The following is a 226,188-nucleotide window of genomic DNA, read 5'->3' on the forward strand; positions in this document are numbered from 1 at the left end:
TTTATCCCGGTTATGCAGCCAGGTCGCCGCGCGTACCGCGCCGCTGGCGAAAGTCATGCGGCTGGAGGCCTTATGGGTGATTTCCACCCGTTCACCGATGTCGGCGAACATCGCGGTGTGCTCGCCGACGATGTCGCCGGCGCGAATGGTGGCAAAGCCGATGCTTTTCGGATCGCGTTCGCCGGTATGGCCTTCGCGCGCATAGACCGCACAGTTTTTCAGATCGCGCCCCAGCGCGCCGGCGATCGCTTCGCCCATGGCCAACGCCGTGCCCGACGGCGCATCCACTTTGTGGCGGTGGTGCGCCTCAACGATTTCGATGTCGGTGTAGTCGCCCATCACCTGCGCGGCCTTCTCCAGCAGTTTCAGCACCAGGTTGACGCCGACGCTGAAGTTGGCGGCGAACACGATGCCGATGTGCTGCGCCGCAGCGCGGATCGCCTGCTTGCCGGCGTCATCGAAGCCGGTGGTGCCAATCACCATCGCCTTGTGGTGCGCCACGCAAAAATCCAGGTAGCTCCGGGTGCTTTCCGGGCGGGTGAAGTCGATCAAAATGTCGAACTCGCTCGCCACTTTCTCCAGGCTGTCGCTTACCTTAACGCCCAGCGCGCCAATGCCCGCCAGCTCGCCGGCATCGATGCCGATCAGGCTTGAACCCGGGCGCGACAGCGCCGCGCCCAACACCACGCCTTCCGCCTGCTGCACCGCCTGGATCAACTGACGGCCCATCCGGCCGCCGGCGCCCGCAATCGCAATGCGGATTTGTGAATCACTCATGCTTGCTCTCTTCTTGATTTGACGCCTATCCCATTAGGCTATCGATTCAGGGTAACTGCCCCGCTTCAGCGTCGCCAGAGGATTCATTTCATAATTAGAAAATTATGATATTCCCCCGCTTTTATCAGCGGCGCTGTCGTGAGATTAACATTCAACCGATTTGGCGGCCTGCGACGATTGTACATAATCATGCAGTTTCCATGGCAAAAAAATGCAGAAAAAAGGCGCCGAAAACGGCGCCTGGGGAAAGGATCACAGCGTGGTCAGGCGGTAATGGCGGCCACTTCGTTGGCGATCGCCGTCAGCGCATCGTGGCGGGCATAGTCCTCACGCACCAGCGCTGCGCGTTGTCGATAGATCGGCTGCTGCAGAATGCGCGTCGCCGCCGCCAGGATCTGTTCAGGGCTCGGCGTGCTGGTGTGCAGGCTGATGCCGCAGCCGGCGGCGACCACGCGCGCGGCCGCCTCCAGCTTGTCTTCGCCCGTGCCAGCGACGATCAGCGGCACGCCGCTGTTCAGCGCATAGTTGATCGAACCGTAACCGCCATTGGTGATCAGCAGCGCCGTCTCCGGCAGCCAGCGTTCGAAGGAGATGAACTCGCGCACTCTGGCATTGCCCGGCAGCGCGTCCATCAGGCCTTCCGTCGCCCGCCCGCCGGTGGTGGCCAACACCCGCACCGGCAGATGCGCCAGCGCTTGCAGCGTCGGCACGATCAGCTGATGCAGATCGACATTGGCCAGCGTGCCCTGAGACACGATCACCAGCGGCCGATCATCGTCTGCCTCCCACAGCGTTTCTTCCGCCGCCGGCTGGCCGCCGCTGCGCAGCGGGCCGACGAAGCGCACGCCGCTCGGCAGATCGTCACGCTCATATTCCAGCGCCGTGGTGGCCAACTGCAGGAAACGCTCGCAGCCGCCGATCAGCGCGTCGGTGAACGGGCGATTCAGCGGCCGCCCGCCGGCCTGCACCAGCGCGGCATCAAAGCTTTGCTGCACCTCATCAAGCAACACCCGCGTTTCTTCATCCACCAACTGCTCACGGGTCAGCGCCCGCGGCAGCAGCGCCGGCGGGATGCGCGGGCCATAGAAAATGGCGTCGCGCGAAGAATACGACAGCGGCGTGACGCCGATCCCGAAGACCGGCGGCCGTTCGGCGGACTGCAACAGCGGCAGCACGCCGTAGAAGCAGTTCTCCACCATCAGCAGATCGGTCTTTTCGGCGGCGATGGCCGCACGCAGCTGACGATCCAACAGTGGGATCGGCGCGGCGAAGAAATCTTTCAGCGCCAGCGCCATCTGCGCGTTGCCCGGCGGCAGCGCGGCGCGCTCGGGGAAATGCTCCTCCAGGTGGCGATAGTCGAAATCCACCTGCGCGTCGAACGGCACGAAGCTCGCGGCCACCGCCTCGGCGCGTTCGCGGAACAGCGCGCCGGTCATCACCCGCACCTGATGCCCTTGGGCAATCAGGTGGCGAGCGATGGCCAACATCGGGTAAACGTGCCCCGGAGTGGCGACTGCCGCCATCAATATCCTTGCCATAATGCTCCTTTACGCTTCTGCGTTAGCCGGCTTCAGCGCCAGATTGGCGCACACCGGGTTGCTCTGAATATGCACGCGCTGCAAATGACGCGCGGAACGGGCGGTGAAGCCCTCACGCCCATGCAGCAGCGAGAAGTTGTCCGCCACCACCACGTCGCCCTGTTGCCATTGGTGGGCATAATAGTGACGCGGATCGTACAGATGCTGCTGCAGAGTGTGGTGGAACTGTTCCTGCTGCTGCGCCGGCACGCCGTGATATTCCAGCGCATGTTGATTGAGGAATTTTTTCCCTTCCGTCGGCGGTTCATTGTAGCGCATGATCAATCCTCTGCCGTTCGGGTGCTGCACCACCAGCGGCGAACAGACTTCACCGCCGTAATGCACCACCTGCTTGATGCGGTAGGTGATCGAGACCGACAGCCACTGATCCAGCAACGCTTCGTCCGCATTGGCCAGCAAGCGCGTGGTGTCGACGAAGGTCGTGCACCCGCCTTCGTCCGGCGACGGCGCCGCCACGCAGTGGAACAGCTGGAACTCGGGAATAGTCGGCTTATACATGCCATCCCAATGCAGCGGGACGTAGCTGCTGTCGAAAATATGATCCTTGGCGTCCGGATGTTCCTTCACGTCCAGCACCGCGCCAAACGGCCACATCATGATCTCGCCCCACTGCTCGGCGTAGCGAGTCAGGACTTCCGGCTCGCTGAAACCGGAGTCGAATCCGCGCAGCACCAGCAAGTGATGCTCCTGCGCCAGCGCCCGCAGCGCTGCCACCGGCAGTTCGCCGATCTTTTGCCCCGGATGCTGCGGCGTCAGGATCGCGCCAAACGGGGTATTCGGTTGAATATGGCAATTAAGCGGTTGGTTATTCATCGGTGATTCTCCTTGCATCGAATGTGCTGCTCACACGGCAACGTGCCGTCAAAAACGCGTCCGCCAGGATTTCGGGCGCAAAAGCCTGCAGCGGCCTCAGGCCATCTGCGGTTGTTCGATCAGGTAATGGCTCGGCGTGCCGCGGATCTCCACCAATTCGCCGTCCAGGCTCTGCGCATCTTTACGCTTCATCAGCACGAACTGGCCGTTCACGTTGGCTGCCACGCCATGCCACGGCGTCAGCCAGTCGTCTTTGGTCGGCATCATGTGGATGCCCATTTTCAGGCTGTCGACCGGCTGCGGGTGAATCGACAGGCGGATCGCCGCCGGGAAATGCTGCGCCAGCAGATTGCCCCAGGCCCAGCTGCGCTGGATCACTCCGCAGGCGCGCTGTTTGGCGTCTTTCTGCAGCGCGGCGTTGGAACCGCTGTAGCCCGGCAGTTGGCTGTCTTCATACAGGAAGCGCGTGATGGCGCGGTACAGCAAGAGGCCCTGTTCGTCCTGCATCAACTGCTGTTTGATCGCCTCTTCCGATTCGGCATAGCCCTCCACCAACAGTTGGCGCAGCAGATCGTAATCATCGGTATGTTCGGCCAGGCCTTTGACGTCGCCGAGGTTGAATACGCTGAGATGCGTCGCGCCCACTTCATGCAGCAGGTTTTCAATTTCGCGCTGATAGTGGTTGATCGCTTCGTCACTGACGCGGATCAGATCGCCGAACACGTGGCCATCGGAGCAGATAACGATATGCGCACCCGGCGGGTAGTAGAGTTGAATGCGCTGGCATAGCGAGTTGAGGAAGATCAGCGACAGCCGCTCCGCCATGTCCGGCACCGCGCCGATCACCTTGTTGGTGTTGGGCGACTTGGTCGGGAAGGCCGGCAGCACGAATTCGATACGTTGCTCGTTTTCGATGAATGCCCGAATGCGCGGCAATTGCACCTGAGTGACCCGCCGTTCTTCTTCAGCGATCGAGGTGTCGTCGCCGGGGAAACGGCGGCGGTATTGCAATAATTCACGTAGGATCTTTAACGATATTTCTTCTTTCTGAGCGCTGTCCACAATGAGCTCCTGTTACGATGTGGTGCGGGAGTATTATTGATAAGCGCAATAAGATTTATCAAAAAGAGAAAAAATCTCTGCAAAATAATAATCAGCCCGTCGTTTATATGCTTCAGGCAATATAGAAGAGATGATGCTATATTATTAGCCCGTATAATTCACAATCTTGGTTAAGTTGTGCTTAACAAACTATGAGCAATATTTTAAAACGCATGGCCATTTTCTCAAAAGTGGTCGATTGCGGCGCATTCAGCATGGCGGCAAAAGAATTGGGCATGACGACCTCCGCCGTCAGCCAACATATTCGCCAGCTGGAGGAGCATCTGGGCATTCAATTACTGTTGCGATCGACGCGTTCATTGAGTCTGACCGAAGCAGGATTGTGTTTTTATGAAGATTGCCTGCTGATGATCCACGCTGCCGAACGTGGCCAACAACGGATCGCCGCGCTGCGCGGAGAGCTGGTCGGCGAACTGCGCGTCGCCACCTCCACTGAATTCGCCACTCACTATCTGGTGCCGGCGCTGCAAAGCTTTCTCGACGAGCATCCTCGGCTCACGCTGCGGCTTGAGATCCACGATGAGAAGATAGACCTGATCGCGCAACGCATCGATCTGGCGATACGCGGCGGCGTGCTGGCCGATTCCAGCTACGTTTCCACGCGGTTGGCCCGCTGCCGCGAAGTGTTGTGCGCCTCACCGGCCTACCTGGCACACCACGGCGTGCCGGATTCGCCGCAGGCGCTGACCCATCACCATTGGGTCACCTTTACGCCGCTCGGCAACCCACAGTTTGTCCGTCTTATCCATCGCAACGGCGATGAACACCGCATGCGCATGACCGGGCGTTTGTTCACCAACAGCGGTATGGCGATGAAGGAGTTGGCGTTGACCGGCAAGGGCATCATTCGCAATTTCTTCGCCAATGTTGAACGTGAATTGCGCAGCGGTGAGCTGATTGAAATATTGCCCGATTGGCGCTTACCGGAAATTAATTGCTACGCCATTATGCCACGTAGGGAGATCCAGCCATTAAAAGTCAGACGGTTGCTGGAACATATGAAACTCTATTTGCAGGAGAAGGGATTAACCGACGTAGAACATATTCGGCAGGAATAAAATAAGAAACATCTGCAACATCCATTATTGTAATTATTGTAATCACTTTACCAACACCGGGCCTATTTAGATTGCAGCCTAATGATATTCTTATTAATGACTTTTCGCCAGCCTATATAATTAACCACACCGACGTTATTTCAAATACTCAGAATAAATTTGACTTTAGTTAGCAGAAAATTTGAATATGCATGGAGTGTTATTTTTTACGCGGCTCGCTTTCCAAAAAAAAACGGGAAGCCTAAGCCCCCCGTTGTCATTCACTCACGCACATCAGTCAATCTGACGGACGTCCACGCGCAATTCTTTCGGCACTTCGAACACGATGTTCTCTTCGCGCCCGCTGATTTCATGCACGTCCAGGCCGCCCAGCGCTTTCAGGCGGGAGATCACCTCCTGCACCAGCACGTCCGGTGCCGAGGCGCCGGCGGTAACGCCGATATTGCGCGCTTCGCTCAGCCAGCTTTCCTGAATATCCGCCGCCGAATCGATCAGATAAGCCGGTTTGCCGACGCGCTGCGCCAGTTCCGCCAGACGGTTGGAATTGGAGGAGTTCTTCGACCCCACCACCAGCACCACGTCCGCATCGCCGGCCAGATTGCGCACCGCTTCCTGACGGTTGGTGGTGGCGTAGCAGATATCATCCTTACGTGGCCCGATAATATTCGGGAAACGCTGACGCAACGCGTCGATCACGTCCGAGGTATCATCCACCGACAGCGTAGTCTGCGTCATGAAGCACAGGTTGTCTTCGTCTTTCACCCGCAGCTTCCACACGTCTTCCGGCGACTCGACCAGGTACATGCCGCCCTGTGGGTTGCTGTACTGGCCCATGGTGCCTTCCACCTCCGGATGCCCGGCATGGCCGATCAGGATCGCTTCGGTGCCGCGGCGGCTGGCGCGCGCCACTTCCATATGCACCTTGGTCACCAGCGGACAGGTGGCGTCGAACAGCATGGTCAGATCGCGCGCCTTGGCTTCGGCGCGCACCGCCTGAGAAACGCCGTGCGCCGAGAAGATCAGGATAGAGCCGTCCGGCACTTCGGCGATCTCTTCGATAAACACCGCGCCGCGCTCACGCAGGCTGTCGACCACGTAGCGGTTGTGCACCACTTCATGTCGCACGTAGATCGGCGCACCGTACAGCTCCAGCGCACGTTCCACGATGCTGATCGCACGATCAACCCCGGCGCAGAAGCCGCGCGGGTTAGCCAGCAATATTTGCATGCGTCTCCTCCTGCTGCGGATCGATCTCCAGCACTTCGATGTCGAAGGTCACCGGATGGCCCGCCAGCGGATGGTTGAAATCGACGGTGATTGAATCCTCCGCCACCGCGCGCACCACGCCCGGCATTTCGCTGCCGTCGATGGCGGTAAACAGCATGATGGTGCCCACGTCCGGCACGCCGGTTTCCGCGAAGTCGCGGCGCGAGAAGAACTGGACCAGATCCGGGTTCTCCGCGCCGAACGCCGCTTCCGGCTGCAGGGTAAAGGCGCGCTTGTCGCCCGCGCGCAGGCCGAGCAGTTGCTCTTCCAGCGGCGCCGACAGGCTGCCGTCACCCAGGCGGAACAGCGCCGGTTTGCCGCTGCTGCGGGTGGATTCGGCGGTCGAACCGTCTTCCAGTTTCAGCGTGAAGTGAACCAGCACCGCGCTGTCACTGATAACCTGAGCCGTCATATTACTCACCTTTACTCTTTGCGTCTTTGTTCGCCGGCGACAAGAAACCTTCCAGCACGATCATCGCCGCGCCCACGCAGATAAAGCTGTCCGCCAGATTGAAGGTCGGGTAGTGCCAATCACCGACGTAGAAGTCGATGAAATCGACCACAAAACCGTGCCACAGGCGATCGAACAGGTTGCCCAGCGCCCCGCCGATAATAAAGGCGTAGGCGATGTTGTTCAGCTTCTGCTGTGCCGCGCTGCGGTACATCATCACCAGCAGCACCGCGACGATGGCGATGGCGATGCCGGCGAAGAACCAGCGCTGCCAACCGCCGTGATCGGCCAGGAAGCTGAACGCGGCGCCGTAGTTGCGCGCGTAAAACAGGTTGAACGACGGGATCAACGGCTGGGACTGGCCCAGCGTAAAGTTAGCGAGGATCCACTGCTTGCTGCCGAAATCCAGCGCCAGCACCGCCACTACAACCCACAGCCAACGCAGGCCGGTCGAACAAATTGGTTTACTCATCAGGCGCGAGTTCTCAGGCAAAGTTACGCTTCTCGCCGTCACCGGCGACGTTGCTCACACAGCGGCCGCAGATGTCTGCATGCTCCGCCACCAGACCGATATCGGTGGTGTAATGCCAGCAGCGCGGGCACTTCTCACCTGGCGCCGTGCTGAAGGCGATCTTCAGCCCTTTCAGCAGCTCGGAAGCCTGCGCGTCGGCCGGCGCATCCGCCAAAGGCGCAACGCTTGCCGCAGAGGTCAGCAGCACAAAGCGCAGCTCATCCTGCAGGCTGTTCAGACGCGCCGCCAACTCGCTGTCGGCATACAGCGTCACCGCCGCTTCCAGCGAACCGCCGAGGCGTTTGTCGGCACGCGCCTGCTCCAGCACCTTGTTCACTTCGCCGCGCACTTTCAGCAGCTCAGCCCAGAAAGCGTCGTTCATCGACTCGCCTTCCGCCAGCCCGAACAGGCCGTCGTACCACTCTTCAGTGAACACGTACTGCGCGCGTTTGCCCGGCATGAAGCCCCAGATCTCGTCTGCGGTGAACGACATGATCGGCGCCATCCAGCGCACCAGCGCTTCGACGATGTGATACAGCGCGGTCTGGCAGCTGCGGCGGGCGACGCTGTCGCTCTTCGCGGTGTACTGACGATCCTTGATGATATCCAGGTAGAAGGAGCCCATCTCGACCGAACAGAACTGCATCAGGCGCTGCACCACTTCGTGGAAATCGTAGTTGGCGTAAGCCTGCTCGATATCCCGCTGCGCCGCCAGCGCGCGGCCGACCGCCCAGCGATCCAGCACCACCATGTCTTCCGGCGCCACGCAATCGGTGCTCGGCTCGAACCCGTTCAGGTTGGCCAGCAGGAAGCGCGCGGTGTTGCGGATGCGGCGATAAGAGTCGGCGGAGCGCTTGAGGATCTCATCGGACACCGCGATCTCGCCGGTGTAATCGGTCGACGCCACCCACAGACGCAGAATGTCGCCGCCCAGCTTGTTCATCACGTCCTGCGGGCTGACGGTGTTGCCGATCGATTTGGACATCTTGCGGCCCTGACCGTCGACGGTGAAGCCGTGGGTCAGCACTTCCTTGTACGGCGCCTTGCCCTTCATCGCGGTGGAAATCATCAGCGATGACATGAACCAGCCGCGGTGTTGGTCGGAGCCTTCCAGATACATGTCGGCGCCGTGGCCGTTGAATTCAGGACGCACGTCGACAACCGAGGCGTGGGTGGAACCGGAATCGAACCACACGTCCAGCGTATCCGGCACTTTCACGTAGTCGGCGGCTTCCGCGCCGAGGATGTCGGCCGCGTCCAGATCCCACCAGGCCTGAATGCCGTCTTGCTCGACGCGTTTGGCCACTTCTTCCATCAGCTCAACGCTGCGCGGGTGCAGCTGCTCGGTCTCTTTATGCACGAACAGCGACATCGGCACGCCCCAGGTGCGCTGACGCGAGATGCACCAGTCCGGGCGGTTGGCGACCATCATTTCGATGCGCGCCTGGCCCCAATCCGGGATCCACTGCACGCCCTTGATCTCTTCCAGCGACTGCTGACGCAGGCCTTTCTGATCCATGCTGATGAACCATTGCGGCGTAGCGCGGAAGATGATCGGCGTCTTGTGGCGCCAGCAGCACGGATAGCTGTGCAGGAACTTCTCGACGTGCAGCAGCGCGCCTTTGTCACGCAGCAGATCGACGATCAGATCGTTGGCCTTGAAGACGAACTTGCCGTCCAGCAGCGGGTAGGTGCCGGTCAGGTAGCAGCCGTTCGGCCCTACCGGGTTGGCCACTTCCAGGCCGTATTTCTGGCCGATCACGAAGTCGTCCGGGCCGTGGCCTGGCGCGGTATGCACCGCACCGGTACCGGCGTCCAGCGTCACGTGCTCGCCGAGGATCGCCGGCACGTCGAAGTCCATGAACGGGTGTTTGAAGCGCAGCAGCTCCAGATCGGCGCCTTTGCAGCTGCCCAGCACGGTCCACTCGGTGATGCCGGCGCGCTTCATCACGCTTTCCACCAGTTCAGCCGCCAGGATCAGGCACTGGCCGTCAACCTGCACCAACTGATAGGTGAAGTCCGGGTGCAGCGAGATCGCGCGGTTGGCCGGCAGGGTCCACGGGGTGGTGGTCCAGATAACCAGGGAGATGGCGCCGCTGAAGTGGCTCACGCCGAACTTGGCCGCCACGGCAGCCGCGTCGGCCGCATGGAAGCTCACGTCGATCGACGGCGAAGTCTTGTCGTAGTACTCCACTTCCGCTTCCGCCAGCGACGAGCCGCAGTCGGTGCACCAGTGAACCGGCTTGGCGCCTTTCAGCAGGTGGCCGTTGCTGATGATCTTGCCCAGCGCGCGGATGATGTTGGCTTCGGTTTTGAAATCCATCGTCAGGTACGGACGATCCCAGTCGCCCAACACGCCCAGGCGAATGAAGTCCTTCTTCTGGCCTTCAACCTGCTCGGCCGCGTACTCGCGGCACTTCTGGCGGAACTCGGCCGCCGTCAGCTTCTCGCCCGGCTTGCCGTACAGTTGCTCAACCTTCAGTTCGATCGGCAGGCCGTGGCAATCCCAACCCGGCACATAAGGCGAGTCGAAGCCGGCCATCCCTTTCGACTTGATGATAATGTCTTTGAGAATCTTGTTAACCGAGTGACCAATGTGAATGCTGCCGTTCGCATACGGAGGGCCGTCATGCAAAATGAAGGTTTTTTTGCCCTTTTTGGCAGTACGAATAATCCCGTACAGATCCTGTTCATACCAACGTTGCAGCATGCCAGGTTCGCGCTTGGCGAGATCGCCGCGCATCGGGAACCCTGTTTCCGGCAAGTTCAGGGTATTCTTGTAGTCACTCATGAGATTCTCGTTTCCGTTTTCGGCTATTTACCCGTCACACTTCAAGCTGCATCTTTGTCGGCCGCCCTTTCTCACCCGAATCACTTGCCTGTGCAAGCTCATCGGGGTTCGCGCGGTTGCCGCCGCGATGCGGCTCGAATTGTTTAGGGTAAACGATTAAACCAGTGTTTTTAACCCGAAGAACTTCCGGGCCGTCACCACATCATTGGCGATTTGCTGCTTCAGGGCATCCAGCGAAGCAAACCGCTGTTCATTGCGCAATTTTGCGCGGAGCACCACCTCAATATGGCGCCCGTAAAGATCCATTGTGACATCCAGCAGATGCACTTCCAGCTGCTGGCGCACGCCGGCGACGGTCGGGCGCGTGCCGATATTGGCCACGCCCGGCAGCGGCTTCGGCCCCAGGCCATACACTTCCACCGCATACACTCCTTTCACCGGCGCCACCAGACGCTTGAGCGGCAGATTGGCGGTCGGGAAGCCGATGGTGCGCCCCAGCTCGTCGCCGTGCACCACGCGCCCGGAAATGCTGTACGGGTGACCCAGCAGGGTCTCCGCCAACGGCAGATCGTCCTCGCTCAGCGCGGTGCGGATCGCGGTGCTGCTGATGCGCCGCTCGCCTTCGCGGAAGGTCGGGGTGCTGACCACGTCGAAGCCGTACTCTTTTCCGGCCTGCTGCAATAGCGGAAAATCGCCCTGACGCCCGGCGCCAAAGCGAAAATCATCCCCCACCATCAGGAATTTGACGCCCAGTTTTTCCACCAGCAGCTCGGCGACGAACGCCTGCGCAGTGTTGGCGGCGAAACGCGGATCGAACTTGACGCACAGCAGGTAATCGACGCCCGCCTGCGCCAGATAGTTGGCCTTGTCGCGCAGGCGCGTCAAGCGGGCCGGCGCCTTGTCTGCGGCGAACATCTCCAGCGGCTGCGGCTCAAAGATCATGACCATCACCGGCAGCCCGAGGCGTTGCCCTTGTTGCTTCAACTGCTCCAGCAGCGCCTGATGACCGCGGTGTACGCCGTCAAAGTTGCCGATGGTGAGCACGCAACCATGGTGGCGCGCCCGGATATTGTGAATGCCGCGAATTAGCTCCATAGCTGGCTCAAAACAGTGGAAATCGGCGGATTATACCTTGTACAGCCGGTAAGGTTAACCCGCGATTGGTGCCTTTATGTAATAGACATACCATACCGGAGATAATCTGCGCGTGAAACGGCTTCGCCGCAGTTTATCCGGCGCTGCCGGGGCGATTCTCGACCGCGGCCAACGGCTTGCGCCCGCCGCGGCAAAACATTGGCGAATTTTCTCGCGAAACACTGTATTCCCAAGAGCGAAGCTGGTAAAATCCTGCGCCATCACAACGTAGCGAGTGCCGCCTGTACAAACGGCGCTTATTTGCACAAATCCATTGACAAACGAAGGCTAAAAGGGCATATTCCTCGGCCTTTGAATTGTCCTCAATAGAATATATTTGGGAGTTGGACCTTGGCTAATATCAAATCAGCTAAGAAACGCGCCGTACAGTCTGAGAAACGCCGCAAGCATAACGCAAGCCGTCGCTCAATGGTGCGTACCTTCATCAAGAAGGTAGACGCAGCTATCGCAGCTGGCGACAAAGAAGCAGCACAAAATGCATTCCTGGTAATGCAACCACTGGTGGACCGTCAGGCAGCTAAAGGCCTGATCCACAAAAACAAAGCAGCGCGTCATAAGTCAAACCTGACTGCACGCATCAACGCAATGCAATAAGCATTTCGTTATCTGCTTGATAAAAAAACCGGCTCAGGCCGGTTTTTTTACGTCCTGCGTTCAGTGAACCGCTAGCAGGAAAACAGCGCCGAGAAGTCTTTGTTGCAGACGCGCTGCACCGCCGGATGCTGGATCATGCGCTCGGCGAAGATGATGTAATACTCCTCCTGCACGCTGTCGATACGCCCAATCTCCACCACGTTGTCATCGTTGTAGGTATCCTGCGCATACAGCGTCGGCGCCACGAAGATCGCATTGTGGTACATGCCGAAGGCCTTCATCAGCGCCGCATCGTCGAACTCGCCCAGAATTTCCACCTGAATGCCCTGCGTATTGAACCAGTTGAGCAGCTTGCGCCCCAGCATCGAACGGCGGCCGGGGATCAGCAGCTTGCGCTGCTCCAGACAAGCCGGGAACGGCAGGTCCGGCGCCGGTTGGCGACAGAAAAAGCTGATGCCGCACTCGCCCAGCTTCAGCGAGAACAGCCCTTCCTGCTGGCTGGAGTCCACCGGGCAATCCGAGAGGATCATATCCAGCTTGTGCTGGCTAAGCTGCTCCAGCAGCATCTCGTGCGTCGATTCAAAGCAACGCAGGTGGATCTGCTCGTTGTCCACCACCACCGCCGTTTCCAATACCTGGCTGACCAGCCGCTTCGACAGCGCATCCGCTACGCCGACGTCGAACAGCAGGTTGGACTCTTTGCGGTAGTTGACGATATCCAGCATTTCCTGGCTGAGCATAAACATCTTGTCGGCATAGCGGAACACCAACTGCCCCAGCTCCGAAGGCACCAACCCGCGCCCCTGGCGTTTGAACAGCTTGCCGTCCAACCGCTCTTCCAGCGCTTTGATCTGGCCGGTGATGGTCTGCGGCGTCAGAAACAACGCTTCGGCGGCACCGACCACGGAACCGGCCTTGCAGACCTGCCAGAAATAGTAAAGGTGATTAAAGTTGATATGCGACATCCTCACGAGCGGCTCTCCTTAACAACGTTTCGCAGCGGCAAACGGTGTGCCGTGACGAGCGACAAACTTCCTTTCCCTGCTTCAGACAACGTATAACCCCATTAGTCCCAACGAAGAACGGCCGAAGCTGCACATATTTTATACCGTACAGCTCCGACCAGCCATTTTATTATGTGCCCTTACCGCGCACATTCAGGATTAACGCACGCGCGGCAACGCCAGACGCAGCAATCCATACCCTACCACCGCCGCAGTGGTGGAGCCCAACAGGATCCCCAGGCGGGAATAGGTGCTGAGCGCCGCATCTGCATCGCCAAACGCCAGCGAGGCGATAAAAATCGACATGGTGAAACCAATGCCGCAGAGCACCGAAACGGCAAACACCTGTTTGAAGCCGATGCCTTCAGGCAAACGGGCGATGCCCATTTTCACCGCCAGCAGGCTGAAGAGGAAAATCCCCAGCGGCTTGCCGATAAACAGCCCAGCCGCAATCCCGACCGGCAGCAGCGACGTTAACCCTTCCAGCGATACGCCCTGCAAAGAGACCCCGGCGTTGGCGAAAGCGAACAGCGGCAGGATCATAAACGCGACCCAAGGGTGCAACTCATGCTCCAGCGTTTCCGACGGCGATGGCCCCTTTTTGACGTTCAACGGGATCATAAAGCCGACGATCACCCCGGCCAGCGTCGCATGCACCCCAGACTTGAGGATCGCCACCCACAACACCAGGCCAACCATCATGTATAACGAGGTCTTGCCCACGCCGCGCCAGTTCATCACCGCCAGCAGCGCCGTCGCCGCCGCCGCCACGCCCAGCGCCACCATCGACACTTCGTGGGTGTAGAACAGTGCGATGATGATAATCACGCCCAGGTCGTCGATGATCGCCAACGCCAGCAGGAACACTTTCAGGCTGGTCGGCACGCGGTTGCCCAGCAGCGCCATTACGCCAAGCGCGAAGGCGATATCGGTCGCGGCCGGGATCGCCCAACCCTGGCGGGTGACGTCATCCGCGCCGTTGAACAGCAGGTAAATCAGCGCCGGCGCCAGCATGCCGCCCAGCGCGGCGATCGCCGGAAACACCGCCTTGTCGCGCCCGGACAGCGAGCCTTGCATCAGCTCGCGCTTGACCTCCAGCCCCACCACCAGGAAGAAGATGGCCATCAGGCCGTCGTTGATCCACAGCAGCAGCGGCTTGGCGATCTCCAGCGAAGCAATCTTCACCATCACCGGCAGGTTAAGGAATGCCTGATAGATCCCCTGCGCCGGGGTGTTGGCCATGATCAGGGCGACGATCGCCGCCGCAATCAGAATGATACCGCCCGCGGCTTCCTGACGTAAAAATTGACGAATGATGTTGGTCACAGTACGTCTCTCCAAATCTGTGCAGGACGTAGCGCCCTGCGAACCACAGTCATGAAGTGAGTATAGAGGGCGTTTTAGTTCGAAAAAATAAGTTTATAAATGCTAAATAGCTCGGAAAAACCGATAAAAAGCACGAATAAGTCACACTTATATTATGGAATTTGCGGTTTGGCGCGCAAATAAAAACCCCGGAACAGAAGCCCGGGGTTCGTACATAAACCAAAAGAAACAGTAGGTTAGCGAGTCAGATCGTCAAAGAACTTTTTCACCCCGTCGAAGAAGCTCTTCGAACGCGGGCTGTTCTTGTCGCCGGACGGGCCACCCAGGCTCTCTTCCAGCTCACGCAGCAGCTGCTTCTGCTTGTCGTTCAGATTGACCGGGGTTTCCACCACCACGCGGCACAGCAGGTCGCCCTGGCTGCCGCCGCGCACCGATTTCACGCCCTTGCCGCGCATGCGGAACAGCTTGCCGGTTTGGGTCTCCGAAGGCACCTTCAGTTTCACCCGGCCGTCCAGCGTCGGCACTTCAATCTCGCCGCCCAGCGCCGCCATGGCGAAGTTGATCGGCACTTCACAGTACAGGTTGTTGCCTTCACGCTCGAAGATCGGGTGCGCCTTCACCTGCACCTGAACGTACAGATCGCCCGCCGGTGCGCCGTGTTCGCCGGCTTCACCTTCACCCGCCAGGCGGATGCGGTCGCCGGTATCGACGCCGGCCGGAATTTTCACCGACAGCGTCTTGGATTTTTCTACCCGGCCGTGGCCGTGGCACTTGTTGCACGGATCTTTGATAATCTGACCGCGGCCATGGCAGTGCGGACACGCCTGTTGCACGGTGAAGAAGCCCTGACGCATCTGCACCTGGCCCTGACCGTGACAGGTTGGGCAGGTCACCGGCGAGCTGCCCGGTTTGGCGCCGCTGCCGTGGCAGACGTCGCACTCTTCCAGCGTCGGGATGCGGATCTCTTTGGTGACGCCACGTACCGCTTCCTCGAGGGTCAGCTCCATGTTATAGCGCAGATCGGAACCGCGGCTGGCGCGCTGACGGCGGCCTCCGCCGAAGATGTCGCCAAACACGTCGCCAAAGATATCGCTGAAGTCGGCGCCGCCGCCAAAGCCGCCGCCGCCCATGCCGCCCTGTTCAAAGGCCGCGTGCCCATACTGGTCGTAGGCCGCGCGTTTCTGGTCGTCGGTCAGAACTTCGTAAGCTTCTTTAACTTCTTTAAACTTGGTTTCGGCGTCTTGTTCCTGGTTGCGGTCAGGATGGTATTTCATCGCCAGGCGTTTATACGCCTTTTTGATCTCACGTTCATCCGCCGTCTTGCTGACGCCGAGAATCTCGTAATAGTCTTTCTTCGCCATTCTTTCGCTTACCCTTAACATGCGTGCACGGGCGCAGAGTTGCCTCGACGCCCGTGCTGGTTTCCGGGAACGACACCTCGGCCGCCCCGTGCCCGCTTAAGGGCGATTATTTTTTGTCTTTAACTTCTTCGAACTCGGCGTCAACCACGTCGTCGTCTTTCTGCGCCGCGTTGTCCGCGCCGGCGTCAGCACCCTGCTGAGCCTGCTGCGCCTGAGCCATTTCCAGCAGTTTGCCGGAAACCTGCACCAGCGCCTGAGTCTTCGCTTCGATCTCGGCTTTATCTTCGCCTTTCACCGCCGCTTCCAGATCCTTCAGCGCCGCTTCGATCGCCGTTTTGTCTTCCGCCGGCAGTTTGTCGCCCGCTTCTTCCAGCTGCTTGCGAGTGCCGTGGATCAGGTGATCCGCCTGGTTACGCGTCTGTACCAGCTCTTCGAACTTGCGGTCAGCTTCAGCGTTCAGCTCGGCGTCGCGCACCATTTTCTGGATTTCGTCTTCGTTCAGGCCAGAAGATGCCTTGATGGTGATCTTCTGCTCACGACCGGTGTTCTTGTCTTTGGCAGACACGTGCAGGATGCCGTCGGCATCGATATCGAAGGTCACTTCGATCTGCGCCATGCCGCGCGGCGCCGCCTGGATGCCGTCCAGGTTGAACTGGCCCAGAGATTTGTTATCGCTGGCGCGCTTACGCTCACCCTGCAGCACGTGGATGGTTACCGCAGACTGGTTGTCTTCAGCGGTAGAGAACACCTGGCTGTGCTTGGTCGGGATCGTGGTGTTTTTGGTGATCAGCGGCGTCATCACGCTGCCCATGGTTTCGATACCCAGCGACAGCGGGGTCACGTCCAGCAGCAGAACGTCCTTCACATCACCGGCCAACACGCCGCCCTGTACCGCAGCGCCCACGGCAACCGCTTCGTCCGGGTTCACGTCTTTACGCGGTTCTTTGCCGAAGAAGTCTGCGACTTTCTTCTGCACCATTGGCATACGGGTCTGGCCGCCCACCAGGATCACGTCCTGGATGTCGGAAACCGACAGGCCTGCGTCTTTCAGCGCCACTTTCAGCGGTTCGATAGAGCGCGCAACCAGATCTTCAACCAGCGACTCGAGTTTGGCACGAGTCACTTTGATGTTCATGTGTTTTGGACCGGTCGCGTCTGCGGTGATGTACGGCAGGTTAACGTCGGTCTGCTGAGCGGAAGACAGTTCAATCTTCGCTTTCTCAGCGGCTTCTTTCAGACGCTGCATCGCCAGCGGATCGTTGCGCAGATCGATACCCTGATCTTTCTTGAACTCTTCCACCAGGTAGTTGATCAGACGGCTGTCGAAGTCTTCGCCACCCAGGTGGGTGTCACCGTTGGTCGCCAGCACTTCAAAGGTTTTTTCGCCGTCAACGTCGTCGATTTCGATGATGGAGATATCGAAAGTACCGCCGCCCAGGTCATAAACCGCGATGGTGCGGTTGCCGACTTCTTTGTCCAGGCCGTAGGCCAGAGCCGCCGCAGTCGGTTCGTTGATGATGCGTTTGACTTCCAGACCCGCGATGCGGCCGGCGTCTTTGGTCGCCTGACGCTGGGCGTCGTTGAAGTAAGCCGGTACGGTGATAACCGCTTCAGTTACCGGTTCGCCCAGGTAATCTTCCGCCGTTTTCTTCATTTTTTTCAGCACTTCCGCAGAGATCTGCGGCGGAGCCATTTTCTGGCCTTTCACTTCCAGCCAGGCGTCGCCGTTGTCGGCTTCGACGATTTTGTACGGCATGATCGCTTTGTCGCGCTGCGCTTCTTCATCCTGGAAGCGGCGACCGATCAGGCGCTTGATGGCGAACAGGGTGTTTTCAGGGTTGGTCACTGCCTGACGCTTAGCCGGCTGGCCAACCAGAGTTTCACCGTCCTGGGTATATGCGATAATAGAAGGAGTGGTGCGGTCGCCCTCGGCGTTTTCCAGCACGCGTGCCTTGGCACCATCCATAATTGCTACGCAAGAGTTGGTAGTACCCAGGTCGATACCAATAATTTTGCCCATCTAAACGTCTCCACTAAAAAATTCATAATCAGTCAGGTTGCTAACCTATATGCGGGCGATTTTTTGCTTTTCAACTGCCCGATATCTCAGTGCGACCCGCGGTTAGCAGCTGCGGTTGCAAATAAGATGGGGCCATCCAGTCCGGCATCAAGGGGCAAGGCGAAAAAAATTTCTTTTTTTATCGTCATTCAGATCATTGTTTCCGGCTGCGGGGATCATTATGATGCGCGCGCTCTGGTGGAAAACTTCGATTTTTTGGCCATTCAGACCATTTATGATTTTACTTCGCTGTTTCCGTTAATTTTCTGTTATCGCAGAGGACTTATGCACACCAACAAGTTGGCGAATCCCGGCCCTCTCGGCCTGATGGGCTTCGGGATGACCACCGTCTTGCTGAACCTGCACAACGCGGGCTTTTTCCCACTGAACTCCGCCATCATCAGCATGGGGATTTTCTTCGGTGGCCTGGCCCAGATCCTGGCCGGTCTGCTGGAGTACAAGAAGGGCAACACCTTCGGCATGACCGCCTTCACCGCCTACGGCAGCTTCTGGCTGAGCCTGGTCGGCCTGCTGCTGCTGCCACGTCTGGGTCTGGCTGAAGCCACCGAGGCGCACGTGCTGGGCATCTACCTGGCGCTGTGGGGCGTCTTCACCCTGTTCATGTTCTTCGGCACCCTGGGCGCCAACCGCGTGCTGCAGTTCGTGTTCGCCAGCCTGACGCTGCTGTTCGCCCTGCTGGCCGTCGGCAACATCACCGGCAACCACGCGCTGCTGACCTTTGCCGGTTATGAGGGCATCATCTGCGGCGCCAGCGCCATCTACCTGGCGATGGCCGAAGTGCTCAACGAGCAATACGGCCGCACCGTGCTGCCGATTGGCGAACCGGCCCCGGCCCGCGTCGCGGCCTCACCGGTCGCGGCGTAATCGCCCTCCCCTGACGAAAAAGCCCTGCACTGCAGGGCTTTTTTTTTAGCTGTAGGAGTCGGCTCGCCGCTCGCCGGCTTCGCTGTTCAGGTCGCGATGCAGGTAGACGCCGAGCAGCAGCCCGAGGAGCGACAGCGCCAACACATAGTAAGCGGGCGCTAACGGGGTTAATTTCATGATCAGCGTCACAAAAATAGGGGTTAAACCGCCAAAAATAGCGTACGAGACGTTATATGAGAACGAGATGCCGGTAAACCGCACTTCCGCCGGGAAGGCCCGCACCATCACATACGGCACGGCCCCCACCACGCCTACGCTGAAGCCCACTAGCGCATAGCAGGCGAACAACATTTCCGGGCGCACGCCCACCGTTTGATAGAACAGCCAGCTGCAGCCGGCCAGCAGCACACTGCCGACCACCAGCGTTTTGCTGGCGCCGAAGCGATCGGCCGACAAACCGGCAACGATGCAGCCGGCGATCAACATGATGGTGGCGATGCTGTTGGCCTGCAGCGTCAAGGCCGGTGCGATGGCGAACTGCTTTTGCAGATAGGTCGGGGTCATCAGGATCACCACCACGATGCCGGCGGAGAGCAGCCAGGTCAGCAGCATCGACACCGCCACTTCCCGTTTGTGGTTGATCACCACCGATTTCAGCGGCAGCTCCTCGGCCAGCGCTTTACGCGCCTGCATCTCGATAAAGATCGGCGTCTCCTGCAGCCAACGGCGCAAGTACATCGCCACCAGGCCGAACATGCCGCCCAACAGGAAAGGAATGCGCCAGCCGCCGCCGGCGATGCTCTGCGGGCTGAGCGTGGTGTTGATCACCGTCGCCACCACCGAGCCCAACAAGATGCCCACCGTCAGCCCGGCGGTCAGCGTGCCGCAGGCGAAGCCGATGCGCCGGCGCGGCACGTGTTCGGCGACGAAGACCCAGGCGCCCGGCACCTCACCGCCGATCGCCGCGCCCTGCAACACGCGCATCAGCAGCAGCAGCAGCGGCGCGGCGATGCCGATGCTGGCGTAGGTCGGCAGCAGACCCATCGCCAGCGTCGGCAACGCCATCAGCAGAATGCTCAGGGTAAACATCTTTTTACGGCCAACCAGATCGCCGAAGTGCGCCATCACGATGCCGCCCAGCGGGCGGGCAAGATAGCCGGCGGCGAAGATGCCGAAGGTTTGCACCAGCCGCAGCCACTCCGGCATGTCCGCCGGGAAGAACAGATCGCCGACCACGGCGGCGAAGAACACGAAGATGATGAAGTCGTAAAACTCCAGCGCGCCGCCCAACGCGGCCAACGTCAGCGTTTTGTAGTCTTGCCGGTTCAGCCGGCGATTATTGTCGTGAGGCATAGGGCACCGTCGGTAAAGGCTGTAAAAATAAAAGCCGCAGGCTTTCTGTAAAAGAATCCTTACTATAACGGCAAATTATTTTCACACCAGACGGGCTGAAGCCGATCTCGCAGAACGCTGAAATTTAGAGGTTTATCTCGCGACGCGCGCTCTTTGGCCGAAATGCTGCTACCACCGCGGCGTGCGTTTCGACGTAAGGCCCGTCGAGCAGTTGAATGCAATAAGGCACGCTGGCGAAGATGCCATGCACCACCGCATTGCCCTGCTCATCCTTTACCCCTTCCAGCGTTTCCTTGATCGACTTCGGTTGGCCGGGCAAGTTGATGATCAGCGCCTGTTTGCGGATCGCCCCCACCTGGCGAGAAAGAATTGCCGTTGGCACATAGTGTAGGCTGATCTGACGCATTTGCTCGCCGAAGCCGGGCATCACGCGATCGGCGATCGCCAGCGTGGCGTCGGGGGTGACGTCGCGACGCGCCGGCCCGGTGCCGCCGGTGGTCAGCACCAGATGGCAGCCCATTTCGTCCACCAGCTCGCACAGCGTCTGTTCAATTTGCGTCTGCTCATCGGGGATCAGCCGGGTTTCCAGCTTGAAGGGCGTCGCCAGCGCGCCGGCCAGCCACTCCTCCAGCGCCGGAATGCCTTTATCCTGATAAACGCCGCCGGACGCGCGGTCGGAAACGGAAACCAAACCAATACGTAAAATATCCATGCGTAACCTCTACAGCCTGATGGGGTCTGAACGGGTTCGTCTCCCGTTCTGTTGTCATTGCCGAGAGTATAAGGGCTTCCCCCGCCGGCGGGAGCGTCGGGCATAAAAAAAGGTGGCCTGAGCCACCTTTTTACTGCGCGATCTGCCGGAATTACAGCAGGTCGGCGATCATTTTTTCCAGTTTACCCTGGTCTACGGCGAATTTGCGGATGCCGTCGGTCAGTTTCTCAACCGCCATCGGATCCTGGTTGTGCTGCCAGTAGAACTCAGGTTCGGTCAGTGCGGCAGGACGCGCCTTCACTTCACCGGTATAAGACAGTTTGCGCTCCAGCGCGCCTTCGCTCTCCGCCAGCTCTTTCAGCAGCGCAGGCGCGATGGTCAGGCGGTCGCAGCCGGCCAGTTCGATGATTTCGCCGACGTTGCGGAAGCTGGCGCCCATCACCACGGTGTTGTAGCCGTGCTGTTTGTAATACTGGTAAATTTCGGTCACGGAGATCACGCCCGGATCTTCGTGCGGAGCGAACTCTTTCTTGTCGCCGTTAGCTTTGTACCAGTCGAGGATACGGCCGACGAACGGCGAGATCAGGTAAACGCCGGCTTCGGCACAGGCGCGAGCCTGAGCGAAGGAGAACAGCAGCGTCAGGTTACAGTTGATGCCTTCTTTCTCCAGCTGCTCCGCCGCGCGGATGCCCTGCCAGGTCGAGGCCAGTTTAATCAGAATGCGATCGTTGCTGATGCCGGCTTCGTTGTACAGCTTGATCAGGCGCTTGGCCTTGGCCACGCTGGCAACGGTGTCGTAAGACAGACGCGCGTCAACCTCGGTGGAGATGCGGCCCGGAACCAGTTTGAGGATCTCCAGACCGATGTTGACTGCCAGCTTGTCGGCGGCGTCGGCGATCTGCTGCTCGCGATCGTTGCTCTGGCCGCGCGCCCAGGCAATGGCTTCGTCAATCAGTTTGCGGTATTCAGGAATTTGGGCTGCATTGAGGATCAGCGAAGGGTTGGTTGTGGCGTCCTGCGGTTGATACAGCTTCATTGCCGCGATATCACCCGTATCTGCAACCACTGTAGTCAGCTGGCGCAGGGAAGTTAATTTGTCGGTCATGTTGGCATTATCTCATCGTTTGTGCATGAACTTTTGGCATTGTTCAACCATGCCCTGCCCTGATAATAACATGCGCCAAGCCCGGCGCAAGGCTGGAAAACCGCGGCGCGCAAGCATCTGTTTTATCCTTGGGCGAGCAACCGTTTACGCCGATATCTTTCGCCATTACCGAGCGGATGGAAAGGCAATAACGTGCTATCGCCCGAATAAATTATGTTAAATTCGAAAAAATTGATGCAATTCGTCCGCTAATCTGCGAAAAATCTTAATCGACTGACGCCGGACAGATTCCAGCTAAGCTCTTGTAAAAAATAGGCCAATGTTTTTCACCTGCGGTGGATGCTGCAAGGTGCGCATGACATTTCGATAAGAGGAGGGATCCCTTGACGGACCTGATGAATTTTATAAACAACATTTTGTGGGGGTCAGTGCTGATTTATCTGCTGCTCGGCACCGGCATCTACTTCACGTTGCGTACCCGCTTTATCCAGCTTCGCCACTTCAGCCACATGTTCTCGGTGTTGAAAAACAGCAATAAAAGCGACAGCGCTGGCATCTCCTCTTTCCAGGCGCTGTGCACCACGCTGGCGGCGCGCGTCGGCACCGGCAACCTGACCGGCGTCGCCATCGCCCTGACCGCCGGCGGCCCCGGTGCCATCTTCTGGATGTGGGTGGTGGCGTTTATCGGCATGGCCACCTCATTTGTGGAAAGCTCGCTGGCTCAGCTCTATAAAACCAAAGACGACAACGGCAACTACCGCGGTGGCCCGGCCTATTACATGGAAAAAGGCCTCGGCATGCGCTGGATGGGCGTGCTGTTCTCGATCTTCCTGATCATCGCGTTCGGTCTGGTATTCAACGCCGTGCAGGCCAACTCCATCGCGCAAGCCTCCGCCGTCGCCTTCCATTTGCAACCACTGCACGTCGGCATCGGTCTGGTGCTGCTGAGCGGCGTGGTGATCTTCGGCGGCATCCGTTCCATCGCCAAAGTGGCCGAGCTGGTGGTGCCGCTGATGGCCGGCGCCTACCTGTTGCTGGCCCTCTGGGTGATTGGCCATAACATCGAACACATGCCGGCGATCCTGGCGCTGATCTTCAAAAGCGCCTTCGGCCTGCAGGAAGCCGCGGCCGGCGCCGTCGGTTACGGCATCTCCCAGGCGATGACCCAGGGCGTGCAGCGCGGCCTGTTCTCCAACGAAGCCGGCATGGGATCGGCGCCCAACGCGGCGGCGTCCGCCTCGCCTTATCCGCCGCATCCCGCTTCGCAGGGCTACGTGCAAATGCTCGGGGTATTTATCGACACCATCGTCATCTGCAGCGCCACCGCGGCGATCATCCTCTCCTCCGGCATTCTCGATCAGCCGACCGACAGCATCAGCGGCATCGATCTGACCCAGCGCGCGCTGTCGACCGCCGTCGGCAGTTGGGGAACGCCGTTCGTCGCCATCGCCATCTTCTTCTTCGCCTTTACCTCGATCATCGCCAACTACGCCTATGCCGAAAGCAACCTGGTGTTCCTCGAACACAATCATCCGGGCGGCCTGCTGATTTTCCGCTGTGTGGCGCTGGGCATGGTGATGTTCGGGGCGCTGGCGGAGCTGCCGCTGGTGTGGAAAATGGCGGATACCTCCATGGCGCTAATGGCGATCACCAACCTGACGGCGATCCTGCTGCTGTCGCGGGTGGCGCTGAAACTGGCCGACGACTACCATCGCCAGCGCCGCTTGGGCAAGCTACCAACCTTCGACGCCACCCGATTCCCGGAGCTGAAATCGCAGCTGGAGCCGGGCGTGTGGGACGATCAAAAGCCGCCGCGCTGAGTTTTCCGGGGCGCGTGCGATGCGCGCCCCGCCTATTGGACCGATTGCCGCTTTTTCCTGCGCTTTTTGCTACAGTACCCGCACTTGGATAAACAGGATCTGGCCATGCTCGTTATTATTTCCCCTGCAAAAACGCTCGATTACGACAGCCCGCTGGCGACAAAACGCTTCACGCAACCCGAACTGCTGGACAAGTCTCAGCGGCTTATCAACATTTGCCGCAAGCTGACGCCGGCGCAAATCGCCAGCCTGATGAGCATCAGCGACAAGCTGGCCGGCCTGAACGCCGCGCGCTTTAGCGAGTGGCAGCCGGCATTTACCCCGGACAACGCCCGTCAGGCGTTGCTGGCGTTCAAGGGCGACGTTTACACCGGCCTGCAGGCGCAGGATTTCAGCGAAGCCGATTTCGACTTCGCCCAACAGCATCTGCGCATGCTGTCCGGCCTGTATGGGGTGCTGCGCCCGCTCGATCTGATGATGCCGTATCGGCTGGAGATGGGCATCAAGCTGGAAAACCCGAAGGGCAAAGATCTGTACAGCTTCTGGGGCGATCAGATCACCAAAAAGCTCAACGAAGCGCTGGAGCAACAGGGCGACGACGTGGTGGTCAACCTGGCGTCCGACGAGTATTTCAAAGCGGTGAAGCCGGCCAAGCTGCACGGCTCGCTGATCAAACCGGTGTTCCTCGACGAGAAGAACGGCAAGTTCAAGGTCATCAGCTTCTACGCCAAGAAAGCGCGCGGGTTGATGAGCCGCTTTATCATCAAGAACCGCCTGACGCGCAGCGAGCAGTTGGTGGACTTCAACCTGGAAGGCTACGCCTTCGACGAAGCCGCCTCGCAGGGCAATGAACTGGTGTTCAAGCGCCCGGAGCAGGCATAAAAAAAGCCGTCGCAAGACGGCTTTTCGCATTCTAACCTGCCGAATTTCAGGCCGGAAGTGCCATCAGGAACGTGCGCAGCTCGCCGAAACTGGCCGGCAGCGTGTGCGACAACAGCGGCAGATCGGCCCGCAACGCCAGCGCTTTCGGCAACGGCAGTTCCTGGCCGAGGATCGCTTCCACGCTCTCTTTAAACTTGGCCGGATGCGCGGTGCCAAGGAACAGACCAAACTCCCCTTCCTGCAGCTGATCGCGCAGCGCGCGGTAGGCGATGGCCGCGTGCGGTTCGGAGACATAGCCCAGTTCGGCCAGCTCACGCATCGTTTCCCTGGTGGTCTCATCGCTGACCGCCGCGTGGCCCAGCTCTTTCAGCTGCCAGACCTTACGACGGAACAGCTCTTCCACACGCGGCCAGTTGTTTGGCTGGCTGACGTCCATGGCGTTGGACAGCGTCGCGACCGTGGCGTGCGGCTGCCACTGGCCGCTGGTCAGGAAGCGCGGCACGGTGTCGTTGGCGTTGGTGGCGGCGATGAAGCGCTTCACCGGCAGACCCAGCGACTTGGCCAGCAGCCCGGCGGTCAGATCGCCGAAGTTGCCGCTCGGCACCGAAATCACCAGCTGATTGCGCGCTTCCTGCGGCAGCTGCGCCACCGCTTCGAAGTAGTAACAGATCTGCGCCAGCAAACGGCTGATGTTGATCGAGTTGGCCGAGTTCAGGTGCAGCGCATCTTTCAATTCCTGATCGTCAAACGCCTGCTTCACCAGCGCCTGACAGGCGTCGAAGTCGCCGTCGATCGCCACGGTGTGAATGTTGCCGCCCAAGGTGCAGAACAGCTTTTCCTGCAACGGGCTGATTTTGCCCTGCGGGTAGAGGATCACCACCCGGACGTTTTTCAGGCCGTAGAAGGCGTGCGCCACGGCGGCGCCGGTGTCGCCGGAGGTGGCGGTCAAAATGGTCACCGGCTGATCGCCGGCCACTTCCGCCAGCATCTGCGCCATAAAGCGGCCGCCAAAGTCTTTGAACGCCAGCGTCGGGCCGTGGAACAGCTCCAGGCAGGAGACGTCTTCCGTCACTTTCGCCACCGGCGCCGGGAACTCAAAGGCGGCCTGCACGCGTTTCTTCAGCGCCGCCTCCGGCACCTCTTCGCCGATAAAGGCCGACAGAATACGGCTGCTGCGGGTGACAAAGTCCTGCTCCAGCAGGTGGTCGATCTCGGTCAGTTCGAACGCCGGCAGCTCCAGCGGGAAGAACAGCCCCTGCTGCTTGCCCAGGCCTTGTTTGATCGCCTGCGCGAAGCTGACCTGCTCGTTGTGATCCTTAAGGTTGTACAGTTTCATGCGTTATCCCAGTAGTCGAGCGCCTGCGGTATCCAGACGGCAAATATGAACAAAACCTTCGTCGTTTTGCAGATAGTGTTGTTGCAGCCAGGCGGCCATGCGCTGCGCGGTGGCGCCGTCATTGCAGACGGCGAACAGCGTCGGGCCGGAGCCGGAGATCCCGCAGGCCAACGCGCCGATGTCCTGCGCCGCCTTGCGCGCTTCGGCGAAGCCCGGCAGCAGACGAGTGCGGTACGGTTCGGCGATCACGTCCTGCATCAATTTGGCGGCCAACTGCGGCTGCCGGGTATGGCAGGCATGAATAAAGCCGGCCAGATAGCGGCCGTGGCTGATGCAATCCTGACGACGGTATTGCGCGGGTAAAATGGCGCGCGCTTCGGCGGTGGAGACCTTGATGCCCGGATAGGCCATGACCCACAGCCAATCGTCGAAGCACGGCACCTCCTGGCTGATAATGCCTTCCTCTTCCAGCATCAGCTGCAGGCCGCCCAGATAGCAGGGCGCCACGTTGTCGTAATGCACGCTGCCGGAAATGCGGCCTTCCAGCTCGCCCATCAGGCCGAGCAGTGTCGTCTTATCCAGCGGGCGATCGCAAAATTCGTTCATCGCCATCAGCCCGGCCACCACCGAACAAGCGCTGGAGCCCAGCCCCGAGCCGATCGGCATGTTCTTTTCCAGCCGCATCGCTACCGGCACTTCGCGGCCGATCTCCTGGCAGAAACGCTCCCAGCATTGATAAACGATGTTCTCTTTCGGCTCGGCCGGCAGCTTGCTGACAAAGCGCCCGGCATTCTGCAAACTGAACGTCTCGGCGGCTTCCACGCTGACGCAGTCGCCCAGCAGCGTGCCGTCGATCGGCGAAACCGCCGCGCCCAGCACATCGAAACCGACGCTAACGTTACCGATCGAGGCCGGTGCATACACCTTAACCATATTAAACTCCCAACTTCCATGACAGTGTGCGCAGCAGATCGGCGAACACGCCCGCTGCGGTCACATCGTTACCGGCGCCGTAGCCACGCAGCACCAGCGGCAGCGGCTGATAATAACGGCTGTAGAAGGCCAGCGCGTTCTCGCCGTTCTTCACTTTATACAACGGATCGTTGCCGTCCACCGCCTCGATGCGCACCTTACAGCGCCCTTCGTCGATCAGACCGACATAGCGCAGCACCTTGCCTTGCTCGGCGGCATTGGCCACGTTGCGCGCGAACTCTTTATCCAGTTCCGGCAGCCGCGCCAGGAAATGGTCCACGTCGCCCGACGCGTCGAAGGACGGCGGCAGCACCGGCTCGACCTCGATATCGCTCAGCTCCAGCTTGTAACCGGCCTCGCGCGCCAGGATCAGCAGCTTGCGCGCCACGTCCATACCGGACAGATCGTCGCGCGGATCCGGCTCGGTGTAGCCATTGGCTCTGGCCTGCAGGGTCGCCGCCGACAGCGACAGCCCTTCGTCCAGCTTGCCGAAGATAAAGGACAGCGAGCCGGACAGGATGCCGGAGAAGCGCACCAGCTCATCGCCGGCGTTCAGCAGGTTTTGCAGGTTCTCAATCACCGGCAAACCGGCGCCGACGTTGGTGTCGTACAGGAACTTGCGGTGCGAACCGGCCGCGGCCGCGCGCAGTTGCTGATAATAGTTCATCGACGAGGTGTTGGCCTTTTTGTTCGGCGTTACCACATGGAAGCCGTCCGCCAGGAAGTCCACATATTGATCGGCCACCGCCTGGCTGGAGGTACAGTCGACGATCACCGGGTTCAGCAGGTGATACTCCTTCACCAGCCGGATCAGGCGGCCGAGATTGAACGGCTCCTGCGCGCCGGCCAGCTCGTCGCGCCAGCTGTCCAACGCGATGCCATGCACGTTGGTCAGCATCACGCGCGAGTTGGCGATGCCGCACACCCGCAGATCGATATGTTTTTGTTTCAGCCACGGCTGCTGGCGGTAGATCTGCTCGATCAGCGCCCCGCCGACGCCGCCGACGCCGATGACGAACACTTCGATCACCTGATCGGTGTTGAACAACATCTGGTGGCTGACGCGCACGCCGGTGGTAGCGGAGTCATTGCTGACCACCACCGAGATTGAACGTTCGGAAGAGCCCTGGGCGATGGCGACGATATTGATGTTGGCGCGCGCCAGCGCGGAGAAGAAGCGCGCGGAAATGCCACGCAGGGTGCGCATGCCGTCGCCGACCACCGAGATGATCGCCAGGCGCTCCATGACGTCCAGCGGATCCAGAACGCCGTCTTTCAATTCCAGATAGAACTCCTCCTCCAGCGCGCGGCGGGCGCGCTGCAGTTCGCCCTGCGGCACGCAGAAGCTGATGCTGTATTCGGAAGAGGATTGGGTGATCAGCACCACCGAAATGCCGGCGCGCGACATCACGGCGAACACCCGCGCGGCCATGCCGACCATGCCTTTCATGCCCGGGCCGGAGACGTTGATCATCGCCATATTGTTCAGGTTGGTGATGCCTTTCACCGGCATTGCGTCATCGGTGCTGTCTTTGCCGATCAGCGTGCCGGGGGCTTGCGGGTTAGAGGTGTTTTTAATCAGGCAAGGGATTTGGAACTGGGCAATCGGCGTGATGGTGCGAGGGTGCAGCACTTTGGCGCCGAAATAGGAAAGCTCCATCGCCTCCTGGTACGACATCGATTTCAGCAGCCTGGCGTCCGGCACGGTGCGCGGATCGCAGGTATATACGCCGTCGACGTCGGTCCAGATTTCGCAACAGTCGGCGCGCAGGCAGGCGGCCAGCACCGCGGCGGAATAGTCGGAGCCGTTGCGGCCCAGCACCACCAGCTCACCCTTATCGTTACCGGCGGTGAAACCGGCCATCAGCACGATGTGGTCGGCCGGGATCGCCGCTGCGGCGATGCGCAGCGTGGACTCGGCGATATCCACGGTAGACTCCAGGTAGTGGCCCTGCGCCAGCAGTTTCTCCACCGGGTTGATCACCGTGACCGGGTAGCCCTTGGCGCGGAACACCCCTTCCATGATGGCGATGGAGAGTTTTTCGCCGCGGCAGATGATCGCCGCGTTCACGCTGTCCGGGCACTGCCCCAGCAGCGAGACGCCGTGCAGCACCTGTTTGAGCTGCGCGAATTCCTGATCGACCACGCCTTTCAGGCGATCGTATTCAAAGCCCGGCAGCGCCTGCGCCAGCCCGCTCAGCAGGTCGGCAAAGATCCGCTCGGCGTCGCTGATATTCGGCAGAATGTCCTGGCCCGCCACCGTTTTGTCGATCATCGCCACCAGATGGTTGGTGATCTTTGCGGGGGCGGACAAGACCGTGGCTACCTGCCCTTGACGCGCATTACTCTCCATGATGTCGGCGACGCGCAGAAAACGTTCTGCATTCGCCACCGAGGTTCCGCCAAATTTCAGCACTCGCATGTGTGATCTCTCCGAATTTAAGCCGAAAAAAAAGCCCGCACTGATTAGGTGCGGGCTTTTTTCTGTGTTTCCTGTGCGCGTCAGCCCGCCCCGTTACCTGTGGTATCGGTGGTGGTAATAATTGTGGTTTTCAGGCTGATGTTGCGCATGTTGTCTGTCTGTCTCATGAAATACTCTGTCCCCTCTATTGGTTAAAGCAATCGCTATCCCAAGTCAAACTATTTCTTTTTTTTGCTTATTTTCCGTTCAGCGGCGGTAATGCGCGATGCAACAGGTGAAAAGCAAAATGACAGAACAAAAAAACAACTTAAAGCCGATTTACTAGTGGATCACGCTGGGTAACCGTCTGATGGAGCCGCTATCACTTGGCGAGTTTTTTTTCGATGTCGTGCAGCAGCGTATGCAGCATCGCCGTATCTCGCTGTTGCAGCGCGCCGAGGCGCTGGTGCAGCCAGTCGCGCAATTTTTGGTCATCGCCGACATCCAATGCGCTCAACAAGGCATCGGCGCGGCGGCGCAGCGCCTTAAGCTGCCCTTCCGACGCCGCCGTTTCCTGTGGCGTATTGACACCCATCAGGCTAGCCAGCTGGTAGCAGTACACCATCACCGCCTGGCCCAGGTTAAGCGACGGATAGTCCGCCTGCATCGGCACGCCGGTCAGCAAGTCCGCCAACGCCAGCTCTTCGTTGGTCAAGCCGGAATCTTCGCGGCCGAACACCAGCGCGGCCTGGCCGACCCACTGCTTACGCTCGCTCAGCTGTTCCAGCAGTTCGGGCGGCGTACAGTAGTAGTGAAAGCGCGCGCGGCTGCGGGCGGTAGTGGCGACGGTAAAATCCACGCCCGCCAGCGCCTGCTCTAGCGTGGCGAACGTTTGCACGCCGTCGAGGATCTCGCCGGCACCGTGCGCCACCCAGCGCGCCGCCGGCTGCAGGTGCGCCTCGCTGTCAACGATGCGCAACGACGTGAAGCCCATGGTTTTCATCGCGCGCGCCGCCGCGCCAACATTTTCCGGCCGCGCCGGAGCCACTAAAACAATATGAAGCTGCATCACTCTTCCACCGAAGGCGGGCCTGCGTTTTTGACGATGGCGCAGCGCCCGCTTATATTTACAATTACGTAACAATAAACGCGTTAATAGCAACAAACAAGATTAAACGGCTCGTTGCGCTAATAAACCCATCGTAATAGTCATTATTCGCGCTTATGTTTTACTGCGTTTATTTATCAATAAGTTAAAACAACGCGATGATCAATAAGCGAATAATTGTATCCTATCGGGCCGGATAATGCTGAATCGTTCACAGAATTTGAGGTTCTGTGACTTAAACTGGCATTTCTGTAAGTGTTTTTCACAAATCTGTTAACGTGCTACAATTGAATTTGATATATGTCAACAAAGCGTAGTTTTGTTGGGTGATGAATTCGGCACGCGCTGTTATATTGCTGTTAATGGGGTTAGGATATGCGCCGTTTCGGCACCCCAGGGGTTGTAGGGAACAGCATCCCCACCAGGCTAGCGATCTTGTTGACATGAGATGGAAAGTGCATCAAGAACGAGTTTACGTACTTTAGTCATTTGCTGAGAGGGAACGTGGCGCTATCTCTGCCCTCCTCTAAGAAAACAAAGACTTCTGTACTTCCGATTTTCTATTTTGTTGGCAATTTTAGGTAGCAAATATGCAGACCCCGCACATTCTGATTGTCGAAGACGAGTTAGTCACTCGTAACACCCTGAAGAGCATTTTCGAGGCGGAAGGCTACATTGTTCATGAAGCCAATGATGGTGCAGAGATGCACAATATCCTGTCTGAAAATGATATCAATCTGGTCATCATGGACATCAACCTGCCAGGCAAAAACGGCCTGCTGTTGGCGCGCGAACTGCGTGAACAGGCCAGCGTCGCCTTGATGTTCCTGACCGGTCGCGATAACGAAGTGGACAAAATCCTCGGCCTGGAAATCGGCGCCGACGATTACATCACCAAGCCGTTCAACCCGCGAGAGCTGACCATCCGCGCGCGCAACCTGCTGTCGCGCACCATGAACCTGGGCAGCCTGGGCGAAGAGCGCCGCCTGGTCGAGAGCTACAAGTTCAATGGGTGGGAGCTGGACATCAACAGCCGTTCTTTGATCAGCCCAGCCGGCGAACAATACAAGCTGCCGCGCAGCGAATTCCGCGCCATGCTGCACTTCTGCGAAAACCCGGGCAAGATCCAGTCGCGCGGCGAACTGCTGAAGAAAATGACCGGCCGCGAGCTGAAGCCGCATGACCGCACCGTGGACGTCACCATCCGTCGCATTCGCAAACACTTCGAATCGACGCCGGACACGCCGGAAATCATCGCCACCATTCACGGCGAAGGCTACCGCTTCTGCGGCGATCTGGAAGAGTAATTCCGGCCTGCCGTCATGAAAACGGGGTTCAGCATGCTGAACCCCGTTTTTTTATTTCGTCTCAGCCCACGGCATGATCGGCACCGCGCTCAACGCGTTCTTCGGCGAACCGTCGATCACCTTGTCGGAGTAGCTCAGGTAAATCAACGAATTGCGCTTGGCGTCATAGAAGCGCACCACCTGCAACTTCTTGAACACCAGCGAGGTGCGTTTCTGGAACACCACATCGCCTTCCGCCTTGCCGTTTTTGATCTTGTCGCTCAGCTCGATAGGCCCCACCTGTTGGCAGGAAATGGCCGCGTCGGCGGTGTCCTCCGCCAGCCCCAGGCCGCCTTTGATGCCGCCGGTTTTGGCGCGGCTGATATAACAAGTTACATTTTTAACGTCCGGATCATCGAACGCTTCCACCACGATTTTGTGGTCCGGCCCCAACAATTTAAACACCGTATCAACGGAGCCCACCTGCTCCGCCTGCGCGCTGCCAACGGTTGCGCAAACCAAACCGAATAAAAATATCCAGCTTTTTTTCATTTACTTAACTCCGGTATAACCTTGCTGCAAAAATAGGTTCGGCGGTCGCCATTATTTATGTCTAAGCTCACGGAATCGGTTTTTTACGGGTCCGCACCGTCCGTTTTAGCACAGAGCGTGACAAAAATCTTTGAGAGTCGCGGAGTAAAAAAATTGCTATGATGCGGCGTCGTTATTTCTTTGCGCCCACTACGGTGTACCCCAATCCAACTCTGGCGCGGCATGCGCAGCAGAGGCAAAGAGTGCAACGCATAATGGCTCATGGATCGGTCTGATAGCGCAGCACCAGCGTGACGAATCAACAGTTCGGGTTCCTACCCCCAAGCTTTACGAGGAAGATCTATGGATCAAGCCGGTATCATTCGTGATCTGCTTAGCTGGCTGGAAAGCCATTTGGACCAACCCTTGTCGCTGGATAACGTGGCGGCCAAGGCAGGCTACTCCAAATGGCATCTGCAACGGATGTTCAAAGATATTACCGGTAACGCCATCGGTGCTTACATCCGGGCAAGGAGGCTGTCCAAAGCCGCCGTCGCGCTGCGTTTGACCAGCCGGCCGATTTTGGATATCGCCCTGCAATATCGCTTCGACTCGCAGCAGACCTTCACCCGCGCCTTCAAAAAACAGTTTGCGCAGACGCCGGCGCTGTACCGCCGCGCCGAAGACTGGAACGCATTCGGCATCTGTCCGCCGATCCGTCTGGGAGCCTTCACCCTGCCGCAGCCGGAATTCGTCTCGCTGCCGGACAAGCGCCTGGTCGGCCTGACCCAGAGCTACTCCTGTACGCTGGAACAGATCACCACCGTGCGCACCGAACTGCGCTCACAGTTCTGGCGTCAGTTCCTCGGTGACGTCGAAACCCTGCCGCCGGTGCTGTACGGGCTGCACCACTCGCGACCGAGCCAAGAGAAGGACGACGAACAGGAAGTGCTGTACACCACGGCGCTGGAGCCGGATCAGGTGCCTGACAAGGTACAGGAAGGCCAGCCGCTGGTGTTGCCGGGCGGTGAGTTTGCGATGTTCAGCTACGAAGGGCCCACCGAGGGACTGCAAGACTTTATTCTGACGGTCTACGGCACCTGCCTGCCGGCGCTCCAGCTGACGCGCCGCAAAGGGCACGACATCGAGCGCTTCTATCCGAAAGGCGAGCGCCGTCCGCATCAGGCGCCTATCGAGATCAAGTGCGATTACCTGATCCCGATTCGGCGTTAACGCTGCAGTTCGTCCAACGCGGGCATGTCCAAATGCGTGACATCGCCCGCCGTTTCCACGATCCAGCCGGAAGCCAGCCAAGGGCTCTGCTGGTGATCGACGCGCGACAGTGAGCAGTTGCGCAAGCGCAGACGGCGTTCCGCATAGGCCGGCAGCCCCAGCACCGTACTGATCAAACACCCCAACGCGATGCCATGACTGACGAGCAGCGGCTTGCTGCCTTCAGGCAGCATCAGGCAACTATCCAGCGCGGCGCGCATGCGCTCGCCCAGCTCCTCCATGGATTCGCCTTGAGGGATACGGCCGTCAGGAGTACCATCGACCATCTGTTTGCGCCACTGCTCTTCCTGCGACGTCAAACTGTCGATCAGGCGTTCTTCCAGAACCCCCATGTGCAGCTCACGCAAACGCGGATCGCTAATCACTTCGCAGCCACAGGCGTCGGCGATGATCTGCGCGGTGCGCCGCGTGCGCCCCAGATCGCTGGTAATGATGTGCGTAATGCCTTCTTTGCTGACGCGCCTGGCGACCAGACGGGCCTGGTGTTCCCCCATGGCGGTTAACGGGCTGTCGGACTGACCCTGGATACGGCGAGCCGCGTTCCATTCCGTTTCGCCATGGCGAACGAGGTATACCTGTAACATTTTTGTTTTCCGTTATACTGCGTGAAATTTGCATTTATCCCCGGCCCGGTGGCGCTTTTGCCGCTGCCCGGCGTATCGGCCAGAAGGATATCAAACCCGTTATGTACCATGTTGTCGCTGCAACTACCAACCCGGCAAAGATCAAGGCTATTCAACTCGCCTTCGATGACGTCTTTGGCGCGGGCCAATACCGCATTGAATCCGTTGACGTCGCCAGCGGCGTCTCGCTGCAGCCGATAGGCAACCACGAAACCCGCACCGGTTCGCGTCAACGCGTCATGGAAGCGCGCCAGGTCAGGCCCGAGGCCGATTTTTGGGTCGGCGTGGAAGCCGGGATTGAAGAGAATATGACCTTCGCCTGGATGACCATCGAGAACCCGCACATCCGTGGCGAATCCCGCTCGGCGAGCCTGATGCTGCCGGAGGTCATCTTACAAGGTATTCGCGCCGGTCGCGAATTGGGCAGCGAAATGGCGGCGATCACCGGCAACGCCGAGGTGAAACGTCAGGGCGGCGCCATCGGCGTCTTCACCGACGGCCGGCTGAGCCGCACCAGCGTTTACCACCAGGCGCTGCTGCTGGCGCTGGTGCCGTTCCACAACGCCATCTATCAGCAATAACGCTGAGTCTGCTAGGGCGCGTCGTGCAACAGCTGCTGCTCAAGCCACTGTTTCAGCGCGGGTGAAGCCGCTTTCAGGCTGTTCGATCCGCGGGTGATGGTGGCGATCCCCGCGCCCAGTTCATTTTTTAACTCGCGCTGGCTCATCTCGCCGCGCATCAGTTCCTGAATGATCCGCACCCGGGTGCCCAGCGCGGTGCGCTCGTCCGGCGTCAACATCAGCTGCAGCAGCGGTTGATGCAGTTCTTGCGCAAAGGAATTCTGCAGCAGCGCGACGAAGCGCAGCCAATCCTCATTGCCTTGTTCTGAAAGAGCGGGGTCGTTTAACGATAATTGCGTCATGGCAGCCACCATACTATTTAACTAGTACAGCAGCATACCATAGGGCCGTCAAAATCAATAACGTCTCTGCCACTCGGCGTCGGTCAGCACCTTGGCCGGCCGGTGCGTCAGATAACGGTAAAATGCATCATAAGCCAGCACGTTCTTGACGTAGCCGCGGGTTTCAGAGAACGGAATGCTTTCGATGAATGCCACCGGATCGATCCGCCCCGCGCTGTTGCCCAGCCAGGTATTCACCCGCGACGGGCCGGCATTATAGGCGGCGCTCGACAGAATGCGGTTGCGGCCAAACTGCTGATAGACCGACTCCAGATAGCTGGTGCCGATGGTGATATTGGTCTGCGGATCGAACAGTTGGCTCGGGCCGACATAGCCGGGAATATTGTACATCTGCACCGTATGCTGCGCGGTGCGCGGCATCACCTGCATCAGGCCGGTAGCGCCAACCGGCGACTGCGCTTTCGGATTCCAGGCGCTCTCCTGACGCGCGATCGCCATCGCGTAGCTGGTGGTGATCCCCTTGTCATCGGTCGCGCGGCGGAACTCCTGCGGCCAGGCGACCGGGAAACGCTCCTCCAGATGATCCCACAGCTTGCCGACGATGGTCGCCTGCACGCTCAGATCGGCCCATTTTTGCTCAAAGGCGTAGCGCGCCAGCGCTTCTTGTTCCGGCCGGCTGCGGCTGGCGACATACGAGCCCCACTCGCTGCGGGCCAGGTTGTCCATATTCCAGTACATCAGCTCACGCACCCGGGCGACCTCCGGCCCGTCGACCAGCGACGTGCGCGGCTTGGCCGCCACCGCCACCATCACCGGATAAGTGGCGTTCAGCTTCTGCGCCGCGACCATCGGATAGAAGCCGCGTTCGGTCATCAGGTTACGCAACATCTCCTCGCCTTCGGCGCGTTTGCCTTCGTCCATCAGTTGACTGGCGCGCCAGTAGCGCCACTCATCCTTGTTGCGCGACTCTTCCGGCAGGCGGGCCAGCCAGGTCGCGACGCCCTGCCGATCGCCGTTGCCCAACGCCATGCGTACTCGGCGCTCCAACAGCGAAGGCGAACGGCTGCGCAGAATCACCTGATCGCGCCACTGCGCCTGCTCGTAGGTAGCGTCGCTGCCCATCAGGCGCCAGGCCACCGCCTCTTCCAACCCCAGCCGTTCGTCGTCGCTCATTTTCTGCAACCGCGCGAGCGTCGGGATCATCGCCCGCGCGTTTTCCACATCCTGCCGCGCCAGGCGTTCAAAGGCGATGCCGGTGGCGGCACGGGTAAAGTCAGTCGGCCCCACGCTGCGGGCGAAGGCTTCCACGGTGGTCGGATCGTTTTGCAAGCGCACCAGGGCGTTGCCCATGGTTTGATAGTCGGCCGGCAACTGGCCGTAAAGGTTGCTGACCAGCGAACTGTTACCCTCTTTCAACGCCAGCTTCATGCGCGCCAGAATATCCAGCGGCGTTTGCTTGCCTGCGCCGCGCCAGACGCTGAACAGACGATCGCAGGCGCTCGGCAACGTTTTGCCGTTCAGCCACAGTTCATCGGCGCCGCTCCAGGCCGCCTGCTGGTCACCGGTAGCCCATTTGGCGTAGTAATAGTTGCAGCGCGCAGCCACCGGTTTGGGCGGCTGCGCGCTGAAGGCCAACAGGGTGCGCCAGTCTTCGCGCCGCGCCAGTTCATTGACGAAGCGCGGCACCAGTGATTTCGCCGGCGGCAGCGTCGGGTGGCGTTTGATAAAGTCGTTCACCTCGGAGAACCCCGCCTGGCTCAGATCCTGTGTCAGCTCGCGGTATTCCAGGTAAGGATAAAGCGGGTAATCGCGCAGCGTCGGCATCAGCTGCGCCACCACGTCCATTTGATTGCCGTCCCACGCCTGTTTGATCTGCTGGTAACGCTGACGTTGCGCATCCAGAGAATCCGCCAGCGCCGCGCCTGAAAACGCCGTCAGACACAGGCCCATTGCCAACAGCCGTCGCTTGTCCACCTTGACCATCCTCGCTCTTTCCTCACTGGTTGTACCGCAGGAGCCGCCCAGCTCCCCGGTGACCGCCGCACCACGGCGCCGCGGGACAAAATAAAGCCGGGCGCACGGCCCGGACGCGGATATCTACCATAGACAGCGCAATCGCTTATCCATTCAATACTGTAGAAGAAGAAGTGTATCGCCATGACGGGGGCCAGGTAAAAAACGTTTACTTTGGCTGACAAATCAGGCCGGCGGGATATTTCCAGCCACCGGATTTTTATTAGCTGCCCCGGCACTTATTGGAGAAGTAAAATACTTTTTAATTATTAGCCATCACATTATTGCATTTTCGACATGACGCCGCCGTTGCGCAAATCGCCTGACAGCAGGCTAAACGCGCCAACTTTGCAGAAAAGCGGTGGCAAACCCGGGTGGGCATTTTTATACTATCAAAAATAAGTAAGATAATTCCGAGAAAACAGCACATAAAGCGCCCAACGAAGACATCTTATAATACAATCCGCGCCAATTATGGGTTAGATAGTGTTCATTAGGCAGTGCGACTGACAGCTTTCAGCAAAACGATTGTCCCTTCAAGCGGGCCGGATTTTTCCTTGTCAGGCCACGGCCTGCGGGCGGTGGATCAGGCCGGAATGGCGGGTGAAGATGGTGAATAAGACCGCGATAGCGATGCGTTGCGCAAAAAGCCCCGAACCGGGCTTCCTTGACGCACGCCTGAATATCGGCCGCCTGCTGCTGATCGTTTTGTTGGTGCTGCTGACGTTGTCCGAGCCTGCGCACGCCGCCGCTGATCCCTATCAAAAGCGCACGCACGCCGTGACGACCGTGGTGGTAGGCATCATCAGCTACGCACGCTGGTCGCGTGAACCCAATCCGATCCGCTTGTGCGTGACCGCACCCACCCAGTATGCCGAAGGGCTGTTCGATCCGATCCTGCTGAGCGCGCCGCGTCCGATTAAAGCCCAGCGCGTGCCGTTCGACAGCCCAACGCTGAGTACCGGCTGTGATGTCATCTACTTAGGGAACATCACCGCCGCGCAGAGACAAAATTTCATGCAGCGCATTTCCGGCAACTCCATTCTCAGCATCAGCGAGAACGATAGCGAATGCTCCGCCGGCAGCGCATTTTGCCTGCAGATTGATGGGGACCAGGCCAGCTTCAAGGTCAACCTGGATGCTCTGGCGCGCAGCGGCGTGCGCGTTCACCCCAACGTGCTGCAGCTGGCACGCAAACAGGCGCCGCCGCTATGAGGCTGTTGCGTAGAAACCGCTCCGGCAATGCGCGCCCGACGCTGGGCCGAGTGCTGCAGCGTGTGCATCTTGGGCTGGCGCTGATCGCCGTCGGCACCGCCGGCATCTTTTTGACGCTGGTGGCGCTGTTTGCGCTGCGCGCCTATGCCAATCACAACCTGCACCTGATCGCGCGCTCCATCAGCTATACCGTCGAGGCCGCCGTGGTGTTTGAAGACCGCACCGCCGCGCGCGAAGCGCTGATGCTGATATCCTCCAATGAAGAGGTGTCGGACGCGCGGATCCTCGACAACAACGGCAAGATGCTGGCCAACTGGCGCCATCCTACCGATGGGCCGCTGCACGGCCTGGAGCAAATCGTTGCGCACTGGGCGCTGCCCGAACCGGTCATTCTGCCTATCACCCACGAGGGCAAACAGGTCGGCCAGGTCTGGCTGAGCGGCAACGGCGGCAGCCTGCTGCGTTTCCTGTTGCGCGGCATGGTCGGCATGATCGCCTGCCTGGTGCTCAGCACCCTGTGCGCCCTGGTGTTGTCGCGCCGCATGCTGGTCGGCATCGTCAGTTCGCTGGACGACATCGCCAACGTGGCGCATGCAGTGCGCCGCGATCGCACTTTCGGCCTGCGGGTGCCGTCGGCGCCTATCGCCGAGCTGCATGAGCTCAGCAACGATTTCAACGGCTTGCTCGACGAGCTGGAGGCCTGGCAGGCCCATCTGAAGCAGGAAAACGACTCGCTGGCTCACCGGGCGACGCACGACAGCCTGACCGGCTTGCCGAACCGCGCCTTCTTCGAAGGGAGGCTGAGCCGGGCGCTGGGCGATATCGAACCGCCGGCGAAATTGGCGGTGCTGTTTATCGACGGCGATCGCTTCAAGGAGGTGAACGACAGTTACGGCCACGCCGCAGGCGATGCGGTGCTGACCACCATTGCCGGGCGCATTCGCGCGCAGTTGCGCGAGACCGATCTGGTCGCCCGCCTGGGAGGGGATGAATTCGCCGTGCTGTTGGCGCCGGTACACGGCACGGAAGATGTCTTGCAGATCGCTGACAACATCATCGACTGCATGACGCAACCGGTCATTTTGCCGAACGACGAGGCGGTCATCACCTCTCTGAGTATCGGTATTGCGCTGTACCCTGATCACGCGTCGACGCCTCAGGGTCTTTTGCACGAAGCTGACGATGCGATGTATCAGGCAAAGCATCGTTATAACGGAGGCTGGCGGCTGGCTATACATAAATAAGAGCCCCGGCTATAACACTTGAACTAGGGATTTTGACTATGATACAGCAACTGTTTAAAGGTCGTTTTTCACTGCTGGCGATGGCGTTCGTCGCCCTGCTGGCGCTCGCCGGCTGCCAGAGCAAACCGCAGGGCCTGACGCCCGAGCAGGTTGCGCTGCTGCAATCGCAGGGCTTCAAACTGACCGACAACGGCTGGGAGTTCGGCCTGTCGGATAAGGTGCTGTTCGGCAACAACATCGGCAAGCTGAACCCGGAAAGCACCGAGACGGTGCAGAAGATGGGCCGTGCGCTGCTGAGCGTCGGCATCACCAAGTTCCGCCTGGACGGCCATACCGACAACTACGGTGAAGACAGCTATAACGATCAGCTTTCCCTGCGCCGCGCCGATGCGGTGGCCGATCTGCTGGCCAGCGTCGGCATTCCGCGCGCCAATATCGAAACCCGCGGCATGGGCAAGCGCGATCCCGTTGCCGATAACCGCACCTCCAGCGGCCGCGCGGAAAACCGCCGCGTCGCGATCGTCGTCACGCCATAAGCCACCAATATGCGCCTTTATCGGCGCATAAACGGTTATACTTGGCGATCGCTGAGCGATGTCTGGGATCCGAGATCGAAACGGGCTACACTCATGCCGCCAGACATCCTATAAATACTGATATAGAGAGGCTTAGAGCAACGTGGCTCAATACGTCTATACCATGCACCGCGTCGGCAAGGTGGTACCGCCGAAGCGTCATATTTTGAAAAACATCTCCCTGAGCTTCTTCCCTGGGGCCAAAATCGGCGTGCTGGGCCTGAACGGCGCCGGTAAGTCCACCCTGCTGCGCATCATGGCCGGCATCGATACCGATATCGAAGGGGAAGCGCGCCCGCAGCCGGGCATCAAGATCGGTTACCTGCCGCAGGAGCCGCAGCTTAACCTCGAACACACCGTGCGTGAATCGGTGGAAGAAGCGCTGGCGGAAGTGGTCGGCGCGCTGAAGCGCCTGGACGAAGTGTACGCGCTGTACGCGGAAGAAGGCGCAGACTTCGACAAGCTGGCCGCCGAACAGGGCCGCCTGGAAGAGATCATTCAGGCGCACGACGGTCACAACCTCAACGCCCAGCTGGAACGCGCCGCCGATGCGCTGCGCCTGCCGGACTGGGACGCCAAAATCGCCCACCTGTCCGGGGGTGAACGCCGCCGCGTCGCGCTGTGCCGCCTGCTGCTGGAAAAGCCGGACATGCTGCTGCTGGACGAACCGACCAACCACCTGGACGCCGAGTCCGTGGCCTGGCTGGAACGCTTCCTGCACGACTTTGAAGGCACCGTGGTGGCGATCACCCACGACCGTTACTTCCTGGATAACGTGGCCGGCTGGATCCTCGAACTCGACCGCGGCGAAGGCATTCCGTGGGAAGGCAACTACTCGTCCTGGCTGGAGCAGAAAGACGCGCGTCTGGCGCAGGAAGCGTCCGCCGAAGCCGCTCGTCGCAAGTCGATCGAGAAAGAGCTGGAGTGGGTGCGTCAGGGCGCCAAAGGCCGTCAGTCCAAAGGCAAGGCCCGCCTGGCCCGCTTTGAAGAGCTGAACAACACCGAATACCAGAAACGTAACGAAACCAACGAACTGTTCATTCCACCTGGCGCGCGCCTGGGCGATAAAGTGGTCGAAGTCAGCAACCTGCGCAAGTCTTATGGCGACCGCCTGCTGATCGACGACCTGTCGTTCTCGGTGCCGAAAGGGGCAATCGTCGGCATCATCGGCCCGAACGGCGCGGGTAAATCCACGCTGTTCCGCATGATGTCCGGTCAGGAGCAGCCTGATTCCGGCAGCATCGTGCTGGGCGACACCGTCAAACTCGCTTCCGTCGATCAGTTCCGCGACAGCATGGACGGTTCGAAAACCGTCTGGGAAGAAGTCTCCGGCGGGCAGGACATCATGCGCATCGGCAACACCGAGATGCCGAGCCGCGCCTATGTCGGGCGCTTCAACTTCAAGGGCGTCGATCAGGGCAAACGCGTGGGCGAGCTGTCCGGCGGTGAGCGTGGCCGTCTGCACCTGGCCAAGCTGCTGCAGGTTGGCGGCAACGTGCTGCTGCTCGATGAACCGACCAACGACCTGGATATCGAAACCCTGCGCGCGCTGGAAAACGCCCTGCTGGAATTCCCTGGCTGCGCCATGGTGATCTCGCACGACCGTTGGTTCCTCGATCGTATCGCCACCCACATCCTGGACTACCAGGACGAGGGCAAGGTGGAATTCTTCGAAGGCAACTTCACCGAGTACGAAGAGTACAAGAAGCGCACGCTGGGCGCCGATGCGCTCGAGCCGCACCGCATCAAGTACAAAAAGATCGCCAAGTAATGCCCAAGGCGCCGCATGCGGCGCCTTTTTTTACCCCCGCGCCAACTCGCGCGCGTAATCGTCGAACGCCGGGTGCTGCAGCACCACATCGATGAAACAAGCCAGCGCCGGGGAGTTCAGCTTGCGGCTCGGGTAGACCAGATACAGCTCGTTCCCTTCCGCACGCCACGCCGGCAACACCTCCACCAACAGCTTCTGCGCCACCACCTCGCGGCTGAGAAACGCCGGCAGCAACGTGATGCCGGCACCGGCAATGGCGCATTCGCGCGCATACAGCAGGTTGTCGGTGGTGTGCGCCAGCGGCAGCTGCCAACGATAGTAGTCATCGCCGCAGCGCAGGTTCCAGGCCGTCCAGGCGCGGTGGGCGATGCAACGATGCTGCTGCAGTTGCTGCGGATGTTCGATCGGCGGGTGCTGCGCCAGGTAGGACGGCGCCGCCAGCAGATAGCGCGGCGCGTACCCGAGGCGTCGGCCGATCAGCGAAGAATCCTGCGGCTTGCCGGTGCGCAGCGCGGCGTCGTAACCTTCCTGCACCAGATCCACCATGGCGTCGGACACCGACACCTCCAGCGAAACGTCCGGATACTGGCGCTGAAAATCCGCCGCCAGCCGCGCCACCAGGGTCGCCCCCAGCCCGGCCGGCGTCGAGATGCGCAGGCGCCCGCTCGGGTTATCGCGCAGCCGCTGCAACGCCAGATCGGCGCGTTCGGCAGCGGACATCATCGCCTGACAATGCTCCAGATAACGCTCGCCGGCGAAGGTCAGGTTCAGCTGGCGCGTGGTGCGATTGAGCAAGCGCAGCCCCAGCGTCTGCTCAAGCTGGCTGATGCGCTGGCTGACGCTGGATTTCGGCAACCCGACGCGCTGCGCGGCGGCGGTGAAGCTGCCGCACTCCGCCACCAGCGCGAACAGCGCCATATCCTGCAGCTGTTTGAATTCCATTGTTCACCTTAAACGAACACTCCGTTAGATATTGTCCATCTTATCACCCCACTGCCGCGGGTCTACACTGGGGGCATCATTTGAAAGGAGTACAATCATGTCGATAAAAGCCATTGCCGTAGACCCGCAGAACCCCGCCAGTTTCATCGAAATCTCACCGGAGATGCCGGTTCCCGGCCAGTACGATCTGCTGGTGGAAGTGAAAGCGGCGTCGGTCAACCCGGTGGACACCAAAGTGCACGCCGGCCTGCAGAAAAGCGGCCTGCAGCAGCCGCGCGTCCTCGGCTGGGACGCCAGCGGCATCGTGGTGGGCGTGGGCAGCAGCGTCAGCGGCTTCAAGCCCGGCGATGAAGTGTGGTACGCCGGCGACATCACCCGCCCCGGCAGCAACAGCAGTCACCAACTGATCGACTCACGCATCGCCGCGCACAAACCGCGCAGCCTGAACTGGGCCGAGTCCGCCGCCATGCCGCTCACCGCCCTCACCGCCTGGGAGGCGCTGTTCGAACACCTGAACATTCAGGACGCGCAGGAGCACAAGACGCTGCTGATCATCGGCGGCGCCGGCGGGGTCGGCTCGCTGGCCATTCCGCTGGCCGCATTGCGCAGCAAGGTGAAAGTGATCGCCACCGCATCAAGACCTGAATCCGCCGCCTGGTGCCGTGAGCGCGGCGCCGATCTGGTGGTGGACTACCGCGATCTGAAGGGCAACCTGGCGCAGCACGGCATCGAGCAGGTGGATTACATCCTGTGTCTGAACGATACCGACGGCCACTGGCCGGCGATGGCCGAACTGATCGCGCCGCTCGGCCATATCTGCACCATCGTTGAGAACGCGCAGCCGTTGGATCAAAACGCGCTGAAGCTGAAAAGCGCCGCGCTGCACTGGGAGTTCATGTTCACCCGCAGCATGTTCACCACCCCGGATATCGCGCAGCAGGGCAAGATCCTGCAGCAGGTGGCGCAGCTGCTGGACGAGGGCAAGCTGAGCACCACGCTGAGCGAAACCCTGCACGGGCTGTCGGTAGACACGCTGACCGCCGCGCATCAACAGCTGCTCGGCGGCCATATGCAAGGCAAGCTGGTCATCGCTTACTGAGCCTGAATCGCGGCGGCGCAGCGCGCCGCCGTTACTGCGGACGAACGAAGCCGACGCACAGCATCTGCTCGTCGCTCTGCGGATCGGCGCGGAAGGTCAGCGTCTGCTGCCAATCGAGGCGCATCTTCGGCCAGTGGGCCAACTCACCGCCAAAGTCGCTGTGCGCGCAGTCTTCACCCAACCGCCCGAACAGGGCGACGCCGTGCTGCGCAATCTGCGGATAGCTGATGTTGACGTTGTAGATATTCGGCCGCGCATGATTGGACCAACGCGTAATGGTCCGCGGCCGGGAACCGGCGTACACCGTCATCCACTGCGACAGGTATTCGCCGCCGACGTAGCGCAGTTCAACGCCATACCGCTCTTGCCACTGCCGCTCCACCCCGGCGCTGAACGCCTTGATACCCACCATTTTCTGACCGGCGTTGCGCACGTTGCCCAGCATCACCGCGGCATACCCCAGATAGACCGCCAGCGCCGCACACATCAGCCCAATGGTTGCCGCGCGCAGCGAACGCACCGGCGGCTGGCGCACGCAACCGACCAGCAGCGCGGGCGCCAGCATGAAGAAAGGCTGCAGCCATTCGGTCAGCCGGCCGCCGACGTTGAAAGAGAACCAGAAGGTAATGATGCCGAGCGGCAACAGATAGACCCACAGCAACACCCGCATCGGCAACGCCGGTGGCCAGGCCAGCACCGCCCCGCTACGCCGCAGGATCCCCCACAGCACCAGCGACGGATAGAACACCAGCAGCAGCGACTGCAGCATATCGAGGTTGAGCTGCATCTTGATCTGCGAATCCACCCACTTGAAGGCGGCAAAGTCGTGGTTCCACAACCAGAACACGTTCGGCAGCACCAGCGCCAACCAGATCGCCACCGCCAGATAGAACTGCGGCTGGCGATAGCAGCGGCGGATCTGCGGCACGAATAGCGTCGACAGCGCAGCGAAATAGACAAAGGCGAAGGTCGAGTACTTCGCCATCATCGCCAGCCCGGCGGCCAACGCGAAGGCCGGCCACCAGTTGGCCGAACGCGAAATAGCCAGGTGGAAAAACAGCGCCATCCACGGCCACAGCATCACCAACAGGTAATTGTCGTTGTAGGGAATGATGTCGAAATTGATGATGCCGGACAGGTTGAGCGTCAACAGCGCCATCCAGGCCAGCGAGGTGCTGCCGCTCAGCCGGCGCGCCAACAGCCAGACACCCAGCATGCCGATGGCGATGGCGATGAAGTGCCCGCCATACCAGTACAGGTTCAGCGGCAGCCACGAGAACCCGATCGCCGGCTGCATCGCCGCCCCGACCAGCCACGGGTTTTTCGGTGAGCCCCACTCGCCGTTGAGGCCCCAGTTGAGCGCCTCGACGGCGTCGTAAGGCAGGGTAGGATCGAGATGAACAGTCAGCAGCGTCCAGGCTGCGGCATAGCAGACCAACCAAAGAGCGAGCAAGCGATAAGACATGTCTTCTTCTGAGCGTTATTGTAAAGAAAATCTTACCGTAGTCGCTGTCGAATGAACCATGTTTAAACAAGCCGTTAAATATGCGCCCGGGCGGCCGTTTCTGCCGCCGCGACCGCACATTCCGCTAATTTTCTCAGCCTGCGGCGTGATGCTGGGCGGGCGCGTTCGCCAACCGGCCGGCGTCCGCCGCCAGCAACTGTTGCACCAGCTCGACGCAGCGCAGAAAACGCTCTTCGTAATCGCTGGACTCAACGTGCACATACTCGATGTCGTTGGCGCGCAGCATTTCCTCCAGCAGGCGCTGGAACGCCAGACGATCGGCGGTGCTGCCGAGGCTGCGCAGGCCATCCGCCACCCACGGCGTGTTGTTTTCCAGCAGGATCACCAGATCGAAACGGTATTCGTCGATCAGCGCCTGCACAAAGGGGTGTTCACGCCCCTCGTACTTTTTGCAAAACGCCTGGGTGGTGACGAAATCGGTATCGATAAACGCCACCTTGTTGGCGTACTTGACCGCGAAATCCACGTATTGCGCCTGCCCGAGGGCAATTTTGTCGTAGTCGGAGTATTGCAGCGCCATCTCGTCGCCGCCCAGGTGCGAGAACACGTAATCGCGGCCATATTCCCAGGCGCTGGTGGTGTTGAAGATGTTGGCCAGCTTGTTGACCAGCGTCGATTTGCCGCTCGACTCGCCGCCGAGGATCGCCACGGTGCGCACGAAGAACGGCTTCACCTCGGTCGGGATGTAGTCCCAATAGCGGAATGGATCCTGGCGGATCTGATTGCCGCTGATGTTCATGAACGAACGCTCTGGATCGACCAAAATGGTTTCGATGCCCAGATGCTCGCGGTAGCGCGGCGCATCCTGCGCTTCGCTGGAATAAATGAAGCTCGGTACGATGCCCTTCTGTTCCATAAAGGCCTTCATGCCGTCGCTCCACACGTTCCAGCCGTGCGGATAGGGTTCGATGCCCTGCTCGTCGAACGAGTGGATATGGATGTTTTTCTGGTACTTGAAGGTCTGCAGCAGCCAGCGCAGGCGATCGCTGACCGTCGGCTGTTGCGACATTGAACTGTTCTCGAACAGCTCGCGGTCGCGAGGTTCGTCGTGGCACAAAATAACGTGCAACTCGTCCACCTGGCTGCAGGCGCGCTGGATCAGATAGATGTGGCCGGTATGCAGCGGGTAAAATTTACCAAACACCACGCCGACTTTAACCTCTTTACGCGGGAACTCCAGCCCGAGAAAACGGTGCAGCGCCTCAAGTTTTTGCGCGCTCGGGCTTTTGATTTTGTCGTTCAAAAGCTGGCTCAGATAGCCCTTGGTCATGCCGCTGGCATCCGCCACCTGCTGCAGCGTGCAGCCCTTTTGCTTGATGGACGTCTTCAGGTAATCAAATTGCGGCATGGCCACCTCCGTTTAATATGCTAAACAAAATAGCATATCTTGCTCGCCGTCGGCGACATTAATAAAACCCTTCCAGCACGTCCAGCGCGTCCGCCAGCTTCTTGACCCCGAACACCTGCATGTTGGCCGGCGGCTTTTTCGGCATATTGCCGTGCGGCACGATGGCGCGCTTGAAGCCGTGCTTGGCCGCTTCGGAGATGCGCTCCTGGCCGCTCGGCACCGGGCGGATCTCCCCCGCCAGCCCCACTTCGCCGAACACCACCAGATCGTTCGGCAGCGGCCGATCGCGCAGGCTTGAGACCAGCGACATCAGCAGCGCCAGGTCGGCGCTGGTCTCGCTGACCTTCACCCCGCCGACCACGTTGACGAACACGTCCTGATCCGACATCTGCAGCCCGCCGTGCCGGTGCAGCACCGCCAGCAGGATCGCCAACCGGTTCTGCTCCAGGCCCACCGCCACGCGGCGCGGGTTGGACATCATCGAATGATCCACCAGCGCCTGGATCTCCACCAGCAGCGGCCGGGTGCCTTCCCACACCACCATCACCGAGCTGCCGGAGGTGACTTCATCGCCGCGGCTGAGGAAGATAGCCGAAGGGTTGCTCACTTCGCGCAGCCCCTGTTCGGTCATGGCGAACACCCCCAGCTCGTTGACCGCGCCGAAGCGGTTCTTGTGGCTGCGCAGGGTGCGGAAGCGGGAATCGGCGTCACCGTCCAGCAGCACCGAACAGTCGATACAGTGTTCCAGCACTTTTGGCCCGGCCAGCGAGCCGTCTTTGGTGACGTGGCCGACCATCACGATCGCCACGCCGCGCGTCTTGGCGAAGCGCGTCAGGTAGGCGGCGGTTTCCCGCACCTGCGCCACGCTGCCCGGCGAAGACTGAATGTCCGCCATGTGCATCACCTGAATCGAGTCGATCACCATCAGCTTCGGCTGTTCCTGCTCAGCGATCAGGCAGATCTGCTCGATGCTGGTTTCCGACAGCATGTTCAGGCCGCCGGTCGGCAGCCCCAGACGGTGAGCGCGCATCGCCACCTGCTGCAGCGACTCCTCACCGGTGACGTACAGGGTTTTCATCTGTTCGGACAACTTGCACAACACCTGCAGCAACAGGGTGCTCTTGCCGGCGCCGGGGTTGCCGCCGATCAGAATGGCGCTGCCGGGCACCACGCCGCCGCCCAGCACGCGGTCGAACTCGAGAAAGCCGGTGGTGAAGCGCGGCAGCGCCTCCAGGCTGATTTCCGACAGCTTCTGCACCTTGCTGACGCCGGCGTCGCCGGCATAGCCGCTGAGGCGATCGTTGCGCGCCGCTGCGGGCGACGCGGCCAAACGCACTTCCGTGATGGTGTTCCAGGCCTGACAGGCGCTGCACTGCCCCTGCCAACGCGGATAGTCCGCCCCGCACTCATTGCACACAAATGCCCGTTTTGCCGCTTTTGCCACGTCTTACCTCAATCTTTCGTTATCGCACTTCGTGTTTCAGGCTGCCGGTGAGAATACACAGCACGCCCATCAGATCCGCATGCCGGATCGATACCTGCGCTTTTTCATACACTTTCGGCTTGGCGTGGTAGGCGATGCCCAGCCCCGCCGCCTGCATCATTTTCAAATCGTTGGCGCCGTCGCCGATGGCCACGGTTTGCGCCAGCGGGATCTCCAGCTTCTCCGCCAGCCGCAGCAGCGTGTCGGCTTTGAACTGCGCGTCCACCACCGGCCCCAGCACTTCGCCGGTCAGCTTGCCGTCGCGGATCTCCAGCTCATTGGCCGCCGCCGCCACCAGCCGCAGCCGGTTGCGCAGGTATTCGGCGTAGTAGGTGAAGCCGCCGGAGGCGATCGCCACATGCCAGCCCATCGCCTGCAGCTTGCCCACCAGGCTGGTCAGCCCCGGCATCAACGGCAGCTCGTCGCGCACCTGCTTGAGGATGTTGGCATCGGCCCCTTTCAGCGTGCCGACGCGCTGGCGCAGGCTGGCGGTAAAGTCCAGCTCGCCGCGCATCGCGCGTTCGGTGACTTCCGCCACCTGCTCGCCGACGCCCGCCAATTTGGCGATCTCGTCGATGCATTCGATCTCGATCGCCGTCGAATCCATGTCCATCACCAGCAGCCCCGGCGTGCGCAGGTGCGGGATCTTGCCGAGCGGCGCCACGTCCAGCCCGCTCTCCGCCGCCAACAGCTTGGCGCGCGGCGTCAAGGTGCCCGCCAGGCGCACCACCTGATAGTCGTCCACGCCCCAGGCGGTGACGATCACCATCGCCGCGCCCAGCTTGCGTTGGAATTGGGTAATGCGCGCCTTGTCCAGCTTCCTGCCGTATAACAGCCACCCGGTATTGCCCGCCCGGTAGTCCAGCGGCATCACTTCGTCGCCGCTGAGCGAAAGGGGAAGACCCGGCCATTGAGAGATCTCCGCCGGAAGATCGCAATAGGTCAGACTGTTTGACATCATTGACTCCTGAATGGACAAAAACGCTGCATGATAAAACGACGCATCAAGCTATCCTATCGCCAGCGGTTCTGGCAACATAAAGTGTCCCCGATGCCCAAGGAACCTGCATGGCTCGCGCTAAACTGAAATTTCGCCTGCACCGCACCGCTATTATCCTGATTTGCCTGGCTTTGCTGGTGCTGCTGATGCAGGGCGCCTCTTATTTTAGCCTGAGTCACCAAATGGCGCGATCCGAGCAGGTGGAAGAGCTGGCGCAGACGCTGACCAAACAGGTCGCCTACAGCCTGGCGCCGCTGCTGGACGACGACGGCAACAACCCGCGCATCGACGCCATCCTCAAGCAGCTCACCGATCACAGCCGCATTCTCGACGTCAGCGTGTATCAGTTGGACGGCACGCTGGTCTCCCACGCCGGGGAGCAGATAAGTATACGCGATCGCCTGTCGCTCGACGGCAAACGCGCCGGCAGCTACTTCAACCACCAGTTGGTCGAATCCATTCAGGGCAAAGACGGCCCGATCGGCTTTATCCGCATCACCCTCGACACCCACGTGCTGGCGACCGAATCCAAACAGGTGGACAACACCACCAACCTGCTGCGCCTGATGATCCTGCTGGCGCTGGCGATCGGCATCATTCTGGCGCGTACCCTGCTGCAACACCGCCGCAGCCGCTGGCAGCAGTCGCCGTACCTGTTGACCGCCAACACGCCACTGGAAGAAGGCAATACGGTGGAAGACGACGAAGAGGATGCGCCGGAGATAAAGCAGGAAGCGCCGAAGAAGGAGTAACTCAGGCCAGGCGCTGAATGCGTTCTCGCCGTTTTATTGTCCTTTCAGTGAATAGATTGCCCGTAACGGCTACACCCATAATCAATTGAAAGGTAAAGCGTTAGCCAAAAACGGCCGTGCGGAATGAATAGATTGACGGGCGGGCGCCATGACGACGCCCGCCGCGGTATTACGCTTTGTCGCCCAGCAGCACGGATTCCAGCGCGATAACGATCATTTCGTTAAAGGTGGTCTGGCGTTCCGCCGCCGTGGTCGCTTCGTGACGCAGGATGTGGTCGGACACGGTGCAGATGGTCAGCGCCTTACAGCCGAACTCTTCGTACAGCTCCGCCGCCACGCCGTAGATGCCGGCCGCTTCCATTTCCACGCCCAGGATGCCGTACTTCTTCATCACCTGGAACATGTCCGGATCCGGGGTGTAGAACAGATCGGCGGAGAAGATGTTGCCCACGCGCGCCGGGATGCCCTGCGCCGCCGCCGCGTCGACCGCGTTGCGCACCATGTCGAAGTCGGCGATCGCCGCGTAGTCGTTATCCTTGAAGCGCAGACGGTTCACCTTGGAGTCGGTGCACGCGCCCATGCCGATCACCACGTCACGCAGTTTGATATCGTCACGCACCGCGCCGCAGGAACCCACGCGAATGATCTTCTTCACGCCGAATTCGGCAATCAGCTCGCGCGCATAGATGGAGCAGGACGGGATGCCCATGCCGTGGCCCATTACGGAGATGCGGCGGCCTTTGTAGGTGCCGGTGAAGCCCAACATGCCGCGCACGTTGTTCACTTCCACCGCGCCTTCCAGGAAGGTTTCGGCGATGTATTTTGCGCGCAGCGGGTCGCCCGGCATCAGTACTACGTCAGCGAAATCACCCATCTCAGCATTAATGTGCGGCGTAGCCATAATTTTCTTCCTTTAGAAATCTTATTTAATAAAAACGTCAAACATCCAAGCCTTGAATTTCGAGTTGCAGCCAGGCAGCTAGCGGGTGAATCCCCAGGAACTTACTTGAGTAAGCGACTGGGGTTCACGCGTGAAGCTAACAACGCTGCGGCTTGAAAGACAGGGCTTAGAACATGGTCTTACCGTAATCCATCGGCGACAGGCCAAAATAATTGGCGACGGTCTGGCCGATGTCGGCGAAGGTCTCGCGGTGGCCCAGCGAACCCGGTTTCACTTTCGGACCGTAAACCAGCACCGGGATGTGCTCGCGGGTGTGGTCGGTGCCCGGCCAGGTCGGGTCGCAGCCGTGGTCGGCGGTGAAGATGATGATATCTTCGTCTTTCACCAGCTTCAGCAGCTCCGGCAGGCGGCGGTCGAACAGCTCCAGCGCGGCGGCGTAGCCCGCCACGTCGCGGCGGTGGCCGTAAGAGGAGTCGAAGTCCACGAAGTTGGTGAACACGATGGTGTTGTCGCCGGCCTTTTCCATTTCAATCAGGGTCGCGTCAAACAGAGCATCGATGCCGGTCGCCTTCACCTTCTTGGTGATACCGACGTTGGCGTAGATGTCGGCGATTTTACCGATCGACACCACTTCGCCGCCCTTCTCGTCCACCAGCTTTTTCAGCACGGTCGGCGCCGGCGGCTCTACCGCCAGATCGTGGCGGTTGCCGGTGCGCTGGAAGTGGCCCGGCTTATCGCCGACGAACGGACGCGCGATCACGCGACCGATGTTGTAACCGCCTTCGGTCAGCTCTTCACGCGCGATTTCGCACAGCTCATACAGACGATCCAGGCCGAAGGTTTCTTCATGGCAGGCGATCTGGAACACCGAGTCGGCGGAGGTGTAGAAAATCGGCTTGCCGGTTTTCATGTGCTCTTCGCCCAGCTGATCGAGGATCACGGTGCCGGATGAGTGGCAGTTGCCCAGGTAGCCCGGCAGATTGGCGCGTTCGACCAGTTTGTCCAGCAGCGCCTGCGGGAAGCTGTTGTGCTCGTCCTTGAAGTAGCCCCAGTCGAACAGCACCGGCACGCCGGCGATTTCCCAGTGGCCCGACGGCGTGTCTTTACCGGAAGAGAGCTCGCTGGCGTAAGCGTAAGCACCGATGATGTCGGCGTTGCGATCCAGCCCCTGCGGGAAGTTGCCGGTGGACTCCTCCGCCGCTTTGCCGAGGCCCAGACGGCTCAGGTTAGGCAGCGTCAGCGGGCCCTGGCGGCCCACGTTGGCTTCACCGCGCGCGCAAACCTCGGCGATGTGGCCCAGGGTGTCGGACCCCTGGTCGCCAAAACGTTCGGCGTCTTCGCTGGCGCCGATGCCGAAGGAGTCCAATACCATAATAAATGTGCGTTTCATCTGTGCTCTCCTGCGTGTTCTCACGCTATTGCGACCGCAAAACTGCAATCGCCCTTATTCTCTAAATTTATACCCAATGGATTTCAAGTTGTAGCTAGGCGGCTAGCGCGTGTATCCCCAGGAGCTTACTCAAGTAAGTGACTGGGGTGCACGCGTGCAGCCAACAACGCTACGGCTTGAAAGACGAGGGTCATCACGCTTGAGTGATGCGCTTATACACCACCGGCGTCGCCTCCGGCGCCTTGTCGCTCAGCGTCATTGCGCTGCGCACCGCATCGGCCGCCAGCTGCCAGCTCTCTTCATCGTTGGCGTGGATCATCGCCAGCGGTTGCTGGGTATCCACCTTATCGCCCAGACGCGCTACCTCGGTCAGGCCAACGCTGTAATCGATGGCGTCGCTCGCCCGGCGGCGGCCGCCGCCCAGCGACACCACCGCCATACCCAGCGCGCGGGTATCCATGGCGCTGATGATGCCCGGCTTTTCAGCATACACCGGCTTGCTCAGCGTTGCCGCCGGCAGATAGCTATCATAACGTTCGACGAAGTCTATCGGCCCTTGCTGCGCCGCCACCATGCGGCCAAACACCTCAGCCGCTTTGCCGTTGTCCAGCACCGCCTGCAGCTTGGCGCGCGCATCGGCCTCGTCTTGCGCCAGGCCGCCGGACAGCAGCATCTCCACGCACAGCGCCAGCGTCACTTCCAGCAGGCGCGGGTTGCGGTATTCGCCGGTCAGGAAGCGTACCGCTTCGCGCACTTCCACCGCGTTGCCGGCGCTGGAAGCCAGCACCTGGTTCATGTCGGTCAGCAGCGCGGTGGTCTTGCAGCCCGCGCCGTTGGCCACGCCGACGATCGCCTGCGCCAAATCTTGCGACAGGGCATAGGTCGGCATAAAGGCGCCCGAGCCAACCTTCACGTCCATCACCAGCGCATCCAGCCCTTCCGCCAGTTTCTTGGCCAGAATAGAGGCGGTGATCAGCGGGATCGAATCCACGGTGGCGGTGATGTCGCGGGTGGCGTAAAAACGCTTGTCCGCCGGCGCCAGCGAACTGGTCTGGCCGATGATCGCCACGCCGACGTCCTGAATGATTTTGCGGAAGGCGTTATCGTCCGGGAAAATATTGAAGCCCGGAATGGCTTCCAGTTTGTCCAGCGTGCCGCCGGTATGCCCCAGGCCGCGGCCGGAGATCATCGGCACATAGCCGCCGCAGGCCGCCACCATCGGGCCGAGCATCAGCGAGGTCACGTCACCCACGCCGCCGGTCGAATGCTTGTCAACGATCGGGCCATTCAGCGCCAAACTCTTCCAGTCCAGCACGGTGCCGGAATCGCGCATCGCCATGGTGAGCGCCACGCGCTCCGGCATGCTCATGTCATGGAAATAAATGGTCATCGCCAGCGCGGCGATCTGCCCTTCCGACACCACGTTGTCGCGAATGCCGTTGATGAAAAAGCGGATTTCCGCTTCGCTTAACGGCTGGCCGTCGCGTTTCTTACGAATAATTTCTTGAGCCAGGAACAAGGCATCCCCCTGTGTCGCCGAGAGTCGGTGCAGACGGGCGCGCCTGGCGCCCGCCAACGAAATCGATCAGTAGCCGCCGCCGGCGGTCTGGGTCTGGTGGCCCAGCGCGGTCAGCAAGCTGGCCAGCAGGCTGGAAGCGCCAAAGCGGAAATGCCGCGCATCGGCCCACCCTTCGCCCAGAATACGATCGGCAAGTTGCAGATAATGCAGCGCGTCTTCCGCGGTGCGCACGCCGCCGGCCGGCTTGAAGCCCACCGTCTTCGCCACGCCCATATCGCGGATCACCGACATCATCAGCTCGGCGCTCTCCAGGGTGGCGTTGACCGGCACCTTGCCGGTGGAGGTCTTGATAAAGTCCGCCCCGGCCTTGATGGCGATCTCGGACGCCTTGCGGATCAAATCGGCCTGTTTCAGCTCACCGGTTTCGATGATCACTTTCAGCAACACGTTGGCCGCCTGGCAAGCCTGCTTGCACTGTTTCACCAGCTCGAAGCCGACCTGTTCGTTGCCGGCGATCAGCGCGCGGTATGGGAACACCACGTCCACTTCATCCGCGCCATAGGCGATCGCCGCGCGGGTTTCCGCCAGCGCGATGTCGATATCGTCATTGCCATGCGGGAAGTTGGTCACGGTGGCGATGCGGATGTCCGGCGTGCCTTGCTCGCGCAGCGCCTTACGCGCCACCGGGATAAAACGCGGGTAGATGCAGATGGCCGCCGTGTGGCCGGCCGGGCTGTTGGCCTGACGACAGAGCGCGATCACTTTCTCGTCGGTGTCATCATCATTCAGCGTGGTTAAATCCATCAAGTTCAGCGCACGTTGCGCTGCTGCGGTTAATTCGGTCATAAAACTCTCCAACTGAGTACCTGGGTGTTGGCGAGCGGACTTGGTTCCATGAAGATAGCGCTGGGGAACGGCGTTCCCGCGGCGGCAACTGAGATCCTTCTCACCGCACATGGCCACCCGCCTTGCGGCCGGCCAGTAATAGCTATTTGAACACGAATGCCGCAGGCGATTCGCGTTCATCGTCACACTATATGAAATAGCACTGTAACAGACCGGAATTATATGTGAAGAACATCACAAAATAACGCGATATCGTTCACAAATTCGCTAAAGAAGCGGCTGAAGATCGCGGATGCGGCAAGCACCCGCGTTGCTTAGAGTATAGGCGGAGTCCCGCGATCGGTCGCGCCGTCGCGGGCTCCGTGATGGCTTACAGCGCCAGGAAGAAGCCGGCGATGGTGGCACTCATCAAGTTGGACAGCGTGCCCGCCGCCACGGCCTTCAGACCGAAGCGCGCGATGTCGTGGCGACGGTTGGGCGCCATGCTGCCCAGACCACCCAGCAGGATCGCCACCGAGGAGAGGTTGGCGAAGCCGCACAACGCGAAGGAGATGATCGCCTTGGTGTGCGTCGACAGTACCTGCAGGCCTTCCGCCGCCACCACGTCATCCGGGCGCAGATAGGCGCCGAAGTTCATGTAGGCGACGAACTCGTTGACGATGATCTTCTGTCCGATGAACGAACCGGCGGTCATCGCTTCGCTCCACGGCACGCCGATCAGGAAGGCGATCGGTGAGAACACCCAGCCGAGGATCAGCTCAAGCGACAGCTGCGGATAATCGAACCAGCCGCCGATACCGCCGAGAATGCCGTTAAGCAAGGCGATCAGCGCGATAAACGCCAGCAGCATCGCACCGACGTTCAGCGCCAGCTGCATGCCGGAAGCCGCGCCGGAAGCCGCCGCATCGATCACGTTGGCCGGACGATCCTCTTCGGCGATCAGCTTCATCGCATCGTCTTTATCGTGGGTCTGCTCGGTTTCCGGCACCATCAGCTTGGCGAACAGCAGCCCGCCCGGCGCGGCCATGAAGGATGCGGCGATCAGGTATTCCAGCGGCACGCCCATCTGCGCGTACCCCGCCAACACCGAACCGGCTACCGAAGCCAGGCCGCCGCACATCACGGCGAACAGTTCTGACTGGCTCATGGTGGCGATATAGGGGCGCACCACCAGCGGCGCTTCGGTCTGGCCGACGAAAATGTTGGCGGTCGCCGACAGCGATTCGGTGCGCGAGGTGCCCAGCAGCTTGTGCAGGCCGCCGCCCAGCACGCGGATCACCAACTGCATGATGCCGAGGTAGTACAGCACCGCAATCAGCGAGGAGAAGAACACGATCACCGGCAGGACGCGCAGCGCGAACACGAAGCCGCCGCCGCCGAACACCTCGAACATCTTGTCGGACACCAGCCCGCCGAAAATGAACGAAATGCCCTGATTGCCGTAGGCGATAACGTTTGCCACGCCGTTAGACATACTGCCGAGGATGCTGCGGCCCAGCGGCACGTACAGCACCAGCGCGCCGATGCCGACCTGAATGATGAACGCCCACACGACGGTACGCAATTTGATGGCCCGACGGTTGCTGGAGAGCAGCACCGCAATGGCGATCAGCACCGCCATACCGACCAGACTCATGATGAGTTGCATGCAAAGTTTCCCTGTTGCAAAAAATAAAATACATCCCTGCTCATGAAGAGAGGTCTGCTATTGGAGAGTTTCGGGGGGATTATACTGAGCGAGGTCACCCTCGCACCGATTTATGTCACAAATGTATACAACGAGACGCAAATGAAAATCTTATAACGTGACGCAGGTCACGTTATAAACCCATCAATCCGGCATGGCAAACAGTGACTGGGTATTGCGTTGCAGGTGAGCGGCGATCTCGTCGGCCGGTTCCGGCCGCAGCGCGCAAAGCGTGTGAAACACCTCGGCGGCGCGCTCGGGGCGATTCGGCTGCCCCTGATAGCCGGCCAGCGGCATGTCCGGCGCATCCGTCTCCAGCAGCAGCGCCTCAAGCGGCAGTTGCGCCATCACGCCGCGCGTTTTCTGCGCCCGCTCATAGGTGATGGTGCCGCCCACGCCGATGTAATAGCCGAGGCGGATAAACGCCTGCGCCTGCGACAGGCTGCCGGCGAAGCCGTGCACCACGCCGCGGCGCGGCAGTTGCATGCGCCGCAGCGCCGCGGCCAGCTGATCGTGGGTGCGGCGCGAGTGCAGGATCACCGGCAGGTCATGCTGTTTCGCCAGCCTCAGCTGGGCCAACAGCACGCTTTGCTGGCGCTCGAACTGCGGGTTGTCCATATACAGATCGAGCCCAATCTCCCCCACCGCCACCAGCTTGCGCGGCCGTTCGGCCAACAGCGCCGCCAACTGTTCCAGCTGCGGCTCATGATGCTGCGCGATATACAGCGGGTGCAGCCCCAGCGCGGCGAACAGCGGCGCGTGATCCTGCGCCAGCCGCAGCACCCGCGCAAAGCGATCGGCAGTGACCGTCGGGACGATGATGCGCTGCACGCCGGCGCTTGCCGCCCGCGTCAGGCTTTCGGCCTCGTGTCCGGTAAAGGGTGGGAAATCGAAATGGCAGTGGGTGTCGGTAAAGGCGTAGCTCACAGCGCGCCCCCTTCACCCGGCGGCAGATCGCCCGGCAGAATGAGTTTCGGCGCCGCCACCGCAGCCTCCGGCTGCGCCGTGAGATCGGGCGACATGGCGATGTCGGTCACGATCGGCGAAGGCATTCTGACATTCTCGGGCTGGATCAGGCGGCGCGACAGCGATTTTCGCACCTTTATGCCGTCCGGTTCCTGCTGCGCCATCCACTGGCCGACGGTGGCCAGGAAGTAGCGGCCGCAGCGGCGCCCCAGGTGATAATCCTGATTGAGCGCCCCCAGTCGGCTGCCCAGCGCATTGCTGGCCAGCGGCTTAGGCGGGAAGATCTCGAAGATACGCAGCTTGCCCGGCGGCTTCTCGATAAAGCGCTGGATGCGGTGATAGCTTTGCTCATGATGCTGCAGGATGCGCACCATCTGCTGCAGGCTGCTGTCGCTCAGCCAATGCTCCATACGCTTCATCCACTGCGGGGTGTAGTACATTTGCGAAGGCACGGTGCGGATCACCACGATGGTGTCGGCGCCGCGGCGATAGGCCTCTTCCACCGGAATCGCATCGCTGATGCCGCCGTCCTGATAGCTGACGCCGTCCAACTCCACGCCCTGACGGTAGAAGCCGGGAATGGCGCTGGACGCCTTGATGGCCGGCAGCCAGCGTTCGCGCTGCGCCGGCAGATAGGCCGGTTCGAAATCGTCGCTGCGGCAGGCGCACAGCAGGAATTCGCGCCCGTCGATAAAGTGCTGTTCCGCCACGTCCATCGCCAGCGGCATCTGCGCCGCCGCCGTATCAACCAGCCAATCGAGATCGATCAGATGCCCGCCGCGCACGAAGCGCAGCGGATTGAAGAACTGTGCCGAAGTGGTGTAACGGGTGATCACCCGGCGCGCGTAGCCCATCTGCCCACAGATATAGGCAGACAGATTCTGAGCGCCGGCCGATGTGCCGATCAGCAGATCGAAAGGGTTAAAGCCCGCGCGCTGAAACTCGTCCAGCACGCCGGCGGTGAAAATGCCGCGCTGGCCGCCGCCTTCGCAGACCAGCGCCATCTTGCCTGGCCGAAAGGGTTTAGACGCCAGCGGTTCTATATTGCCGAGCGTGATGGGTATTCTGTATCCCAACTTGGCATCCTCAGTGAGACGTTTTCTCCGAGGATACCGCGTCTCGCTCTCTTCCGTAATCCTCTTGCAGTACACCGGCGAGGAAATCGTTGCTGCCGGCCAGCCAGGCGCAATCGCTGCCGGACCATTCGGCCCACGCCTGCCATACCTGGCCTTTCAGCTGTTTCCAGCGCCCGACGATGATGTCGCTGTTCATGGCCGGCCCTCCCCGAGGTGAGAAAAGGAATTAAGCTTTGTTACAGTTTACGGGAAAATGCCGGCCGGCTAAGGGCGCCGACGGCCGGTGAACAGGCTGACCAGGAACAGGATGATGCCGACAACGAACACCACCTTGGCGGCCCAGGCGGCGGTGCCCGCCAGCGAACCGAATCCCAGTGCCGCAGCGATAAGCGCGATGACTAAAAAGATAATGCCCCAACGAAACATAAGCTTCTCCTTACCATTGTGAAAAAATTCTCTGCTGTCTGCCGCCCCGACAGCGGGACGTCGACGGCAAATCAGTTTCTTTTTTTGGTGGTACACGTCGGGCCGCCTTCACGGCCCGACAGATGCGGCTTGTTGTTACTTGTTACGGGCGCCTGGCGGGATTACGGCTTGACCACCAGGTCGTTTTTCACGCTTTTCACGCCGTCGATGGCCTTGGCGATGCTTTCGGCACGCTCAGACTGCGCCTGCGTTTTCACCTCACCGGAAAGCTGCACCACGCCATCGGTGGTTTCCACTTTCACATTGCGCGACGGCACGATGTCATCGGCCAGCAGCTTGGCTTTCAGCTCGCTGGTGGTGGCAGTGTCGCCGGCATACGATTTGATCGACTGGTTGGCTTCGTCCTTCACGTGCAGCTTGTCGCTGACGGTCTTGACGCCTTCCACCTTACCGGCAACCGCGACCGCATGTTCCGCCTGCGCCTGGCTGCCGACAAAGCCGCTCAGGATCACGGCGCCTTTTTCGGTTTTCACCGAAATGTCAGCGCTTTTGATGGTCTTATCTTCCACCAACGCACTTTTAACTTTAGCCGTTATCGCGCTGTCATCCATGTAACCGTCAACTTTTTTCATGGAGCTATCGATTTTGGCACCGGCACTATCCGCGGCGTTAGACGCCTTGTTTAACAGGCTGTCTTCGGCCAGTGCAGTGCCGCTCACCAGAGCAGAACCCAAAACAACAGCCATCAGCGAGTGTGCAAATTTGGTCTTTTTCATCGATCTCTTCCTTTTGTTGGGGGCTCGCAGCGCCAGAGCGCCGGAACCCTTCAGCCGCCTTCACGCGGCCTCTCGGTAAATACTTCATCATCGCTATACGATTAAGCGTTCACGACAGGAGTCTTGCAACGGCCGTGCCAATCCAAAAAACACCTTATTTATCAAAGATAAAAATTTTTCAGTTGGATTTTTAATCAACAAACTGTCGTCTATTGACGACAGACTAAGCCACACAAAACTGAAACATACCTATCTTATTGATATTTAAAGACACTAACTGTCTCCTATCGGCAACACATCAGAATAACTCACCAAACAAGCAACGTATTTCAGTGATTTACTCTCAAGCAATGTGCGAACATCCTGTTAAAGATAGACCATCAGACGGAAAATGCAGGCCGAACGAACGCCGCCTGGCGACATCGGTTCGCAGGGTAAAATATGAGTAAGGTTTATTAATTAGCGCGGTTAGGGTGGGAGGAGCGTGCAGGGCGCACCGGGCGCCCTGCCGATTGATCAGTGTTCGCGGGTTTTGCGGAAGGTCACGTCAGGATAACGTTCCTGCGTCAGGTTGAGGTTCACCATGGTCGGCGCGATGTAGGACAGGTTGTCCCCACCGTCCAGCGCCAGGTTGATCTCGTTCTTGCGCTTGAACTCTTCGAACTTCTTCACGTCGTCGCACTCGACCCAGCGAGCGGTCGACACGTTAACCGACTCGTACAACGCTTCCACGTTGTACTCGCTCTTCAAGCGCGCCACCACCACGTCGAACTGCAACACGCCGACCGCGCCGACGATCAGATCGTTGTTGGCGATCGGGCGGAATACCTGCACCGCGCCTTCTTCGGACAGCTGCACCAGCCCCTTCAGCAACTGTTTCTGCTTCAGCGGATCGCGCAGGCGAATGCGGCGGAACAGTTCCGGCGCGAAGTTCGGGATGCCGGTGAACTTCATGTCTTCACCCTGGGTGAAGGTATCGCCGATCTGAATGGTGCCATGGTTGTGCAGACCGATGATGTCGCCCGGGTAGGCTTCTTCCACGTGCGAACGGTCGCCGGCCATAAAGGTCAGCGCGTCGGAGATCACCACGTCTTTGCCGGTGCGCACCTGGCGCAGCTTCATGCCCTTCTCATAACGGCCGGAAACCACGCGCATAAAGGCCACGCGGTCGCGGTGCTTCGGATCCATGTTGGCCTGGATCTTGAACACAAAGCCGGTGAATTTCTCTTCCGCCGCCGTCACTTCGCGGGTGTCGGTTTTGCGCGGCATCGGCGCCGGCGCCCAGGCCACCAGGCCATCCAGCATATGATCCACGCCGAAGTTGCCGAGTGCGGTACCGAAGAACACCGGCGTCAGCTCGCCGCTCAGGAAAGCCTCCTGATCGAACTCGTGAGAAGCGCCCTGCACCAATTCCAGCTCATCGCGCAGCTGCGCCGCCAGATCTTCGCCCACCGCCGCATCCAGCTCTGGGTTGTTCAGGCCCTTGACGATGCGCACTTCCTGAATGGTATGGCCTTTACCGGTCTGGTACAGGTAGGTTTCATCCTTGTACAGGTGGTAAACGCCCTTGAACAGCTTGCCGCAGCCGATCGGCCAGGTGATGGGCGAACAGGCGATCTTCAGTTCGCGTTCGACTTCATCCATCACCTCCATCGGATCGCGGATGTCGCGGTCCAGCTTGTTCATGAAGGTCAGGATCGGCGTGTCGCGCAGGCGGGTGACTTCCATCAGCTTGCGGGTGCGATCCTCAACGCCCTTGGCGGCGTCGATCACCATCAGACAGCAGTCGACCGCGGTCAGTGTGCGATACGTATCTTCGGAGAAGTCTTCGTGCCCCGGGGTGTCCAGCAGGTTGACCAGGCTGTCGCGATACGGGAACTGCATCACCGAGGTGGTGATCGAGATCCCACGCTGCTTTTCCATTTCCATCCAGTCGGATTTGGCGTGCTGGCTGGAGCCGCGGCCTTTTACCGTACCGGCGGTCTGGATCGCCTGTCCGAACAGCAGCACTTTTTCGGTAATGGTGGTTTTACCGGCATCGGGGTGCGAGATGATGGCGAAAGTTCTTCTTTTGGAGACTTCGCGGGCAAATTCACTAGGAGACATGGTTTTCAGGTTCTACGGTTAGTCCGCCCTGCGACATCATCAGAACGCGCCGATCGCGGCGCCGGGCAAAGCGGTGAATAAAAGATAACAGCCGGGCATTTTCGCCGATTTGCCAACCGGTGACAATCAATGCTTTTTCCGACCGGGCTGATTACCCCAGCGGCAGCGCCATCACGATCGCATCTTCGCGGCCGTGGGCGCTCGGGTAATAATTGCGGCGCACGGTGACTTCGTTGAAACCGAGATCTTCATACAGCGCGATCGCCGCCTGGTTGGAGGCGCGGACTTCCAGCCACAGCGTGACCACGCCGCGGCTCTCCAGCTGTTCGATCAACGCGTTGAGCAGCAGGCGGCCAAAGCCCCGGCGCTGGTGCTGCGGATGAATGGCGATGTTGAACAGCGTGGCTTCGTCCAGCACGATCTGCGTGATGGCGAACCCCGCCATCTCCCCATCGGCGCTCAGCTTCAGGTTAAGGTAGCGATCGCCCTGATTGCTGGCAAAGGTGGTTTCCGTCCAGGGGAAAGCGTGGCTGGCTTGCTCAATGGTGAAGGCCGTGGCCAGGTCGGCCGCCGTCAGGGTAGAAATCGTGTTCATGATGACAAATCTGCTGCCAGAGGGCGCGTTTGGCCCCCGCGTCTTGAGAAAGCTCGGCCAGCGCCGGGCTGTGTAGCTGCGCGCCGGCGACCGCGAGCGGCTCCGCCACGCCCAGCCGCCAACTGTTGCATGCGGTCTCTGCAGGCAGCATCGCCACCTGTTCCGGCGTCAGGCTGTAAGTTTGCGCCGGCGTCAGCCCCAGGCTGCGCAGCACGTCGCAAAACAGCGGATCGTCGGGCGCCGGCAGCGTCTGCGCCACCACCAGCAGGCGCGTCTCGGGCGGCAGACTGACCGCCACTTCGCCCTGCAACACGCCCGGGCGGCGCAATGTCCACTGCGTAATACCCAGTTGTTGTAACAGCCAGTCGCGTTTTGATGCCATGCCGATTCCTACCCGTTGTGGTGCGCCATGCCTGCCATGCGCCGCGCTATGCTAACAAACCCGCGCAGCCCGCGCCAACAAACCCGTCGAACATATCGCCACAAAGCTCTATAATCCCCGGTCTCATTTCCAGGAGCCAATATCTGATGTCTGCATTAACCCCCGCCAGTGAAGTCATGCTGCGCCACAGTGATGAATTTATCGAACGCCGCGTGCTGTTTGCCGGCGACCTGCAGGACAGCCTGCCGGCCCAATTCGAGGCCGCGGACGTGCGCGTCCACACACAGCAATACCATCACTGGCAGTTACTGAACCGGACGATGGGCGATAACGTGCAGTTCGGTTTGACCGTCGATCCCGCTTTCGTCGCCGACTGCGACACGCTGGTGTACTACTGGCCGAAGAGCAAGCAGGAAGCGCAATTCCAGCTGTGCAACCTCCTGGCGCTGCTGCCGGTGGGCGCGGACGTGTTCGTGGTCGGTGAAAACCGCAGCGGCGTGCGCAGCGCCGAGCCGACGCTGGAAGGCCACGTCACGCTGGTGAAAATCGACAGCGCGCGCCGCTGTGGCCTGTATCACGGCCGCCTGGACGCGCAGACCGAATTCGACCTGAACGACTGGTGGGACAGCTATCAGCTGCACGATCTGGAAGTGAAAACGCTGCCGGGCGTGTTCAGCCGCGACGGTCTGGACGTCGGCAGCTCGCTGCTGCTGTCGACGCTGGAAAAACACATGAAAGGCAAGGTGCTGGACATCGGCTGCGGCGCCGGCGTGATGGCCTCGGTGATGGCCAAGCTGTCGCCGAAGGTGAAACTGACCCTCAGCGACGTCAACGCCGCCGCGGTGGAATCCAGCCGCGCGACGCTGGCCGCCAACGGCATCGAAGGCGAAGTGATCGTCAGCAACGTTTACTCCGACATCACCGGCCGTTTCGACATGATCATCTCCAACCCGCCGTTCCACGACGGGCTGCAGACCAGCCTGACCGCCGCCGAAACCCTGATCCGCGGCGCGGTGAAGCACCTGCCGATCGGCGGTCAGCTGCGCATCGTCGCCAACGCCTTCCTGCCATACCCGGACATTCTGGACGCCACCTTCGGCAGCCACGAAGTACTGGCGCAAAACGGCCGCTTCAAGGTGTACCAGGCCACCGTCGGCCGCCCGCCGCGCGCGCCGAAGAAGAAATAATTCGCCGTTGGCGGAAAACGACAGAGCGCGGCCCGAGGCCGCGCTTTTTTTTAGCCGTTGATGTAGGTCATCGACTCCGCGCCGTAGCGATCGCCGGCCGCCGCGCTCAGCGGAAACACCGCTTCTATCGCCGCCAGTTCAGCCGCGCTCAGCGCGATCTCCGCCGCAGAGACGTTCTCTTCCAGATAGCGACGGCGTTTGGTGCCGGGGATCGGCACGATGTGCTCACCCTGCGCCAACACCCAGGCCAGCGCCAGCTGTGAAGGCTTGACGCCCTTCTGCGCCGCCAGCTCGCCCACCTTCTCCACCAGCGCCAGGTTGCGGGCGAAGTTTTCCCCCTGGAAACGCGGGTTGCCGCGGCGGAAATCGTCCTCGGCCAGATCCTCCGGCCGCCGGATAGCGCCGGTGAGGAAACCGCGCCCTAACGGGCTGTAAGGCACAAAGCCGATGCCCAGGCGCTCGCAGGCCGCCAGTACGCCCTGCTCGGCGTCGCGCGTCCACAGCGAATACTCGGTCTGCAGCGCGGTGATCGGATGTACCTTGTGCGCCCGCTCCAGCGTGGCGACCGACGCCTCGCTCAGGCCGATGTGGCGGATCTTGCCTTCGCGGATCAGATCCGCCATCGTGCCCACGACGTCTTCGATCGGCACTTGCGGATCGACCCGGTGCTGATAATAGAGATCGATCTCCTCCACGCCCAAGCGCCGCAGGCTGCCTTCCACCGAGCGCCGGATATACTCGGGCCGGCTGCTGACGCCGCGCGCCGACGGATCCGCCGGATCGCGCAGAATGCCGAACTTGGTGGCCAGGAACACCTGTTGCCGCTTGCCCTTGATCGCCTCCCCCACCAGCTCTTCGTTGGTGTGCGGCCCATACATGTCGGCGGTGTCGAGCAGCGTGACGCCCAACTCCAGCGCCCGGTGCAGCGTGGCGATGGCTTCCTGCCGATCGGCGCCGGTGGAGTAGAAGTCGCTCATGCCCATGCACCCCAGCCCCAGGGCGGAGACGACGGGACCGTTGGAACCGAGTTTACGTTGTTGCATTGTGCTGCCCTCATGCGGTGAATGGATAACGCAGCAAAGTCTGGTTGTTTACGCGACAAAGATAAATAATGCAGATTGCACATCACTGTTCAAAAATCACCAACAATCCGGAGTGGACATGGATCAGGTTCAAGCCATGCGCATTTTTACCCGCATCGTCGAACTGGGCAGTTTCAGTCGAGCGGCCGAACGCCTGCAGCTGCCGCGCGCTACGGTCAGCAACGCGTTGAAACGGCTGGAACAGCGGCTGGGCGTGCGCCTGCTGATCCGCACCACCCGCCAGGTGCAGGTGACCAGTGAAGGCAGCCTCTACTATCAACGCTGCGTGCAGTTGCTGGGGGCGCTGGAGGAGGCGGACACGCTGTTCAGTCACCATAAGCTGCAGCCGTCCGGCAAGGTGCGCATCGATATGCCCCATTCGCTGGCGCGCCAGATCGTCATTCCGGCGTTGGACGACTTTTACCGGCGTTATCCCGACATCACCCTGGCACTGGGCGCCAACGACACCCACGTCGATCTGTTGCGCGAAGGCGTGGACTGCGTGCTGCGCGCCTGGGAAACCGAAGACGACAGTCTGGTAGCGCGGCGCATCGCCCAGCTGCCGCAGGTCACCTGCACTTCCCCCGCTTATCTGCAGGCCCACGGCACGCCGCTCGACATCGATCGCCTGGAGCCGCATCGCGCTGTGGGGTATTTTTCCCTGGCCAACAACCGCGATTACCCGCTGGAATTCTGCCGCGGCGGCAAGCTGGAACTGCGCGAGCTGCCCGCGCGGCTCAGCGTCAGCGGCGCCGACGCCTACATCGCCGGCGCGCGGGCCGGCATGGGATTGATTCAGGCGGCGCGCTATTCGCTTGCCCCCTGGCTGGAACAGGGCGAACTGGTGGAAGTGTTGGCGGACACACCGCCCCCGCCGATGCCGATTTACATCATGTATCCACCCGGCCGTTTCCTGGCACCACGGGTCAGGGTGTTGATTGATTGGCTGATTTGGCTGTTTGACCAGCAGAAAAGCGGCGATATGGCTGTTTTTCCAGCAAACGCCCGCAAAGCGGGGAAATAACTGTTGACGTGCCCGCCAAAATCTCTAGAATTCGCCTCCGTGGTAACGTTACTCCGGTAATGTTTCTGGTACGCGAAGGTGGCGGAATTGGTAGACGCGCTAGCTTCAGGTGTTAGTGTCCTTACGGACGTGAGGGTTCAAGTCCCTCTCTTCGCACCAAATAACCACATGATTTATATTGCACTCAGCATCGATGCGAAGGTGGCGGAATTGGTAGACGCGCTAGCTTCAGGTGTTAGTGTTCTTACGGACGTGAGGGTTCAAGTCCCTCTCTTCGCACCAAGCTGGCGACGTAATATAAATCAAAGCAACAACATCGACTGTGCGAAGGTGGCGGAATTGGTAGACGCGCTAGCTTCAGGTGTTAGTGTCCTTACGGACGTGAGGGTTCAAGTCCCTCTCTTCGCACCAATTGATGATCTCTTCGGCGGTTCCTTCGAAAAAATCCCAACGCATTGATGATAAACACGCTTAAGCGTGGTTTTGCCGTTTCTGGCGTTTCACCCAAAGCTGAAGTTGAGGCTGACTGCCGCCAGGCCGCCCGCCAGCGCCATGCAGGAAGGCAACAGCAGATAGTGGCGCAGCCGGCTGTTGAACAGCATCACCAGCGTGGCCAACATCGCTATCACGATCAGGGTGCGCAACTGCAGCATATCTAGGTTGATCAGGGCCAGCAGCGGCATCAAAGCACAAGGCAGCAAAACGCCCCAGGCGCTGGCCAGGCGATCCCCGAGGCACCAACTGACGCCCCACAGCCCGCACGCGGCAATCATGGCAGTGAGCATGACAACCTCCTTAAGTGATAATGATAACCAATATCATATAACACTTTTTTGGCCGCCGCATCATTTTCACTGCGCTGACCAAACTCAGATGACACCAGCAGGAAAAAATGATAATTTGACATAAGAAAATTCCTAGTCCTGTTTGCATGATAATAATCACAACCCTCAACCATGCAATTCAAGTGGATATTCGCGCCAAGGGAATGCTTCTCAACCTTAATTATTCGACAGAACGACTTTGCAAAGAGTGACCTCCGTATGAACGCCCGTTCTTATCAGGAATTACTGAACAGCAAGCAGCGCCTGGCATTATTTCTTTTTCTGATAATGAATGCCGCCTCTTCCGTATTTACATTATTGTTCCCTTTTAGGGATACGCCCGCATTTACCCTACCTTTATTATGTATACCGCTATTTTGTCTGGTAGCAGCGCTATTTTCTCTGCAAACGCCACGTAAATATTTGTGCAAACTCAACCTGTTCGCCAGCGTGCTCGGCCTGCTCTGGGCCGCACATATTTACGTTAAAAGTCAATATTGCCTACCGAATAACCAAGATTTTTTATTAATTAGTTTGTTTAGCATCTTTTTTATCAGCGCTATTTCTCTGACGGATAACTTTACCGCCTTTTGTTTACACGCCGTACCTTCCGCAATGATGATCCTGGCTTTAGACGGTATGCATAATACCCTGCGGATATTATTCACCACGCTATTACCTATTATCGCTTTCTCCATTCATCACCTGATGTTGAAACGCAGTGAAATCTTTACCCACGCGCTGGTGGCCAACCTGTATAACGAGCGGGACAAATTCAATAATTTGAGCATGCTTGATCCCCTAACCGGCCTTTATAACCGTCGAGGGCTGGAGAATAAGATCACTATGCTGCTGGAACCGCAAACCGGCCGCCACTACGTGCTGCTGCTGGATATCGACCACTTCAAGGTCTACAACGACAGCTACGGCCACGCCATGGGCGACCGGGCGCTGGTGCAGGTGGCGATCGCCATCCGCGATGCGGTGCGTTCGCGCGACATCGTGGTGCGCTACGGTGGGGAAGAGTTTTTGGTGCTGTTGACCAACGTGCACGAAGGCTATGCGGCGCAGTTGGCCGAACGGGTGCGTCAACGCGTGGCGGAACTGAATATCCCGCACGGCGCCAGCCCGCAGCACAGCGGCACGCTGACGCTCAGCGCGGGCATCTCGGCATTGGAAAAGCTGGACGTCGAATCAGCGATCGGCGCGGCCGACGCCGCGCTCTATCTGGCGAAGCACAGCGGCCGCAACAATATTCAGCTGGCGCAAAACGTCGAGCCCGCCGCCGTTCACCCTTAAGCCGCCGCCGTAACGGCGCGGCGGCTGACATCAACACTTATACGGCTATACGGCGGTGGAACGCAGCCCGTTCAGCAACAGGTTCAAACTGACCAAGGCTTGTTCCAGCCCCACATCTTTTTCCGGATGATGGGCGACCCACAGCGCGGCATCCATCAGGCCGCCGTTGATTAAATGCGCCAGCGATTCCGGCTCGGCGACGGCGATGCGCCGCTGCGCCATCAAGGCCTGCAATGCGCCCGTCATCCAGCTGATGCACGCCAGCTTGCTGGCCCGCAGATATTCAGCTCCCAGCACCGAAGGTGAATCACGCAACAGAATGCGTTGCGCTTGCGGCTCCGTCATCATGATCAGATAACCGCGGCAACGCGCCGCAAAAGCCTCCCAGTCATCCGCAGTACTCGCGGTTATGTCAGCCAGATGCGCATCCATCTCCGCGTCTATCGCCTGCACCACCGCCAGGAACAGCCCCTTTTTATCGCCAAAATGGTGATAGAGCGCGCCGCGCGTCAGGCCGGCCTGGGCGGTGAGATCATCCATCACCGTCTCGGCATACCCCACGCTGCCAAACTGCCGGCGGGCCGCCGCCACCAGCTTTTGTCGGGTTTCTTCAATCATTTCGGTGCGCGCTTTACGTGCCATGGGTCCACTCCGCCTCATTATTGATGACGTTATAATTGACATACGCCATGTATGTCAATTAACGTAACATACGTGGCGTATGTCAATGATGGACATTGAGCGAATACCGAGCCGCCAACATTCCGGAGCCCTTTCCATGGCAAATCCTTATTTCAAACTGTTCAACGCCCCGGGCAGCAAGGCGTTTTCCTCTGCCGGGCTAATCGCGCGCCTGCCGGTCTCGATGACCGGCATCGGCATCATTACCATGCTCTCGCAGGTACGCGGCTCTTATTGGCTGGCGGGCGCGGTGGCAGCGACGTTCGCCTTTTCCATGGCGCTGCTTGCGCCGCAAATCGCGCGCGCGGCGGATCGTCACGGCCAAAGCCGCGTGTTGCCGTATGCCACCGGGATCAGCGCGATCGCCCTGCTGCTGCTGTTGCTCTGCACCCACTATCGGGCACCGGACTGGACTCTGTTTGTCTTCGCCGCGCTCGCGGGCGGCATGCCCAGCATCTCCGCGATGGTCAGGGCCCGCTGGAGCGAAATTTATCGCGGCACGCCACAGCTGCACACGGCATTTTCATTCGAGTCCGTATTGGACGAGGTGGCCTTTATCGTCGGCCCACCGATCGCCGTGGGGCTTAGCGTTTCACTCTTCCCAGAGGCCGGCCCTCTGGTAGCCGCCATACTTCTGGTGGCGGGCGTTGCGGCATTCGCCACGCAAAAAAGCACCCAGCCCCCGGTTTACGCCCACAATAACCAGCGGCAGCGCGCCATCCTGACCATGCCGTCGATGCAGATCCTGGTGCTGGCGCTGATCGCCCTCGGCACCATCGTCGGCACCGTGGACGTCATCAGCGTGGCCTTCGCCGAGCAGCAAGGGCAGCCGGCCGCCGCCAGCATCGTACTGTCGGTTTACGCGTTCGGCTCCTGCCTGGCCGGGCTGATTTTCGGCGCAATGAAAATCCCCGTCCCCTTGCCTCGTCTGTTCTTATACGCGGCGTTCGCCACCGCTTTCACCACCTTGCCGCTGCTGTGGCTGCACAATGTCTTAACGCTGGCGGCGGCGATGTTTGTCGCCGGATTGTTTTTTGCGCCGACCATGATCGTTGCCATGGGGCTGGTTGAAAACATCGTGCCGCCCTCCCGGCTGACGGAAGGATTGACCTGGATGGTCACCGGCCTGGGGATAGGCGTAGCGTTCGGCGCAGCCCTGGCGGGCCTGGCGATCGACGCTGCGGGGATAACGGCGGGCTTTGGCGTTACACTCACGGCCGGCCTGGTCGTACTGCTGGTGGCGGCCGGCGGCTATCGCCTAATGCGGCGAACGCTGGCCTTGAAAGCGGCGTGAATCGCCCGCGCTAGGCGCTTTCCCAAATCGCCTTGCCCTGCCAGCGCCGTTCGATCGCCGCCAGGAACAGTTTCACCTTGGGGGAGAGATGGCGCCGGCTGGGATAGACGGCGCAGATCGGCGGCCCAGGGCGACAATAGCGTTCCAGCACCGGCACCAGCGTGCCGGCCGCAATCTGCTCGCCGACCAGAAACGCCCCCACCTGACACAGACCGGCCCCGGCGACGGCGGCATCCCGCAAGGCCTCGACGTTGTTGAAACGCATCCGGCCGCGCACCGGCTGTTCGTGCAGTTGACCGTTAACCCGATAGCGCCAGGGCGCCGGCAGCCCCTGATGGCTGAAGACCAGCGTCTCGTGATCGCCCAACGCCTCCGGTTTCGCAGGCGCGCCGTGCCGCGCCAGATAATCCGGCGCCGCGCAGGTGATCAGGCGATGCGGCGCGAGCACCCGCCGCACCAGTCGGCTGTCGTCGCTGCCGCCGACCCGGATAGCTACGTCGATGCCGTCGCGCACCAGATCGCTGTAATCGTCGGAAAAGCTGACGTCGGCGTCCACCTCCGGCCACTGTGCCAAAAACTCCCGCAAAATCGGCAAAATGTGCAACCGCCCCAGCGAGACCGGCAGATCCAGCCGCAGCCGCCCGCGCGGGGTTTGCCGCCGCGTATTGAGCGCCGTTTCCGCCTCTTCGGCCTGCGACAGGATGCGCTGCGCATACTCGTAAAACACCGCGCCGTCTTCGGTCAGGCTGACGCTGCGCGTAGTGCGCTGCAGCAGCCGGGTCGCCAATCGCGCCTCCAATCGGTTCACGCATTTGCCCGCCGCCGATCGGGAGATGCCCAGTCTCTCGGCCGCCAGCGTGAAGCTGCAGGCGTCGGCGACGCGGATGAACACCAGCAGGTCAGTCAGATTATCCAACGGCATAGACGGTAAATTAGCCACGATTTGTCCCCAATGTTGCGCAATCAGGCCAGTTTATCAGCCATTTTGGCGCGGATACACTGAGGTTATTCATCTGTTGGGAGGATCCTTATGAGTGCCTTACACGCCGGCGGCGGCGCAAAGTCTTGGCTGGCGACCTTCGCCATCGGCCTGTCCACCTTTACCGTCGTCACCGCAGAAATGCTGCCCGTCGGGCTGCTGACTCCGATCGTCAATACTCTGAACGCGACGATCGGCCGCGCCGGGCTGCTGATTTCCCTGCCGGCCCTGTTCGCCGCGCTGTTTGCCCCGCTGGTGGTGCTGGGCGCCCGGCGCACGGATCGCCGCAGCCTGTTGGCGGGCTTTCTGCTGCTGCTGATCGCCGCTAACCTGCTGGCCGCCGCCGCCACCTCCCTGGCGCTGCTGTTCGCTGCGCGCATTCTGCTGGGCTTTTGCATCGGCGGTATCTGGGCCATCGCCGGCGGACTGGGGGAACGCCTGGTGCCGCCGGCCTCCGTCGGATTGGCCCTGTCCATCATCTTCGGCGGCGTAGCGGCGGCCTCGGTGTTCGGCGTGCCGCTCGGGGTATTCCTCGGCGAAGCGCTGGGCTGGCGCATGGCGTTTCTGGCGGTCGCCGTTCTGGCGGCGCTGACCCTGCTCCTGCTGGTGTGCGTGCTGCCGCCGCTGCCGGTCACGCAGGCGATCGGCTGGCGGTCGTTCACCGCGCAACGCGCGAATCGCCGGCTGCTGACCGGGCTGCTGCTGACGTTTCTGCTGGTCGCCGGCCACTTTATGGCTTACACCTTTGTCCGCCCGCTGCTGCAGACGGTCGCCGGCATCGAGAGCCGCTGGGTGGGGCCGCTGCTGTTCGCCTACGGCATCGCCGGCCTCGTCGGGAATTTTATCGCCGGCCAGGCCGCCGCCAAACGGCTGCGCCGCACCCTGGCGCTGATCGCCCTCGGGCTGGCGCTCGCCGTCCTGCTGCTGCCGCTGCTGGGCCACGCGCCGCTGAGCGGCGGCGCCTTCCTCCTGCTGTGGGGCATCGCCTACGGCGGCGTTTCCGTTGCGTTGATGGCGTGGATGCTCAAGGCGGCGCCCGATGCGGTCGAGGTCGCCTCTTCGCTGTATATCGCGCTGTTTAATCTGGCGATTTCCTGCGGTTCGCTGGCGGGCGGGCTGGTGGTGGACGCCGGAGGCCTGACGATAAACGGCGTGCTGTCCGGCATGGTGCTGCTGCTGGCGTTGGCGATCCTGATGCGAACCCGCCCGCAGACGCTGACAACGGCGGCGAAGGCCGATTCGCCGCCGGGTTGAATCAGCCGCGGCGCTGCCGCAGGCCGTAAACCAGCACCACCGCGAAGCACAGCAGCGGCAGCAGATAAGAGAGCGCGGTGCTGTAACGGTCGGCCAGCGCCCCCATAAAGTACGGCATGATGGCGCCGCCGACGATCGCCATGATCATGAACGAGCTGGCGCGCTTGGTGTGCTTGCCCAGATTTTTCACCCCCAGGGCGAAAATGGTCGGGAACATGATCGACATAAAGAAGAACACCGCGATCAGCGCCACCACCGATACGCCGTCGACGCTCAGCATCACCACGCCGCACAGCGCGATGTTGATCAGCGCATAGACCGCCAGCAGCGTCGCCGGTTTGACTCGCCCCATCAGCCAGGTGCTGAAGAAGCGCCCGACCATAAAGCAGATCATGGCGATCGACAGCAGGTAAGAGGCGCTCTGGTTAGACACCTCGCGCCAGTGCTCGGTGGCGTAGTTGATGAAGAACGCCCCGACGCCCACCTGCGCCGCCACGTAGAAGAACTGTGTGATAACCCCGCCGACGAAATGCGGATGCTGCCACAATCCCTGCGCTATCACGCCATGCACCGGCTTTTCCTCTTCGCGGATCGCCGGCAGCCGGGTGCGGCTGAACAACAGCGCGATCAGCAGCACCAGCGCGGCGATCGCCACATAGGTCATCTTCACCGCGCTCTGATCGCCGTCGCCGGCGGACTGACTGGCGGAGAAGAACAGCGTGCCGCCGATCAGCGGGCCGATAAACTGCCCGAGGCCGTTGAACGACTGCGCCAGGTTGAGCCGCCGTTCGGCGCCCTGCGCGTCGCCCAGCACCGTGGCGTACGGGTTGGCCGCCGTTTCCAGGCACCCCAGGCCGCTGGCGATGACGAACAGCGCGAACAGGAATACGCCGAAGCTGTTGGCCGACGCCGCCGGCACGAACAGCAACGCCCCCAGCGCGTACAGGCACAGCCCGACCAGAATGCCCGCCTTATAGCCCTTGCGATCCATAAAGTACCCGGCGGGCAGCGCCACCAGGAAGTAGGCGCCGAAGTAGGCCGCCTGCAGCAGCCCCGACTGCGCCTTGGTGACGTGCAACGTCTCCTGAAAATGTTTGTTCAATACGTCCAGCAGGCCATAGGACAGCCCCCACATGAAGAACAGGCTGGTGACCAGGATAAAGGCCCAGCGCAGATTGGCGGTCACGGGGACGCCCGGCTGCGCGGAGGCCGCACTTTTTTCAGCAAGCATGGTGATACCCTCGTATCGTCTGGCGATGATGATGTTGGCGTTATTGCTGTTGCAGAGAGAAAATCCGCGCCATTTCCACCCATTTTTCGCCCTGCGGCGTCCAGGGGGTGGCGGCCTGGTAGTGCCACATCAGCGCTTCCCATCGCTGTACTTCGGGGTTGTTCAGGCTGGCGGCGTCAAAGCGCGCGGCGTCGAAATCGGCGCTGACCTCCACGATCATGAACAGCCGGGTGCCCAACCGGTAAATTTCCATGTCCAGAATGCCGTGCTCGCGCAAATGCGCGGCGATGCCCGGCCAAATGCGCTGATGATGCTGCTGGTACTCCGCAATCAGCGCCGGTGAGTCAATCAGATCGAGCGCCTGGCAGAAACGGCGCCGCCCTGCCGCCGCGCCGCTCACGTCAGCGCCCGATCGAGATGCAGGTAGCCGCCGTCCACCGACAGCCACTGCCCGGTGGTATGCGATGACCGCGACGACAGCAGAAACGCCACGGTATCGGCGATCTCCTGCGGCGTGGTCATGCGCTGCCCGAGCGGAATGCGCGCGGTGATTTTCTCCATCTGCCGCTGCGGCTCGGCGAAGGTGTTGAGCCAGCGCTGGTACTGCGGGGTGATCACCTCCGCCGGCACCACCGCGTTCACCCGCACCCCGTCATGGCGCAGCGATACCGCCCATTCGCGCGTCAGCGCCAGCACCGCGCCCTTGGCGGCGGTGTAGCCGCTGGTGCCGCCCTGGCCGCTGAGCGCGGTCTTGGAGGCGATGTTGACGATAGCGCCCCGGCTCTCCCGCAGCGCCGCCTGGCACAGGTGCGCCATCAGGTAGTAGTGCACCAGGTTCTTTTCCAGCGAACCGACGAACGCTTCACGCCCCGCCTCCAGCCCGACGCCGTCATTGACCCCGGCGTTATTCACCAGTCCGTCGATGCGGCCGAAGGTCGCCAGCGTCTGGCTGACCGCGCGGCGGCAGGCCGCCTCATCGCACAATTCGGTGAGGATCACCTCGGTGCGCGGCTGCAGCCGCTGCAAATCGGCCAGCAGCGCCGCCTCCGGCGCGGCGTTGGTGACCAGCACCGGGATCGCCCCCTCTTCAGCCAGCACATGAGAAATCGCCGCGCCGATGCCGGCACCACCGCCGGTGACCAGCACCACCTTATCTTGCAGATACAAATCCATAACCAGACTCCGTTAAACCGTAAATTCGCCAGGCGGTGTCGCCCCAAATCGCCGCCTGCTCGGCAGCCCCCAGCGTCGACAGCGCCCGTTCGCACAGTTGCACCACCTGGCGGTAGTCGCCGGCCAGCAGGCACACCGGCCAGTCGGAGCCGAACATCAGCCGCTGCGGGCCGAACGCCTCCAGCGCGGCGTCGAAGAACGGCAGCAGTTCCTCCGCCCGCCACCGGCCGCCCGGCGCCTCGGTGATCAGGCCCGAAAGCTTGCAGGCCACGTGCGGCAGCGCCGCCAGCGGCCGGATTTGCTGCGCCCAGTGCCGCGCGCCGCGCGCGATGTCCGGCTTGCCGAGGTGATCCAGCACCAGCCAGTGCTCGTCATGGCGGGCGGCGAACGACGCCACGGCCGCCAGATGCCGATGCGTCACCAGGATCTCGTACACATACCCGGCGCGCTGCAGCGTTTGCATGCCACGTTCCACCTCCGGCCGCGCCAACCAGGCCGCCGGATCCGCTTCGTCCTGCACCTGATGACGCACCCCGCGCAGCGCAGCGCGCGGCCTCAGGGCCTCCAGACGCTGCGCCAGCTGCGGCGCGGCGATATCCAACCAGCCCACCACGCCGCATACGCCTTCGCTCCGTTCAGCCAGCGCCAGCAAGGCCAGCGTCTCTTCCTCGCTGGGGCGCGCCTGCACCGCCAGCGCGCCGTCGAAACCGTGTTCCTGCAACAGCGGCCGCAGCCGGGGCGGATCGAAATCCTGCCGCAGCACGCGCATCCGCTCGTCGATCCACGGGTAATGCTGCGGGTGGTAGCGCCAGTAGTGCTGGTGAGCGTCGATGCGCGGCATGCGATCCTCCCGCTTCACCCGCGGAACCGGTATTGCTCGATCGACGACGGATGCATCTCGATCGAGTAACCGGGCCGGCTCGGCGGCATGTAGGCCGCGCCGTTGATCACGCAGGGATCGACAAAGTGTTCATGCAAATGATCGACGTACTCGATCACCCGGCCTTCGTGGGTGCCGGCGATGCACAGGTAGTCGATCATCGACAGGTGCTGCACGTATTCGCACAGCCCGACGCCGCCGGCGTGCGGGCAGACCGGCAGCTGGTATTTGGCCGCCATCAGCATCACCGCCAGCACTTCGTTGACGCCGCCGAGACGGCAGGCGTCGATCTGCACCACGTCCACCGCACCGCGCATGATGAACTGTTTGAACATGATGCGGTTCTGGCACATCTCGCCGGTAGCCACCTTGACCGGCGCCACCCCTTCGCGGATGCGGCGATGCCCTTCGACGTCGTCCGGGCTGGTCGGCTCTTCGATAAACCAGGGTTTGGCGAACGCCAGATGTTTCACCCACGGAATGGCTTCATCGACTTCCCACACCTGGTTGGCGTCGATCATCAGCCGGCGATCCGGGCCGATCACCTCACGCGCGATGCGCACCCGGCGAATGTCGTCTTCCAGATCGCGCCCAACCTTCAGCTTCAGGTAGGAGAAACCGGCGTCGACCGCCTCCTGGCACAGGCGGCGCAGCTTGTCGTCCGGATAACCCAACCACCCTGCCGAAGTGGTGTAGCAGGGATACCCTTCCTGCAGCAGTCGTTCCAGGCGGCGTTCTTTGCCCTCGGCCCGCTGTTTCAGTAGCGCCAGCGCTTCCTGCGGCGTGATGCAGTCGGTGATGTAACGGAAGTCGATGCAGCGCACCAGCTCCTCCGGCGTCATCTCTGCCACCAGCCGCCACACCGGTTTGCCGACCGATTTGGCCCACAGATCCCACACCGCGTTGACCACCGCGCCGGTCGCCAGGTGAATGGCGCCTTTGTCCGGCCCGATCCAGCGCAGCTGGCTGTCGCTGGTGAAGCGCCGCCAGAAGGCGCCCATGTCGGCGGCGATCGTCTCCAGCCGCTCACCGACGATCTGATGTTCCAGCGCGCGGATCGCCGCGCAGCAGATCTCGTTGCCGCGGCCGATGGTGAACGTCAGTCCGTGGCCACTGAGATCCGCGCGATCGGTCTCCAAGATCACGTAGGCGGCGGAATAGTCGGGATCCGGATTCATGGCGTCGGATCCGTCCAGCCCCAGCGAGGTGGGGAAACGAATGTCTTCAACCCGCAGTGCGGTAATGGTGGTCATGGCGGCGCTCCCGGTTAAGCCTGTACGGTTTGCTGGCGCTGTTCGCCCAGCCCTTCAATGCCCAGACGCATCGTCTGGCCCGCCCGCAGGTAGATGGGCTGCGGTTTCTGCCCCATGCCGACGCCCGGCGGCGTGCCGGTGGAGATCACGTCGCCCGGCTGCAGGCTCATAAAGCGGCTGAGGTAGCTGACGATCTGCGGAATGCGGAAGATCATGGTGCTGGTGTTGCCGTCCTGATAGCGCTTGCCGTCCACCTCCAGCCACAAATTCAGGCTGTGCGGATCGGCGATCTCGTCGGCGGTCACCAGCCAGGGCCCGATCGGCCCGAAGGTGTCGCAGCCTTTGCCCTTGTCCCAGGTGCCGCCGCGCTCAATTTGATATTCGCGTTCTGAGACGTCGTTGATCACGCAATAACCGGCGACGTGGCGCATCGCATCCGCTTCGCTGATGTAGCGCCCGCCCAGGCCGATCACCACGCCCAGCTCCACTTCCCAGTCGGTTTTCTGCGAGCCGCGCGGGATCTCCACCCGGTCGTAGGGGCCGACCACCGCGCTGGTCCATTTGTTGAACACCACCGGTTCTTCAGGAATGGCCGCGCCGGTTTCCGCCGCGTGATCGGCGTAGTTCAGGCCGATGCAGATGAACTTGCCGATGCCGCCGACGCAGGCGCCGAGGCGCGGCTGCCCCTCGACCAGCGGTAATGCGGCGCTGTCCAGCGCTCGCAGTTTGGCGAGCGACGCCGGCGATAACGCGGCGCCGCCCACGTCGGCGATATGCTGCGACAGATCGCGCAGGCGGCCCTGCGCATCCAACATGCCGGGGCGCTCTTGCCCAGGTTGCCCATAACGTAAAAGTTTCATGCGTTCCTCTCTCAAAAATGGCGGATCAGTTGCTCCAGCCGCCGTCGATGATCTGCACCGTGCCGGTGGTGTACGAACTGGCGTCGGAGGCCAGATACAGCGCCAATTGGGCGATTTCCTCGGTGGTGCCGATGCGCCCGATCGGCTGGCGGGCGACGAACGCCTGATACACCTCTTGCTCGCTGCGCCCCTGTTCGCGCGCCTGCTCGGCGATGCGCTGGCGCAGCGACGGCGATTCCACCGTGCCGGGGCAAATGGCGTTGCAGCGGATGCCCTGGGTGACGTAATCCGCCGCCACCGAGCGCGTCAGGCCGATCACCGCCGCCTTGCTGGTGCTGTAGGCGAAGCGGTTCGGCACCCCTTTCACGCTCGAGGCCACCGAAGACATGTTGATGATCGAGCCTTTGCCGCGCGCCAACATGCCCGGCAGGAAGGCGCGGATCATGCGGAACATCGCGGTCACGTTGAGATCGAGCGCGAACGCCCACTGATCTTCGCTGCAATCGAGGATCGATCCGCTGTGCACTACGCCGGCGCAGTTGAACAACACGTCGATCGGGCCGATCGCTTCCGCCGCCGCCGCGATGGCGGCCGGATCGGTGACGTTCAGCGTCAGCGCGCGGATCCCGGCGCAGCCCTGCAGGCGCTCAAGGTTGATGTCGCTGGCGATCACGTCGGCGCCGGCGGCGGCGAACAGCCTGGCGGTGGTGAATCCGATCCCTTGCCCGGCGGCGGTGATCAGTACGCGTTTCCCGGTTAAATCCATCTTGACTCCTCGGCCTAAAGGTCTAATGGTCAGGCCACTAAGGGCGATTAAAGGTCAGGCCTCTAACATGACAAAAGACGCTTTACGCGTTATCGTTGGGGGAAGAAGTTAATAAAACAGCCTTGAAACCACATTTCAATTAACCATTTTTTTACACTTGAATAACGATTACTCAAGCGCCTTGTCGCATAATTGTGCGCCAAATCACTGAACGCCGAATCGTCTAAGGTCAAAAATGCCGATTACCCGACTGGAAAACCCAAGGATTTACAGGCAGATAGCCGATCAACTCAAACGTCTTATCGAGAACAACGAATTTCCGCCGGGCAGCCGCCTGCCCTCGGAGCGCGATCTCGCCCAGCAATTGCAGGTCAGCCGCGCATCGGTGCGCGAGGCGCTGATCGCGTTGGAAGTGATCGGCCTGGTGGACGTCAAGGTGGGCAACGGGGTGATCGTGCGTTCGCAAACGCCGCCGGCGGCGTCGCAGGAGTCGGTGATGGCCCAGGCCGGCCGCAACCAGTGGGCGGAGATCGACGACGAACTGAATATCGAGCTGGATTTCAACGCCGAGCTGCCGCCGTTTTCACTGCTGCAAACCCGCCTGCTGATCGAACCGGAGACCGCCGCGCTGGCCGCGCGCCACGCCACCGACGAGGAGCTGGCGGGCATCCGCGCCGCCTATGAGCAGAACTGCCGCGATAACCGCGCCGGCTCCGCTACCCACCCCGGCGATCGGCTGTTCCACATCCGCATCGCCCAGGCCAGCGGCAACCCGGCTTACGCGTTCATCATCGGCCATCTGCTCGGCCACCGCTACGGCAGCATGTTCCGCGTGCTGCAGCGCCACTATACGCCGGACGACATGCCGCACCGCTCCGAGCTGGAACACCGGGCGATCCTGGCGGCGATCGAAGCGCGCGATGTGCGCGGCGCCCGCAAGGCGATGAAGGCGCACCTGGACGAAGTGATCGCCATTTTCGCCCGCGCGCAGTAAGCCGCCGGCGGTTAAAAAATTTTATCGCCACCGCTCTTTTTTCTACATGCAGCGGGGGGGCGGGCGCATTACACTGGGCGATGGATTACGCCCTTTCCCGCTGCATTGTTAAATGGATAACGACCGTTGAAGAACTCTGTCTCCGCTTTATTGCTGGCGCTGGGCCTGTGCGCCGCGCCGCTGGCCGTGCAGGCCGCGCCCCCGCAGCTGGCTTCGCAAATCGTCGACCAGTATGCCGAACATATTTTCTACAACAGCGGCGCCACCGGCATGGCGCTGGTGGTGATCGACGGCAATCAGGTGGTTAACCGCAGCTTCGGCGACACCAAGCCCGGCAACAACCTGCGCCCGCGCCCGGATTCGCTGATCCGCATCGCCTCGATCACCAAGCTGATGACCAGTGAAGTGATGGTGAAAATGGCGGCGGCAGGCCAGGTCAAGCTGACCGACCCGCTGCGCAAGTACGCTCCCAAGGGCGCCTATGTGCCGTCTTACAACGCCGGCCAGCCGATCACGTTATTGAACCTGGCGACCCACACCAGCGCGCTGCCGCGCGAGCAGCCGGGCAAAAAGCCGCCGAAAACGCCGGTGTTCACCTGGCCGACCAAGGCTCAGCGCTGGCAATGGCTGGCGCATGCCAACGTCACGGTGCCGCCGGGCGTACGCGCCGCGTATTCCAACCTGGCGTACGATCTGCTGGCCGACGCGCTCTCGCGCGCCGCGGGCAAGCCTTACAGCGCGCTGCTGAAAGAGAAAATCACCGCGCCGCTCGGCATGGTCGACACCACGTTGACGCCGAGCCCCGAACAGTGCTCGCGCCTGATGGTGGCGGCGGCCGGCCCGAGCGCCTGTCGCGACACCACCGCCGCGGCCGGCAGCGGCGGCGTCTACTCCACCCCGCGCGACATGCAGCGCTGGATGCAGCAGTTCCTCTCCTCCAGCGCCAGCGGCCCCCGCAAAGCCACCGCCGCCAGCGAGCAAACCATGTACTTCCAGCGCCACGATCTGGTGTCGCTGAAGGGCATGGACGTGCCGGGACAAGCGGATGCATTGGGATTGGGCTGGGTGTATATGGCGCCGAAGGACGGGCTGCCGGGCATCATTCAGAAGACCGGCGGCGGCGGCGGATTCATTACCTACATGGCGATGATCCCGGCGAAAAACGTCGGGGTGTTCGTGGTGGTGACCCGTTCGGAGCTGAGCAAGTTCACCAACATGAGCGATCCGGTCAACCGCCTGGTGAGCGATCTGGCGGCCAACAAGAGTTGAGATGAGGGGCGCAGCCAACTGCGCCCCCACGCCTCAGGCCGGCACCGCCATCTGGTGGATCACCGAATGGAAGTTGCGCTTGAAGTAGATCAGGCCGTTGCCGGCTTCGCTCAGCGCGATCTGCTTGATCTGCACCAGGTACATCTGGTGAGTGCCGATGCTCTGGATCTGCTCGATCTCCCCTTCCAGGCTGGCCAGGGTATTGCGCAATACAGGCTGCCCCAACGCGCCAAGCTGCCACTCTTCCAGCCTGAAACGATCTTCCATGCTGACGCCGGTCATGCCGGCGAAGTGGCGCGCCATCAGTTCCTGTTCGTGGTTGAGCACGTTGACGCACAGCCTGCGATTTTCCTGAAATACCGGGTTCATCGCGCTGTTGCGGTTGATGCACACCAGCAGCGTCGGCGGCGTATCGGTTACCGAGCACACCGCCGTGGCGGTGATGCCGCAGCGCCCCGCCGGGCCGTCGGTGGTGACGATATTCACCGCCGCCGACAGGCTGGCCATCGCGTCGCGAAAGCGCAACCGCTGTTCATTTTCCTGAGACATACAACCTCCTCCTGAATTACTTCAGCAGATTATCCAACTGATTAATATCGTCATTGTTCCGCAGGTGCGGCACCTTCCAGCCGTGCTGATCGTAATCGGCCAGGCACTTGTCGACCATCTGCATCATGCGATCCATGTTGCCGGATCCCTGCGCGTGGCGCAGGCACTGCAGGCGGATCTCATCCTGGCTGCCGGCGTAGTTGATCTCATACAGCTCGTGACGGCCGCCGAATTCGCTGCCGATCGCATCCCACATCAGCTTGAGGATCTTGATGCGCTCGACGTGATCCATGCCGTCCGATCCGCGCACGTAGCGCGCCAGGTACTTGTCGATCTCCGGATTGTTCATGTCGCGCACGCTGGACGGCAGGTAGATCAGGCCGCTGGTGACGTTCTTCTCGATGATGTGTTTCACCTTGATGTAGGCCATCGGCGCCATCACGCGGTAGGTCTGCAGCGCGGCGGAATCCGGCAGGTAGGCACCGTTTTCCCATTGCGTGGCTTCGGCGCACATCGCGTCGCTCAGCGACCAGAACAGGTTGCGCCAGGCCACCACTTCGCCCAGATCGGCCTGCACGCCGCGGAACTCCAGCACGCCGGTACACGAGAGGCTCTTTTGCAGCAGCGCAGTGATGAAGTCCATCTTCACCGCCAGGCGCACGCAGGCCTGCAGCGGGAACAGCCGGGCGAAACCGCCCTGGGTGCTCCAGCGGCGACAGCGGTCGAAATCGCGGTAGATCAGCACGTTTTCCCACGGGATCAGCACATGATCCATGATCAGGATCGCATCGTTCTCGTCAAAGCGGCTGGTGAGCGGGTAGTCGAACGGCGATCCGGTGGCGCCAGCCACCAGCTCGTAGGAGGCGCGCGAAATCAGCTTCACCCCTTCGGCGTCCATCGGCGCCACGAACATCAGCGCGAAGTCCGGGTTATCGCCCATCACCTGCGCCGAACCGAAGCCGATGAAGTTGTAGTGGGTCAACGCCGAGTTGGTGGCCACCACTTTGGCGCCGCTGACGATGATGCCGGCGTCGGTCTCTTTCTCCACCTGAATGTAGACGTCCTTCACCTCGTTGACCGGCTTATGACGATCGATCGGCGGGTTGACGATAGCGTGGTTGAAATAGAGCCCGGTTTCCTGAATGCGTTTGTACCAGTGGCGCGCGTTGTCGGCGAACTGGCCGTAGAACTCCGGATAAGCGCCCAGCGCGCAGCCGAAGGCCGCCTTATAATCCGGCGTGCGCCCCATCCAGCCATAGCTTTGGCGCGACCAGTCGGCGATGGCGTCACGCTGCTGGCGCATCTCTTCCGGGCTGCGGGCATAGCGGAAGAACTTGTGGGTGTAACCGCCGTTGCCGGTGTCGGTATTCCAGCACAGGCGATCCTGGCTGGCCGGATCGTGCAGCGCGTCGTACAGCTGGCCGACCGAGGCCGCCGCATTGCGGAACGCCGGGTGAGTGGTGACGTCTTTCACGCGCTCGCCGTAAATGTAAATTTCACGGCTGTCCTGCAAACTTTTCAGGTATTCGGCGCCGGTGAACGGGCGTTTACTGTCGGCACGAAAGTCTTCTGGTTTCATCGGGTCTTCCTCGTAATCGGCATTTTTCAGGCCGTGGAGTCGGCCATTTGTTAAAATAATGTTTTCTTTTGGTTGCTTAATTGAAGCTGCCAAAGCCGGTTTCGAGAAGAGACTTTTGCGGCAATCGCCGGTACTTTTCAGGTCAGTTTGCCGCTTTCGCGGCAAACTGTGATCGCGGTTACGAAAGGGCGTGTTGCGCCGCGCGGTAGGTCGAGGGGGAACAGCCTTCCAGCCGATTGAAAAAACGGGCGAAATAGGCCGGATCCTTGAAGCCGAGGCTGTAGGCGGTTTCATGCACCGTGCAGGCGCTGAACAGCAGCATGCGCTTGGCCTCGCGCAGCAGCCGATCGAAGATCAGCCGTTTGGGCGGCCGGTTGGCGAAGCGCCGACACAGATCGTTGAGCCGCGATTCAGTCACCCCCAACGCCTGCGCATACTCCGGCACCGGCAGGTGCTCGCGAAAACGCTCGTCCACCATCTTGTTGAAGCGCTGGAACAGCTGCAGTTCGCCACGCACGCCGCTGTTGGCGCTGTCTTCCAGCGCGGTATTGCGCAACAGCAACGTGAACACCGCCTGCGCCAGCAGCGCCAGCGTCTGTTCACGCCCGGCCAGGTTCTGCGCGAACTCGCGGCGGATCAGCGCCCAATAGTGGCTGAGCGCCGTCAGCTCCTGCGGCGCGTCGGCCAGCGACAGGCAGATGCCCGGCATGTCCAGCGCCAGGTTGCTGCCGGGGTACAGGCGCTCCAGCAGCGGCCAAATCAACTCCTGACGCACCGTCAGCACGTGGCCGTCGCTGTCCGGTTCGGTGAAGAACGCATGCGGCACCGACGGCGGCGTGAGGATGAACAGCGGCGCCTGCACCGAATAGTGCTGATCGTCGAGCTGCAGCTCTATCTTGCCGGTCTCCAGAAAATGCACCTGGAAGAAGCAGTCGTGCCAGTGCACCTGCATGTCGCGGCCGAAGAATGCCGCCAGCCCGGCGAAGGTTTCGTAGTGCACCTCGTCGGCGGCGTAGCGCGCGTCATACTCTTTGCAAATATCGATGTTGGCGATAAAACCGGTACTTTTCCGCACCTCATGACCTCCTGCAATCCTGCCTGTCTGCGTATCAAGGCGTCGCTCTCGGGCGCGAATCCTTCATCGGGATGCGCCACACCAGCACGGCACCGACGATCAACAGCGCCGAGACGAAATACAGCCCGGAGTTGAAGCTGCCGGTCATGTCCTTGAACCAGCCGATCAACAGCGGGCTGAGCGCCGAACCGATGTTGCCGGTGGCGTTGATCACGGCGATCCCCACCGCCCGCGCTTCCAGGCTGATCGACTGATCCGGCGTGGTCCAGAAGATCGCCATGGCGGTAAAGGAACCGACCGACGCCATCACGATCCCCAGCAGTTGGATCAGGCTGTGATCGGTGGCGGACGCCAGCAGCCAGCCGGCGGCGGCGAACAGGTACGGCAGCGCGGTGTGATGCTTGCGCTCCTGCAGCCGGTCGGATCGTTTGCTCCACCACACCATGCCGGCGATGGTGCAGATCTGCGGGATCGCCGCCAGAATGCCGATCGTCACGTTGCTGCTGCCCTGGTTGAAGCTCTGCAGGATCTGCGGCGTCCAGATATTGATCGCGCTCAGGGTGTTGGTCAGGCAGAAATAGGCCAGCGTATACATCAACACAATCGGCGTGAAAATCTCGCGCCACAGGCTGCGCTGCTGCAGCGCGCGGTGGCTGCTCGGCCCGTTGGGCTGCACCAGCTGCAGCTTGTCGGCCTCCATCATCGCCTTCAGGCTGGCTTTTTCCTCGTCGGTCAGCCACTTGGCCTTAGCCGGCGTGTCGTCGAGGTAGAACCACACCACCACGCCCAGCAGCACCGACGGAATGCCTTCCAGCAGGAACAGCCACTGCCAGCCCTTCAGGTTCATCACCCCGTCCAGCGCCAGAATATAGCCGGAGACCAGCGAGCCGATCGCCATGGTCACCGGCATGGCGATCATGAACAAGGCGTTGGCGCGGGCGCGGTAGAACGCCGGGAACCAGTAGGTGAGGTACACCAGAATGCCCGGCAGAAAGCCGGCCTCGGTGATGCCGACGATCATGCGCAGCACGTACAGGCTGGTCGGCCCGGTGGCGAACATGGTGCAGGTGGAGGCGACGCCCCACAGCACCATGATGGTGGCGATCCAGCGCCGCGCGCCGACCCTGCTCAGCATCATGTTGCTGGGAATGCCGAAGATCACGTAGGTGACATAGAACAACGTCGCCGCCAGCCCGAACATGGTCGAGCTGAGGCCGAGATCTTTGCCCATCGTCAGCCCGGCGAAGCCGATGTTGATGCGGTCGAGGAAAGAGAAAACAAACAACACGAACAGGAAAATGATCAGGCGCCGAAACAACTTTTTAATCACCGATTGCTCGGCGGCGGTTAACGCTTTATGTTGCTGCGCCGGGTTGGCCGGCGGCAGCGAATCGACGTGGTTCATGGTTCAGTAGACTCCCGATGAAGGTGCTTGCGCCCCGCCCTGTTTGAACTCGTCCGCCAGGGCTTCCGCCGCCCGCGCCAGCAGGGTGGTATCCACCCCTACCGCGACGAACAGCGCGCCGGCTTCCAGATAGCGCTGCGCCAGCGCCTTGTTGGCCATCAAAATGCCCGGCGCCTTGCCGGCGGCGCGGATGCGCGCGATGGCGTCATCGATGGTGCGCTGCACCTCCGGGTGCTGCGGATTGCCGGCGAAGCCCATGTCGGCGCTGAGATCCGCCGGGCCGATGAACACGCCGTCCACCCCTTCCACCTGCAGAATGGCGTCGAGGTTTTTCACCGCCTCGCGGGTTTCAATCTGCACCAGCACGCACATCTGCTCGTCGGCCTGCTGCAGGTAATCGGGCACCCGGTTCCAGCGCGAAGCGCGCGCCAGGGCGCTGCCGACGCCGCGCACGCCGTGCGGCGGATAGCGCGTGGCGCGCACCGCGTCGCGCGCCTGTTCGGCGTTCTGAATCATCGGGATCAATAAGGTTTGCGCGCCGACGTCCAGCAGTTGCTTGATGATCACCGCGTCGTTCCACGGCGGCCGCACCACCGGCTGGCTGGGGTAAGGGGCGACCGCCTGCAGCTGCCCCAGCACCGTCTGCACGTTGTTGGGCGCATGTTCGCCGTCGATCAGCAGCCAGTCGAAACCGGCGCCGGCCAGCAGCTCGGCGCTGTAGCTGCTGCACAACCCGAGCCACAGCCCGATCTGCGGGCGTTTTTCCTGCAGCGCTCGCTTGAAGTGGTTGGTTAACATCGCATTCTCCCTGACAAGCGGGCGCGTCGCGTGGCCCCCGCCCGGTTATTGCGGCTCGGTTCGCCGAGCCTGCTTATTAGACGAAGCGGCAGCTGATGCAGCCCATCGGGCCGTAATCGACGTGGAAAGTATCGCCGCGCCGCGCCGGCACCGGCCGGGTGAAGGAACCGCCGAGGATCACCTGCCCCGCTTCCAGCTCCACCTCATACGGCGCCAGCTTGTTGGCCAGCCAGGCCACGCCGTTGGCCGGGTGGTTGAGCACCGCCGCCGCCACGCCGGACTCTTCAATCACGCCGTTGCGGTACAGCAGCGCAGAGATCCAGCGCAGATCCAGCGCATCCGGCTTGATCGGCCGCCCGCCCATCACCACCCCGGCGTTGGCGGCGTTGTCGGAGATGGTGTCGAACACCTTGCGCGGCCGCTGCGTCTCGGGATCGACGTTGTGGCTGCGCGCGTCGATGATCTCCAGCGCCGGAATGACGTAGTCGGTGGCGTTGTAGACGTCGAACAGCGTGCAGTTCGGCCCGCGCAGCGGCTTGGCCAGCACGAACGCCAGCTCCACTTCCACCCGCGGCACGATGAAGCGATCGATCGGAATGTCGCTGCCGTCGTTGAAGAACATGTCGTCCAGCAGCGCGCCGTAATCCGGCTCGGTGATCTGCGAGCTCACCTGCATGGCGCGCGAGGTCAGGCCGATCTTGTGGCCTTTGAGCGTGCGCCCCTCGGCGATCTTCAGTTCTACCCACTGCCGCTGAATGGCATAGGCGTCTTCAATGGTGATCTCGGGATGATCGAGCGACAGCGCGCGGATCTGCTCACGGCTCTTTTCCGCCTGATGCAGACGCTGCACGGCGCGGTTAACCTGCTCTTTATCCAGCATTTACGACCCCTTATTCACGCCTTATTGAACAGCGCGTGGACATTGTTCTGTTTGTAATTCAGCACCGGATCCAGCTCTTCCATGGTGAAAGAGAGCGCCAGGTAACGCTGCGCCATCAGCGCGGCGAAGTGTTCCTTGATCAGCGTAAACAGCATCTCGCCCACCTGCTGACGGCTTTCCAGACTGCGGCCGTGGCCGATCTTCAGCGTCATGTGCACGAAGGCGTAATCCTGCTTGCCGTCGGCCATTTGCCAGGTATCGAGCCAGATGGCGCGGCTGCGCACGCCGGCCAGCGGGAAGATGCCGGTCGCCGCCAGCGCCTCGTTGACCTTGGCGAACAGGGTGGGCAAATCCGCCTCGCGGCGGATGTTGTCGGTACATTCAGCGTAAAAATGGGGCATAGCGTTCTCCACACGGCGCATAGGCGCGGGCGAGGCCCGCGCAGCAGCATTTACAGCGTATTGCCAAGTTTGAAACCTTTTTCCGTATCGCCCTCGCGGGTATAGGAAAAACCGTCTGCGCCGATGGTGACGGCCATTTCGCTGGGCGCGCTGCGTTCGATGACCGGCTGCGGCTGCCCATCGAGATCCAACACCAGCGATCCTTCGGTGTACCAGCTCGGCACCACCGGATTACCCCACCAGTCGCGGCGCTGGTTGTCATGCACGTCCCAGGTCACGGTCGGGTTGTCCGGATCGCCGGTGTAGTAATCCTGCGTGTAGATTTCCACACGGTGGCCATCAGGATCGCGCAGGTAGAGATAGAACGCGTTGGAGACGCCGTGACGGCCAGGGCCGCGTTCGATCAAATCGGATTTGCGCAGCGCGCCGAGCTTGTCGCAGATGGCCAAAATGTTGTGTTTTTCATGGGTGGCGAAGGCGATGTGGTGCATGCGCGGCCCGGCGCCGCCGGTCATCGCGGTATCGTGCACCGTCGCCTTGCGGCGCATCCAGGCGGCGTAAACCACGCCGTCTTCATCGCGGATGTCTTCCGTCACGCGGAAACCCAGCCCCTGGATATATTCCACGGCGCGCGGCACATCAGGGGTGATTTGGTTAAAGTGGTCGAGGCGCACCAGCGCGCCCGGCGTATACAGATCGTAACGCCAGGCCAGACGCTCGACGTGCTGCACATCGTAGAAAAACTCATACGGGAAACCGAGCGGATCTTCTACCCGCACCGCATCGCCGATGCCTTTGGCGAACCCGTTCACCCGCCGCTCGGTGCGGCAGCCAAGCGCCTTGAAATACGCTTCGGCGCGATCGACGTCTTCCGGCGTGCGCACGCGGAAAGCAAACGCCGCCACGGCGGCGACCGGGCCTTCGCGCAGCACCAGGTTATGGTGAATGAACTCCTCCATCGAACGCAGGTAGAGGGTTTTGTCATCTTCGGCGGTTACGACCAGGCCGAGGATATCGACGTAAAATTCGCGTGCGGCTTTAAGGTTCGTGACCTGAATCTCCATGTAGGCACAGCGCACGACGTCGGGAGCAGGGACAGCATTAGTGGTCAGTTTTGTCGTCATTGTTCTCATCTCTTTCGTTATTATTGTGGCCTGAGGCTCAGACGCCCCATTTCGGGATCGGGTGGTCACCCATGGAAATGCACACGTTCTTCATTTCGGCGAACACTTCGAAGCTGTATTCGCCGCCTTCGCGGCCGGTGCCGGAGGCTTTCACGCCGCCGAACGGTTGGCGCAGATCGCGTACGTTTTGGGTGTTGACGAAAACCATGCCCGCTTCGATGCCGCGGGCCAGGCGCAGAACCTTGCTCACATCCTGCGTCCAGATGTACGACGCCAGGCCGTACTCCACGTCGTTGGCCATGCGCAGGCCGTCTTCTTCTGATTTGAACGGCAGCAGGCAGGCCACCGGCCCGAAGATCTCCTCCTGCGCCACGCGCATCCGATTGTCGACATCCGCCAGCACCGTCGGGCGCAGGAAGTTGCCGTGGCTCAAGCCGGCCGGTTTATCCGGGCCGCCGGCCAACAGGGTCGCCCCTTCCTCCACCCCGAGGCGGATATAGCCGGAAACTTTTTCCCAGTGCTGAGGGCTGATCAGCGCCCCCACCTGGGTGTTGGGATCTTGCGGATCGCCGACGCGCAGACGGTTGGCGCGCTCGGCGAAGCGTTTGACGAATTCCGGGTAGATGCTCTCCTGAATAAAGATGCGCGAACCGGCGGTGCAGCGTTCGCCGTTGATCGAGAAGATGGTGAACAGCGCGGCGTCGAGCGCCCGCTCGATGTCGGCGTCTTCAAAGATCAGCACCGGCGACTTGCCGCCGAGCTCCATGGAGAATTTCTTCAGCCCGGCGCTTTCGATGATGCGGCGGCCGGTGGCGGTGCCGCCGGTGAAGGAGACCGCGCGCACGTCTTTATGGCGCACCAATGCGTCGCCGGCGGTGGCGCCGTAGCCCTGCACCACGTTCAGCACCCCGGCCGGAATGCCGGCTTCCAGCGCCAGCTCGCCCAGGCGATCGGCGCTCAGCGGCGACAGTTCGGACATTTTCAGCACCGCCGTGTTGCCCAGCGCCAGGCAAGGCGCAGTTTTCCAGGTGGCGGTCATGAACGGCACGTTCCACGGCGACACCAGCGCGCAGACCCCCACCGGCTGCACCAGCGTGTAGTTGAGCATCTTGTCGTCCACCGGGTAGGTCTTGCCGTTCATCTGCTGGCACACCTCGGCGAAGAATTCGAAGTTGTGCGAGGCGCGCGGGATCAGCACGTTTTTGGTCTGATGGATCGGCAGGCCGGTGTCGGCAGTTTCCATTTCGGCGATCTGCGGCACGTTCTGGTCGATCAGTTCACCCAGACGGCGCATCAGGCGCGCGCGCTCTTTCATCGGCGTATTCGCCCACTTGGGGAACGCCTCTTTCGCGGCCGCCACCGCCTGGTCGATCTCCAGCTGGCCGCCGGAGGCCACCTCCGCCAGCACCTCGCCGTTCGCCGGGTTGGTGGTGGTGAAATACTCTTTGCTGGCGACGTTCTTGCCGTTGATCCAGTGGTTGATGGTTTTCATCGCAGGCTCTCCTCGTAATCTTTTTCACTGATAATGTGGTTAACCAAACGGCCGATGCCTTCGATCTCCACCACCACTTCGTCGCCCGGCCGCACGTCGGCCAGCCCTTTCGGCGTGCCGGTGGCGATCATGTCGCCCGGCTGAAGCGTCATGAATTCGCTCAGGTAGGCGATCAGGAACGGAATGTCGAAAATCATGTCGGCGGTGCTGCCGCGCTGGCGCAGCTCGCCGTTGACGTAGGTGCTGAGCGCCAGCCGGTGCGGATCGGCGACGTCGTCGCGATCGACGATATACGGCCCGATCGGCGTCAGGGTATCGCGGCTCTTCACCCGCAGATTCGGCCGGTAGTAGTTTTCCAGGTAGTCGCGGATGGCGTAGTCGTTGCACAGGGTGTAACCCGCCACATACTCCATGGCGCGCTCGCGGCTGACGTTGCGTGCGGTCTTGCCGATCACCGCCACCAGCTCGGCTTCGTAATGCATGTACTCCACGTCGGCCGGACGCACCGATACCTGACGATGGCCGGTCAGAGTGTTCGGCGCCTTGAGGAACACCAGCGGCTCTTCCGGCGCCTTGAATTCCAGCTCGCTGGCGTGGTCGGCATAGTTCAGCCCCAGGGCGAACACCGTGCCCTGCGCCGGCGGCAGCCATTCCACTTCGCGCTCCTGCAGCACCTCGCCGTTCGGCAACGTGACGCGCAGCTGGTCGTCCACCGGAACGTTGACGATCTGGCCATGATGGCGAATACGGGCATGTTTCATGATGCGGCTCCTGCCTGGGTGACGCGGTTGCTCAGAGTGGGCAGGCCGGCGGCGCGCACCGTCACCTCATCCCCCGGTTTGATCGCCACCCGCTGGTGCGGGGTGCCGATCAGCACCGCATCGCCCGGCTGCAGGGTGATGAAATCGCTGATGGCGGCGATCAGCTCCGGCACCGAGCGCACCAGATCGGCGGTGGACCAGCGATCCTGCTCCACGCCGTTGATCTCGGTGACGATCTCCAGCCGATCGGCATTCTCCAGCTGGCCGATCTCTCCCAGCGGGCAGAACCCGTCGCGGCATTTGGCCTTGATCGCCGGGCGGTAGAAGCTGCTTTCCGGCAGGCTGACGTCGTTGGCCAACGCATACCCGGCCAGATAACGACCCACCTGCACCGCCGGCACCTTGCGCGCGGTATCGCCGATGATCACCGCCAGCGTGCCGCCGCTCTGCACGGTTTCACCGGCCGGAAACGGGATCGCCCCGCCGTTGGCGAGGTGGGTGTTGCGCGGTTTGATAAACCACACCGGGGTTTTGGGCGGGGTCTGGTACGGCGGCTGGTGAAACGCCTGATCCCAGGCGTCCAGTTGGCTGCGGTGGTTCAGCGCAACGGAAAATACGGTGCCTTTCATGCGAACTCCTCCAATGGCAAAACATGACAACCGGCATTCATTAACATATTAATGATTACTTTTATACGCTGTGCAGCTTTTACGCAACGCGCTTGGAATGATTTGTGATCGTGATAACAAAATATTCACAAACAACGAACATTGGCGTGATTATTCAACGCATTAATCATTTTTCTCGCCATTTTTCGCTGCGCCGCGCATTTTTGCTTTATCCCTACGGGTAACTTTGGCTACTATTAAGTTATTAACAAAATCGGGCTTTGCGGGGCAGGCGCCCCCATGACGAGCGCCGTAACAGCGAACACCTTGATAGCTAAGGCCAAACTTATGCATGAATCGTTAACCATCGCCCTGCTGCAGGCGCGTGAAACCGCCATGGGGTTCTTCCGCCCGATCCTGAAAAGCCACAACCTGACCGAACAGCAGTGGCGCATCATCCGCGTGCTGGCCAACAGCCGTTCGATCGAATTCCACGAACTGGCGGCGGAAACCTGCATCCTGCGTCCCAGCCTGACCGGCATTCTGTCGCGCATGGAGCGTGATAAGCTGATCTTCCGCCTCAAGCCGGTTAACGATCAGCGCAAGCTGTACGTGTCGCTGACCCAACAGGGCCAGGATCTGTATGAAGTGGCGCGCCACCAGGTGGAACAGGGCTACGCCGAGATTGAAGCCGCTTTCTCGCGGCAGAAAATGGACCAACTGATGACGTTGCTGGACGAGCTGATCACCCTGGGCGACAGCCTGCCCGCCAACGTCACCGCGCATCCCGCCAAGCAGTGATTTAACCAACCGGAATTCTCAAATTAATTGGCGTTGCAGCCAACAACGCTGCAGCGTCAAGTAAGCAGAGAATTCGTTTCCGGCAACAGCGCACCGCCGTCCACCACCAGCGTCTGGCCGGTGATGTAGGCCGCCGCCGGCGAGGCGAGAAACACCATCGCCGCGGCGATGTCTTCCGGTTCCCCCAGCCGCCCGAGCGGCACCGCAGCGGCGATCGCCTGATTCACCTGCGCATCGCCCAGGTTGGCCATCGCCGGCGTGCGGATCATCCCCGGCTCCACGCCGTTGACGCGAATATTCTCCGCCGCCAGCTCCAGCGCCGCCGCGCGAATAAACCCGTTCACCCCGGCCTTGGAGGCGGCGTAGTGCGCCAGCCCCGGATACGCCACCCGCGGGCCGGTCACCGACGAGGTCACCAGCAGGCTGCCGCCGCCGGCACGGCGCATCCACGGCAGCGCCGCCTGCGCCAGAAAGAACGGCGCCATCAGATTGACGCTCAGCGTGCGTTGCAGCAGGGCCGCGTCGATGGCAGCGAACGGCGTCAGCGGAAAATAGGCGGCGTTGTGGATCACCACATCCAGCCGTTGATGCCGCTCGCCCACCGCCGCCACCAACTCGGCTATCTGCCCCGGCTCGGCCAGATCGCAGGCCAGCGCCTGCACGCTCCCCCCTTCGTCCCGCAGCGTTTGCGCCGTCGCCTGCGCCTGCGGCAACTGCACGTCCGCGATCGTCACCTCGGCGCCCAGCCGGGCAAAGGCGCTGACGATCGCCAGCCCAATGCCCTGCGCGCCGCCGGTCACCAGCACCACCTGCCCCGCAAAAGCATCGGCCGCATAGGTTGCGCTCATCGCCCTATCCTCGCGGGTGGCGCGTGGTGTTCAGCACCTGCGCATGGGCGCCCACCGCAAAGTTGCTCAGCGCGCTGAAATCGCTGCCCTGATAACCGAGGATCTTGCCGTCGGTGCGCATGCCCTGCAGATCGATCATCACCACCCCCAGCGTCGGAATGATCTTCTCGCGCCAGACGAACAGATAAAGCTGCTCCGCCACCTTCACGTAGTGGCAGCGATCCACGTCCGCCAGCCCTTTCTCCACCCCGTCCAGACACTGCCAGGCGTAGAAGTTGTCGTTCAGGTAGATGTGCTCGTACCGTTCGGTCGGGCTGTAGGTGTACATATTGCGCATGCCGATCAGCTCATCGGTAAAGCCCGGCGGCGCCACGTCGGCGTCATCCAGCGTGCCGAAGCGGAATTCGGCCTCGACCGCGGTCAGCGGCAGCCCCTGTTCCACCCGGCTGAAGGCGTCGAGCCGCGCCTGCGCTTCGTCCGGCAGTTGGCCGTACACCGCGCTGAAGTTGCCCTGATTGCGGTCGTACACCAGCGTAATGCTGGCGTTGGCGCGGGCGGGATCGAGAAAATCGATGAACAACACGCCGGGGCGAATGCTGGTGGCGCGATAGGCGATACCGCGCCGTTCCCCCCACTCCAGCGTCTGCTCATCGGTAAACCGACAGCGCTGCGTCGCGCCGTCGCTGAAACGCAGCGTCAGCGTGGTGCCCGCCAGCCCGTGCTGGTGTTCCAGCGTGTTGCTGTGCGGCGCAAAGCCTTCCGCCAGCGCGCCAACCTGAATGAATACCGCTTCTGAACTCATGGAAATGCTCCTTACAGGGAAGTGAAAGCCAATGTCGGCACATCGACGATGGTGGAGCCGCCGTCGGCCACCAGCGCCGCGCCGGTAATGATTGAAGCCTCGCTGGAACAGAGGAAACGGCAGACGCGGGCGATCTCCTCGGCGCTGGCCGGCCGGCGCAGCGGCACGTCGCGGCAGACCATCTGGTAAGCCTGCTCCAGCGAAATCTGATGGGCGTCCATCAGCAGTTGCATCTCGTCGTCCGCCATCGGCGTGGTCACCCAGCCCGGGCACACCGCGTTGGCGCGCACGCCCAGCGGGCCATAGTCGCGGGCGATGGAGCGCATCAGCCCGATCAGCGCGTGCTTGGCGGTGACGTAGCCGCAGACCTCCGGCCCGGCGGCCAGCGAGGCGATAGAGGCCACGAACAGCAGGTTGCCGCCGCTCTTGATCAGCTCCGGCAGGCAGGCGCGCGCGCTGGCGAAAGCGCTGTTGAGGTTGCTGTCCATCGCCCCTTGCCACTGCGCGTCGCTCATCTCGGTAATGCGCTTGAAGCCCATGCCACCGGCGCTGCCGATCAGGCAGTCGATGCGCCCGGCGTCGCGCAGAATGGCCGGCAGCAACGTGTGGGCCCAGCTCTCGCCGCTGGCGGCGTCACCCACCAGCGCCTGCGCGCCGATCTCATGCGCCAGCGCCGCCAGCGGTTCCGGGCGGCGGCCGATGATGAACACCCGATCGCCCTGCGCCGCCAGCAGACGGGCGCAGGCGGCGCCGACGCCGGTGCCGCCGCCGGTAATCACAACCACTCTATTCATGATTCAGCTTCTCCATCAGTTGGCCGATCATCAGCAGGCTGCTCAACAGCAACCGCCGCTGTTCGGCATCCAGCCGCAGATAGCGGCGGCCGGCCGGCACGCGGCTGACCACCTCCGACGCGGCGAAATGCTCGATATCCACCTGCCAGCGCCCGTCGTTCACCGTCAGCCGCACGCGGCGAAAATCCAGCTGCGCCAGCGTCTCGCCGATCTGCGGGTAGCGCTGCAGGCCGGCCAGCAACCGCTGCGCGGCCGTATGGCGCTGACGCAGCAGATAGCGCACCCCGCGCCGCCGCAGCCAACCGCCGGCCACCACGTCCAGCGTCAGCGGAGGCTGCGCTGCGCATGCGCCCTGCAGCCGAAAACGGTGGCTGACGATATGCGCCATAAACAGCCCCTGCACCTGTTCGCTGACCTCGATCTGCGTCCCCTGCGGCAGCGTCAGCCGCAGCAGGCCCGGCGCCAGGCGTTCGCACGCGTAGGGTTCCAGGTTGCGCGCCAGACGATCCAGCGCGGCGCCCGGCCGATAGCCCGACGGCGCTCGCCGCCAGGCGCGATTAAGTGAGGGAAGTAAGCCGATCAAACTGCGCCTCCTCGTTTTCACCCTTGGCGAACGCGTTCTCCAGCACCTGTTCGACCGGCACCGGCTTGAACGGATTCACTTTCTGCACGCACAGCGTCCAGAACAGCGCATAGGCGGCGGTCAGGCCGATCATCCAGCCGAAGGGAATGTAGACGTCGCGCGGATTCATCCCCGGCGGCGTGATGTAGACGATGGCCAGCACGATGCCGACGCTGGAGACGATCTGCGGCAGCGGGAACCACGGCGATTTATAGGCGCGCGGCAGATCGGGGCGGCGCAGGCGCAGCAGCACCACCGAGCAGGTCACCAGCAGGTAGGCCACGCCCCAGGCGCACACCGCCGCCAGCACCAGCGGAATGATCTTGTCGAGGTTGCCCTGAATGGCGAAGGCGTGTACGCAGGGGATCAGGACCGCCACCAGAATGCCGACCACCGGCGTCTTAAAGCGCGGGTGCAGATAGGCGAACATGCGCGGCAACGCGCCGTCCAGCGCCATGCCGTACAGAATGCGCGGCACCGCCGCCATCAGCGTGTTGATGGTCGCCGCGCCCGCCAGCAGCAGGCCGACGCCCAGCCAGTATTTGCCGAACTGGCCCATCACCTGGCCGGCGAAGGCCGGGATGGCCATCGGCGTTTCCAGCAGGCGCGTGCCGCTGGCGGCGTCGATCACCACGTTTTCCACCTGGTGGCTGAGCGCCGCGCCGTACAGCGCCATGCACACCGCCACGCCGCACAGCCCGAGCGCCATCGCCCGCGGGATCACCCGATCGCAGCGTTTGATCTCCGGCGCCATCGGCGTCACCAGCTCACAGCCGACGAACATGAACATCGCCATGCCGATCAGACTGAACACCGCGAAGGGATCGTTCAGGCTCAGCGTGCTGCCGAACCAGCCCTCGAGCGGCACCGCATGCGGCGACAGCAGCCCGACGATGCCGAAAATCACCAGCGTGCTCCACATGGCGAAGGTCAGCACGATCTCCGCCTTGCCGAAGGCCTCGATGCCGAACGCGTTGAGCATGCCGAACACGACAACCAGCCCGACGCCGACCATCCAGGAGGCGTTGTGACTTTCCATCAGGGTGTTGAGGTGTTCGAAGTTCACCAGCGCCATGATGCCGGAGAGAATGGTCTCGGCGGTGCCGGCGAAGATGTGCACGATCAGGTAGGCCGACAGCGCGCCGGTGATGGCGAAAAAGCGCCCCATGCCGCAGGAAATGTAGTCGTAAACCGAACCGGAGGTCGGCAGCAACGCCGCCGCTTCGGAGAAAGTGGTGAGCTGCGCCTGCATCATGATGAAGGCGATCAGCATCGCCAGCGCGAAGGTATCGCCGCCGATGCCGAAGCCGCTGGTGACCGTCAGGATCACCGGGCTGGCCATGATCACCCCGACCGAACTGGCCAAGGTGGTGGGAAAGCCGACCTTGCCTCGAGCCAGGTGGGCGTGCAACCGCGACGACAGGTTCATGGTTATTTCCTCTTATAGTTTTGGCCTGATGCATGCAGGTGCTTGCAGGTTTTTCACCGCCAGCGGCGGTCATCTCACTATAGAGAGGAAAGGAAAATGCTGACTATCGTCCTTAAGGACGAGACGCTTTCAACCTGCGGCCGCGCTCACGGCGGCGCGCCACTGCATTGCCCCCTGCGGGCTGCGCGGGTAGGCGCGCAGCGGCGCCAGCAGCGCGGAAAAGAAGGCGTAATAGCCGGCGCACAGCCGGTTGTAGCGATCTTCGCCCACATGCGCCGGGCAACCGCCCTGGCAGACGCTTTTCACGCTGCAGCGTTGGCACTCGCGGCGCAGGCTTTTGTTTTTACCGAACGGCATCTCCGCCGCCCTTGCCGCCAGGGTGGCGAGGGGCGTGTGGCGATCGGCATGGCCGAGCAGATGCTGCGCATTGATCAGATGATCGCAGGCGTAAAGCCGCCCGTCCGGCTCCATCACCAGATTGCCGCCGCAGCGTTCGGCGTGCACGCAGCTGGGGCTGACATGGGTGAAATACTGCGCGTAGACCTGTTCGATGTTCATTACAAAGACTTGGCCAACGTGCCCGCGGCTGCGCCAGCGGCGGTATACCGCCAGCATGAAGCGCCCCCAGTTGGCGGCGCTCAGTCCGTAACCGGCGGTGGGCGCATCCCCTTCCAGCATCAGCGGCTGGAACTGCAAATAACGCGCCCCGATCGCCACCGCATGATCGTAGATCGCCTCGGCGCGATCCGCGACGCCGTCGTGCACCACCATCAGCAGGTTGAAGTCGATCTGATGACGCTGCAACAACGCAATGCCGCGCAGCGCGGCGTCATAGCTGGCGCCGCCTCGCTTGTCCGGCCGGTGGGCGTCCTGCACCTCGCGATCGCCGTCCAGGCTGACGCCGAGGATAAAGTGATACTGCCGGAACAGCCGGCACCAGGCGTCGTTCAGCAGTGTGCCATTGGTCTGCAGGCTGTTGCTGATCCGCACGCCCGGCGGCGCATAGCGGCGCTGCAACGCCAGCGCCCGCTTGTAAAAACCGATCCCCGCCAGCAGCGGCTCACCGCCCTGCCAGACGAAGTTGATCTCGCGGCTGTAACGCGGTTGGGCGGCGATGTAGCCGCGGATAAACTCCGCCAGCAGGTCGTCGTCCATCTTGCGCGTCCGCTCTTGCTGGCGCTGCGGGTAGTAACAGTAGCGGCAACCCAGGTTGCAGCCGGCGCCGATCGGCTTCACCAGCAAATGAAAAGGCGCCGCCGCGCGCGGTTCGCTCTCCACCGGGATCTGCTGCGCGCGCAGCTGGGCCAGATTCATGGCGCCGCCTGCGGCAACGGTTTGTGGGTCTGCGGATCCAGGCCGATGTAGCCACCGGTGCTGGCGTCAACGCCGAGATAGTCGATCGCTGCGCCTTTGGCTTCAATGACCATGCTCTGCTGCGCAAAGCGGCGATACGCTTCGCTCAGCCGTTTGACCCGTTCCGGGTTAGCGGCGGCCAGATCGCGCGTTTCCAGCGGATCGTCATGCAGGTTGAACAGCCCCCACGGCGCCATCTGCGCCGTCGGCCCGGCCTTCACCAACCGCCGCAGCTTCCAGATGCCGTCTACATAGGCGGCCTGGTTATGCAGCTCCACGCCGTAGGTCGCGCGCGGCACGCCGTTGGCCTCGCCGCTGAAATAGCGCTTGAAGCTGACGCCGACCATCGGCAGCGTCGGTTTGGCCTTCAGCGGTTTGTTGGCATCGATGCCGGCATAGTCGTACAGCGTCGGGGCGATGTCATACACCGCCATCGGCGTGCGGTCGATGCCGCCGCGCCCTTTCAGCTGTGGCGCGGAGATGATGAAATCGGTATTGATGCCGCCCTGTGCGCTGGTGGTTTTGTGGTAGTTGGCATACGGCGCATTGCTGACGTTGGCCCAGTGCGGCCCGTAGGAGATGAACGATCCCTTGCGGCCGAGGTTGGCGTAGCTGTTGTCGAACTGCCGCCAATACTCCGGCTTCGAGCCGTAGTAGAAGCCGCTGGCGGGGTTGGCGCCGTTGTCGGTGGCGAACACGATCACCGTATTTTGATCGCGACCGGTCTGCTTCAGGGTGTTCAGCACCGCGCCGACCTGATCGTCCATATAGGCAATCATCGCCGCGTACACCTGCATGGTCTTGGCTTCATATTTTTGTTGCTCGGGCGTCAGCGCGTTCCAGGCCTTATCCAGCGCCAGCGTCGGCATCGGCGTGCGATCGGAAATCAACCCCAGCGCTTTCAGGCGTTGAATGCGCTGCTGATAGGCCTGCTGGTAGCCGGCGTCGTATTTGCCGTCGAATTTGGCGATCCAGTCATCCGGCGCCTGCAGCGGATCGTGCGGCGCGGTGAACGCCAGATAAGCGAAGACGGGCTTATTCTGCGGCGTCTCGCGGATCCACTGTTCCAGTTGATCGGCATAGGCCTTGCTGGAGTAGAAATCTTTGGGCAATGACACGCGTTTGCCGTTCAGGGTGTAGAAGGTGTGGAACGCCTCCACGGTGCCCAGCGGTTTCGCATCGTCGAAATGGCTGGTGCCGCCGCCCATGAAAGCGAAGGCGCGCTCGAAGCCGCGATCGGTCGGTTTGGCGCCGTCGACATAGCCCAAGTGCCATTTGCCCGCCATCATGGTGGCGTAACCCGCGTCGCGAAAGCGCTCCGGCAATGTGGTCACGCGGTCGGTCAGCCGCATTTCATAGCCCGGCTGCGCGGCGGTGCTCTCATACCACCACATGCCGCCCATGCCGGCCTGCTGGTTGGTGTTGCCGGTCATCAACATCGACCGCGCCGGCGCCGACATCGGCGAGGTGTAGTACTGGCTCATGCGCACGCCCCGCTCGGCCAGCGCCTGCAGGTTGGGGGTCGGTATCTCGCCGCCGAACGGGCTGATGTCGGAGTAGCCCATGTCGTCCACCAGAATGATCAGCACATTGGGGCGATCGGCATCCGCCCCCTGAGCCAGGCCCGATAAGGCGCCGCTCAACGCCACCGCCAGCGTTTTTTTCTGCATCGTTCGTTCCCCGTATGGTCATGTGGACTGAACAACCCGACGCCTCAGCCCGAGAAAGGTCATCATTTTTTCGTCTTATACGTTTGGCGCCGCCTGGCGCTATCTTCAATTCGCAGTGTAGGAAGCGGTGGAAAAGCCTGGCTATCGTTCTTAAGAACGAGGGACGGCGACGGTCGCGCCGGTTGTAGCACGCGCAGAGCGGCGAGGGCCTCGCCCAGGCAAGCATTGAAAAGCGCTGTAAATTCAGCGGGAAAAGCGGTGAATTATTTCATTAACCTATTAATGAAAATCGCGATGAATACAGCCTGAAAAGCCCTGACTAACGCAGTGTCATCTTGTTATTTATGTGTTTTATTGCAATCGGCCTCACGTTGTTAATATGTTTTTATTGTGTTGCCAAATTGCTACAACTATGCTTGTATCGTTCATATATTGACCGCCAACATTCTCCAGTTGAACGATAAAGGGAGGAACACGAATCATGCACAGCACCGCATCCGATGCCTTTATCAACAGTTGTTTGGCGACCATTACGCACCTGATCCCGGTGTCCGCCGGGGTGTTTTATCTGGTCGATCGCGACCTGCGGCCGGATCACTACATCCTGCACGGCATGCCCGATAAAACGCATCAGCAGTACCTGAACCACTTCCAGCAGATAGACCCGCTGCAGCCGGCCAATTTCCATCGCCAGGACATCACCATGGTCGGCATGAGCCCGGCGGCGATCGCCGGCAACCGCCGCTATTACCACGACTTTATGCTGCCGAACGACATGCGCGACATGACGGAGATCTTCATCCGCCAGCGCAAGCGCATCGTCGCCGGGGTATCGCTGATCCGCGATACCCCGTTTACCGAAGCGGAGCGCGGCCGACTGCGCGCGGTGCTGCCGCTGATCGAGCTGGCGACGCGCGATCTGCTGCCCGACGGCGAGGCGCAGCTGCTGACCGCCAAAGAGCAAGAGATCGTCAACCTGGTGCGCGAAGGCGCCAGCAATAAGCGCATCGCCCTGAAGCTGGGCATTTCGCTGTCCACGGTGAAAACCCATATGCGCAATATTTTCGCCAAAACCGACGTGGTGAACCGCACCGAACTGGTCGCCGGCGGTTTTCTCGCCCACGGTTAACGCCCGATAGCGGCCGCCGCTGCCGACGGCCGAAAAATAACGCCAGAACGTATTCGCCATTTATGGCGCGGCTTCCCCCTGCCCGCAATCGGGCCGAGCGGGATATTTCATCGTCACTTAACGCTTGGGGAATAAGGTTTATGTCCAGTGATTCGGTTTCCGCGCCCACCGTCGGCGCGGCGCTCCCCTGCCCGCCGCGGCTGCTGACCGCCATTATCGTCTTCGCCGCCATCGCGCCGGGCATTCTGATGACCGCCCCCGCCGTGGCCGCCCAGCTCGCCGCGCAGTGGCAGCTCGGTCCGGCGCAGATTGGCCACCTGTTCTCCACCGAACTCGGTGCCATGAGCCTGGCCACGCTGCCGGCGTGGTGGTGGATCGGGCGCATCAACTGGCGGCGGGTCGCTACGCTGTCGGCGCTGGTGTTTATCGCCGGCAACCTGGCTTCGGCGCTGGTGCAGGATTTCACCCTGCTGCTGCCGCTGCGCTTTATCGCCTCGCTGGCGGGCGGTACCCTGATGATCCTGTGCATCACCTGCGCCGCCGGCACCGCCAATCCCAGCCGCGTCTATGCCTTCTGGGTGCTCGGCCAGCTGGTGCTGGGCGCGGTCGGGCTGCTGGTGCTGCCGCCGCTATTCGCGCACTTCGGCCTGATGGCGGTCTACCTGATTTTGGCGGCCATCATGCTGTGCTGCCTGCCGCTCATCCCGGCGTTCCCCAACGGTTTCACCGCCGCCCGCGCCGCCCGCAGCGGCCCCGCCGCCTCGCTGGCGCGCAAGCTGTGCGCCGTACTGGCGGTGCTGACCTTTTACATCAGCCTGAGCGCGGTCTGGACCTTTATCGGCGGCATCGCCGCCGGCGCCGGGCTGTCGCCGGCTCACAGCGGCCAGGTGCTGGCCGTCGCCACCTTGCTCGGCATCGTCGGCGCCGGCGCCGCGGCGCTGATCGGCGCGCGCTTCGGCGGCGGGCGCCTGATCGTGCTGGGGTACGCCCTGCTGCTGGCCAGCGTGGCGCTGCTGACGGGCCAACCCTTGCTGCTGCGCTTCGCCCTGGCCGCTCTGCTGTTCAAATTCACCTGGACCTTCGTGCTGCCGTTCATTCTGGCGCGGGTCGCCGGGCTGGATAACGACGGCAAGCTGATGAACGGCATCAACCTGGTGATCGGCGGCGGCATGGCCATCGGCCCGACGCTGGCCGGCTCTCTGATCGAATCTTCCGGCGGTTTCAACGCCTTGCTGCTCGGCGCGCTGGGCTGCGCGCTGCTGTCGCTGCTGTTGATTTCGCTGGCTTCACCGCGCGCACCGCGCCGTATAACAGGAGGAGAAAGGTGAAAAGAACAACCGGTTTCTTGTTTGATGAACGCTGTTTCTGGCACAGCACCGGCCTGCACGCCACCACCCTGCCGGTCGGCGGCTGGGTGCAACCGCCCTCGGGCGCCGGCCATGCCGAGTCGCCGGAAACCAAACGGCGCATGAAGAACCTGATGGACGTATCCGGCCTGTCGCGCCGGCTCACCCTGCTGAGCGCCGAACCGGCGACGGAAGAAGATCTGCTGCGCATCCACCCCGCCCACTACCTGCAGCGCTTCAAACAGGTGAGCGACAGCGGCGGCGGCCTGCTGGGGGAGGAAGCGCCGCTGGGGCCGGGCAGCTATGAAATCGCCAAACTCTCCGCCGGCCTGGCCTGTGCGGCGGTGGAGGCGGTGCTGCAGGGCGAACTGGATAACGCCTATGCGCTGTCGCGCCCGCCGGGCCACCACTGCCTGCCGGATCAATCGATGGGCTTCTGCTTCCTGGCCAATATTCCCATCGCCATCGAGCGCGCCAAGGCCCGTTACGGCCTCGGAAAAGTGGCGGTGCTCGACTGGGACGTGCACCACGGCAACGGCACCCAGCACATCTATTGGCAGCGCGGCGACGTACTGACGCTGTCGCTGCATCAGGACGGCTGCTTCCCGGCGGGCTATTCCGGCGAGCAGGATCGCGGTGAAGGCGACGGGGCGGGCTGCAACGTTAACGTGCCGATGCTGGCCGGCGCCGGCGACGACGGCTACCTGCACGCCATGCGGCGCATCATCATCCCGGCGCTGGAAAAATTCGAGCCGGAGCTGATCATCGTCGCCTGCGGTTACGACGCCAACGCCCTCGATCCGCTGGCGCGCATGCAGCTGCACAGCGACAGCTTCCGCGCCATGACCGCGCTGGTGCAGGACGCCGCCGACCGGCTGTGCGGCGGCAAACTGGTGATGGTGCATGAAGGCGGTTACGCCGAATCCTACGTGCCGTTCTGCGGGCTGGCGGTGATGGAACAGCTAAGCGGCGTGCGCACTGAAGTGCAGGATCCGCTGCTGGCATTCATCCAGCAACAGCAGCCGCGCGACGCCTTCAACCGCTTCCAGCGCGAAGCGCTCGACGCGTTGGCGCGCCAGTTCGGCCTGTAATCCCCCTTTGCGGGCGCCGCACCCGGCGCCCCTGACAACCTCGCCGCCAGCCGCTACGCTGAAGGGCAACCCTACCACCATGAGAACAATAACATGTCCGAACAAACCGTCAGCTTTATCAAAGGCCGTCACGGCGACATCGCCGTGCACGACTGGGGAAACGACAAGCCGCGCTATCTGGCGCTGCTGGTGCACGGCTACGGCGAGCACCTCGGCCGCTATCAATACGTGGCGCGCACGCTGCAGGCGCAGGGCGCGCGGGTGTTCGGCCCCGACCACCTCGGCCACGGCCTGTCGCAGGGCGAGCGCGTGCTGATCGAAGATTATGACGCCGTGGTCGACGACGTGCAGCGCGTGGTCAGCCATTTCCGGCAGCAATACCCCACCTTGCCGCTGGTGGCGATCGGCCACTCGATGGGCGGCATGATCGCCACCCGCTACGTGCAGCGCCATGGCGAGGAAGTGCGCGCGCTGGTGCTGTCCGGCCCGCTGCTCGGCGACAGAACGGCGATCTCCGATCTGGCCGAACTGCCGACGATCCCCGACACGCCGCTGGATACCGCCACCCTGGCGCGCGATCCGGCGGTCGGCGCAGCGTATCAGGAAGATCCGCTGGTGTGGCACGGGCCGTTCAAGCGCCCCACCCTGCGCGCCATGCAGCGGATCCTCGCCGCCATCAACGCCGGGCCGGGCTTCGGCGCGCTGCCCACGTTATGGATCCACGGCGACGACGATCGGCTGGTGCTGATGAGCGAAACGCAAACCGCGCTCGATCGTCTGCAGGGCGACGATTTCGAACGGATGATCAATGCGGGCGGGCGGCACGAGAGCTTTAACGAAACCAATAAGGATCAGATCCTCAAGCGGGTGACCGATTTTATTACGCGGGCGTTAGGCTAAGGCGTTCCCCCTCAGCAGGCTGAGGGGGTATGACGGCGTCAGCCTTCGACGATGGCGAGGTAGTGTTTGACGAAGCGATCCGAGGTGATGTCCCAACGCACCGGGGTGCCCTTCTCGACGAACCAGGAGTCGCCGGCCTGATAGTGTACCGACTCGCCGGTGCGTTCGTTGGTCAGAGTGGCGCTGCCTTCCCACACCGTGGCGTGCTCGGCGAACGGGTACTCCATCACGAAGCTGCCGCGGGTGCAGCTGAATACGCCGCAGTTCAGGTTGTCGGTCGGTTCGCCGAAAATGCTGGCCACGCCGACGTTTGGCGTGCCGGCGATCACCGTGGCGCCCAGGTTGCTGACGCTGCCGATCTCCAGCAGTTCCGGCAACGGTTGTTTAAGCAGTAACGGTTTCATGTCATTCTCCTCTGAGGGTTAACGGCGGCCTTTCCAGTAGCCGGATGTCTGGTGCCAAACCTTACCGGCGGTGGTCATCACCCGCCGCAGCTTGTCCTTGCCGAAGATGTTGACGTGCGGGATCGAGCTCATCAGATCGTACCGATCGGATCCTTCGCTCATGCCCTCCGCCAGCACCTTGCACACGATGTGGCTCGGCGTCACGCCGAAGCCGGAGTAGCCCTGCACGTAAAACACGTTGTCGCGATCCGGCAGCGTGCCGATCTGCGGGAACAGGTTCGCGCTGCAGCACAGCGGGCCGCCCCAGGCCAGATCGATCTTCACGTCTTTCAGGTACGGGAACACCTTCAGCATCAGGTTGCGGTTCCAGGCCTTGAGATCCGACGGGAAATATTCGATCAGGCGGGTGGCGCTGCCGAACAGCAGCCGGTTTTCGTTGGTCACCCGGTAATAGTCGATCACCGGGCGGATGTCGCTGTAAGCGCCGCGGATCGGACTGATCTGGCGGATCAGTTCGTCAGACAGCGGCTCGGTGGCCAGCTGGAAGGCGTAGGTATTGATGGTCTTGCGGTAGATCTGCGGCTCCATGCCGTTGAGGAAGCCGTTGCAGGCCCACAGCATCTTGTTGGCGCGCACCGAGCCCATGGCGGTGCGCACCGTGATGCGCGGGCCATACTCGACGTCGAGCACGCTGCTGTTCTCGAAGATTTTCACTCCGTAGCCGCTCAGCGCCTTGGCCTCGCCCAGCAGCAGGTTGAGCGAATGCACGTGGCCGCCGCCCATGTGTTTCAGCGCGCAGGTGTAGGCGTCGGAACCCACCACCTGCTTGACCTCCGCCCCGGTGTAGAGCTCAATTTCCTCCTCCGGCGCCACCGCCCTGAACTCCTTCAGCCAGCCGCGCAGGGTCTTCTCCTGGCGCGCGTTGCTGCCGAGATAGCCGTAGCCGAAGCAGAAGTCGGCGTCGATGTCATATTTCTTGATGCGTTCGCGGATGATGCCGGCGCCGAGGTTGCTGATCTTGAAGATGGTTTCCAGCCCGGACGGGCCGACGTGGCGTTTGATCTTCTCCAGATCGTGGCCGATGCCGGCCATCACCTGGCCGCCGTTGCGCCCGGTGCCGCCGTAGCCCAGATAGCGGCCTTCGAGAATGGCGATGTTGGTGATGCCCTTCTCCGCCAGCTCCAGCGCGGTGTTGATGCCGGAGAAGCCGCCGCCGATGATCACCACGTCGACGTCCAGATCCTCTTCCAGCGTCGGGAAGCGCAGATCGTATTTTTTGGTCGCCGCGTAGTAGGTTAAGGACTCGATTTCGTTGTTCACTGCCGCACTCCCGATTGCCTATGCCATGACATCGGATTATCGGGAGCAGTGGGATCGTTCGCTATGTCCCCTTAGGGACATTCGCTACAAAAAATTAACATTCACGCGCTGCGCCGCTGCGGGGCGGTCAGCAGCAGGCTGAACAGTTCGGCCTGCGAGCCGATGTTCAGCTTGCCGTAGATGTTCTTGCGGTGATTTTTTACCGTGCCGAGGCTGATGAACAGCCGCTCGGCGATCTGCTGCGAACCGCAGCCGGCGAGGATCAGATCGACGATCTCGCGCTCGCGCGGCGTCAGCAAATAACGCGCCTGCGCGCCGTCGTCGTTCACCGTGTCGGCATCGGCCGGTGCCGCCACCACTTCGCCGTGCAGCCGCGCCACGCTTTTCACCAGCGTCAGCGCGCTGCGCAGATCCGCTCGCTGCGGGTAGCGCACCGCCACCGTGCGGCGCGCCGAGCCAAAGAACACTCCCAGCCCGCGCTCCGGCGTCAATTGCAGCAGCACGCCGGCCTCGTCGTGCCAGCCGGTCTTGCGATAAAAATTGCGGTAATAGTCGCTGTGATAAAACCCGCAGGGCGCCAACTGGCGCAGCGTCAACACCTCGCCTTCGCCGCCGTCGTTCAGCGCGCGGTAAAACGGATCCTGCAGGTAGGCGCCCTGTTGGTAGATCTGGTTGACCGCATCGCTGTTTTCCCGCTCGGTTTTGATCAGGCAGCGCGGCGGCCGGCCGCGTTCGAAGGCATAGACGATGGCGTTGTCGAAGGCGAAAAACCCTTCCAGCCAGTTCAGCAGGCTGGGATAAAAGCGCGGGCTGGCCACCGCATCGATCACCGTAGACAAGCGTTCAACCTGAATATCCATACCCGCCTCGCCATGATTAATACATTAACAATCTACCGATTTCGGATGGGGTTGGCCGCATAACGGCCGGTACTGTTAAAAAAAGCATCCGGCGCGCCGAAATGCAAGAACGATATCGTTTACATGTTAAACAACTCACAGGTTGCCGCGGCGGGGAAAGCGGTGGCCGCTCCGCGCCCGCTGGCTTATGCTGTGGCATCGCGCCCCGCAACGCCGTCAAGGAGACCTCATGTCCGTCAGCCATATCATCGCCAACCGCCAGACCTGGTTCGGCCACGGCGGCATCCAACAGCTGCCGCCGCTGCTGCTGGCCGATCCGCAGCCGACGCTGCTGTTCAGCTGCCGCTCTTTTCTCAACGGCCCGGTGTACGCCGGCCTGCGCGAAGCGCTGACGCCGCTGCTCATCGGCACCGAGATCGTCAGCCACGAGGCGTCGCCGCAGGAAATCGACGCCTGGGTGGCGCGCTGGCGCGGCCAGGCGCGGCGCGTGGTGGCCATCGGCGGCGGCAGCGTGCTGGACGCCGCCAAGGCGTTCTCCGCGCTGGTGGAGCACCCGCTGCCGACGCTGCGCTATATGGAAAAGGTGGGCGACAGCAAAATCAGCGGCGCCACCCTGCCGCTGATCGCCATTCCCACCACCGCCGGCACCGGCAGCGAGGTGACGCAGAACGCGGTGATCACCGATACCCAGATCAGCAAGGTGAAAGCCTCGCTGCGCCATAACAACTTCGTGCCGCACACCGCCATTCTCGATCCGCAGCTGCTGGCGGGCGCCCCGGACAAGGTGCTGGCCTACTGCGCCATCGACGCCTTCACCCACCTGTTCGAGGCCTATCTGTCGAAAACCGCCGGCGCCATGACGCGCGACATGTCGCTGAGCGGCATCCGCCACTTCCTCGCCGCCTGGCCGGCGCTCAACCGCAGCGACGCGGCGCGCGAGGCGATCATGCAGGCTTCCTACCTCGGCGGGCTGACGCTGAGCGCCGCCGGGCTGGGGGTCATTCACGGCATCGCCGGCGAGATCGGCGCGCTGCGCGACTACCACCACGGCCAGGTCTGCGGCCGCCTGCTGCTGCCGTTCTTCGCCCTGCTGGAAAACAGCGAACAGCCGCAGCAGCGCGCGCTGATGGCCGAGCTGGCCGCGCGCCTGTACCCGCACTGGCAGGGCAGCCCGGAGAGCTATCTGACCGACTTCATCACCCGCCACGCCATCGCGCCGTTCTGGCAGGACGATTTGCCGATTTCCGGCCAGGAATTGGCGGTAGCGCTGGAGAAATCCAACAGCAAGAATTCCTGGCTCGACTATGCGCCGGCGCAGCGGCAACGGATGATCGAAGAGGCGTTTCGCGTCGAATGATGATATCTACCCTAAATAGTTGGAGCTGCATCCCGGCGGCAAGAGGCGGCTCGCCAGGAGCTTACTCAAGTAAGTGACTGGCGTACGCACTCGCAGCCAACACAGATGCAGTTTCAAGTATGACGGGTATAATCAGATCAACGCACTAGCAGGAGTAAGGAAATGGGCATCATCGGCTGGATCTTCGCCGGCATCGCGGTCGGCATCCTGGTCGGCGCGCTGATCAGAATCTTCGGCAAGAAGAAAGAGCAGTAAGCGTCACGCTGTTCCGTGGGCCGCCAGCAGGCACTCATGGAACAGCTTCACCACCCGCTGCGGCACCGGCGAGCGGCGCAGCACGCTGGAGTATTCGCAGTGATAGCGGAACAGCGCCGGTTTGATCGCCCGCATCATATTCTGCGCCACGAAAAACGCCGCGTAGTGATCCGGCAAAAAGCCGACGTATTTGCCGGACAGGATCAGCGTGGCGATCGACTCCTGCGCAAACCCCGTCGCCTTGCGATGCAAATGTTGCTGCAGGCTCAGTTCCATATTCGGCGAATGATAGCCTAATCCGGCGAAGGCATAATTGTGCAGCAGATCCCAATTTAATGTTTCATGGGGGCCGGAAAATAATTCATGCTGCGCGCCGCAATATAAGAACATCCTCTCACTGAATAACGAATGATAAGATAAACTTTCCGCGCTGCGGTGCATGGGAATAACGCCAACCTGAAATTGCCCGTCAATGACGCCGCGTTCAATGGTATTAATCGGCTCCACGTACATTTGCAAAGAAACCTCCGGCGCGCGCTCGCTGAATAATGCGATGGCCCGGCCGATCTGCGCCTGCGGATTGCTGACCGTATGGTCGAATATCGCCACGTGCAGCTGCCCGCCCATGCGCTGGTGCACCTCGTCCACCCCGCGCCGGAACGCCTCGGTGGCCGCCAGCAGGTTGACGGTTTCCTGGTAGATAATCAGCCCCTCGTCGGTGACCGCAAAGCCCTCGCGCCCGCGCTGGCACAGCGTCAGGCCCAACCGCTGCTCCAGATCCTTGATGTGCTTGCTGATGGTCGACAGGCTGATATTCAGCTCCAGTTCGGCGGCGCTCATGCCGCCGCAGTCGACCACGGCCTTGAATACCCGCAGCAAACGCAGATCCATATCCGACAATTGTCCCAGCAACGCGCGCTTTTTTACTTGCATAAAACCTTAAGTAAGTTTCGACATATGATTATTCACAGTAGAGAACAAGCGGTACATAGTCAATTTCGCACAACAATTCGTTAACAACTCATTTTATTTAATTAATCGCACTTATTTTCCTGCCCGGAGGAAAACATGGCCGCTGAAAATTATTCACTTAATCGTCTCGATGCCGCAGGGTTAGAAGCCCATTGGATGCCTTTTACCGGCAACCGCAATTTTAAAGCGCAGCCGCGCATCATTACTCAGGCCGCAGGGGCGTATTACACCAGCCACGACGGCAGAAAGATTTTCGACGGCCTGTCCGGATTGTGGTGCTGCGGATTGGGGCACGGCCGGCAGGAAATCACCGACGCCGCCCAGCGCCAACTGGCGACGCTGGATTACTCGCCGGCGTTTCAGTTCGGCCACCCGCTGTCGTTCGAGCTAGCCAACAAAATCAAAGCGATGACGCCGGCGGGGCTGGATTACGTGTTCTTCACCGGCTCCGGCTCGGAAGCGGCGGACACCTCGCTGAAAATGGCGCGCGCTTACTGGCGCGCCAAAGGCCAGGCGGGCAAAACCTGCTTTATAGGCCGGGAAAAGGGCTACCACGGCGTTAACTTCGGCGGTATCTCGGTCGGCGGCATCGCCGGCAACCGCAAGACGTTCGGCGCCGGCGCCGAGGCGGATCACCTGCCGCACACCCTGCTGGCCGGCAACGCCTTTTCGCGCGGCATGCCGCAACAGGGGGCGGAGCTGGCGGATGAGCTCAGCCGCATCATCGCGCTGCGCGACGCCTCGACGATCGCCGCGGTGATCGTCGAACCTTTCTCAGGCTCCGCCGGGGTGATCGTGCCGCCGGTCGGCTATCTGCAGCGCCTGCGCGAGATCTGCACCCAGCATGACATTCTGCTGATCTTCGACGAAGTGATCACCGCCTTCGGCCGCTGCGGCGCGATGACCGGCGCCGAGGCGTTCGGCGTCACGCCGGACATCATGAACATCGCCAAACAGGTGACCAACGGCGCGCAGCCGATGGGCGCGGTGGTGGTGCGGCCGGAGATCTACCGCACCTTCATGAACGGCGGCGAGCCGGACTACCAGCTCGAATTCCCGCACGGCTACACCTACTCCGCTCATCCGGTCAGCTGCGCGGTCGCGCTGGCGACGCTGGACATCCTGCAGCGCGAACAGATGGTGGAGCGCGTGCAGGCGCTGGCGCCCTATTTCGAGCGCGCGGTGCACAGTCTGCAGGGGGCCAAACACGTCGCCGACATTCGCAATATCGGTCTGGCGGCCGGCATCACGCTGGCGGCGCGGCCCGGTGAACCGGCGCGGCGCCCCTTCGAGGCGGCGATGCGCTGCTGGGAAAGCGGATTTTACGTGCGCTACGGCGGCGACACCCTGCAGTTGGCGCCGCCGTTCATCAGCAGCGAGACGCAGATCGACGCGCTGATCAACGCCGTCGGCGACGCCCTCAACGCCACCGAATAAGGAGAGAATCATGACCATTACCCATTGGATCAACGGCGAGCCCGCCGCCGGCGGCGAACGCAGCCAGCCGGTTTACGACCCGGCCACCGGCCAATCGGCGCAGGAGGTGCAGCTGGCCGACCGTGCCACGGTGGAGCGCGCCATCGCCGCCGCCGAACAGGCCTATCCCGCCTGGCGCGATACCCCGCCGCTGAAACGCGCGCGCATCATGATGAAGCTCAAGGATCTGCTGGAGCAACATGCCGACGCCGTCTGCCAATTGATCACCGCCGAGCACGGCAAAGTGCTCAGCGACGCCCTGGGCGAACTGCAGCGCGGCATCGAGAATATCGAATACGCCGGCTATGTGCCGGAACTGCTGAAAGGCGAACACAGCAAAGAGGCCGGCCCAGGCATCGACAGCTGGAGCGAGTTTCAGCCGCTGGGGGTGGTGGCGGGCATCACGCCGTTCAACTTCCCGGCGATGGTGCCGCTGTGGATGTGGCCGATGGCGGTCGCCTGCGGCAACACCTTCGTGCTGAAGCCTTCCGAGCGCGTCCCTTCCGCCGCGCTGTATATCGCGCGGCTGGCGGCGGAAGCCGGGCTGCCGCCGGGGGTGCTCAACGTGGTCAACGGCGATCGCGAAGCGGTGGAGACGCTGCTGCATGACGGACGCGTGAAGGCAATCAGCTTCGTCGGCTCAACGCCGGTGGCGGAGCACATCTATCACAACGGCTGCGGTCAGAACAAACGGGTGCAGGCGCTGGGCGGCGCCAAGAACCACGCGGTGGTGCTGCCGGACGCCGATATCCCCGGCGCGGTCGGCGCGCTGATGGGCGCGGCGTTCGGCTCCTGCGGCCAGCGCTGCATGGCCATCCCGCTGGTGGTCGCGGTGGGCGACGGCACCGCCGACGCGCTGATCGCCGGGCTGCGGCAACAGATGGCCGCCATGCGCGTCGGCCCCGGCAGCGACAATCGCAACGACATGGGGCCGCTGGTGACCCAACAGCATTATCAGAAGGTGAAAGGCTATATCGAGCAGGGCGTGGCCGAAGGCGCCGAGCTGCTGGTGGACGGCCGCGAGCTGAGCGTGACCGGCGACGACGGCCGCCCCAGCCAGGGGTATTTCCTCGGCCCGACGCTGTTCGATCGCGTGACGCCGGGCATGCGCATCTATCAGGAAGAGATCTTCGGCCCGGTGCTCGGCGTGGTGCGCGCGGCGTCGCTGCAGGAAGCGATGACCTTGATCGACGCCCACGAATACGGCAACGGCACCTGCCTGTTCACCCGCGACGGCGAAGCGGCGCGTTACTTCTCCAGCCGCATTCAGGTCGGCATGGTGGGGATCAACGTGGCGCTGCCGGTGCCGGTGGCCTACCACTCGTTCGGCGGCTGGAAGCGCTCGCTGTTTGGCGATCTGCACGCCTACGGCCCGGACGCGGTCAGGTTCTACACCAAACGCAAGACCGTGACCCAGCGCTGGCCGGCCTCCGGCGACGCCCGGCTCGCCAGCTTCAGCTTCCCGTCGGGGCAGGGGTAATCCCAGCATAACGAAAAGTCCTTTCCGGGGAAGTTCGCTTCCCCGGTATTTCCACGCGCTCCATTTCATCTTTACGCAGGACAACAGAGTCGCCCTTCTGGCGGCAACAACAATTCACCCAAGCGTTAATGGAGTAGTTCCCAATGAAAGAGTCCGCCCCTGAACACACCTTCAAAGGCAATCTCAGCGTCCTCGACGTGGTGATGATCACCGCGTCCGGCGTGACGCCGGCCAGTTCGATCTTCGTCATCGCGCCGCTGGCGATCGCCAACGCCGGCAGCGGCGCCTTTCTGTCGTTTCTGATCGCCGCCTGCGTCGCCGCCGCCATCGCGCTGTGCTATGCCGAGCTCGGCGCCGCGCACCCCAGCGCCGGCGGCGAATACAGCATCATCAAGCGCCTGTTCGGCACCCTGTGCGGGTTGCAGACCTACCTGTTTATCCTCAGCGCCTCGCTGTTCGTGCCGGCGGTGCTGGCCACCGGCGCAGTGCCCTACCTGAATACCGCGCTGGGCACCCAATTCGACGCCTCCACCGCCGGCATGCTCACCGTGCTGGTCGGCGGTATCTGCGCCATTTTCAACATCAAGGCCAACGCCCTGCTGACCGGCGCCTTTCTGGTGGTCGAAGTGGCGGTGCTGGCGCTGATCGCCTGGCTCGGTTTCAGCCATCCGCATCAAAGCGCGGAGATCCTCACCGCGCCGGTGATGCTGGACGCGCAAGGCAGCCTGGCGCCGGTATCGCTGCCGCTGATCGTCGCCATGGTCGGGGTCGCGCTGTTCTCCTACAACGGCTACGGCGCGGCGGTGTACATGGCGGAAGACATGCGCGAACAGGGCAGGCCAATGGCGATCGCGATCATGCTGACGCTGGCCATCGTGGTGCTGGTGGAGCTGGTGCCGTTCACCGCCCTGCTGATCGGCTCGCCGTCGCTGACGGAGATGGCCAAACAGGCCGATCCGGTCGGCTATGTGGTCACCGAGCTCGGCGGCCCGACGCTGGCGCGGGTGGTGAGCGGCGCGATTTATCTGTCGGTATTCAACGCCATCATCGCCATCGTGGCGCAGTTCAGCCGCATGATGTTCGCCAGCGGACGCGACGGCTTCTGGCTGCCGGCGTTCAACCGGGCGCTGAAAATCATCCACCCGCGTTTCGGCACCCCCTGGATCGCCACCCTGCTGTTCGGCGTGCCCTCGGCGCTGCTGGCGTTTTGCTCCGATCTCGAATCGCTGACCTCGTTCACCGTGATCCTGCTGCTGCTGGTGTACATCATCATGGCGGTCGCGGCGCTGATCAGCCGCCGTCGCCGCCACTTCCCCCACCCGTATCTGATGCCGCTGTGGCCACTGCCGGTGGTGGTGGCGCTGCTGTGCTGCCTATACGTACTGTGGACGATTTTGATCGCCAGCAGCCTGAAAGACTTTATCATCATTGCCGGCATCATCGGCTTCGGGCTGGCGCTGAACCATCTGCGCGGCCGCCAGACGGCGCCCCTCGCCGCCCCCTCAATAGAAGGAGAATAACCATGACGCAACGCGCTCAGGATCTGGGCATTATCATCGGACAGGGCACGCCCGGCCCGCTGAACGCCATCACCGACGTGCCCGGCGTGCGCGTCGGCCATGCCAGCCTGCATGCCGACTTGGCGGACGGGCGCAGCGTGCGCACCGGCGTGACGGTGATCGAACCGCGCCCCGGCTCCGCCCGCCACGCGCCCTGCTTCGCCGGCGTGCACGTGCTGAACGGCAACGGCGACGCCACCGGCCTGGAATGGGTGCGCGAAGCGGGCCTGCTGACCAGCCCAATCGCCTTCACCAATACCCACAGCGTGGGCGTGGTGCGCGATGCGCTGATCGCGCTGGAGCGTGAAGCGCTGCCCGCGAGCGACAACGCGGTGTACTGGAATATGCCGGTGGTGATGGAAACCTTCGATGGCCTGCTCAACGACATCAACGGCTTTCACGTCAAGGCTGAACACGTGCGCGAAGCGCAGCAGGCGGCCCGGAGCGGCTTGCCGCAGGAGGGCGCGGTCGGCGGCGGCAGCGGCATGATCTGCCATGAATTCAAAGGCGGCAGCGGCACCGCATCGCGCCGCTTGCCCGCCGATCAAGGCGGCTGGACGGTGGGCGCCATCGTGCAGGCCAACCACGGCAAGCGCGAGTCGCTGTTGGTGGGCGGCTACCCGGTGGGCCGCCACCTGGGGCATCTCCCCTCGCCGTTCACGCCGCAGTTGCCGCATCCCGGCATGGGCTCCATCGTGGTGGCGCTGGCGACCGACGCGCCGCTGCTGCCGCACCAGTGCGCGCGGCTGGCGCAGCGCGCCAGCATCGGCATCGCCCGCACCGGCGGCGGCACCGAGGATTCGAGCGGCGACATTTTCATCGCCTTCGCCACCGGCAACGACGGCCTGCCGCCCGCCGACTACGCCAATAAAGGCGATTTCACCACGCCGCTGCGCATGGTGAACAACGACTACATTTCGGCGCTGTTCGCCGCGGCGGCGGAAGCGGTGGAAGAAGCGATCGTCAATGCGTTGCTGGCGGCCAATACCGTCAGCGGCAACGGCCATCGGGCGGAAGGGTTGAGCGCCGAACAGCTGGTGACGGCGCTGGAGAAAGCCGGCTGGCGGCGGTAAAAAAACACAGGGCGCGGGGGTTAACCGCGCCCTGATTATCAGGATTCGCCGCCCGGCTTGGGCGTCGGGTAGTCGTAATCCAGCCGCAACGGTTCGGCGTAGACGCTGTTCCACAGCTGTTGGTACAGCTGGTCCAACCGCCCGCTCATCGCCGCGCTGTGCAGCACCAGCTCCAGATTGCGCGAGTTGTCCAGATAGCCGCCGGTCCAGTTGCTGGTGCCCACCCAGGCGATCTCATCATCAATGGTCATCAGCTTGCTGTGGATCACCCGGGCAAACGGGATGAAGCCGCTGCTGGCCGGCGGAATGGTCACCACCTTGATCTGCACGTTCGGCACCAGCGCCAGGCTCTTCAGCCAGGCGATATCCGGCTTTTTGGTGTTCCAGTTTGCCACCATCAGCTCGATCTGCACGCCGCGCGCCGCCGCGCTGCGCAGCGCGTTGTCGATCACCGCATAGAAGGGACGGCTGCGTTCCGGGCCGAACGACAGCGGCGCGTAGTCCATCACCTGCACCCGCACCCGCCGTTTGGCGTCGGCCAGCAGGCGCGGCAGCTCGGCCTGCGAGTCGATCACCCTTGCCGGATTGTAGGCGCGCGGGCTGGCCACCAGATAGTTGCCCTGCGGGGGCGCGGTCGGCGGCGAGTCGGGCAGCGCCGGCACCGGCTTATCCTGCGCCAGCAGCGCCTGCGCCCGCCAGTCCTGTTCGAAGATCGCCTGGATCTGCCCCACCACCCTGGCGTCGCTGATGCGCAGCCCGGTTTCGTGAATGTGTTCCAGCGCGCGCCAGTCGAAGTTCTGGCTGCCGACGAACGCCTGCTCGCCGTCCACCAGCAGATACTTGGCGTGCAGGATGCCGCCGCTCAGCTTCTGGTAAGGAATGATGCGCAGCTCCAGATTGGGGATCGCCTTCAGCTGTTCCAGCGTTTCGGCGGTAGAAATGCGAAGGCCCTTCTCTTCGACCAAAAAGCGGATTTTCACCCCGCGCTCGCCGGCCGCCTTCAGGTGCTGCAGCACGCCGTCCAGCAGCGAACCGTCCTGATTCGCCACGTAGAACTGCCCCAGGTCGATGCGGGTTTTCGCCGCGTCGAACATCTCGCGCCACACCTCGGCGGTGTTGCGCAGGTCGTCGGCCTGCAGCGCGGTTTCCACCGGCGCGGTGTACACCAGCTCGTAACCGGGAATAGCAAAACGCGCCGCAGCGCTCTGGCTCAACATCAACAAACAACCGCTCCACAATGCCGTATAAAGGCGGCCTCTCGGCCGCCGTGCTGGATGGCCATTAGGCATAGCGCGGCGCTCCGCTGTCAACCCATTGTTCGCCGCTGCCGCTCTCCGGACGGCTGGCCGGTTGACCGGCGCGGATCAGCAGCACCTTCAGCAGTTCGTTGATGCGCTCCATGCGGCTCTGCAGAAAATTGTTGGCCACCAGGCACAGCAGCGCGATGGCGATGCCCAGCCCGGTGGCGTACAGCGCGGTGCCCATGCCGGCCGACACCAGACTCGGCTCGGACACCCCCGAGGCGGCCAGCGCCTTGAAGGTTTCGATGATCCCCATCACCGTGCCCAGCAGCCCCAGCAACGGCGCGGCGGTCACCACGGTTTCCAGCAGCCACAGGCCGCGCGCCATCGGCGGCTTGCTCAGCAGGTACTGGGCGTCGATCAGATCGCCGATCGCCTCGCGGTCGCCGGCGCGGTGTTTCTGCGCCAGCACCGGCGCGATCACCGCCATCGGCAGGCTGTTGCGCTGGGTCAGCGCGTCGGGCAAATCGGCGGCGCGGCGCACCTCCGGCGTCAGCGCCTGCTCCAGCCGGCGCGCCTGGCGCTGGGTATAGGCGAAGTACAGCGTGCGTTCGATGATGATCACCAGCGCAATCGCCAGCGCGGCGTACATCACGTAGAAAATAATGTCGTGCAACAGATTGGCGTCCATACAGGTTTCCTCTTCCCCGCCGCACGGCAGGCAGCGGGGTATTCAGTTAAAAGGTGGCTTCCAGCGAGACGCTGAAGGTGCGTTCTTCGCCGACGTTGTAATACGGCGTGCTGGCCTTCACACCGCCGTAGGGCGCCGCGTTGAAGGTGGTGGTGCGCACCGAGGTCAGGTATTCCTTGTCAAACAGGTTGCTGATGCCAAAGCGCAGCGCGGCGCTTTTGACGATTTTCTTGTCCACCGGCAGATGCACCCCCGCCGCCAGATCGAACACCGTGCGGCCGCCGATCTTCTCGTCGTTGGTCAGATCGCCGTAGAACGCGCTGACGTACTTGCCGCTGACGCTGCCGTAATACAGCCCGTCGTCATAACCCAACGTCATGTTCAGCAGGTTTTTCGGCACGTTCGGCACCTCTTTGCCGGAGGTCGGCAGCGGCTGCCCGCCATTGCTGACGATGTCGCTCTTCTGCTTCGATTGGGTATAGGTATAAGAGGTGTAGTAGTTGAAGTTATGCGGCAGTTGGCCGCTCCACTCCAGCTCCAGCCCTTTGTTCTCCACGTTGCCGATGTTCATCATCTCGTAGTCGCCGGCCGCGTTGGTGGTGGAGATTTGGCGATCGCTGTAGCGCATGTAGAACAGCGTGGCGCTCAGCAGCATGTCCTCTTGCTGGAAACGCCAGCCCAGCTCGTGGTTCCAGCTCAGTTCCGGCTTGGTGCTGAGCGAGTCGCCGACGTTGTACAGCACGTAGTTTGGCGGCGTGCGCATGTTGCGCGTCAGGTTGTAGAACACCTGGTTTTCCTGGTTCACCTTATAGCTGGCGCTGAAATTCGGCAGGAATTCGTGATAGGTGGCTTTGCGCTTCTCCGGCACGTTGTACAGGCTGCCGCGGTTGTCCCCTTTGCGCTCCACATACTGATAGGCCAGGCCGCCGACGAAGGTCCAGTCCGGCGTGGCGAACCAGGTGTCCTGCAGCCACACTTTCTGCGCCGGGGTGATGGTGTACTGGTTGCGTCCCTGCACGGTGTTGCCGTTGGCGTCCTTCACCTGATCGGAACCGCCAGGTTTCCCCCAAATCTGTGACGGGTTGCCGTCGCCCTTGATGCTGATGAACGGCTGAGTCTGCAACTGGCGCGCGCGCTCGTACCAATAACCGACGTCCAGGCTGTGCTGCTCGTTGATGTCCCACTTCAGCTTGGTGGTGATGCCCGGCCGCCAGGTTTGGGTCCACGACGGGCGGTAATAGGTGTTGGACTGCAGGTTGCTGAGGTCATACTGCCCGGCTCTGTCCGACGTGCTGGACAATACCGACGCCGTCTGGCCGTTGAAACTGCCGCCGTTGCCCCAGTAGTAATAGGGCTGCAGAGTCAGCGACAGGTTGTCGCGCAGCTGCAGTTTCTGGGTGAACGACAGCGTAAAGTTCTCGAACGGGTTGCGTTCAATCTTGTAATACTTGTTCAACTGCCCTTTGCTGTTGTACTCCGGCGAGGTGACATAATCGGTGTCACGACCGTCGTTTTGGAACTGCGCCTTGCTCAGGGTGTTGTAGTTGGTGTTGTTCTGGCGGTTGTACTTCATCACCAGATTGCTGCTGTTGCCGTTGCCGTCTTCATACAGCGAGTTCATCTCGAACTTGTCGGAGTACAGCCGCCCCTCGCCGCGCCATTTCTTCGCCTCGGTGTGCGAATAGGAGAGCCAGTTGCTGAAGCCGTTATACTCGCCGGTTTCCAGGCGGGCGAAGGTTTTGCTCAGGCTGTTGCTGCCCAGCGTCTGCTTGACGAAACCGCCGAAGTCTTTCGCCGGGCGGCGCGTCACCAGGCCGATGTTGCCGCCGCTGGAGCCGATGTGCGGGCCGTCCGCTTCGGAAGACCCCTGGGTGACGAACACCTCTTCCAGGTTCTCCGCATCGCCGAGCAGGTTCGGGTAGACCGCGTAGTTGCCGGAGTCATTGATCGGGATGCCGTCCATCGACAGGCCGATCTGATCCGAGTTCATGCCGCGCATGGTGTAGTCCACGCCGCTCAGGCCGCTGGCGTCGTTGCTGTTGACGTTCAAGCCCGGCGTGTATTTCAGTTTATCGATGGCGTTGGCCGCCGACGGCATTTTGTCCATCGCTTCTTTGGTGACGGTGGAGCGCGCCTTGGCGCTGTCATCCTGCACCATCATGCCGCCGCCGAGCGACTGCCCCTTGACGCTGATGGTGCCGACATCGGTGGCGTCGGCCGCCAGCGCGGCGCCCGGCAGCATCACCGCCAGATAGATCCCAGAACGATTAAACGATTTCATTGTGTGCATCCCATAAAAATCAAACGATTAACCCTTGCGCTAAGGCGCCTGATAATTGAACGTCGCGGTAAATCTTTTGGTTGTTTGCCCGGCGAACGCCTCGCTCGGGAACGGCTTCACTGAACTGATGCTTTGCAGGCTGCTCATCGCCGCGCGATTCAGCAGCATGCTGGCGGCTTTGTTGGCGATGCCGGAAGAGAGCACCCGCCCGCTGCGATCGACCTCCAACCACACCTCGACGTTGCCCTGCGGGCGCTCGAGCGAGGCCTGCCGCCCGCTCGGGTAGCGCTTGCGCTGTTCCAACTCACGGCGCAAGGCCAGCAGGTAGCCGTTTTCTATCGCCTGCGCGTTCACCTTCGACGCCGCGGGGGCGGCCGGTGCAGGCTGCGCCGCCGGTTTGCTGGCCAGCGCGCGCGGTACGGCAGGCGCCGGCGTCGGTTTGGGTTTCTCTACCGGTTTGGCTTTCTCTTTCACCGGTTTGGGCTTCGGCTGTGGCTTCGGCACCGGCTTGGCTTCCACGATCGGTTCCGGCGCCGGCACCACAGGTTCGGGGATCGGCTCCGGCTCGGGCGGCGGCGGTTCGGGCTGAGGTTCCGGCGGCGTTTCCGGTTGGGGTTCCGGCGCCGGTTCAGGTTCCACCAGCGCCAGTTCAATGGCGGTTTCGTCGTAGCGCGGCTGGATCTTCAGCGCCGCCTGTTGGCTGGCGAACAGCAGGCAACCGGCGACAATCAGCGCCGGCAACCAGCTGAAAAGATGACGTGAGCGATAGAGCAGATACATGTCACAGCTTCCGTGTCGCGATGGAGACGGAGAAGAAGCCGCCCTGGCGCAGGTTGTCCATGACCGCCACCAGCCGCTCGACCGCCACGCCTTTATCGCTGTTGACGATGATGGTGGTGGTCTGGTTGGCCTGCTGCTGCTGTTTCAGCGTGTTGACCAACGCGTCGAGCGCGATCGGCTGGCCATCCAGCTGCAGCTGTTCGTCGGCCCCCAGCGTGATGATCGCTTTCTTCTGCGGTTTCAGCTGTTGCGCGCTGCCGGCGGACGGCAACTGCGTTTTCAGCCCGAGCGCCGGGATGACGTTCAGGCTGATCAAGACGAAAAACACCAATAAAAACATCATCACGTCGATCATCGGGATCAGTTCGATGTGCGCTTTGTTCTTTTTCGGTTCGTTCCAGTTACGCATGACACTCCCTCCAAAAGCGAAGCAGCCAATATAGGAGGGGTTTGTTTACCTTTTGTTACGCTTGTGTGATCTTATTTTCACAGCGGAGATTTTTTGCGAGAATTTTTTCAATGGCAGGCGATAAGGGAGTAGATATAACTTATTAATTAGCGATAGTTTTTATTGGAATAATTGCGATGGGGTATTTCAGAGAGTCAAAGCCAGAGAGGATAATGTGAGAATAGTGACAGCCCATACGGTCACTACAACAAGACCTCAAGCCCGTGCTTACGTACGATCGAAAGCAGCTTGAGCGACACGCCGCCGGGCCGTTTCACCCCCGTCTCCCACTTCTGTATGGTCGACACGCTGGTATTCAGATAACGGGCAAAAACCGGTTGGCTTAAACGTAAATGCTCACGCAAGGCTTTGATCTCTTGGGGCTGCAACATCTCGACCGGAGCAAGGCAAGACTCGTCGAAACTGCGTAGGGTTTCCAGAGAAATGGCGCCAGTACGATGCAATCCTTCAGCCGCGCTGTGAATCGCCTCAAAGGCCGGACTCCGAAACGTTTTTTCCTTCTTCATGGCAAATCTCCATCCATTCGTTCTTTACGACCAAGGATTGGAGCATTTCGTCGCTCAACGCGCCAAAATGCACCGCCAACTTGCGAAAAGCTTGCAATTCCGCCCCAGAGATATTGGCCTGGACCTGCTTGGCAAACAAAAAAACATACACCCAATGCCGACCGTTTTTCGCTAATACCAACGCACGGTCCCGATTGTGATTAAGACGTTTTTTTAAATACACCACCGCCTAAATCCACAGCCAAACCCCGTTGTACATCGTGTACCGCCCGACATAATGCCTTATCGGTAATGCCGTGCGCCTGAGCCTTCTTGCTAAACCAACGAGTTTTAAATGTACGCATTGCAATGACTTCCTCATAAAACATAGCACTGAGTGAAACACTTTTCCAGGGCATTCCTTCTCGCCAGCATCACCTCAAACATCGATGATGGCCACCATGGGAAACCCGATTTGCATGATGGCGCGCATCATGACTTCTTTCTGTGCAACGCTGAGGGCATCATTGCGAACGCACACGCAACAACATGTTTTACAAGCACAAAAAAAAGACGCCCGCAGGCGTCTTCTTGGCATTGTCACTGAGCCCGAGGCGATCAGTTCACTTTCACCGGCATACCGGAACGGGCCTTGATCGCCGCGTCCACTTCGCTCTGGTTGACGCCGGCGTCCATCAGCACTTTGCCGACCGGCGCAGAGATGGTCAACGGCACCGGATCTTTCGATTGCAGCTGCTCTTCGTTGGCCGACAGCGGGTTGTGCACTTCCACGTAGCGCGAGCCGTCCGGTTCGACGGTGGCCTTCATCGGTTCGTTGATGAACTGCACGCGGGTGCCGACCGGCACGTTTTCGAACAGATACTTGATGTCGTCGGCGCGCAGACGCACGCAGCCGTGGCTCACGCGCAGGCCGATGCCGAAGTTGGCGTTGGTGCCGTGGATGGCGTACAGGCGGCCGACATACAGCGCATACAGCCCCATCGGGTTGTCCGGGCCGGCCGGGAACACCGCAGGCAGGATCTCGCCGTCAGCCGCGTATTCGGCGCGCATCTTGGCGGTCGGCGTCCAGGTCGGGCCGTCTTTCTTGCGCTGCACGGTGGTGGTCCAGTTCAGCGGGGTGTCTTTACCCAGCTGGCCGATGCCGATCGGCAGCACCACCACGGTGTTGGAGCCTTTCGGGTAATAGTACAGACGCATTTCGGCGCTGTTGATGATGATGCCTTCACGCGGCGCGTCCGGCAGGATCAGCTGCTGCGGGATAGTTAGGGTGCTGCCGGCCTTCGGCAGGAACGGATCCACGCCCGGGTTGGCCTCCAGCATGTTGCTCAGCCCCATCTGATACTGGGCGGCGAAGCTCTCCAGCGGCAGTTTGCTGTCTTCCGGTACGGTGATTTGGATATTCTCGCCCACCAAACGGCTGTCTTTTGGCGGCAGCGGGTAAACGACGGCGAAGGCAGCCTGGCTGAATGCAACCAGTGCCGTAAACAGGGTTAATAACGCGCGAATGCTCATTTTCATCTTCGTGTTGGTCAAGGCCACTGGCGATTAGGGATATCGGTTTCTACGGCCACTTCGCCCCGATGAGTTTCAGCCGGCAGCCACTCGCTGCGGCCTGAAAAACAGGGGGATTGGACCGGATGCGCATTATATGTGCACATCAATCAAAGTGTGAACCATTACCGATGTAATATCGCAATTTTTTGTAACCTCACGCGCCACGAAGGCGATTTTTTGCGAGAACCGCCGCCTAGCTGGCGGCGGCCAACGCTTCCTCCCGCCGTATCGGGATCAGGTATTCACAGCGGATCGCCGCGCCGCCGAGCGGGCAACTGCCCTCCTGCGCCGGGTAGAAACGCTCGATATCCTGCCCCGGCCGGCGGATGGCGTTCATCTGCGGCATGGCGGTGTCATACAGCCGGACAATAAAGTTTTGTAACCCTTCCGCCTGTCCCTGGTAGGTGAAACGGGCATACTCGCCCTGCTCGATAGTCACCCGCTCTCCCGGCGCCCCTTCGTCCGGCAGAGCGGCGGTGTAGGCCATGCGCGGGCTGCCCCGGCGGCGCCGGTCAACTTCCAGACTGGTAAGGCCGTATACTACCTCCGGCAGCGCCTGCGGCTGCAGCAACTGCCGCCAGGCGTGGCGGCGCAGCTCACACTTGGAGGCCGCCAGTTGCCCCAGGGTAAAACTGCGGCGCTGGGTATGGCCCACCAACTGCATGGCGGGCAGCGTCACGATATCGGCCTGCGGCAATGGCGCTTCGGTCAGGCGCAGCGGCGGCTGCAGGCCATAGCTCGACCAATCCTGGCTGCGACGATAGCTGGCCGGCGGCAGACCGAACTGCTTGCGGAAGCAACGGGTGAAGGTCTGCTGCGAATCGAACTGGTAAGTATCGGCGATGCAGGCCACGCTGGTGCCGGTCAGGCGCAGTTCACGCGCGGCGGCGGTCAGCCTTCTGCGGCGCGCGTAGGTGCCGAGAATATGGCCGGTATGCTGCTTGAACATCCGCTGCAAATGCCATTTGGAGTAGCCGGACTTGGCGGCGATATCGTCCAGCGTCAGCGGCTGATCCAGGCTCTGTTCGATCCAGGCCAGCAGCTGTTCAATCACCTGTTGCTGGTGCATGGTGTTCTCCCCCTTATTTGATCAATAACGTCTGCGCCAATACCCGGCCTGCGGCTTCATTGGCGGCCACCAGCACCGGATAGCCCCAGAATTTGGCGCCGTATTCGGCGAATTCTTCCGCCGCCGCGCGTTTGGCGTCGTCCGGCTCCAGCATGATCATGCCTTTCACCCACCGCTTCAGCGCCTCGCGGTTATCGCGTTTCCACAGCGCCACCTGGGTGCGAGCATCGCGGTCATGTTCTTCTTCTTCATCGCCGACGCTGCGGTCGGTGATCAGAACAAAAGGTTCGGCGCGCGCCAGCAGCGCGCTGAATTCGGCCAGCTCGGCCTGGGTATCGCGCCCGTTTCGGCGCATCCACACCAGCGGAAAATCGGCGGTATCCAATGACATAATCAGTTTCCTCGCGAAAGGGTTTAGGACTGGCGCTTACTTTATCGGCACCGGCGCTAGACCGCATTGCGCAATCAGGACATAATACTTTTCAATTCCGCCAAATTGAGAACTATTCTCATGAAAGTACAGATCCCCCGCCACTGTCTGGATATCGATCAAGTGCCGCGCCCGCTGTTTGCCCTGCAGGGGTCGACCCTCGAACAGGATTGGGAAGTCGAGCCGCACCGCCACCGGAAGGCGCAACTGATCTACACCGTGCGCGGCATGATCCGCTGCGAAGTGGAAAACGGGCTGTGGCTGGTGCCGCCGCAGTGCGCGCTGTGGATGCCGGGCAACGTGTTGCACAACGCCCAGGGCGCCGGCTCCACCGAGGCCTACTGCCTGTTCGTCGATCAACATGCCGCCGCCGGCCTGCCGCAAAGCTGCTGCACGCTGTCGGTCTCGCCGCTGCTGCGCGAGCTGCTGCTGCAGGCCAGCACCTTCGAGCCGCTTTACGACGAACAGGGCGCCGAGGGGCGTCTGACGGCGGTATTGCTGGATCAGTTGGCGGCCGCGCCGATCGAGAATCTGCATCTGCCGGTGTCCGACGACGCGCGCATCCGGCAGTTGACCGAAGGCATGCTGAGCAGCCCGGCGGACAAATCCACCCTCGGACAGTGGGCGCAGCGCATCGGCATGAGCGAACGCTCCCTCAGCCGCACGCTGCAACAGCAGATGGGCATGAGCTTCGGCCACTGGCGGCGCCAGTTGCACGTGATGCTGGCGCTGCAGCGCTTGACGCAGGGCGAGAGCGTACAGACGGTGGCGCTGGATCTGGGCTACGAGAGCGCCAGCGGCTTCGTCACCATGTTCAGAAAGGCGGTGGGCAAACCGCCGGCGCGCTACCTGGCGGAGCGCAACGCCTCTGGAGAAACCCTGGGCGGCGCGATCACCATGTGAAAAAGCCGGCGCAGGCGCCGGCTTGGAGCAGGTGAAAATCAGAAATCGTAGAACACCGTTATCCAGGTGGAATCCGGCTCGTTGTCGCTGCTGTTGGCCAGCGTGCGCTCCACATACACCGACAGACCGTAACCGATGGTGGTGCCCGCGCCAAGATAGACGTGGTTGGCGTGATACGCCTCGTCTCCCTTCAGCCGCAGCGAGTCCGCCGCCACATAAGGCTGGACGGATTTGAGGAACGGCTTGTCGATATTGAAGGTATAACCGACGAAACCTTCCAGCCCGTAGCCGTCACCGGCGAAGAAGTGCGACAGCGTGCGCTGGCGGGTGCTCGGCACATAATCTTTGTAATAGCTGGCGGTGCCGACGATGTACCAGTTGTTCGGCTGCCAGGTCAACGCGGTGCCGGACAGCTGCTGGTGATAATCCTGTTCGTGGTACAGATTGTCTTTGATCTTCGCATCGGTATAACTGTAGGCCGCGCTGAAGGTGAAATCCTTCGTCACCTTGTAATCGAAGCCCAGCCCGCCACCGCCCTTGCGGCGGTAAATCAGGTTATCCGCGGTGTGCAGATCGTCTTCCGGCAATAAATAGTTGGCGTACAGCGTGACCGGCCCGAAATCATTGGTGTATTTGATGCTGTTTTTCGGTTTATTGCCGCCGTCATAGTCGCCGGAAATGCCGATGCCGGTGCCGCCCGCATGGCCATCGTTATCCCAGACGTCGCTTTTAATGCCGACCACCGAATAATAGATGCCGTATTGATGGCCATAGGTCAGGGTGCCGTAACGATCGTCCTTGAAACCGGCGTACAGTTGGCGCTGATAGTCGCGTTTGCCGTCTTCGTTATAATGCCCGTCCCAGCTGAGCGCGTGCGCCAGATCGACGCCCCACTCGTAATAGCCGATGATCGAAGTGTCCTGCGTCAGCGCATAATCGCCGCTGAAGCGAAAACGCGTGCCGCCGTCGTGGCCGTTTTTGTCATAGCCCGGCTCCGGGCCGTTATTGAAGATCCACTCGGGGCGAATGCTGCCGCCCACCTTTAAACTGAGCGGCGCCAGCAACACATTGCTCTGCGGGTTTTTATCCAGAATGGTGATCTCGGCCTGCGCGCCGGCGGAAATCGCCGACAGCAAGACGCCGCCAATGAATATTGGCGTTGTATTTTTTCTCATTATTACCCCTGCCCGAAAAAATTATTGTTATAAACGCGGTGGTCTTAAGCCACGCAGAAATAATTAACCGATGTGAACAGCGCACGCAAGATATAAAAATTCACGCCATAACCTGCCATTATTTCAGGTTGGATTTAATTTCAGCAAACACGTGTTCACCTGTAACACGGAGAAAAACAATGTAATAATCGCAGCACGAAATAAACCAATCCGCACGCTTCACCCAAAATAACCCTTCGTGATTATCTGGAAATAAAGATAGCAAATAACAAATAAATATTATTGCCGCAGGTAAACCGTCACGCGAGGGAATTAATTAAAGGCGGGAAATAACAACGGAGCGCGTTGCGCGCTCCGGGGAAAATCTCACTACTGCGCCAGCCAGCCACCGTCCATGTTCCAGGCCGCGCCGCGCACCTGCGCCGCCGCATCGCTGCACAGGAACAGCGCCAGCTCGCCGAGTTGCTCTGGCGTGACGAACTCTTGCGAAGGCTGCTTCTCCGCCAACAGCTCATCGCGCGCCCGCTGCGGATCGGCACCGGCGGCGATGCGCTTGTCGATCTGCTGCTGCACCAGCGGCGTCAGCACCCAGCCGGGGCAGATGGCGTTGCAGGTGACGGGCGTGCGGGCGGTCTCCAGCGCCAGCGTCTTGGTCAGCCCCACCACACCGTGCTTGGCCGCCACATAGGCCGACTTGTCTTTCGACGCCACCAGCCCGTGCACCGACGCTACGTTGATGATGCGCCCCCAGTGGCGCTCGCGCATGCCCGGCAGCGCCAATCGGCAAGTGTGGAACACCGCCGACAGGTTGATGGCAAGGATGGCGTTCCATTTCTCCACCGGGAACTGATCCAGCGGCGCCACGTGCTGAATGCCGGCGTTGTTCACCAGAATGTCCACGCCACCGAACTCACGTTCGGCATACTGCATCATGTCCGCTATCTGGGCCGCATCGCCGAGATCGGCGCCGTGATACCCCGGCGCGGCGCCCAGCCGCGCGACCTGCATTTGCGCCTGCTCCACATCGCCGAAGCCGTTGAGGATCACGCGCGCGCCGGCGGCGGCCAGCACGGACGCGATCCCGAGACCGATGCCGCTGGTCGAGCCGGTCACCAGCGCGGTTTTGCCTTGTACACTCATGGTATCGCTCCTTTAAACAATGCCGGTCAGGTAGAACACGCCGATCACGAACAGCACCGCGGCGCTCTTGATCAGGGTGATGGCGAAGATGCCGCCATAGGCCTGCCGGTGGCTGAGGCCGGTGATCGCCAACAGGGTGATCACCGCGCCGTTGTGCGGCAAGGTGTCCATGCCGCCGCTGGCCATCGAGGCCACCCGGTGTAGCACCTCCAGCGGAATGTGTGCCGCATGGGCGGCGGCGATAAAGCTGTCGGACATCGCCGCCAGCGCGATGCTCATGCCGCCGGAGGCCGAACCGGTGATGCCGGCCAGCAGGGTGACGCTGATCGCTTCGTTCAGCAGCGGGTTGGGGATCGCCGACAGCGCCTGCGACAGCACCAAAAAGCCCGGCAGCGCGGCGATCACCGCGCCGAAGCCGTATTCGGAGGCGGTGTTCATCGCCGCCAGGATCGCGCCGCCGACCGCCGTCTTGCTGCCTTCCGCCAGCCGGCCGCGAATATTGCCAAAGCCGAACGCCACCACCAGTAGAATACCCGACACCAGCGCCGCTTCCACCGCCCAGATGGCGGTGATCTTCGCCACATCGGTGGTGATGGGCTTGGCCAGCCCCGGCAGCGTCAAATCGTGGCTGGCGCCGTACCACTGCGGGATCCAATGGGTGAAGCCAAGGTTGAATACCCCGACCAGAATCAACGGCAGGATGGCGATCAGCGGATTAGGCAGGTTGATATCGTCCGGGGTTTCCGGTTCGTTCAGCAGCTCGGTGCCGTACCCTTCGCCTTTCAGCTGCGCCTTGCGCCGCTGGCGTTCAAGATACAGCAGGCCGACCGCGATGATGAACAGCGAGCCGATCAGCCCCAGCCAGGGCGCGGCCCAGGCGTTGGTGCCGAAGAAGCTGGTCGGGATGATGTTTTGGATCTGCGGCGTGCCGGGCAAGGCGTCCATGGTGAAGGAGAAGGCGCCGAGCGCCACGGTGGCCGGGATCAGCCGCTTGGGGATGCCGCTCTGGCGGAACAGCTCGGCGGCGAACGGATAAACCGCGAACGCCACCACGAACAACGACACCCCGCCGTAGGTCAGCAGCGCGCACACCAGCACGATCACCGGAATGGCGTGGCGCCGGCCGAGAATGCGGATCGCCGCCGCGACGATCGAACGGGAAAAACCGGACAGTTCGATCAGCTTGCCGAATACCGCCCCCAGCAGGAACACCGGGAAATAAAGCTTCACGAAGCCGACCATTTTCTCCATAAACAGCCCGGTAAAGGTCGGCGCCACCGCGCCGGGGTCGGTCAACAGCACCGCGCCCAGCGCGGCGATCGGGGCGAACAAAATCACGCTGTAGCCGCGGTAGGCAGCCAGCATCAGTAATCCCAGTGCTGCCAGGGCAATCAAAACGCTCATCAGGCACCTCGCTATCGTTGTTATTGTCAGGTACGGCGTGCGAAATTACGGTTTCAGCGCAAAGCGCAGCTGATGCGCCCGTCGCCGTTGAATGCGTTCCCTGCGCGCTTCATCCCACAGATAAAATCCCCGGCCGCTGCGCTGGCCGCTATCGCCGCGCTGCAGCCGCTGTTCCACCAGCGCCATCATCTCGTCGCCGGTCGCCAGTTCCGGGAACAGGTGGCGGGCGATGTCCGCCACCGTTGGGAGCCCGGTCATGTCGGCGGCCTCCAGCGGGCCGACCATGGCGTAGCGCCGCCCCAGCGAGGCGCGCATCACCTGATCCACCACCTCGGCGCTGGCGATGCCGCTGTGGACGATGTGCAGCGCCTCGCGCAGCACCGCAAACTGCAGCCGGTTGCCGACAAACCCCGGCGCGGCGCGTTCCAGCAGCACCGCCTCAAGATCCATCTCGCCGAGCAGCGCCTGCACCGCCGCCAGATGACGCGGTTCGGTGGCGCTGCCGGGCACGATCTCCACCAGCGGGATCAGGTGCGGCGGGTGCCAGAAATGGGCGATCAGCAGGCGCTGCGGATGGGTCATGCGCGCCGCCAGCTCGTCCGGCGGCAGGCCGCTGGTGTTGCTGGCGATCACCGCGTCGTCGGCGATCAGCCCTTCCAACTGCTCATACAGCGCATGCTTCAGCTCGAGCCGTTCCGGGATCGCCTCAATAAGCAGCCGGGCGCGCGCCACCGCGTTCAGATCGCCGGTCACGCGCAGCCGCACCAGCGCCGCGTCGCGCTCATCGTTATCAAACTGCCCGACGTCGCTCAGCTCGGCCAGAATGCCGCTCGCCACCGCCGGCGCTTCCGCCAGGCGCTGCGGATCCGGGTCATACAGCAGCACCTCATGGCCGTGGCGAATAAAGTGGGTGGCGATGCCCACCCCCATCAGCCCGGCGCCCAGTACCGCATAGTCAGATGACTGCATGGTGCCCTCCTCGGTTGTTTACGGGCGCTCTACCGCCAGCGCCACCCCCTGCCCGCCGCCGATGCACAGCATCGCCAGCCCCTTGTTCACCTCGCGGCGCTGCATTTCGTACAGCAGCGACACCAAAATGCGGCAGCCGGATGCGCCGATCGGATGCCCCAGCGCGATCGCTCCGCCATTGACGTTGACCCGCTCCGCCTCCCAGCCCAGTTCTTTGCCCACCGCCAGCGCCTGCGCGGCGAAGGCTTCGTTGGCTTCGATCAGATCGACCTCCTCCAGCCGCCAACCGGCTTTTTCCAGGCAGCGGCGCGCGGCCGGCGCCGGGCCGATGCCCATGATCGCCGGATCGACGCCCGACGAGGCGTAACCGGCGATGCGCGCCAGCACCGGCAAACGCAGCGCGGCGGCTTTTTCCGCGCTCATCAGCAGCACCACGGCGGCGCCGTCGTTGAGCGACGAGGCATTGCCGGCGGTCACCGTGCCCTCTTTGCGAAACGCCGGCCGCAGCCGCGCCAGCGCCTCCAGGCTGGTGTCGCGCGGCTGTTCGTCGCGCTCTACCCGCAGCGCCTCGCCCTTCGGCTGCGGCACCGTCACCGGCGTGATCTCCTGCGCGAAACGCCCGGCCTGCTGCGCCGCCTGCGCCTTCTGCTGCGAGCGCAGCGCGAATCTGTCTTGTTCTTCTCTGCTGATGGCGTATTTCTCCGCCAGGTTCTCGGCGGTGATGCCCATGTGATAGTCGTTGAACGCGTCCCACAGGCCATCGTGGATCACGCTGTCCACCATCTGCGCGTGACCGAGGCGCAGGCCGGCGCGCGCGCCGGCCATCAGGTAAGGCGACTGGCTCATGCTTTCCTGGCCGCCGGCGATCACCGCGTCGGCGTCACCGCTGCGGATCGCCTGCACCGCCAGATGCACCGCCTTCAAACCGGAGCCGCACACCTTGTTGATGGTCAGCGCCGGCGTCGTAACGGGCAGCCCGGCGTTGAGCGCGGTCTGGCGCGCCGGATTCTGCCCGCAGCCGGCGGTCAGCACCTGGCCGAGGATCACTTCATCGATCTGCTGCGGCGCCACGCCGCTTTGCGCCAGCAGCCCCTGCACCGCCGCCGTGCCCAGTTCCACCGCCGTCAGCGGCGCCAGCGCGCCGTGAAAACTGCCGACCGGCGTGCGCGTCGCCGCCACGATCACCACTTCACGTTGTTGCACATTCACCTCCCGTCTCAGAAACGCATTTCCGGCACTTGCTCCGGCACGATCAGCCGGCCGGCGGTTTTGGCGACAATCTCCGCCACGCTGACGCCCGGCGCGCGTTCGCGCAGCACGAAGGCGCCGTCTTCAATTTCCAGGTAGGCCAGATCGGTCAATACCTTGCGGATGCAGCGGGCGCCGGTCAGCGGCAGCGTGCAGCGCGGCAGCAGCTTGGACTCGCCGCCCTTCGCGGCGTGGGTCATCACCACGATGATGTTCTCCGCCCCCGCCACCAGATCCATCGCGCCGCCCATGCCCTTGACCATCTTGCCGGGGATCATCCACGAGGCGATGTTGCCCTCGACGTCCACTTCAAACGCCCCCAGCACGGTCAGATCGACATGGCCGCCGCGGATCATGGCGAACGACTGCGCCGAATCGAAGATCGACGCGCCGAGGCGCGCGGTGACCGTCTGCTTGCCGGCGTTGATCATGTCGGCGTCCAGCTGCTGCTCGGTCGGGAACTCGCCCATCCCCAGCAGGCCGTTTTCCGACTGCAGCATCACATCCATGCCCGACGGCACGTAGTTGGCCACCAGCGTCGGGATGCCGATGCCCAGGTTGACGTAGTAACCGTCCCTCAACTCTTGCGCCACGCGCTGCGCCATTTGTTCACGGGTAAGCATGAGAATCTCCTTAAGCCCGCAGGGTGCGTTGTTCGATACGCTTCTCGAAGGTGCCCTGGATCAGCCGATCGACGTAAATGCCGGGGGTGTGGATCGCCGCCGGATCCAGCTCGCCCGGCGCCACGATCTCTTCCACTTCCACCACCGTGATGCGCCCGGCGGTCGCCATCAGCGGATTAAAGTTCTGCGCGGTGTGGCGGTAGATGACGTTGCCGAAGTGATCGGCCTTCCAGCCTTTCACGATGGCGAAATCGCCGGTGATGGCGGTTTCCATGATGTAGGGGCGGCCGTTGAACTCGCGCACCTCTTTGCCTTCGGCGATCGGCGTGCCGTAACCGGTGGCGGTGAAGAACGCCGGGATGCCGGCGCCGCCGGCGCGGATCTTCTCCGCCAGCGTGCCCTGCGGCGTGAGATCCACCTCCAGCTCGCCGCTGAGCGCCTGCTGTTCGAACAGCGCGTTTTCACCAACGTAAGATCCCACCACCTTGCGGATCTGATGGGTTTCCAGCAGCCGCCCGAGGCCGAACCCGTCGACGCCGCAGTTGTTGGAAACCACCGTCAACCCGCGCACGCCGCGCCGGCGGATCTCTTCGATCAGATTCTCCGGGATGCCGCACAGGCCGAAGCCGCCCGCCAGCACCGTCATGTTGTCCGTCAGCCCTGCCAGCGCTTCCTGGTAGCTGCCGACGCGTTTGTCGAGCCCTGCCATATCGTTGCCCCTGCATGTTGCGGCGCAGGGCGAAATGCCCTGGCTTGCGTGAGGGCATCTTCAGGTCACAAAAATGATTTGTTAATTTTGTTTTTATGCCTCATTCATTTAGAATTTTTATTAATCAGTCGTTAACCGACAATTAACAAAGAGTTAACGCCAACCAAAATGAAAATGAGCATCAAACAGTTACGCGCGTTTTTAGCGGTAGCTCACACTCTGAATTTCGCCCAGGCCAGCGAGCGGCTGAATATTTCTCAGCCGGCGCTCAGCCTGGCGATCCGTGGGCTGGAAGACGCGTTGGGCGGGCTGCTGCTGCTGCGCACCACCCGCCGGGTGACGCTGACGCCGGAAGGAGAAACCTTCTTCCCGATGGCGCGCCAGCTGCTGGCGGATTGGGACAACGCGGAAGAGGCGATGCGTCAGCGCTTCACCCTGCAGATGGGCAAAGTGGCGATCGCCGCCATGCCGTCGTTCGCCGGCAACCCGCTGCCGCCGATCCTCAAGGCGTTTCGCGATCGTTACGCCGGCATCAACGTGGCGGTGCACGACGTCATCAACGAACAGGTGTTTGAAATGATCCGCGAAGGCCGGGTGGAGATGGGCATCGCCTTCGAGCCGGAGCCGAGCGACACCCTGCACTTCACCCCGCTGTGCCGCGATCGCTTTCTGGCGGTGGTGCCGAAGGATTCGGCGCTGGCGCGCAAGGCGCAGGTGAGCTGGAAGGAGCTGCTGACGCTGGATTTCATCACCCTGCAGCGGCCATCGGCGGTGCGGCTGCTGCTGGAGCAGGAACTGGCCCGCAGCGGGCGAACGCTGGAGGTGGCGTTTGAGAGCCACCAGCTGGTGACGGTCGGGCGCATGGTGGCCAACGGCCTCGGCGCCAGCGCGGTGCCGGCGCTGTGCGAGCAACAAATGGATGAGCTGGGGGCGGTCTGCGTGCCGCTGATCGGCCCGATCATCGAACGGCGCGTGGGCCTGATCCGCCTGGCGCAGCACCAGCTCTCTTCCGCCGCGCAGGCGCTGGCGACGGTAATCGAACGGGAGATGGCGGGGAGTGGCGCAGAACCTGCGCTTAAACCGTAAACCCGACGTGCTTGCCACCCGGCAGTTCAATGTCCAGACGCAGCGTGCCGCCCATCGCTTCCACGTAGCGTTTCAGGGTCGAAATCTTCAGCTCATTGCCGCGCCCTTCGATGGCCGCGACCGAAGGCTGGGAAATGCCCAGCGTTTTCGCCAGTTCCTGTTGGGAAATATTCAGCGCTTCCCGCAGCTGGTGCAGGTGCGCTTCAAACAGCATCTCTTCGGCCATTTCCTCGATGCGCCGGCGGCTCTCCGGGGTGCGGGAGGCCAGCAGTTGCTTTAGGGTGCTCATGGGTTACTCCTTGTAAACTCTTCCTTTGTCATTGCCTTCCACGGGGTATCGCCTGATTATAGATTACAGCCTATAAAAAACGATAGGCCGGAATATATAATTTTATCCAGAACGCCATTGGCGTTTTGCCTGGCAGCTCGAAAAAACAGTGGTGATTGCCTTGCGGCTTGAGCATGGAATGCGACGAGATACGGGAACAGCGGCATCAGTATCGGCCAGAGAAGAAAACATGCGGATTTGGCGAGGTAATAAAGCACGCAACCCAGTTTTTTATTTATGAATGAATATCAAAATAATAGAATCATTCTCCATATCAATCAATTAATTACACCAAATACTCCTTTGCCTTTCCGTCTTGTGAGCGAACGCAAAAGATTGTGACAAAGTGGGTTAATCATGTCTGAACTTTCGTTATGGTATTTTTTTCATGTTTTAACGGATTAAAACCATGGCCACAACTCAAGGAAACGCCAGAAAACTTACGGCCGGTGAAATCACATTGGCCAGACTGCTCTACAAAGATGCTGTCGATTACTCGCGCGTTCGCGTCCATAACGGCAGCTATTTCCCCTTCGGCTTACAGCATGAAGATACGGCCGTAACACCAAATGGCACGCTCTATTTTATGCCCAAACACTTCAAAGAAGACTTTGCCACGGCAAACACCTACGATCAGCATTGGTTTATCCATGAAATGGCGCATGTCTGGCAATATCAATTAGGCATGAACGTACGCCTGCGCGGGTTGGCTAGTTGGGCGGTTTCCTATCAGTATTCCTTGCCCAATTATCATCTTCTATCCGATTATGGAATGGAGGCACAGGCAAGTATCATTGCAGACTATTTCTATCTCACTAAATTCGGACGCAATGGCTTTCAAGCAATCACCAACTACAGTGGCATTATTGGGCCAGACATCAAAAAACGCTATGAATGGGTATTGCGAGCTTTCCTGAACAATCCAAAGAACCGGAACACCTTGTCATGATAAGACTTTATCTCTCGTTACTGTGCGCACTGCTACTGAACGGCTGTCAATCCACTCAACCCTGGTACCATCCGTTGGATGTCTCGCTAAAAGACAACCAACCTTGCTTTGCAGTGCCTATCAACAGCGTTCGCAGCGGCGACAGCCTGCAAAACCGGGGAGTGATCGTCTCACGACAGGAACAACGGCAATGGCATATCGTCTGGACCTCACCAGCAGTCACTCCGTTGCCTGACCTGAAACCAGGGCAATGCGTCACTTATCCGCAGGTAAACTGGGCTGCGGGAGAATACTCGGTCTTGCTCGGCGTCTCGATGAATAACGATACGGAAAGGCGTAAATACATGAAAGAATTCAACTTAAGAATTAATCCCAAAGGAGAAATACAGCTACAGTAAGGAGACTGGGATTATTTATTCCCCCTCCACCGCCTGCACCGCCGCCTTCTGCGTGGCGCGCTGATATAAGCACAGCTCCCTGCCCGGCTGGTTTTTCATAAACGGCTGCGGGTAGCGCCCGCCGATAAACAGCGCCGAATAGCCGACGTCATCACCGTAGTGAATAATCTCCCCTTCCACCCTGGCGTTTTTTAGCCCGCTGGCCTTCAGGCAGGCGGCGCGCATCGCCCGTTCGCTCTCGGCCCACGCCTGTGGGGAAGACGCGGTGGCGTTGAACGTGGCCAGCGCGGCGATAAGCAGCCCTATTCTCTTCATCGTTATCACTCCTTCCACGACCCGTCTCGCCAGTATAGACCGTGCCGGCGCGGCCAACCCGCCGCGCTCTTTACGGCATTTTTATTCCGCGCCCCGTTAACGTTACGGCGTTTTTACAGACAGTTTTTGCCGCCGCAGATACCCTTTTCACATCGCCGCTATGGCCTCACAAGAGAGTTGTCTCATGCGTTTATCCCTGCCTCTGGCCGTGACCGGTCTTCGTTCTGGAGCACGCCATGCATGCTAATATCATCGGCTTCAATCCCCTGCTGGCGGAGCTGCCCGCTTCGCCGACGCGCGCCTTCCACAAAGAGCTGGAGCACTATCTGCAGCGCTATCCGGATACCGAACAGCTGGATATTTATCTGCACGATCTGAACGGCCAGCTGCGCGGCAAGCGCCTGCCGATCGCCGAAGCCTTTGGCCTCGAAAAAGGCTGCTACTTCCCGCTGTCGATTTACGCCCTGGATCTCCACGGCCAGGTGACTGAAGAGAGCGGGCTGGGGCAGCGGGCGGGCGAGCCGGACCGCTTGTGCCTGCCGGTGCCCGGCGTGGTGGCCGAAGCCGCCTCCGGCCAGTACGAGCTGAACCTGCATCACAGCCGGCGCGTGCTGGAAGCCTGCGACCAGATCATGGCGCTGAAACGCCTGACGCGGCAGATTGCCGAGCAGCATCACCAGCACGCCTGCTTTATGGCCAAACCCTGCGCCCATGCCGCCGGCAGCGGGCTGCACTTTCACATCAGCCTGCAGAACGAGCACGGCGAGAACCTGCTGACCGGCGCGCCGGGCGAACTGAGCGACAACATGCAGCAGGCGATGGCGGGCATGCTGGCGCTGATGCCGGCGTCGATGGCGATCCTGGCGCCCAACATCAACGCGTTTCGCCGCTTCCGCCCTGGCATGCACGTGCCGCTGCGCGCCTCCTGGGGCCACAACAATCGCACGGTGGCGCTGCGCCTGCCCTGCGCCGACAGCGCCAATCAGCGTATCGAATACCGACTGGCCGGCGCCGACGCCAACCCCTATCTGGCGCTGGCGGTGATGCTCGGCGGCCTGCTGCACGGGCTGGAACACCCGCTGCCGCTGCCGCCCGCCGCCAACGGCTGCGAAAGCGACAACGCCGCCCCCTTGCCGCTCGGCCAGCAGGAGGCGCTGGCGCTGTTCCGCCACAGCGATCCGCTGCGCGAGCTGCTCGGCCCGGCGTTCTGCACCCTGTGGCACACCTGCAAAAGCGCCGAACTGCGCCGCTTCGAGGAACAGGTCACCGCCGCCGAACTCGGCTGGATGCTGTAACCGTCCACTGATTCGTTAACCTAAGGATAATCATGAACATGCAACCGCAATTGGCCCCCGTACAGCCGCTGCTCTGCTGGCGCAAAGGCGTTTTTCATATCAGCACCGATCGGCAGTTATTGGATATCGAGGCGATCCAGCGTTTCCTCAGCCTGCCGGATCGGGCGGCGGCGGAGCGCCTGGCGCGCCACGGCCTGTGCTTTGGCCTGTACCGCAAACGCCACCAGCTCGGCTTCGCCCGTATGGTGACCGATTACGCCACCTTCGCCTCGGTGAGCGAGCTGTTCGTCAGCGCCGAATACCGCGGCGTCGGGCTGGGAAGCTGGCTGACGCGCTGCTGCCTGGCGCATCCGACATTGCGCGGCCTGCGCGTCACGCTGCCCGTGCTGCAAGCGCCCTGGCGCGCCGACTGCGCGGCGCACGCCCCGCGCGCCCTGCACTGATAAGGAGAGCCCGATGTCTCGTTTGGTGCTGATTTCCAACAAACAGTGCGACGGCAAGGATCTGGCCTGCGCCGGCCGGACGCTGGCGGCCGACGCCGAACCGGGGCTGTGGCTCGGCTGGAACGGCGACGTGCAGAATTTCGCGCAGCGCCCGATCAGTTGCCGCCAACGCGCCGGTTACGATCAGGTGACCTTCCCGCTGTCGATCGAGGAGTTTCGCCGCCACTATCAGGGCTACTACCACGGCGGCCTGTGGCCGGTGTTCCACAACCAGCCGGAGAAGGCGCACTTCACGCCGGAAAACTACCGCGCTTACCGGCAGCTGAACTGCCGTTTCGCCGATATCGCCTGCGAGCACCTGTGCCCGGGCGACATCGTCTGTATCGACGACTACCAGTTGCTGCCCTGCGCCCAGGCGTTGAAGGAGCAGGGGCTGCTGAATGCCTGCGCGTTCTTCTTCCACCTGCCGTTCCCGTCGGCGGCGCTGCTGCGGCGCATCCCGGAACATCGCCAGCTGATCGCTTCGCTGCTGTTCTACGATCTGATCGGCTTTACCACCACGGACGATCGCAACGCCTTTCTCAGCTGCCTGTCAGGCGAGTTCCTGCTGGAGATGCTGCCCGACGACCAGATCCAGGCCAACGGGCATATTTTCGCCACCGGCATTTTCCCCGCCGGCATCAACGCCAGGCAGGTTTACTGAACTCAGGCCGCCGCCCGCTGGCGCTCCAGTTCGCGCACCAGCGGGATCACCTCGCGGCCGAAGAACGCCACCTCTTCCTGGAAGTGCAGGAACGCCAACAGCATCAGATCCACCCCGGCGTCTTTCAGCGCGATGATGCGCTCGGCGATCTGCTGCGGCGTGCCGATCAGGTTGGTTTTAAAGCCGTCGTTGTACTGCACCAGATCCTCAAACGAGGATTTGGCCCAGTTGCCCTCACCCTCCGGCGAAGCCGCCCCGGCGTTCTTCACCTCGTGGCCGAATCCTTGCACCGCCTCCGGGTTGGCGTGATCGATAATCTCCTGCAGCACCGCCTGCGCTTCCTGCTCGGTATCGCGGGCAATGACGAAGCCGTTCACTCCCACCTTGACCCGGTGCTGGTTGGCCCTGGCCTTGGTCTGCAGATCGTCCACCTGCTGGCGAATGCCCTCCACGCTATTGCCGTTGGTGAAATACCAGTCCGAAACCCGCGCCGCCATGTCGCGCGCCGCCCGCGAGCTGCCGCCCTGGAAGATCTCCGGCAGCGGATCCAGCGGCTTGGGCTTCAGCGAGTAGTCGCGATAGCGATAAAAATCGCCGGCGAAGCTGAAGCTGGGCTCGGCCCAGATGCCGCGCAGGCAACGGATAAACTCTTCCGAACGCAGGTAGCGCTCTTCGTGGTCCAGCCACGGCTCGCCGATGGCCTTGAACTCGCCGCGGAACCAGCCGCTGACGATATTGACCGCGATGCGCGCGTTGGAAAGATGGCTGATGGTGGCGATCTGCTTGGCCGCCAGCGTGGGGTTCCACGGCCCCGGCAGCAGCGCGGCGATCACCTTCAGCTTCTCGGTGGAATCCAGCAGCGCCTGCGAAAACGACACCGACTCGTGCTGGTTGTCGGCGCCGTAACCGGCGGTGAAACGGATCTGGGTGAGCGCGTAGTCGAAACCGGCGCGCTCGGCAATCTGCGCCAGCTTGCGGTTGTAGCCGATGTCCCAACCGGTGCGCTGCGGGATGTTGCTGATCACCAGACCGCCGGAGACGTTCGGCACCCAGTAGGCGAACTGAATAGGCTGCTGCGAGTGGTTTGCTGCTGACATGCTTCTCTCCCTCTGCTCGTTGGCGCCGCGATGCGGCACGCATATAACCATTATCGATTTACAAATATTGAAAACCTTGTTTTGGTTATAAATCCGATAGCAGAATGCGTGCCAACCGCCGCGTTAAGGCATCCGGCTGAAAAACCGAAGGTTTAAAGCCGGCGGGTTAAAGCGGGTGCTGCATTGGCAACAGCGGCTGGCGGGCGGCTGTTGGTTATGCAGCAAACCGCTCACCCCGCCAATCCAACCGTTCACCCGGCGGATCTGACCGCTGAGCGAAATACGCCTGTCTTCCCCCCTTACCCCCGGCGATGATGAGCTGTTCCTAAACCCGCCTTACCTCGGGAAAGACGCTACGGCTCGCCGCGCCACTCTGACATCTCTTACAAGCGGATGAGTTCATTCATATTTTGCAGACTGGAATTAAGGATACCTCATGAAACGAGAGGGGATTTTAAAGCACATTCCGTGGATGCTGCTGGGGATACTCGGCGCAGCCTGCCTCGGCGTGGTGGCGCTGCGCCGCGGCGAACACATCAGCGCGCTGTGGATCGTCGTCGCTTCGGTGGCGGTGTATCTGGTGGCCTACCGCTACTACAGCCTGTACATCGCCACCAAGGTGATGAAGCTGGACGCCGGCCGCGCCACCCCGGCGGTGGTCAACAACGATGGCCTCAACTACGTGCCGACCAACAAGAACGTGCTGTTCGGCCACCACTTCGCCGCCATCGCCGGCGCCGGGCCGCTGGTGGGGCCGGTGCTGGCCGCGCAGGTCGGCTACCTGCCCGGCACGCTGTGGCTGCTGGGCGGCGTGGTGCTGGCGGGGGCGGTACAGGACTTTATGGTGCTGTTCATCTCCTCGCGCCGCAACGGCGCCTCGCTCGGTGAGATCATCAAAAAAGAGATGGGGCCGATACCAGGGACCATCGCGCTGTTCGGCTGCTTCCTGATCATGATCATCATCCTGGCGGTGCTGGCGCTGATCGTGGTGAAAGCGCTGGCGGAAAGCCCGTGGGGCGTGTTCACCGTCTGCTCCACCGTGCCGATCGCGCTGTTTATGGGCATCTACATGCGCTACCTGCGCCCCGGCCGCGTGGGTGAAGTGTCAGTCATCGGCATCGTGCTGCTGGTGGCCGCCATCTGGTTCGGCGGCGTGGTGGCGCACGACCCGTACTGGGGCCCGGCGCTGACCTTTAAAGACACCACCATCACCTTCACGCTGATCGGCTACGCCTTTGTCTCCGCCCTGCTGCCGGTGTGGCTGATCCTGGCGCCGCGCGACTACCTGGCCACCTTCCTGAAAATCGGCGTGATCGTCGGACTGGCGATCGGCATCGTGATCCTCAACCCTGAGCTGAAAATGCCGGCGGTGACCCAGTTCGTCGACGGCACCGGCCCGGTGTGGAAAGGCACCCTGTTCCCGTTCCTGTTCATCACCATCGCCTGCGGCGCGGTCTCCGGCTTCCATGCGCTGATCGCCTCCGGCACCACGCCGAAGCTGTTGGCCAATGAGACCGACGCGCGCTTTATCGGCTACGGCGCGATGCTGATGGAGTCCTTCGTCGCCATCATGGCGCTGGTGGCGGCTTCCATCATCGAGCCGGGCCTGTACTTCGCCATGAACACCCCGCCGGCGGCGCTGGGCATCACCATGCCGGATCTGCACCGCCTGGGCACCGAAGACGCGCCGATGATCATGGCTTCGCTGAAGGACGTGACCGTGCACGCAGCGGCGGCGGTCAGCTCCTGGGGCTTCGTCATCAGCCCGGAACAGATCCTGCAGACCGCCACCGACATCGGCGAACCTTCGGTGCTGAACCGCGCCGGTGGCGCGCCAACGCTGGCGGTGGGCATCGCCCACGTGTTCCACCAGATCATTCCGGGCGCCAACATGGGCTTCTGGTATCACTTCGGCATTCTGTTCGAGGCGCTGTTCATCCTGACCGCGCTGGACGCCGGCACCCGCTCCGGCCGCTTTATGCTGCAGGATCTGCTGGGCAACTTCGTGCCGTTCCTGAAGAAAACCGACTCGCTGGTGGCCGGCATCATCGGCACCGCCGGCTGCGTCGGGCTGTGGGGCTACCTGCTGTATCAGGGCGTGGTGGATCCGCTCGGCGGCGTGAAGAGCCTGTGGCCGCTGTTCGGCATCTCCAACCAGATGCTGGCCGCCGTGGCGCTGGTGCTGGGCACCGTGGTGCTGATTAAAATGAAGCGCACCCAATACATCTGGGTGACCGTGCTGCCGGCGGTGTGGCTGCTGATCTGCACCACCTACGCGCTGGGCCTGAAGCTGTTCAGCGACAACCCACAGCTGGAAGGCTTCTTCTTCCTGGCCGGCGAATACAAACGCAAGATCGCCGAGGGCGGCGCCGAGCTGAGCGCCCAGCAGATCGCCAACATGAACCACATCGTGGTGAACAACTACACCAACGCCGGGCTGAGCATTCTGTTCCTGCTGGTGGTGTACAGCATCATCTTCTACGGCGTGAAAACCGCGATGGCGGCGCACAAGAATCCGAAACGCACCGACCAGGAAACGCCTTACGTGCCGGTGCCGCAGGCCGCGCCCGCCGACGGCGTAACTGAGGGGGAGGTCAAAGTTTCGACCCAGCATTGATGTGATTTAACGGATACCCTGCATAATGAAATCAGTTATGCAGTACCGACATGAAAGCTAACCGGTACCCAAAGGATTTCGGGCCGCAGCAAGGCGGCAAGTGAGCGACAAATCGGTAGGGAACCGATTTGAACAGCGTTTACGCTGGCCCAAAGGGTGAGCCTCAGGGATGAGGCTCATTAATCCCCAGGAGCTTACTCAAGTAAGTGACTGGGGTTCGGGAGTGCAGCCAACACCGCTGCGGTTCGAAAGACGAAGGGTAAGCAGGGTATTTGGGAGTAAGAAACTATGTTCGGAAATCTCGGCCAGGCGGGGAAGTACCTCGGGCAGGCGGCGCGCATGTTGGTGGGCGTGCCTGACTACGATACCTACGTCCAGCACATGAAAGACAACCACCCGGACAAGCCGGTGATGACCTATAAAGAATTTTTCCGCGAGCGCCAGCAAGCGCGCTACGGCGGCGACGGCAAAGGCGGCATGCGCTGCTGTTAACCCGCAGTCACAAGGATCCGTATGAAACCCATTGCAGTCACCATCCTGACCGGCTTTTTGGGCGCCGGCAAAACCACCCTGCTGCGCCACATCCTGAACGCCGAACACGGCTATAAAATCGCGGTCATCGAGAATGAGTTCGGCGAAGTGCCGATCGACGACGCGCTGATCGGCGATCGCGCCAGCCGCATCACTACCTTGAGCAACGGCTGCATCTGCTGCAGCAAGTCCAACGAACTGGCGGACGCGCTGCTGGATCTGCTGGACGGCGTCGACAGCGGCCAACTGGCGTTCGACCGGCTGATCATCGAATGCACCGGCATGGCCGATCCCGGCCCGATTACCCAGACCTTTTTCTCGCACGAGATCCTGTGCGAGCGCTTCCTGCTGGACGGCATCATCACCCTGGTGGACGCGGCGCACGCCGAGCAGCAGCTGAGCCAGTTCAGCATCGCCCAGGCGCAGGTGGGCTACGCCGACCGCCTCCTGCTGACCAAAACCGACGTGGCGCCGGACTGCGAGGCGCTGATCCAGCGGCTGCAGCGGATGAACGCCCGCGCGCCGGTCTACCAGGTGACGCACGGCGACATCGATCTGAGCGTGCTGTTCGACATCGAAGGCTTTACGCTGAACGACAAACTCAACCTGACGCCGCCCGCCCCGCTGTTCCGCCGCATCCCGCAGCCGCAGAGCGACATCCGCTCAATTGTCGTGACGCTGGAGCGCCCGCTGCCGCTGATGCAAATCTCCGAAGTAATGGAAGGCCTGCTGCTGGAATACGCCGACAACCTGCTGCGCTACAAAGGCATTCTGTCCATCGAAAACGAACCGCGCCGCCTGCTGTTCCAGGGCGTGCAACGGCTGTATAACGCCGACTGGGATCGGGAGTGGCTGCCGGAGGAAGAGCGCAAGAGCACCTTGGTATTTATTGGCGTGGATCTGCCGGAGGAGGAGATTCGGGGAAGGATTGGGGGGGTTGGGGTAAGATAAACCATTCCCCAGGCCAACACGGCCCATATCCAGCAAACTCAAGGATGAACGATGGCAAACAACGTGATGATAGTAGGATTAAAGGCGCTTAACCTGTGCGCGAGCGCCTATATCGTCATCAAACTGAGCACGGTGTTAGCCATCGGCATCATGTTTCTTATTGTCTCTTACGCCGGCGTGGAGGACGTTGGGCTGTCCAATCTCCTCGCCGGGGCGCTCATCATCCTGCCGCTGTTGGTCGTCGTCGGTGGCACGCTTATCGTCTGCGCCGTCGCCGCCTATCTCAACCTAAAGGCGCCCTATCGTAAAAAAGCGCTGTTCTTTAGCCTGCTGTTGGGCAGCATCTCTGCGGTTGGCCTGCTGCTGCCCTACACACGCGAGTTCGCGCTATCCACGGCACTTGCCAGCGCCCTGGCATTGGGCAGCGCGCTGGGGATTTTTGCTTTGTCGAAGAGGCGGGTTCAAGCGTTGTAGCGCCTGAAAAAGACGGGTAGCGATTATGCCTTTCCCCAATACGGCCCCGCCGCCACCGACTCGCGCTCGATCAGGCTGGCCGGGAAGCTGGGGCGCTTGCGGAGCTCGCCGCCGTCCAGCATCGACAGCAGGCGGTTGACGGTCTCCTGGATCATCTCGGTGACCGGCATCTTCATGCTCGACAGCGACGGCACGGTATAGGGTGCCAATGGGATGTCGTCGAAGCCGATCACCGATACCGCCTCCGGCACCGCCACGCCGCGCTCCGCCAGCCGCTTCATCGCGCCGATGGCCATTTCGTCGTTGCCGGCGACGATGGCGCTGAACGGCTGCCCGCCGGCCAGCAGCGCATCGACCGCCGCCACGCCGCTTTGCGCGTGCCATTTCCCTTCGACGATCAGCGCCTCGTTAACCGCAATGCCCTGCTGCGCCAGCGCGGATTTATAGCCGGAAAGACGCTCCAGCCCGGTAGGGGAATCGAGCGAGCCGGTGATAAAGGCGATGTCGCGATGCCCGCGCGCGATCAGGTGCGCCACCGCCGCCGCGCCGGCGGCGTGCTGATCGCTGAAGATGCAGTAGCTGTCGTTCAGCCGCAGCCGCCGGTTGATCACCAGAATCGGCTGGCGGTGTTGGGAGACGATCTCGTCCATTTCCGCGATCGACAGAAAACGCGGGTAGATGATCACCCCGTCGCAGCGCAGATCCAGCAAAAACTGAATGGCGGCCCGCTCCTCTTCGGCGGTGTGCTTGCCGTCCGCCAGGATCAGTTGGCGGCCGTTCGCCTCCATGATGCGCGCCGACTGCGCCATCAGTTCGCTGAAATAGTTGCCGCTGTAGAGGGTGTTGGTGACCACCAGGCCGAGGGTTTGGGTGGTGTTGGTCGCCAGGCTGCGCGCCAGCAGGTTGGGCCGATAGCCGGTTTCCGCGATGGCTTTATCCACCAATGCGCGTTTCTCCTCGCTGACATAGCCGCTGCCGGACAAAACGCGCGACACCGTCGCCTTTGAAACGCCGGCCTTTTTCGCCACCTCGAGTATCGTTGCCATCTGTGCGCCGCCAAAATCCATGGGTTCAGCGCAGTCTACCCAAGACGCCCGATGTTTGGAACGTTTTCACGCCCCTGCACATCAGTATGCGCTTACCCCTAACGATCCAGATCACGAAAACGCAACGCCAAAAACCATAGTTCTTGCCAACAGCAAAACACCAATACATGATTTTGTGAAACCGGTTTCTTATGGGCGTTTCATACGGATGGAACGACGGATCGCCCAGGCAGTAAATATTCGCCTTTGGGCTATCCGAATTGCTATCTGAGAGACGACACGCCATGCCGAAGAACTACGCAGAGATCTCGCACGCTATCGTGGCCGCCCTGGGCGGCGCGGGCAATATCGAGGCCGTGACCCACTGCATGACCCGCCTGAGATTCGTGGTGAAAGACAAAGCGCGGATCGACACGCCGGCGCTGAAGGCCATCGACGGCGTGCTGGGCGTGGTGCACAGCGGCGAGCAGTGCCAGGTGATCATCGGCAACGAGGTGGCCAAGGCCTATCAGGCGGTGCTGGCGCTCGGCATGCCGGGCGCGGCGGCCCCCGCCGCCCCGGTGAAACGCCAGCTTACCCTGAAGGGCATCGGCGCCGGCATTCTCGACGCGCTGGTGGGCACCATGTCGCCCCTGATCCCCGCCATCATCGGCGGCTCGATGGTGAAGCTGCTGGCGATGATCCTGGACATGGCCGGGGTATTCGAGAAAGGCTCCTCGACCCTCGTCATCCTCAACGTGATCGGCGACGGCGCGTTCTTCTTCCTGCCGGTGATGGTCGCCGCCTCGGCGGCGCTGAAGTTCAAAACCAACATGTCATTGGCGATCGCCATCGCCGGGGTGCTGGTGCATCCCAACTTTATCGATCTGATGGCCAAGGCGGCGCAGGGCCAGGCGGTGGAATTCGCCTTCATCCCGGTGACGGCGGTGAAATACACCTACACGGTGATCCCGGCGTTGGTGATGACCTGGATCCTGTCGCACATCGAACGCGGGGTGGATCGCATCACCCCGGCGGTGACCAAGAACTTCCTCAAGCCAATGCTGATCGTGCTGATCGCCGCGCCGATCGCCATTCTGCTTATCGGCCCGCTCGGCATCTGGATCGGCAGCGGCATTTCGGCGCTGGTCTACACCGTGCATGGCTACCTGGGCTGGCTTTCCGTGGCCATCATGGGGGCGATTTGGCCGCTGCTGGTGATCACCGGCATGCACCGGGTGTTCACCCCGACCATCATCCAGACCATCGCCGAGACCGGCAAAGAGGGCATGGTGATGCCTTCGGAGATCGGCGCCAACCTGTCGCTGGGCGGCGCTTCGCTGGCGGTGGCGCTGAAAACCAAGAACCGCGAGCTGCGCCAGACCGCGCTGGCCGCCGCCGCCTCCGCCATCGTGGCGGGGATTTCCGAACCGGCGCTGTACGGCGTGGCGGTGCGCCTGAAACGGCCGCTGATCGCCAGCCTGATCAGCGGCTTCGTCTGCGGCGCGGTCGCCGGCATCGGCGGGCTGGCCAGCCATTCGATGGCCTCGCCCGGGCTGTTCACCAGCGTGCAGTTCTTCGATCCGGCCAACCCGATGAGCATCGTGTGGGTGGTGGCGGTGATGGCGCTCTCGGTGGTGCTGTCGTTCGCGCTCACGCTGATGCTGGGCTTCGAGGATCTGCCGGAAAACGCCGCCGCGCCCGGCCAAACCGCACCGGCGGCGAACGCCGCCAGCGCAACGCATTAACGTATATTTATACCCTAAATAGTTGGAGCGGCATCAAGGCGGCAAGAGAGCGAATCCCGATGAGCTTACACAAGTAAGTGATTCGGGTGAGTGAACACAGCCAACACGGATGCAGCTTCAAGTATGACGGGTATTGAGGATTGCATGTCTGACTCAACATTCCCTAAAGGATTTTTATGGGGCGGCGCTTTGGCCGCCAACCAGGCGGAAGGCGGCTATCGCGAGGGCGGCAAAGGGCTGACCACCGTCGATATGATCCCGCACGGCGCCAACCGCATGGCGGTCAAACTCGGGCTGGAGAAGCGCTTTAACCTGCGCGACGACGAGTTTTACCCCAGCCACGACGCCATCGATTTCTACCACCGCTACCGCGACGACATCGCGCTGATGGCGGAGATGGGCTTTACCGTGTTCCGCACCTCCATCGCCTGGAGCCGCATCTACCCCAACGGCGACGAGCTGATGCCCAACCCCGAAGGCATCGCCTTCTACCGCAGCCTGTTCGAAGAGTGCCGCCAATACGGCATCGAGCCGCTGGTCACCCTGTGCCATTTCGACGTGCCGATGCACCTGGTGACCGAATACGGCTCCTGGCGCAGCCGCAGGATGGTGGAATTTTTCACCCGCTACGCCCGCACCTGCTTCGAAGCCTTCGACGGGCTGGTGAAATACTGGCTCACCTTCAACGAGATCAACATCCTGCTGCACAGCCCGTTCTCCGGCGCCGGGCTGGTGTTTGAAGCGGACGAAAACCCCGAACAGGTGAAATACCAGGCCGCGCACCACGAACTGGTGGCCAGCGCGCTGGCGACGCGCATCGCCCACGAAGTGAACACCGCCAATCAGGTGGGCTGCATGCTGGCCGGCGGCAACTTCTACCCGTGGTCCAGCAAGCCGGAAGACGTGTGGGCCGCGCTGGAGAAAGACCGCGAGAACCTGTTCTTTATCGACGTGCAGGCGCGCGGCGCTTACCCCTCCTACGCCGCCCGCGTCTTCCGCGAGAAAGGCGTGAACATCGCGATGGCGCCGGAAGACGCCGACATCCTGAAGCACACCGTCGACTTCGTCTCCTTCAGCTACTACGCCTCGCGCTGCGCCTCCGCCGACATGAACGACAACAACAGCAGCGCCGCCAACGTGGTGAAATCGCTGGCGAACCCGCACGTGCCGCGCAGCGACTGGGGCTGGGGCATCGATCCGCTGGGGCTGCGCATCACCATGAACATGATGTACGACCGCTACCAAAAGCCGCTGTTCCTGGTGGAAAACGGCCTGGGCGCACACGACGAGCTCAATGCCGCAGGCGAGATTGAGGACGACTACCGCATCAGTTACCTGCGCGAACACATCCGTGCCATGGCCGACGCCATCGCCGACGGCGTGCCGGTACTGGGTTACACCACCTGGGGCTGCATCGACCTGGTGGCCGCCTCGACCGGCGAAATGAGCAAGCGCTACGGCTTTGTCTACGTCGACCGCGACGACCAGGGCAACGGCACCCTCGCCCGCACCCGCAAGAAATCGTTCTGGTGGTATAAGAAAGTGATCGCCAGCAATGGGGAGGATTTGGGGTAGGTTGGGGCGGTGGGGTTAGCGTGGGGTGCGGAGGGCTTCCAACCTAAGTTGATTGCCTTCCTGCTGCACAACGAATTCGGCGACAAATTCACGTGCAGAGGGGAACTCACCTGCCTGTTCTTTCTTCTGGGAGACCAGCTTCACGGAGAAATGGTATTGCTGCCCCGGCGTAAATACGTAGCCCTCATCAGGGACGCACTGATTGGGGGCGACATCCCGCAGCGGATCGAAGAATTTGAACGTGCGGCTCAGCGCCTCATCCAATCGGTAGATCGAGATGCCCGCGAGCTTTTCGTCTCCCTGCGGCTGAACGGTGATGCATACTTTGCCCTCACGCAGGCCGGCGGTAGCGGGATAGTCTACGGGGATACGCTCGCCTATCGACGGACAGCCGGCGAGCAGGAAGGGGAATGCGAGGGGGAAGATCCGTTTCATTTTGTCTCTGCGTTATCTGCTGCCCTGTGTGATATTTTCAATTTCGTAAACACCATTGAGCTTTGTCACTTTGAAGTGAGCAATAAAGGCCCTGCCGGAAACATCCTGCAGGTTTCTGCGCTTCTCAATCGGCACAAAATTTAGCCTCATGCTGTAGGTATGATTTTCCTGAAACGGGTAATCGTTCTGCGTAACGCAAATACCCTTTTTAAGATCCTGATTCCCCACCTCAATCAATTTCTCATCAGCATCACCACTGAGATAGAGCGTATCTGGCCTTTCGTTTTCCTTTGGTGAAGGATAGATACAGATGTCTCCATTCTCTTTAGCATGGGCGGCGATAGGGATATCCGGCGCATAGCGCTGATCGAGACGATCGCCTACACAGGCGCTTAGCAAGGTCACACCAACAACGGCACAGAACAGTCTCGCCTTCATAATCAATCCTCTTACTTGTAAGGAAAACCGACTAACACTTTCTCATATTTTTCTTTTACTTTTCTCACATCGGCATAGTCATTACCGCTGTATGTCACTTCCTTGCCGAAGCGATTTCTCCAAACAGCATAACCTGAGGAGGTCAACAAATGATAATCAGCAACGATCTGAGCCTGTTGCTCCATAGCGTAGTTCTTTAGGAGTTTGGAGCCATCCAGTTCATAACTGTAATTTGCCAACCAACTGTAGAGGCCTCGGGTCTTAACCCACATACCACGCTGGTATTGCCAAACATGAACCATTTCATGGATGAAAAGATGTTTATGACTATACCCTTCCTTTGAGAAATCGGGCACGTACCAGTCTCTAAAATACAGCTCACCATTGGGTGACATCGCAGTGTTTCGATTTTGTAAGCCAAAGGGGAAATAGCTATCGTGATGAACCCAGACTTTCCCATAAATAATTGAACCACCAAATACCGACTTCGCAAGGCCGATCTCCCCGGAGGTTAATAGCCTTAAAGCCCCCTCTTTCTTTTCCATCGTAGTGCATCCCTGTCATTATTTTAAAAAACTCACTACCGCGAGTATTAACAAAGAGGTTGATAATAGCACCCTAGGTACACAGGATAAACATTCAACCATTCTTTTTACATTCATTCACCTCAACGTATTTCGTGACAACAAAATTCACAGATTTAATAATTCATTTAGCAAATGAATTATCCTAACTGATTAGCCTGAATTAAAATTTAATAACTGCGATATGCATTCCAACCTCATGAGTAAACAGCCTGTAATTCCATACAGCTTATTTTTTCCTTTTACTGATAACGCTATAGTTTTTCCGCTGCGGCAAAATCCGCAGCCGGAGTTAGCGTTCCGAACACTTACACAAGGCAGCATTATGTATATAATGTTGGGGCTTTAAACATCCAGAATTATGGTGGCCCAAGTGGGGGCTTCGCAAGAAGCGCCGGTTTCCTTTGTGTCCGGTAACGCTAACTCCGCTTGGGCTACCACCATGGGTTTAGCGTCTCATGTGGTAGTACGCATACTACACACTAAGGATAAAGACACATGGAAAATGTCGCCATCACCGAAAATACCACAAGCACCCTCACCCTTTATCGCCAACTGTTTAACCACCTCGATCTCAGCGCTTTTAACCCTTCAGAACTTTTAGACCTGGCCGCACTTTCTGCCGAACAGGCGGAAGGTTTGTGCCACGGCCTGATGCTATTCGGCCATTTACTGCAAAAGCACCCACAGCTGGACACTGAAGGCTGGGAACAGCTGAATCACTATCTCAACGCTACAGCGCATCTGGTTCCTGCGCTGTGTAACCTTTATGGGCGGGCGTTGCGGGAGATGGAAGCCTGCGGCTAACGTAAATGGCAATCAGGGCGATGCTCATCGCCCTTCCCACCCACGATTTCCAATAGATCTGGCTGACATATCACAACAAAAGCATTCATCAAGGTAGGCATTTCCTCCCCTACCTGGCATAGTTAACGCATTCGGTAAATCGATGAGTTAACTGCTGGGTATTGATGCATACTGCTCTCGTCAGCAAGCACATTGCCCAGAGCCTACTCGGTAATATGAGGGAGTGGTTTTGGCAACTGCAATAGAGGCGTTATCTTCAAAAGAATCCGTTTTAAAAGCGATCGAAGAATATAAAAAAATTGGCCGAGATGCGTTCTTAAAACAACATGAAATAAAACGATTAAAAAAATACACCCTTCTTTATAATGGCGAGAAGTACGATATCCGCGGCATTGCCGCTAGAGCATACAGTGAGCAGCATGGTTATCCGTTTAAAGGAATCAATGCCGATAGTGGAACGGAAAAAGCCATCCAATTTCTCAAAGACCTCGGTTTTGAGATCGTCGAAACGCCACATCCTTTTGACTATTTAACCGAAGGCAAACTGTACACACGCAAAGCGCTTATCGAGCTTTACGGCGGACAGCTGCAAGGCGGTATCTGGACCCCGCGGGAATTCCCAGTAATCTTTATCTTCACCGGAGAAAGCGGCGAAACCTACGGCTATAAAGATGGATGGACAGCTGAAGGCAGCTTCTCTTATACGGGGGAAGGCCAAAAAGGCGATATGGAATTTATTCGGGGTAATAAATCCATCCGCGATCATAAGAAAGACGGCAAAGATATCTTCCTGTTCGAAGACAACAAGAAAGAAAAAGGCGTTCGCTATCTTGGCATGTTTGAGTGCGACTCTTGGGATCATATTCAGTGCTTAGACTTAGAAAATAACATGCGCCAAGGCATTACCTTTAACCTGTTCAAAGTCTCATCACTGCACGCGGTTGAAGAAGATGCAGACACCGATGAAGCCGATACGCAGACAGAAACGCTCGAACAGTTACGCAAGAAGGCACTGCAGTCCTCAAAGCAATCGGGCCAGCGCCAACAGAGCGACAGCAAAAAATCCTGGTTCAAACGCAGCGAAGACGTAAAAAAATACGTGCTCAAGCGCGCCAATGGCACCTGCGAAGCCTGCGACCAACCTGCACCGTTCATGAAAAGGAACGGCGAGCCCTACCTCGAACCCCATCACACTAAACGCCTAGCCGACGAAGGCCCCGATCACCCGCAGTGGGTGGGTGCTATCTGCCCGACTTGCCATCGACGGATTCATAGCGGAGTGGATGGGAAAGAGGTGAATAAGAAGTTGATGGTGAAGTTGGAGTTGAAAGAAGCTGACGTTATATAGTTCAGCCTGGACTGCCCCCCCTTATAGGCTGTAAATGCAAAATACAGCTCATAGGGTGTTTTATTATCAATACAGCTTATAAGCTGTTATATGAAGAGTAAACCAGCTGCGGAACGGAGTGCTGACACTTACACCATACGCGATAGCCCTGACAAAGTTTACTCTGGGGCATTGGCGGTCTTCTTCTCTGGTGCTCATCAGCGCAGATCGCATTAATACCTGCGAGCTCCCTACCTCCATCCTGGAATGCCTTGATCCAACAGTTCCCAATAAAACGCAATTTTGATATTCAATATCAATTAGATAGGAATTAGCAAAACATCAGGAAGATCCGGTTTTTACGGGGATGGGGAATGCGTCAATCTAAAGTGAAAATGGGCGAGGTAGTTACAGAAAGCAGATTCCAGACACAAAAAAACCACCTCTCGGTGGCTTTTTGTTCGCGCGGTACTTAATGGTGCCGAAGGCCGGACTCGAACCGGCACGTATCTCTACGGTTGATTTTGAATCAACTGCGTCTACCGATTTCGCCACTTCGGCACTGAAGTAGTATGCGGAAAACGGGTGCATTATACCTTCCCGCGATCGGTACGCAAGAGTTATCAGGCATTCAATGAGTTAAATGTTGAAAAAAGCGTCACAATCCCCGTTTACCCTCTTATTGCGGCGTTTACCGCATCTTCCTCCCGCTCTTTCACGCCCCTCACCACAAAACCGCAGAACAGATCACAATTTCACCAAGTGATGATTTTAAAGCCATATGAAAGAGAATAAGGTGAATAAATAAAATCAAATGAAAATAAAAGAAGGATAAACGCAATGAATGAAACAACCAGACGCATGGCCAGGTTGATCGATCTGAGCGCGGTGCAGGCCACTAATACCGAGGAAGACGTGCGTCACTGCGCCGCGCTGGCCAGCCGCTATCGCATCATCTCGGTGCACGTGCTGCCGTGCTGGACGCGTTTCCTCAGCACCCTGCTGCCGGAGCGCGGCCAGGCAGATGTGATGATTGGCGGGCCGGTCGGCTTTCCCGGCGGTGGGCAGACCACCGATCTCAAGGTGCAGGAGGTGCGCCAGCTGATCGCCGAGGGCGCGCGCGAGGTCGATATGGTGGTGAACATCGGTAAGGTGCTGTCGGGGGATTACGGCTACGTGCGTGAAGATCTGCGCCGGGTAGTCGAGGCCGCCGCACCGGTGCCGACCAAAGTCATTCTGGAGACGCACTATCTGAACGAGCAACAGATCCGTCGGGTGTGCGACATCGCGGTCGAGGTCGGCATGGCCTGGGTGAAAACCTCCACCGGCTGGGCACCGACCGGCGCCACGGTAGAGAAAGTGGCGATCATCGCCGATCAGTTGCGTGGCCGCATCCAGATCAAAGGGGCCGGCGGTATTCGCGATCTGGACACGGTGCGCGCGTTGTTTCGGCTGGGCGTACGCCGCTTTGGCATGAGCGCGGCGGCCACCCAGCGCGTGCTGGAGCAGCTCGAACAGGATCCAGGCCTGTTCCCGGAACTGAACGATAACTAATCTTGCGCGATCCCAGCGCACGCTTCTGCGGGTGGCCCGCGCCATCCGCCACGGGAGTGATAACAATGAAAGATTTACTTCTTACCCTTGATATTGGCACCGGCAGCACCCGCGCCGGGCTGGTCACCAACACCGGGGAAATCCTTGGCTTCGCGCAGCGCGAGTACGAGCAGATCACGCCGCAAGCCGGTTGGTCGGAACAACCGCCTTCACTGTGGTGGCAGTGCGTCTGCCAGTGTACGCAGGAGCTGCACGCGCGCTACGCCGAATACTGGCCGCGTATCGCCGCCGTCGGTGCCTGCGGGCAGATGCACGGCACGGTCTTGCTCGATGCCGATGGCGAGCTGGTCGTCGATCGCGCCATGCTGTGGAACGACAAACGAGCGCAGCCGCAGGTGGCGCGCTTTAGCAACCAACAGCCGCCGCAGCTCTGGTTGAAACTGTTGAACAATCCCCCTACCGCCGCCTGGCCGGCGTTCAAGCTGGCCTGGCTGCGCGAGCATCATCCATCGCAGTGGGAGCGCATCGCCACGGTGTTGATGCCGAAGGATTACGTCAATTTCCGGCTCTGCGGCGTACGCGCCACCGACTACAGCGAAGCCTCCTGCTATTACCTGATGGACAGCGCCACGCTGCAGTGGTCGCCAGAGGCGCTGCGGCAGTTCGGGCTGCGCGCCGATCAGCTACCCGCCATCCATCTTTCCAGCGAGGTGATTGGCCACATTACGCCCGCAGCGGCAAGCGTTACCGGTCTGCCACCGGGGGTGCCGGTGGTAGCGGGCACGGCGGATATGGCCGCTACCCTGCTCGGTTCCGGCGTCTATCAGGCCGGCATCGCTTCCGACAGCACCGGCACCTCCACGCTGCTCACCGTGGTCTCGGAACACCCGCTGCTCTCTGCCAACGTCAACAACCTGCACCTGGCCAACTCGGCCTGGGGCGGTTTTACCCTGCTCGATGCCGGTGGCGACGCCATGCGCTGGGCGCGTTCGGCGCTGAGCGCCAGCCAACTCAACCATCAGCAGATGCTCGATATGGCGGCCGAGGTGCCGCCGGGTGCCGAAGGGCTGCTGTTCCTGCCTTACCTGACCGGCGAGCGGCTGGCGGAACACACCAACTCGCGCGCGCAGTTCTTCGGCCTGCAGCGCAAGCATAGGCAGGCGCACCTCTACCGCGCGGTACTGGAAGGCGTAGCGCTGGCCTCCCTGCGTAATCTGCAGCAGCTCAGGCGCCACGCGCAGGAACCGGAGGCAATGATCGCTTCGGGTGGTGGCGCACGTAGCCCGCTGTGGCTGCAGATCAAGGCCTCCGTCTACAACCTGCCGCTACTGCAAACGCGCAATCAGGAGAACGGCACTACCGGCTGCGCGATAGTCGCCGGGGTCGGCGTCGGGTTGTTCAGCAGTTTCGCCCAGGGGGTGAGCCGCACCGTCAGCATCGAGCGCGAATTTACCCCCGATCTGCGCCAACACGAACACTACCTGCGCTGCTTCGAGCTGTTCGAACAGCTCTACCGCCAGGCGCAACCCCTCTACGAACAGCTTGACGTTATTAGCTCGTTCTCTTTTTCTCCGGATGAAGGAACACCGCAATGAGCGACTCTCTGATTAACAAAGGCGACGTGGCGCAACACGCCGCGGCCGAAAACATCGACCGCAGCGCCTATCTGCCCGCCACGCCCTGGCTGCAGCTGATGCTGGTCTGCTGCCTGTTCGCCCTGTGGGGCATGGCCGGCAACCTGAACGACATCCTGATCGCCCAGTTCAAGAAGGGGTTCGATCTGTCGGATACCCAAACCGCGCTGGTGCAATCGATCTTCTTCCTCGGCTACTTCGTGATGGCTCTGCCCGCCGCGGCGGTGATCAAACGCTACTCGTACAAGGTGGCGATCGTGATCGGCCTGTGCCTGTACGCTCTCGGCTGTTTCCTGTTTATCCCGGCAGCGCAGATCATGACCTACGGCGCCTTCCTGGCCTGCCTGGGAGTGATCGCCACCGGGCTGTCGTTCCTGGAAACCTCCGCCAATACCTACTCCAGCCTGCTGGGGCCGCTGGAAACCTCCACCCAGCGCATCAACTTTTCGCAGATCTTCAACTCGCTGGGGATCATTTTTGGCGTATTGATCGGCCAGCAGCTGGTATTCGGCAAAAACGATCCCAGCCACGCCGAGCTGCTGCAGATGCCACCGGCGGCGGCCGAAGCGGCACGCACCCAGATGGTGTCGCAGGTAGTCACACCTTATCTGATCATCGGCAGCGTGCTGATCGTGCTGGCGCTGATCTTCGTGGCGGTGAAATTCCCCGCCTGCAAAACCCAACGCTCACATCAGGGAGCGGGCAAGCCGCTGATGCAATCGCTGAAGATCCTGCTGGCGCTGCCGCGCTTCCGATTGGGGGTGCTGTCGCAGTTCCTGTATGTCGGCGCGCAGGTAGGGCTTTGGAGCTTCACCATTCGTTTTGTGCAGATGATTGAACAGGGGGCAAGCGAGCATTCGGCCACCTACTGGCTGTTGGCCACGCTGGTCTGCTACTCGGCCGGCAAGGTGGTCACCACCGCGCTGATGAAAAAGTTCAGCCCGGCGCGGTTGCTCGGCGTGTTCTGTTCGGTATGCGTGCTGCTGTTGCTGCTGGCCATCAACATTCAAAGCCTGCTGGCGGTGGTGGCGATCATGGGCGTCAACTTCTGTATGGCGTTGTGCTGGCCAACCAACTTTGGCCTGACGATCAAAGGGCTGGGCGAAGAAACTCAGGTGGCCGGCTCGATCGTGGTGATGTCGATCATCGGTGGCGCGGTAGTGCCATTAATCATGGGCATCATCTCCGATCTCAACGGCGGCGATATGCAGATCGCCTTCGCAGTGCCGCTGGTCTGCTTCGCCTACGTCGCCTTCTATGGCTTCTACTGCGCGCGCAAGGGGATTTGATATGGCACACCGGATTAATGGGTTGATGCACGTCGGCCTGCGCTGCGCCGATATCGAACGAGCCGCCGGCTTCTATCGTTCACTCGGTTTCGAACCCCGGCAAACGCTGGCGCTCGGCGGCCCCGTCACCGTACAGTTTTTGCAGTTAGGTGAGCTAACGCTGGAGTTATACCAGCTGCCCGCCGAAGGGCTGATTCTCCCCGTCAACGCCTATGGTATCGACCACATCGCTTTGCGGGTCACCGATCTGGCGGCCACGCAGCGTTGGCTGGCGGATCTGGGGTATCCGGTGATTGAAGGACCGACGCTACAACCCAGCGGCGCCAACGGCGTGCGCTATCTGATGATCGCCGGGCCGGACGGCGAACGAGTGGAGTTCAGCCAGCCGCTGTAATGTTTCTTACCACATAGCATGAGGCCTGATAGCTGTTATAAACCATCAGGCCTCATTCGCTTTTTTGTCAGCTCACGCGTCTTTATAGCCATGGCTCGCCGCTTGTCGGGTTATGCTTGTTACTCCCCCGATCTATGTAAACGATGCCAAATAATCCCGAACCGGGATAACAACGCTGAAAATAATTTCAGCCCAATAATTCAGCCAATAAAAAATATGTTTGCACAACATTCCGACAACACTATTTTTTCATCTACGACAGTCATAACTGGAATAAGTCAATGGGAACCGGGTTGTCAGGGGAGAGATGTTATTTCTTGAGATGGGATTTTATCTAGAACCAACAGAAAATAGCGTGCATACGTAACAAAACAGCAACCCAAAGCTAAAAACCAGCAGAGAACACTTGCCTCTGCTGAGTTGATAGCTTTAAGATGGTGTAAGAAAATTTTCCCTGGTGTTGGCCGATCTTGGCAGCCTGACCCTACGAGGTCAGGTTTTTTTTTATGTTTTTTCATCAAAAATTGACTAGAAAAGTGTATCGCCTTAGGGAGTTAGAAGCTAGTTAGACTAAAGTATAGTACCCTACTAGACCTTCATCAGTTCAGTTGGGTTATTATTTCACATAGCGGAAATCGGGTGCTAGCACTATTTTTCACTCTGTATCCCAGCCGCCACGGCGTTCTATCAAAACCACCACACATTGCTCATTTCACATAGCAGCCCAACATACCCGCAGAACCATCACGAAATAGCACCGTTCCTGTCATTACAATAATGTGATCTCTATCAGATATTTTTTAAGATCGGACTTGGTCACGCAGGAATAAAGGTCCGAGGCATACTGTAGAAATCACACTGGCCGCCATTTTCACGCTTATTTCTCTGCGGGACGAGGAAGTCATGCCTTATCGGCAAATCTTCAGTAGGAAAATATCACCCATTCACTATTAAAATAATTAAGACTCCATTCATTATAAAATCACCAGTTAATATTTCGCCATGGCAGACAAGGCCAGGCAGCCCATGATAGCAATTCTGGAATCCTCTCCTGTCTTTAATCGGCCAGGCCGTTCAATTTCGCCGGCCTGCTGTGTTCACCGTTCCATTGCCCTGAAACTACCTCGGCCGCACGGCATAATAAGGTTAGCGCCGATCGCTTAAAAAGCCTTATCATTCTCACGCACCGGCATGCTCGTAGTGAAACTTCTCTGATGTTACTGGATAAAGTTATTTCTCTTAATTTATTCAAAGGTAACATTATGTTTAATATTTACAGCACCAACTACGCATCAATGAGCACCGAAAAATCAGCAGATCTTTATGTTTTAAGGAAAAATGTCTTTAAAGACAGGCTGCAATGGGCCGTGAACTGTTCAGACGGCAAGGAGCTGGATGAGTTTGATAATGATAAGACAAACTATATATTTGGCGTAAAGGACAACATGATAGTTTGTGGTACCAGGATGATTGATATGAAACACAAGAATATGCTAAACAGCGCATTTTCCTCTTTCTTTCATGACATCGTCATTCCAGAAGGGAATTTCATCGAATCCACACGCTTTTTCGTCGATAAAGAAAGAACCCAATCACTGCTGGGTCGCCGGTTCCCTGTAACTCTGGCGCTGTTCTTGTCGCTGATCAACTATGCGCGGCAACACGGCTATGACGGCATACTGGCCGTCTCCAGCCATCCTATGTTGCATATCATCAAAAGCTCCGGCTGGAACGTCACGCTGCTGAAAACAGGCATATCGGAAAAGAACGAGCCCGTTCATTTGCTGTTGGGCCACGTTGATCGTCAGAGCCAGGAGGCATTAAAAAACAGAATATTCAAAAAGTTGAATACGCAAGACGAGCACATGCTAAACGCCTGGCCATTGAGCGACGAACCTGCGTTCTAATCACCCCACCGGTTTAATCAGCTGAAGTTCCATCCCTAAACGGATAGCATGCCGGGCATTCGCCACCCCCAGCTTTTTGACAATGTTCCCCATATGAAACTTGATGGTGCAGGTTTTGATCCCCAGGATCATGCCCATTTCCTGGTAGGTTTTCCCTACGCTGGCCCAATAGAGGATCTCGTTTTCTCTCTCGGTAAAACGGGCGTTTTTTTCCTGGCGCGCGGTGTTTTTTTCGGACAGTGAAGTCAGAGTCAAATACATCTCATGGGTCGATGCCAGCAGCAACGAAATATCGCCTTTATGCTGATTCAGCATCTGCATGGTTTCCGCCTTGCGCTCGGCAGCGAGGGTAAAGGAAAGGGTCACTAGATTATTATTAAAATCATGCAACACGAAGGTATAGCCGTCGGCTACGCCGAATTCGCGTGCTTGCTCGAACAACTCAGAAAAGCGGAAGCCGGTACCGGCCATCAGATTCTCATCCCAGGCAAAAGGCGTCAGGCGATTGAGCGCCGTAATGACTACCGGATCGGTATATTGTAGCCCCTGCTCTTTATATTGCTTTACCCATTCACCGGGATAATTGGTGACGCCAAAGATACATGACATATCTTTCTTGGATAACACCACGTAGGCCCAGATAAGCTCGCCGAAATCGCCTAATGCCGCTTCCAGATGCTTGCTGATAATGTGACTGATATTCTCTTCATATTCCATTAACTGCCTGCCCCGCTACCCAATACGCTGCTGGGTAGACTATACCAAAAAGGATCGACGCGCCGTAACCTTCACATTCTTCTACGGGCAGTCCGGCTTTGCCTGCGGCCGATGTGCAAGGTATATTAGCCGCACATCCATTGTGCCGGTCAGGAGTGAATGAGTGAGCATGTTCGCAGAAGAGCGCCAGGAAAAACTTCTCGCCATTCTCAAGGAGAAGCGCAAGCTCTCCGTAGGGGAAATGAGCTCGCGCTTTAACGTCTCCGGCGCCACCATCCGCACCGATCTGCGCATTCTGGAAGACGCCGGCATGCTGACGCGCACCCACGGCGGCGCCATTCTGCGCACCCGCGCCAGCTTTGAGGTCGGTTCCGATCAGCGTGAAGAGGTGAACCTCAGCGCCAAGGAGCAAATCGGTCAACTGGCCGCCGGCTTGGTGGAAGACGGCGATATCATCGTGCTGGACACCGGCACCACCACCCTGCAGATCGCCCGCCATCTGCGACAAAAGCGCAATCTGACCGTGGTTACCAACGATTTCATGATCGCCAAAAGTCTGGAAGACGTCGAGTCTATCCAAATCATCCTGCTAGGCGGCATCGTCAAAAAGGGCTATCACTGCGCAGTCGCCATCAACGGCCGTTCACTGCTGGATACGCTGAACATCGACAAGGCGTTTATGGGTGCCAATGCATTGTCGCTGAAACAGGGCGCCTGCGTGGCCGACATCATGCTGGCCGAAACCAAGCGCGCGATGGTGGAGCATGCCAATCAGGTGATCGTGGTGTGCGATCACTCCAAGCTGAGCAACACCTCGCTGGCGCAGTTCGCCTCCCCTGCTCAGATCGACACTCTCGTGCTGGATCGCCTGCCGGAAGACGCACAGGCCTATCAGGATGCCGGCATCGCGCTGCTGAGCGTCAGCTAATCCCACCCACAAAAAAGGCGCGGCCCCGCGGCCACGCCTTTCTTCACTACCGCTTGCTCCGCTACTTGCGTTTGAGCAGCATATACACGCTGATCAGCAGGAACAGCATGCTCGGCAACAACGCGCCCAGCACCGGCGGCATGCTGTAAACCAGGCTCAGCGGGCCGAAGATCTGATCCAGCACGTAGAACAGGAAGCCGAAGCTGATGCCGGTCACCACGCGGATGCCCATCGGCACGCTGCGCAGCGGGCCGAAGATGAACGACAGCGCCATCAGCATCATCACCGCCACCGACAGCGGCGAGAAGATTTTGCTCCACATGTTGAGCTGGTAACGGTTGGCTTCCTGGCCGCTCTGCTTCAGGTACTTCACGTAGTTGTGCAGCCCGCTGATGGAGAGCGAATCCGGATCCAGCGCCACCACGCCCAGCTTGTCCGGGGTCAGGTTGGTTTTCCATTCGCCGGTCAGCGTCTGGGTGCCGGTCACCTGTTTCGGGTTGGTCAGATCCGAGGTGTCCACCTGCGAAAGCTGCCACAGGCCGTTCTCGAAGCTGGCGGTGGCGGCATAGCGCACCGTCTCGAGGCGACGCTGATCGTTGAAGTGGTAGATGTTCACGCCGGAGAGTTCTTTATCGCCGGAGACGCGCTCGATGTAGATGAAGTCGTTGCCGTCCTTCGCCCACAGCCCGCTCTTGGTGGAGAGCAGCGAGCCGCCGTACATCTGCTGGGCGCGGTAGTTGCGCGCCATCTGCTCGCCCTGCGGCGCCACCCACTCGCCGATCGCCATGGTCAGCAGCACCAGCGGAATGGCGGTTTTCATCACCGAGCCGGCGATCTGCAGGCGGGTGAAGCCGGAAGCCTGCATCACCACCAGTTCGCTGCGCGTCGCCAGCTGGCCCAGGCCGAGCAGCGCGCCGAGCAGCGCCGCCATCGGGAAGAAGATCTCGATGTCTTTCGGCACGCTCAGCAGGGTGTACATGCCGGCGCTCAGCGCGGTGTACTCGCCCTGGCCGACCTTGCGCAGCTGATCGACGAACTTGATGATGCCGGACAGCGACACCAGCATGAACAGCGTCATGATGATGGTGTTGAAAATCGTTTTACCGATATACCGGTCTAATACGCCAAACATCAGGCCGCTCCTCTCAGGCGTGCGCGCAGCTTGCGCATCGGCACGGTATCCCACAGGTTCAGCGCCAGCGCGATCGCGAAGTAAACGCCGTTAACCAGCCACAGCCACAGCATCGGATCCAGCTTGCCCTTGCCGGCGTTGGAGCGCAGCGAGGTCTGCAGCAGGAAGAAGATCAGATACAGCAGGATGGCCGGCAGCATGCTCAGCACGCGGCCCTGGCGCGGGTTCACCACGCTGAGCGGCACCACCAGCAGCGCCATCAGCGCCACCGACACTACCAGCGTCAGGCGCCAGTGCAGCTCGGCGCGCGCATCCGGATCGTCGGATTCCCACAGCGTCTGCATCGACATCTGTTCGGATTCGGTGTTGTCCGCCGCCACGGTGCGGTGGCCAATCACCGCCTTGTAGTCGGTGAAGTCGGTAATGCGGAAATCGCGCAGCAGCGCGGTGCCTTCAAAACGGGTGCCCTTGTCGAGCGTCACCACCTGCGAGCCGTCTTTCTGCTGCACGATGTTGCCGTGCTCGGCCACCACCACCGACGGGCGTTGGTTGCCGTTCGGCCGCAGCTGCGCCAGGAACACGTCGTTGAAGGTGCTGCCCTTCACGTTGCCGATAAACAGCACCGCGTTGCCGTCTTGCGAGGGTTTGAACTGCCCTTCCGCCAGCCCGGCGATGCTCGGGTTGGCCTTGGCTTCGTTCACCACCACGTCCTGATAGCGCGAGGCCCAGGGGCCGGCCCAGAACACGTTCACCGCCGCGACCGCAGAGGTGAACAGCGCCAGGATCATGGCGGCGATAATCAGGGTGCGTTTGCCCAGCCCGCAGGCGTGCATGACGGTGATTTCGCTCTCGGTATACAACCGCCCAAGCGTCATCAGCAAGCCGAGAAACAGGCTCAAAGGCAGGATGAGCTGCGCCATCTTCGGCACGCCCAGAGCGAGCAGAGAGAGTACTAAGTTTGTCGGGATATTGCCGTCCACCGCGTCGCCCAACACCCTGACCAGGTTCTGACAAAAGAAGATCAGAAGCAGGATGAACAGGATGGCGATTTGGCTCTTGAGCGTTTCCCGTACCAGATATCTTATGATGATCACGCTTATTACGCCTGTGAAAACTTGTCTTTTTGCAGGAAAATCGATAATTTCATCGCTAATCCGCCATTTATTCTCATCATATGGCAACCTTCACAGCTAAAATAGTATTACAACATCAAGCCGTTTGGGTGTCCTATAGGAACTTGCTTATAGTCGCCAAAACAGAGCAATTTACGCCGTTCAGGTTAACATAATCCGTTAACTCAAATGGCGGGAGATCGTTACGGAGTCGGTTATTCTAGCCGTAGCGTCCGCCTTTGTCTTTAAGATTCAGGAGAGTGCATGGAGTTCAGTGTAAAAAGCGGTAGCCCGGAAAAACAGCGCAGTGCCTGTATTGTAGTCGGCGTTTTCGAACCGCGCCGCCTGTCCCCTATCGCAGAACAACTCGACAAAATCAGTGATGGTTATATCAGCGCATTGCTGCGCCGCGGCGAACTGGAAGGCAAGGTCGGGCAGACGCTGCTACTGCACCATGTGCCCAACATTCTCTCCGAGCGCATCCTGCTGATCGGTTGCGGCAAAGAGCGCGAGCTCGATGAGCGCCAATACAAGCAGGTGATCCAGAAAACCATCAATACCCTCAACGACACCGGCTCGATGGAAGCGGTCTGTTTCCTGACCGAGCTGCACGTGAAAGGCCGCAACACCTACTGGAAAGTGCGTCAGGCGGTGGAAACCGCCAAAGAGACGCTCTACACCTTCGATCAGCTGAAAAGCAACAAGGTGGAGCCGCGTCGTCCGCTGCGCAAAATGGTGTTCAACGTGCCGACCCGCCGTGAGCTCACCAGCGGCGAGCGCGCCATCCAGCACGGCCTGGCGGTGGCTTCCGGCATCAAGGCGGCCAAAGATCTCGGCAACATGCCGCCGAACATCTGTAACGCCGGCTACCTGGCCTCGCAGGCCCGTCAGCTGGCGGACGCCTTCAGCACCAACATCACCACCCGCGTCATCGGCGAACAGCAGATGAAAGAGCTGGGCATGAACGCCTATCTGGCGGTCGGCGCCGGTTCGCAGAACGAATCATTGATGTCGGTGATGGAATATAAGGGCAACCCAAATCCGGACGCTAAGCCGATCGTGCTGGTAGGCAAAGGGCTGACCTTCGACTCCGGCGGCATCTCGATCAAACCGGCCGACGGCATGGACGAGATGAAATACGACATGTGCGGCGCGGCGACCGTGTACGGCGTGATGCGCGTGGTGGCGGAGCTGAACCTGCCGCTGAACGTGATCGGCGTGCTGGCCGGCTGTGAAAACATGCCGGGCGGCCGGGCGTATCGTCCGGGCGACGTGCTGACCACCATGTCCGGCCAGACCGTCGAGGTGCTCAACACCGACGCCGAAGGCCGCCTGGTGCTGTGCGACACCCTGACCTACGTCGAGCGCTTTGAGCCGGAGCTGGTGATCGACATCGCCACCCTGACCGGCGCCTGCGTGATCGCCTTGGGCCACCACATCACCGGCCTGATGTCGAACCACAACCCGCTGGCGCACGAGCTGCTGGGCGCTTCCGAGCAGGCCGGCGACCGCGCCTGGCGCCTGCCGATGGCCGACGAGTACTACGAGCAGTTGGACTCCAACTTCGCCGACATGGCGAACATCGGTGGCCGCCCTGGCGGCGCCATCACCGCCGCCTGCTTCCTGTCGCGCTTCACCCGCAAGTACACCTGGGCGCACCTGGACATCGCCGGTACCGCCTGGCGCTCCGGTAAAGCCAAGGGCGCGACCGGCCGCCCGGTGGCGCTGCTGTCGCAGTTCCTGCTCAACCGTGCAGGTCTGAACGGCGACGATTAAATCTGAGCGGTAATTCAGGTATAATCCCAAGGGGCACAGCATGCTGTGCCCCTACATTTTTTTATCGGCAGCGGTGGATCCTTAATGAAACAGGCGACGTTTTATTTGCTCGACAACGCGGAACCGTCAGGCGCGCTCAGCGCCCATGAGGCCGTGGCCTGCGCCGTTGCCGCCGAACGCTGGCGTTCCGGCAAGCGGGTGCTGATCGCCTGCGAGAGCCAGGAGCAGGCCCAGCGGCTGGACGAAGCGCTGTGGCAGCGCGAGCCGCATGAATTCGTGCCGCACAACCTGGCCGGCGAAGGGCCGCACTACGGCGCGCCGGTGGAACTGTGCTGGCCCGGCAAGCGCGGCAACGCCCCGCGCGATCTGCTGATCGCCCTGCTGCCGCAGTTTGCCGACTTTGCTACCGCTTTCCATGAAGTGGTAGACTTCGTTCCTTACGAAGACACTCTGAAACAGTTGGCGCGCGACCGTTACAAGGCCTATCGCAGCGTCGGCTTCCATTTGACCACGGCTACGCCGCCAACTCACTGAATACGATAAAGAATGGAAAAGACAAACAGTCAGCTCGACACCGCATACGACCCAAAACAGATCGAACAGAAGCTGTACGATCACTGGGAGAGTCAGGGTTACTTCAAGCCGAACGGCGACACCAGCCAGGAAAGCTTCTGCATCATGATCCCGCCGCCGAACGTCACCGGCAGCCTGCACATGGGCCACGCGTTCCAGCAGACCATCATGGACACCATGATTCGCTATCAACGCATGCAGGGTAAAAACACCCTGTGGCAGGCGGGCACCGACCACGCCGGCATCGCCACCCAGATGGTGGTGGAGCGCAAGATCGCCGCAGAAGAAGGCAAAACCCGCCACGACTACGGCCGTGACGCGTTCATCGACAAGATCTGGCAGTGGAAGGCGGAATCCGGCGGCACCATCACCCGCCAGATGCGCCGTCTGGGCAACTCCGTGGACTGGGAGCGCGAGCGCTTCACCATGGACGAAGGTCTGTCGAACGCGGTGCGCGAAGTGTTTGTCCGTCTGCACAAAGAAGATCTGATCTACCGCGGCAAGCGCCTGGTGAACTGGGATCCGAAGCTGCGCACCGCCATCTCCGATCTGGAAGTGGAAAACCGCGAATCCAAAGGCTCGATGTGGCACCTGCGCTATCCGCTGGCCGACGGCGCGAAAACCGCCGAGGGCAAAGACTACCTGGTGGTCGCCACCACCCGTCCGGAAACCGTGCTGGGCGATACCGGCGTGGCGGTCAACCCGGAAGATCCGCGCTATAAAGACCTGATCGGCAAAGAGATCATTCTGCCGCTGGTCGGCCGCCGCATCCGCATCGTCGGCGACGAACACGCCGATATGGAAAAAGGCACCGGCTGCGTGAAGATCACCCCGGCGCACGATTTCAACGACTACGAAGTCGGCAAACGCCACGGCCTGCCGATGATCAACATTCTGACCTTCGACGGTGACATCCGTCAGGAAGCGGAAGTGTTCAACACCCTGGGCGAAGTCTGCACCGACTACTGCAGCGAGATCCCGGCCGAGTTCCGCGGCCTGGAGCGCTTCGCGGCGCGTAAAGCGGTGGTCGCCGCCTTCGAAAATCTGGGCCTGCTGGACGAGATCAAACCGCACGACCTGACGGTGCCTTACGGCGACCGCGGCGGCGTGGTGATCGAGCCGATGCTGACCGACCAATGGTACGTGCGCACCGCGCCGCTGGCCAAAGTGGCGGTGGAAGCGGTCGAACAGGGCCAAATCGAGTTCGTGCCGAAGCAGTACGAAAACATGTACTTCAGCTGGATGCGCGACATTCAGGACTGGTGCATCTCGCGTCAGCTGTGGTGGGGCCACCGCATCCCGGCCTGGTACGACGTGAACGGCAAAGTCTATGTGGGCCGCAGCGAAGAAGAAGTGCGCAGCGAGAACAACCTGGGCGCCGACGTGGTGCTGACCCAGGACGAAGACGTGCTGGACACCTGGTTCTCGTCCGGCCTGTGGACCTTCTCCACCCTGGGCTGGCCGGAGCAGACCGACGCGCTGAAAACCTTCCACCCGACCAGCGTGATGGTCAGCGGCTTCGACATCATCTTCTTCTGGATCGCGCGCATGATCATGCTGACCATGCACTTCATCAAGGATGAAAACGGCAAGCCGCAGGTGCCGTTCAAGACCGTCTACATGACCGGTCTTATCCGCGACGACGAAGGCCAGAAGATGTCCAAGTCGAAAGGCAACGTGATCGACCCGCTGGACATGGTCGACGGCATCTCGCTGGAAGACCTGCTGGAAAAACGCACCGGCAATATGATGCAGCCGCAGCTGGCGGAGAAAATCCGCAAGCGCACCGAGAAGCAGTTCCCGAACGGCATCGAGCCGCACGGCACCGACGCCCTGCGCTTCACCCTGGCGGCGCTGGCCTCGACCGGCCGCGACATCAACTGGGACATGAAGCGCCTGGAAGGCTACCGCAACTTCTGTAACAAGCTGTGGAACGCCAGCCGCTTCGTGCTGATGAACACCGAGGCGCACGACTGCGGCTTCAACGGCGGCGAGAAAGTGCTGTCGCTGGCGGATCGCTGGATCCTGGCCGAATTCAACCGCACGGTGAAAGCCTACCGTGAAGCGCTGGATACCTACCGCTTCGATCTGGCGGCCAACATCCTGTACGAATTCACCTGGAACCAGTTCTGCGACTGGTATCTGGAGCTGACCAAGCCTGTGGTGAGCAACGGCAGCGAAGCGGAACAGCGCGGCACCCGTCACACGCTGATTACCGTGCTGGAAGCGCTGCTGCGCCTGGCGCACCCGATCATTCCGTTCATCACCGAAACCATCTGGCAGCGCGTGAAGCCGCTGACCGGCACGGCCGCTGACACCATCATGCTGCAGCCGTTCCCGGCCTACGACGCCGCGCTGGAAGACGAGCAGGCGCTGAACGATCTGGAGTGGATCAAGCAAACCATCATCGCCGTGCGCAACATCCGCGCCGAGATGAACATCGCGCCAAGCAAAGCGCTCGACGTGCTGCTGCGCAACTGCAGCGCCGAGGCCCAGCGCCGCGTGCAGGAGAACCAAAGCTTTATCGCCCGCCTGGCGCGCCTGGGATCCATCGCGCTGCTGCCGGCAGGTGAGAAAGGCCCGGTCTCCGTCACCAAGCTGGTGGACGGCGCCGAGCTGCTGATCCCGATGGCCGGTTTCATCGACAAGGACGCCGAGATCGCGCGTCTGGCCAAAGAGATGGGCAAACTGGATGCGGAAATCGCTTCGATCGAAGGCAAGCTGGCGAACGAAGGCTTCGTGGCGCGCGCGCCGGAAGCGGTGGTCGCCAAAGAACGCGATCGCCTGGCGGCCTGCAAAGAAGGCAAAGTGAAGCTGCAGGAACAGCAGGCGACCATCGCCGCGCTGTAATCCACCGGCTCACGCCAACGCCTGAAAACAGCGGGGTCTTCCCCGCTGTTTTTTTATCGCCGTTGCATCCGGGCCGGGTTAGATGTTATTACAAGATATTACTGCTGCAGGGACGCCGCCGGGAAATAACCCCCGGCGCGTTTCGCGCTGCGATAAAAATGAAAAACGAACGTGGTCTCTTTCAATGGCGAGTGTAAACATGACAACAGCAACCCCGGCGCGCCTGCTGGTGCGCCCCATCACGGCGGAAGACAATGCCGCCATTGCTCACGTCATTCGCGAAGTCTCCGCCGAGCACGGCCTGACGGCGGATAAAGGCTATACCGTCTCCGATCCCAACCTGGATGCCCTGTATCAGCTCTATAGCCTGCCGCGCAGCGCTTACTGGGTGATCGAGGTGGACGGCCAGGTCGCCGGCGGCGGCGGCGTCGCGCCGCTGCAGGGCGGCGCAGACGATATTTGCGAATTGCAGAAGATGTATTTCCTGCCGGTGTTGCGCGGCAAGGGATTGGCGAAACGCCTGGCGCTGCAGGCGCTGGATTTCGCCCGCCAGCACGGCTTCCGCTGTTGTTATCTCGAAACCACCGCCAGCCTGACGCAGGCCGTCGCGCTGTACGAACACCTGGGCTTTGAACACATCGACCACGCGATGGGCGCCACCGGCCATGTCGATTGCGAAGTCACCATGCTGAAAACGCTGTAATCCTCCCCTGCCTCTTCATCAGAGCGCAGCTTGCTGCGCCTTTTTTATTAATATCGCAATCAATCAGTAAAACTCGCTATAACGCCGTTTTTCAAGCAGATAAACTGACGTTTAAAACCACGATGTAAATTTAATGTGAAGTTCGTTAATAAATTAACGATCGCAAATTGACCGCTTTTTCCCCCGCGTTACTCTGCCAGTATCCCAATCGCGCACGGAGAGCTGTCATGTCGGAAAATATCTTTGATTACATTATCGTCGGCGCCGGTTCCGCCGGCTGCGTGCTGGCGGCGCAGCTGATCCGCCGCACCCAGGCGCGGGTGCTGCTGCTGGAAGCCGGCGGCGACGACAATAACCTGTTTATCAAGATGCCGGCCGGGGTGGCCAAAATCATCGCCAAAAAGAGCTGGCCTTATGAGACGGAACCGGAACCGCACGCCAATAACCGCCGCATGCAGATCGCGCAGGGCAAGGTGCTGGGCGGCAGCAGTTCGGTCAACGGCATGATCTACCTGCGCGGCCAGCCGCAGGACTACGACGACTGGGCCGAACGCTACGGCTGCGCCGGCTGGAGCTACCGCGAGGTGCTGCCCTACTTCAAACGCGCCGAGGCCAACGAAAGCCTGTCCGACGACTACCACGGCGCCGACGGGCTGCTGCCGGTCAGCGAAAACCGCTATCGCCACCCGCTCAGCATGGCGTTTATCCGCGCCGGCCAGGAGCTGAACCTGCCCTATCGCAACGACTTCAACGGCGACAGCCAGCACGGCGTCGGTTTCTACCAAACCACCACCCACAACGGCGAACGCGCCAGCACCGCCCGCACCTACCTGAAGGCGGTGCGCGACGAACGGCGGCTGGTGGTGAAACTGAACGCCCTGGCGCATCGGCTGACCTTCGAGGGCAACGTCGCCACCGGCGTGGTCTACAGCCAGAACGGCGGTGCCGAAGTGACCGCGCGCGCCACCAAAGAGGTGATCGTCAGCGCCGGCGCGGTCGGTTCGCCGAAGCTGCTGATGCTGTCCGGCATCGGCCCGCGCGACCACCTGCAGCAGCTGGGCATCGAGGTGCGGGCGGATCTGCCGGTGGGCAAAAACTTCCACGACCATCTGCACATGTCGATCAACGTCAGCACCCGCGAGCCGATCAGCCTGTTCGGCGCCGATCGCGGCCTGCAGGCGCTGAGCCACGGCGCGCAGTGGCTGGCGTTTCGCAGCGGGGTGCTCTCATCCAACGTGCTGGAAGGCGCCGCCTTCACCGACAGCCAGGGCGACGGCCGGCCGGACGTGCAGATCCACTTCCTGCCGCTGCTGGACAGCTGGGACGACGTGCCCGGCGAGCCGCTGCCGAACATTCACGGCTTCACGCTCAAGGTCGGCTACCTGCAGCCGAAGGCGCGCGGCGAAGTGCAGCTGCGCAGCAGCAACCCGCGCGATCCGGTCAAGCTGCACGCCAACTACCTCGGCCACCCGGACGATCTGGCCGGCAGCGTGCGCGCGGTGAAGTTCGGCCTGGATTTCCTGCAAACCGCGGCGCTGAAGCCGCTGATCAAAGATCTGCTGATGCCGCAGCCGGAGTGGACGCGCGATGAAGCGCAGCTGGAAGAATTCGTGCGCAACTTCTGCAAGACGGTGTATCACCCGGTGGGCAGTTGCCGCATGGGGCCGTCGCCACAGGACGCGGTGACCGATCCGCAGCTGCGGGTGCACGGTTTTGAACGGTTGCGGGTGATCGACTGCTCGGTGATGCCGCAGCTCACCAGCGGCAACACCAATGCGCCGACCATCATGCTGGCGGAAAAGGCGGTAGATTTGTTGCTGGGCGCGCCGCAGTAAGGGCGCGCCTCAACGTCAGGCGGCGGCGGGCACGCCGCTGTGGAAGCGCAGCTCGCTGTCCGGCGACAGGATCAGCTCAGCTTCGAGGCGGCCGAAATGCGCCACCCGTTCGCTGATGTCGCCGCCGGCGATCTGCTCGGCCAATGTCAGGTAGTCCTGGTAATGCCGCGCTTCGGATCGCAGCAGCGAAACGTAAAAGCGGTTCAACTCGTCGTCCAGGTGCGGCGCCAGCTTGGCGAAGCGTTCGCAGGATCGCGCTTCGATGTAGGCGCCGCAGATCAGTTTATCGATCAGCGTCGCCGGATCGTGGGTGCGGATCTCGCGGATCATGCCCTTGGCGTAGCGGCTGGCGGTGATCTTGCGATACGGGATCCCGCGCGCCTGCATGATCTCCAGCACCTGCGAGAAGTGATGCAGCTCTTCCTTGATCAACAGCACCATGCGATCCGCCAGATCCTGGCCGTAGGCCGAGCCGTTTTTCGGCAGGATCTTGCGGGTGAACTGGCCCTGGCGGAACAGCGTGTCCGGCGCGCCCTGCGCCTCGTGCAGAAACGCCTCGTAGGGCCGCAGCAGCGCCAACAGCGCGTCGCCGCTCTCTTTGTCCGCCACATAGCGGCGGATCAGCCACATGCCGGTCTGCGCGGCCTTCAGCTCGCACACCAGGTGGTCGGTCAGCAACAGCTGCAGGTTTTCCGGACGGCGCGCGGCGTCGATCCAGGCGTCGGGAGTTTCACAGTGCAGGAAGCTTAAAATCGGGGCTAACAGGGATTGGTATGTCATCGGCTTCATTGCCCTATGTATTTCAAGTTGCAGCTAGGCGGCCAGCTCACTCATCCCCAGGAGCTTACTCAGGTAAGTGACTGGGGTGAGAGAGTGCAGCCAACAACGCTGCAGCTTGAAAGACGACGGGGATATCAGGGGCCGACGAGAGCCGGCCCATGTGAATAAGCGGGGTTAATTAGTGGCGTTTGCCGTCGTCGTCTTCGTCGATGTAGTCGCCGTCTTCGTCATCCTCACCGTCTTCACCGTTCGGATCTTCGAAGTAGGTGCCCCAGCCGTCGTAGTTGACGCCGCAGCGTTCCGCCAGCGCCACCAGCTGCTCGACCTGGGCGTCGATCAGTTCGGCGTTCAGGCCGACTTCGCTGATCACGTCGCAGCACATCACCAGCGAACCGTCTTCCACTTCCAGCTCTTCGGCGTCGGTCACTTCGTAGCCCAACTTGAAGGCTTCAACGGCGGCCTGCTCCAGAACCTCAAATTTCTCGGCGGACAGATGGTGCTCGATGGTGTAGAGCGCGTCCGGATCGCTGCCGTCTTCCAGCAGTTCTTCGATGATCAGGCGGGTCTCTTCACGTTGTTCTTCCAGCAATTCGCGGTTTGCCATGCCTATATCCTCAAGTCAAATGGCCTTCATTCCTTCTATTTTCACACACCGCCGACATTGCTTCCACGATAAACGTGAAAGATTTCCTCGCCGGGGTTGAAATTGAATATTCATACATATAAAGTGAATTTTAATTCAATTAAACAATCAGGGAATCGGACTATGAGCACCGGCAATGCGTTCTACCAACGTCACTTTCTGAGGTTAATGGATTTCACCCCCGCCGAACTGCAGGCGCTGCTGAAGCTGGCGGCCGATCTGAAGCAGGCCAAAAAGCAGGGGCGGGAACAGCGCCGGCTGCAGGGCAAAAACATTGCGCTCATCTTCGAAAAAGACTCGACCCGCACGCGATGCTCTTTCGAAGTTGCCGCATTCGATCAGGGCGCGCAGGTGACCTATCTCGGCCCAAGCGGCAGCCAGATCGGCCATAAAGAGTCGATGAAAGACACCGCCCGGGTGCTGGGCCGCCTGTACGACGGCATTCAGTATCGCGGCTACGGCCAGGCGCTGGTGGAAACCCTGGCGCAGCACGCCGGCGTGCCGGTGTGGAACGGCCTGACCGACGAGTTCCACCCTACCCAATTGCTGGCGGATCTGCTCACCGTGCAGGAACACCTGCCGGGCAAGGCGCTGAGTGAAGTGAAGCTGGCGTACGTCGGCGACGCGCGTAACAACATGGGCAACACGCTGCTGGAAGCCGCCGCGCTGGCGGGCATGGATCTGCGGCTGGTGGCGCCGAAGGCCTGCTGGCCGCAGCCGGAGCTGGTGGCCGAATGCCAGGCGCTGGCGCAGCAAACCGGCGCGAAACTCACCCTGACCGAAGACATCGCCGAAGGGGTGCAAGACGCCGACTTCCTCTACACCGACGTGTGGGTGTCGATGGGCGAACCGAAAGAAACCTGGCAAGAGCGTATCGCGCTGCTGCGGCCGTATCAGGTCAACATGGCGATGCTGAAACTGACCGGCAACCCGAACGTGAAGTTCCTGCACTGCCTGCCGGCGTTCCACGACGACCAAACCACGCTCGGCAAGCAGATGGCGCAACAGTACGATCTGCACGGCGGCATGGAAGTGACCGACGAGGTGTTCGAGTCGGCGCACAGCGTGGTGTTCGATCAGGCGGAAAACCGGCTGCATACCATCAAGGCGGTGCTGGTCGCCACGCTGAGCGATACCCTCTGACAATCCTCCTCCTCCGCCCTGGCGCCCCCGGCCAGGGCGGCTAATATATTCCAGGAATATCAAATAGCGCATTGACCTTTGCCCGCCGCCGGCAAAGGTTCTACCGTGACAGGCCGACGGCGCCCGCGCCGTAAAAACCAACGATAACAAACCGTTCGCAGCGCCGCCCAGCGGCGCCTTCAGGGGATACACACCGATGAAAGCCAAACTCTTGCCGCTGTTCCTGCTCGCCGCCCTGCCCGCCGCCGCGTTGGCCGCCACGCCGCCGAATACGCTGGTGGTGGTGCAATCGCTGGATGACATCGTCAGCCTCGATCCGGCGGAAGCCAACGAACTCTCCAGCATCCAGACGGTGCCCAGCCTGTATCAGCGGCTGGTGCAGGCGGATCGCGACGATCCGGCCAAGGTGGCGCCGGTGCTGGCGGAAAGCTGGCGGGGCGATGCGGCGGCCAAAACGCTGACGGTGAAACTGCGGCCGCAGGCGGCGTTCGCCTCCGGCAACCCGCTGACCGCCGACGACGTGATCTTCTCCTACAGCCGCGCGGTGAAAATGAACAAGTCGCCGGCGTTCATCCTCAACGTGCTCGGCTGGCAGCCGGACAACATCGACGCGCAGCTCAAGAAGATCGACGAACATACCGTGCAGCTGCGCTGGACGGCGGACGTCAGCCCGACGGTGGCGCTGAATATCCTCTCGACGCCGATCGCCTCGATCGTCGACAGCAAAGCGGCGCTGGCCAACGTCAAAGACGGCGACTTCGGCAACGCCTGGCTGAAGATGCACTCTGCCGGCAGCGGTCCGTTCAAGATGCGCGTCTATCAGCCGCACCAGGCGATCGTGCTGGACGCCAACCCCACCACGCCGGGCGACAAGCCGCAGCTGAAAAACATCATCATTAAAAACGTGCCGGATCCGGCCACCCGCCGCCTGCTGCTCCAGCAGGGCGACGCCGATATCGCCCGCGAACTGGGCGCCGACCAGACCGACACGCTGAAGAACCAGCCGGGCGTCAAGGTGCTGGAGATCCCGTCCGCCGAGCAAAACTATCTGGTGTTCAACACCGGCAACGGCGCCAACCCGCTGCTGAACAACCCGGCCTTCTGGGAAGCGGCGCGCTACCTGGTGGATTATCAGGGCATCACGAAGGATCTGCTGAAGGGCCAATACTTCGTGCACCAGAGCTTCCTGCCGGTCGGGCTGCCGGGCGCGCTGGAGACCAACCCGTTCAGCTACGATCCGGCCAAGGCGAAAGCCATCCTGGCCAAGGCGGGCATCACCCACGCCGCCTTTACGCTGGACGTGGAGAACAAACCGCCGTTCATCACCATCGCGCAGGCGCTGCAGGGCAGCTTCGCCGCCGCCGGCGTGAAGATCGAGCTGCTGCCGGCCGCGGGCAGCCAGGTTTACTCGCGCGTGCGCGCCAGGCAGCATCAGGCGGCGATCCGGCTATGGATCCCGGATTACTTCGACGCCCACTCCAACGCCAGCGCCTTCGCTTACAACGACGGCAAGAGCAGCACGGTGGCCGGGCTGAACGGCTGGCAGATCCCGCAGTTGAATAAGCAGACGCTGGCGGCGCTGGCCGAAGCCGATCCGGCCAAGCGCCGCGCGCTGTACACCGCCATGCAGCAGGAGCTGCAGCGCAGTTCGCCGTACGTGTTTATCGATCAGGCTAAAACCGAAGTGGTGCTGCGCGACAACGTCAAAGGCTATCAACAAGGGTTGAACGCCGACATGGTCTACTACGATCGCGTCAGCAAATAGCCGGCGAGCGGCCATCGCCGGCCAATCGATTGCGGGGCGGCAAAAAACGGCGTTTTAGCGCTTGCAGTGGCGAAAAGCGCGAGTATAATGCGCCACAATTTGCCAGGAGAAAGCATGAAAAACGACGTTTGTTTTGTTAGCCGCAATCGACAAAACCGACTGCCTATCGGCGGCCAGCTGCCGTTGTTTCTCCTGTTGCTAAACCGATCTTTTCAAGCCCCTCATTGAGGGGCTTTTTTTTGCCTTAAAAAGTCCCGCGCCACGGGCACGCGTCGAGGAGGAGTGAAAAATGGCCAACCCGCTGTATCACAAACACATCATCTCTATTAACGATCTCAGCCGCGAGGATCTGGAGCTGGTGCTGCGCACCGCCGCCGGTCTGAAAGCCAACCCGCAGCCGGAGCTGTTGAAACACAAGGTGATCGCCAGCTGCTTCTTCGAAGCCTCGACCCGTACCCGCCTGTCGTTCGAAACCTCGATGCACCGCCTCGGCGCCTCGGTGGTCGGTTTCGCCGACGGCAGCAACACCTCGCTCGGCAAGAAAGGCGAAACCCTGGCCGACACCATCTCGGTGATCAGCACCTACGTGGACGCCATCGTGATGCGCCATCCGCAGGAAGGCGCGGCGCGCATGGCCTCGGAGTTCTCCGGCAACGTGCCGGTGCTCAACGCCGGCGACGGCGCCAACCAGCACCCGACCCAGACCCTGCTGGATCTGTTCACCATCCAGGAAACCCAGGGCCGCCTGAGCAACCTCAGTATCGCCATGGTCGGCGACCTGAAGTACGGCCGCACCGTGCACTCGCTCACCCAGGCGCTGGCCAAGTTCGAAGGCAACCGCTTCTACTTCATCGCCCCGGACGCGCTGGCGATGCCGGCCTACATCCTGAAAATGCTGGAAGAGAAAAGCATCGAGTACAGCCTGCACGGCAGCATTGAAGAAGTGGTGCCGGAGCTGGATATTCTCTACATGACCCGGGTGCAGAAAGAGCGCCTCGATCCGTCCGAGTACGCCAACGTGAAGGCGCAGTTCGTGCTGCGCGCCGCGGATCTGGCCGGCGCGCGCGCCAACCTCAAGGTGCTGCACCCGCTGCCGCGCATCGACGAGATCGCCACCGACGTGGATAAAACGCCGCACGCTTACTACTTCCAGCAGGCGGGCAACGGCATCTTCGCCCGCCAGGCGCTGCTGGCGCTGGTGCTCAACGCAGATTTGGCTCTTTAAGGGGGAACCGCCATGACTCATGACAACAAACTGCAGGTCGAAGCGATCAAATGCGGCACGGTAATCGACCACATTCCGGCGCAGATCGGTTTCAAACTGCTGACGCTGTTCAAGCTGACCGCCACCGACCAGCGCATCACCATCGGCCTGAACCTGCCCTCCAACGAGCTGGGCCGCAAGGATCTGATCAAGATCGAGAACACCTTCCTGACCGAGCAGCAGGCCAACCAACTGGCGATGTACGCGCCGAAGGCCACGGTAAACCGCATCGACAACTATGAAGTGGTGCGCAAGCTGACCCTCAGCCTGCCGGACCACATCGACGGCGTGCTGACCTGCCCGAACGGCAACTGCATCAGCCGCAGCGAGCCGGTGGCGTCGAGCTTCAGCGTCAAATCGCGCGGCGGCGAAGTGCACCTGAAATGCCGCTACTGCGAAAAAGAGTTCGAGCATCAGGTGGTGTTGCAGGCCGACTAAGCCCGGCATGGGCGCCGGGAGATGGCGCTGTCATTCTCCCGGTGACGCCCTATAATGGGATTTCTGGATAGAACAATCCTCGTTTATCAGGAGAAAACATGTCACGTAACATCAGCACTGAACTCGCCCCGGCAGCCATTGGTCCTTACGTGCAGGGCGTTGATCTGGGCAGCATGATCATCACTTCCGGCCAGATCCCGGTCGATCCGAAAACCGGCGCCGTCGCCGACGACGTCGCCGCACAGGCGCGCCAGTCGCTGGAAAACGTCAAGGCGATCGTCGAAGCCGCCGGCCTGCTCGTTGCCGACATCGTGAAAACCACCGTGTTCGTGAAAGACCTGAACGACTTCGCCACCGTCAACGCCGCGTACGAAGCCTTCTTCACCGAGCACAGCGCGCCGTTCCCGGCCCGCTCCTGCGTAGAAGTGGCGCGTCTGCCGAAAGACGTGAAGATCGAAATCGAAGCCATCGCCGTGCGTCGTTAATCGACGCGCACGCGAATCACGGTCAGCTTCGGCTGGCCGTTTTTATTGATAATAATTTTTTAACCCAATTAATTTATAGCGATAGCGTAATATCGTTCACATTTACAATTCCCTAATAAAAATACGCCTATAATTTTTTTTCACCCGGCCGGGTCATTGCTGTTTCATTTCGTTCACTTCGTGAATAATGACAGGAGATAACCATGGCACCTAGCGTATTGGATTATTTTATCCAACAAGCTTCCCGTTATCCGGAAAAACTTGCCGTCGTCGGCGATAATAAGCGCCTGACCTACCGTCAATTGGATGAAGCCAGCAGCGCACTGTGCGCGCTGTTGCTACGGCGGGGCGTGGCGCCCGGCAGCTATGTGCCGCTCGTCACGCTGCGCACGCCGGAAATGCTGATCGGTATGTTGGCGATCGTCAAAGCCGGCGCAGGCTATATTCCCATCGACGCCCGTTACCCGGAAAAAAGAATACAGGATATCGTTACGCAAAGCGGTTCCCCTTTAATACTCGCCAGCAACGCGACGATAGCGCTTTCGGAAAATAACTTCAGCGAGGATATTATTTATATTGATAATATATCAATTTCTCCGCAGGAGAATATAACGTTAATTTCTCCGTCTCCCGATGCCATCGTTTATCTCATTTTCACTTCAGGCACCACCGGCAAACCGAAAGGTGTGCTGATAGAACATCAGTCGCTGCTGAATTTAATTCTCTGGCATAACAAGCAATTCGCTATGGATGCCGAAAGTCGTTCTACGCTGATCGCCGGCTTGAGTTTCGACGTTGCGCAATGGGAGATCTGGTCGCCTCTGACCAGCGGCGGCACATTGTATCTGCCCCCGGAAGACGCTCGCCTGCAGCCGGAAGTCCTGCTGGCCTACTTTGCCGAACAGGGCATTACCCACGCCAGCCTGCCCGCCGTACTGGTCGCCGAAGTGGTCGGCGCGCCGCAACCGGCCAATATGGCGCTGCGGTATCTGTTCAGCTCAGGGGAGAAACTTCATCCGGTCGATCTGCGCGGCATCGATTATTCATTGATCGATTACTACGGCCCGACGGAAGCCACCATATTCGCCACCTGCAACCGGGTGGCTTGCGCCACGCAAAACCCGCCCGCCAGCATTGGGCGGCCCATCGGCGATACCGAAATCTTCATCCTCGATGACCGACTGCAGCCCGTGATCGGCGATCGCCCCGGCGAGCTGTATATCAGCGGCCGCTGTCTGGCCCGCGGCTACCTGAACAATCCGGCGTTGACCGCCGAGTGCTTCATCACCCCGCCTCACTTCGCCGGATTGCGCCTGTACCGCAGCGGCGATCGGGCTCGTTGGCTGGCGGATGGCCGCATTCAATATCTGGGCCGTATCGACGATCAGGTCAAAATCCGCGGCAATCGCATTGAACTGGGCGAAATCGAAAACGCCATGCTGCAGGTTGCGGGCATCCGTAAAGCGGTGGCCGCCGTGGCGACGGCAGATGATCCGCTGGGCAAGAAAATCGTGGCGTTTCTGGTCGCGGAGTGTGACGGCGAAAACGTGATCGCACGCGTCCGACAGAAACTGAAAGAAACGCTGCCCACCGCATTTCTGCCCGCCGATTATCGTTTACTGCAACACATGCCGCTGAACAACAACGGCAAAATCGACAAAACGGCTCTGTTGGCGCATTACCAACCGGTCAGCGCCGGCGTTGCGCAGCCGCTGACCGCCGATCAGCGCATCGTCGCCGATCTCTGGCGTTCGTTGCTGAAAGTGGAACAGCCCGCAACCGACGATGATTTTTTCTCGCTGGGCGGCCATTCGCTGTTGGCGGCCAAGCTGATGACGGCGCTGGCCGAGGCATTTGCCGTCGAGACTTCGGTGCACGACATCTATGAATATCCCACTCTGGGCGCCCTGGCGCAGGCACTGGCACAACGCAGAGACCGGCAACCGACACAGCGGCAAGGCGAAGCGCGTGCCTTACAGGATGATGTGTATTTGCCGTCGGATCTCGTCATCGATCCGACGTTCGATCCGCGGCAAATCAGCGCGCCGCGCGCCATTTTGCTGACCGGCGCCACCGGCTTCGTCGGCGCGCATCTGTTGGCCGATCTGCTGCGCACCACCGACGCCGAGCTGTACTGTCTGGTGCGCGACGGCGCCAAACTGCCGCCGAGACAGCGGCTGGAGGCGGTGCTGCAGCGCTACCGGATCGCACTGAACGCCAGCCAGCACGCGCGCATTCATATCGTGCCTGGCAACGTAGCGGAACACGACTTTTCGCTGACGCCGGCGGCCTACAGGGCGTTAAGCCGAGATATCGATCTGATTTACCATTCGGCCAGCGCGGTGAATTTTATCCAGCCTTACGCCTACATGAAGCGCGACAACGTGCAGGGCCTGCGGGAAATCATTCGCTTCGCGGCGCATAGCCGCACCAAGCCGCTGATGCTGCTGTCGACCATCTCCGTATACAGCTGGGGGCATCTGCACACCGGCAAGCGGGTGATGCGGGAAAGCGACGATATCGACCAAAACCTGCCGGCGGTCAGCCGCGATATCGGCTACGTGCGCAGCAAATGGGTGATGGAGAAAATCGCCGATTTGGCGGCGGCGCAAGGCCTGCCGCTGATGACCTTCCGCCTGGGCTACGCCACCTGCCACAGCCGTACCGGCGTCAACGCCGATTATCAATGGTGGGGACGGCTGGTGAAAACCTGCATCAGCAGCGGCACGGTACCGGATTTACGGGATATGCGCGAAGGGTTGACCACGGTGGATTACATGACCCGGGCCATCGCCCACGTCTCTCGCAATCCGCAGGCGCTGGGGCAGAAATTCAACCTGATCCATCAAGGTGACAATAATCTGACGCTGCGTGAGTTTTTCAGCCTGCTGGAGCGCGAGTTCGGTTATCGTTTTCGTCCCTTGCCCTTCGCACAGTGGCGGGCCCAATGGGAAAACGACAGCGACGCGCCGCTCTACCCGCTGCTCAGCCTGTTCAAGGATCCTATGGTGGACGAGCTATCGACGGTGGAGCTCTATCAAGACACCTATCGGTGGGACTGCAGCAACCTGCAACGCTTCCTGCAGGGCAGCGGTATCGATGAGCCGCGCTTCACCCGCCAGCTGCTGCTGAATTACCTGCAGCACGCCATCGGGTATGCGCCGCTGTCGCTACAGGCGTAACAAAACCGGGGCTCAACTGGCCGAGCCCCGTCACCCTCACTCCGTTTTAAGCCCCCGCAGCAGCGCCTCCAGCGGGTACACCGCCGCAATCACCACTTCGTCGCGGGTCTGCGCCGCCGCATCCAGCCGGCGCTGCGCTCGTTCTGCCTCTGCTCGGCTCAGCGGTTTATCCTGCTGATAGCGCTCCAGCAGCGTTAACCCCAATGCGGCCAGGGCATCGACGTCCTGCGCCACCGGCGCCAGCTCCCGCAGCGTGCGGTTGCCCGCGATCGCCGTCTGCAGCGCCGCGCCGTTCGCCTGCCAGCGCTGCAGCCGTTCGCGCAGCGCCTGCGCCGCCGCCTTATCGCGCTTATCCTTCAGCAAGGCCGCGACCTGGGCATGCATGGCGCGCACCGCCTCGCTCTCCGGCGGCAGCGCATCGGCAAAGCGGTTCAGCGGTTCGAACTGATGATAGTTGCCGGCCTGGAACTTCAGGTGCTGGCGGGTGTAATACTGCGCCGGTTCCACCGCCTCGGCCAGGATCTGCAGCGGCACGATCTGCACGCTGTTGCTCAGCCGGGTGAATTCGCGCGCCGTTTCCGCGTGCTGCTGCAGGCCGACCGACACCACCGACCAGGCGTCGATCGCCGCCAGCCGCCGGTACATGTTGCTTTCGTCGGTGACGTCCTGCGCCGACCACAGCCGCTCCGCCACCGCAAAGGCGCGCGGCCACAGCTTAAGATCGATCAGCGGCGCGCGCACGTTTTCCGCCCACAGCGCCGCTTCCCCGCCGAGAATGTTGGCCTGCCCCTTCTCATCCGGCACCACCGGCATCTTGCCCGCTGGCGCCGCCGCCAGTTTCTCGCCCTGGGTGGGGTAACGCACGTTGCCGACCAACGTATAGCCGCTGAGCTTGTCCTGTTGCAGCGTAAACACCGGCCGTGTGTCGCCCATCCAGGTATCGACGCGGAACGTCACCAGCTGCGGCGTGCGCCAGACGATATCGTGCACCGCGCGGCGCGATTTGCCGTTGAAATCGATAAAGCCGCGCCAGCCCTGCTTGCCCTCGATCAGCGTGAAGCTGCCCTCCACCGCGCTGCCCTTCAGGCGCGGCATGCTGAAACGCCAGCTTTGTGCCTGCTCGCCGGGTTGTACCGCCGTCTCAACCCCCAGCGGCTGCGGCAGAATTTCATTGCGGTAGTGATAGGCGGTGCTTTGCGGCTGATCGAGGTAGAAACCGGTGGAGAGGATGCCCTGATAGCCATCCTGCGCGCTGGCGCCCAGCGAGTCTTGCCCTTGCCAGGACTGAATGACGATCGAACGCGGCAGCGACGGATGGTAGATCTCGTCCCAGCCGACCATCTGCCGCTGGTGCTTCTCGAGGATCTTTTCCAGCTTCTGGTTGAAGTAGGCCTGCAGCGCATGGGTATCCGCCAGCCCGTTCTGCTGCATAAACGCCTGAATCGACGGCGACGCCCGCCACTGGCTGGCGTCCACTTCGTCGCCGCCGATGTGCAGATAAGGATCGGGGAAGATCGCCGCCAGCTCGCCGACGATCGTATCGACAAACTGATAAACCTCGTCGCGGGTTGGATCGAGCGTCGGCTTATGCACGCCCCACTCGCGCTCCATGCGATACGGCCCCGGCGCGCTCATCAGGTCGGGATAGGCCACCGCGATGCTGGAGGCGTGCCCCGGCATGTCGATCTCCGGCACCACGCGAATGCCGCGCGCCGTGGCGTAAGCCACCACCTGCTGCATCTGCTCACGGGTGTAGAACTGGCCGTCGCTGGCCTGCTGCTGCAATTTAGGGTAATGCTCGGAGGCGAAGCGCCAGCCCTGATCGTCGGTCAGGTGCCAGTGGAATACGTTGAGCTTGGCCGCCGCCATGCCGTCGAGCTGGCGCAAAATGTCCGGCAGCGGCAGGAAATGGCGCGCCGAATCCAGCAGCACGCCGCGCCACGGAAAACGCGGCACGTCGCGAATATCCACCAATGGCAGGAAAGTGTTTTGCCCGTCGGTCTGCAGCAACTGCAGCAGGGTCTCCATGCCGCGCAGCGCGCCGAAGCGGGTGTTGGCGGTCAGCGTGGCGCCCTGCGGTGTGACCGCCAGCCTGTAACTCTCATCGCTGCCCGGCAGCGGCTGCGCCGCCACCCGATCCTTGATCACCACCCTGATCGCCGCGCCGTTTGCTTCTTCCCTCGGCGCCAGCGTCCAGCCGGTCTGCAGTTCGATGCGTTGCCGCCAGCGCGGCAGCGCGTCGCCCAAGTCGTCACCCTGCAGCGTCAGGGACAAACGGTGATCCAAAACCAGCTTGCCCGCCGGTTGCGTCACTTCCACCTGCTGCGGCCAGGGCATCAGCGGCAGATCGCCCGCCGGCTGCGCCAGCGCGCCACAAGAAAACCATAACGATGAAGCCAGTAGCGTATAACGGAAAGGTCTGTGCATCGGAAATTCCTCAGAGGAAAAAAACAAAATATCCCCAATGAATTTCAAACCACCGCTAGGCGGCAAGCGCCCGCATCCCCAGGCGCTTAGGTCTGCTAAGTAACTGGGGGGCGGGCGTACAGCCAACAACGCGGTGGCTTGAAAGGCGCAGGGGAAAACAGCCAACGCTGTAGATAAAGACTCAGCACAGAACAGATGTCCAACCGTTGCGGTGAAAAAGCGGACGGGATCACAGTTGCCCCCTCCCGGCCGGAGGGGGCGAACGGGTTATTGCCAGCCGTAGCGGCGCACGAACCAGCCTTTCACGCACTGGGTCAGCACCATGTAACCGGCGAGGATCAGCACCAGCCACGGGAAGTAGCCGAGCGGCAGCGCCTGCAGCTGCAGGAAGCCGGCCAGCGGTGAGAACACCAGGCCGATGCCGGTGGCGATCACCGCCAGCGTCATGATGCACAGCGGCCAGGACGGGCGGCTCTGGATAAACGGAATTTTGCGCGTGCGGATCATGTGCACGATCAGCGTCTGCGACAGCAGCCCTTCCACGAACCAGCCGGACTGGAACAGCGTTTGCATTTCCGGCGTATTGGCCTTGAATACCCACCACATCAGGCTGAAGGTCAGCACGTCGAAAATTGAACTGATCGGCCCAAAGAACACCATAAACCGCCCCAGATCGGCGGAGTTCCAGCGCTGCGGCTGGGTGATCTGATCGTCGTCGACGTTATCGAACGGGATGGCGATCTGCGAGATGTCGTACATCAGGTTCTGAATCAACAGATGCAGCGGCAACATCGGCAGAAACGGCAGGAAGGCGCTGGCGATCAGCACGCTGAACACGTTGCCGAAGTTGGAGCTGGCGGTCATCTTGATGTATTTCAGCATGTTGGCGAAGGTGCGGCGCCCTTCGATCACCCCTTGCTCCAGCACCATCAGGCTTTTTTCCAGCAGGATGATGTCCGCCGCTTCCTTGGCGATGTCCACCGCCGAATCGACGGAGATGCCGATATCGGCCGCGCGCAGCGCCGGCGCGTCATTGATGCCGTCGCCCATAAAGCCCACCACGTGCCCCTGGCGGCGCAGCAGTTTGACGATGCGCTCCTTGTGCAGCGGCGTCAGCTTGGCGAACACCGTGGTGCGCGCCGCCGCCTGCGCCAGCTGCTCGTCGTCCATCTGCTCGATCTCGCTGCCGCGCAGCAGATGATCGGCCTCGAGCCCGACGTCACGGCACACTTTGGCGGCCACCAGCTCGTTGTCGCCGGTGAGGATCTTCACCGTGACGCCGTTCTGTTTCAGCGCCGCCAGCGCCGGTGCGGTGCTTTCCTTCGGCGGATCGAGGAAGGCGACGTAGCCTTCGAGGATCAGATCCGACTCGTCCGCCACGCCGTATTCATGGGTTTGCGCCGGCAGGATCTTGTTGGCCACTGCCACCACCCGCAGCCCCTGCTGGTTGAGATCGTCGGTGATGCGGCGGATCCTCGCCAGCAGCGCCTCGCTCAGCGGGATCACCTCGTCTTCGTGGCGCACGTGGCTGCAAATCGCCAGCATCTCTTCCAGCGCGCCCTTGCACACCAGCTCGTGATACTCGTTGTCTTTGGCCACCACCACCGACATGCGGCGGCGCACGAAGTCGAACGGGATCTCATCCACCTTACGGTAGTTTTGCAGCGCCTCCGGCTGCCGGTTCTGCTCCGCGCAGCTCAGCACCGCCACGTCGAGCAGGTTTTTCAGCCCGGTCTGGTAGAAGCTGTTCAGCCAGGCGTAGCGCAGCACCCGCTCGCTGCCGGCGCCGAACGCATCGGTATGGCGCTCCAGCACGATCTTGTCCTGGGTCAGGGTGCCGGTCTTGTCGGTGCACAGAATATCCATGGCGCCGAAGTTCTGGATGGCGTCCAGCCGTTTGACGATCACCTTCTGGCGCGACAGCTTCACCGCCCCTTTGGCCAGCGTCGAGGTGACGATCATCGGCAGCATCTCCGGCGTCAGCCCGACCGCCACCGACAGCGCGAACAGCGCCGCCTCCCACCAGTCGCCCTTGGTGTAGCCGTTGATCAGCAGCACGATCGGCGTCATCACCAGCATAAAGCGGATCAGCAGCCAACTGACCTTGCTGATGCCGCTCTGGAAGGCGTTCGGCTGCTCATCCTGGCTGGTGACGCGCTGCGCCAGCTGGCCGAAATAGGTGCCGCCGCCGGTACCAATCACCATCGCCAGCGCGGTGCCGCTGACCACGTTGGTGCCCATGAAGCACAGGTTCTGGCAGTCGAGCGGATCGGCCGCCAACAATTGCGGCGCGGCGGATTTCTCCACCGGCAGCGATTCGCCGGTCAGCGCCGCCTGGCTGATGAACAGATCCTTGGCCGACAGCACGCGCAGATCCGCCGGGATCATGTCGCCGGCCGCCAGCTTGATGATGTCGCCCGGCACCAGCTGTGCGATCGGCAGCTCCACGTGTTCGCTCTTGCCGGTGTGCGCGTCGCTGCGGATCACCGTGGCGGTGTTGCTCACCATGGCCTTCAGCGCATCGGCCGCCCGGTTGGAGCGCGCCTCCTGGATGAAGTTCAGCAACGTGGAGATCAGCACCATCAGCGCGATCACCAAGGCGCCGGTGAGATCCTCGGTAGCGTAAGAGATCATGCCGAGCGCGGTCAGCAGCAGGTTGAACGGGTTGCGGTAGCAGTGCCACAGGTGCTGCCACCAGGCCTCTTTCTGCTGATCGTCGATGACGTTCTCGCCGCAGCGCCGGCGAACCTGTTCCGCCTCATGGGCGGTGATGCCTTCCGGGTGGCTGTGAAAACGCTCAAACAGCTGCATCGTCTCTGCGGCGGCGCATGCCAGCCGCTGCTGCGCCAGGCCGGCAGGCATATCGCGCGCAGCGCCGCTGACGCCGTCCAGCAAGCTGTCGCGGCGCACCAAACGGTGCGGGAGGCTGCGGGCGAACAGGCCCAGCAGCTGACGGGGGAGTTTTTTCAGTTTCATGGTTCGCACCTCGTCGCCCGGTGCCTCACGGCAGCGGGTAAACGGGGATCGTCATCGGCCGGGCGGATGGCGGGTGCGCCAAAAAGCCTCTGCCAACGCAGATCCTTATTATTTTTTTCAGCAGCAGGAGCGAACGACGAAGCGCGCGCTACCGGTTACCGTGATGTACTTCACCGGTAAAACAGCAGCGCCAGGCGGAGAGGTTTTACCGGAGAACCGAGTGAGTGTCTAAAGCAGTCGGGTCGGGGTCCATATGGGGTATAACCTCCGGTAAAGGGAAAAACAGAGCGGCAGGAGCGGCCGTTCAGCGCAGTGCAACAATCCCGTTTTGCATCAAGATCCCCGTAGGAAAATGAGCTATGCTGACGGGCATTGTTTTACAGGCCGTTATGTTACGCCTGTCCACTTCAACGAAAAGTAAACCATGCAAAACCGGCTGACCATCAAGGACATCGCACGCCTGAGCGGCGTAGGCAAATCCACCGTCTCACGCGTGTTGAACAATGAAGGCAGCGTGAGCCCGCAAACCCGTGAACGGGTGGAAGCGGTGATCCGTCAGCAAGGGTTTACCCCCTCCAAGTCGGCGCGCGCCATGCGCGGCCAGAGCGACAAAGTGGTGGGCATCATCGTTTCCCGTCTCGATTCGCCGTCGGAGAACCAGGCGGTGCGCACCATGCTGCCGCTGCTGTACCAGCAGGGCTTCGATCCGATCGTGATGGAGAGCCAGTTCGAAACTCGTCTGGTGCAGGAGCATCTGCACGTACTGCATCAGCGCAACGTCGACGGCGTGATCCTGTTCGGCTTCACCGGCCTGACCGCGGCGATGCTCAAGCCGTGGCAGGAAAAAATGGTGGTGATGGTGCGCGAATATGACGGCTTCTCGTCCGTCTGCTATGACGACGCCGGCGCGGTGAACCTGTTGATGGATCGCCTGTATCAACAAGGGCATCGGCATATTGGCTATCTGGGGGTGCAGCTCAGCGACGCCACCACCGGCCAGCGCCGCTATCAGGCCTATCTCGACGCCTGTGAACGCCTCACGCTCACGCCGCGCGCCACGCTGGGCGAGCTGAGCTACCAGAGCGGTTTCCAGCACGCCGCCGAAGTGATCGATGCGCACACCAGCGCGCTGATTTGCGCCTCCGACAGCATCGCCCTGGGGGCGATCAAATACCTGCAACAACAGCCGGCGCGCGCCATCCAGGTATGCGCCATCGGCAACACCCCGCTGCTCAGCTTCCTGTTCCCCGACACCCTGTCGGTGGAGTTCGGCTACGGCAGCGCCGGCCTGTTGGCGGCGCAGCAGCTGCTGGCGCAGCTCAGCGGCGAACAGGGGATCCGCCGCCTGGTGGTGCCCAGCAAACTTTCCTGACGACCTGCTTAGAAGTTGACCATTTTTTGTCATTTTGTGATCCTCGCCCCAAACCGGGAACGTTCCCATTTCATTCAAAAAGCCGAGTGGCTAAGCTTTGATCATTACTCAGTCAACACCTCTGCAGGTATCCCATAATGAGCAAAGTAAAACAGCAGGATATTGATCGCCTGATTGTTTTGGTCGGCGGCCGCGAGAACATCGCCACCGTCAGCCATTGCATTACCCGGCTGCGTTTCGTCCTCAACGATCCCAATAAGGCGAAACCGAAAGAGATCGAAGCGCTGCCGATGGTCAAAGGGTGCTTCACCAACGCCGGGCAGTTCCAGGTGGTGATCGGCACCGACGTCGGCGACTACTATCAGGCCCTGATCGCCAGCACCGGCGTCAACGAGGCCGACAAGGAACAGGCCAAGGTGGCCGCGCGCCAGAACATGACCTGGTCTGAGCGCACCATCTCCCACTTCGCCGAAATCTTCTTCCCGCTGCTGCCGGCGCTGATCAGCGGCGGTCTGATCCTCGGCTTCCGCAACGTGATCGGCGACATCCCGATGTCCGGCGGCCAAACGCTGGCGCAGATGCATCCGGCGTGGAAAACCGTTTACGACTTCCTGTGGCTGCTCGGTGAAGCGATCTTCATGTTCCTGCCGGTGGCCATCTGCTGGTCGACGGTGAAAAAGATGGGCGGCACGCCGGTGCTCGGCATCGTGCTGGGCGTCACCCTGGTGTCGCCGCAGCTGATGAACTCCTACCTGCTCGGCCAGCAAACGCCGGAAGTGTGGAACTTCGGCTGGTTCGTGATCCAGAAAGTGGGTTATCAGGCGCAGGTGATCCCGTCGATCCTGGCGGGCATGGCGCTGGGCTGGATCGAAACCCGGCTGAAAAAGATCGTCCCCGACTATCTCTATCTGGTGGTGGTGCCGGTGGTTTCGCTGCTGCTGGCGGTGTTCCTGGCGCACGCGCTGATCGGGCCGTTCGGCCGCATGATCGGCGATGGCGTCGCCTGGGCGGTGAAAGCGGTGATGACCGGCAGCTTCGCGCCGGTGGGCGCCGCGCTGTTCGGCTTCCTGTATGCGCCGCTGGTGATCACCGGCGTGCACCAGACCACGCTGGCTATCGACATGCAGATGATCCAGAGCATGGGCGGCACCCCGGTGTGGCCGCTGATTGCGCTGTCCAACATCGCGCAGGCCTCGGCAGTGCTCGGCATCATCATCATCAGCCGCAAGGCCAATGAGCGTGAAATTTCGGTGCCGGCGGCGATCTCCGCCTACCTCGGCGTGACCGAACCGGCGATGTACGGCATCAACCTCAAATACCGCTTCCCGATGCTGTGCGCGATGATCGGCTCCGCGATCGCGGGCCTGATCTGCGGCCTGGACGGCGTAATGGCCAACGGCATCGGCGTCGGTGGCCTGCCGGGCATCCTGTCTATCAAGCCGCAGTTCTGGCTGATTTACTCGCTGGCGATTCTGGTGGCGATCGTCATCCCGCTGGTGCTGACCATCATGGTCTACAAACGCAAGGCCGCCCGCGGCGAGCTGCCGGTTTGATTCACGCAATATGAATGTAGGAGCCTGCTCGCGCAGGCTCGTTGTCACGATTCAAAGGTATTGATCTATGAGCAACCCAACCCCTTGGTGGCAGAACGGCGTCATCTACCAAATTTATCCGAAGAGTTTTCAGGACAGCACCGGCAACGGCTACGGCGATTTGGCCGGCGTGACCCGGCGGCTGGACTATCTGCAGGAACTGGGCGTCGATGCCATCTGGCTGACGCCGGTCTACGTATCGCCGCAGGTGGACAACGGGTATGACGTGGCGGACTACTGCGCCATCGATCCGGCTTACGGCACGATGGCGGACTTCGAGCAGTTGGTCACCGCCGCCCACCAGCGCGGCATCCGCATCGTGATGGACATGGTGTTCAACCACACCTCGACCGAGCACCCGTGGTTCAAGGCCGCGCAGGATCGCCACAGCCCGTATCGCCAGTTCTACGTCTGGCGCGACGGCGAAGGCGATACGCCGCCGAACAACTGGCGCTCCAAGTTCGGCGGCAACGCCTGGCAGTGGCACGCCGACAGCGGCCAGTACTACCTGCACCTGTTCGCCGCCGAGCAGGCGGATCTCAACTGGGAGCACCCGCCGGTGCGCGAAGAGCTGAAGAAAGTGTGTCAGTTCTGGGCGGACAAAGGCGTCGACGGCCTGCGCCTCGACGTGATCAACCTGGTGTCCAAACAGCAGGACTTCCCGTCCGACAGCCAGGGCGACGGCCGCCGCTTCTATACCGACGGCCCGCGCATCCACGAGTTCCTGCAGGAGATGAGCCGCGAGGTGTTTCAGCCGCGCGGCCTGATGACGGTGGGCGAGATGTCCTCCACCACGCTTGAGCATTGCCAGCGCTACGCGGCGCAGAGCGGCGAAGAGCTGTCGATGACCTTCAACTTCCACCACCTGAAGGTGGACTACGCCGGCGGCGAAAAATGGACGCGGGCGGCGCCGGATTACGTGGAGCTGAAGCAGATCTTCCGCCACTGGCAGCAAGGAATGCATAACCGCGCCTGGAACGCGCTGTTCTGGTGCAACCACGATCAGCCGCGCATCGTGTCACGCTTCGGCGATGAAGGCGCACTGCGGCTGCCGGCCGCCAAAATGCTGGCGATGGTGCTGCACGGCATGCAGGGCACGCCTTATATCTACCAGGGTGAAGAACTCGGCATGACCAACCCCGGCTTCCGCGCCATTGAACAGTATCGCGACGTGGAAAGCCTGAACATGTACGCTGAACTGCGCGCTCAGGGCCGCAGCGACGCCGAGCTGCTGGCGATCCTGGCCGACAAATCGCGCGACAACGGCCGTACGCCGATGCAGTGGAGCGCCGCGCCGCACGCCGGTTTCACCACCGGCACGCCGTGGATCGGCTGCGCCGAGAACTACCCGCAGATCAACGCCGAAGCGGCGCTGGCCGACCTCGACTCGGTGTTTTACGCCTACCGCCAGCTGATCACCCTGCGCAAGCAGTACCCGCTGCTGACCCACGGCGACTATCAGGATCTGGCACCGGAACACCCGGCACTGTGGTGCTATCAGCGCAGCTGGAACGGCCAGCGCCTGCTGGTAGCGGCCAACCTGAGCCGCGAGCCGCAGGCCTGGACGGCGGCGGGCGTGGAGCCTTCAGCCCAGTGGCGCCCGCTGATGAGCAACTACAGCGACTCGGCAGACCAGCCGCAGGCGCTGACGCTGCGGCCGTTCGAAGCGGTGTGGTGGCTGCTCGAAGACTAACCCCGAAGGGCGCGGCGAGCGCTGCGCCCTACCATTTCCCCAGCAGCGCTACCACCCCGGCGGCCTCTTGCGCCAGGCGTTCATCGCTCATGTCGAACACGCCCTGCACCAGATGCGGCGGCAGATAATCCATGCCGGTCAGGTTGGCCATGGCGTGGAACGGCAGCAGCAGATCCTGCACCGGATAACGGTTGTACCCTTCCGCCGTATAGGCCTGCGCGTTGCCGCCGGTGCTCACCACCAGCTGCAGCGGCTTGCCGTGCAGTTGGGTGCCTTCGCTGCCGTAGGCGAAACCGTAGGTTAATACCGCATCCTGCCACTCGCTGAGGATCGCCGGCGAACTGTACCAATAAAACGGGAACAACATCACTACCGCATCATGGCTCTGCAGCAGTTCCTGCTCGCGCGCCACGTCGATGCGGTAATCCGGGTAAGCGCGGATCAGTTCGTGAACGGTAACGTTGGGCAACGGACTCAGCGCCGCGATCAGCGCTTTGTTGATGCGCGACTCGTCGGGGGTGCGGTGGGCGGTTAACACTAAAATGCGCGACATAACGATTCCTCGGTCATAAGAAGATGAGGGCATTTTTCCATTTCTGCCGCTTCGGGTGTAGGCTGTTAAAGGTCACTTCAATTTCAACCAAAAGTATCAACCACTATGTCGCTGCCCTTTGACGTGCACCGCCTGCTGCCGGCCTTCCTCGCCGCCGCGCAGGCGCAAAATTTCTCCGCCGCCGCTCGCCAGCTGGGCGTGACGCCGGCGGCGGTCAGCAAAAACATCCGCGCGCTGGAAGAGAAGCTGGCGCTGCGGCTATTTCAGCGCAACACCCACAACGTGCTGCTGACCGACGAGGGCAAAGCGCTGCTGGCGCAGGTGGCGCCGCTGTGGCAGGCGTTGGCGGCCACGCTGGAGAGCGCCGGCGGCGAACGGCAGGCGCCGGCCGGGGTGGTGCGCGTCAGCATGATCCCCGGCTTCGGCCGCCAGATGCTGATGCCGCTGATCCCGCAATTTCTGGCGCGCTATCCGCAGATCGATCTCGATCTGTCGCTGGACGCCCGGGTGGTGAACCTGGTGGGCGAAGGCTTCGACGTCGGCATCGGCAGCCGGGTCGATCCCGACAGCCGGCTGGTGGCCCGCCCGCTCTACCCGATGCACATGGTGCTGGCGGCCTCGCCGGACTATCTGGCGCGGCGTGGTGAGCCGCAAACGCCGCACGATCTGCTGCGCCACGACTGCCTGCTGCACCGCAACCCGGGCAACGGCCGCCACGTCAAATGGCAGCTGCGCCATCAGGGCGAAACGCTGGCGCTGGATCTGAACGGCCGGCTGGTGGTCAGCCGGCCGGAGATGTTGCTGGATGCGGCGCTGGCCGGGCTCGGCATCGTCAACCTGGCGCGCTGGTACGTTGAAAAGCACTTCGAGCAAGGCACGCTGCAGCCGGTGCTGGCGGAATGCTGGCCGCGCCCGGTGCAGCTGTGGCTCTATTACGCTTCGGCGGATCTGCCGCCGCGGGTGCGCGTTTGGGTCGATTTTCTGCTGGAACATTTTCGCGATCGGCCAACCGGCGATTGACGTCTGTTCAGCTTGCGCACGCTCTTCCGTTTTCCTTGTTCTACATCAAAAGAATCGCGCCAATATCTATATATAGTGCATTAAGAATTGCGAACACCTATATATAGTAGTTATCCACAAAATCATCCACACGCCGCCACAGCCCTTGCGCGCTGCGGCTTTGCCCTGTGGATAAGCGAAATTTGACGGTTGCTCGCCACGCCAGGCGGGTATGAACGCTCCCTCGGGGAACAAGGAGTACAACGTGAAACCAGTAGTGATTAAGCGGGACGGTTGCCAGGTACCTTTTGACGAAGCGCGCATTGCGCAGGCCATCGAGCGCGCCGCGCTGGCGGTGGGCGTGGTCGATGCCGACTACTGCGCCACCGTCGCCCGCGTGGTCGCTCAGCGCATGGAGCAGCAGCCGCGCGTCGATATCCACGAGATCCAGCAGGCGGTGGAAAACCAGCTGATGGCCGGCGAATACAAACAGCTGGCGCGCGCCTATATCGAATACCGCCACGATCGCGACGTGGCGCGCGAACTGCGCGGCCGCCTGAATCAGGAAATTCGCGGCCTGGTCGAGCAAAGCAACCGCGCGCTGCTGAACGAAAACGCCAACAAGGACAGCAAGGTGATCCCCACCCAGCGCGACCTGCTGGCGGGCATCGTCGCCAAACACTACGCCAAGCAGCACATCCTGCCGCGCGACGTGGTGCTGGCCCATGAACGCGGCGAAATTCACTACCACGATCTCGACTACTCGCCGTTTTTCCCGATGTTCAACTGCATGCTGATCGATCTGAAAGGCATGCTGACCAACGGCTTCAAGATGGGCAACGCCGAGATTGAGCCGCCGAAGTCGATCTCCACCGCCACCGCCGTGACCGCACAGATCATCGCCCAGGTCGCCAGCCATATCTATGGCGGCACCACCATCAACCGCATCGATGAAATTCTGGCGCCGTTCGTCGACGAGAGCTTCCGCAAACACCTGCAGGTGGCGGAAGAGTGGCAGATCCCGGACGCCAAAGGCTATGCCATGGCGCGCACCGAGAAAGAGTGTTACGACGCCTTCCAGTCGCTGGAGTACGAGGTCAACACCCTGCACACCGCCAACGGCCAGACGCCGTTCGTCACCTTCGGCTTCGGCCTCGGCACCAGTTGGGAGTCTCGCCTGATCCAGCGCTCGATCCTGAAAAACCGCATCGCCGGGCTGGGCAAAAACCGCAAGACCGCCGTGTTCCCCAAACTGGTGTTCGCCATCCGCGACGGCCTCAACCACCAGTACGGCGACCCGAACTACGACATCAAGCAGCTGGCGCTGGAGTGCGCCAGCAAGCGCATGTACCCGGACATCCTCAACTACGATCAGGTGGTGAAGGTCACCGGCTCGTTCAAAACGCCGATGGGCTGCCGCAGCTTCCTCGGCACCTACGAGCAGGACGGCGAGCTGGTGCACGACGGCCGCAACAACATCGGCGTCATCAGCCTCAACCTGCCACGCATCGCGCTGGAGGCGATGGGCGATGAGTCGCGCTTCTGGGCGCTGCTGGATCAGCGCCTGCAGCTGGCGAAAAAGGCCCTGATGACGCGCATCGCCCGGCTGGAAGGCATCAAGGCGCGGGTAGCGCCAATCCTTTACATGGAAGGCGCCTGCGGGGTGCGGCTCAAGGCCGACGATAACATCGCGGATATCTTCAAGAACGGCCGCGCCTCGATTTCGCTGGGCTACATCGGCCTGCACGAGACCATCAACGCGCTGTTCGGCGGCAAAAACCACGTATATGACGACGAAGCGCTGCGCGCCAAAGCGGTGGCGATCGTCGCGCGGCTGCGCGCCGCCGTCGACGCCTGGAAGGACGAAACCGGCTACGGCTTCAGCCTCTACAGCACGCCGAGCGAAAACCTGTGCGATCGCTTCTGCCGGCTGGACACCGCCGATTTCGGCGTGGTGCCGGGCGTCACCGACAAGGGCTATTACACCAACAGCTTCCACCTCGACGTGGAGAAGAAGGTCAATCCGTACGACAAGCTGGACTTCGAAGCGCCCTACCCGCCGTTGGCCAGCGGCGGCTTCATCTGCTACGGCGAATACCCGAACCTGCAGCACAACCTGAAGGCGCTGGAAGACGTGTGGGACTACAGCTACACCCGGGTGCCTTACTACGGCACCAACACGCCGATCGACGAGTGCTACGAATGCGGCTTCACCGGTGAATTCTCCTGCACCAGCAAAGGCTTCACCTGCCCGAAATGCGGCAACCACGACTCGGCCAAGGTCTCGGTCACCCGCCGGGTGTGCGGCTATCTCGGCAGCCCCGATGCCCGGCCGTTCAACGCCGGCAAGCAGGAAGAGGTGAAACGCCGGGTGAAACACCTCGGCAACGGGCAGCTCGGCTGAAAAGCGCCGTGCAGCCTAGGCAGAAGCCTGTTCATCAGGCGTGATTGTCGCCGCCAGTTTGCCTTCGGCCAGCGCGCACCAACCGGAGCGTACACGCAGTACGTAAGGATTGGGAGCACTGCCCGAAGGCAAAATGGCCAGTAAAATAGCCTGATGGGCAGGCCTCACATGAATTATCACCAGTATTACCCGATCGACGTCGTCAACGGCCCCGGCACCCGCTGCACGCTGTTTGTCGCCGGCTGCGTGCACCAGTGCCCCGGCTGCTACAACAAAAGCACCTGGCGGCTCAACTCCGGTCAGCCGTTTACCCCGGCGTTGGAAGACCGCATCATCGCCGATCTGAACGATACGCGCGTGCCGCGCCAGGGGCTGTCGCTCTCCGGCGGCGATCCGCTGCACCCAGCCAACGTGCCGAGCATCTTGAAGCTGGTGAAACGAGTGCGCGCCGAGTGCCCCGGCAAGGATATCTGGCTGTGGACCGGCTACCGGCTGGCGGAGTTGGACGCGCAGCAAATGCAGGTAGTGGACAGGATCAACGTGCTAATCGACGGCAAATTCGTGCAGGATTTGAAAGACCCGGCGCTGATCTGGCGCGGCAGCAGCAACCAGGTGGTGCATAGGTTGCGATGAGCTGGTGGTACGTGTCTCGACTCATGTTAATCCAAAATAGGCCTGGCACAGCTGCGGCTACGGCACAGAACCAAACCTGATCTGACAGGCGGCTTTGTGCCAGGAGCGGAACTTGCTTACATCATGCTATGTTAGTTTGCTGGGAGCAGGTCAGCACCATTCAAGCGGGAAGATGGTAGACCGTATCTTGAAGTGCATCATGTGGAGTGGCTTGCTAACGGTGGAGAAAAATGCTATTGCACTCTGTCCGAACTGTCACCGCGAAGCACACTACGGCACGCTTGTGTTGAAGCCGACTAACATTAAGTAGTCTTCTTATAGCCCTCAACGTCTGCTCCTCGCTCAAAGCCGACTGCCAGACAAAATTCCATTCTATCCTGAGAAACCTCCTGTTCGACTCAGAACGAATCCCCCTCAACGCCCCCACCGATAGCTCCCCCGAATTTTCGCTTTAAATATAGCCATTCGTTTTTCTACCTCTGAATGGCTTAGATCAACCGCAGTGCCGGTGCTTAAACGTTCAAAGATGCCATCTCCTCCATTGAGATAGCGTCAAGTCACGAATCCGTTACACCAACCCCATCCCCACCACGCCGGTCAGTGCGCCGCACAGCGCCACCAGCGCCGCCGTCAGGCACAGCGCCCGGGCGGAGAAGGCCTTGTTGAGCATCAACAGCGAAGGCAGGCTGACCGCCGGCAGGGTCATCAGCAGCGCCAGCGCCGGGCCGGCGCCCATGCCCGCCAGCATCATGGTTTGTACGATCGGGATTTCCGCCGCGGTGGGGATAACGAACAGGCAGCCGACGATCGCCAGGCCGATGATCCACAGCAGGCTATTGTCGACGGCGCCGTCGGCGTGCGGGAACAGCCAGACCCGCGCCGCGCCCAGCGCCAGCACCGCCAGCACGTAGATCGGAATGGTCGACCAAAACAGCGCCCACAGCGCTTTGCCCCAGCGGGCGAGGAACGGCTGCTCGTCGCTCTGCGCCATCATCACCGGCGGCTGCGGCGCGGTGGGCTGCGGATCGTTGGCGGTCACGCGCTGCACCAGCCAGGCGATGCCCAGCACCATCACCACGCCCGCCACCAGGCGGATGGCGGCGAACGGCCAACCGAGCACAAATCCCATGAACACCAGCGTCGCCGGGTTCAATACCGGGTTGGCGAGCCAAAAGGCCAGCGCGGCGCCGCTGGATACCGACTGGCGGCGCATGCCGGCGGCAACCGGTGCGGCGCAGCAGGTGCACATCATGCCCGGCAGCGCGATCAGCGCCCCCAGCACGGTGCCGGAAAAACGCCGGTGGCCGAGCGTGCGCGCCAGCCAGTCGCGCGGGATCAGCACCTGCACCAGCGAACCTAACAGCACCCCGAGCAGCGCCGCCTTCCATACCGCGGTGAAGTAGACCAGCACGTACTGCCAGGCCGCCAGCCAGGGGCTCGCGGCGCCGTCGGCCAGGATCGATTTGCCGATCGAGTGGCTATCCGCCGCCACGAAGGCCTTGCCGTAGTAAGGCTGCCATTTGACGTAGTAGAGGCCAACGGCCACCACCAGCAGAAACAGGATCGGTTTCCACAGCGGCCAGGCGCGTGGGGCGTGTTCAGGGGCGTTCAGAGGTTGCGGCATGGTAGCGGCCAGAGTCAGTCAACAGAGGCGCCAGCATAGCGCGCCGTCGCCGCCCGTGCACGCCCGGGCTGTCCTAAATAGTTCATCTGTTCGCCACCGACGCGTAACGCGATTGTCATCTGCGCCCGGCACCATGATGCCAACGTGAAAACCACAGGGTAGACGCCCGATGAAACGCACCGCTTCCGCCTTCATCGCACCGCCATCGGCATGACGAGGTTTTTATTATGATGGAGTTATCTAGACATCCGACCACTTACCCCACCCGCTATCAGCAGATCGCCGCGCAGCTGGAACAGGAGCTGCGCACGCAGTACCGCTGCGGCGACTACCTGCCTTCGGAACAGCAGCTGGCCGAGCGTTACCAGGTCAATCGCCACACCCTGCGCCGCGCGGTGGATCAGCTGGTGGAGCGCGGCTGGCTGCAGCGCCGCCACGGCGTCGGCATTCTGGTGCTGATGCGGCCTTACGACTACCCGCTGCACGCCAACACCCGCTTCAGCCAGAACCTGTTCGAGCAGGGCAGCCACCCCACCAGTGAGCGCTTACTCGCTGTCTTGCGCCCGTGCAATGGGCATGTCGCCAGCGCGCTCTCGCGTGAAGAAGGCGAAATGGTGATCCACCTGCGCACCCTGCGCCGGGTCAACGGCGTACCGATGAGCGTGATCGACCACTATCTGCCCGATCTGGACTGGTGGCCGGCGCTGCAGCAGTTCCACAGCGGTTCGCTGCACCAGTTTATCGAACAGCACCTCCGGCAGCCGCTGGCCCGCCGCCAGACGCGCATCAGCGCGCGCCGCGCGCAGGCCAAAGAGAGCCGGCTGCTGGAGATCGCCACCCACGCGCCGCTGCTGTGCGTGCGCACCCTTAACGTCCGCAGCGGCGGCGAAGAGGTGGCGGAATACTCCGTCAGCCTGGCCCGCGCCGACATGATTGAACTGACGATGGAGCACTGAATGCACGCCTTAGAGTCGAGACAACGCTGGATGTCGGTGCTGGCGCACAGCCGGCCCGAGCAGCTGCGCAGCCACTGGCAGGCGCTGAACCTCAGCCCGGGTTACCGCAGCATCCGCGCGCCGGAGATCGGCCTGGCCCAGCTGCAGGGGCGCATGGGCGCCACCGGCCGCCGCTTCGTGCTGGGGGACATGACGGTCACCCGCGCGGTGGTGCAGCTGGACAACGGCGGCTACGGCTACAGCTACATCGCCGGGCGCGACAAGGCGCACGCCGAGCTGTGCGCGCTGGCCGATGCGCTGCTGCAACAGCCGGAGCACGGCGAACGCCTGCAACAACAGCTGATCGCGCCGCTAGCCGCGCTGCAGCACGAACAGCGCCAGCTGCGCGCCCGGGCGATCGCCGCCAGCCGGGTGGACTTCTTTACGCTGGTGCGAGGGGATTAAGCCATGAGTTTATTGACCGGTTTTGAACAACCGATAGACCAATCGCAGCACGCTTTCCGTTTGATTCTTAAAGCCTTAAGCGAACCGGGCCACCGGGTGACGCTGCCGAACGGCCCAGCCTGGGCGCCGCTGAACGCCGCCAGCACCGCCGCGCTGCTGACGCTGGCCGATCAGGAAACGCCGCTGCTGCTGTGCCCAGCGCTAAATAGTAAGCAAGTGCTAACCAACATTCGTTTTCACAGCGGCGCGCCGCTGGCCGCCACGGAGCAGGAGGTCTGTTTTGCCCTGTTCGATGAGCACGTGCAGGCCGCCGATCTGCAGGCGTTGCCGCACGGCACTGAAATTTCGCCGGAGTTCAGCGCCACGGTCATCGTGCAGCTCGCCGAGCTGGAGAACGGCGCAGCGCTGCGCCTGACCGGCCCCGGCATCGAGAAGCAACGCCTGATAGCGCCGCGCCTGCCGCCGGCGCTGCTGGATTATCTCGTCAACCGTCCGCAGCGCTTCCCGCTGGGGCTGGATATCTTGCTGACCTGCGGCGATCGCCTGCTGGCGATCCCGCGGACCACCCGCGTGGAGGTGTGCTGATGTACGTAGCGGTAAAAGGGGGCGAAAAAGCCATTGAGGCCGCCCATCAGCTGCAGGAACAGCTGCGGCGCGGCGACGAGGCGCTACCGGCGATCGGCGCGGAACAAATCGAACAGCAGCTGGGGCTGGCGGTGGATCGGGTGATGACCGAAGGCGGCATCTACGATCGCGAGCTGGCGGCGCTGGCCATCAAACAGGCCAGCGGCGATCTGGTGGAGGCGATCTTCCTGCTGCGCGCCTATCGCACCACCCTGCCGCGCCTGGCGGTCAGCGAGCCGCTGGCCAGCGAAAACATGCGGCTGGAGCGGCGCATCTCGGCGGTTTACAAGGACTTGCCCGGCGGGCAGGTGCTGGGGCCGACCTACGACTACACTCACCGGCTGCTGGACTTCGCGCTGCTGGCGGAAGGCGAGGCGCCGCGCGCGCCGCAGGCCGACGAACCGCTGCCGGACAACTGCAGCCACGTGTTCGATCTGCTGTGTCGCCAGCAGCTGGCGCGGGAGGAACAGGACGACGGCAGCGCGCCGGACGACATCACCCGCAATCCGCCGGTTTACCCCTGCTCGCGCTCGGCGCGCCTGCAGCAGCTGGTGCGCGGCGACGAAGGTTTTCTGCTGGCGCTCGGCTACGCCACTCAGCGCGGCTACGGCCGCAACCACCCGTTCGCCGGCGAGATCCGCACCGGCCACATTTCGGTGGAGATCGTGCCTGAAGAGCTGGGTTTCGCCATCGATATCGGCGAAATCTTGCTGACCGAGTGCGAAATGGTCAACGGCTTCGTCGATCCCAAGGACCATCCGCCGCACTTCACCCGCGGTTACGGGCTGGTGTTCGGCCGCGCCGAACGCAAGGCGATGGCGATGGCGTTGGTGGATCGCGCATTGCAGAGCCCCGACTACGGCGAAGGCGTCGCCGGCCCGGCGCAGGACGAAGAGTTCGTGCTGGCCCACGCCGACAACGTCGAGGCCGCCGGCTTCGTCTCCCATCTCAAGCTACCGCACTACGTCGACTTCCAGGCTGAACTGGAACTGCTCAAGCGGCTGCGGCAGGAATACAGCGAGCGTCAGGAGGCCCGCGATGAGTGAAGTATTGACCGGCTATAACCTCGGCTATCTGGACGAGCAGACCAAGCGCATGATCCGCCGCGCCATCCTCAAGGCGGTGGCGATCCCCGGCTATCAGGTGCCGTTCGGCGGCCGCGAGATGCCGATGCCCTATGGCTGGGGCACCGGCGGCATTCAGCTCACCGCCAGCGTCATCGGCCGCGCCGACGTGCTGAAGGTGATCGACCAGGGCGCCGACGACACCACCAACGCGGTGTCGATCCGCCGCTTCTTCCAGCGCGTCGCCGGGGTGGCCACCACCGAGCGCACGCCGGAGGCCACCCTAATCCAGACCCGTCACCGCATTCCGGAAACGGCGTTGCGCGAAGACCAGATCCTGATCTATCAGGTGCCAATCCCGGAGCCGCTGCGCTTTATCGAACCGCGCGAAACCGAGACCCGCAAGATGCACGCGCTGGAGGAGTACGGCGTGATGCAGGTGAAGCTGTATGAAGACATCGCGCGCTACGGCCATATCGCCACCACCTACGCCTACCCGGTGAAGGTCAACGATCGCTACGTGATGGATCCGTCGCCAATCCCGAAATTCGACAACCCGAAAATGCACATGATGCCGGCGCTGCAGCTGTTCGGCGCCGGGCGCGAGAAACGCATCTACGCCCTGCCGCCGTTCACCAAGGTGGAGAGCCTGGACTTCGACGACCATCCGTTCAGCGTGCAGCAGTGGGACGAACCCTGCGCGCTGTGCGGCTCGCGCCACAGCTATCTGGACGAGGTGGTGCTCGACGATCGGGGCAACCGCATGTTCGTCTGTTCGGACACCGACTACTGCCGGCAGCAGCTGGCGCAATCTTCGCAAGAGGCGCAGCACTGATGACTTCCACCCCATTGAGCACCACCCCGCTGCTGTCGGTGAAGCGGCTCACCCACCTGTACGCCCCCGGCAAGGGCTTCAGCGACGTGTCGTTCGACATCTACCCCGGTGAAGTGCTGGGCATCGTCGGCGAATCCGGCTCCGGCAAAACCACGCTGCTGAAGTCGATCTCCGCGCGGCTGGCGCCGCAGCGCGGGCAGATCCTTTACCGCCCGCAGGCGGACCAGGAACACGATCTGTACGCCATGGCGGAGAGCGATCGCCGCCGCCTGCTGCGCACCGACTGGGGCGTGGTGCACCAGCACCCGCTCGACGGGCTGCGGCCGCAGGTCTCCGCCGGCGGCAACATAGGCGAGCGGCTGATGGCCATCGGCCAGCGCCACTATGGCGACATTCGCCGCCAGGCCGGCCAGTGGCTGGAAGACGTCGAAATCCCGCTGTCGCGCCTCGACGATCTGCCGACCACCTTCTCCGGCGGCATGCAGCAGCGGCTGCAGATCGCCCGCAACCTGGTCACCCACCCCAAGCTGGTGTTTATGGATGAGCCGACCGGCGGGCTGGACGTGTCGGTGCAGGCGCGCCTGCTCGATCTGCTGCGCAACCTGGTGGTGGAGATGCAGCTGGCGGCGGTGATCGTCACCCACGATCTCGGCGTGGCGCGGCTGCTGGCCCACCGCCTGCTGGTGATGAAACAGGGCGAAGTGGTGGAGAGCGGCCTGACCGATCGGGTGCTCGACGATCCGCACCATCCTTACACCCAGCTGCTGGTTTCTTCGGTGCTGTCGTAACCCAAGGCGATAACAGATGACTATGCAAATCCGAGTTGAACATCTCAGTAAAACCTTTGTGCTGCATCAGCAGTACGGCACCCGCCTGCCGGTGCTGCACGACGCCAACCTGACGGTCCACGGCGGCGAATGCGTGGTGCTGCACGGCCACTCCGGCAGCGGAAAATCCACCCTGCTGCGCTCACTGTACGCCAACTACCTGCCGGACAGCGGCCATATCTGGATCAACCACCAGGGCGACTGGCTGGACATGGTCAGCGCCGACGCGCGCCAAATTCTGGCGGTGCGCCGCCATACGCTGGGCTGGGTCAGCCAGTTCCTGCGGGTGATCCCGCGCATCAGCGCGCTGGAGGTGGTGATGCAGCCGCTGCTGGAACAGGGCGTCGAGCGCGCCGAGTGCCGCGAACGCGCCGAAGCGCTGCTCGCCGCGCTCAACGTGCCGCAGCGTCTGTGGCCGCTGGCGCCGTCCACCTTCTCCGGCGGCGAGCAGCAGCGGGTGAACATCGCGCGCGGCTTTATCGTCGATTACCCGATCCTGTTGCTGGACGAACCGACCGCCTCGCTCGACAGCCGCAACAGCGCGGCGGTGGTGCAGCTTATCGAACGCGCCAAGGCGCGCGGCGCGGCGATCGTCGGCATTTTCCATGATGAAGGCGTCCGCCAACAGGTCGCCGACCGGCTTTATGACATGCAGGCGCCACAGGCGCTGGAGGCCCTCTGATGATCGTCAATAACGTTAAGCTGGTGCTGGATGACCAGGTGGTGCAAGGCTCGCTGGAGATGCAGGACGGCGTGATCCGCAGCTTCGCCGACGGCCCGAGCCGGCTGCCGCAGGCGCTGGACGGCGACGGCGGCTGGCTGCTGCCGGGGCTGATCGAGCTGCACACCGACAACCTGGACAAGTTCTTTACCCCGCGCCCGAACGTCGACTGGCCGGCCCATTCGGCGATGAGCAGCCACGATGCGCTGATGGTGGCCAACGGCATCACCACGGTGCTGGACGCGGTGGCGATAGGCGACGTGCGCGACGGCGGCCACCGGCTGGAAAACCTGCAAAAGATGATCGACGCGGTGATCCACAGCCAACGCGCCGGGGTGAACCGCGCCGAGCACCGGCTGCACCTGCGCTGCGAGCTGCCGCACGAGAGCACCCTGCCGCTGTTCGAACAGCTGATGGACAAGCCGGGCGTGTCGCTGGTGTCGCTGATGGACCATTCGCCGGGCCAGCGCCAGTTCGCCTCGCGCGAAAAGTATCGCGAATATTATCAGGGCAAATACCACCTCAACGACCAGCAGATGAGCGAGTACGAGGCGCAGCAGGTCGCCCTGTCCGCCCGCTGGGCCGCGCCGAACCGCGAGGCGATCGCCGCCCACTGCCGCGCGCGCCGCATCTCGCTGGCCAGCCATGACGACGCCACCGCCGCGCACGTGGCCGAATCCTGCGCGCTGGGCAGCGCCATCGCCGAGTTCCCCACCACCGAGGCGGCCGCCCGCGCCTCGCACCAGCAGGGCCTGCAGGTGCTGATGGGCGCGCCGAACATCGTGCGCGGCGGCTCCCACTCCGGCAACGTGGCGGCGCACCACCTGGCGGCGCTGGGGGTGCTGGATATTCTCTCTTCCGATTATTACCCGGCCAGCCTGCTGGACGCGGCGTTTCGCCTCGCAGCGGACGAGCGCAACGCCTACGATCTGCCCCAGGCGGTGCGTATGATCACCCGCAACCCGGCGCGGGCGCTGGATCTGCAGGATCGTGGCACCATCGCCGAAGGATTACGGGCGGATCTGGTGCTGGCACGGCCGCACGGCGAGCACGTTTATGTGCAGAACGTGTGGCGTCAGGGCAGGCAGGTGTTCTGATGGCGCGGCTCATCTATCTGATGGGGCCTTCCGGCGCAGGCAAGGACAGCCTGCTGGCCGCACTGCGGGCCGACGCCGACCGCGCGCCGCTGGTGGCGCACCGCTACATCACCCGGCCGGCGGACGCCGGCTGCGAGAATCACATCGCGCTGAGCGAACCCGAATTTCTGCGCCGCCGCGCCAAGGGGCTGTTCGCGCTCGACTGGCAGGCCCACCAGCAGCGCTACGCGTTCGGGATCGAAGTGGATCTTTGGCTGCTGCAGGGGATCGACGTGGCGGTCAACGGTTCGCGCGCCCACCTGCCGCAGGCGCAGCAGCGCTACGGGGCGCAGCTGCTGCCGGTGTGCCTGCAGGTCAGCGCCGCGATCCTGCGCCAGCGCCTGCAGGATCGCGGGCGGGAAAGCGCCGAACAGATCGAGCAGCGGCTGGCGCGGGCGGCGGAATATCAGCAGAGCCTGCCCGCCGGCTGCCGGGTGCTGCACAACGACGGCCCACTCGACGACACCCTGGCGGCGCTGCTGGCGCTGCTGCCGACCTCTACCCGACAAACTCAGGACGCGACGCCATGAACGACTTCGCCCAGCCGAAAATCGGCGACAACGTGACCCTTAACCGCACCCGGCTCGGCCAGTATGTGCATCTGGCCGACGATGCGATCCTGGAAGAGGTAGAGATGGGGGACTACTCCTACACCGCCGGGCACAACCAGATCTTTTACGCCACTATCGGCAAGTTCGTCTCCATCGCCTCCTATGCGCGCATCAATCCCGGCAACCACCCGACCTACCAGCGCGTCGCGCAGCACCACTTCACCTACCGCGCTTCCGAATACGGGCTGGGGGAAGACGACGCAGCGTTCTTCGACTGGCGGCGCGAGCACCACGTCACCGTCGGCCACGACGTGTGGATCGGCCATAACGCCATCCTGATGCCGGGCGTCAGCGTCGGCAACGGCGCGGTGATCGGCAGCGCGGCGGTGGTCACCAAGGACGTGGAGCCCTACAGCATCGTCGCCGGCGTGGCGGCCAAAAAGATCGGCATGCGCTTTGACGACGCGCTGATAGAACGCATCGAACGCAGCCAGTGGTGGCACTGGGATCACGCCACGCTGCAGGCGCGGCTGGCGGATTTTCGCGACATCAACCGCTTTGCGCAGAAGTACCTTTAACGGAGGGGAGCGATGCAACTGACCTTTCTCGGCACCGGCGGCGCGCAGCAGGTGCCGGTGTTCGGCTGCGACTGCCCTATCTGCCAACGGGCGCGGCGCGAGCCGGCATTTCGGCGGCGAGCGTGCAGCGCCATGCTCAACTATCAGGGGGAAACGACCTTATTGGATGCGGGATTACCGGCTTTGGAGCGGCGATTTTCGGCGGGGCAAATTCAACGTTTTTTACTGACACATTACCACATGGATCACGTTCAGGGGTTATTTCCTTTGCGTTGGGGGTGCGGAAATTCCATTCCGGTATATGGCCCGCCGGATGAACAGGGCTGCGACGATCTGTTCAAACACCCCGGCATTCTGGCGTTTCAGCCGCCGCTGGCGCCCTTCACCACCGTCGAACTGGGCGGCATGCGCATCACCCCGCTGCCGCTGCAACACTCCAAACTGACCCACGGCTATCTGATCCAGGCGGGGGGCGCTGCGCTGGCCTACCTGACCGACACCGTCGGCCTGCCGCCGGCCACCGCCGACTATCTGCAGAACGTGGCGCTGGATCTGCTGGTGCTCGACTGCAGCCTGCCGCCTCAGCCGCAGGCGCCGCGCAACCACAACGATCTGACCCGCGCGCAGGAGACGCAGCGGTTGCTGCAGCCCAAACGCACGCTGCTGACGCACATCAGCCATTATCTCGATCGGTGGCTACTGGACCACGAACTGCCCACCGGGCTGGAGCTGGCGTTCGATCACCTCAGCGTCAGCCTCGGTAGCAGTGCAGCCGATCCGACTCCAGCAGCCTGACCCCTTCACCCGGCGTGAACGCCTGCTGCAGCAGCGTTTGCGCCACGTCTTTGGCGGCGACCGCGCGCCATTTGCCGGGCAGCAGCCTGAACAACGGCAGCGTAAGGCGCTCCATCAGGCGCGGCGCAGGGCGATCCCCCACCAGCATGGAAGGCCGCACCAGCGTCAGGCGCGGCCAGCGCTGTTCGCGCAGCGCCTGCTCCATCTCGCCTTTGGTGCGGTTATATAAGAAGGTGGAATCCGCATTGGCACCCAACGCGCTCACCACCAGACAGTGCTGTGCCCCCAACCGGCGGCCAGTCAGCGCGCTCTCCACCACCAGTTGGTAATCGACGTAGCGGAAGGCATCGGCGCTGCCCGCCGCCTGGCGGGTGGTGCCCAGGCAGCAGAACACCAGATCGACCGGCTGCTGCAGGCCGCTCAGCAGTTCGAACAGCGCATCACCGACCGGATTGCTCAGCTTGCCGTGCGGCGGCAGCGGCGTGCGCGTCGGCGCCACGATGGCCGTTATCTGCGGATCGCTTTGCAACAGCTGCAGCAACTCGCGCCCCACCAGCCCGGTTGCGCCGACTAACAGTGCTCGCGCCATGCGATCTCCCGTTGTAATCAATACGTCGATTTAAAGTATAGACCGCGCCCAATGCAGCTTCTTGCCGAAGCCCAGGGTGTTGTCGGTCATCTTCACCTCGTGCAGATCCAACCGCCATACCGAGGCCTTCATCGCCCTGGCGATCGGGAAGCGCTTGCAGTAACGCGCGCGCGCCGCCTCGGCCTCTTCGCCGCTCAGCAGCACCGCCTCGGCGCGATACTGCACGCCGCGGATCAGCGCGATGCTTTTCGGTTTCGGCGCGATGGTGCCGACCACCCGGCCGTTGTTCAGCATCAGCCCGCCGTGGCGGGTGTGCGGTTCGGTCATCAGCCACAGCGCCATCGTCGCGGCGTCGAACACGTAAAAACAGTTGGCGCACCACATGTCGAGACCGTCGCCGGCGCACAGCGTCAAGACGTGTTGCTTGCCGATGAAATCCGCAATCTGCTGCCGTTGTTCTGGGGTATTCAAGGTTACTCGCCTCCCTGTTCACTCACTTCATCTTACCCTGCGTTGTTGAAGCGAGTCACAAATAACGATAATCATCAAAAAACAAAATTGAATATAAAAACACAATAAATGAATTTTTATTAACTTAAGCCCAAAGCGGATTTATAACATAAAAAATACAAGACGGATTTATTTGATCGTTATGCAACCGGTTAATCGAGCGATTTTATTGTTCTCATCCTGACGACACGCAAATTTAGCGCACACGTCCGGCACCGATTAGCAATTTATTTACATACCCAGTTGACTCCCTGAACACGATTTATGCAATTCACTGCATAACTTATGAATAGTTATTTATCAAAACCGGCATTTATGTGACTTTAATCACGATTTTTAGCCCGCCTTGCGTTAAAATAGCGCCATCTTTTCACTCAGCAAGGTGGATTAGAAAATGGAAAACAATAACCGAAAAATGGCGCACATCAGGCGCACAACCCATATTATGATGATGGCTCATCGCAGCTGCTTTAGTTTCGCATTCTTCAACTACAGATAACCCTCACCCCCTCGCTCTTACGCCGTTGTTAAGAGTGTCTTTGCATTTCACTTTATTCTCCGCACTCCGGTGATAATGTCTTTTCCCCGCAAACCGGGAAGGGCGCGCAATACATTTTTAATACCGTCAAAGAGCCTCCAAGAAAAATAAAACAAAGAACACAGTTAATGCCTTTTGGCATCACTGGGTTCTCGTACACCTTTATTTTCGTGAAGGCGTTAGCGGCAAATGAAATTATTTGCCGGCGGAATGCCTTTGCCTAAAGAATGAGAAAAATGAAAAAATTAAAAATTGCCGCCAACACCCAAACCCTCGGCTGCTTTGAAACTGAACGCGACATCGTCGATGTGCATCACAGCGATTTCAATGACGTCGCCGCCATCGTGCTGTCGGTGGAGGACGTCGCGCAAGGCATGGTGGCGCGCATCGAAGAACACGGCCTGAACATTCCGCTGTTCGTCGCCGTCTGCTGCGAAGAAGAGCTGGATAACGCCGTCTTGCCGGCGCTGCACGGTGTGTTTGAACTGTGCGGCAAGAATACCCAGTTCTACGGCAAACAGCTGGAGGCCGCCGCCGCCAAATATGAGAGCGAACTGCTGCCGCCGTTCTTCAACACGCTGACGCAATACGTAGAAATGGGCAACGCCACTTTCGCCTGCCCCGGCCACCAGGGCGGCGAGTTCTTCCGCAAACACCCGGCGGGCCGCCAGTTCTTCGACTTCTACGGCGAAACGATTTTCCGCTCCGACATGTGCAACGCCGACGTCAAACTGGGCGACCTGTTGATCCACGAAGGCGCGCCTTGCGCCGCGCAGCAGCACGCCGCCAAGGTGTTCAACGCCGACAAGACCTACTTCGTGCTCAACGGCACCTCGGCCTCGAACAAGGTGGCGACCAATGCTCTGCTGACGCGCGGCGATCTGGTGCTGTTCGACCGCAACAACCATAAATCCAACCACCACGGCGCGTTGATCCAGGCCGGCGCCACGCCGGTTTATCTGGAAACCGCGCGCAACCCGTTCGGCTTTATCGGCGGCATCGACGCGCACTGCTTCGACGAACGCTACCTGCGCCAACAGATCCGCGAAGTGGCGCCGGAACGCGCCAACGAAGCCCGCCCGTTCCGCCTGGCGATCATCCAGCTCGGCACCTACGACGGCACCATCTACAACGCCCGCCAGGTGGTCGACAAGATTGGCCACCTGTGCGATTACATCCTGTTCGACTCCGCCTGGGTGGGCTATGAGCAGTTCATTCCGATGATGAAAGACTGCTCGCCGCTGCTGCTGGAGCTGAACGAAAACGATCCCGGCATCATCGTCACCCAGTCGGTGCACAAACAGCAGGCCGGCTTCTCGCAAACCTCGCAGATCCATAAAAAAGACAAGCATATCAAGGGGCAGAGCCGCTACTGCAACCACAAGCGCTTCAACAACGCCTTTATGCTGCACGCCTCCACCAGCCCGTTCTATCCGCTGTTCGCCGCGCTGGACGTCAACGCCAAGATGCACGAGGGCAAGAGCGGCCAGCGCCTGTGGCAAGAGTGCGTGCGCGTGGGCATCGAAGCGCGCAAAATGCTGCTGGATACCTGCACGATGATCAAACCGTTCGTGCCGGATCAGATCGACGGCAAGCCGTGGCAGGCCTATGACACCGCGGCGATGGCCAACGATCTGCGCTTCTTCAACTTCGTGCCCGGCGAGAAGTGGCACGCCTTTGAGGGCTATGCCGAGTCGCAGTACTTCGTCGATCCATGCAAGCTGCTGCTCACCACGCCGGGCATCGATACCGCCACCGGCAGCTACAGCGAGTTCGGCATCCCGGCGACCATTCTGGCCAACTACCTGCGCGAAAACGGCATCGTGCCGGAAAAATGCGATCTCAACTCGATCCTGTTCCTGCTGACGCCGGCGGAAGACATCGCCAAGATGCAGCACCTGGTGGCCCTGATCGCCCGCTTCGAGAAGCACATCGAGCAAAACTCCCTGCTCAGCGAGGTGCTGCCTGCGGTCTATAAAAACCACCAGCAGCGCTACAAAAACTACACCATCCGCCAGTTGTGCCAGGAAATGCACGATCTTTACGTCAGCTATGACGTTAAAGAACTGCAAAAAGAGATGTTCCGCAAAAGTTATTTCCCGCGCGTGGTGATGAATCCGCAGGACGCCAATACCGAGTTCGTGCGCGGCAATGTGGAATTGGTGTCGCTGGCCAAGGCCGAGGGCCGCATCGCCGCCGAAGGCGCCCTGCCTTACCCGCCTGGCGTGCTGTGCGTGGTTCCCGGTGAAATTTGGGGCGGCGCCGCGCAGCGTTATTTCTTGGCACTGGAGGAAGGCATCAATTTATTGCCGGGGTTCGCGCCGGAATTGCAGGGCGTTTATATCCAACAGGATGAGGACGGCTGGAACCGCGCTTACGGCTACGTCATGAAAAATTAATCACCTTACGGGGCGGCGATTATTCTCGCCGCCCGGATCGCATCCTAAAAGAGAAAATGATCATGAGTAAGTCCAATAATAAAATGGGGGTCGTACAATTAACGATCCTGACCGCCGTGAATATGATGGGTTCCGGCATAATTATGCTGCCGACCAAGCTGGCCGAAGTAGGCACGATTTCGATCGTTTCCTGGCTGGTGACCGCCGTCGGCTCGATGGCGCTGGCCTACGCCTTCGCCAAATGCGGCATGTTCAGCCGTAAATCCGGCGGCATGGGCGGCTACGCCGAATACGCCTTCGGTAAATCAGGCAACTTCATGGCGAACTATACCTACGGCGTTTCGCTGCTGATCGCCAATATCGCCATCGCCATTTCCGCCGTCGGCTACGGCACCGAGTTGTTCGACACCACGCTCAGCCCGCTCGGTATCTGTATCGCCACCATCGGCGTGCTGTGGCTGGCGACCGTCGCTAACTTCGGCGGCGCGCGCATCACCGGCAAAATCAGCGGCATCACCGTCTGGGGCGTGATCATTCCGGTGGTGGGCATCTCGGTCATCGGCTGGTACTGGTTCAGCGGCAGCGCCTACGTCGCCGCCTGGAACCCGCATCAGGTGCCGACCTTCGAAGCCATCGGCGCCTCCATCTCAATGACCCTGTGGGCGTTCCTGGGGCTGGAATCCGCCTGCGCCAACACCGACGTGGTGGAAAACCCGGAGCGCAACGTGCCGATCGCCGTACTGGGCGGCACCCTCAGCGCGGCGGTGATCTATATCATTTCGACCAACGTGATCGCCGGCATCGTGCCGAACATGGATCTGGCCAACTCCACCGCCCCGTTCGGGCTGGCGTTCTCCCACATGTTCAACCCGACGGTCGGCAAGATCATCATGGCGTTGATGGTCATGTCCTGCGTCGGCTCGCTGCTCGGCTGGCAGTTCACCATCGCTCAGGTGTTCAAATCCTCCGCCGACAGCGGCTTCTTCCCGAAAATCTTCTCCAGGCTGAGCAAGGCCGACGCGCCGGTTAAAGGCATGCTGACCATCGTCGTCATCCAGAGCGGTTTGTCGCTGATGACCATCAGCCCATCGTTGAACAAGCAGTTCAACGTGCTGGTGAACCTGGCAGTGGTGACCAACATCATCCCGTACATCCTGTCGATGGCGGCATTGGTCATTATTCAGAAAGTGGCGAAGGTGCCGGACAACAAGGCGCGCATCGCCAATATCATCGCCGGCATCGGCGCGCTGTACAGCTTCTATGCGCTCTACAGCTCCGGTGAGGAAGCGATGATGTGGGGCGCCATCGCCACCTTCCTCGGCTGGACGCTGTACGGCATCGTCTCGCCGCGCTTCGAGCTGGCGGGAAAAAAGGGGTAAAGCGGTAAGGCACCGGCGGCCGGGGATGGGATTGTGATGGGGCGCAATATCACCTCATCGCAACCCTGGCCAGCCGACGCTCTCTGTCGCCCACGCCGCTCTAGTGACTGGAATGACTCACTCTCTTTCTTACTCTCGGGCTTTATTATCAGTAAATCCAAGCCACCAAGCATAATTCCTGTTCACTACCGCCATTCATAAATAAAAAGCATCAAAACATCATTGATACCGCTTATATAAATCCATTTAAAACAGCGTTCTCGCTTCGTCACCCCATGTGCGCCAATGCCTTCGCCATGAATAAAAACCTTATTTAATATTGAGTTAGGATGATTATTGCCGTTTTACAGGGACTTTATTTCCCGAACGCCTAAGCACTTTCTATCATCTGCTCTGCTTTCCGGCGGTGCTATGATCATCGTTGATTTACAACCAATCACCGGCTCATCATCGGAATAAACGGCCAATTATTCACCCCGGAAGTCACGTGACGAGGTTTATATGAAAAACAATGAAAAACTCATTGTGAAAGCAGAAGAGACTCAACTGCCAAAAGATGTGGTTTATGCATTCTTGATGAACACGGCAAAGGAAGACGTCACCAATGCCGCCATGCGTCTTATCGATGAAAACGCGGTTTATACTTCCCTGAACTTTGAAAACAAAGAGCTCAAACAGATCGAGCCCTGGGCGGGCACTTCTCAAGGGCGACAGGTTTACATCGATACCTTTTCAAATGTCGGCACTTACTGGGAGATAAACGACTTCACGATCGGTGACATTCTTGCCGACGGAGGCATCGTGGCCGTATTTGGTCAATTCACCTATACCTCAGTAGCGCTAGGCCATCAGTTCACCTCTCCTTTCGCAATAAAAGCGCAGGTCAAAGACGGAAAAATCGTTTATTTCCAGTTTATGGAAGACACCTATGCTTCCGCGGCTTCATTCCGCGTCAGTGGCGAGTGGACAATTCAGCATCATAAAGGGGAAGAAAACAAATTTACCGTGGGTGTAAAATAATCCCTTATCGTCAAGACGGAATAAACAAACCGTTCCGCCAGTGGTGAAATCCATCGTTAAATCGTGACAAAATAGAGATGCCGCGCTTAGCTATGGCGGCCTGATGTCATCTCTACCCTTGCACAGGATCCCAATGATGGACTTGCCCCACTGGTATCTCTATATGCTGCGTTTACCGAGCGGCATGCTGTACACCGGCATCACCACTGACGTGGCGCGCCGCATGGCAGAACACCAGGCCGGCAAAGGCGCCAAGGCGCTACGTGGTAAAGGGGAGCTGACGCTGGCGTTTCACTGCCAGGTGGGGGATCGCTCAACGGCGCTGAAGCTGGAATACCGCGTCAAACAGCTGAGCAAAATACAAAAAGAGCGGCTGGTGAATCACCCGCCGCTGTCATTGGAGTATCTATTGCCGGTCGTTAAAAGCGATTAAACGGCGCCGAAAAAGCCACTTCGCCGCTGACGCCATTCAGGGCGTCTTCCGCCAGCGGATACACCTGGAACGCGCTTTCCGTGTCCGGCCAGCGACAATTCAGACCATAGGCGGCGGCCGGTTTGAAACCGAAGCGGCCGTAGTAGGCCGGATCGCCCAGCACCACCACCGCGGCGTAGCTGAATTCGTTCAGCGAATCCAAGCCTTCGTACACCAGCTTTTCAGCCAGCCCCTGGCGGCGCAGGCTTTCATCAACCGCCAGCGGCGCCAGCGCCACCCATTGGCGGTCTTCGCCGGCCACGTCTACCGGGCTGAACGCGGCGTAACCCACTACCCCGCCTTCGTCGTCAGTGGCGACCACGCCCAGCGTCAGCAGGCCGTCTTCACGCAGCTGCTGCACCAGATCGGCTTCGTCGTCGCGGCCAAAGGCGCGGCGCAGCAAGGCGTCAATGCCCGCCGCGTCTACCGGGATCTCTACGCGGATCAGCATGATACCGCCACACGGGAAACCGACGCCGTGCCCTCCTGCAGCCCTGCTTCGACAAAATCAGCCAACTGCAGCAGCCCCATGCGCAGCGGCGCAGGCATGCTTTCCAGCTCGATGGCGTCCATCAAATTTTTCACATACAGGCCCAATTCGGTATCCCCTTCAATCTGCAGCCGACGCTGAAAGAACAGCGTATCCGGATCTTGCTTGCGCGCCGCGATCAGGATCAGATCGTTGGCGTCGCCGCTGAAGCTGACGTCCGCTTCGGCGTGCTGGCTGACCACCAGTTTGTCGTTTTCTACCGTCATAAACCAGTGTAGCGCCAGATCGCGAACTTCGATCTTCAACCAGCGCGATTCGAGAAATTCCAGCTCGCCATCCGCCAACGCCTGGCGGAACTGCCAGCTCAGCACCTGTTGCAGCAACTGGCGCTGCAGGGCGAACGGCGTGAATTTCAGCGGGATGCGCAGCAGCGACGGCCCCTGGCGCACAAGGCGTGCTCGTAGTTGTTCCAACACGGTCATCCACTCCTTTCAATACGGACTACCGCTATTTTGCCACACTGGCGCGCGGCTTCAGCGGTCTATATCAACAAATAGTGCATTTCACCGCCATGTTTATCAATACGCCATAAGCTGCCCCAAATCAAAACCTGTGTGCGCCCCTTTGCCTAAAATGGCCTCCCCGATTCGCGTTTGCCGGCGGAACACCGCCGCCGGCAACCTTTAAAGACAGCGTGCGCCCGGCCGGGCGTACGGCTAAGCCAGGATAAATCTATGGAGCTGCTTTGTCCCGCCGGCAACCTGCCGGCCCTGAAGGCCGCGGTGGATAACGGCGCCGATGCCGTTTACATCGGTCTGAAAGACGATACCAACGCGCGCCACTTCGCCGGCCTCAACTTCACCGAGAAAAAGCTGCAGGAAGCGGTCGATTACGTGCATCGCCACGGCCGCAAACTGCATATCGCCATCAATACCTTCGCCCATCCCGACGGCTACGTCCGCTGGCAGCGCGCGGTGGATATGGCGGCCCAACTGGGCGCCGACGCCCTGATTCTGGCGGATCTGGCGATGCTGGAATATGCCGCCCAACGCTACCCGCAGTTGGAACGCCACGTTTCGGTGCAAGCTTCCGCCACCAACGAGGAAGCGATCCGTTTCTACCAACGCAACTTCGAGGTCGGCCGGGTGGTGCTGCCGCGCGTGCTGTCGATGCACCAGGTGAAACAGCTGGCGCGCACCAGCCCGGTGCCGCTGGAAGTGTTCGCCTTCGGCAGCCTGTGCATCATGGCCGAGGGGCGCTGCTATCTCTCTTCCTACCTGACCGGCGAGTCGCCGAACACCGTCGGCGCCTGTTCGCCAGCGCGCTTCGTGCGCTGGCAGCACACCCCGCAGGGCATGGAGTCGCGCCTGAACGACGTGCTGATCGACCGCTACCAGGACCATGAAAACGCCGGTTACCCGACGCTGTGCAAGGGCCGCTATCTGGTGGACGACGTTCGCTACCACGCGCTGGAAGAACCCACCAGCCTCAATACGCTGGAGCTGCTGCCGGCGCTGCTGGCCGCCAACATCGCCTCGGTGAAGATCGAAGGCCGCCAGCGCAGCCCGGCTTACGTCAGCCAGGTGGCGCGCGTCTGGCGCCAGGCGATAGATCGTTGTCAGGCCGATCCGGCCGCCTACCGCGCCGACGCCGCCTGGATGGAGACGCTGGGCGCGATGTCCGAGGGCACCCAAACCACGCTGGGCGCCTATCACCGCAAATGGCAGTAGCCGGAGGAAACATGAAATACGCACTCGGGCCGGTACTCTACTACTGGCCGAAAAACGACATCGCGGCGTTCTATCAACAGGCGGCGGACAGCAGCGCCGACATCATTTATCTCGGCGAGAACGTCTGCACCAAGCGGCGCGAGATGAAGGTCGGCGATTGGCTGGCGCTGGCGCGTGAAATCGCCCGCAGCGGCAAGCAGGTGGTGATCTCCACGTTGGCGCTGCTGCAGGCGCCGTCCGAACTGAATGAGCTGAAACGCTATGTGGAGAACGGCGAGTTCTTGTTTGAAGCCAACGACCTGGGTGCGGTCAACATGGCGGCGGAGCGCGGTCTGCCGTTCATCGCCGGCCATGCGCTGAACTGCTACAACGCTTATACCCTGCGCCTGCTACGCCGCCAGGGCATGATGCGCTGGTGCATGCCGGTCGAGCTGTCGCGCGACTGGCTGGCCAACCTGCTGACGCAGTGCGACGAACTGGGCTTCCGCCACGACTTCGAAGTGGAGGTGCTGAGCTACGGCCACCTGCCGCTGGCCTATTCGGCGCGCTGCTTCACCGCCCGCTCGGAAAACCGCGGCAAGGACGAGTGCGAAACCTGCTGCATCAAGTATCCGCAGGGTCGCATGATGCGCTCGCAGGAGCAGCAGCAGGTGTTCGTGCTCAACGGCATCCAGACCATGAGCGGCTACTGCTATAACCTCGGCAACGAGCTGCCGAGCATGCAAGGGCTGGTGGACATCGTGCGGCTATCGCCGCAGGGCGCCGAGACGCTGGCGCAAATCGACGCCTTCCGCGCCAACGAGCGCGGCGAGCAGCCGCTGACTTTAACCGACCACGCCGACTGCAACGGCTACTGGCGCCGCGTGGCGGGGTTGGAGTTGGTGGGGTGATGCCCTCTTGTATTCAACAAATGGGCACCTATTGTGGTGCTCATTAGATCTGCCTGTACGGCAGTGAACGCCCGTACCTGCCAGGCAACATCCGAGTAAACTTTCTAAGCTGCCTGTACGGCAGTGAACTAGAAGTGATAACCGAAAGCAATATTGCCGTTTTTCTAAGCTGCCTGTACGGCAGTGAACAGTTAGCAAGTGATTCTAACCTGCTGAGAAAAAAGATAATCGGCCGTTACTCACCCAAAAACCCTTTTTCCGGTAGAGAATGCATTTTATTGAAATTAAAAGCATTAATTTTAGTCGCCAAAAAAAGGTCAATGAGGGGATCAACTCGCCCGCCGCTTCCTGAACATCCCGCGCAGCGCCACGCTGTTGCGCAAGAAGGCCACGCCGAAGCCCAGCAGGGTGTAGACCACGCCGAGTATCAACATCATCACCACATCGCCCCACACTTCATTCAGCGACAGCCCCATCTGGTTGACGCCGGCGATCGCCTTGGTGCCCCAGGTGGAGGGAATGCTGTACGAGATGGCGCGCACCCAGGCCGGCATCGACTGCAGCGGCCAGATGGTGCCGGACAGGTAGAAGACCGGCGTCGTGATGAACGCCAGCGTGAGGTAGATCATCTCGACGCTGCGCAGGCACTCGGTCACCAGCTTGCCCAGCCCCAATACCGCCAGCAGGAACGGGAAGGTCAGCAGCAGCAGTTCGGCGATGTTCGCCGTCTGCCTATAGCCCAATACCCACGGCCACAGCACGAACAGCACGATCGACAGGAACAGCCAGATCGGCAGCAGCGCCGTCAGCCCGCCGAGGTGCGCCGCCAGGGGCGCCTTGCCGCCGGGCATGCTCTTCATGGCGATATTGACGCGGATACAGGCGATCAGCAGCGAGTGCTGCAACAGCATCACCAACAGGCCGGGGAAGATGATCGCCGCGAAGCTGATGCCGGGGTTGAACACGTCCAGCGTTTGTCCCAGTATCGGCGTCAGCAGTATCTGCGCCTGCCGTTCGCTGAAGCCGCTGCGCAGCAGCAGCCCGTTGTTGTACTCCGTCAGCAGCTGCTGATAGGCCGCCACCACGTCTTGTTGGATCTGGCCGTTGGCCAGGCGGTTGGTGGCGTCGCCGTAGACCGGCACCACGATGTTCTGCCCGCTGAGGATCTTCTTCTCCAGATCCACCGGCATGATGATCACCGCAAACAGCTTGCGCCAGCTGAGATCGCGCTGCGCCTGTTCCAGGCTGTCGTAGGTTTCAATCGCGATCTTGGAGGTGGCGTCCAGTTGGCGGATCAGCTGCCGGCTGGCGGTGCTGTGATCCTGATCGACCACCCCCACCGGCAGATCCCAGACCGTGCGGTTGGCGTACACCAGGCTCATGATGCACAGCGACAGGATCAGCATCAGCCACACCGGCCGCTCCAGCATGCCGAGCAGCACTTTAACGAAGGTTTGCCAATAGAGCTTCATCCGGCATTCCCCTCTTTTTCCAGCCGCGCCGGCAGGCGATTGCGCACCAACAGCGCGGCCACCAGCGGATAGACCGCCAGCAGCGCGCACACGCTGAAGATGGCGCTGGCGTGCACCTGTCGCAGGAACACGTCAAACATCGCGTACAGCGCGTGGGTCAGCGGTTCGATGTTGGAAATGATGCGCGCCGGCAGCGGCATCGACAGCTCAGGCACCGCCATACCGGAGAAGGTCATCGCGATACTGACCAAAATACCGATCAGGCTGTAGGCGGTGATGGTGCTGCCGGTAAAGGTGTACAGCAGCAGGCCGATGCTCTGCGCCGCCATCACATAGAACAGGCCAATCATCAGCATAAACAGCGGGTTGCCGCTGACGCGGGCGTCAAAGATGCCCACCAGCGCCGCGATCTCGACCATCAGCAGGGTGGTGAAACACAGCGTGTACGGCGCCAGCTTGCCGAGCAGCGCCAGGCTGAACGGCTTGGCCTGCAGCAGCGACTTGCTGCGCGCCAGCACATAGATCATGCAGGTCACCGCGAACAGCTGCAGCAGGTGGATGGTGGCGGCGAACTGCTGGTAATAGATATAGCTGCCGCTGGCGTTGAACAGGCTGCCGTAGGAGAGCGTCACGTCCGCCAACGGCGGCAGCGTTTTGCCCATCTCGGTGGCGATGATGCTGCGGGTGCTGGCGTTGATTTCGTTCATCAGGCCGCCGAAGTCCTGAGTGGAGTACAGCCCGGCGCCGTAGAACAACGCATTGTAGTACATCACCACGCTCGGCTGTTTGCCCGACAGCGCGTTGGCCTCAAGATCCGGCGGGATATACAGCAACGCGTAGTCCTGCGCGCTGCGCAGGCGGCTCAGCGACTCCGGCAGCCCGCCGCCGTAAGCCTCGACGTGGGCGTGCGAACCGGCGTCCAGCCGGCGCGTCAGCGATTTGGACAGCGGGCTGTGATCGCTGTCCACCACCGAGACCGGCAGATCGAGCAGCGTGCCTTCGGAGAAGTTGCTGCTGATCAGCGCAAACAAGATCAGCGGAAAGATCCAGCTCAGCCAGTGCACCACCGGGCTGCGAAAGGCGACGCGACACTCTTTGTCGAACGCGTGACTGAAGCAGCGCCAGCCGGCCCTTACTCTTTCCATTGCCATAAGGTGCTCATCCCCGGACGCAGGCCGTCCACCGGCTGTGACGGATACAGGCGCACTTCGAAGGTTTTCAGGTCGAAGTCGCCGGTGGCGCGGGTGGCGCGTTTGGTGGCGTAATCCCCCAGCGGCGCGATGTAACGCACCTCGGTGTCGATCATTTTGTCCTTCAGCGCCGGCACCCGCAGCTTGACCTTGTCGCCTTTGCGCACGTGGGCCAGGATGTCTTCACGCAGGTTAAACACGAAGTAAGCGTCCGGCACCCGGATCAACGTCACCAGCGGGCTGCCGGCGTTCAGCAATTCGCCCACTTCGGCCGGGATCGGCCCCACTTCGCCGTCCACCGGCGCTTTCACCTGCAGATCGTCGCTCTGCGCCTGGATCTGCAGCAGGTTCTCTTCCGCCGCCCGCAGCGCCGCCGCATATTGCTGCCGCTGCTCGACGCGGTCGCCGTTGATGCCTTCATCCAGGTTAGCCTTGGCGGCCTGCACCTGCTGGAAGGCGGTGTCGCGCGACCGGCGCGAAGCGTCCAGCTCGGACTTCGAGATATAGCCCTTGCCGGCCACGCTCAGGTTACGGTTGTAGTCGTTTTGCGCATTGCGGTACTGCGCCTCGGCCTGCGCCAGGTTGGCGCGCAGGTTGCGGATGCTCTCTTCACGGGTGCCGTGCAGCGACAGCTCGAGCTGCGCTTTGGCCTCGTCGCGCGTCGCCTGCGCGGAACGCAGCTGCGCCATCAGTTCGGGGCTATCGAGTTGGATGATCAGCTGGCCGCTTTTCACGTCATCGCCGCGTTCGATCAGGCGTTCAACAACCCGGCCTTTCGCCTTGGATGCGACGATCACTTCGGGGGCATCCACTTCACCCTGCAGTAACAGATCCTGATTGTGCGCGCGGAACAGGATCGCCAATGCGATCGCCGCCAACATCAGCAACAGGGTAAACAGCGTCTTTTTTTTCATTATATCGGCTCCCGGAACGGTAAGCGGCGGGCGGGGATCATCATTTCCATGTCTCAAATTGCTCCAAAAAACACCATTGCACTCATGAGGATATCACAAGCACATATCTCCTCTTTTATAACTATAAATTGGATTATGCTTTTAACACTAAAAAGCATCTTTTTTCGGCCTTTTAGTATGCAGATTCCTGCAATCGCCCTTTAAGCGATCCACTCTCTGATGGACGATGTCATGACTGAACACACTGCCGTACCGCTTTCGGTACTGGATTTATCGCCAATCCCGCAAGGGGCCAAGGCGCGCGACGCTTTCCACTGTTCGCTGGATCTGGCGCAGCACGCCGAACGCTGGGGCTACCAGCGCTACTGGCTGGCCGAGCACCACAATATGACCGGCATCGGCAGCGCCGCCACCTCGGTGCTGCTGGGCTATCTGGCCGCCGGCACCCAGAGCATTCGCCTCGGCTCCGGCGGCGTAATGCTGCCGAACCATGCGCCGCTGGTGATCGCTGAACAGTTCGGCACGCTGGAATCGCTCTACCCCGGCCGCATCGATCTGGGGCTGGGCCGCGCGCCCGGCACCGATCAACGCACCATGATGGCGCTGCGCCGCCACCTGTCCGGCGATGTGGATACCTTCCCGCGCGACGTGCAGGAGCTGCAAAACTATTTCTGCGACGCGCAGCCCGGCCAGCCGGTGCAGGCGGTGCCGGGCCAGGGGCTGCATGTGCCGCTCTGGCTGCTCGGCTCCAGCCTCTACAGCGCACAGCTGGCGGCGCAGCTCGGCCTGCCGTTCGCCTTCGCTTCGCACTTCGCTCCGGATATGCTGTTCCAGGCGCTGCAGCTGTACCGCGAGAACTTCAAACCCTCCAAACAGCTGGCGCAGCCGCACGCCATGGTGTGCGTCAACGTGATCGCCGCCGACAGCGACCGCGACGCGCGCTTCCTGTTCAGCTCGATGCAGCAGCAATTCATCAATCTGCGCCGCGGTTCGCCCGGCCCGCTGCCGCCGCCGGTGGATAACATCCACGCGCTGTGGACCGCCGGCGAGCAGTATGGCGTCGAACAGGCGCTGCGGATGTCGATCGTCGGCGATGAAAAAACGGTGCGTCACGGGCTGCAAACGCTGCTGCGTGAAACCGATGCCGACGAGATCATGGTCAACGGCCAGATCTTCGATCATCAGGCGCGGCTGCGTTCGTTCGAGATCGTCGCCGGGGTGAAAGGCGACATCGTGAAGGGCTAAAAAACGAAAAGGCGGTGGGAACCCCACCGCCTTAGCGTTAACGCTGGATCAGATAGCGGATGGTCGGCCCGTCCTGCTGGATATCCAGCACCTTGTAGCCGTGGTTGCGCGCATCAAGCGGGATGTTGTTGATCGACTGCGGGCAATCGCTGATCACCTCCAGGATCTCTCCCGGCTTCAGCTGCGGCATCGCCTCCAGCGTCGCCACCGCCGGGTACGGGCAAGGCTCGCCCAGCATGTCCAGCCGGTAGTCCGGCACTATCGTCGTCTCTTTCATGGCATGCTCCTCAAATTCACCACCTGCGCCTCAGGCCGGGCGCGGAAAAAGCGTTTCTCCCACCACAGCATGGCGGCGAAGGCCAGCGCCAGCAGCAGGTAAGTCACCAGCAGGCCGCCGATCGGGCCGAAGGTATCGAGCAGGTTGATCTTGTCGTAATCGGTCGCCAGCGCCGGCGCCAGGTCGTCCCAGTAATAGGCCAGCAGCGTAGCGCCGATGATGTTGCCCAGCCCCACCCACCAGTAGTGCACCTGCCCTTCCACCGCACGGTACATCCAACCGGTCTCGCAGCCGCCGGCCAGCACGATGCCGAAGCCGAACAGCAAACCGCCCAGCACCGCATTCGGGCCGGCCCACATGATCTTCGGCGCCACGCCGAGCTGCACATAGCTGAAGATGCCGATGGCGCTCACCGCCATGCCGATGATGATGGCTTTCGCCATGTGGGTGCGGCCGGTGATCCACAGATCGCGGAACGCCGAGGTGAAGCAGATCTGCGCGCGTTCGATCAGCAGGCCAAAGCCGATGCCGAACAGCATGGCGATGCCAAGCTTCGGCGCATCGAACAGCGTCCACAGCGACCAGGCCACCGCCAGGCCGAAGACGGCCATGCCCAGCTGGAAGCGGCGGCGCGCCTGCTCAGGCTTCTGCGTCAGCGGCGCGGCGGCCTTTACCTTTTGCAATTTGACCGGAATGCGGAACATCGGCAGCAGCGTGAATTTGGCGCCGAAGTAGGAGCCGGCGGCAGTCGCCAGCGCGAAGAACCAGGCGTGCAACGAGAACTGCGGAATGCCGGTGAAGAATGCCGCCAGGTTGCAGCCCATCGCCAGGCGTGCGCCGAAGCCGGCGATGATGCCGCCCAGCAGCGCCTGCACGATGCGAATGCGGTGCTGCGGCTGACGCAGTTTGATGTTGTTGGCCCACAGCGCGGCGGCGATGCAGCCGGCGAACATGCCGATGATCATGCGCCCGTCGATGCGCTCCAGCGGCGTGCCCTGCAGGCCGATGACCTTGAAATAGCCCCACTGCTCGGGGTGCAGGCCGAACCACTGCAGCACATGGCCGCCCCAGCGAGTGAATTCGCCGGTCACCGCCCAGAAGGTGCCGGTCATGCCGAAGTAGTAGGTAGAAAGGATCCCGGCGGCGATCACCGCCGGCAGCGGCGCCCAAAAGCGCACCAGGTATTGAGATTTAAACTGCTGCCAACTCATGGCATCTCCCGTGCATATCATCCGTAAGAAAAAACCTTATGAATGATACGCCATTCAGGGGCGTTTGACGGCAACTTTCAGGCATAAAAAAACCAGCCCGCAGGCTGGTTTTTCAGAGCGCTTCACCGCGAACGGCGAATCAGCAATTACGCGTCGCCGAAACGACGACGTGGTGCCGCCGGTGCGCCATCATCACGGCGTGGCGCCGGCTTGCCGTCGCGGTTGTAGTTACCGCCACGACGCTCGCCGCCGTTACCGCCTTCACGACGTTCGCCGAAGGAGCGACGCGGGCCGCCTTCGCGACGTTCGCCGTTGAACGGACGACCATTGCCGCGACGCTCGCCGCCGTTGCCACCGTCACGACGCTCGCGACGTTCGAACGGCTGTGCATCGCCCAGCAGCTGCATGTTCATCGGCTTGTTCAGGATGCGGGTGCGAGTGAAGTGATTCAGGATCTCGCCCGGCATGCCTTTTGGCAGTTCGATGGTGGAGTGGGAAGCGAACAGCTTGATGTTACCGATGTAACGGCTGCTGATGTCGCCTTCGTTAGCGATAGCGCCAACGATGTGACGCACTTCTACGCCATCGTCACGACCCACTTCGATACGGTACAGCTGCATTTCGCCAACGTCACGACGTTCGCGACGCGGACGATCGCCGTCACGGCTGTCACGACGGTCGCCACGGTCGTTGAACTCGCGGCGCTGACGCGGCTTGAAGACCGGATCCGGCGGCAGGATCAGCGGACGTTCGCCCTGAGCCATTTTCAGCAGCGCTGCGGCCAGGGTTTCCATATCCAGCTCTTCTTCCGGCTGCAGTTTGGTCAGCAGTGCGCGATACAGGTCCAGATCGCTGCTTTCCAGCTGCTGCTGAACTTTCGCGGCGAACTTGGCCAGACGACGCTCGCCCAGCAGTTCTGCGTTCGGCAGTTCCACTTCAGGGATGGTCAGCTTCATGGTGCGTTCGATGTTGCGCAGCAGGCGGCGTTCGCGGTTTTCCACGAACAGCAGCGCGCGGCCGGCGCGGCCCGCACGACCGGTACGGCCGATACGGTGAACGTAAGACTCGGAGTCCATCGGGATGTCGTAGTTGACAACCAGGCTGATGCGCTCAACGTCCAGGCCACGGGCCGCAACGTCGGTCGCGATCAGGATATCCAGACGACCGTCTTTCAGACGCTCCAGAGTCTGCTCACGCAGCGCCTGGTTCATGTCGCCGTTCAGCGCGGCGCTGCTGTAACCGCTGCGCTCCAGCGCTTCGGCCACTTCCAGGGTCGCGTTCTTGGTACGGACGAAGATGATCGCCGCGTCAAAGTCTTCGGCTTCCAGGAAACGCACCAGCGCTTCGTTTTTACGCATGCCGTAGACCGACCAGTAGCTCTGGCTAATGTCCGGACGGGTGGTCACGCTGGATTGGATGCGCACTTCCTGCGGCTCTTTCATAAAGCGGCGGGTAATGCGACGGATCGCTTCCGGCATGGTGGCGGAGAACAGCGCGGTCTGATGTTCAGCCGGGATCTCAGCCATGATGGTTTCTACGTCTTCGATAAAGCCCATGCGCAGCATTTCGTCGGCTTCATCCAGCACCAGACCGCTCAGGTTGGAGAGGTTCAGGGTGCCGCGCTTCAGGTGGTCCAGCAGGCGGCCTGGGGTACCCACAACGATTTGCGGGCCCTGACGCAGAGCGCGCAGCTGCACGTCGTAACGCTGGCCGCCGTACAGGGCTACCACGTTGACGCCGTTCATGTGTTTGGAGAAATCAGTCATCGCTTCGGCAACCTGAACCGCCAGTTCACGGGTCGGCGCCAGCACCAGGATCTGAGGTGCTTTCAGGTCTGCCTGCAGGTTGTGCAGCAGCGGCAGCGAGAACGCTGCAGTTTTACCACTACCGGTCTGCGCCATGCCCAGCACGTCGCGGCCGTTCAACAGGTGAGGAATACACTCAGCCTGGATCGGAGATGGTTTTTCATAGCCCAGATCGTTCAGGGCGGAAATGATTGGAGCAGACAGCCCCAGATCAGCAAAAGAGGTTTCAAACTCAGTCGTCATGTACACGTGCCTCATTAATAATGGCAGCCAGTCTACATAACTCGTCGAGAAAATTTTCAGTCATTTTCATTGAAAAGTGTGAACCGGCTCAAATTAGATTATAAAACGAACAAAAAAGCCCTCGCCCGTGAAGGCGATAACTTTGGTTAAAAACCAATGTCCATCAGGCTGATAGGTGTTCGTCAGCTATTGCTGGTCCGATTCCGATAGGTCGTCTTGCTCTTGGCCCAAAAGCGCCAATTCCAACAATGCATAGCGGTGCTCAACGAAGTTGTGAACGTTGTTAGACACCGTCAGTTTGAACAGCGCCGAAGCGGTGTCCTTGTCCCCCAGACTCAGGTAGTGTTTACCCAAATAGAAGTCAGTTTCACTGAGATGCTCAGCGAGCGAAGTGTTATCCGTTGCATCTGCCTTGAGGCGTTCCATCAGCGTTTTTTCGCTGATCTTGCCCAGGTAGAATTCGACAATATTCCATCCCCATTGCCCTCTGTCCGCTTTGTCATAGCGCTGCTGAAGCGCTACCTCGGCCTTCTTGGGATCGATTTCTCTCTCCACCAGATACAGCCATAACGAACGGAAGGGATCGTTTGGGTCGTCTTGATAAAACGCCTGCAGATCATCCTGCGCCAACGGGAAGCGGCCGCCATAATACAGTGCGATGCCCCGGTTTAAACGCGCGTAATTGTAAGTTGGATCAAGCTCTAGTACAGAATCAAACGCTTCATAGGCAGCATCAAAATTGCCTGCCTGCGTTAAGTAAATGCCCAGGTAGTTGAAAACTTCCGGCATGTCGGGACGTATCGCCAGCGCCTGCGAGAAATCATTGCGCGCTAATGCACGTAACCCGAGGCTATCATACAGCACACCGCGCTCATATAAAAGCTGTGCGCGTTCGTCATCCGTCAGTGCCCGGCTGGCAAGAATTTGTTCCATGCGCGCCAGGATCACTTCCTGCTGCAACGTTGGCTGCAACGGGATTGCCAAAACTTCGTCTTTACGCCAATCATGGTTGCTGCATCCTGCCAGCATGAGTGCTGTCGCAACGTAACACCAGCGCAAGAAAGGCTTCATTTCCCACTCCCGAAGACAAACATTGGATGAACGTCCTGTCCTCCGTTTGCTAAAACGCGGGCATCCTACCCGCGCGATACGAACAGCTCCCAACCCCGTGGCGGGGAGCTGTAAAACTATCTATACAGTTATTCTGCTTCAGGCGCAGGTGAACCCGCTTCCGGCGCCATCGCTTCTTTGATGCTCAGACGCACACGGCCCTGACGGTCAACTTCCAGTACCTTAACCGGCACTTCCTGACCCATCTGCAGATAGTCGGTCACTTTCTCAACGCGCTTGTCGGCGATCTGAGAAATGTGCACCAGGCCTTCTTTACCACCGCCGATAGCGACGAATGCGCCGAAATCAACGATACGGGTCACTTTACCCTGATAGATACGGCCCACTTCGATCTCTGCCGTGATCTCTTCGATGCGACGGATAGCGAATTTCGCTTTCTCACCGTCGGTCGCAGCGATTTTAACTGTACCATCATCTTCGATTTCGATGGTAGTGCCAGTCTCTTCGGTCAGCGCGCGGATAACGGAACCGCCCTTACCGATCACGTCTTTGATTTTATCCGGGTTGATGCGGATAGTATGAATGCGCGGTGCGAATTCGGAGATATCGCCGCGCGGAGTGCTGATAGCCTGTTCCATCACGCCCAGGATGTGCAGACGCGCGCCCTTGGCCTGGTTCAGAGCCACCTGCATGATTTCGCGGGTGATGCCTTCGATTTTGATGTCCATCTGCAGCGCGGTGATACCGTCGCGGCTACCGGCCACTTTGAAGTCCATGTCGCCCAGGTGATCTTCGTCACCCAGAATGTCGGACAGAACCACATAGTTGTCGGCTTCTTTCACCAGGCCCATCGCGATGCCCGCAACGGCAGCCTTGATTGGCACACCGGCGTCCATCAGCGCCAGAGACGCGCCGCACACGGAAGCCATGGAAGAAGAACCGTTGGATTCGGTGATTTCAGACACCACGCGAACCGTGTACGGGAAATCTTCCGGTTTAGGCATCATAGCCAATACGCCGCGTTTCGCCAGGCGACCGTGACCGATTTCACGACGCTTAGGAGAACCGACCATGCCGGTTTCGCCTACGGAGTACGGAGGGAAGTTGTAGTGGAACAGGAAGCTGTCGGTCTTCTCGCCCATCAGCTCGTCCAGGTTCTGTGCGTCGCGCGCGGTGCCCAGGGTCGCGGTAACCAGCGCCTGAGTTTCGCCACGGGTGAACAGCGCGGAACCGTGGGTGCGCGGCAGTACGCCGGTGCGCACGTCCAGGCCACGGATCATGTCTTTTTCACGGCCGTCGATACGCGGCTCGCCACGCAGTACGCGGCTGCGCACCACGTTTTTCTCGACGGTGCCCAGGATGTCCTGGATTTCGCCGGCGTCCAGCGTCTCGTCCTGCGCCAGCAGGGTTTCAACAACGCTGTCTTTGATCGCGTCAACCTGAGCGTAACGCTCTTGTTTTTCGGTGATGTGGTAAGCGTCGCCCAGGCGAGCTTCGGCCAGTTCAGCCACGCGCGCGTGCAGCGCTTCGTTGACCGCAGGCGCCTGCCAATCCCACTTCGGTTTGCCCGCTTCGGCAACCAGCGCGTTGATGTTTTCGATAACCACTTGCTGCTGGTCATGGCCGAACACCACGGCGCCCAGCATCTGGTCTTCGCTCAGCACGTCCGCTTCGGATTCAACCATCAGCACCGCGCCTGCAGTACCGGCGACCACCAGATCCAGACGGCTTTCTTTCAGTTCGTCAGTCGTTGGGTTCAGTACGTACTGGTCGTTGATGTAACCTACGCGCGCGGCACCGATTGGGCCGTTGAACGGAATACCGGACAGGCTCAGGGCCGCGGAAGCACCGATCATCGCAACGATGTCCGGGTTCACCTGTGGGTTAACGGAAACCACGGTCGCAATCACCTGAACTTCGTTCAGGAAGCTGTCCGGGAACAGTGGACGGATCGGACGGTCGATCAGACGGGAAGTCAGCGTCTCACCTTCGCTCGGACGGCCTTCGCGACGGAAGAAGCTGCCCGGGATACGGCCAGCGGCGTAGGTACGCTCTTGGTAGTTAACGGTCAGCGGGAAGAAGCTCTGGCCCGGTTTGGCTTTTTTCTGGCCAACGACGGTAACGAATACGGCGGTGTCATCCATGCTCACCATAACGGCGGCGGTGGCCTGACGCGCCATCATACCGGTTTCGATGGTGACGGTATGCTGGCCATACTGGAATTTGCGAATGATCGGTGTCAGCAAAATTATATCCTTGATTAACGGCGCGCAATCGCATTGACGACTCGACACGCCTGTGACTCGATTTGCCTTCTCACTACATCCTCGCGACTAATGACAATCCTTATCTCAGGCGGGAGATAAAGCCTCTCATTAGCCGCGCGAACCTCTGTAACGGAAGAACCTGTTTGGAAACATCAGTAATACATTAACCTGATTTGCTTATGCTTCCTAGAAGAAAGGGGCCAAAATAGGCCCCTTTCCACTGAAACTTGCTAGA

210 protein-coding genes, 4 tRNA genes, 2 pseudogenes and 1 other annotated feature (1 of these 217 only partly in view) are annotated in these 226,188 nt (G+C 61.2%); of the genes and pseudogenes, 93 read left to right on the forward strand and 123 right to left on the reverse strand.

The genetic code is table 11. From position 1 onward, the window contains the following. From dapB to pvcA, 4 genes are all read right to left on the reverse strand, one after another. Positions 1 to 777, reverse strand: the 5' portion of a protein-coding gene (gene dapB / locus ACMGGK_RS20225; protein ID WP_197758549.1) for a 4-hydroxy-tetrahydrodipicolinate reductase. The gene continues 45 nt to the left of window position 1, outside the view; only the first 777 of its 822 coding nucleotides appear in the window; its start codon is at positions 775 to 777; the stop codon falls past the left edge of the window. 263 nt (positions 778 to 1,040) lie between these two features. After that, positions 1,041 to 2,300, reverse strand: a complete 1,260-nt coding sequence (locus tag ACMGGK_RS20230) for a glycosyltransferase (protein WP_420277474.1) — start codon at positions 2,298 to 2,300, stop codon at positions 1,041 to 1,043. A gap of 24 nt (positions 2,301 to 2,324) precedes the next feature. After that, positions 2,325 to 3,188, reverse strand: a complete 864-nt coding sequence (locus ACMGGK_RS20235) for a TauD/TfdA dioxygenase family protein (RefSeq protein ID WP_239044234.1) — start codon at positions 3,186 to 3,188, stop codon at positions 2,325 to 2,327. 96 nt (positions 3,189 to 3,284) lie between these two features. Next, complete coding sequence (gene pvcA / locus ACMGGK_RS20240) at positions 3,285 to 4,250, reverse strand: L-tyrosine isonitrile synthase (protein WP_049300135.1); 966 nt, start codon at positions 4,248 to 4,250, stop codon at positions 3,285 to 3,287. 212 nt (positions 4,251 to 4,462) lie between these two features. On the opposite strand from pvcA, the gene ACMGGK_RS20245 reads away from it, so the two are divergent. Next, complete coding sequence (locus ACMGGK_RS20245; RefSeq protein WP_239505768.1) at positions 4,463 to 5,368, forward strand: LysR family transcriptional regulator; 906 nt, start codon at positions 4,463 to 4,465, stop codon at positions 5,366 to 5,368. 273 nt (positions 5,369 to 5,641) lie between these two features. Here the strand turns inward: ACMGGK_RS20245 and ispH are convergent, their stop codons facing one another. From ispH to ribF, 5 genes are all read right to left on the reverse strand, one after another. After that, positions 5,642 to 6,595, reverse strand: coding sequence for a 4-hydroxy-3-methylbut-2-enyl diphosphate reductase (ispH, locus tag ACMGGK_RS20250; protein ID WP_049300133.1), 954 nt, complete (start codon positions 6,593 to 6,595; stop codon positions 5,642 to 5,644). Continuing rightward, entirely contained in the window at positions 6,576 to 7,046 is a 471-nt protein-coding gene (fkpB, locus tag ACMGGK_RS20255; RefSeq protein ID WP_016929135.1) for an FKBP-type peptidyl-prolyl cis-trans isomerase, read from the reverse strand. The genes ispH and fkpB overlap by 20 nt, the downstream gene beginning before the upstream one ends. Position 7,047: 1 nt before the next feature. Continuing rightward, positions 7,048 to 7,557, reverse strand: coding sequence for a signal peptidase II (gene lspA, locus ACMGGK_RS20260; RefSeq protein WP_016929136.1), 510 nt, complete (start codon positions 7,555 to 7,557; stop codon positions 7,048 to 7,050). A gap of 13 nt (positions 7,558 to 7,570) precedes the next feature. After that, entirely contained in the window at positions 7,571 to 10,387 is a 2,817-nt protein-coding gene (gene ileS, locus ACMGGK_RS20265; protein ID WP_016929137.1) for an isoleucine--tRNA ligase, read from the reverse strand. A 156-nt stretch (positions 10,388 to 10,543) separates the two neighbouring features. Next, positions 10,544 to 11,482, reverse strand: a complete 939-nt coding sequence (gene ribF / locus ACMGGK_RS20270) for a bifunctional riboflavin kinase/FAD synthetase (protein ID WP_016929138.1) — start codon at positions 11,480 to 11,482, stop codon at positions 10,544 to 10,546. 390 nt (positions 11,483 to 11,872) lie between these two features. On the opposite strand from ribF, the gene rpsT reads away from it, so the two are divergent. Then, entirely contained in the window at positions 11,873 to 12,136 is a 264-nt protein-coding gene (gene rpsT, locus ACMGGK_RS20275) for a 30S ribosomal protein S20 (protein WP_004932960.1), read from the forward strand. Between the two features lie 71 nt (positions 12,137 to 12,207). Here the strand turns inward: rpsT and nhaR are convergent, their stop codons facing one another. From nhaR to dnaK, 4 genes are all read right to left on the reverse strand, one after another. After that, positions 12,208 to 13,107: a transcriptional activator NhaR gene (gene nhaR, locus ACMGGK_RS20280; RefSeq protein WP_028127865.1), complete on the reverse strand. Its 900-nt coding sequence runs from the start codon at positions 13,105 to 13,107 to the stop codon at positions 12,208 to 12,210. Positions 13,108 to 13,299: 192 nt separating this feature from the next. After that, positions 13,300 to 14,466 carry a Na+/H+ antiporter NhaA gene (gene nhaA / locus ACMGGK_RS20285; RefSeq protein WP_033641227.1) on the reverse strand — a complete coding sequence of 389 codons (1,167 nt, stop codon included), beginning with the start codon at positions 14,464 to 14,466 and terminating at the stop codon, positions 13,300 to 13,302. Positions 14,467 to 14,702: 236 nt separating this feature from the next. Further along, positions 14,703 to 15,827, reverse strand: coding sequence for a molecular chaperone DnaJ (gene dnaJ, locus ACMGGK_RS20290; protein ID WP_004932969.1), 1,125 nt, complete (start codon positions 15,825 to 15,827; stop codon positions 14,703 to 14,705). Positions 15,828 to 15,933: 106 nt separating this feature from the next. Continuing rightward, positions 15,934 to 17,847, reverse strand: coding sequence for a molecular chaperone DnaK (gene dnaK, locus ACMGGK_RS20295; protein WP_004932972.1), 1,914 nt, complete (start codon positions 17,845 to 17,847; stop codon positions 15,934 to 15,936). A 324-nt stretch (positions 17,848 to 18,171) separates the two neighbouring features. Between dnaK and satP the strand changes: the two genes are divergently transcribed. Beyond that, a complete protein-coding gene (gene satP / locus ACMGGK_RS20300; RefSeq protein WP_048796026.1) occupies positions 18,172 to 18,771 on the forward strand; it encodes an acetate uptake transporter in 600 nt (199 codons plus the stop codon). Positions 18,772 to 18,816: 45 nt separating this feature from the next. Here satP and ACMGGK_RS20305 read toward each other — a convergent pair whose 3' ends face one another. The 3 genes from ACMGGK_RS20305 to tal all read right to left on the reverse strand — a co-directional run bounded on the left by ACMGGK_RS20305 (position 18,817) and on the right by tal (position 21,941). Further along, positions 18,817 to 20,124, reverse strand: a complete 1,308-nt coding sequence (locus tag ACMGGK_RS20305) for an MFS transporter (RefSeq protein WP_016929143.1) — start codon at positions 20,122 to 20,124, stop codon at positions 18,817 to 18,819. A gap of 124 nt (positions 20,125 to 20,248) precedes the next feature. Further along, complete coding sequence (mog, locus tag ACMGGK_RS20310) at positions 20,249 to 20,836, reverse strand: molybdopterin adenylyltransferase (RefSeq protein ID WP_015376607.1); 588 nt, start codon at positions 20,834 to 20,836, stop codon at positions 20,249 to 20,251. A 151-nt stretch (positions 20,837 to 20,987) separates the two neighbouring features. Next, on the reverse strand, positions 20,988 to 21,941 hold the full coding sequence (gene tal, locus ACMGGK_RS20315) for a transaldolase (protein WP_049300127.1): 954 nt from the start codon (positions 21,939 to 21,941) through the stop codon (positions 20,988 to 20,990). Between the two features lie 383 nt (positions 21,942 to 22,324). Here tal and ACMGGK_RS20320 point away from each other — a divergent pair, with 383 nt between their 5' ends. Next, positions 22,325 to 23,761: an alanine/glycine:cation symporter family protein gene (locus ACMGGK_RS20320; RefSeq protein ID WP_016929145.1), complete on the forward strand. Its 1,437-nt coding sequence runs from the start codon at positions 22,325 to 22,327 to the stop codon at positions 23,759 to 23,761. A gap of 105 nt (positions 23,762 to 23,866) precedes the next feature. Continuing rightward, positions 23,867 to 24,643, forward strand: coding sequence for a peroxide stress protein YaaA (yaaA, locus tag ACMGGK_RS20325; protein WP_049300199.1), 777 nt, complete (start codon positions 23,867 to 23,869; stop codon positions 24,641 to 24,643). Between the two features lie 46 nt (positions 24,644 to 24,689). Here the strand turns inward: yaaA and thrC are convergent, their stop codons facing one another. The 5 genes from thrC to ACMGGK_RS20350 all read right to left on the reverse strand — a co-directional run bounded on the left by thrC (position 24,690) and on the right by ACMGGK_RS20350 (position 30,421). Further along, a complete protein-coding gene (thrC, locus tag ACMGGK_RS20330) occupies positions 24,690 to 25,979 on the reverse strand; it encodes a threonine synthase (protein ID WP_016929147.1) in 1,290 nt (429 codons plus the stop codon). Between the two features lie 3 nt (positions 25,980 to 25,982). Further along, positions 25,983 to 26,912 carry a homoserine kinase gene (thrB, locus tag ACMGGK_RS20335; protein ID WP_016929148.1) on the reverse strand — a complete coding sequence of 310 codons (930 nt, stop codon included), beginning with the start codon at positions 26,910 to 26,912 and terminating at the stop codon, positions 25,983 to 25,985. Position 26,913: 1 nt separating this feature from the next. After that, a complete protein-coding gene (thrA, locus tag ACMGGK_RS20340; RefSeq protein ID WP_016929149.1) occupies positions 26,914 to 29,373 on the reverse strand; it encodes a bifunctional aspartate kinase/homoserine dehydrogenase I in 2,460 nt (819 codons plus the stop codon). A 24-nt stretch (positions 29,374 to 29,397) separates the two neighbouring features. Then, positions 29,398 to 29,515 (reverse strand) — a sequence feature (Thr leader region). Further along, positions 29,454 to 29,540, reverse strand: a complete 87-nt coding sequence (gene thrL / locus ACMGGK_RS20345; protein ID WP_071525951.1) for a thr operon leader peptide — start codon at positions 29,538 to 29,540, stop codon at positions 29,454 to 29,456. Its footprint overlaps the feature before it by 62 nt. Positions 29,541 to 29,734: 194 nt before the next feature. Continuing rightward, on the reverse strand, positions 29,735 to 30,421 hold the full coding sequence (locus tag ACMGGK_RS20350) for a tRNA/rRNA methyltransferase (protein ID WP_016929150.1): 687 nt from the start codon (positions 30,419 to 30,421) through the stop codon (positions 29,735 to 29,737). A 629-nt stretch (positions 30,422 to 31,050) separates the two neighbouring features. Between ACMGGK_RS20350 and arcA the strand changes: the two genes are divergently transcribed. Next, a complete protein-coding gene (gene arcA / locus ACMGGK_RS20355) occupies positions 31,051 to 31,767 on the forward strand; it encodes a two-component system response regulator ArcA (RefSeq protein ID WP_004933003.1) in 717 nt (238 codons plus the stop codon). Between the two features lie 51 nt (positions 31,768 to 31,818). On the opposite strand, the gene creA is transcribed toward arcA, so the two are convergent. Further along, positions 31,819 to 32,298 (reverse strand): protein CreA, encoded by a 480-nt coding sequence (creA, locus tag ACMGGK_RS20360; protein ID WP_004933005.1) that lies wholly within the window; start codon positions 32,296 to 32,298, stop codon positions 31,819 to 31,821. A gap of 342 nt (positions 32,299 to 32,640) precedes the next feature. On the opposite strand from creA, the gene robA reads away from it, so the two are divergent. Next, positions 32,641 to 33,510, forward strand: a complete 870-nt coding sequence (gene robA, locus ACMGGK_RS20365) for an MDR efflux pump AcrAB transcriptional activator RobA (protein ID WP_016929151.1) — start codon at positions 32,641 to 32,643, stop codon at positions 33,508 to 33,510. Here the strand turns inward: robA and gpmB are convergent. Continuing rightward, positions 33,507 to 34,154: a 2,3-diphosphoglycerate-dependent phosphoglycerate mutase GpmB gene (gene gpmB, locus ACMGGK_RS20370; RefSeq protein ID WP_176063695.1), complete on the reverse strand. Its 648-nt coding sequence runs from the start codon at positions 34,152 to 34,154 to the stop codon at positions 33,507 to 33,509. The two genes, robA and gpmB, sit on opposite strands and share 4 nt — an antisense overlap. A 101-nt stretch (positions 34,155 to 34,255) precedes the next feature. Between gpmB and yjjX the strand changes: the two genes are divergently transcribed. Next, positions 34,256 to 34,774: an inosine/xanthosine triphosphatase gene (gene yjjX, locus ACMGGK_RS20375; RefSeq protein ID WP_004933015.1), complete on the forward strand. Its 519-nt coding sequence runs from the start codon at positions 34,256 to 34,258 to the stop codon at positions 34,772 to 34,774. Positions 34,775 to 34,785: 11 nt separating this feature from the next. Here yjjX and trpR read toward each other — a convergent pair whose 3' ends face one another. Together trpR and sltY are read right to left on the reverse strand one after the other, a co-directional pair. Beyond that, on the reverse strand, positions 34,786 to 35,115 hold the full coding sequence (gene trpR, locus ACMGGK_RS20380; protein WP_016929152.1) for a trp operon repressor: 330 nt from the start codon (positions 35,113 to 35,115) through the stop codon (positions 34,786 to 34,788). 54 nt (positions 35,116 to 35,169) lie between these two features. Next, a complete protein-coding gene (sltY, locus tag ACMGGK_RS20385; RefSeq protein ID WP_016929153.1) occupies positions 35,170 to 37,098 on the reverse strand; it encodes a murein transglycosylase in 1,929 nt (642 codons plus the stop codon). A 639-nt stretch (positions 37,099 to 37,737) separates the two neighbouring features. On the opposite strand from sltY, the gene ACMGGK_RS20390 reads away from it, so the two are divergent. From ACMGGK_RS20390 to ettA, 4 genes are all read left to right on the forward strand, one after another. Next, positions 37,738 to 38,343, forward strand: coding sequence for a YfiR family protein (locus ACMGGK_RS20390; RefSeq protein WP_420277158.1), 606 nt, complete (start codon positions 37,738 to 37,740; stop codon positions 38,341 to 38,343). Further along, positions 38,340 to 39,587, forward strand: coding sequence for a diguanylate cyclase domain-containing protein (locus ACMGGK_RS20395; RefSeq protein WP_016929154.1), 1,248 nt, complete (start codon positions 38,340 to 38,342; stop codon positions 39,585 to 39,587). Before ACMGGK_RS20390 ends, ACMGGK_RS20395 begins: the two co-directional genes overlap by 4 nt. Positions 39,588 to 39,625: 38 nt before the next feature. After that, positions 39,626 to 40,123, forward strand: coding sequence for an OmpA family protein (locus ACMGGK_RS20400; protein WP_016929155.1), 498 nt, complete (start codon positions 39,626 to 39,628; stop codon positions 40,121 to 40,123). 142 nt (positions 40,124 to 40,265) lie between these two features. Beyond that, a complete protein-coding gene (ettA, locus tag ACMGGK_RS20405; protein WP_025159620.1) occupies positions 40,266 to 41,933 on the forward strand; it encodes an energy-dependent translational throttle protein EttA in 1,668 nt (555 codons plus the stop codon). A 30-nt stretch (positions 41,934 to 41,963) separates the two neighbouring features. Here the strand turns inward: ettA and ACMGGK_RS20410 are convergent, their stop codons facing one another. Further along, the gene (locus ACMGGK_RS20410; protein ID WP_016929157.1) at positions 41,964 to 42,875 is read right to left on the reverse strand and encodes a LysR family transcriptional regulator; all 912 of its coding nucleotides are present in this window, start codon (positions 42,873 to 42,875) and stop codon (positions 41,964 to 41,966) included. Positions 42,876 to 42,972: 97 nt separating this feature from the next. On the opposite strand from ACMGGK_RS20410, the gene ACMGGK_RS20415 reads away from it, so the two are divergent. Further along, positions 42,973 to 43,974 carry a zinc-binding alcohol dehydrogenase family protein gene (locus ACMGGK_RS20415; RefSeq protein WP_420277159.1) on the forward strand — a complete coding sequence of 334 codons (1,002 nt, stop codon included), beginning with the start codon at positions 42,973 to 42,975 and terminating at the stop codon, positions 43,972 to 43,974. A gap of 31 nt (positions 43,975 to 44,005) precedes the next feature. Here the strand turns inward: ACMGGK_RS20415 and ACMGGK_RS20420 are convergent, their stop codons facing one another. The 4 genes from ACMGGK_RS20420 to serB all read right to left on the reverse strand — a co-directional run bounded on the left by ACMGGK_RS20420 (position 44,006) and on the right by serB (position 49,288). Next, positions 44,006 to 45,439: a glycosyltransferase family 39 protein gene (locus ACMGGK_RS20420; RefSeq protein ID WP_049300119.1), complete on the reverse strand. Its 1,434-nt coding sequence runs from the start codon at positions 45,437 to 45,439 to the stop codon at positions 44,006 to 44,008. A 133-nt stretch (positions 45,440 to 45,572) separates the two neighbouring features. Then, entirely contained in the window at positions 45,573 to 46,847 is a 1,275-nt protein-coding gene (gene nadR / locus ACMGGK_RS20425; protein WP_016929160.1) for a multifunctional transcriptional regulator/nicotinamide-nucleotide adenylyltransferase/ribosylnicotinamide kinase NadR, read from the reverse strand. A gap of 58 nt (positions 46,848 to 46,905) precedes the next feature. Further along, on the reverse strand, positions 46,906 to 48,291 hold the full coding sequence (gene radA, locus ACMGGK_RS20430) for a DNA repair protein RadA (protein ID WP_028127870.1): 1,386 nt from the start codon (positions 48,289 to 48,291) through the stop codon (positions 46,906 to 46,908). Between the two features lie 19 nt (positions 48,292 to 48,310). Then, a complete protein-coding gene (serB, locus tag ACMGGK_RS20435; RefSeq protein WP_004933052.1) occupies positions 48,311 to 49,288 on the reverse strand; it encodes a phosphoserine phosphatase in 978 nt (325 codons plus the stop codon). A 110-nt stretch (positions 49,289 to 49,398) separates the two neighbouring features. Here serB and ACMGGK_RS20440 point away from each other — a divergent pair, with 110 nt between their 5' ends. Continuing rightward, entirely contained in the window at positions 49,399 to 50,082 is a 684-nt protein-coding gene (locus tag ACMGGK_RS20440; RefSeq protein ID WP_151254331.1) for a YtjB family periplasmic protein, read from the forward strand. A 169-nt stretch (positions 50,083 to 50,251) separates the two neighbouring features. Here ACMGGK_RS20440 and deoD read toward each other — a convergent pair whose 3' ends face one another. The 13 genes from deoD to ACMGGK_RS20505 all read right to left on the reverse strand — a co-directional run bounded on the left by deoD (position 50,252) and on the right by ACMGGK_RS20505 (position 62,752). After that, a complete protein-coding gene (deoD, locus tag ACMGGK_RS20445; protein ID WP_004933059.1) occupies positions 50,252 to 50,983 on the reverse strand; it encodes a purine-nucleoside phosphorylase in 732 nt (243 codons plus the stop codon). Between the two features lie 166 nt (positions 50,984 to 51,149). Then, positions 51,150 to 52,373: a phosphopentomutase gene (gene deoB / locus ACMGGK_RS20450; RefSeq protein WP_016929163.1), complete on the reverse strand. Its 1,224-nt coding sequence runs from the start codon at positions 52,371 to 52,373 to the stop codon at positions 51,150 to 51,152. A gap of 193 nt (positions 52,374 to 52,566) precedes the next feature. Continuing rightward, complete coding sequence (deoA, locus tag ACMGGK_RS20455; protein WP_048796556.1) at positions 52,567 to 53,892, reverse strand: thymidine phosphorylase; 1,326 nt, start codon at positions 53,890 to 53,892, stop codon at positions 52,567 to 52,569. Positions 53,893 to 53,958: 66 nt separating this feature from the next. Beyond that, positions 53,959 to 54,738: a deoxyribose-phosphate aldolase gene (gene deoC, locus ACMGGK_RS20460; protein WP_016929165.1), complete on the reverse strand. Its 780-nt coding sequence runs from the start codon at positions 54,736 to 54,738 to the stop codon at positions 53,959 to 53,961. Between the two features lie 370 nt (positions 54,739 to 55,108). Continuing rightward, on the reverse strand, positions 55,109 to 56,386 hold the full coding sequence (locus ACMGGK_RS20465) for a NupC/NupG family nucleoside CNT transporter (RefSeq protein WP_004933076.1): 1,278 nt from the start codon (positions 56,384 to 56,386) through the stop codon (positions 55,109 to 55,111). A 183-nt stretch (positions 56,387 to 56,569) separates the two neighbouring features. Continuing rightward, complete coding sequence (locus ACMGGK_RS20470; RefSeq protein WP_016929166.1) at positions 56,570 to 57,352, reverse strand: metal-dependent hydrolase; 783 nt, start codon at positions 57,350 to 57,352, stop codon at positions 56,570 to 56,572. Beyond that, the gene (locus ACMGGK_RS20475; protein WP_028127872.1) at positions 57,349 to 58,467 is read right to left on the reverse strand and encodes a patatin-like phospholipase family protein; all 1,119 of its coding nucleotides are present in this window, start codon (positions 58,465 to 58,467) and stop codon (positions 57,349 to 57,351) included. Before ACMGGK_RS20475 ends, ACMGGK_RS20470 begins: the two co-directional genes overlap by 4 nt. A gap of 10 nt (positions 58,468 to 58,477) precedes the next feature. Beyond that, the gene (locus ACMGGK_RS20480; protein WP_025305210.1) at positions 58,478 to 58,663 is read right to left on the reverse strand and encodes a CsbD family protein; all 186 of its coding nucleotides are present in this window, start codon (positions 58,661 to 58,663) and stop codon (positions 58,478 to 58,480) included. Between the two features lie 68 nt (positions 58,664 to 58,731). Next, positions 58,732 to 58,893 carry a DUF1328 domain-containing protein gene (locus tag ACMGGK_RS20485; protein ID WP_004933089.1) on the reverse strand — a complete coding sequence of 54 codons (162 nt, stop codon included), beginning with the start codon at positions 58,891 to 58,893 and terminating at the stop codon, positions 58,732 to 58,734. Between the two features lie 161 nt (positions 58,894 to 59,054). Then, on the reverse strand, positions 59,055 to 59,669 hold the full coding sequence (gene osmY, locus ACMGGK_RS20490; RefSeq protein ID WP_016929169.1) for a molecular chaperone OsmY: 615 nt from the start codon (positions 59,667 to 59,669) through the stop codon (positions 59,055 to 59,057). A gap of 516 nt (positions 59,670 to 60,185) precedes the next feature. Next, the gene (prfC, locus tag ACMGGK_RS20495) at positions 60,186 to 61,775 is read right to left on the reverse strand and encodes a peptide chain release factor 3 (protein ID WP_004933094.1); all 1,590 of its coding nucleotides are present in this window, start codon (positions 61,773 to 61,775) and stop codon (positions 60,186 to 60,188) included. Between the two features lie 151 nt (positions 61,776 to 61,926). Further along, entirely contained in the window at positions 61,927 to 62,370 is a 444-nt protein-coding gene (gene rimI / locus ACMGGK_RS20500) for a ribosomal protein S18-alanine N-acetyltransferase (protein ID WP_044029730.1), read from the reverse strand. Further along, a complete protein-coding gene (locus ACMGGK_RS20505) occupies positions 62,315 to 62,752 on the reverse strand; it encodes a DNA polymerase III subunit psi (protein WP_016929171.1) in 438 nt (145 codons plus the stop codon). Before ACMGGK_RS20505 ends, rimI begins: the two co-directional genes overlap by 56 nt. Positions 62,753 to 62,898: 146 nt before the next feature. Between ACMGGK_RS20505 and rsmC the strand changes: the two genes are divergently transcribed. Continuing rightward, positions 62,899 to 63,939, forward strand: a complete 1,041-nt coding sequence (gene rsmC, locus ACMGGK_RS20510) for a 16S rRNA (guanine(1207)-N(2))-methyltransferase RsmC (RefSeq protein ID WP_028127873.1) — start codon at positions 62,899 to 62,901, stop codon at positions 63,937 to 63,939. A gap of 50 nt (positions 63,940 to 63,989) precedes the next feature. Here the strand turns inward: rsmC and ACMGGK_RS20515 are convergent, their stop codons facing one another. Then, positions 63,990 to 64,982 (reverse strand): aldo/keto reductase, encoded by a 993-nt coding sequence (locus tag ACMGGK_RS20515; protein WP_097102791.1) that lies wholly within the window; start codon positions 64,980 to 64,982, stop codon positions 63,990 to 63,992. A 118-nt stretch (positions 64,983 to 65,100) separates the two neighbouring features. Here ACMGGK_RS20515 and ACMGGK_RS20520 point away from each other — a divergent pair, with 118 nt between their 5' ends. The 4 genes from ACMGGK_RS20520 to ACMGGK_RS20535 all read left to right on the forward strand — a co-directional run bounded on the left by ACMGGK_RS20520 (position 65,101) and on the right by ACMGGK_RS20535 (position 66,456). Further along, entirely contained in the window at positions 65,101 to 66,045 is a 945-nt protein-coding gene (locus ACMGGK_RS20520; protein WP_143779178.1) for a LysR family transcriptional regulator, read from the forward strand. Between the two features lie 72 nt (positions 66,046 to 66,117). Continuing rightward, positions 66,118 to 66,204: transfer RNA gene (locus tag ACMGGK_RS20525), tRNA-Leu, on the forward strand. Between the two features lie 36 nt (positions 66,205 to 66,240). Then, a tRNA-Leu gene (locus ACMGGK_RS20530) sits at positions 66,241 to 66,327 on the forward strand. 42 nt (positions 66,328 to 66,369) lie between these two features. Continuing rightward, positions 66,370 to 66,456, forward strand: a tRNA-Leu gene (locus ACMGGK_RS20535). A gap of 89 nt (positions 66,457 to 66,545) precedes the next feature. Here the strand turns inward: ACMGGK_RS20535 and ACMGGK_RS20540 are convergent. Continuing rightward, positions 66,546 to 66,830 (reverse strand): DUF1435 domain-containing protein, encoded by a 285-nt coding sequence (locus ACMGGK_RS20540; RefSeq protein ID WP_004933115.1) that lies wholly within the window; start codon positions 66,828 to 66,830, stop codon positions 66,546 to 66,548. 258 nt (positions 66,831 to 67,088) lie between these two features. On the opposite strand from ACMGGK_RS20540, the gene ACMGGK_RS20545 reads away from it, so the two are divergent. Further along, entirely contained in the window at positions 67,089 to 68,168 is a 1,080-nt protein-coding gene (locus ACMGGK_RS20545; protein ID WP_028127874.1) for a diguanylate cyclase, read from the forward strand. Positions 68,169 to 68,213: 45 nt separating this feature from the next. Here ACMGGK_RS20545 and ACMGGK_RS20550 read toward each other — a convergent pair whose 3' ends face one another. Then, positions 68,214 to 68,810, reverse strand: a complete 597-nt coding sequence (locus tag ACMGGK_RS20550; RefSeq protein WP_016929176.1) for a TetR/AcrR family transcriptional regulator — start codon at positions 68,808 to 68,810, stop codon at positions 68,214 to 68,216. Between the two features lie 136 nt (positions 68,811 to 68,946). Here ACMGGK_RS20550 and ACMGGK_RS20555 point away from each other — a divergent pair, with 136 nt between their 5' ends. After that, complete coding sequence (locus tag ACMGGK_RS20555; protein ID WP_420277160.1) at positions 68,947 to 70,143, forward strand: MFS transporter; 1,197 nt, start codon at positions 68,947 to 68,949, stop codon at positions 70,141 to 70,143. Between the two features lie 10 nt (positions 70,144 to 70,153). On the opposite strand, the gene ACMGGK_RS20560 is transcribed toward ACMGGK_RS20555, so the two are convergent. Continuing rightward, positions 70,154 to 71,065 (reverse strand): LysR family transcriptional regulator, encoded by a 912-nt coding sequence (locus tag ACMGGK_RS20560; RefSeq protein WP_116404120.1) that lies wholly within the window; start codon positions 71,063 to 71,065, stop codon positions 70,154 to 70,156. A gap of 108 nt (positions 71,066 to 71,173) precedes the next feature. Between ACMGGK_RS20560 and ACMGGK_RS20565 the strand changes: the two genes are divergently transcribed. Further along, the gene (locus ACMGGK_RS20565) at positions 71,174 to 72,376 is read left to right on the forward strand and encodes an MFS transporter (RefSeq protein WP_420277161.1); all 1,203 of its coding nucleotides are present in this window, start codon (positions 71,174 to 71,176) and stop codon (positions 72,374 to 72,376) included. Position 72,377: 1 nt separating this feature from the next. On the opposite strand, the gene fucP (ACMGGK_RS20570) is transcribed toward ACMGGK_RS20565, so the two are convergent. The 7 genes from fucP (ACMGGK_RS20570) to ACMGGK_RS20600 are packed head-to-tail and all read right to left on the reverse strand — an operon-like array spanning position 72,378 to position 78,539. Next, positions 72,378 to 73,607, reverse strand: coding sequence for an L-fucose:H+ symporter permease (gene fucP / locus ACMGGK_RS20570; RefSeq protein ID WP_016929180.1), 1,230 nt, complete (start codon positions 73,605 to 73,607; stop codon positions 72,378 to 72,380). A gap of 40 nt (positions 73,608 to 73,647) precedes the next feature. Next, positions 73,648 to 74,007, reverse strand: coding sequence for an L-rhamnose mutarotase (locus ACMGGK_RS20575; RefSeq protein ID WP_015376547.1), 360 nt, complete (start codon positions 74,005 to 74,007; stop codon positions 73,648 to 73,650). After that, positions 74,004 to 74,780 carry an SDR family oxidoreductase gene (locus tag ACMGGK_RS20580; RefSeq protein ID WP_033638791.1) on the reverse strand — a complete coding sequence of 259 codons (777 nt, stop codon included), beginning with the start codon at positions 74,778 to 74,780 and terminating at the stop codon, positions 74,004 to 74,006. Before ACMGGK_RS20580 ends, ACMGGK_RS20575 begins: the two co-directional genes overlap by 4 nt. Then, positions 74,758 to 75,621 (reverse strand): amidohydrolase family protein, encoded by an 864-nt coding sequence (locus ACMGGK_RS20585; RefSeq protein WP_110146672.1) that lies wholly within the window; start codon positions 75,619 to 75,621, stop codon positions 74,758 to 74,760. The genes ACMGGK_RS20580 and ACMGGK_RS20585 overlap by 23 nt, the downstream gene beginning before the upstream one ends. Positions 75,622 to 75,635: 14 nt before the next feature. Beyond that, complete coding sequence (locus ACMGGK_RS20590; RefSeq protein WP_025305193.1) at positions 75,636 to 76,913, reverse strand: L-fuconate dehydratase; 1,278 nt, start codon at positions 76,911 to 76,913, stop codon at positions 75,636 to 75,638. A gap of 14 nt (positions 76,914 to 76,927) precedes the next feature. Next, positions 76,928 to 77,773, reverse strand: a complete 846-nt coding sequence (locus tag ACMGGK_RS20595) for a fumarylacetoacetate hydrolase family protein (RefSeq protein WP_028127877.1) — start codon at positions 77,771 to 77,773, stop codon at positions 76,928 to 76,930. A gap of 25 nt (positions 77,774 to 77,798) precedes the next feature. Next, entirely contained in the window at positions 77,799 to 78,539 is a 741-nt protein-coding gene (locus ACMGGK_RS20600) for an SDR family oxidoreductase (RefSeq protein ID WP_049300735.1), read from the reverse strand. A gap of 235 nt (positions 78,540 to 78,774) precedes the next feature. Here ACMGGK_RS20600 and ACMGGK_RS20605 point away from each other — a divergent pair, with 235 nt between their 5' ends. Continuing rightward, complete coding sequence (locus tag ACMGGK_RS20605; RefSeq protein ID WP_004933150.1) at positions 78,775 to 79,533, forward strand: FadR/GntR family transcriptional regulator; 759 nt, start codon at positions 78,775 to 78,777, stop codon at positions 79,531 to 79,533. Positions 79,534 to 79,659: 126 nt separating this feature from the next. Then, positions 79,660 to 80,802, forward strand: coding sequence for a D-alanyl-D-alanine-carboxypeptidase/endopeptidase AmpH (gene ampH, locus ACMGGK_RS20610; RefSeq protein ID WP_015376541.1), 1,143 nt, complete (start codon positions 79,660 to 79,662; stop codon positions 80,800 to 80,802). Between the two features lie 33 nt (positions 80,803 to 80,835). On the opposite strand, the gene hpaC is transcribed toward ampH, so the two are convergent. From hpaC to ACMGGK_RS20665, 11 genes are all read right to left on the reverse strand, one after another. After that, entirely contained in the window at positions 80,836 to 81,351 is a 516-nt protein-coding gene (hpaC, locus tag ACMGGK_RS20615; protein WP_004933156.1) for a 4-hydroxyphenylacetate 3-monooxygenase, reductase component, read from the reverse strand. A gap of 16 nt (positions 81,352 to 81,367) precedes the next feature. Continuing rightward, the gene (gene hpaB, locus ACMGGK_RS20620) at positions 81,368 to 82,930 is read right to left on the reverse strand and encodes a 4-hydroxyphenylacetate 3-monooxygenase, oxygenase component (protein ID WP_420277162.1); all 1,563 of its coding nucleotides are present in this window, start codon (positions 82,928 to 82,930) and stop codon (positions 81,368 to 81,370) included. A 178-nt stretch (positions 82,931 to 83,108) separates the two neighbouring features. Continuing rightward, positions 83,109 to 84,005, reverse strand: coding sequence for a 4-hydroxyphenylacetate catabolism regulatory protein HpaA (gene hpaA / locus ACMGGK_RS20625; RefSeq protein ID WP_004933161.1), 897 nt, complete (start codon positions 84,003 to 84,005; stop codon positions 83,109 to 83,111). A gap of 34 nt (positions 84,006 to 84,039) precedes the next feature. Further along, positions 84,040 to 85,410 (reverse strand): 4-hydroxyphenylacetate permease, encoded by a 1,371-nt coding sequence (hpaX, locus tag ACMGGK_RS20630; RefSeq protein WP_420277163.1) that lies wholly within the window; start codon positions 85,408 to 85,410, stop codon positions 84,040 to 84,042. Between the two features lie 3 nt (positions 85,411 to 85,413). Continuing rightward, positions 85,414 to 86,208: a 4-hydroxy-2-oxoheptanedioate aldolase gene (gene hpaI, locus ACMGGK_RS20635; protein WP_033631724.1), complete on the reverse strand. Its 795-nt coding sequence runs from the start codon at positions 86,206 to 86,208 to the stop codon at positions 85,414 to 85,416. A gap of 76 nt (positions 86,209 to 86,284) precedes the next feature. Next, complete coding sequence (gene hpaH, locus ACMGGK_RS20640; RefSeq protein ID WP_004933170.1) at positions 86,285 to 87,088, reverse strand: 2-oxo-hept-4-ene-1,7-dioate hydratase; 804 nt, start codon at positions 87,086 to 87,088, stop codon at positions 86,285 to 86,287. Positions 87,089 to 87,102: 14 nt separating this feature from the next. Then, positions 87,103 to 87,489, reverse strand: a complete 387-nt coding sequence (locus tag ACMGGK_RS20645; protein ID WP_033638797.1) for a 5-carboxymethyl-2-hydroxymuconate Delta-isomerase — start codon at positions 87,487 to 87,489, stop codon at positions 87,103 to 87,105. Between the two features lie 50 nt (positions 87,490 to 87,539). After that, positions 87,540 to 88,613 carry a 3,4-dihydroxyphenylacetate 2,3-dioxygenase gene (gene hpaD, locus ACMGGK_RS20650; protein WP_004933173.1) on the reverse strand — a complete coding sequence of 358 codons (1,074 nt, stop codon included), beginning with the start codon at positions 88,611 to 88,613 and terminating at the stop codon, positions 87,540 to 87,542. 37 nt (positions 88,614 to 88,650) lie between these two features. Further along, positions 88,651 to 90,105 (reverse strand): 5-carboxymethyl-2-hydroxymuconate semialdehyde dehydrogenase, encoded by a 1,455-nt coding sequence (gene hpaE / locus ACMGGK_RS20655; protein ID WP_033631722.1) that lies wholly within the window; start codon positions 90,103 to 90,105, stop codon positions 88,651 to 88,653. Further along, a complete protein-coding gene (locus tag ACMGGK_RS20660) occupies positions 90,102 to 90,866 on the reverse strand; it encodes a fumarylacetoacetate hydrolase family protein (RefSeq protein WP_151254771.1) in 765 nt (254 codons plus the stop codon). Before ACMGGK_RS20660 ends, hpaE begins: the two co-directional genes overlap by 4 nt. Further along, on the reverse strand, positions 90,863 to 91,495 hold the full coding sequence (locus ACMGGK_RS20665) for a fumarylacetoacetate hydrolase family protein (RefSeq protein ID WP_151254770.1): 633 nt from the start codon (positions 91,493 to 91,495) through the stop codon (positions 90,863 to 90,865). Before ACMGGK_RS20665 ends, ACMGGK_RS20660 begins: the two co-directional genes overlap by 4 nt. 327 nt (positions 91,496 to 91,822) lie before the next feature. Here ACMGGK_RS20665 and hpaR point away from each other — a divergent pair, with 327 nt between their 5' ends. After that, positions 91,823 to 92,275 (forward strand): homoprotocatechuate degradation operon regulator HpaR, encoded by a 453-nt coding sequence (hpaR, locus tag ACMGGK_RS20670; protein ID WP_004933183.1) that lies wholly within the window; start codon positions 91,823 to 91,825, stop codon positions 92,273 to 92,275. 56 nt (positions 92,276 to 92,331) lie between these two features. Here the strand turns inward: hpaR and ACMGGK_RS20675 are convergent, their stop codons facing one another. From ACMGGK_RS20675 to ACMGGK_RS20705, 7 genes are all read right to left on the reverse strand, one after another. After that, positions 92,332 to 93,123, reverse strand: coding sequence for an SDR family oxidoreductase (locus tag ACMGGK_RS20675; RefSeq protein WP_420277164.1), 792 nt, complete (start codon positions 93,121 to 93,123; stop codon positions 92,332 to 92,334). Between the two features lie 4 nt (positions 93,124 to 93,127). Beyond that, a complete protein-coding gene (locus ACMGGK_RS20680) occupies positions 93,128 to 93,925 on the reverse strand; it encodes a MoaF C-terminal domain-containing protein (RefSeq protein ID WP_420277165.1) in 798 nt (265 codons plus the stop codon). A gap of 11 nt (positions 93,926 to 93,936) precedes the next feature. After that, positions 93,937 to 94,719 (reverse strand): SDR family NAD(P)-dependent oxidoreductase, encoded by a 783-nt coding sequence (locus tag ACMGGK_RS20685; protein ID WP_420277166.1) that lies wholly within the window; start codon positions 94,717 to 94,719, stop codon positions 93,937 to 93,939. Continuing rightward, positions 94,712 to 95,302, reverse strand: coding sequence for a DUF3156 family protein (locus ACMGGK_RS20690; RefSeq protein ID WP_079450058.1), 591 nt, complete (start codon positions 95,300 to 95,302; stop codon positions 94,712 to 94,714). The genes ACMGGK_RS20685 and ACMGGK_RS20690 overlap by 8 nt, the downstream gene beginning before the upstream one ends. After that, positions 95,277 to 96,770, reverse strand: a complete 1,494-nt coding sequence (locus ACMGGK_RS20695) for an APC family permease (protein ID WP_016929198.1) — start codon at positions 96,768 to 96,770, stop codon at positions 95,277 to 95,279. The genes ACMGGK_RS20690 and ACMGGK_RS20695 overlap by 26 nt, the downstream gene beginning before the upstream one ends. A gap of 129 nt (positions 96,771 to 96,899) precedes the next feature. Beyond that, positions 96,900 to 98,084, reverse strand: a complete 1,185-nt coding sequence (locus ACMGGK_RS20700) for an anaerobic sulfatase maturase (protein WP_151254767.1) — start codon at positions 98,082 to 98,084, stop codon at positions 96,900 to 96,902. Further along, on the reverse strand, positions 98,081 to 99,793 hold the full coding sequence (locus tag ACMGGK_RS20705) for an arylsulfatase (protein WP_116404115.1): 1,713 nt from the start codon (positions 99,791 to 99,793) through the stop codon (positions 98,081 to 98,083). The genes ACMGGK_RS20700 and ACMGGK_RS20705 overlap by 4 nt, the downstream gene beginning before the upstream one ends. Positions 99,794 to 100,274: 481 nt before the next feature. Here ACMGGK_RS20705 and ACMGGK_RS20710 point away from each other — a divergent pair, with 481 nt between their 5' ends. From ACMGGK_RS20710 to ACMGGK_RS20725, 4 genes are all read left to right on the forward strand, one after another. Beyond that, positions 100,275 to 100,922 carry a helix-turn-helix transcriptional regulator gene (locus tag ACMGGK_RS20710; RefSeq protein WP_016929201.1) on the forward strand — a complete coding sequence of 216 codons (648 nt, stop codon included), beginning with the start codon at positions 100,275 to 100,277 and terminating at the stop codon, positions 100,920 to 100,922. Positions 100,923 to 101,062: 140 nt separating this feature from the next. Next, positions 101,063 to 102,250, forward strand: a complete 1,188-nt coding sequence (locus ACMGGK_RS20715; RefSeq protein ID WP_049300745.1) for an MFS transporter — start codon at positions 101,063 to 101,065, stop codon at positions 102,248 to 102,250. Beyond that, on the forward strand, positions 102,247 to 103,359 hold the full coding sequence (locus ACMGGK_RS20720) for a class II histone deacetylase (RefSeq protein WP_016929203.1): 1,113 nt from the start codon (positions 102,247 to 102,249) through the stop codon (positions 103,357 to 103,359). The genes ACMGGK_RS20715 and ACMGGK_RS20720 overlap by 4 nt, the downstream gene beginning before the upstream one ends. Positions 103,360 to 103,452: 93 nt before the next feature. Further along, complete coding sequence (locus ACMGGK_RS20725; protein ID WP_420277167.1) at positions 103,453 to 104,259, forward strand: lysophospholipase; 807 nt, start codon at positions 103,453 to 103,455, stop codon at positions 104,257 to 104,259. Positions 104,260 to 104,297: 38 nt separating this feature from the next. Here the strand turns inward: ACMGGK_RS20725 and ACMGGK_RS20730 are convergent, their stop codons facing one another. The 3 genes from ACMGGK_RS20730 to ACMGGK_RS20740 form a co-directional block, all read right to left on the reverse strand. Next, positions 104,298 to 104,663, reverse strand: coding sequence for a cupin domain-containing protein (locus ACMGGK_RS20730; protein WP_004933207.1), 366 nt, complete (start codon positions 104,661 to 104,663; stop codon positions 104,298 to 104,300). A gap of 18 nt (positions 104,664 to 104,681) precedes the next feature. Then, positions 104,682 to 105,983 carry an NAD(P)/FAD-dependent oxidoreductase gene (locus ACMGGK_RS20735; protein ID WP_079450053.1) on the reverse strand — a complete coding sequence of 434 codons (1,302 nt, stop codon included), beginning with the start codon at positions 105,981 to 105,983 and terminating at the stop codon, positions 104,682 to 104,684. A 101-nt stretch (positions 105,984 to 106,084) separates the two neighbouring features. Beyond that, positions 106,085 to 106,843, reverse strand: coding sequence for a response regulator transcription factor (locus ACMGGK_RS20740; protein WP_420277168.1), 759 nt, complete (start codon positions 106,841 to 106,843; stop codon positions 106,085 to 106,087). 229 nt (positions 106,844 to 107,072) lie between these two features. On the opposite strand from ACMGGK_RS20740, the gene ACMGGK_RS20745 reads away from it, so the two are divergent. Then, positions 107,073 to 108,200 (forward strand): iron-containing alcohol dehydrogenase, encoded by a 1,128-nt coding sequence (locus ACMGGK_RS20745; protein ID WP_420278101.1) that lies wholly within the window; start codon positions 107,073 to 107,075, stop codon positions 108,198 to 108,200. Between the two features lie 258 nt (positions 108,201 to 108,458). Here ACMGGK_RS20745 and ACMGGK_RS20750 read toward each other — a convergent pair whose 3' ends face one another. After that, positions 108,459 to 109,388, reverse strand: coding sequence for a LysR family transcriptional regulator (locus ACMGGK_RS20750; RefSeq protein WP_016929209.1), 930 nt, complete (start codon positions 109,386 to 109,388; stop codon positions 108,459 to 108,461). Positions 109,389 to 109,523: 135 nt separating this feature from the next. On the opposite strand from ACMGGK_RS20750, the gene ACMGGK_RS20755 reads away from it, so the two are divergent. The 4 genes from ACMGGK_RS20755 to ACMGGK_RS20770 all read left to right on the forward strand — a co-directional run bounded on the left by ACMGGK_RS20755 (position 109,524) and on the right by ACMGGK_RS20770 (position 115,015). Beyond that, entirely contained in the window at positions 109,524 to 110,864 is a 1,341-nt protein-coding gene (locus tag ACMGGK_RS20755) for an aspartate aminotransferase family protein (RefSeq protein ID WP_151254765.1), read from the forward strand. 10 nt (positions 110,865 to 110,874) lie between these two features. Further along, a complete protein-coding gene (locus tag ACMGGK_RS20760) occupies positions 110,875 to 112,383 on the forward strand; it encodes a CoA-acylating methylmalonate-semialdehyde dehydrogenase (RefSeq protein WP_193843249.1) in 1,509 nt (502 codons plus the stop codon). A 143-nt stretch (positions 112,384 to 112,526) separates the two neighbouring features. Further along, positions 112,527 to 113,903, forward strand: a complete 1,377-nt coding sequence (locus ACMGGK_RS20765) for an APC family permease (RefSeq protein ID WP_143779199.1) — start codon at positions 112,527 to 112,529, stop codon at positions 113,901 to 113,903. Between the two features lie 2 nt (positions 113,904 to 113,905). Then, positions 113,906 to 115,015 carry a P1 family peptidase gene (locus tag ACMGGK_RS20770; RefSeq protein ID WP_033638813.1) on the forward strand — a complete coding sequence of 370 codons (1,110 nt, stop codon included), beginning with the start codon at positions 113,906 to 113,908 and terminating at the stop codon, positions 115,013 to 115,015. Between the two features lie 38 nt (positions 115,016 to 115,053). Here ACMGGK_RS20770 and ACMGGK_RS20775 read toward each other — a convergent pair whose 3' ends face one another. The 10 genes and pseudogenes from ACMGGK_RS20775 to ACMGGK_RS20820 all read right to left on the reverse strand — a co-directional run bounded on the left by ACMGGK_RS20775 (position 115,054) and on the right by ACMGGK_RS20820 (position 123,997). Then, entirely contained in the window at positions 115,054 to 116,304 is a 1,251-nt protein-coding gene (locus ACMGGK_RS20775) for a phospholipase D-like domain-containing protein (RefSeq protein WP_143779201.1), read from the reverse strand. After that, complete coding sequence (locus ACMGGK_RS20780) at positions 116,297 to 116,947, reverse strand: MotA/TolQ/ExbB proton channel family protein (RefSeq protein WP_016929215.1); 651 nt, start codon at positions 116,945 to 116,947, stop codon at positions 116,297 to 116,299. The genes ACMGGK_RS20775 and ACMGGK_RS20780 overlap by 8 nt, the downstream gene beginning before the upstream one ends. 46 nt (positions 116,948 to 116,993) lie before the next feature. After that, positions 116,994 to 119,228, reverse strand: coding sequence for a TonB-dependent receptor family protein (locus ACMGGK_RS20785; RefSeq protein ID WP_016929216.1), 2,235 nt, complete (start codon positions 119,226 to 119,228; stop codon positions 116,994 to 116,996). A 39-nt stretch (positions 119,229 to 119,267) separates the two neighbouring features. After that, positions 119,268 to 120,008, reverse strand: a complete 741-nt coding sequence (locus tag ACMGGK_RS20790) for an energy transducer TonB family protein (protein WP_143779202.1) — start codon at positions 120,006 to 120,008, stop codon at positions 119,268 to 119,270. Position 120,009: 1 nt separating this feature from the next. Continuing rightward, a complete protein-coding gene (locus tag ACMGGK_RS20795; RefSeq protein ID WP_004933244.1) occupies positions 120,010 to 120,417 on the reverse strand; it encodes an ExbD/TolR family protein in 408 nt (135 codons plus the stop codon). Positions 120,418 to 120,659: 242 nt separating this feature from the next. Then, positions 120,660 to 120,983 (reverse strand): helix-turn-helix domain-containing protein, encoded by a 324-nt coding sequence (locus ACMGGK_RS20800; protein ID WP_033638818.1) that lies wholly within the window; start codon positions 120,981 to 120,983, stop codon positions 120,660 to 120,662. Next, a pseudogene (locus ACMGGK_RS20805) lies at positions 120,946 to 121,327 on the reverse strand (type II toxin-antitoxin system RelE/ParE family toxin). The gene ACMGGK_RS20800 and the pseudogene ACMGGK_RS20805 overlap by 38 nt, the downstream one beginning before the upstream one ends. Before the next feature lie 253 nt (positions 121,328 to 121,580). Further along, positions 121,581 to 122,501 (reverse strand): L,D-transpeptidase family protein, encoded by a 921-nt coding sequence (locus ACMGGK_RS20810; RefSeq protein WP_025305160.1) that lies wholly within the window; start codon positions 122,499 to 122,501, stop codon positions 121,581 to 121,583. Positions 122,502 to 122,730: 229 nt separating this feature from the next. Then, positions 122,731 to 123,606, reverse strand: coding sequence for a helix-turn-helix domain-containing protein (locus tag ACMGGK_RS20815; protein ID WP_033631697.1), 876 nt, complete (start codon positions 123,604 to 123,606; stop codon positions 122,731 to 122,733). Between the two features lie 13 nt (positions 123,607 to 123,619). Continuing rightward, positions 123,620 to 123,997, reverse strand: coding sequence for a hypothetical protein (locus ACMGGK_RS20820; protein ID WP_016929221.1), 378 nt, complete (start codon positions 123,995 to 123,997; stop codon positions 123,620 to 123,622). Between the two features lie 120 nt (positions 123,998 to 124,117). Here ACMGGK_RS20820 and ACMGGK_RS20825 point away from each other — a divergent pair, with 120 nt between their 5' ends. After that, positions 124,118 to 124,939 carry an AraC family transcriptional regulator gene (locus tag ACMGGK_RS20825; protein ID WP_004933266.1) on the forward strand — a complete coding sequence of 274 codons (822 nt, stop codon included), beginning with the start codon at positions 124,118 to 124,120 and terminating at the stop codon, positions 124,937 to 124,939. A 38-nt stretch (positions 124,940 to 124,977) separates the two neighbouring features. On the opposite strand, the gene ACMGGK_RS20830 is transcribed toward ACMGGK_RS20825, so the two are convergent. The 7 genes from ACMGGK_RS20830 to ACMGGK_RS20860 form a co-directional block, all read right to left on the reverse strand. Further along, a complete protein-coding gene (locus ACMGGK_RS20830; RefSeq protein ID WP_004933268.1) occupies positions 124,978 to 126,114 on the reverse strand; it encodes a porin in 1,137 nt (378 codons plus the stop codon). A 369-nt stretch (positions 126,115 to 126,483) separates the two neighbouring features. Beyond that, the gene (locus ACMGGK_RS20835; protein WP_197758602.1) at positions 126,484 to 127,254 is read right to left on the reverse strand and encodes a 3-hydroxybutyrate dehydrogenase; all 771 of its coding nucleotides are present in this window, start codon (positions 127,252 to 127,254) and stop codon (positions 126,484 to 126,486) included. A 12-nt stretch (positions 127,255 to 127,266) separates the two neighbouring features. Next, entirely contained in the window at positions 127,267 to 128,661 is a 1,395-nt protein-coding gene (locus tag ACMGGK_RS20840; protein ID WP_420277476.1) for a GntP family permease, read from the reverse strand. A 42-nt stretch (positions 128,662 to 128,703) separates the two neighbouring features. Further along, a complete protein-coding gene (locus ACMGGK_RS20845; RefSeq protein WP_420277170.1) occupies positions 128,704 to 129,627 on the reverse strand; it encodes a 3-hydroxyacyl-CoA dehydrogenase family protein in 924 nt (307 codons plus the stop codon). Between the two features lie 18 nt (positions 129,628 to 129,645). After that, positions 129,646 to 130,830 carry an acetyl-CoA C-acetyltransferase gene (locus ACMGGK_RS20850; RefSeq protein WP_420277171.1) on the reverse strand — a complete coding sequence of 395 codons (1,185 nt, stop codon included), beginning with the start codon at positions 130,828 to 130,830 and terminating at the stop codon, positions 129,646 to 129,648. Between the two features lie 14 nt (positions 130,831 to 130,844). Then, positions 130,845 to 131,498, reverse strand: coding sequence for a CoA transferase subunit B (locus ACMGGK_RS20855; protein ID WP_049300767.1), 654 nt, complete (start codon positions 131,496 to 131,498; stop codon positions 130,845 to 130,847). A gap of 10 nt (positions 131,499 to 131,508) precedes the next feature. Continuing rightward, positions 131,509 to 132,207 carry a CoA transferase subunit A gene (locus tag ACMGGK_RS20860; RefSeq protein WP_004933280.1) on the reverse strand — a complete coding sequence of 233 codons (699 nt, stop codon included), beginning with the start codon at positions 132,205 to 132,207 and terminating at the stop codon, positions 131,509 to 131,511. A gap of 168 nt (positions 132,208 to 132,375) precedes the next feature. On the opposite strand from ACMGGK_RS20860, the gene ACMGGK_RS20865 reads away from it, so the two are divergent. Then, positions 132,376 to 133,293, forward strand: a complete 918-nt coding sequence (locus ACMGGK_RS20865) for a LysR family transcriptional regulator (protein ID WP_350024447.1) — start codon at positions 132,376 to 132,378, stop codon at positions 133,291 to 133,293. Here the strand turns inward: ACMGGK_RS20865 and ACMGGK_RS20870 are convergent. Further along, a complete protein-coding gene (locus ACMGGK_RS20870) occupies positions 133,283 to 133,582 on the reverse strand; it encodes a helix-turn-helix domain-containing protein (protein ID WP_049300769.1) in 300 nt (99 codons plus the stop codon). The genes ACMGGK_RS20865 and ACMGGK_RS20870 overlap by 11 nt on opposite strands. 448 nt (positions 133,583 to 134,030) lie before the next feature. Between ACMGGK_RS20870 and ACMGGK_RS20875 the strand changes: the two genes are divergently transcribed. After that, positions 134,031 to 134,570, forward strand: a complete 540-nt coding sequence (locus ACMGGK_RS20875; RefSeq protein WP_206195141.1) for a hypothetical protein — start codon at positions 134,031 to 134,033, stop codon at positions 134,568 to 134,570. Next, positions 134,567 to 134,968 carry a putative T6SS immunity periplasmic lipoprotein gene (locus tag ACMGGK_RS20880; RefSeq protein ID WP_143779207.1) on the forward strand — a complete coding sequence of 134 codons (402 nt, stop codon included), beginning with the start codon at positions 134,567 to 134,569 and terminating at the stop codon, positions 134,966 to 134,968. Before ACMGGK_RS20875 ends, ACMGGK_RS20880 begins: the two co-directional genes overlap by 4 nt. Before the next feature lie 15 nt (positions 134,969 to 134,983). On the opposite strand, the gene ACMGGK_RS20885 is transcribed toward ACMGGK_RS20880, so the two are convergent. Then, on the reverse strand, positions 134,984 to 135,283 hold the full coding sequence (locus tag ACMGGK_RS20885) for a hypothetical protein (protein ID WP_239044213.1): 300 nt from the start codon (positions 135,281 to 135,283) through the stop codon (positions 134,984 to 134,986). Between the two features lie 236 nt (positions 135,284 to 135,519). Between ACMGGK_RS20885 and ACMGGK_RS20890 the strand changes: the two genes are divergently transcribed. From ACMGGK_RS20890 to ACMGGK_RS20900, 3 genes are read left to right on the forward strand one after another with little or no spacing between them, the layout of a single operon-like run. Then, positions 135,520 to 136,578 carry a hypothetical protein gene (locus tag ACMGGK_RS20890; protein WP_420277172.1) on the forward strand — a complete coding sequence of 353 codons (1,059 nt, stop codon included), beginning with the start codon at positions 135,520 to 135,522 and terminating at the stop codon, positions 136,576 to 136,578. A 38-nt stretch (positions 136,579 to 136,616) separates the two neighbouring features. After that, positions 136,617 to 137,021 (forward strand): GNAT family N-acetyltransferase, encoded by a 405-nt coding sequence (locus tag ACMGGK_RS20895; RefSeq protein ID WP_228988487.1) that lies wholly within the window; start codon positions 136,617 to 136,619, stop codon positions 137,019 to 137,021. 13 nt (positions 137,022 to 137,034) lie between these two features. Continuing rightward, positions 137,035 to 137,724: a trehalose-6-phosphate synthase gene (locus ACMGGK_RS20900; RefSeq protein ID WP_420277173.1), complete on the forward strand. Its 690-nt coding sequence runs from the start codon at positions 137,035 to 137,037 to the stop codon at positions 137,722 to 137,724. Between the two features lie 2 nt (positions 137,725 to 137,726). Here ACMGGK_RS20900 and sfnG read toward each other — a convergent pair whose 3' ends face one another. Next, entirely contained in the window at positions 137,727 to 138,821 is a 1,095-nt protein-coding gene (gene sfnG, locus ACMGGK_RS20905; protein WP_004933309.1) for a dimethylsulfone monooxygenase SfnG, read from the reverse strand. A 436-nt stretch (positions 138,822 to 139,257) separates the two neighbouring features. Between sfnG and ACMGGK_RS20910 the strand changes: the two genes are divergently transcribed. The 4 genes from ACMGGK_RS20910 (at position 139,258) to ACMGGK_RS20925 (ending at position 143,394) form a co-directional block, all read left to right on the forward strand. Then, the gene (locus tag ACMGGK_RS20910; protein ID WP_154747166.1) at positions 139,258 to 141,438 is read left to right on the forward strand and encodes a carbon starvation CstA family protein; all 2,181 of its coding nucleotides are present in this window, start codon (positions 139,258 to 139,260) and stop codon (positions 141,436 to 141,438) included. A 288-nt stretch (positions 141,439 to 141,726) separates the two neighbouring features. After that, on the forward strand, positions 141,727 to 141,930 hold the full coding sequence (locus tag ACMGGK_RS20915; protein WP_004953088.1) for a YbdD/YjiX family protein: 204 nt from the start codon (positions 141,727 to 141,729) through the stop codon (positions 141,928 to 141,930). A 21-nt stretch (positions 141,931 to 141,951) separates the two neighbouring features. Next, positions 141,952 to 142,920, forward strand: coding sequence for a GTPase (gene yjiA / locus ACMGGK_RS20920; protein WP_143779211.1), 969 nt, complete (start codon positions 141,952 to 141,954; stop codon positions 142,918 to 142,920). Positions 142,921 to 142,971: 51 nt separating this feature from the next. After that, entirely contained in the window at positions 142,972 to 143,394 is a 423-nt protein-coding gene (locus tag ACMGGK_RS20925) for a hypothetical protein (protein ID WP_049300776.1), read from the forward strand. Between the two features lie 23 nt (positions 143,395 to 143,417). On the opposite strand, the gene ACMGGK_RS20930 is transcribed toward ACMGGK_RS20925, so the two are convergent. After that, the gene (locus ACMGGK_RS20930; RefSeq protein ID WP_193843244.1) at positions 143,418 to 144,440 is read right to left on the reverse strand and encodes a LacI family DNA-binding transcriptional regulator; all 1,023 of its coding nucleotides are present in this window, start codon (positions 144,438 to 144,440) and stop codon (positions 143,418 to 143,420) included. 284 nt (positions 144,441 to 144,724) lie between these two features. Here ACMGGK_RS20930 and ascF point away from each other — a divergent pair, with 284 nt between their 5' ends. Together ascF and ACMGGK_RS20940 are read left to right on the forward strand one after the other, a co-directional pair. Next, positions 144,725 to 146,167 carry a PTS cellobiose/arbutin/salicin transporter subunit IIBC gene (gene ascF, locus ACMGGK_RS20935; RefSeq protein WP_049232400.1) on the forward strand — a complete coding sequence of 481 codons (1,443 nt, stop codon included), beginning with the start codon at positions 144,725 to 144,727 and terminating at the stop codon, positions 146,165 to 146,167. 144 nt (positions 146,168 to 146,311) lie between these two features. Then, positions 146,312 to 147,742 (forward strand): 6-phospho-beta-glucosidase, encoded by a 1,431-nt coding sequence (locus ACMGGK_RS20940; RefSeq protein ID WP_420277174.1) that lies wholly within the window; start codon positions 146,312 to 146,314, stop codon positions 147,740 to 147,742. 15 nt (positions 147,743 to 147,757) lie between these two features. Here ACMGGK_RS20940 and ACMGGK_RS20945 read toward each other — a convergent pair whose 3' ends face one another. Genes ACMGGK_RS20945 through ACMGGK_RS20955 form a run of 3 tightly spaced genes read right to left on the reverse strand, consistent with a single transcriptional unit; the run spans position 147,758 to position 149,160 of the window. Then, positions 147,758 to 148,177: a putative T6SS immunity periplasmic lipoprotein gene (locus tag ACMGGK_RS20945; RefSeq protein ID WP_176063738.1), complete on the reverse strand. Its 420-nt coding sequence runs from the start codon at positions 148,175 to 148,177 to the stop codon at positions 147,758 to 147,760. Positions 148,178 to 148,189: 12 nt separating this feature from the next. Continuing rightward, complete coding sequence (locus ACMGGK_RS20950) at positions 148,190 to 148,615, reverse strand: putative T6SS immunity periplasmic lipoprotein (protein ID WP_176063740.1); 426 nt, start codon at positions 148,613 to 148,615, stop codon at positions 148,190 to 148,192. Between the two features lie 11 nt (positions 148,616 to 148,626). Further along, on the reverse strand, positions 148,627 to 149,160 hold the full coding sequence (locus ACMGGK_RS20955) for a hypothetical protein (RefSeq protein WP_060430802.1): 534 nt from the start codon (positions 149,158 to 149,160) through the stop codon (positions 148,627 to 148,629). 400 nt (positions 149,161 to 149,560) lie between these two features. Here ACMGGK_RS20955 and ACMGGK_RS20960 point away from each other — a divergent pair, with 400 nt between their 5' ends. From ACMGGK_RS20960 to ACMGGK_RS20970, 3 genes are all read left to right on the forward strand, one after another. Then, positions 149,561 to 149,803, forward strand: a complete 243-nt coding sequence (locus ACMGGK_RS20960; protein WP_254900153.1) for an ash family protein — start codon at positions 149,561 to 149,563, stop codon at positions 149,801 to 149,803. Then, a complete protein-coding gene (locus tag ACMGGK_RS20965) occupies positions 149,698 to 150,006 on the forward strand; it encodes a hypothetical protein (protein ID WP_176063741.1) in 309 nt (102 codons plus the stop codon). The genes ACMGGK_RS20960 and ACMGGK_RS20965 overlap by 106 nt, the downstream gene beginning before the upstream one ends. A 223-nt stretch (positions 150,007 to 150,229) precedes the next feature. After that, a complete protein-coding gene (locus tag ACMGGK_RS20970) occupies positions 150,230 to 151,354 on the forward strand; it encodes an HNH endonuclease (protein ID WP_254900154.1) in 1,125 nt (374 codons plus the stop codon). A gap of 455 nt (positions 151,355 to 151,809) precedes the next feature. Here the strand turns inward: ACMGGK_RS20970 and ACMGGK_RS20975 are convergent. Beyond that, a tRNA-Leu gene (locus ACMGGK_RS20975) sits at positions 151,810 to 151,894 on the reverse strand. Positions 151,895 to 152,173: 279 nt separating this feature from the next. On the opposite strand from ACMGGK_RS20975, the gene deoC (ACMGGK_RS20980) reads away from it, so the two are divergent. The 5 genes from deoC (ACMGGK_RS20980) to ACMGGK_RS21000 all read left to right on the forward strand — a co-directional run bounded on the left by deoC (ACMGGK_RS20980) (position 152,174) and on the right by ACMGGK_RS21000 (position 158,111). Beyond that, positions 152,174 to 152,887, forward strand: a complete 714-nt coding sequence (gene deoC, locus ACMGGK_RS20980) for a deoxyribose-phosphate aldolase (protein WP_337055618.1) — start codon at positions 152,174 to 152,176, stop codon at positions 152,885 to 152,887. Positions 152,888 to 152,952: 65 nt separating this feature from the next. Continuing rightward, complete coding sequence (locus ACMGGK_RS20985; RefSeq protein WP_206195126.1) at positions 152,953 to 154,482, forward strand: xylulokinase; 1,530 nt, start codon at positions 152,953 to 152,955, stop codon at positions 154,480 to 154,482. After that, positions 154,479 to 155,810: an L-fucose:H+ symporter permease gene (fucP, locus tag ACMGGK_RS20990; RefSeq protein WP_176063747.1), complete on the forward strand. Its 1,332-nt coding sequence runs from the start codon at positions 154,479 to 154,481 to the stop codon at positions 155,808 to 155,810. The genes ACMGGK_RS20985 and fucP (ACMGGK_RS20990) overlap by 4 nt, the downstream gene beginning before the upstream one ends. A gap of 1 nt (position 155,811) precedes the next feature. Then, positions 155,812 to 156,204: a VOC family protein gene (locus ACMGGK_RS20995; RefSeq protein ID WP_176063748.1), complete on the forward strand. Its 393-nt coding sequence runs from the start codon at positions 155,812 to 155,814 to the stop codon at positions 156,202 to 156,204. A 1,262-nt stretch (positions 156,205 to 157,466) separates the two neighbouring features. Then, positions 157,467 to 158,111: an acyl-homoserine-lactone synthase gene (locus tag ACMGGK_RS21000; protein WP_049187813.1), complete on the forward strand. Its 645-nt coding sequence runs from the start codon at positions 157,467 to 157,469 to the stop codon at positions 158,109 to 158,111. On the opposite strand, the gene ACMGGK_RS21005 is transcribed toward ACMGGK_RS21000, so the two are convergent. Next, positions 158,112 to 158,828 (reverse strand): helix-turn-helix transcriptional regulator, encoded by a 717-nt coding sequence (locus tag ACMGGK_RS21005; RefSeq protein WP_160125705.1) that lies wholly within the window; start codon positions 158,826 to 158,828, stop codon positions 158,112 to 158,114. Between the two features lie 169 nt (positions 158,829 to 158,997). Between ACMGGK_RS21005 and ACMGGK_RS21010 the strand changes: the two genes are divergently transcribed. Continuing rightward, positions 158,998 to 159,756, forward strand: a complete 759-nt coding sequence (locus ACMGGK_RS21010; protein ID WP_115435464.1) for a DeoR/GlpR family DNA-binding transcription regulator — start codon at positions 158,998 to 159,000, stop codon at positions 159,754 to 159,756. Between the two features lie 61 nt (positions 159,757 to 159,817). On the opposite strand, the gene lptG is transcribed toward ACMGGK_RS21010, so the two are convergent. Both lptG and lptF read right to left on the reverse strand, forming a co-directional pair. After that, positions 159,818 to 160,888 (reverse strand): LPS export ABC transporter permease LptG, encoded by a 1,071-nt coding sequence (lptG, locus tag ACMGGK_RS21015; protein WP_016929273.1) that lies wholly within the window; start codon positions 160,886 to 160,888, stop codon positions 159,818 to 159,820. After that, complete coding sequence (lptF, locus tag ACMGGK_RS21020) at positions 160,888 to 161,982, reverse strand: LPS export ABC transporter permease LptF (protein WP_016929274.1); 1,095 nt, start codon at positions 161,980 to 161,982, stop codon at positions 160,888 to 160,890. The genes lptG and lptF overlap by 1 nt, the downstream gene beginning before the upstream one ends. A gap of 282 nt (positions 161,983 to 162,264) precedes the next feature. Here lptF and pepA point away from each other — a divergent pair, with 282 nt between their 5' ends. The 5 genes from pepA (at position 162,265) to ACMGGK_RS21045 (ending at position 169,737) form a co-directional block, all read left to right on the forward strand. After that, entirely contained in the window at positions 162,265 to 163,776 is a 1,512-nt protein-coding gene (pepA, locus tag ACMGGK_RS21025; RefSeq protein WP_004933352.1) for a leucyl aminopeptidase, read from the forward strand. An 84-nt stretch (positions 163,777 to 163,860) separates the two neighbouring features. Further along, positions 163,861 to 164,310 carry a DNA polymerase III subunit chi gene (locus tag ACMGGK_RS21030; RefSeq protein WP_016929275.1) on the forward strand — a complete coding sequence of 150 codons (450 nt, stop codon included), beginning with the start codon at positions 163,861 to 163,863 and terminating at the stop codon, positions 164,308 to 164,310. Positions 164,311 to 164,322: 12 nt separating this feature from the next. Beyond that, positions 164,323 to 167,199, forward strand: a complete 2,877-nt coding sequence (locus tag ACMGGK_RS21035; protein ID WP_420277175.1) for a valine--tRNA ligase — start codon at positions 164,323 to 164,325, stop codon at positions 167,197 to 167,199. Positions 167,200 to 167,398: 199 nt separating this feature from the next. After that, a complete protein-coding gene (locus ACMGGK_RS21040; RefSeq protein ID WP_176063752.1) occupies positions 167,399 to 167,902 on the forward strand; it encodes a GNAT family N-acetyltransferase in 504 nt (167 codons plus the stop codon). Between the two features lie 227 nt (positions 167,903 to 168,129). Next, complete coding sequence (locus ACMGGK_RS21045) at positions 168,130 to 169,737, forward strand: GMC family oxidoreductase (protein ID WP_420277176.1); 1,608 nt, start codon at positions 168,130 to 168,132, stop codon at positions 169,735 to 169,737. A 15-nt stretch (positions 169,738 to 169,752) separates the two neighbouring features. Here the strand turns inward: ACMGGK_RS21045 and miaE are convergent, their stop codons facing one another. Both miaE and rraB read right to left on the reverse strand, forming a co-directional pair. Next, positions 169,753 to 170,517, reverse strand: coding sequence for a tRNA isopentenyl-2-thiomethyl-A-37 hydroxylase MiaE (gene miaE / locus ACMGGK_RS21050; protein ID WP_015376459.1), 765 nt, complete (start codon positions 170,515 to 170,517; stop codon positions 169,753 to 169,755). A gap of 178 nt (positions 170,518 to 170,695) precedes the next feature. Continuing rightward, complete coding sequence (gene rraB, locus ACMGGK_RS21055) at positions 170,696 to 171,121, reverse strand: ribonuclease E inhibitor RraB (protein ID WP_004933365.1); 426 nt, start codon at positions 171,119 to 171,121, stop codon at positions 170,696 to 170,698. 162 nt (positions 171,122 to 171,283) lie between these two features. Between rraB and argF the strand changes: the two genes are divergently transcribed. From argF to ACMGGK_RS21085, 6 genes are all read left to right on the forward strand, one after another. After that, entirely contained in the window at positions 171,284 to 172,303 is a 1,020-nt protein-coding gene (argF, locus tag ACMGGK_RS21060) for an ornithine carbamoyltransferase (RefSeq protein ID WP_420277177.1), read from the forward strand. Positions 172,304 to 172,499: 196 nt separating this feature from the next. Then, a complete protein-coding gene (locus tag ACMGGK_RS21065) occupies positions 172,500 to 174,068 on the forward strand; it encodes an ABC transporter substrate-binding protein (RefSeq protein WP_239044187.1) in 1,569 nt (522 codons plus the stop codon). Positions 174,069 to 174,357: 289 nt separating this feature from the next. Continuing rightward, positions 174,358 to 175,293 carry an aspartate carbamoyltransferase gene (pyrB, locus tag ACMGGK_RS21070; RefSeq protein WP_420277178.1) on the forward strand — a complete coding sequence of 312 codons (936 nt, stop codon included), beginning with the start codon at positions 174,358 to 174,360 and terminating at the stop codon, positions 175,291 to 175,293. Positions 175,294 to 175,305: 12 nt separating this feature from the next. Continuing rightward, positions 175,306 to 175,770 (forward strand): aspartate carbamoyltransferase regulatory subunit, encoded by a 465-nt coding sequence (gene pyrI / locus ACMGGK_RS21075; protein WP_004933377.1) that lies wholly within the window; start codon positions 175,306 to 175,308, stop codon positions 175,768 to 175,770. Between the two features lie 98 nt (positions 175,771 to 175,868). Next, a complete protein-coding gene (ridA, locus tag ACMGGK_RS21080; protein WP_049300809.1) occupies positions 175,869 to 176,255 on the forward strand; it encodes a 2-iminobutanoate/2-iminopropanoate deaminase in 387 nt (128 codons plus the stop codon). Positions 176,256 to 176,458: 203 nt separating this feature from the next. Next, positions 176,459 to 179,437: an amino acid adenylation domain-containing protein gene (locus ACMGGK_RS21085; protein WP_420277179.1), complete on the forward strand. Its 2,979-nt coding sequence runs from the start codon at positions 176,459 to 176,461 to the stop codon at positions 179,435 to 179,437. A 36-nt stretch (positions 179,438 to 179,473) separates the two neighbouring features. Here ACMGGK_RS21085 and ACMGGK_RS21090 read toward each other — a convergent pair whose 3' ends face one another. Beyond that, entirely contained in the window at positions 179,474 to 181,864 is a 2,391-nt protein-coding gene (locus ACMGGK_RS21090) for a beta-N-acetylhexosaminidase (protein WP_420277180.1), read from the reverse strand. 267 nt (positions 181,865 to 182,131) lie between these two features. Continuing rightward, on the reverse strand, positions 182,132 to 184,840 hold the full coding sequence (gene mgtA / locus ACMGGK_RS21095; RefSeq protein ID WP_049300812.1) for a magnesium-translocating P-type ATPase: 2,709 nt from the start codon (positions 184,838 to 184,840) through the stop codon (positions 182,132 to 182,134). Between the two features lie 424 nt (positions 184,841 to 185,264). On the opposite strand from mgtA, the gene treR reads away from it, so the two are divergent. The 3 genes from treR to treC all read left to right on the forward strand — a co-directional run bounded on the left by treR (position 185,265) and on the right by treC (position 189,497). Then, on the forward strand, positions 185,265 to 186,212 hold the full coding sequence (gene treR, locus ACMGGK_RS21100; RefSeq protein ID WP_016929286.1) for a trehalose operon repressor TreR: 948 nt from the start codon (positions 185,265 to 185,267) through the stop codon (positions 186,210 to 186,212). 137 nt (positions 186,213 to 186,349) lie between these two features. Continuing rightward, entirely contained in the window at positions 186,350 to 187,765 is a 1,416-nt protein-coding gene (gene treB, locus ACMGGK_RS21105; protein WP_033638875.1) for a PTS trehalose transporter subunit IIBC, read from the forward strand. A 67-nt stretch (positions 187,766 to 187,832) separates the two neighbouring features. Continuing rightward, positions 187,833 to 189,497, forward strand: a complete 1,665-nt coding sequence (gene treC, locus ACMGGK_RS21110; RefSeq protein WP_420277181.1) for an alpha,alpha-phosphotrehalase — start codon at positions 187,833 to 187,835, stop codon at positions 189,495 to 189,497. Positions 189,498 to 189,525: 28 nt separating this feature from the next. On the opposite strand, the gene ACMGGK_RS21115 is transcribed toward treC, so the two are convergent. Next, a complete protein-coding gene (locus ACMGGK_RS21115; protein ID WP_049187806.1) occupies positions 189,526 to 190,050 on the reverse strand; it encodes an NAD(P)H-dependent oxidoreductase in 525 nt (174 codons plus the stop codon). Positions 190,051 to 190,155: 105 nt separating this feature from the next. Between ACMGGK_RS21115 and ACMGGK_RS21120 the strand changes: the two genes are divergently transcribed. The 4 genes and pseudogenes from ACMGGK_RS21120 to ACMGGK_RS21135 all read left to right on the forward strand — a co-directional run. Then, positions 190,156 to 191,070 carry a LysR family transcriptional regulator gene (locus tag ACMGGK_RS21120; protein WP_420277182.1) on the forward strand — a complete coding sequence of 305 codons (915 nt, stop codon included), beginning with the start codon at positions 190,156 to 190,158 and terminating at the stop codon, positions 191,068 to 191,070. Between the two features lie 244 nt (positions 191,071 to 191,314). Next, positions 191,315 to 193,453, forward strand: a complete 2,139-nt coding sequence (nrdD, locus tag ACMGGK_RS21125) for an anaerobic ribonucleoside-triphosphate reductase (RefSeq protein ID WP_049294746.1) — start codon at positions 191,315 to 191,317, stop codon at positions 193,451 to 193,453. A 168-nt stretch (positions 193,454 to 193,621) separates the two neighbouring features. Continuing rightward, complete coding sequence (nrdG, locus tag ACMGGK_RS21130; RefSeq protein WP_039567952.1) at positions 193,622 to 194,086, forward strand: anaerobic ribonucleoside-triphosphate reductase-activating protein; 465 nt, start codon at positions 193,622 to 193,624, stop codon at positions 194,084 to 194,086. A gap of 147 nt (positions 194,087 to 194,233) precedes the next feature. Beyond that, positions 194,234 to 194,396 (forward strand): annotated as a pseudogene (locus ACMGGK_RS21135) (HNH endonuclease); the annotation flags it as partial. A gap of 258 nt (positions 194,397 to 194,654) precedes the next feature. Here the strand turns inward: ACMGGK_RS21135 and ACMGGK_RS21140 are convergent. Continuing rightward, a complete protein-coding gene (locus ACMGGK_RS21140; RefSeq protein WP_206195118.1) occupies positions 194,655 to 195,710 on the reverse strand; it encodes a permease in 1,056 nt (351 codons plus the stop codon). Between the two features lie 227 nt (positions 195,711 to 195,937). On the opposite strand from ACMGGK_RS21140, the gene phnF reads away from it, so the two are divergent. Genes phnF through phnP form a run of 11 tightly spaced genes read left to right on the forward strand, consistent with a single transcriptional unit; the run spans position 195,938 to position 204,241 of the window. Next, on the forward strand, positions 195,938 to 196,666 hold the full coding sequence (gene phnF, locus ACMGGK_RS21145) for a phosphonate metabolism transcriptional regulator PhnF (RefSeq protein WP_016929297.1): 729 nt from the start codon (positions 195,938 to 195,940) through the stop codon (positions 196,664 to 196,666). Next, complete coding sequence (gene phnG, locus ACMGGK_RS21150) at positions 196,667 to 197,110, forward strand: phosphonate C-P lyase system protein PhnG (RefSeq protein ID WP_016929298.1); 444 nt, start codon at positions 196,667 to 196,669, stop codon at positions 197,108 to 197,110. Positions 197,111 to 197,113: 3 nt separating this feature from the next. Beyond that, positions 197,114 to 197,695 carry a phosphonate C-P lyase system protein PhnH gene (gene phnH / locus ACMGGK_RS21155; RefSeq protein WP_420277183.1) on the forward strand — a complete coding sequence of 194 codons (582 nt, stop codon included), beginning with the start codon at positions 197,114 to 197,116 and terminating at the stop codon, positions 197,693 to 197,695. Next, positions 197,695 to 198,780: a carbon-phosphorus lyase complex subunit PhnI gene (locus tag ACMGGK_RS21160; protein ID WP_074055387.1), complete on the forward strand. Its 1,086-nt coding sequence runs from the start codon at positions 197,695 to 197,697 to the stop codon at positions 198,778 to 198,780. Before phnH ends, ACMGGK_RS21160 begins: the two co-directional genes overlap by 1 nt. Next, positions 198,773 to 199,633 carry an alpha-D-ribose 1-methylphosphonate 5-phosphate C-P-lyase PhnJ gene (locus tag ACMGGK_RS21165; protein ID WP_016929301.1) on the forward strand — a complete coding sequence of 287 codons (861 nt, stop codon included), beginning with the start codon at positions 198,773 to 198,775 and terminating at the stop codon, positions 199,631 to 199,633. Before ACMGGK_RS21160 ends, ACMGGK_RS21165 begins: the two co-directional genes overlap by 8 nt. Further along, entirely contained in the window at positions 199,633 to 200,421 is a 789-nt protein-coding gene (phnK, locus tag ACMGGK_RS21170; RefSeq protein WP_079450005.1) for a phosphonate C-P lyase system protein PhnK, read from the forward strand. The genes ACMGGK_RS21165 and phnK overlap by 1 nt, the downstream gene beginning before the upstream one ends. Positions 200,422 to 200,437: 16 nt before the next feature. Next, a complete protein-coding gene (gene phnL / locus ACMGGK_RS21175) occupies positions 200,438 to 201,142 on the forward strand; it encodes a phosphonate C-P lyase system protein PhnL (RefSeq protein WP_047729228.1) in 705 nt (234 codons plus the stop codon). After that, entirely contained in the window at positions 201,142 to 202,278 is a 1,137-nt protein-coding gene (gene phnM, locus ACMGGK_RS21180; RefSeq protein ID WP_108680096.1) for an alpha-D-ribose 1-methylphosphonate 5-triphosphate diphosphatase, read from the forward strand. The genes phnL and phnM overlap by 1 nt, the downstream gene beginning before the upstream one ends. Continuing rightward, positions 202,278 to 202,847, forward strand: a complete 570-nt coding sequence (gene phnN, locus ACMGGK_RS21185) for a ribose 1,5-bisphosphokinase (RefSeq protein ID WP_021504235.1) — start codon at positions 202,278 to 202,280, stop codon at positions 202,845 to 202,847. The genes phnM and phnN overlap by 1 nt, the downstream gene beginning before the upstream one ends. Further along, positions 202,844 to 203,446, forward strand: coding sequence for a DapH/DapD/GlmU-related protein (locus tag ACMGGK_RS21190; RefSeq protein ID WP_049243056.1), 603 nt, complete (start codon positions 202,844 to 202,846; stop codon positions 203,444 to 203,446). The genes phnN and ACMGGK_RS21190 overlap by 4 nt, the downstream gene beginning before the upstream one ends. A 12-nt stretch (positions 203,447 to 203,458) precedes the next feature. Further along, complete coding sequence (gene phnP, locus ACMGGK_RS21195) at positions 203,459 to 204,241, forward strand: phosphonate metabolism protein PhnP (RefSeq protein ID WP_420277184.1); 783 nt, start codon at positions 203,459 to 203,461, stop codon at positions 204,239 to 204,241. On the opposite strand, the gene ACMGGK_RS21200 is transcribed toward phnP, so the two are convergent. Together ACMGGK_RS21200 and ACMGGK_RS21205 are read right to left on the reverse strand one after the other, a co-directional pair. Beyond that, a complete protein-coding gene (locus ACMGGK_RS21200; RefSeq protein ID WP_420277185.1) occupies positions 204,198 to 204,830 on the reverse strand; it encodes an NAD(P)H-binding protein in 633 nt (210 codons plus the stop codon). The two genes, phnP and ACMGGK_RS21200, sit on opposite strands and share 44 nt — an antisense overlap. Positions 204,831 to 204,860: 30 nt before the next feature. Beyond that, positions 204,861 to 205,301 carry a YhbP family protein gene (locus ACMGGK_RS21205; protein WP_015376428.1) on the reverse strand — a complete coding sequence of 147 codons (441 nt, stop codon included), beginning with the start codon at positions 205,299 to 205,301 and terminating at the stop codon, positions 204,861 to 204,863. A 433-nt stretch (positions 205,302 to 205,734) separates the two neighbouring features. On the opposite strand from ACMGGK_RS21205, the gene speFL reads away from it, so the two are divergent. The 5 genes from speFL to ACMGGK_RS21230 all read left to right on the forward strand — a co-directional run bounded on the left by speFL (position 205,735) and on the right by ACMGGK_RS21230 (position 211,109). After that, a complete protein-coding gene (speFL, locus tag ACMGGK_RS21210; protein WP_004933443.1) occupies positions 205,735 to 205,839 on the forward strand; it encodes a leader peptide SpeFL in 105 nt (34 codons plus the stop codon). Between the two features lie 275 nt (positions 205,840 to 206,114). After that, positions 206,115 to 208,277: an ornithine decarboxylase SpeF gene (gene speF / locus ACMGGK_RS21215; RefSeq protein ID WP_082997135.1), complete on the forward strand. Its 2,163-nt coding sequence runs from the start codon at positions 206,115 to 206,117 to the stop codon at positions 208,275 to 208,277. A gap of 62 nt (positions 208,278 to 208,339) precedes the next feature. Continuing rightward, positions 208,340 to 209,656, forward strand: a complete 1,317-nt coding sequence (gene potE, locus ACMGGK_RS21220; protein WP_049300863.1) for a putrescine-ornithine antiporter — start codon at positions 208,340 to 208,342, stop codon at positions 209,654 to 209,656. Between the two features lie 501 nt (positions 209,657 to 210,157). Continuing rightward, on the forward strand, positions 210,158 to 210,676 hold the full coding sequence (locus tag ACMGGK_RS21225; protein ID WP_049300830.1) for a nuclear transport factor 2 family protein: 519 nt from the start codon (positions 210,158 to 210,160) through the stop codon (positions 210,674 to 210,676). A gap of 136 nt (positions 210,677 to 210,812) precedes the next feature. Further along, a complete protein-coding gene (locus ACMGGK_RS21230; protein ID WP_176063905.1) occupies positions 210,813 to 211,109 on the forward strand; it encodes a GIY-YIG nuclease family protein in 297 nt (98 codons plus the stop codon). Here ACMGGK_RS21230 and ACMGGK_RS21235 read toward each other — a convergent pair. After that, a complete protein-coding gene (locus ACMGGK_RS21235; protein WP_033648656.1) occupies positions 211,096 to 211,599 on the reverse strand; it encodes a GNAT family N-acetyltransferase in 504 nt (167 codons plus the stop codon). The genes ACMGGK_RS21230 and ACMGGK_RS21235 overlap by 14 nt on opposite strands. Continuing rightward, complete coding sequence (gene ubiT / locus ACMGGK_RS21240; RefSeq protein ID WP_028127577.1) at positions 211,593 to 212,114, reverse strand: ubiquinone anaerobic biosynthesis accessory factor UbiT; 522 nt, start codon at positions 212,112 to 212,114, stop codon at positions 211,593 to 211,595. Before ubiT ends, ACMGGK_RS21235 begins: the two co-directional genes overlap by 7 nt. A 258-nt stretch (positions 212,115 to 212,372) precedes the next feature. Here ubiT and ubiU point away from each other — a divergent pair, with 258 nt between their 5' ends. Continuing rightward, on the forward strand, positions 212,373 to 213,368 hold the full coding sequence (ubiU, locus tag ACMGGK_RS21245; protein ID WP_239442040.1) for a ubiquinone anaerobic biosynthesis protein UbiU: 996 nt from the start codon (positions 212,373 to 212,375) through the stop codon (positions 213,366 to 213,368). Positions 213,369 to 213,379: 11 nt separating this feature from the next. Beyond that, a complete protein-coding gene (locus ACMGGK_RS21250) occupies positions 213,380 to 214,258 on the forward strand; it encodes a U32 family peptidase (protein ID WP_420277186.1) in 879 nt (292 codons plus the stop codon). A gap of 329 nt (positions 214,259 to 214,587) precedes the next feature. Here ACMGGK_RS21250 and ACMGGK_RS21255 read toward each other — a convergent pair whose 3' ends face one another. From ACMGGK_RS21255 to ACMGGK_RS21265, 3 genes are read right to left on the reverse strand one after another with little or no spacing between them, the layout of a single operon-like run. Then, positions 214,588 to 215,730, reverse strand: coding sequence for an ABC transporter permease (locus tag ACMGGK_RS21255; RefSeq protein WP_143779113.1), 1,143 nt, complete (start codon positions 215,728 to 215,730; stop codon positions 214,588 to 214,590). Beyond that, positions 215,727 to 216,881 carry an ABC transporter permease gene (locus ACMGGK_RS21260; protein WP_033651473.1) on the reverse strand — a complete coding sequence of 385 codons (1,155 nt, stop codon included), beginning with the start codon at positions 216,879 to 216,881 and terminating at the stop codon, positions 215,727 to 215,729. Before ACMGGK_RS21260 ends, ACMGGK_RS21255 begins: the two co-directional genes overlap by 4 nt. Beyond that, complete coding sequence (locus ACMGGK_RS21265; RefSeq protein WP_033638900.1) at positions 216,863 to 217,834, reverse strand: HlyD family secretion protein; 972 nt, start codon at positions 217,832 to 217,834, stop codon at positions 216,863 to 216,865. Before ACMGGK_RS21265 ends, ACMGGK_RS21260 begins: the two co-directional genes overlap by 19 nt. 231 nt (positions 217,835 to 218,065) lie before the next feature. Between ACMGGK_RS21265 and ACMGGK_RS21270 the strand changes: the two genes are divergently transcribed. Beyond that, positions 218,066 to 219,079 carry a luciferase-like monooxygenase gene (locus tag ACMGGK_RS21270; RefSeq protein WP_033633542.1) on the forward strand — a complete coding sequence of 338 codons (1,014 nt, stop codon included), beginning with the start codon at positions 218,066 to 218,068 and terminating at the stop codon, positions 219,077 to 219,079. 37 nt (positions 219,080 to 219,116) lie between these two features. Here ACMGGK_RS21270 and yedF read toward each other — a convergent pair whose 3' ends face one another. The 6 genes from yedF to pnp all read right to left on the reverse strand — a co-directional run bounded on the left by yedF (position 219,117) and on the right by pnp (position 225,932). Further along, positions 219,117 to 219,356: a sulfurtransferase-like selenium metabolism protein YedF gene (yedF, locus tag ACMGGK_RS21275; protein ID WP_004933486.1), complete on the reverse strand. Its 240-nt coding sequence runs from the start codon at positions 219,354 to 219,356 to the stop codon at positions 219,117 to 219,119. After that, positions 219,353 to 220,567: a selenium metabolism membrane protein YedE/FdhT gene (yedE, locus tag ACMGGK_RS21280; RefSeq protein WP_097102908.1), complete on the reverse strand. Its 1,215-nt coding sequence runs from the start codon at positions 220,565 to 220,567 to the stop codon at positions 219,353 to 219,355. Before yedE ends, yedF begins: the two co-directional genes overlap by 4 nt. Before the next feature lie 146 nt (positions 220,568 to 220,713). After that, positions 220,714 to 222,615, reverse strand: a complete 1,902-nt coding sequence (locus ACMGGK_RS21285) for a DEAD/DEAH family ATP-dependent RNA helicase (protein ID WP_342097458.1) — start codon at positions 222,613 to 222,615, stop codon at positions 220,714 to 220,716. Further along, on the reverse strand, positions 222,605 to 222,685 hold the full coding sequence (gene yrbN / locus ACMGGK_RS21290) for a protein YrbN (protein ID WP_099032700.1): 81 nt from the start codon (positions 222,683 to 222,685) through the stop codon (positions 222,605 to 222,607). The genes ACMGGK_RS21285 and yrbN overlap by 11 nt, the downstream gene beginning before the upstream one ends. A gap of 116 nt (positions 222,686 to 222,801) precedes the next feature. Continuing rightward, a complete protein-coding gene (gene nlpI / locus ACMGGK_RS21295) occupies positions 222,802 to 223,686 on the reverse strand; it encodes a lipoprotein NlpI (protein ID WP_004933495.1) in 885 nt (294 codons plus the stop codon). Between the two features lie 128 nt (positions 223,687 to 223,814). Next, a complete protein-coding gene (gene pnp, locus ACMGGK_RS21300; protein ID WP_016929321.1) occupies positions 223,815 to 225,932 on the reverse strand; it encodes a polyribonucleotide nucleotidyltransferase in 2,118 nt (705 codons plus the stop codon). Positions 225,933 to 226,188: the final 256 nt, after the last annotated feature.

It is taken from the genome of Serratia sp. BNK-33-b (genome assembly GCF_048684565.1).
GTDB classification, from domain to species: domain Bacteria; phylum Pseudomonadota; class Gammaproteobacteria; order Enterobacterales; family Enterobacteriaceae; genus Serratia; species Serratia marcescens.

Bases quoted from the DNA above. Each gene is read 5' to 3' on its own strand.
- ACMGGK_RS20420 (WP_049300119.1), bottom strand. From the start codon at position 45,439: ATGTCTTATCGCTTGCTCGCTCTTTGGTTGGTCTGCTATGCCGCAGCC.
- potE (WP_049300863.1), top strand. From the start codon at position 208,340: ATGAGTAAGTCCAATAATAAAATGGGGGTCGTACAATTAACGATCCTG.
- ACMGGK_RS20810 (WP_025305160.1), bottom strand. From the start codon at position 122,501: ATGAAAATGAGCATTCGCGCGTTATTAACCCTGTTTACGGCACTGGTT.
- speFL (WP_004933443.1), top strand. From the start codon at position 205,735: ATGGAAAACAATAACCGAAAAATGGCGCACATCAGGCGCACAACCCAT.
- ACMGGK_RS20780 (WP_016929215.1), bottom strand. From the start codon at position 116,947: ATGGACGCCAATCTGTTGCACGACATTATTTTCTACGTGATGTACGCC.
- ACMGGK_RS20695 (WP_016929198.1), bottom strand. From the start codon at position 96,770: ATGAACCTGTCGTCGCGGTTGCACGCCCACCTGGCTCGAGGCAAGGTC.
- ACMGGK_RS21045 (WP_420277176.1), top strand. From the start codon at position 168,130: ATGTCGGAAAATATCTTTGATTACATTATCGTCGGCGCCGGTTCCGCC.
- speF (WP_082997135.1), top strand. From the start codon at position 206,115: ATGAAAAAATTAAAAATTGCCGCCAACACCCAAACCCTCGGCTGCTTT.
- ACMGGK_RS20700 (WP_151254767.1), bottom strand. From the start codon at position 98,084: ATGAATCTGGCCCAGCTGCGCGCGCAGCAGATCCCGGTGGAGAGCGAA.
- ACMGGK_RS20230 (WP_420277474.1), bottom strand. From the start codon at position 2,300: ATGGCGGCAGTCGCCACTCCGGGGCACGTTTACCCGATGTTGGCCATC.
- ACMGGK_RS21000 (WP_049187813.1), top strand. From the start codon at position 157,467: ATGTTTAATATTTACAGCACCAACTACGCATCAATGAGCACCGAAAAA.
- ACMGGK_RS21225 (WP_049300830.1), top strand. From the start codon at position 210,158: ATGAAAAACAATGAAAAACTCATTGTGAAAGCAGAAGAGACTCAACTG.
- ACMGGK_RS20775 (WP_143779201.1), bottom strand. From the start codon at position 116,304: ATGCCTAATGGCCATCCAGCACGGCGGCCGAGAGGCCGCCTTTATACG.
- ACMGGK_RS21120 (WP_420277182.1), top strand. From the start codon at position 190,156: ATGTCGCTGCCCTTTGACGTGCACCGCCTGCTGCCGGCCTTCCTCGCC.
- nadR (WP_016929160.1), bottom strand. From the start codon at position 46,847: ATGCCGCAATTTGATTACCTGAAGACGTCCATCAAGCAAAAGGGCTGC.
- phnM (WP_108680096.1), top strand. From the start codon at position 201,142: ATGATCGTCAATAACGTTAAGCTGGTGCTGGATGACCAGGTGGTGCAA.
- ACMGGK_RS20945 (WP_176063738.1), bottom strand. From the start codon at position 148,177: ATGAAACGGATCTTCCCCCTCGCATTCCCCTTCCTGCTCGCCGGCTGT.
- ACMGGK_RS20410 (WP_016929157.1), bottom strand. From the start codon at position 42,875: ATGGAATTCAAACAGCTGCAGGATATGGCGCTGTTCGCGCTGGTGGCG.
- rimI (WP_044029730.1), bottom strand. From the start codon at position 62,370: ATGAACACGATTTCTACCCTGACGGCGGCCGACCTGGCCACGGCCTTC.
- phnL (WP_047729228.1), top strand. From the start codon at position 200,438: ATGACTATGCAAATCCGAGTTGAACATCTCAGTAAAACCTTTGTGCTG.
- ACMGGK_RS20875 (WP_206195141.1), top strand. From the start codon at position 134,031: ATGGCCACAACTCAAGGAAACGCCAGAAAACTTACGGCCGGTGAAATC.
- treB (WP_033638875.1), top strand. From the start codon at position 186,350: ATGAGCAAAGTAAAACAGCAGGATATTGATCGCCTGATTGTTTTGGTC.
- ACMGGK_RS20960 (WP_254900153.1), top strand. From the start codon at position 149,561: ATGGTGGCCCAAGTGGGGGCTTCGCAAGAAGCGCCGGTTTCCTTTGTG.
- ACMGGK_RS20930 (WP_193843244.1), bottom strand. From the start codon at position 144,440: ATGGCAACGATACTCGAGGTGGCGAAAAAGGCCGGCGTTTCAAAGGCG.
- yedF (WP_004933486.1), bottom strand. From the start codon at position 219,356: ATGAAAGAGACGACGATAGTGCCGGACTACCGGCTGGACATGCTGGGC.
- ACMGGK_RS20440 (WP_151254331.1), top strand. From the start codon at position 49,399: ATGGCTCGCGCTAAACTGAAATTTCGCCTGCACCGCACCGCTATTATC.
- ACMGGK_RS20520 (WP_143779178.1), top strand. From the start codon at position 65,101: ATGGATCAGGTTCAAGCCATGCGCATTTTTACCCGCATCGTCGAACTG.
- ACMGGK_RS20865 (WP_350024447.1), top strand. From the start codon at position 132,376: ATGAAAATGAGCATCAAACAGTTACGCGCGTTTTTAGCGGTAGCTCAC.
- ACMGGK_RS21010 (WP_115435464.1), top strand. From the start codon at position 158,998: ATGTTCGCAGAAGAGCGCCAGGAAAAACTTCTCGCCATTCTCAAGGAG.
- phnP (WP_420277184.1), top strand. From the start codon at position 203,459: ATGCAACTGACCTTTCTCGGCACCGGCGGCGCGCAGCAGGTGCCGGTG.
- prfC (WP_004933094.1), bottom strand. From the start codon at position 61,775: ATGTCTCCTAGTGAATTTGCCCGCGAAGTCTCCAAAAGAAGAACTTTC.
- lptG (WP_016929273.1), bottom strand. From the start codon at position 160,888: ATGTTTGGCGTATTAGACCGGTATATCGGTAAAACGATTTTCAACACC.
- ACMGGK_RS20785 (WP_016929216.1), bottom strand. From the start codon at position 119,228: ATGAAATCGTTTAATCGTTCTGGGATCTATCTGGCGGTGATGCTGCCG.
- thrA (WP_016929149.1), bottom strand. From the start codon at position 29,373: ATGCGAGTGCTGAAATTTGGCGGAACCTCGGTGGCGAATGCAGAACGT.
- ACMGGK_RS21270 (WP_033633542.1), top strand. From the start codon at position 218,066: ATGACTGAACACACTGCCGTACCGCTTTCGGTACTGGATTTATCGCCA.
- ACMGGK_RS21005 (WP_160125705.1), bottom strand. From the start codon at position 158,828: ATGGAATATGAAGAGAATATCAGTCACATTATCAGCAAGCATCTGGAA.
- ribF (WP_016929138.1), bottom strand. From the start codon at position 11,482: ATGGAGCTAATTCGCGGCATTCACAATATCCGGGCGCGCCACCATGGT.
- ACMGGK_RS21250 (WP_420277186.1), top strand. From the start codon at position 213,380: ATGAAATACGCACTCGGGCCGGTACTCTACTACTGGCCGAAAAACGAC.
- ACMGGK_RS20395 (WP_016929154.1), top strand. From the start codon at position 38,340: ATGAGGCTGTTGCGTAGAAACCGCTCCGGCAATGCGCGCCCGACGCTG.
- ACMGGK_RS20880 (WP_143779207.1), top strand. From the start codon at position 134,567: ATGATAAGACTTTATCTCTCGTTACTGTGCGCACTGCTACTGAACGGC.
- ACMGGK_RS20715 (WP_049300745.1), top strand. From the start codon at position 101,063: ATGTCCAGTGATTCGGTTTCCGCGCCCACCGTCGGCGCGGCGCTCCCC.
- hpaB (WP_420277162.1), bottom strand. From the start codon at position 82,930: ATGAAACCAGAAGACTTTCGTGCCGACAGTAAACGCCCGTTCACCGGC.
- thrB (WP_016929148.1), bottom strand. From the start codon at position 26,912: ATGGTTAAGGTGTATGCACCGGCCTCGATCGGTAACGTTAGCGTCGGT.
- ACMGGK_RS20560 (WP_116404120.1), bottom strand. From the start codon at position 71,065: ATGCCGTTGGATAATCTGACTGACCTGCTGGTGTTCATCCGCGTCGCC.
- ACMGGK_RS20645 (WP_033638797.1), bottom strand. From the start codon at position 87,489: ATGCCCCATTTTTACGCTGAATGTACCGACAACATCCGCCGCGAGGCG.
- ACMGGK_RS21085 (WP_420277179.1), top strand. From the start codon at position 176,459: ATGGCACCTAGCGTATTGGATTATTTTATCCAACAAGCTTCCCGTTAT.
- argF (WP_420277177.1), top strand. From the start codon at position 171,284: ATGAGCACCGGCAATGCGTTCTACCAACGTCACTTTCTGAGGTTAATG.
- ACMGGK_RS20750 (WP_016929209.1), bottom strand. From the start codon at position 109,388: ATGCAAGTAAAAAAGCGCGCGTTGCTGGGACAATTGTCGGATATGGAT.
- treR (WP_016929286.1), top strand. From the start codon at position 185,265: ATGCAAAACCGGCTGACCATCAAGGACATCGCACGCCTGAGCGGCGTA.
- ACMGGK_RS20925 (WP_049300776.1), top strand. From the start codon at position 142,972: ATGGCAAACAACGTGATGATAGTAGGATTAAAGGCGCTTAACCTGTGC.
- ACMGGK_RS20600 (WP_049300735.1), bottom strand. From the start codon at position 78,539: ATGGATTTAACCGGGAAACGCGTACTGATCACCGCCGCCGGGCAAGGG.
- ACMGGK_RS20390 (WP_420277158.1), top strand. From the start codon at position 37,738: ATGGTGAATAAGACCGCGATAGCGATGCGTTGCGCAAAAAGCCCCGAA.
- ACMGGK_RS21030 (WP_016929275.1), top strand. From the start codon at position 163,861: ATGAAACAGGCGACGTTTTATTTGCTCGACAACGCGGAACCGTCAGGC.
- ACMGGK_RS21190 (WP_049243056.1), top strand. From the start codon at position 202,844: ATGAACGACTTCGCCCAGCCGAAAATCGGCGACAACGTGACCCTTAAC.
- thrL (WP_071525951.1), bottom strand. From the start codon at position 29,540: ATGAGACAGACAGACAACATGCGCAACATCAGCCTGAAAACCACAATT.
- nrdG (WP_039567952.1), top strand. From the start codon at position 193,622: ATGAATTATCACCAGTATTACCCGATCGACGTCGTCAACGGCCCCGGC.
- hpaH (WP_004933170.1), bottom strand. From the start codon at position 87,088: ATGCTGGATAAAGAGCAGGTTAACCGCGCCGTGCAGCGTCTGCATCAG.
- ACMGGK_RS20765 (WP_143779199.1), top strand. From the start codon at position 112,527: ATGAAAGAGTCCGCCCCTGAACACACCTTCAAAGGCAATCTCAGCGTC.
- ACMGGK_RS20740 (WP_420277168.1), bottom strand. From the start codon at position 106,843: ATGGATATTCAGGTTGAACGCTTGTCTACGGTGATCGATGCGGTGGCC.
- ACMGGK_RS20835 (WP_197758602.1), bottom strand. From the start codon at position 127,254: ATGAGTGTACAAGGCAAAACCGCGCTGGTGACCGGCTCGACCAGCGGC.
- ACMGGK_RS20770 (WP_033638813.1), top strand. From the start codon at position 113,906: ATGACGCAACGCGCTCAGGATCTGGGCATTATCATCGGACAGGGCACG.
- ACMGGK_RS20545 (WP_028127874.1), top strand. From the start codon at position 67,089: ATGAACGCCCGTTCTTATCAGGAATTACTGAACAGCAAGCAGCGCCTG.
- ACMGGK_RS20710 (WP_016929201.1), top strand. From the start codon at position 100,275: ATGCACAGCACCGCATCCGATGCCTTTATCAACAGTTGTTTGGCGACC.
- tal (WP_049300127.1), bottom strand. From the start codon at position 21,941: ATGACCGACAAATTAACTTCCCTGCGCCAGCTGACTACAGTGGTTGCA.
- ACMGGK_RS20725 (WP_420277167.1), top strand. From the start codon at position 103,453: ATGTCCGAACAAACCGTCAGCTTTATCAAAGGCCGTCACGGCGACATC.
- ACMGGK_RS20955 (WP_060430802.1), bottom strand. From the start codon at position 149,160: ATGGAAAAGAAAGAGGGGGCTTTAAGGCTATTAACCTCCGGGGAGATC.
- deoB (WP_016929163.1), bottom strand. From the start codon at position 52,373: ATGAAACGCACATTTATTATGGTATTGGACTCCTTCGGCATCGGCGCC.
- ACMGGK_RS20915 (WP_004953088.1), top strand. From the start codon at position 141,727: ATGTTCGGAAATCTCGGCCAGGCGGGGAAGTACCTCGGGCAGGCGGCG.
- ACMGGK_RS20870 (WP_049300769.1), bottom strand. From the start codon at position 133,582: ATGAGCACCCTAAAGCAACTGCTGGCCTCCCGCACCCCGGAGAGCCGC.
- hpaR (WP_004933183.1), top strand. From the start codon at position 91,823: ATGCATGAATCGTTAACCATCGCCCTGCTGCAGGCGCGTGAAACCGCC.
- satP (WP_048796026.1), top strand. From the start codon at position 18,172: ATGCACACCAACAAGTTGGCGAATCCCGGCCCTCTCGGCCTGATGGGC.
- pyrB (WP_420277178.1), top strand. From the start codon at position 174,358: ATGGCCAACCCGCTGTATCACAAACACATCATCTCTATTAACGATCTC.
- ACMGGK_RS20660 (WP_151254771.1), bottom strand. From the start codon at position 90,866: ATGAAACATGCCCGTATTCGCCATCATGGCCAGATCGTCAACGTTCCG.
- hpaE (WP_033631722.1), bottom strand. From the start codon at position 90,105: ATGAAAACCATCAACCACTGGATCAACGGCAAGAACGTCGCCAGCAAA.
- ACMGGK_RS20860 (WP_004933280.1), bottom strand. From the start codon at position 132,207: ATGGCAGGGCTCGACAAACGCGTCGGCAGCTACCAGGAAGCGCTGGCA.
- ubiU (WP_239442040.1), top strand. From the start codon at position 212,373: ATGGAGCTGCTTTGTCCCGCCGGCAACCTGCCGGCCCTGAAGGCCGCG.
- ACMGGK_RS20235 (WP_239044234.1), bottom strand. From the start codon at position 3,188: ATGAATAACCAACCGCTTAATTGCCATATTCAACCGAATACCCCGTTT.
- miaE (WP_015376459.1), bottom strand. From the start codon at position 170,517: ATGACATACCAATCCCTGTTAGCCCCGATTTTAAGCTTCCTGCACTGT.
- ACMGGK_RS20400 (WP_016929155.1), top strand. From the start codon at position 39,626: ATGATACAGCAACTGTTTAAAGGTCGTTTTTCACTGCTGGCGATGGCG.
- ACMGGK_RS20540 (WP_004933115.1), bottom strand. From the start codon at position 66,830: ATGCTCACTGCCATGATTGCCGCGTGCGGGCTGTGGGGCGTCAGTTGG.
- ACMGGK_RS20555 (WP_420277160.1), top strand. From the start codon at position 68,947: ATGGCAAATCCTTATTTCAAACTGTTCAACGCCCCGGGCAGCAAGGCG.
- hpaD (WP_004933173.1), bottom strand. From the start codon at position 88,613: ATGACGACAAAACTGACCACTAATGCTGTCCCTGCTCCCGACGTCGTG.
- ACMGGK_RS20515 (WP_097102791.1), bottom strand. From the start codon at position 64,982: ATGCAACAACGTAAACTCGGTTCCAACGGTCCCGTCGTCTCCGCCCTG.
- rsmC (WP_028127873.1), top strand. From the start codon at position 62,899: ATGTCTGCATTAACCCCCGCCAGTGAAGTCATGCTGCGCCACAGTGAT.
- ACMGGK_RS20245 (WP_239505768.1), top strand. From the start codon at position 4,463: ATGGCCATTTTCTCAAAAGTGGTCGATTGCGGCGCATTCAGCATGGCG.
- ACMGGK_RS21160 (WP_074055387.1), top strand. From the start codon at position 197,695: ATGTACGTAGCGGTAAAAGGGGGCGAAAAAGCCATTGAGGCCGCCCAT.
- ACMGGK_RS20845 (WP_420277170.1), bottom strand. From the start codon at position 129,627: ATGCAGTCATCTGACTATGCGGTACTGGGCGCCGGGCTGATGGGGGTG.
- deoD (WP_004933059.1), bottom strand. From the start codon at position 50,983: ATGGCTACGCCGCACATTAATGCTGAGATGGGTGATTTCGCTGACGTA.
- ACMGGK_RS20790 (WP_143779202.1), bottom strand. From the start codon at position 120,008: ATGTATCTGCTCTATCGCTCACGTCATCTTTTCAGCTGGTTGCCGGCG.
- mgtA (WP_049300812.1), bottom strand. From the start codon at position 184,840: ATGAAACTGAAAAAACTCCCCCGTCAGCTGCTGGGCCTGTTCGCCCGC.
- ACMGGK_RS21140 (WP_206195118.1), bottom strand. From the start codon at position 195,710: ATGCCGCAACCTCTGAACGCCCCTGAACACGCCCCACGCGCCTGGCCG.
- ACMGGK_RS20595 (WP_028127877.1), bottom strand. From the start codon at position 77,773: ATGAAACTTTTACGTTATGGGCAACCTGGGCAAGAGCGCCCCGGCATG.
- fkpB (WP_016929135.1), bottom strand. From the start codon at position 7,046: ATGACGGCTCAGGTTATCAGTGACAGCGCGGTGCTGGTTCACTTCACG.
- ACMGGK_RS20685 (WP_420277166.1), bottom strand. From the start codon at position 94,719: ATGAATAGAGTGGTTGTGATTACCGGCGGCGGCACCGGCGTCGGCGCC.
- rraB (WP_004933365.1), bottom strand. From the start codon at position 171,121: ATGGCAAACCGCGAATTGCTGGAAGAACAACGTGAAGAGACCCGCCTG.
- ACMGGK_RS20950 (WP_176063740.1), bottom strand. From the start codon at position 148,615: ATGAAGGCGAGACTGTTCTGTGCCGTTGTTGGTGTGACCTTGCTAAGC.
- ACMGGK_RS20585 (WP_110146672.1), bottom strand. From the start codon at position 75,621: ATGCCGCGCATCGACGCTCACCAGCACTACTGGCGCTACCACCCGCAG.
- ACMGGK_RS21115 (WP_049187806.1), bottom strand. From the start codon at position 190,050: ATGTCGCGCATTTTAGTGTTAACCGCCCACCGCACCCCCGACGAGTCG.
- sfnG (WP_004933309.1), bottom strand. From the start codon at position 138,821: ATGTCAGCAGCAAACCACTCGCAGCAGCCTATTCAGTTCGCCTACTGG.
- ACMGGK_RS20800 (WP_033638818.1), bottom strand. From the start codon at position 120,983: ATGAAGAAGGAAAAAACGTTTCGGAGTCCGGCCTTTGAGGCGATTCAC.
- ACMGGK_RS20815 (WP_033631697.1), bottom strand. From the start codon at position 123,606: ATGCACCAGCAACAGGTGATTGAACAGCTGCTGGCCTGGATCGAACAG.
- phnH (WP_420277183.1), top strand. From the start codon at position 197,114: ATGAGTTTATTGACCGGTTTTGAACAACCGATAGACCAATCGCAGCAC.
- thrC (WP_016929147.1), bottom strand. From the start codon at position 25,979: ATGAAACTGTACAACCTTAAGGATCACAACGAGCAGGTCAGCTTCGCG.
- gpmB (WP_176063695.1), bottom strand. From the start codon at position 34,154: ATGTTACAGGTATACCTCGTTCGCCATGGCGAAACGGAATGGAACGCG.
- fucP (WP_016929180.1), bottom strand. From the start codon at position 73,607: ATGCTTGCTGAAAAAAGTGCGGCCTCCGCGCAGCCGGGCGTCCCCGTG.
- ACMGGK_RS20350 (WP_016929150.1), bottom strand. From the start codon at position 30,421: ATGCAGCTTCATATTGTTTTAGTGGCTCCGGCGCGGCCGGAAAATGTT.
- ACMGGK_RS21265 (WP_033638900.1), bottom strand. From the start codon at position 217,834: ATGAAAAAAAAGACGCTGTTTACCCTGTTGCTGATGTTGGCGGCGATC.
- ACMGGK_RS21165 (WP_016929301.1), top strand. From the start codon at position 198,773: ATGAGTGAAGTATTGACCGGCTATAACCTCGGCTATCTGGACGAGCAG.
- sltY (WP_016929153.1), bottom strand. From the start codon at position 37,098: ATGGTCAAGGTGGACAAGCGACGGCTGTTGGCAATGGGCCTGTGTCTG.
- creA (WP_004933005.1), bottom strand. From the start codon at position 32,298: ATGAAAAAAAGCTGGATATTTTTATTCGGTTTGGTTTGCGCAACCGTT.
- ileS (WP_016929137.1), bottom strand. From the start codon at position 10,387: ATGAGTGACTACAAGAATACCCTGAACTTGCCGGAAACAGGGTTCCCG.
- yjjX (WP_004933015.1), top strand. From the start codon at position 34,256: ATGTACCATGTTGTCGCTGCAACTACCAACCCGGCAAAGATCAAGGCT.
- ACMGGK_RS20745 (WP_420278101.1), top strand. From the start codon at position 107,073: ATGTCCGTCAGCCATATCATCGCCAACCGCCAGACCTGGTTCGGCCAC.
- serB (WP_004933052.1), bottom strand. From the start codon at position 49,288: ATGTCAAACAGTCTGACCTATTGCGATCTTCCGGCGGAGATCTCTCAA.
- ACMGGK_RS20415 (WP_420277159.1), top strand. From the start codon at position 42,973: ATGTCGATAAAAGCCATTGCCGTAGACCCGCAGAACCCCGCCAGTTTC.
- ACMGGK_RS20755 (WP_151254765.1), top strand. From the start codon at position 109,524: ATGGCCGCTGAAAATTATTCACTTAATCGTCTCGATGCCGCAGGGTTA.
- ACMGGK_RS20485 (WP_004933089.1), bottom strand. From the start codon at position 58,893: ATGTTTCGTTGGGGCATTATCTTTTTAGTCATCGCGCTTATCGCTGCG.
- ACMGGK_RS20505 (WP_016929171.1), bottom strand. From the start codon at position 62,752: ATGGCATCAAAACGCGACTGGCTGTTACAACAACTGGGTATTACGCAG.
- ACMGGK_RS20940 (WP_420277174.1), top strand. From the start codon at position 146,312: ATGTCTGACTCAACATTCCCTAAAGGATTTTTATGGGGCGGCGCTTTG.
- ACMGGK_RS21260 (WP_033651473.1), bottom strand. From the start codon at position 216,881: ATGGCAATGGAAAGAGTAAGGGCCGGCTGGCGCTGCTTCAGTCACGCG.
- yrbN (WP_099032700.1), bottom strand. From the start codon at position 222,685: ATGAAAATGACTGAAAATTTTCTCGACGAGTTATGTAGACTGGCTGCC.
- ACMGGK_RS20885 (WP_239044213.1), bottom strand. From the start codon at position 135,283: ATGAAGAGAATAGGGCTGCTTATCGCCGCGCTGGCCACGTTCAACGCC.
- ACMGGK_RS21230 (WP_176063905.1), top strand. From the start codon at position 210,813: ATGGACTTGCCCCACTGGTATCTCTATATGCTGCGTTTACCGAGCGGC.
- ACMGGK_RS20590 (WP_025305193.1), bottom strand. From the start codon at position 76,913: ATGACCACCATTACCGCACTGCGGGTTGAAGACATTCGTTTCCCCACC.
- mog (WP_015376607.1), bottom strand. From the start codon at position 20,836: ATGGATATTTTACGTATTGGTTTGGTTTCCGTTTCCGACCGCGCGTCC.
- ACMGGK_RS20820 (WP_016929221.1), bottom strand. From the start codon at position 123,997: ATGTCATTGGATACCGCCGATTTTCCGCTGGTGTGGATGCGCCGAAAC.
- nlpI (WP_004933495.1), bottom strand. From the start codon at position 223,686: ATGAAGCCTTTCTTGCGCTGGTGTTACGTTGCGACAGCACTCATGCTG.
- phnK (WP_079450005.1), top strand. From the start codon at position 199,633: ATGACTTCCACCCCATTGAGCACCACCCCGCTGCTGTCGGTGAAGCGG.
- ACMGGK_RS20705 (WP_116404115.1), bottom strand. From the start codon at position 99,793: ATGCAGAAAAAAACGCTGGCGGTGGCGTTGAGCGGCGCCTTATCGGGC.
- ACMGGK_RS20890 (WP_420277172.1), top strand. From the start codon at position 135,520: ATGCATGCTAATATCATCGGCTTCAATCCCCTGCTGGCGGAGCTGCCC.
- ridA (WP_049300809.1), top strand. From the start codon at position 175,869: ATGTCACGTAACATCAGCACTGAACTCGCCCCGGCAGCCATTGGTCCT.
- ACMGGK_RS20680 (WP_420277165.1), bottom strand. From the start codon at position 93,925: ATGAGTTCAGAAGCGGTATTCATTCAGGTTGGCGCGCTGGCGGAAGGC.
- trpR (WP_016929152.1), bottom strand. From the start codon at position 35,115: ATGACGCAATTATCGTTAAACGACCCCGCTCTTTCAGAACAAGGCAAT.
- ACMGGK_RS20565 (WP_420277161.1), top strand. From the start codon at position 71,174: ATGAGTGCCTTACACGCCGGCGGCGGCGCAAAGTCTTGGCTGGCGACC.
- ACMGGK_RS20305 (WP_016929143.1), bottom strand. From the start codon at position 20,124: ATGCCTCACGACAATAATCGCCGGCTGAACCGGCAAGACTACAAAACG.
- ACMGGK_RS20580 (WP_033638791.1), bottom strand. From the start codon at position 74,780: ATGGATTTGTATCTGCAAGATAAGGTGGTGCTGGTCACCGGCGGTGGT.
- phnF (WP_016929297.1), top strand. From the start codon at position 195,938: ATGATGGAGTTATCTAGACATCCGACCACTTACCCCACCCGCTATCAG.
- hpaX (WP_420277163.1), bottom strand. From the start codon at position 85,410: ATGAACCACGTCGATTCGCTGCCGCCGGCCAACCCGGCGCAGCAACAT.
- ACMGGK_RS20665 (WP_151254770.1), bottom strand. From the start codon at position 91,495: ATGAAAGGCACCGTATTTTCCGTTGCGCTGAACCACCGCAGCCAACTG.
- ACMGGK_RS20985 (WP_206195126.1), top strand. From the start codon at position 152,953: ATGAAAGATTTACTTCTTACCCTTGATATTGGCACCGGCAGCACCCGC.
- yedE (WP_097102908.1), bottom strand. From the start codon at position 220,567: ATGAGTTGGCAGCAGTTTAAATCTCAATACCTGGTGCGCTTTTGGGCG.
- deoC (WP_016929165.1), bottom strand. From the start codon at position 54,738: ATGACCGAATTAACCGCAGCAGCGCAACGTGCGCTGAACTTGATGGAT.
- robA (WP_016929151.1), top strand. From the start codon at position 32,641: ATGGATCAAGCCGGTATCATTCGTGATCTGCTTAGCTGGCTGGAAAGC.
- ACMGGK_RS20965 (WP_176063741.1), top strand. From the start codon at position 149,698: ATGGAAAATGTCGCCATCACCGAAAATACCACAAGCACCCTCACCCTT.
- ACMGGK_RS20480 (WP_025305210.1), bottom strand. From the start codon at position 58,663: ATGAACAGCGACATCATCGTCGGGCGCTGGAAACAGCTGAAAGGCCAG.
- hpaC (WP_004933156.1), bottom strand. From the start codon at position 81,351: ATGTCTCAGGAAAATGAACAGCGGTTGCGCTTTCGCGACGCGATGGCC.
- ACMGGK_RS20855 (WP_049300767.1), bottom strand. From the start codon at position 131,498: ATGCTTACCCGTGAACAAATGGCGCAGCGCGTGGCGCAAGAGTTGAGG.
- phnN (WP_021504235.1), top strand. From the start codon at position 202,278: ATGGCGCGGCTCATCTATCTGATGGGGCCTTCCGGCGCAGGCAAGGAC.
- deoC (WP_337055618.1), top strand. From the start codon at position 152,174: ATGAATGAAACAACCAGACGCATGGCCAGGTTGATCGATCTGAGCGCG.
- ACMGGK_RS20995 (WP_176063748.1), top strand. From the start codon at position 155,812: ATGGCACACCGGATTAATGGGTTGATGCACGTCGGCCTGCGCTGCGCC.
- ACMGGK_RS20895 (WP_228988487.1), top strand. From the start codon at position 136,617: ATGCAACCGCAATTGGCCCCCGTACAGCCGCTGCTCTGCTGGCGCAAA.
- ispH (WP_049300133.1), bottom strand. From the start codon at position 6,595: ATGCAAATATTGCTGGCTAACCCGCGCGGCTTCTGCGCCGGGGTTGAT.
- ascF (WP_049232400.1), top strand. From the start codon at position 144,725: ATGCCGAAGAACTACGCAGAGATCTCGCACGCTATCGTGGCCGCCCTG.
- ACMGGK_RS20900 (WP_420277173.1), top strand. From the start codon at position 137,035: ATGTCTCGTTTGGTGCTGATTTCCAACAAACAGTGCGACGGCAAGGAT.
- ACMGGK_RS21235 (WP_033648656.1), bottom strand. From the start codon at position 211,599: ATGCTGATCCGCGTAGAGATCCCGGTAGACGCGGCGGGCATTGACGCC.
- yjiA (WP_143779211.1), top strand. From the start codon at position 141,952: ATGAAACCCATTGCAGTCACCATCCTGACCGGCTTTTTGGGCGCCGGC.
- pyrI (WP_004933377.1), top strand. From the start codon at position 175,306: ATGACTCATGACAACAAACTGCAGGTCGAAGCGATCAAATGCGGCACG.
- ACMGGK_RS21285 (WP_342097458.1), bottom strand. From the start codon at position 222,615: ATGACGACTGAGTTTGAAACCTCTTTTGCTGATCTGGGGCTGTCTGCT.
- phnG (WP_016929298.1), top strand. From the start codon at position 196,667: ATGCACGCCTTAGAGTCGAGACAACGCTGGATGTCGGTGCTGGCGCAC.
- ACMGGK_RS21255 (WP_143779113.1), bottom strand. From the start codon at position 215,730: ATGAAGCTCTATTGGCAAACCTTCGTTAAAGTGCTGCTCGGCATGCTG.
- ACMGGK_RS20675 (WP_420277164.1), bottom strand. From the start codon at position 93,123: ATGAGCGCAACCTATGCGGCCGATGCTTTTGCGGGGCAGGTGGTGCTG.
- ACMGGK_RS21035 (WP_420277175.1), top strand. From the start codon at position 164,323: ATGGAAAAGACAAACAGTCAGCTCGACACCGCATACGACCCAAAACAG.
- ACMGGK_RS20910 (WP_154747166.1), top strand. From the start codon at position 139,258: ATGAAACGAGAGGGGATTTTAAAGCACATTCCGTGGATGCTGCTGGGG.
- ACMGGK_RS21090 (WP_420277180.1), bottom strand. From the start codon at position 181,864: ATGCACAGACCTTTCCGTTATACGCTACTGGCTTCATCGTTATGGTTT.
- dnaJ (WP_004932969.1), bottom strand. From the start codon at position 15,827: ATGGCGAAGAAAGACTATTACGAGATTCTCGGCGTCAGCAAGACGGCG.
- dnaK (WP_004932972.1), bottom strand. From the start codon at position 17,847: ATGGGCAAAATTATTGGTATCGACCTGGGTACTACCAACTCTTGCGTA.
- ACMGGK_RS21040 (WP_176063752.1), top strand. From the start codon at position 167,399: ATGACAACAGCAACCCCGGCGCGCCTGCTGGTGCGCCCCATCACGGCG.
- ACMGGK_RS20465 (WP_004933076.1), bottom strand. From the start codon at position 56,386: ATGCAACTCATCATGAGTCTGGTCGGTATGGCGGTGCTGATCGCCATT.
- ACMGGK_RS20760 (WP_193843249.1), top strand. From the start codon at position 110,875: ATGACCATTACCCATTGGATCAACGGCGAGCCCGCCGCCGGCGGCGAA.
- ACMGGK_RS20550 (WP_016929176.1), bottom strand. From the start codon at position 68,810: ATGGCACGTAAAGCGCGCACCGAAATGATTGAAGAAACCCGACAAAAG.
- ACMGGK_RS20830 (WP_004933268.1), bottom strand. From the start codon at position 126,114: ATGAGAAAAAATACAACGCCAATATTCATTGGCGGCGTCTTGCTGTCG.
- ACMGGK_RS20825 (WP_004933266.1), top strand. From the start codon at position 124,118: ATGAAAGTACAGATCCCCCGCCACTGTCTGGATATCGATCAAGTGCCG.
- ACMGGK_RS20605 (WP_004933150.1), top strand. From the start codon at position 78,775: ATGCCGATTACCCGACTGGAAAACCCAAGGATTTACAGGCAGATAGCC.
- ACMGGK_RS20730 (WP_004933207.1), bottom strand. From the start codon at position 104,663: ATGAAACCGTTACTGCTTAAACAACCGTTGCCGGAACTGCTGGAGATC.
- ACMGGK_RS20795 (WP_004933244.1), bottom strand. From the start codon at position 120,417: ATGCGTAACTGGAACGAACCGAAAAAGAACAAAGCGCACATCGAACTG.
- fucP (WP_176063747.1), top strand. From the start codon at position 154,479: ATGAGCGACTCTCTGATTAACAAAGGCGACGTGGCGCAACACGCCGCG.
- hpaI (WP_033631724.1), bottom strand. From the start codon at position 86,208: ATGTTAACCAACCACTTCAAGCGAGCGCTGCAGGAAAAACGCCCGCAG.
- lspA (WP_016929136.1), bottom strand. From the start codon at position 7,557: ATGAGTAAACCAATTTGTTCGACCGGCCTGCGTTGGCTGTGGGTTGTA.
- ACMGGK_RS21065 (WP_239044187.1), top strand. From the start codon at position 172,500: ATGAAAGCCAAACTCTTGCCGCTGTTCCTGCTCGCCGCCCTGCCCGCC.
- pepA (WP_004933352.1), top strand. From the start codon at position 162,265: ATGGAGTTCAGTGTAAAAAGCGGTAGCCCGGAAAAACAGCGCAGTGCC.
- ACMGGK_RS21200 (WP_420277185.1), bottom strand. From the start codon at position 204,830: ATGGCGCGAGCACTGTTAGTCGGCGCAACCGGGCTGGTGGGGCGCGAG.
- yaaA (WP_049300199.1), top strand. From the start codon at position 23,867: ATGCTCGTTATTATTTCCCCTGCAAAAACGCTCGATTACGACAGCCCG.
- arcA (WP_004933003.1), top strand. From the start codon at position 31,051: ATGCAGACCCCGCACATTCTGATTGTCGAAGACGAGTTAGTCACTCGT.
- treC (WP_420277181.1), top strand. From the start codon at position 187,833: ATGAGCAACCCAACCCCTTGGTGGCAGAACGGCGTCATCTACCAAATT.
- osmY (WP_016929169.1), bottom strand. From the start codon at position 59,669: ATGAAAAAGACCAAATTTGCACACTCGCTGATGGCTGTTGTTTTGGGT.